This window comes from Asanoa ferruginea, from assembly GCF_003387075.1.
Lineage (GTDB): Bacteria > Actinomycetota > Actinomycetes > Mycobacteriales > Micromonosporaceae > Asanoa > Asanoa ferruginea.
The window spans coordinates 563,062-782,468 of record NZ_QUMQ01000001.1 but is presented as its reverse complement, the minus strand read 5'-3'; the positions used below and the strand labels follow the sequence as shown (position 1 = coordinate 782,468).

Annotated in this window: 235 protein-coding genes, 2 tRNA genes and 1 pseudogene (2 of these 238 only partly in view); 123 read left to right on the top strand and 115 right to left on the bottom strand. The window is 70.2% G+C overall.

Features of this window, described 5'->3' with window-relative positions:
* Positions 1–859: the 5' portion of a nicotinate phosphoribosyltransferase gene (locus DFJ67_RS03920; RefSeq protein WP_116066609.1), read on the bottom strand. Its footprint begins 428 nt before the window's first position; the window shows 859 of its 1,287 coding nt (coding positions 1–859); it begins with the start codon at positions 857–859; its stop codon lies beyond the left edge, outside the window.
* Positions 860–885: 26 nt separating this feature from the next.
* Complete coding sequence (locus DFJ67_RS03915; protein WP_116066608.1) at positions 886–3,546, bottom strand: LuxR C-terminal-related transcriptional regulator; 2,661 nt, start codon at positions 3,544–3,546, stop codon at positions 886–888.
* Positions 3,547–3,734: 188 nt separating this feature from the next.
* On the opposite strand from DFJ67_RS03915, the gene DFJ67_RS03910 reads away from it, so the two are divergent.
* The 6 genes from DFJ67_RS03910 (at position 3,735) to DFJ67_RS03885 (ending at position 8,074) form a co-directional block, all read left to right on the top strand.
* On the top strand, positions 3,735–5,291 hold the full coding sequence (locus DFJ67_RS03910) for a hypothetical protein (protein WP_116066607.1): 1,557 nt from the start codon (positions 3,735–3,737) through the stop codon (positions 5,289–5,291).
* Positions 5,292–5,370: 79 nt separating this feature from the next.
* Positions 5,371–5,661: an ATP-dependent Clp protease adapter ClpS gene (gene clpS / locus DFJ67_RS03905; RefSeq protein ID WP_116066606.1), complete on the top strand. Its 291-nt coding sequence runs from the start codon at positions 5,371–5,373 to the stop codon at positions 5,659–5,661.
* Positions 5,662–5,664: 3 nt separating this feature from the next.
* A complete protein-coding gene (locus DFJ67_RS03900; RefSeq protein WP_116066605.1) occupies positions 5,665–6,159 on the top strand; it encodes a DUF2017 domain-containing protein in 495 nt (164 codons plus the stop codon).
* Positions 6,160–6,213: 54 nt separating this feature from the next.
* Complete coding sequence (locus DFJ67_RS03895) at positions 6,214–6,705, top strand: M67 family metallopeptidase (protein ID WP_116066604.1); 492 nt, start codon at positions 6,214–6,216, stop codon at positions 6,703–6,705.
* A gap of 64 nt (positions 6,706–6,769) precedes the next feature.
* The gene (locus tag DFJ67_RS03890) at positions 6,770–7,096 is read left to right on the top strand and encodes a MoaD/ThiS family protein (protein ID WP_116075594.1); all 327 of its coding nucleotides are present in this window, start codon (positions 6,770–6,772) and stop codon (positions 7,094–7,096) included.
* A gap of 12 nt (positions 7,097–7,108) precedes the next feature.
* Positions 7,109–8,074, top strand: coding sequence for a PLP-dependent cysteine synthase family protein (locus DFJ67_RS03885; protein WP_116066603.1), 966 nt, complete (start codon positions 7,109–7,111; stop codon positions 8,072–8,074).
* 65 nt (positions 8,075–8,139) lie between these two features.
* Here the strand turns inward: DFJ67_RS03885 and DFJ67_RS42530 are convergent, their stop codons facing one another.
* A complete protein-coding gene (locus DFJ67_RS42530; RefSeq protein ID WP_170215736.1) occupies positions 8,140–9,126 on the bottom strand; it encodes a hypothetical protein in 987 nt (328 codons plus the stop codon).
* Between the two features lie 286 nt (positions 9,127–9,412).
* Between DFJ67_RS42530 and DFJ67_RS03870 the strand changes: the two genes are divergently transcribed.
* From DFJ67_RS03870 to DFJ67_RS03845, 6 genes and pseudogenes are all read left to right on the top strand, one after another.
* Positions 9,413–10,165, top strand: coding sequence for an MBL fold metallo-hydrolase (locus DFJ67_RS03870; RefSeq protein ID WP_116066600.1), 753 nt, complete (start codon positions 9,413–9,415; stop codon positions 10,163–10,165).
* 74 nt (positions 10,166–10,239) lie between these two features.
* Positions 10,240–11,385, top strand: coding sequence for a glycosyltransferase family 4 protein (locus DFJ67_RS03865; RefSeq protein WP_116066599.1), 1,146 nt, complete (start codon positions 10,240–10,242; stop codon positions 11,383–11,385).
* Positions 11,382–12,545: a glycosyltransferase gene (locus tag DFJ67_RS03860; RefSeq protein ID WP_116066598.1), complete on the top strand. Its 1,164-nt coding sequence runs from the start codon at positions 11,382–11,384 to the stop codon at positions 12,543–12,545. The genes DFJ67_RS03865 and DFJ67_RS03860 overlap by 4 nt, the downstream gene beginning before the upstream one ends.
* A gap of 10 nt (positions 12,546–12,555) precedes the next feature.
* Positions 12,556–13,284, top strand: coding sequence for a ribonuclease PH (gene rph, locus DFJ67_RS03855; protein WP_116066597.1), 729 nt, complete (start codon positions 12,556–12,558; stop codon positions 13,282–13,284).
* Positions 13,281–13,895 (top strand): RdgB/HAM1 family non-canonical purine NTP pyrophosphatase, encoded by a 615-nt coding sequence (rdgB, locus tag DFJ67_RS03850; protein WP_116066596.1) that lies wholly within the window; start codon positions 13,281–13,283, stop codon positions 13,893–13,895. Before rph ends, rdgB begins: the two co-directional genes overlap by 4 nt.
* A 182-nt stretch (positions 13,896–14,077) precedes the next feature.
* Positions 14,078–15,013, top strand: a pseudogene (locus DFJ67_RS03845) (AraC family transcriptional regulator); the annotation flags it as partial.
* Positions 15,014–15,031: 18 nt separating this feature from the next.
* On the opposite strand, the gene DFJ67_RS44655 reads toward DFJ67_RS03845, so the two are convergent.
* The 3 genes from DFJ67_RS44655 to DFJ67_RS03830 all read right to left on the bottom strand — a co-directional run bounded on the left by DFJ67_RS44655 (position 15,032) and on the right by DFJ67_RS03830 (position 16,714).
* Positions 15,032–15,106 carry a DUF6186 family protein gene (locus DFJ67_RS44655; protein WP_425321072.1) on the bottom strand — a complete coding sequence of 25 codons (75 nt, stop codon included), beginning with the start codon at positions 15,104–15,106 and terminating at the stop codon, positions 15,032–15,034.
* A 122-nt stretch (positions 15,107–15,228) separates the two neighbouring features.
* Complete coding sequence (locus tag DFJ67_RS03835; protein WP_116066595.1) at positions 15,229–15,636, bottom strand: hypothetical protein; 408 nt, start codon at positions 15,634–15,636, stop codon at positions 15,229–15,231.
* A gap of 88 nt (positions 15,637–15,724) precedes the next feature.
* Positions 15,725–16,714: an alpha/beta fold hydrolase gene (locus DFJ67_RS03830; RefSeq protein WP_170215735.1), complete on the bottom strand. Its 990-nt coding sequence runs from the start codon at positions 16,712–16,714 to the stop codon at positions 15,725–15,727.
* A gap of 84 nt (positions 16,715–16,798) precedes the next feature.
* On the opposite strand from DFJ67_RS03830, the gene DFJ67_RS44650 reads away from it, so the two are divergent.
* From DFJ67_RS44650 to DFJ67_RS03815, 3 genes are all read left to right on the top strand, one after another.
* On the top strand, positions 16,799–17,107 hold the full coding sequence (locus DFJ67_RS44650) for a winged helix-turn-helix domain-containing protein (protein WP_116066593.1): 309 nt from the start codon (positions 16,799–16,801) through the stop codon (positions 17,105–17,107).
* Complete coding sequence (locus DFJ67_RS03820; protein ID WP_116066592.1) at positions 17,101–17,403, top strand: hypothetical protein; 303 nt, start codon at positions 17,101–17,103, stop codon at positions 17,401–17,403. The genes DFJ67_RS44650 and DFJ67_RS03820 overlap by 7 nt, the downstream gene beginning before the upstream one ends.
* Positions 17,404–17,686: 283 nt before the next feature.
* The gene (locus DFJ67_RS03815; protein ID WP_116066591.1) at positions 17,687–18,208 is read left to right on the top strand and encodes a DUF4190 domain-containing protein; all 522 of its coding nucleotides are present in this window, start codon (positions 17,687–17,689) and stop codon (positions 18,206–18,208) included.
* Between the two features lie 238 nt (positions 18,209–18,446).
* Here the strand turns inward: DFJ67_RS03815 and hutH are convergent, their stop codons facing one another.
* Genes hutH through DFJ67_RS03785 form a run of 6 tightly spaced genes read right to left on the bottom strand, consistent with a single transcriptional unit; the run spans position 18,447 to position 26,213 of the window.
* Positions 18,447–19,985: a histidine ammonia-lyase gene (gene hutH / locus DFJ67_RS03810; RefSeq protein WP_116066590.1), complete on the bottom strand. Its 1,539-nt coding sequence runs from the start codon at positions 19,983–19,985 to the stop codon at positions 18,447–18,449.
* Positions 19,982–21,106 (bottom strand): imidazolonepropionase, encoded by a 1,125-nt coding sequence (gene hutI / locus DFJ67_RS03805; protein WP_409362883.1) that lies wholly within the window; start codon positions 21,104–21,106, stop codon positions 19,982–19,984. The genes hutH and hutI overlap by 4 nt, the downstream gene beginning before the upstream one ends.
* Positions 21,107–21,144: 38 nt before the next feature.
* The gene (locus DFJ67_RS03800) at positions 21,145–22,482 is read right to left on the bottom strand and encodes a formimidoylglutamate deiminase (RefSeq protein WP_116066588.1); all 1,338 of its coding nucleotides are present in this window, start codon (positions 22,480–22,482) and stop codon (positions 21,145–21,147) included.
* Positions 22,479–23,714 (bottom strand): allantoate amidohydrolase, encoded by a 1,236-nt coding sequence (locus tag DFJ67_RS03795; RefSeq protein ID WP_409362881.1) that lies wholly within the window; start codon positions 23,712–23,714, stop codon positions 22,479–22,481. Before DFJ67_RS03795 ends, DFJ67_RS03800 begins: the two co-directional genes overlap by 4 nt.
* An 11-nt stretch (positions 23,715–23,725) precedes the next feature.
* Positions 23,726–25,360: a urocanate hydratase gene (gene hutU, locus DFJ67_RS03790; RefSeq protein WP_116066587.1), complete on the bottom strand. Its 1,635-nt coding sequence runs from the start codon at positions 25,358–25,360 to the stop codon at positions 23,726–23,728.
* 10 nt (positions 25,361–25,370) lie between these two features.
* Positions 25,371–26,213, bottom strand: coding sequence for a MurR/RpiR family transcriptional regulator (locus DFJ67_RS03785; RefSeq protein WP_116066586.1), 843 nt, complete (start codon positions 26,211–26,213; stop codon positions 25,371–25,373).
* A 107-nt stretch (positions 26,214–26,320) separates the two neighbouring features.
* Here DFJ67_RS03785 and DFJ67_RS03780 point away from each other — a divergent pair, with 107 nt between their 5' ends.
* Both DFJ67_RS03780 and DFJ67_RS03775 read left to right on the top strand, forming a co-directional pair.
* Positions 26,321–27,154 (top strand): class I SAM-dependent methyltransferase, encoded by an 834-nt coding sequence (locus DFJ67_RS03780; protein WP_116066585.1) that lies wholly within the window; start codon positions 26,321–26,323, stop codon positions 27,152–27,154.
* Between the two features lie 24 nt (positions 27,155–27,178).
* Entirely contained in the window at positions 27,179–27,988 is an 810-nt protein-coding gene (locus DFJ67_RS03775; protein WP_116066584.1) for an MOSC domain-containing protein, read from the top strand.
* Here the strand turns inward: DFJ67_RS03775 and DFJ67_RS03770 are convergent.
* The 6 genes from DFJ67_RS03770 to DFJ67_RS03745 are packed head-to-tail and all read right to left on the bottom strand — an operon-like array spanning position 27,985 to position 30,491.
* A complete protein-coding gene (locus DFJ67_RS03770) occupies positions 27,985–28,272 on the bottom strand; it encodes a DUF1905 domain-containing protein (protein ID WP_116066583.1) in 288 nt (95 codons plus the stop codon). The genes DFJ67_RS03775 and DFJ67_RS03770 overlap by 4 nt on opposite strands.
* Before the next feature lie 54 nt (positions 28,273–28,326).
* On the bottom strand, positions 28,327–28,776 hold the full coding sequence (locus tag DFJ67_RS03765; RefSeq protein WP_116066582.1) for a hypothetical protein: 450 nt from the start codon (positions 28,774–28,776) through the stop codon (positions 28,327–28,329).
* Between the two features lie 14 nt (positions 28,777–28,790).
* Positions 28,791–29,261 carry an EndoU domain-containing protein gene (locus tag DFJ67_RS03760; protein WP_116066581.1) on the bottom strand — a complete coding sequence of 157 codons (471 nt, stop codon included), beginning with the start codon at positions 29,259–29,261 and terminating at the stop codon, positions 28,791–28,793.
* A 33-nt stretch (positions 29,262–29,294) separates the two neighbouring features.
* The gene (locus DFJ67_RS03755) at positions 29,295–29,789 is read right to left on the bottom strand and encodes a WXG100-like domain-containing protein (protein ID WP_116066580.1); all 495 of its coding nucleotides are present in this window, start codon (positions 29,787–29,789) and stop codon (positions 29,295–29,297) included.
* Between the two features lies 1 nt (position 29,790).
* The gene (locus DFJ67_RS03750; RefSeq protein ID WP_116066579.1) at positions 29,791–30,111 is read right to left on the bottom strand and encodes a PE domain-containing protein; all 321 of its coding nucleotides are present in this window, start codon (positions 30,109–30,111) and stop codon (positions 29,791–29,793) included.
* Complete coding sequence (locus DFJ67_RS03745; RefSeq protein ID WP_239096941.1) at positions 30,108–30,491, bottom strand: YbaB/EbfC family nucleoid-associated protein; 384 nt, start codon at positions 30,489–30,491, stop codon at positions 30,108–30,110. Before DFJ67_RS03745 ends, DFJ67_RS03750 begins: the two co-directional genes overlap by 4 nt.
* A gap of 210 nt (positions 30,492–30,701) precedes the next feature.
* On the opposite strand from DFJ67_RS03745, the gene DFJ67_RS03740 reads away from it, so the two are divergent.
* The 7 genes from DFJ67_RS03740 to DFJ67_RS03710 all read left to right on the top strand — a co-directional run bounded on the left by DFJ67_RS03740 (position 30,702) and on the right by DFJ67_RS03710 (position 39,567).
* The gene (locus tag DFJ67_RS03740) at positions 30,702–32,102 is read left to right on the top strand and encodes an aldehyde dehydrogenase family protein (protein WP_116066577.1); all 1,401 of its coding nucleotides are present in this window, start codon (positions 30,702–30,704) and stop codon (positions 32,100–32,102) included.
* Positions 32,099–33,598 carry a sugar ABC transporter ATP-binding protein gene (locus DFJ67_RS03735; RefSeq protein ID WP_116066576.1) on the top strand — a complete coding sequence of 500 codons (1,500 nt, stop codon included), beginning with the start codon at positions 32,099–32,101 and terminating at the stop codon, positions 33,596–33,598. Before DFJ67_RS03740 ends, DFJ67_RS03735 begins: the two co-directional genes overlap by 4 nt.
* The gene (locus DFJ67_RS03730; protein WP_116066575.1) at positions 33,595–34,563 is read left to right on the top strand and encodes an ABC transporter permease; all 969 of its coding nucleotides are present in this window, start codon (positions 33,595–33,597) and stop codon (positions 34,561–34,563) included. The genes DFJ67_RS03735 and DFJ67_RS03730 overlap by 4 nt, the downstream gene beginning before the upstream one ends.
* 21 nt (positions 34,564–34,584) lie before the next feature.
* Positions 34,585–35,550 carry a sugar ABC transporter substrate-binding protein gene (locus DFJ67_RS03725; RefSeq protein WP_116066574.1) on the top strand — a complete coding sequence of 322 codons (966 nt, stop codon included), beginning with the start codon at positions 34,585–34,587 and terminating at the stop codon, positions 35,548–35,550.
* Positions 35,551–35,603: 53 nt separating this feature from the next.
* On the top strand, positions 35,604–37,442 hold the full coding sequence (locus tag DFJ67_RS03720; RefSeq protein WP_203783021.1) for a discoidin domain-containing protein: 1,839 nt from the start codon (positions 35,604–35,606) through the stop codon (positions 37,440–37,442).
* 48 nt (positions 37,443–37,490) lie between these two features.
* Positions 37,491–38,777 (top strand): sensor histidine kinase, encoded by a 1,287-nt coding sequence (locus DFJ67_RS03715; RefSeq protein WP_239096942.1) that lies wholly within the window; start codon positions 37,491–37,493, stop codon positions 38,775–38,777.
* Positions 38,778–38,904: 127 nt separating this feature from the next.
* A complete protein-coding gene (locus tag DFJ67_RS03710; RefSeq protein ID WP_116066573.1) occupies positions 38,905–39,567 on the top strand; it encodes a response regulator in 663 nt (220 codons plus the stop codon).
* Between the two features lie 44 nt (positions 39,568–39,611).
* On the opposite strand, the gene DFJ67_RS03705 is transcribed toward DFJ67_RS03710, so the two are convergent.
* On the bottom strand, positions 39,612–40,121 hold the full coding sequence (locus DFJ67_RS03705) for a hypothetical protein (RefSeq protein ID WP_116066572.1): 510 nt from the start codon (positions 40,119–40,121) through the stop codon (positions 39,612–39,614).
* A gap of 3 nt (positions 40,122–40,124) precedes the next feature.
* Positions 40,125–41,009 (bottom strand): HAD family hydrolase, encoded by an 885-nt coding sequence (locus DFJ67_RS03700; RefSeq protein WP_116066571.1) that lies wholly within the window; start codon positions 41,007–41,009, stop codon positions 40,125–40,127.
* 406 nt (positions 41,010–41,415) lie between these two features.
* Between DFJ67_RS03700 and DFJ67_RS03695 the strand changes: the two genes are divergently transcribed.
* Both DFJ67_RS03695 and DFJ67_RS03690 read left to right on the top strand, forming a co-directional pair.
* Positions 41,416–42,309 (top strand): ABC transporter ATP-binding protein, encoded by an 894-nt coding sequence (locus DFJ67_RS03695; protein ID WP_116066570.1) that lies wholly within the window; start codon positions 41,416–41,418, stop codon positions 42,307–42,309.
* A complete protein-coding gene (locus DFJ67_RS03690) occupies positions 42,306–43,397 on the top strand; it encodes an ABC transporter permease (protein ID WP_116066569.1) in 1,092 nt (363 codons plus the stop codon). The genes DFJ67_RS03695 and DFJ67_RS03690 overlap by 4 nt, the downstream gene beginning before the upstream one ends.
* 105 nt (positions 43,398–43,502) lie before the next feature.
* Here the strand turns inward: DFJ67_RS03690 and DFJ67_RS03685 are convergent, their stop codons facing one another.
* On the bottom strand, positions 43,503–44,312 hold the full coding sequence (locus DFJ67_RS03685) for a MerR family transcriptional regulator (RefSeq protein WP_116066568.1): 810 nt from the start codon (positions 44,310–44,312) through the stop codon (positions 43,503–43,505).
* Positions 44,313–44,360: 48 nt separating this feature from the next.
* Here DFJ67_RS03685 and DFJ67_RS03680 point away from each other — a divergent pair, with 48 nt between their 5' ends.
* From DFJ67_RS03680 to DFJ67_RS03670, 3 genes are read left to right on the top strand one after another with little or no spacing between them, the layout of a single operon-like run.
* Positions 44,361–44,696: a nuclear transport factor 2 family protein gene (locus tag DFJ67_RS03680; RefSeq protein ID WP_116066567.1), complete on the top strand. Its 336-nt coding sequence runs from the start codon at positions 44,361–44,363 to the stop codon at positions 44,694–44,696.
* Positions 44,693–45,526 (top strand): SDR family NAD(P)-dependent oxidoreductase, encoded by an 834-nt coding sequence (locus DFJ67_RS03675; RefSeq protein ID WP_116066566.1) that lies wholly within the window; start codon positions 44,693–44,695, stop codon positions 45,524–45,526. The genes DFJ67_RS03680 and DFJ67_RS03675 overlap by 4 nt, the downstream gene beginning before the upstream one ends.
* Positions 45,527–45,535: 9 nt before the next feature.
* Positions 45,536–46,084: a hypothetical protein gene (locus tag DFJ67_RS03670; RefSeq protein ID WP_116066565.1), complete on the top strand. Its 549-nt coding sequence runs from the start codon at positions 45,536–45,538 to the stop codon at positions 46,082–46,084.
* On the opposite strand, the gene DFJ67_RS03665 is transcribed toward DFJ67_RS03670, so the two are convergent.
* On the bottom strand, positions 46,026–46,373 hold the full coding sequence (locus DFJ67_RS03665) for a winged helix-turn-helix transcriptional regulator (RefSeq protein ID WP_203783022.1): 348 nt from the start codon (positions 46,371–46,373) through the stop codon (positions 46,026–46,028). The two genes, DFJ67_RS03670 and DFJ67_RS03665, sit on opposite strands and share 59 nt — an antisense overlap.
* Before the next feature lie 49 nt (positions 46,374–46,422).
* Between DFJ67_RS03665 and DFJ67_RS03660 the strand changes: the two genes are divergently transcribed.
* Entirely contained in the window at positions 46,423–47,184 is a 762-nt protein-coding gene (locus DFJ67_RS03660; RefSeq protein ID WP_116066563.1) for a Rossmann-fold NAD(P)-binding domain-containing protein, read from the top strand.
* 80 nt (positions 47,185–47,264) lie between these two features.
* Here the strand turns inward: DFJ67_RS03660 and DFJ67_RS03655 are convergent, their stop codons facing one another.
* From DFJ67_RS03655 to DFJ67_RS03640, 4 genes are read right to left on the bottom strand one after another with little or no spacing between them, the layout of a single operon-like run.
* Complete coding sequence (locus DFJ67_RS03655; protein ID WP_147315409.1) at positions 47,265–47,792, bottom strand: hypothetical protein; 528 nt, start codon at positions 47,790–47,792, stop codon at positions 47,265–47,267.
* Between the two features lie 21 nt (positions 47,793–47,813).
* Complete coding sequence (locus DFJ67_RS03650) at positions 47,814–48,647, bottom strand: ABC transporter permease (protein WP_116066561.1); 834 nt, start codon at positions 48,645–48,647, stop codon at positions 47,814–47,816.
* On the bottom strand, positions 48,599–49,372 hold the full coding sequence (locus DFJ67_RS03645) for an ABC transporter permease (protein ID WP_116066560.1): 774 nt from the start codon (positions 49,370–49,372) through the stop codon (positions 48,599–48,601). The genes DFJ67_RS03650 and DFJ67_RS03645 overlap by 49 nt, the downstream gene beginning before the upstream one ends.
* Entirely contained in the window at positions 49,369–50,343 is a 975-nt protein-coding gene (locus tag DFJ67_RS03640) for an ABC transporter ATP-binding protein (protein ID WP_116066559.1), read from the bottom strand. Before DFJ67_RS03640 ends, DFJ67_RS03645 begins: the two co-directional genes overlap by 4 nt.
* A 103-nt stretch (positions 50,344–50,446) precedes the next feature.
* Between DFJ67_RS03640 and nudC the strand changes: the two genes are divergently transcribed.
* Positions 50,447–51,331 (top strand): NAD(+) diphosphatase, encoded by an 885-nt coding sequence (gene nudC / locus DFJ67_RS03635; RefSeq protein ID WP_116066558.1) that lies wholly within the window; start codon positions 50,447–50,449, stop codon positions 51,329–51,331.
* On the opposite strand, the gene DFJ67_RS03630 is transcribed toward nudC, so the two are convergent.
* Genes DFJ67_RS03630 through DFJ67_RS03615 form a run of 4 tightly spaced genes read right to left on the bottom strand, consistent with a single transcriptional unit; the run spans position 51,328 to position 55,429 of the window.
* The gene (locus tag DFJ67_RS03630) at positions 51,328–52,071 is read right to left on the bottom strand and encodes an LLM class flavin-dependent oxidoreductase (RefSeq protein ID WP_116066557.1); all 744 of its coding nucleotides are present in this window, start codon (positions 52,069–52,071) and stop codon (positions 51,328–51,330) included. The genes nudC and DFJ67_RS03630 overlap by 4 nt on opposite strands.
* Positions 52,072–52,081: 10 nt before the next feature.
* The gene (locus DFJ67_RS03625; protein ID WP_203783024.1) at positions 52,082–53,347 is read right to left on the bottom strand and encodes an RNA polymerase sigma factor; all 1,266 of its coding nucleotides are present in this window, start codon (positions 53,345–53,347) and stop codon (positions 52,082–52,084) included.
* Positions 53,347–53,766 carry a YciI family protein gene (locus DFJ67_RS03620; protein WP_116066556.1) on the bottom strand — a complete coding sequence of 140 codons (420 nt, stop codon included), beginning with the start codon at positions 53,764–53,766 and terminating at the stop codon, positions 53,347–53,349. The genes DFJ67_RS03625 and DFJ67_RS03620 overlap by 1 nt, the downstream gene beginning before the upstream one ends.
* Before the next feature lie 40 nt (positions 53,767–53,806).
* Entirely contained in the window at positions 53,807–55,429 is a 1,623-nt protein-coding gene (locus DFJ67_RS03615) for an AfsR/SARP family transcriptional regulator (RefSeq protein WP_170215733.1), read from the bottom strand.
* A gap of 155 nt (positions 55,430–55,584) precedes the next feature.
* Between DFJ67_RS03615 and DFJ67_RS03610 the strand changes: the two genes are divergently transcribed.
* A complete protein-coding gene (locus DFJ67_RS03610) occupies positions 55,585–56,367 on the top strand; it encodes a hypothetical protein (protein ID WP_116066554.1) in 783 nt (260 codons plus the stop codon).
* Positions 56,368–56,401: 34 nt separating this feature from the next.
* Here the strand turns inward: DFJ67_RS03610 and DFJ67_RS03605 are convergent, their stop codons facing one another.
* Positions 56,402–57,160, bottom strand: a complete 759-nt coding sequence (locus DFJ67_RS03605) for an NAD(P)H-binding protein (RefSeq protein ID WP_116066553.1) — start codon at positions 57,158–57,160, stop codon at positions 56,402–56,404.
* Positions 57,161–57,323: 163 nt separating this feature from the next.
* On the opposite strand from DFJ67_RS03605, the gene DFJ67_RS03600 reads away from it, so the two are divergent.
* From DFJ67_RS03600 to DFJ67_RS03585, 4 genes are read left to right on the top strand one after another with little or no spacing between them, the layout of a single operon-like run.
* Positions 57,324–57,551: an NfeD C-terminal domain-containing protein gene (locus DFJ67_RS03600; RefSeq protein WP_116066552.1), complete on the top strand. Its 228-nt coding sequence runs from the start codon at positions 57,324–57,326 to the stop codon at positions 57,549–57,551.
* A gap of 13 nt (positions 57,552–57,564) precedes the next feature.
* Entirely contained in the window at positions 57,565–58,692 is a 1,128-nt protein-coding gene (locus DFJ67_RS03595; protein ID WP_116066551.1) for an SPFH domain-containing protein, read from the top strand.
* Positions 58,693–58,701: 9 nt separating this feature from the next.
* On the top strand, positions 58,702–59,040 hold the full coding sequence (locus DFJ67_RS03590) for a hypothetical protein (RefSeq protein WP_116066550.1): 339 nt from the start codon (positions 58,702–58,704) through the stop codon (positions 59,038–59,040).
* Between the two features lie 48 nt (positions 59,041–59,088).
* Positions 59,089–59,535, top strand: coding sequence for a hypothetical protein (locus DFJ67_RS03585; RefSeq protein WP_116066549.1), 447 nt, complete (start codon positions 59,089–59,091; stop codon positions 59,533–59,535).
* Here DFJ67_RS03585 and DFJ67_RS03580 read toward each other — a convergent pair.
* Positions 59,532–59,945, bottom strand: a complete 414-nt coding sequence (locus DFJ67_RS03580) for a PPOX class F420-dependent oxidoreductase (RefSeq protein WP_203783026.1) — start codon at positions 59,943–59,945, stop codon at positions 59,532–59,534. The genes DFJ67_RS03585 and DFJ67_RS03580 overlap by 4 nt on opposite strands.
* Positions 59,946–60,043: 98 nt before the next feature.
* Between DFJ67_RS03580 and DFJ67_RS03575 the strand changes: the two genes are divergently transcribed.
* Positions 60,044–60,988 carry an inositol-3-phosphate synthase gene (locus DFJ67_RS03575; RefSeq protein ID WP_116066547.1) on the top strand — a complete coding sequence of 315 codons (945 nt, stop codon included), beginning with the start codon at positions 60,044–60,046 and terminating at the stop codon, positions 60,986–60,988.
* On the opposite strand, the gene DFJ67_RS03570 is transcribed toward DFJ67_RS03575, so the two are convergent.
* Entirely contained in the window at positions 60,934–61,392 is a 459-nt protein-coding gene (locus DFJ67_RS03570; RefSeq protein ID WP_116066546.1) for a hypothetical protein, read from the bottom strand. The genes DFJ67_RS03575 and DFJ67_RS03570 overlap by 55 nt on opposite strands.
* A gap of 63 nt (positions 61,393–61,455) precedes the next feature.
* On the opposite strand from DFJ67_RS03570, the gene DFJ67_RS03565 reads away from it, so the two are divergent.
* Positions 61,456–61,893 (top strand): glutaredoxin domain-containing protein, encoded by a 438-nt coding sequence (locus tag DFJ67_RS03565; protein WP_116066545.1) that lies wholly within the window; start codon positions 61,456–61,458, stop codon positions 61,891–61,893.
* Here DFJ67_RS03565 and DFJ67_RS03560 read toward each other — a convergent pair.
* A complete protein-coding gene (locus DFJ67_RS03560; protein ID WP_116066544.1) occupies positions 61,886–62,635 on the bottom strand; it encodes a metallophosphoesterase in 750 nt (249 codons plus the stop codon). The two genes, DFJ67_RS03565 and DFJ67_RS03560, sit on opposite strands and share 8 nt — an antisense overlap.
* 205 nt (positions 62,636–62,840) lie before the next feature.
* Here DFJ67_RS03560 and DFJ67_RS03555 point away from each other — a divergent pair, with 205 nt between their 5' ends.
* The 3 genes from DFJ67_RS03555 (at position 62,841) to DFJ67_RS03545 (ending at position 64,637) form a co-directional block, all read left to right on the top strand.
* Positions 62,841–63,185 carry a YciI family protein gene (locus DFJ67_RS03555; RefSeq protein WP_116066543.1) on the top strand — a complete coding sequence of 115 codons (345 nt, stop codon included), beginning with the start codon at positions 62,841–62,843 and terminating at the stop codon, positions 63,183–63,185.
* 235 nt (positions 63,186–63,420) lie between these two features.
* Positions 63,421–63,654, top strand: a complete 234-nt coding sequence (locus tag DFJ67_RS43180) for a tetratricopeptide repeat protein (protein WP_203783027.1) — start codon at positions 63,421–63,423, stop codon at positions 63,652–63,654.
* A gap of 65 nt (positions 63,655–63,719) precedes the next feature.
* Positions 63,720–64,637 (top strand): NADP-dependent oxidoreductase, encoded by a 918-nt coding sequence (locus DFJ67_RS03545; protein WP_116066542.1) that lies wholly within the window; start codon positions 63,720–63,722, stop codon positions 64,635–64,637.
* On the opposite strand, the gene DFJ67_RS03540 is transcribed toward DFJ67_RS03545, so the two are convergent.
* From DFJ67_RS03540 to DFJ67_RS03530, 3 genes are all read right to left on the bottom strand, one after another.
* Positions 64,632–65,276 (bottom strand): GNAT family N-acetyltransferase, encoded by a 645-nt coding sequence (locus DFJ67_RS03540; protein ID WP_116066541.1) that lies wholly within the window; start codon positions 65,274–65,276, stop codon positions 64,632–64,634. The two genes, DFJ67_RS03545 and DFJ67_RS03540, sit on opposite strands and share 6 nt — an antisense overlap.
* A 40-nt stretch (positions 65,277–65,316) precedes the next feature.
* Positions 65,317–65,658: a LiaF domain-containing protein gene (locus DFJ67_RS03535; RefSeq protein WP_116066540.1), complete on the bottom strand. Its 342-nt coding sequence runs from the start codon at positions 65,656–65,658 to the stop codon at positions 65,317–65,319.
* Positions 65,659–65,730: 72 nt separating this feature from the next.
* Positions 65,731–66,714 (bottom strand): zinc-binding dehydrogenase, encoded by a 984-nt coding sequence (locus DFJ67_RS03530; protein ID WP_116066539.1) that lies wholly within the window; start codon positions 66,712–66,714, stop codon positions 65,731–65,733.
* 173 nt (positions 66,715–66,887) lie between these two features.
* Here DFJ67_RS03530 and DFJ67_RS03525 point away from each other — a divergent pair, with 173 nt between their 5' ends.
* Complete coding sequence (locus tag DFJ67_RS03525; RefSeq protein ID WP_239096943.1) at positions 66,888–67,544, top strand: helix-turn-helix transcriptional regulator; 657 nt, start codon at positions 66,888–66,890, stop codon at positions 67,542–67,544.
* Here the strand turns inward: DFJ67_RS03525 and DFJ67_RS03520 are convergent.
* Positions 67,541–68,707 carry a serine hydrolase domain-containing protein gene (locus tag DFJ67_RS03520; RefSeq protein WP_116066537.1) on the bottom strand — a complete coding sequence of 389 codons (1,167 nt, stop codon included), beginning with the start codon at positions 68,705–68,707 and terminating at the stop codon, positions 67,541–67,543. The genes DFJ67_RS03525 and DFJ67_RS03520 overlap by 4 nt on opposite strands.
* Before the next feature lie 140 nt (positions 68,708–68,847).
* Between DFJ67_RS03520 and DFJ67_RS03515 the strand changes: the two genes are divergently transcribed.
* From DFJ67_RS03515 to DFJ67_RS43640, 4 genes are all read left to right on the top strand, one after another.
* On the top strand, positions 68,848–69,432 hold the full coding sequence (locus tag DFJ67_RS03515; protein ID WP_116066536.1) for a winged helix-turn-helix domain-containing protein: 585 nt from the start codon (positions 68,848–68,850) through the stop codon (positions 69,430–69,432).
* Between the two features lie 26 nt (positions 69,433–69,458).
* On the top strand, positions 69,459–70,343 hold the full coding sequence (locus tag DFJ67_RS03510) for an SRPBCC family protein (RefSeq protein ID WP_116066535.1): 885 nt from the start codon (positions 69,459–69,461) through the stop codon (positions 70,341–70,343).
* 3 nt (positions 70,344–70,346) lie between these two features.
* Positions 70,347–70,889 carry a dihydrofolate reductase family protein gene (locus tag DFJ67_RS03505; RefSeq protein WP_116066534.1) on the top strand — a complete coding sequence of 181 codons (543 nt, stop codon included), beginning with the start codon at positions 70,347–70,349 and terminating at the stop codon, positions 70,887–70,889.
* A gap of 394 nt (positions 70,890–71,283) precedes the next feature.
* Positions 71,284–71,820, top strand: a complete 537-nt coding sequence (locus tag DFJ67_RS43640; protein ID WP_239096944.1) for a hypothetical protein — start codon at positions 71,284–71,286, stop codon at positions 71,818–71,820.
* On the opposite strand, the gene DFJ67_RS03495 is transcribed toward DFJ67_RS43640, so the two are convergent.
* Entirely contained in the window at positions 71,817–72,371 is a 555-nt protein-coding gene (locus DFJ67_RS03495; RefSeq protein ID WP_116066533.1) for a DUF305 domain-containing protein, read from the bottom strand. The genes DFJ67_RS43640 and DFJ67_RS03495 overlap by 4 nt on opposite strands.
* 77 nt (positions 72,372–72,448) lie before the next feature.
* Between DFJ67_RS03495 and DFJ67_RS03490 the strand changes: the two genes are divergently transcribed.
* Positions 72,449–73,741, top strand: coding sequence for a ferredoxin reductase family protein (locus DFJ67_RS03490; protein WP_239096945.1), 1,293 nt, complete (start codon positions 72,449–72,451; stop codon positions 73,739–73,741).
* Between the two features lie 7 nt (positions 73,742–73,748).
* On the opposite strand, the gene DFJ67_RS03485 is transcribed toward DFJ67_RS03490, so the two are convergent.
* On the bottom strand, positions 73,749–74,921 hold the full coding sequence (locus tag DFJ67_RS03485; protein WP_116066531.1) for a DUF1996 domain-containing protein: 1,173 nt from the start codon (positions 74,919–74,921) through the stop codon (positions 73,749–73,751).
* A 247-nt stretch (positions 74,922–75,168) separates the two neighbouring features.
* On the opposite strand from DFJ67_RS03485, the gene DFJ67_RS03480 reads away from it, so the two are divergent.
* From DFJ67_RS03480 to DFJ67_RS03460, 5 genes are all read left to right on the top strand, one after another.
* Positions 75,169–76,728 carry a DUF1996 domain-containing protein gene (locus DFJ67_RS03480; RefSeq protein ID WP_239096946.1) on the top strand — a complete coding sequence of 520 codons (1,560 nt, stop codon included), beginning with the start codon at positions 75,169–75,171 and terminating at the stop codon, positions 76,726–76,728.
* A gap of 61 nt (positions 76,729–76,789) precedes the next feature.
* Positions 76,790–77,416 (top strand): carbohydrate-binding protein, encoded by a 627-nt coding sequence (locus DFJ67_RS42200; protein WP_147315408.1) that lies wholly within the window; start codon positions 76,790–76,792, stop codon positions 77,414–77,416.
* Positions 77,416–78,618 carry a sensor histidine kinase gene (locus DFJ67_RS03470; protein ID WP_116066528.1) on the top strand — a complete coding sequence of 401 codons (1,203 nt, stop codon included), beginning with the start codon at positions 77,416–77,418 and terminating at the stop codon, positions 78,616–78,618. Before DFJ67_RS42200 ends, DFJ67_RS03470 begins: the two co-directional genes overlap by 1 nt.
* Positions 78,618–79,265, top strand: a complete 648-nt coding sequence (locus DFJ67_RS03465) for a LuxR C-terminal-related transcriptional regulator (RefSeq protein ID WP_116066527.1) — start codon at positions 78,618–78,620, stop codon at positions 79,263–79,265. Before DFJ67_RS03470 ends, DFJ67_RS03465 begins: the two co-directional genes overlap by 1 nt.
* 41 nt (positions 79,266–79,306) lie before the next feature.
* Entirely contained in the window at positions 79,307–80,020 is a 714-nt protein-coding gene (locus tag DFJ67_RS03460) for an SDR family NAD(P)-dependent oxidoreductase (protein ID WP_116066526.1), read from the top strand.
* On the opposite strand, the gene DFJ67_RS03455 is transcribed toward DFJ67_RS03460, so the two are convergent.
* Positions 80,017–80,754, bottom strand: coding sequence for a hypothetical protein (locus DFJ67_RS03455; protein WP_147315407.1), 738 nt, complete (start codon positions 80,752–80,754; stop codon positions 80,017–80,019). The two genes, DFJ67_RS03460 and DFJ67_RS03455, sit on opposite strands and share 4 nt — an antisense overlap.
* 97 nt (positions 80,755–80,851) lie before the next feature.
* Between DFJ67_RS03455 and DFJ67_RS03450 the strand changes: the two genes are divergently transcribed.
* The 3 genes from DFJ67_RS03450 (at position 80,852) to DFJ67_RS03440 (ending at position 83,196) form a co-directional block, all read left to right on the top strand.
* A complete protein-coding gene (locus DFJ67_RS03450; protein ID WP_203783028.1) occupies positions 80,852–81,310 on the top strand; it encodes a COG4315 family predicted lipoprotein in 459 nt (152 codons plus the stop codon).
* A gap of 108 nt (positions 81,311–81,418) precedes the next feature.
* Positions 81,419–81,940, top strand: coding sequence for a SigE family RNA polymerase sigma factor (locus tag DFJ67_RS03445; protein WP_116066524.1), 522 nt, complete (start codon positions 81,419–81,421; stop codon positions 81,938–81,940).
* Positions 81,937–83,196: a hypothetical protein gene (locus DFJ67_RS03440; RefSeq protein ID WP_116066523.1), complete on the top strand. Its 1,260-nt coding sequence runs from the start codon at positions 81,937–81,939 to the stop codon at positions 83,194–83,196. Before DFJ67_RS03445 ends, DFJ67_RS03440 begins: the two co-directional genes overlap by 4 nt.
* Positions 83,197–83,388: 192 nt before the next feature.
* Here the strand turns inward: DFJ67_RS03440 and DFJ67_RS03435 are convergent.
* The 6 genes from DFJ67_RS03435 to DFJ67_RS03410 all read right to left on the bottom strand — a co-directional run bounded on the left by DFJ67_RS03435 (position 83,389) and on the right by DFJ67_RS03410 (position 87,168).
* Positions 83,389–83,463: transfer RNA gene (locus DFJ67_RS03435), tRNA-Leu, on the bottom strand.
* Positions 83,464–83,509: 46 nt separating this feature from the next.
* Positions 83,510–83,980 carry a thioredoxin-dependent thiol peroxidase gene (gene bcp, locus DFJ67_RS03430; protein WP_116066522.1) on the bottom strand — a complete coding sequence of 157 codons (471 nt, stop codon included), beginning with the start codon at positions 83,978–83,980 and terminating at the stop codon, positions 83,510–83,512.
* Positions 83,977–85,308: a hypothetical protein gene (locus tag DFJ67_RS03425; protein WP_116066521.1), complete on the bottom strand. Its 1,332-nt coding sequence runs from the start codon at positions 85,306–85,308 to the stop codon at positions 83,977–83,979. Before DFJ67_RS03425 ends, bcp begins: the two co-directional genes overlap by 4 nt.
* Positions 85,309–86,022, bottom strand: coding sequence for a DsbA family protein (locus DFJ67_RS03420; protein ID WP_116066520.1), 714 nt, complete (start codon positions 86,020–86,022; stop codon positions 85,309–85,311).
* Positions 86,019–86,519 carry a MauE/DoxX family redox-associated membrane protein gene (locus tag DFJ67_RS03415; protein ID WP_116066519.1) on the bottom strand — a complete coding sequence of 167 codons (501 nt, stop codon included), beginning with the start codon at positions 86,517–86,519 and terminating at the stop codon, positions 86,019–86,021. The genes DFJ67_RS03420 and DFJ67_RS03415 overlap by 4 nt, the downstream gene beginning before the upstream one ends.
* A gap of 61 nt (positions 86,520–86,580) precedes the next feature.
* Positions 86,581–87,168 carry a sigma-70 family RNA polymerase sigma factor gene (locus DFJ67_RS03410; protein WP_239096947.1) on the bottom strand — a complete coding sequence of 196 codons (588 nt, stop codon included), beginning with the start codon at positions 87,166–87,168 and terminating at the stop codon, positions 86,581–86,583.
* A 52-nt stretch (positions 87,169–87,220) separates the two neighbouring features.
* On the opposite strand from DFJ67_RS03410, the gene DFJ67_RS03405 reads away from it, so the two are divergent.
* The 4 genes from DFJ67_RS03405 (at position 87,221) to DFJ67_RS03390 (ending at position 93,325) form a co-directional block, all read left to right on the top strand.
* Positions 87,221–87,919 (top strand): zf-HC2 domain-containing protein, encoded by a 699-nt coding sequence (locus DFJ67_RS03405; protein ID WP_147315406.1) that lies wholly within the window; start codon positions 87,221–87,223, stop codon positions 87,917–87,919.
* Positions 87,916–89,562, top strand: a complete 1,647-nt coding sequence (locus DFJ67_RS03400; protein WP_203783029.1) for a copper resistance CopC/CopD family protein — start codon at positions 87,916–87,918, stop codon at positions 89,560–89,562. Before DFJ67_RS03405 ends, DFJ67_RS03400 begins: the two co-directional genes overlap by 4 nt.
* Before the next feature lie 14 nt (positions 89,563–89,576).
* On the top strand, positions 89,577–90,290 hold the full coding sequence (locus DFJ67_RS03395; protein WP_116066516.1) for a YcnI family copper-binding membrane protein: 714 nt from the start codon (positions 89,577–89,579) through the stop codon (positions 90,288–90,290).
* 155 nt (positions 90,291–90,445) lie between these two features.
* On the top strand, positions 90,446–93,325 hold the full coding sequence (locus DFJ67_RS03390) for a hypothetical protein (RefSeq protein WP_116066515.1): 2,880 nt from the start codon (positions 90,446–90,448) through the stop codon (positions 93,323–93,325).
* 124 nt (positions 93,326–93,449) lie between these two features.
* Here the strand turns inward: DFJ67_RS03390 and DFJ67_RS03385 are convergent, their stop codons facing one another.
* A complete protein-coding gene (locus tag DFJ67_RS03385) occupies positions 93,450–94,664 on the bottom strand; it encodes a glycosyltransferase 87 family protein (RefSeq protein WP_409362882.1) in 1,215 nt (404 codons plus the stop codon).
* Between the two features lie 54 nt (positions 94,665–94,718).
* On the opposite strand from DFJ67_RS03385, the gene orn reads away from it, so the two are divergent.
* The 3 genes from orn to DFJ67_RS43175 all read left to right on the top strand — a co-directional run bounded on the left by orn (position 94,719) and on the right by DFJ67_RS43175 (position 96,507).
* The gene (gene orn / locus DFJ67_RS03380) at positions 94,719–95,309 is read left to right on the top strand and encodes an oligoribonuclease (RefSeq protein ID WP_116075577.1); all 591 of its coding nucleotides are present in this window, start codon (positions 94,719–94,721) and stop codon (positions 95,307–95,309) included.
* Positions 95,310–95,396: 87 nt separating this feature from the next.
* Positions 95,397–95,472, top strand: a tRNA-His gene (locus tag DFJ67_RS03375).
* Between the two features lie 102 nt (positions 95,473–95,574).
* Positions 95,575–96,507 (top strand): hypothetical protein, encoded by a 933-nt coding sequence (locus DFJ67_RS43175; protein WP_203783031.1) that lies wholly within the window; start codon positions 95,575–95,577, stop codon positions 96,505–96,507.
* Here the strand turns inward: DFJ67_RS43175 and DFJ67_RS03365 are convergent.
* Genes DFJ67_RS03365 through DFJ67_RS03355 form a run of 3 tightly spaced genes read right to left on the bottom strand, consistent with a single transcriptional unit; the run spans position 96,504 to position 99,477 of the window.
* Positions 96,504–97,745: a hypothetical protein gene (locus DFJ67_RS03365; protein ID WP_116066514.1), complete on the bottom strand. Its 1,242-nt coding sequence runs from the start codon at positions 97,743–97,745 to the stop codon at positions 96,504–96,506. The genes DFJ67_RS43175 and DFJ67_RS03365 overlap by 4 nt on opposite strands.
* Positions 97,742–98,251, bottom strand: a complete 510-nt coding sequence (locus tag DFJ67_RS03360; RefSeq protein WP_116066513.1) for a SigE family RNA polymerase sigma factor — start codon at positions 98,249–98,251, stop codon at positions 97,742–97,744. Before DFJ67_RS03360 ends, DFJ67_RS03365 begins: the two co-directional genes overlap by 4 nt.
* On the bottom strand, positions 98,248–99,477 hold the full coding sequence (locus DFJ67_RS03355; protein ID WP_116066512.1) for an MFS transporter: 1,230 nt from the start codon (positions 99,475–99,477) through the stop codon (positions 98,248–98,250). Before DFJ67_RS03355 ends, DFJ67_RS03360 begins: the two co-directional genes overlap by 4 nt.
* 44 nt (positions 99,478–99,521) lie before the next feature.
* On the opposite strand from DFJ67_RS03355, the gene DFJ67_RS03350 reads away from it, so the two are divergent.
* From DFJ67_RS03350 to DFJ67_RS03335, 4 genes are all read left to right on the top strand, one after another.
* Positions 99,522–99,875, top strand: coding sequence for a MerR family transcriptional regulator (locus DFJ67_RS03350; RefSeq protein WP_203783032.1), 354 nt, complete (start codon positions 99,522–99,524; stop codon positions 99,873–99,875).
* A gap of 199 nt (positions 99,876–100,074) precedes the next feature.
* The gene (locus DFJ67_RS03345) at positions 100,075–100,614 is read left to right on the top strand and encodes a hypothetical protein (RefSeq protein ID WP_116066511.1); all 540 of its coding nucleotides are present in this window, start codon (positions 100,075–100,077) and stop codon (positions 100,612–100,614) included.
* Positions 100,614–101,141, top strand: coding sequence for a hypothetical protein (locus DFJ67_RS03340; protein WP_147315405.1), 528 nt, complete (start codon positions 100,614–100,616; stop codon positions 101,139–101,141). The genes DFJ67_RS03345 and DFJ67_RS03340 overlap by 1 nt, the downstream gene beginning before the upstream one ends.
* Positions 101,142–101,151: 10 nt before the next feature.
* A complete protein-coding gene (locus DFJ67_RS03335) occupies positions 101,152–102,156 on the top strand; it encodes a glycoside hydrolase family 113 (RefSeq protein ID WP_116066509.1) in 1,005 nt (334 codons plus the stop codon).
* Here DFJ67_RS03335 and DFJ67_RS03330 read toward each other — a convergent pair.
* Positions 102,135–102,527 (bottom strand): hypothetical protein, encoded by a 393-nt coding sequence (locus tag DFJ67_RS03330; RefSeq protein WP_116066508.1) that lies wholly within the window; start codon positions 102,525–102,527, stop codon positions 102,135–102,137. The genes DFJ67_RS03335 and DFJ67_RS03330 overlap by 22 nt on opposite strands.
* Positions 102,528–102,555: 28 nt before the next feature.
* Positions 102,556–102,735 (bottom strand): antitoxin, encoded by a 180-nt coding sequence (locus DFJ67_RS03325; RefSeq protein WP_116066507.1) that lies wholly within the window; start codon positions 102,733–102,735, stop codon positions 102,556–102,558.
* Between the two features lie 103 nt (positions 102,736–102,838).
* Here DFJ67_RS03325 and DFJ67_RS03320 point away from each other — a divergent pair, with 103 nt between their 5' ends.
* The 4 genes from DFJ67_RS03320 to DFJ67_RS03305 are packed head-to-tail and all read left to right on the top strand — an operon-like array spanning position 102,839 to position 106,525.
* Positions 102,839–104,929 carry a molybdopterin-containing oxidoreductase family protein gene (locus DFJ67_RS03320; RefSeq protein WP_116066506.1) on the top strand — a complete coding sequence of 697 codons (2,091 nt, stop codon included), beginning with the start codon at positions 102,839–102,841 and terminating at the stop codon, positions 104,927–104,929.
* Positions 104,929–105,249: a DMT family transporter gene (locus tag DFJ67_RS03315; protein WP_239096957.1), complete on the top strand. Its 321-nt coding sequence runs from the start codon at positions 104,929–104,931 to the stop codon at positions 105,247–105,249. Before DFJ67_RS03320 ends, DFJ67_RS03315 begins: the two co-directional genes overlap by 1 nt.
* Positions 105,246–105,932, top strand: coding sequence for an alpha/beta fold hydrolase (locus DFJ67_RS03310; RefSeq protein WP_116066504.1), 687 nt, complete (start codon positions 105,246–105,248; stop codon positions 105,930–105,932). The genes DFJ67_RS03315 and DFJ67_RS03310 overlap by 4 nt, the downstream gene beginning before the upstream one ends.
* On the top strand, positions 105,929–106,525 hold the full coding sequence (locus DFJ67_RS03305) for a M23 family metallopeptidase (RefSeq protein ID WP_116066503.1): 597 nt from the start codon (positions 105,929–105,931) through the stop codon (positions 106,523–106,525). The genes DFJ67_RS03310 and DFJ67_RS03305 overlap by 4 nt, the downstream gene beginning before the upstream one ends.
* On the opposite strand, the gene DFJ67_RS03300 is transcribed toward DFJ67_RS03305, so the two are convergent.
* From DFJ67_RS03300 to nikB, 12 genes are read right to left on the bottom strand one after another with little or no spacing between them, the layout of a single operon-like run.
* Complete coding sequence (locus tag DFJ67_RS03300; protein ID WP_116066502.1) at positions 106,522–107,496, bottom strand: 2-hydroxyacid dehydrogenase; 975 nt, start codon at positions 107,494–107,496, stop codon at positions 106,522–106,524. The two genes, DFJ67_RS03305 and DFJ67_RS03300, sit on opposite strands and share 4 nt — an antisense overlap.
* Positions 107,497–107,500: 4 nt before the next feature.
* A complete protein-coding gene (locus tag DFJ67_RS03295) occupies positions 107,501–108,991 on the bottom strand; it encodes an FGGY-family carbohydrate kinase (protein ID WP_203783033.1) in 1,491 nt (496 codons plus the stop codon).
* Complete coding sequence (locus tag DFJ67_RS03290; protein WP_116066501.1) at positions 108,988–109,584, bottom strand: histidine phosphatase family protein; 597 nt, start codon at positions 109,582–109,584, stop codon at positions 108,988–108,990. The genes DFJ67_RS03295 and DFJ67_RS03290 overlap by 4 nt, the downstream gene beginning before the upstream one ends.
* A complete protein-coding gene (locus DFJ67_RS03285) occupies positions 109,581–110,978 on the bottom strand; it encodes an FGGY-family carbohydrate kinase (RefSeq protein WP_116066500.1) in 1,398 nt (465 codons plus the stop codon). Before DFJ67_RS03285 ends, DFJ67_RS03290 begins: the two co-directional genes overlap by 4 nt.
* Before the next feature lie 7 nt (positions 110,979–110,985).
* The gene (locus DFJ67_RS44315; protein WP_280525909.1) at positions 110,986–111,117 is read right to left on the bottom strand and encodes a hypothetical protein; all 132 of its coding nucleotides are present in this window, start codon (positions 111,115–111,117) and stop codon (positions 110,986–110,988) included.
* Between the two features lie 4 nt (positions 111,118–111,121).
* Positions 111,122–112,492, bottom strand: coding sequence for an ABC transporter substrate-binding protein (locus DFJ67_RS03280; protein ID WP_116066499.1), 1,371 nt, complete (start codon positions 112,490–112,492; stop codon positions 111,122–111,124).
* A gap of 17 nt (positions 112,493–112,509) precedes the next feature.
* The gene (locus DFJ67_RS03275) at positions 112,510–113,292 is read right to left on the bottom strand and encodes an endonuclease/exonuclease/phosphatase family protein (protein WP_116066498.1); all 783 of its coding nucleotides are present in this window, start codon (positions 113,290–113,292) and stop codon (positions 112,510–112,512) included.
* An 18-nt stretch (positions 113,293–113,310) separates the two neighbouring features.
* Positions 113,311–113,952 carry a histidine phosphatase family protein gene (locus DFJ67_RS03270; RefSeq protein ID WP_116066497.1) on the bottom strand — a complete coding sequence of 214 codons (642 nt, stop codon included), beginning with the start codon at positions 113,950–113,952 and terminating at the stop codon, positions 113,311–113,313.
* Positions 113,949–114,947 (bottom strand): ABC transporter ATP-binding protein, encoded by a 999-nt coding sequence (locus DFJ67_RS03265; RefSeq protein ID WP_116066496.1) that lies wholly within the window; start codon positions 114,945–114,947, stop codon positions 113,949–113,951. Before DFJ67_RS03265 ends, DFJ67_RS03270 begins: the two co-directional genes overlap by 4 nt.
* Positions 114,940–115,932: an ABC transporter ATP-binding protein gene (locus DFJ67_RS03260; protein WP_116066495.1), complete on the bottom strand. Its 993-nt coding sequence runs from the start codon at positions 115,930–115,932 to the stop codon at positions 114,940–114,942. Before DFJ67_RS03260 ends, DFJ67_RS03265 begins: the two co-directional genes overlap by 8 nt.
* Entirely contained in the window at positions 115,932–116,834 is a 903-nt protein-coding gene (locus DFJ67_RS03255) for an ABC transporter permease (protein ID WP_116066494.1), read from the bottom strand. The genes DFJ67_RS03260 and DFJ67_RS03255 overlap by 1 nt, the downstream gene beginning before the upstream one ends.
* A 2-nt stretch (positions 116,835–116,836) precedes the next feature.
* Entirely contained in the window at positions 116,837–117,760 is a 924-nt protein-coding gene (nikB, locus tag DFJ67_RS03250) for a nickel ABC transporter permease (RefSeq protein WP_116066493.1), read from the bottom strand.
* A 224-nt stretch (positions 117,761–117,984) separates the two neighbouring features.
* Here nikB and DFJ67_RS03245 point away from each other — a divergent pair, with 224 nt between their 5' ends.
* From DFJ67_RS03245 to DFJ67_RS03210, 8 genes are all read left to right on the top strand, one after another.
* Positions 117,985–118,947 carry a DUF6772 family protein gene (locus DFJ67_RS03245; protein ID WP_116075569.1) on the top strand — a complete coding sequence of 321 codons (963 nt, stop codon included), beginning with the start codon at positions 117,985–117,987 and terminating at the stop codon, positions 118,945–118,947.
* 1 nt (position 118,948) lies between these two features.
* Positions 118,949–119,284, top strand: coding sequence for a hypothetical protein (locus DFJ67_RS03240; RefSeq protein ID WP_116066492.1), 336 nt, complete (start codon positions 118,949–118,951; stop codon positions 119,282–119,284).
* Positions 119,285–119,312: 28 nt separating this feature from the next.
* Positions 119,313–120,383 carry a LacI family DNA-binding transcriptional regulator gene (locus DFJ67_RS03235; RefSeq protein ID WP_116066491.1) on the top strand — a complete coding sequence of 357 codons (1,071 nt, stop codon included), beginning with the start codon at positions 119,313–119,315 and terminating at the stop codon, positions 120,381–120,383.
* Between the two features lie 143 nt (positions 120,384–120,526).
* Positions 120,527–121,513, top strand: a complete 987-nt coding sequence (gene dhaK / locus DFJ67_RS03230; protein ID WP_116066490.1) for a dihydroxyacetone kinase subunit DhaK — start codon at positions 120,527–120,529, stop codon at positions 121,511–121,513.
* On the top strand, positions 121,513–122,148 hold the full coding sequence (dhaL, locus tag DFJ67_RS03225; RefSeq protein ID WP_116066489.1) for a dihydroxyacetone kinase subunit DhaL: 636 nt from the start codon (positions 121,513–121,515) through the stop codon (positions 122,146–122,148). The genes dhaK and dhaL overlap by 1 nt, the downstream gene beginning before the upstream one ends.
* Positions 122,145–123,803, top strand: a complete 1,659-nt coding sequence (locus DFJ67_RS03220) for a putative PEP-binding protein (protein WP_116066488.1) — start codon at positions 122,145–122,147, stop codon at positions 123,801–123,803. Before dhaL ends, DFJ67_RS03220 begins: the two co-directional genes overlap by 4 nt.
* Positions 123,800–124,201, top strand: coding sequence for a dihydroxyacetone kinase phosphoryl donor subunit DhaM (gene dhaM / locus DFJ67_RS03215; RefSeq protein ID WP_239096949.1), 402 nt, complete (start codon positions 123,800–123,802; stop codon positions 124,199–124,201). The genes DFJ67_RS03220 and dhaM overlap by 4 nt, the downstream gene beginning before the upstream one ends.
* Positions 124,185–124,481 (top strand): HPr family phosphocarrier protein, encoded by a 297-nt coding sequence (locus tag DFJ67_RS03210; RefSeq protein ID WP_116066487.1) that lies wholly within the window; start codon positions 124,185–124,187, stop codon positions 124,479–124,481. The genes dhaM and DFJ67_RS03210 overlap by 17 nt, the downstream gene beginning before the upstream one ends.
* Here the strand turns inward: DFJ67_RS03210 and DFJ67_RS03205 are convergent.
* From DFJ67_RS03205 to DFJ67_RS03160, 10 genes are read right to left on the bottom strand one after another with little or no spacing between them, the layout of a single operon-like run.
* Complete coding sequence (locus DFJ67_RS03205) at positions 124,478–125,299, bottom strand: SMP-30/gluconolactonase/LRE family protein (RefSeq protein ID WP_116066486.1); 822 nt, start codon at positions 125,297–125,299, stop codon at positions 124,478–124,480. The genes DFJ67_RS03210 and DFJ67_RS03205 overlap by 4 nt on opposite strands.
* On the bottom strand, positions 125,296–126,408 hold the full coding sequence (locus DFJ67_RS03200) for a DUF5005 domain-containing protein (RefSeq protein WP_116066485.1): 1,113 nt from the start codon (positions 126,406–126,408) through the stop codon (positions 125,296–125,298). The genes DFJ67_RS03205 and DFJ67_RS03200 overlap by 4 nt, the downstream gene beginning before the upstream one ends.
* Positions 126,409–126,429: 21 nt before the next feature.
* Positions 126,430–127,215: an SDR family NAD(P)-dependent oxidoreductase gene (locus tag DFJ67_RS03195; RefSeq protein ID WP_116066484.1), complete on the bottom strand. Its 786-nt coding sequence runs from the start codon at positions 127,213–127,215 to the stop codon at positions 126,430–126,432.
* Entirely contained in the window at positions 127,208–128,248 is a 1,041-nt protein-coding gene (locus DFJ67_RS03190) for a DUF4432 family protein (RefSeq protein ID WP_116066483.1), read from the bottom strand. The genes DFJ67_RS03195 and DFJ67_RS03190 overlap by 8 nt, the downstream gene beginning before the upstream one ends.
* Positions 128,245–129,465, bottom strand: a complete 1,221-nt coding sequence (locus tag DFJ67_RS03185) for an enolase C-terminal domain-like protein (protein ID WP_116066482.1) — start codon at positions 129,463–129,465, stop codon at positions 128,245–128,247. Before DFJ67_RS03185 ends, DFJ67_RS03190 begins: the two co-directional genes overlap by 4 nt.
* A 5-nt stretch (positions 129,466–129,470) precedes the next feature.
* Positions 129,471–132,554 carry a glycoside hydrolase family 38 N-terminal domain-containing protein gene (locus tag DFJ67_RS03180; RefSeq protein ID WP_116066481.1) on the bottom strand — a complete coding sequence of 1,028 codons (3,084 nt, stop codon included), beginning with the start codon at positions 132,552–132,554 and terminating at the stop codon, positions 129,471–129,473.
* A 19-nt stretch (positions 132,555–132,573) separates the two neighbouring features.
* On the bottom strand, positions 132,574–133,404 hold the full coding sequence (locus DFJ67_RS03175; protein WP_239096950.1) for a carbohydrate ABC transporter permease: 831 nt from the start codon (positions 133,402–133,404) through the stop codon (positions 132,574–132,576).
* The gene (locus DFJ67_RS03170) at positions 133,401–134,300 is read right to left on the bottom strand and encodes a carbohydrate ABC transporter permease (RefSeq protein WP_116066480.1); all 900 of its coding nucleotides are present in this window, start codon (positions 134,298–134,300) and stop codon (positions 133,401–133,403) included. Before DFJ67_RS03170 ends, DFJ67_RS03175 begins: the two co-directional genes overlap by 4 nt.
* Complete coding sequence (locus DFJ67_RS03165; RefSeq protein ID WP_116066479.1) at positions 134,300–135,571, bottom strand: ABC transporter substrate-binding protein; 1,272 nt, start codon at positions 135,569–135,571, stop codon at positions 134,300–134,302. Before DFJ67_RS03165 ends, DFJ67_RS03170 begins: the two co-directional genes overlap by 1 nt.
* A complete protein-coding gene (locus DFJ67_RS03160) occupies positions 135,568–136,329 on the bottom strand; it encodes a FadR/GntR family transcriptional regulator (RefSeq protein WP_116066478.1) in 762 nt (253 codons plus the stop codon). The genes DFJ67_RS03165 and DFJ67_RS03160 overlap by 4 nt, the downstream gene beginning before the upstream one ends.
* A gap of 154 nt (positions 136,330–136,483) precedes the next feature.
* Between DFJ67_RS03160 and DFJ67_RS03155 the strand changes: the two genes are divergently transcribed.
* From DFJ67_RS03155 to wrbA, 9 genes are all read left to right on the top strand, one after another.
* The gene (locus DFJ67_RS03155; RefSeq protein ID WP_116075561.1) at positions 136,484–137,194 is read left to right on the top strand and encodes a FadR/GntR family transcriptional regulator; all 711 of its coding nucleotides are present in this window, start codon (positions 136,484–136,486) and stop codon (positions 137,192–137,194) included.
* A 134-nt stretch (positions 137,195–137,328) separates the two neighbouring features.
* A complete protein-coding gene (locus tag DFJ67_RS03150; protein ID WP_239096951.1) occupies positions 137,329–138,132 on the top strand; it encodes an alpha/beta hydrolase in 804 nt (267 codons plus the stop codon).
* A 39-nt stretch (positions 138,133–138,171) separates the two neighbouring features.
* The gene (locus DFJ67_RS03145) at positions 138,172–138,843 is read left to right on the top strand and encodes a GntR family transcriptional regulator (RefSeq protein ID WP_203783037.1); all 672 of its coding nucleotides are present in this window, start codon (positions 138,172–138,174) and stop codon (positions 138,841–138,843) included.
* Positions 138,843–139,811, top strand: a complete 969-nt coding sequence (locus DFJ67_RS03140) for a phosphotransferase (protein ID WP_116066476.1) — start codon at positions 138,843–138,845, stop codon at positions 139,809–139,811. The genes DFJ67_RS03145 and DFJ67_RS03140 overlap by 1 nt, the downstream gene beginning before the upstream one ends.
* Complete coding sequence (eno, locus tag DFJ67_RS03135; RefSeq protein WP_116066475.1) at positions 139,808–141,061, top strand: phosphopyruvate hydratase; 1,254 nt, start codon at positions 139,808–139,810, stop codon at positions 141,059–141,061. Before DFJ67_RS03140 ends, eno begins: the two co-directional genes overlap by 4 nt.
* A complete protein-coding gene (locus DFJ67_RS03130) occupies positions 141,058–141,792 on the top strand; it encodes an SDR family NAD(P)-dependent oxidoreductase (RefSeq protein WP_203783039.1) in 735 nt (244 codons plus the stop codon). The genes eno and DFJ67_RS03130 overlap by 4 nt, the downstream gene beginning before the upstream one ends.
* A 16-nt stretch (positions 141,793–141,808) precedes the next feature.
* Positions 141,809–142,660, top strand: coding sequence for a fumarylacetoacetate hydrolase family protein (locus DFJ67_RS03125; protein ID WP_116066473.1), 852 nt, complete (start codon positions 141,809–141,811; stop codon positions 142,658–142,660).
* Positions 142,661–142,718: 58 nt separating this feature from the next.
* Positions 142,719–143,201 carry a MarR family winged helix-turn-helix transcriptional regulator gene (locus tag DFJ67_RS03120; RefSeq protein WP_116066472.1) on the top strand — a complete coding sequence of 161 codons (483 nt, stop codon included), beginning with the start codon at positions 142,719–142,721 and terminating at the stop codon, positions 143,199–143,201.
* A gap of 70 nt (positions 143,202–143,271) precedes the next feature.
* Entirely contained in the window at positions 143,272–143,889 is a 618-nt protein-coding gene (gene wrbA, locus DFJ67_RS03115) for an NAD(P)H:quinone oxidoreductase (RefSeq protein WP_116066471.1), read from the top strand.
* 54 nt (positions 143,890–143,943) lie between these two features.
* On the opposite strand, the gene DFJ67_RS03110 is transcribed toward wrbA, so the two are convergent.
* The 3 genes from DFJ67_RS03110 to DFJ67_RS03100 form a co-directional block, all read right to left on the bottom strand.
* The gene (locus tag DFJ67_RS03110) at positions 143,944–144,258 is read right to left on the bottom strand and encodes a hypothetical protein (protein ID WP_116066470.1); all 315 of its coding nucleotides are present in this window, start codon (positions 144,256–144,258) and stop codon (positions 143,944–143,946) included.
* A 28-nt stretch (positions 144,259–144,286) separates the two neighbouring features.
* Complete coding sequence (locus DFJ67_RS03105) at positions 144,287–145,576, bottom strand: extracellular catalytic domain type 1 short-chain-length polyhydroxyalkanoate depolymerase (protein ID WP_116066469.1); 1,290 nt, start codon at positions 145,574–145,576, stop codon at positions 144,287–144,289.
* 156 nt (positions 145,577–145,732) lie between these two features.
* Positions 145,733–145,996 carry a winged helix-turn-helix domain-containing protein gene (locus DFJ67_RS03100; protein WP_116066468.1) on the bottom strand — a complete coding sequence of 88 codons (264 nt, stop codon included), beginning with the start codon at positions 145,994–145,996 and terminating at the stop codon, positions 145,733–145,735.
* Positions 145,997–146,659: 663 nt separating this feature from the next.
* Here DFJ67_RS03100 and DFJ67_RS03095 point away from each other — a divergent pair.
* Complete coding sequence (locus tag DFJ67_RS03095; protein ID WP_203783049.1) at positions 146,660–147,478, top strand: DUF72 domain-containing protein; 819 nt, start codon at positions 146,660–146,662, stop codon at positions 147,476–147,478.
* A 6-nt stretch (positions 147,479–147,484) separates the two neighbouring features.
* On the opposite strand, the gene DFJ67_RS03090 is transcribed toward DFJ67_RS03095, so the two are convergent.
* The 4 genes from DFJ67_RS03090 to DFJ67_RS03075 are packed head-to-tail and all read right to left on the bottom strand — an operon-like array spanning position 147,485 to position 151,372.
* A complete protein-coding gene (locus DFJ67_RS03090; protein WP_116066466.1) occupies positions 147,485–147,907 on the bottom strand; it encodes a DUF779 domain-containing protein in 423 nt (140 codons plus the stop codon).
* Between the two features lie 22 nt (positions 147,908–147,929).
* The gene (exaC, locus tag DFJ67_RS03085) at positions 147,930–149,453 is read right to left on the bottom strand and encodes an acetaldehyde dehydrogenase ExaC (protein WP_116066465.1); all 1,524 of its coding nucleotides are present in this window, start codon (positions 149,451–149,453) and stop codon (positions 147,930–147,932) included.
* Positions 149,454–149,500: 47 nt separating this feature from the next.
* The gene (locus tag DFJ67_RS03080; RefSeq protein ID WP_116066464.1) at positions 149,501–150,772 is read right to left on the bottom strand and encodes a helix-turn-helix domain-containing protein; all 1,272 of its coding nucleotides are present in this window, start codon (positions 150,770–150,772) and stop codon (positions 149,501–149,503) included.
* A 54-nt stretch (positions 150,773–150,826) separates the two neighbouring features.
* Complete coding sequence (locus tag DFJ67_RS03075; protein ID WP_116066463.1) at positions 150,827–151,372, bottom strand: PadR family transcriptional regulator; 546 nt, start codon at positions 151,370–151,372, stop codon at positions 150,827–150,829.
* Positions 151,373–151,466: 94 nt separating this feature from the next.
* Here DFJ67_RS03075 and DFJ67_RS42525 point away from each other — a divergent pair, with 94 nt between their 5' ends.
* Complete coding sequence (locus tag DFJ67_RS42525) at positions 151,467–152,504, top strand: hypothetical protein (RefSeq protein ID WP_170215732.1); 1,038 nt, start codon at positions 151,467–151,469, stop codon at positions 152,502–152,504.
* On the opposite strand, the gene DFJ67_RS03065 is transcribed toward DFJ67_RS42525, so the two are convergent.
* Positions 152,434–153,165 (bottom strand): SDR family oxidoreductase, encoded by a 732-nt coding sequence (locus tag DFJ67_RS03065; protein WP_116066462.1) that lies wholly within the window; start codon positions 153,163–153,165, stop codon positions 152,434–152,436. The two genes, DFJ67_RS42525 and DFJ67_RS03065, sit on opposite strands and share 71 nt — an antisense overlap.
* Positions 153,156–154,040 (bottom strand): LysR family transcriptional regulator, encoded by an 885-nt coding sequence (locus DFJ67_RS03060; RefSeq protein WP_116066461.1) that lies wholly within the window; start codon positions 154,038–154,040, stop codon positions 153,156–153,158. Before DFJ67_RS03060 ends, DFJ67_RS03065 begins: the two co-directional genes overlap by 10 nt.
* A 126-nt stretch (positions 154,041–154,166) precedes the next feature.
* Here DFJ67_RS03060 and DFJ67_RS03055 point away from each other — a divergent pair, with 126 nt between their 5' ends.
* Positions 154,167–154,889, top strand: a complete 723-nt coding sequence (locus DFJ67_RS03055) for an SDR family oxidoreductase (RefSeq protein WP_116066460.1) — start codon at positions 154,167–154,169, stop codon at positions 154,887–154,889.
* A 5-nt stretch (positions 154,890–154,894) separates the two neighbouring features.
* Here the strand turns inward: DFJ67_RS03055 and DFJ67_RS03050 are convergent, their stop codons facing one another.
* The 4 genes from DFJ67_RS03050 to DFJ67_RS03035 form a co-directional block, all read right to left on the bottom strand.
* Entirely contained in the window at positions 154,895–155,932 is a 1,038-nt protein-coding gene (locus DFJ67_RS03050) for an amidohydrolase family protein (RefSeq protein ID WP_116066459.1), read from the bottom strand.
* 112 nt (positions 155,933–156,044) lie between these two features.
* On the bottom strand, positions 156,045–158,558 hold the full coding sequence (locus tag DFJ67_RS03045; protein ID WP_116066458.1) for a DUF4832 domain-containing protein: 2,514 nt from the start codon (positions 158,556–158,558) through the stop codon (positions 156,045–156,047).
* Between the two features lie 12 nt (positions 158,559–158,570).
* Complete coding sequence (locus DFJ67_RS03040; protein WP_116066457.1) at positions 158,571–161,237, bottom strand: fibronectin type III domain-containing protein; 2,667 nt, start codon at positions 161,235–161,237, stop codon at positions 158,571–158,573.
* Between the two features lie 50 nt (positions 161,238–161,287).
* The gene (locus DFJ67_RS03035; protein ID WP_203783041.1) at positions 161,288–162,655 is read right to left on the bottom strand and encodes a DUF4832 domain-containing protein; all 1,368 of its coding nucleotides are present in this window, start codon (positions 162,653–162,655) and stop codon (positions 161,288–161,290) included.
* A gap of 129 nt (positions 162,656–162,784) precedes the next feature.
* Here DFJ67_RS03035 and DFJ67_RS03030 point away from each other — a divergent pair, with 129 nt between their 5' ends.
* The 5 genes from DFJ67_RS03030 (at position 162,785) to DFJ67_RS03010 (ending at position 168,789) form a co-directional block, all read left to right on the top strand.
* Positions 162,785–163,666 (top strand): carbohydrate ABC transporter permease, encoded by an 882-nt coding sequence (locus tag DFJ67_RS03030; protein WP_116066455.1) that lies wholly within the window; start codon positions 162,785–162,787, stop codon positions 163,664–163,666.
* 12 nt (positions 163,667–163,678) lie between these two features.
* Positions 163,679–164,563, top strand: a complete 885-nt coding sequence (locus DFJ67_RS03025; protein WP_116066454.1) for a carbohydrate ABC transporter permease — start codon at positions 163,679–163,681, stop codon at positions 164,561–164,563.
* 25 nt (positions 164,564–164,588) lie between these two features.
* Positions 164,589–165,947, top strand: coding sequence for an ABC transporter substrate-binding protein (locus tag DFJ67_RS03020; protein WP_116066453.1), 1,359 nt, complete (start codon positions 164,589–164,591; stop codon positions 165,945–165,947).
* Positions 165,948–166,034: 87 nt separating this feature from the next.
* A complete protein-coding gene (locus DFJ67_RS03015) occupies positions 166,035–167,531 on the top strand; it encodes a glycoside hydrolase family 36 protein (RefSeq protein WP_116066452.1) in 1,497 nt (498 codons plus the stop codon).
* An 88-nt stretch (positions 167,532–167,619) separates the two neighbouring features.
* Positions 167,620–168,789: an ROK family transcriptional regulator gene (locus DFJ67_RS03010; protein WP_203783043.1), complete on the top strand. Its 1,170-nt coding sequence runs from the start codon at positions 167,620–167,622 to the stop codon at positions 168,787–168,789.
* A 33-nt stretch (positions 168,790–168,822) separates the two neighbouring features.
* Here DFJ67_RS03010 and DFJ67_RS03005 read toward each other — a convergent pair whose 3' ends face one another.
* Positions 168,823–170,043, bottom strand: coding sequence for a DUF6884 domain-containing protein (locus tag DFJ67_RS03005; RefSeq protein ID WP_116066451.1), 1,221 nt, complete (start codon positions 170,041–170,043; stop codon positions 168,823–168,825).
* 89 nt (positions 170,044–170,132) lie between these two features.
* Here DFJ67_RS03005 and DFJ67_RS03000 point away from each other — a divergent pair, with 89 nt between their 5' ends.
* Positions 170,133–170,639 (top strand): septum formation family protein, encoded by a 507-nt coding sequence (locus tag DFJ67_RS03000; RefSeq protein ID WP_116066450.1) that lies wholly within the window; start codon positions 170,133–170,135, stop codon positions 170,637–170,639.
* Here DFJ67_RS03000 and DFJ67_RS02995 read toward each other — a convergent pair.
* Positions 170,602–171,810, bottom strand: coding sequence for an AI-2E family transporter (locus DFJ67_RS02995; RefSeq protein WP_239096952.1), 1,209 nt, complete (start codon positions 171,808–171,810; stop codon positions 170,602–170,604). The two genes, DFJ67_RS03000 and DFJ67_RS02995, sit on opposite strands and share 38 nt — an antisense overlap.
* A gap of 143 nt (positions 171,811–171,953) precedes the next feature.
* Between DFJ67_RS02995 and DFJ67_RS02990 the strand changes: the two genes are divergently transcribed.
* A complete protein-coding gene (locus DFJ67_RS02990) occupies positions 171,954–172,919 on the top strand; it encodes a diacylglycerol/lipid kinase family protein (protein WP_239096953.1) in 966 nt (321 codons plus the stop codon).
* 25 nt (positions 172,920–172,944) lie between these two features.
* On the opposite strand, the gene DFJ67_RS02985 is transcribed toward DFJ67_RS02990, so the two are convergent.
* The 6 genes from DFJ67_RS02985 to DFJ67_RS02960 form a co-directional block, all read right to left on the bottom strand.
* Complete coding sequence (locus tag DFJ67_RS02985; RefSeq protein ID WP_116066448.1) at positions 172,945–173,928, bottom strand: glycoside hydrolase family 26 protein; 984 nt, start codon at positions 173,926–173,928, stop codon at positions 172,945–172,947.
* Between the two features lie 5 nt (positions 173,929–173,933).
* Complete coding sequence (locus DFJ67_RS02980; protein ID WP_116075552.1) at positions 173,934–176,339, bottom strand: glycoside hydrolase family 2 protein; 2,406 nt, start codon at positions 176,337–176,339, stop codon at positions 173,934–173,936.
* Between the two features lie 20 nt (positions 176,340–176,359).
* Complete coding sequence (locus tag DFJ67_RS02975; RefSeq protein WP_239096954.1) at positions 176,360–177,181, bottom strand: carbohydrate ABC transporter permease; 822 nt, start codon at positions 177,179–177,181, stop codon at positions 176,360–176,362.
* Positions 177,178–178,050: a carbohydrate ABC transporter permease gene (locus DFJ67_RS02970; RefSeq protein WP_116066447.1), complete on the bottom strand. Its 873-nt coding sequence runs from the start codon at positions 178,048–178,050 to the stop codon at positions 177,178–177,180. The genes DFJ67_RS02975 and DFJ67_RS02970 overlap by 4 nt, the downstream gene beginning before the upstream one ends.
* Entirely contained in the window at positions 178,047–179,351 is a 1,305-nt protein-coding gene (locus DFJ67_RS02965; protein ID WP_116066446.1) for an ABC transporter substrate-binding protein, read from the bottom strand. Before DFJ67_RS02965 ends, DFJ67_RS02970 begins: the two co-directional genes overlap by 4 nt.
* 128 nt (positions 179,352–179,479) lie before the next feature.
* On the bottom strand, positions 179,480–180,295 hold the full coding sequence (locus DFJ67_RS02960) for a LacI family DNA-binding transcriptional regulator (protein ID WP_116066445.1): 816 nt from the start codon (positions 180,293–180,295) through the stop codon (positions 179,480–179,482).
* Between the two features lie 87 nt (positions 180,296–180,382).
* On the opposite strand from DFJ67_RS02960, the gene DFJ67_RS02955 reads away from it, so the two are divergent.
* Both DFJ67_RS02955 and DFJ67_RS02950 read left to right on the top strand, forming a co-directional pair.
* Entirely contained in the window at positions 180,383–181,561 is a 1,179-nt protein-coding gene (locus DFJ67_RS02955; protein ID WP_116066444.1) for an ROK family transcriptional regulator, read from the top strand.
* A 188-nt stretch (positions 181,562–181,749) separates the two neighbouring features.
* Positions 181,750–182,802, top strand: coding sequence for a questin oxidase family protein (locus tag DFJ67_RS02950; RefSeq protein WP_116066443.1), 1,053 nt, complete (start codon positions 181,750–181,752; stop codon positions 182,800–182,802).
* A gap of 51 nt (positions 182,803–182,853) precedes the next feature.
* Here the strand turns inward: DFJ67_RS02950 and DFJ67_RS02945 are convergent, their stop codons facing one another.
* The gene (locus tag DFJ67_RS02945) at positions 182,854–183,027 is read right to left on the bottom strand and encodes a CsbD family protein (RefSeq protein WP_090798239.1); all 174 of its coding nucleotides are present in this window, start codon (positions 183,025–183,027) and stop codon (positions 182,854–182,856) included.
* A gap of 160 nt (positions 183,028–183,187) precedes the next feature.
* Here DFJ67_RS02945 and DFJ67_RS02940 point away from each other — a divergent pair, with 160 nt between their 5' ends.
* The 3 genes from DFJ67_RS02940 (at position 183,188) to DFJ67_RS02930 (ending at position 186,111) form a co-directional block, all read left to right on the top strand.
* Entirely contained in the window at positions 183,188–183,991 is an 804-nt protein-coding gene (locus DFJ67_RS02940) for an alpha/beta fold hydrolase (RefSeq protein WP_116066442.1), read from the top strand.
* Entirely contained in the window at positions 183,988–185,160 is a 1,173-nt protein-coding gene (locus DFJ67_RS02935; protein ID WP_116066441.1) for a SpoIIE family protein phosphatase, read from the top strand. The genes DFJ67_RS02940 and DFJ67_RS02935 overlap by 4 nt, the downstream gene beginning before the upstream one ends.
* 66 nt (positions 185,161–185,226) lie before the next feature.
* Positions 185,227–186,111 carry an NAD(P)-dependent oxidoreductase gene (locus DFJ67_RS02930; protein WP_170215731.1) on the top strand — a complete coding sequence of 295 codons (885 nt, stop codon included), beginning with the start codon at positions 185,227–185,229 and terminating at the stop codon, positions 186,109–186,111.
* Here the strand turns inward: DFJ67_RS02930 and DFJ67_RS43170 are convergent.
* The gene (locus DFJ67_RS43170; protein WP_211333951.1) at positions 186,108–186,404 is read right to left on the bottom strand and encodes a cupin domain-containing protein; all 297 of its coding nucleotides are present in this window, start codon (positions 186,402–186,404) and stop codon (positions 186,108–186,110) included. The two genes, DFJ67_RS02930 and DFJ67_RS43170, sit on opposite strands and share 4 nt — an antisense overlap.
* A 183-nt stretch (positions 186,405–186,587) precedes the next feature.
* Positions 186,588–187,463: a LysR family transcriptional regulator gene (locus DFJ67_RS02920; protein WP_116066439.1), complete on the bottom strand. Its 876-nt coding sequence runs from the start codon at positions 187,461–187,463 to the stop codon at positions 186,588–186,590.
* Positions 187,464–187,800: 337 nt separating this feature from the next.
* Here DFJ67_RS02920 and DFJ67_RS02915 point away from each other — a divergent pair, with 337 nt between their 5' ends.
* The 11 genes from DFJ67_RS02915 to DFJ67_RS02865 are packed head-to-tail and all read left to right on the top strand — an operon-like array spanning position 187,801 to position 198,890.
* Entirely contained in the window at positions 187,801–189,141 is a 1,341-nt protein-coding gene (locus DFJ67_RS02915; RefSeq protein ID WP_116066438.1) for an NtaA/DmoA family FMN-dependent monooxygenase, read from the top strand.
* 20 nt (positions 189,142–189,161) lie between these two features.
* Complete coding sequence (locus tag DFJ67_RS02910) at positions 189,162–190,673, top strand: ABC transporter substrate-binding protein (protein WP_203784387.1); 1,512 nt, start codon at positions 189,162–189,164, stop codon at positions 190,671–190,673.
* Positions 190,670–191,638: an ABC transporter permease gene (locus tag DFJ67_RS02905; protein ID WP_203784388.1), complete on the top strand. Its 969-nt coding sequence runs from the start codon at positions 190,670–190,672 to the stop codon at positions 191,636–191,638. Before DFJ67_RS02910 ends, DFJ67_RS02905 begins: the two co-directional genes overlap by 4 nt.
* 1 nt (position 191,639) lies before the next feature.
* Positions 191,640–192,503: an ABC transporter permease gene (locus DFJ67_RS02900; RefSeq protein WP_116066436.1), complete on the top strand. Its 864-nt coding sequence runs from the start codon at positions 191,640–191,642 to the stop codon at positions 192,501–192,503.
* The gene (locus DFJ67_RS02895) at positions 192,503–193,315 is read left to right on the top strand and encodes an ABC transporter ATP-binding protein (RefSeq protein WP_203784389.1); all 813 of its coding nucleotides are present in this window, start codon (positions 192,503–192,505) and stop codon (positions 193,313–193,315) included. The genes DFJ67_RS02900 and DFJ67_RS02895 overlap by 1 nt, the downstream gene beginning before the upstream one ends.
* Positions 193,305–194,147, top strand: coding sequence for an ABC transporter ATP-binding protein (locus DFJ67_RS02890; RefSeq protein WP_116066434.1), 843 nt, complete (start codon positions 193,305–193,307; stop codon positions 194,145–194,147). Before DFJ67_RS02895 ends, DFJ67_RS02890 begins: the two co-directional genes overlap by 11 nt.
* Complete coding sequence (locus DFJ67_RS02885; protein WP_116066433.1) at positions 194,144–195,478, top strand: NtaA/DmoA family FMN-dependent monooxygenase; 1,335 nt, start codon at positions 194,144–194,146, stop codon at positions 195,476–195,478. The genes DFJ67_RS02890 and DFJ67_RS02885 overlap by 4 nt, the downstream gene beginning before the upstream one ends.
* A complete protein-coding gene (locus DFJ67_RS02880; RefSeq protein WP_116066432.1) occupies positions 195,475–197,160 on the top strand; it encodes an FAD-dependent monooxygenase in 1,686 nt (561 codons plus the stop codon). Before DFJ67_RS02885 ends, DFJ67_RS02880 begins: the two co-directional genes overlap by 4 nt.
* The gene (locus DFJ67_RS02875; RefSeq protein WP_116066431.1) at positions 197,138–197,890 is read left to right on the top strand and encodes an alpha/beta hydrolase; all 753 of its coding nucleotides are present in this window, start codon (positions 197,138–197,140) and stop codon (positions 197,888–197,890) included. The genes DFJ67_RS02880 and DFJ67_RS02875 overlap by 23 nt, the downstream gene beginning before the upstream one ends.
* Positions 197,884–198,372, top strand: a complete 489-nt coding sequence (locus DFJ67_RS02870) for a flavin reductase family protein (RefSeq protein ID WP_116066430.1) — start codon at positions 197,884–197,886, stop codon at positions 198,370–198,372. Before DFJ67_RS02875 ends, DFJ67_RS02870 begins: the two co-directional genes overlap by 7 nt.
* Positions 198,369–198,890: an NAD(P)H-dependent oxidoreductase gene (locus DFJ67_RS02865; protein ID WP_116066429.1), complete on the top strand. Its 522-nt coding sequence runs from the start codon at positions 198,369–198,371 to the stop codon at positions 198,888–198,890. Before DFJ67_RS02870 ends, DFJ67_RS02865 begins: the two co-directional genes overlap by 4 nt.
* On the opposite strand, the gene DFJ67_RS02860 is transcribed toward DFJ67_RS02865, so the two are convergent.
* From DFJ67_RS02860 to DFJ67_RS02850, 3 genes are all read right to left on the bottom strand, one after another.
* Positions 198,877–199,293, bottom strand: coding sequence for a nitroreductase/quinone reductase family protein (locus DFJ67_RS02860; RefSeq protein ID WP_116066428.1), 417 nt, complete (start codon positions 199,291–199,293; stop codon positions 198,877–198,879). The two genes, DFJ67_RS02865 and DFJ67_RS02860, sit on opposite strands and share 14 nt — an antisense overlap.
* A gap of 100 nt (positions 199,294–199,393) precedes the next feature.
* Positions 199,394–200,074, bottom strand: a complete 681-nt coding sequence (locus DFJ67_RS02855; RefSeq protein ID WP_116066427.1) for an SDR family NAD(P)-dependent oxidoreductase — start codon at positions 200,072–200,074, stop codon at positions 199,394–199,396.
* A 93-nt stretch (positions 200,075–200,167) separates the two neighbouring features.
* Positions 200,168–200,377, bottom strand: coding sequence for a DUF8691 family protein (locus DFJ67_RS02850; RefSeq protein WP_116066426.1), 210 nt, complete (start codon positions 200,375–200,377; stop codon positions 200,168–200,170).
* Positions 200,378–200,489: 112 nt separating this feature from the next.
* Here DFJ67_RS02850 and DFJ67_RS02845 point away from each other — a divergent pair, with 112 nt between their 5' ends.
* Positions 200,490–203,093, top strand: a complete 2,604-nt coding sequence (locus DFJ67_RS02845) for a winged helix-turn-helix domain-containing protein (protein ID WP_116066425.1) — start codon at positions 200,490–200,492, stop codon at positions 203,091–203,093.
* On the opposite strand, the gene DFJ67_RS02840 is transcribed toward DFJ67_RS02845, so the two are convergent.
* The 4 genes from DFJ67_RS02840 to DFJ67_RS02825 all read right to left on the bottom strand — a co-directional run bounded on the left by DFJ67_RS02840 (position 203,090) and on the right by DFJ67_RS02825 (position 206,850).
* On the bottom strand, positions 203,090–203,986 hold the full coding sequence (locus DFJ67_RS02840; RefSeq protein WP_116066424.1) for an alpha/beta hydrolase: 897 nt from the start codon (positions 203,984–203,986) through the stop codon (positions 203,090–203,092). The two genes, DFJ67_RS02845 and DFJ67_RS02840, sit on opposite strands and share 4 nt — an antisense overlap.
* A gap of 67 nt (positions 203,987–204,053) precedes the next feature.
* Positions 204,054–204,941 carry an oxidoreductase gene (locus DFJ67_RS02835; RefSeq protein ID WP_116066423.1) on the bottom strand — a complete coding sequence of 296 codons (888 nt, stop codon included), beginning with the start codon at positions 204,939–204,941 and terminating at the stop codon, positions 204,054–204,056.
* Positions 204,938–205,906: an MBL fold metallo-hydrolase gene (locus DFJ67_RS02830; RefSeq protein ID WP_116066422.1), complete on the bottom strand. Its 969-nt coding sequence runs from the start codon at positions 205,904–205,906 to the stop codon at positions 204,938–204,940. Before DFJ67_RS02830 ends, DFJ67_RS02835 begins: the two co-directional genes overlap by 4 nt.
* Before the next feature lie 98 nt (positions 205,907–206,004).
* Positions 206,005–206,850 (bottom strand): alpha/beta fold hydrolase, encoded by an 846-nt coding sequence (locus tag DFJ67_RS02825; protein WP_170215730.1) that lies wholly within the window; start codon positions 206,848–206,850, stop codon positions 206,005–206,007.
* Between the two features lie 55 nt (positions 206,851–206,905).
* On the opposite strand from DFJ67_RS02825, the gene DFJ67_RS02820 reads away from it, so the two are divergent.
* The 3 genes from DFJ67_RS02820 to DFJ67_RS02810 are packed head-to-tail and all read left to right on the top strand — an operon-like array spanning position 206,906 to position 209,060.
* Positions 206,906–207,541, top strand: a complete 636-nt coding sequence (locus DFJ67_RS02820) for a TetR/AcrR family transcriptional regulator (protein ID WP_116066420.1) — start codon at positions 206,906–206,908, stop codon at positions 207,539–207,541.
* 32 nt (positions 207,542–207,573) lie between these two features.
* Positions 207,574–208,200 (top strand): hypothetical protein, encoded by a 627-nt coding sequence (locus DFJ67_RS02815; protein WP_147315404.1) that lies wholly within the window; start codon positions 207,574–207,576, stop codon positions 208,198–208,200.
* A gap of 5 nt (positions 208,201–208,205) precedes the next feature.
* Complete coding sequence (locus tag DFJ67_RS02810) at positions 208,206–209,060, top strand: NmrA family NAD(P)-binding protein (RefSeq protein WP_170215729.1); 855 nt, start codon at positions 208,206–208,208, stop codon at positions 209,058–209,060.
* 19 nt (positions 209,061–209,079) lie between these two features.
* On the opposite strand, the gene DFJ67_RS02805 is transcribed toward DFJ67_RS02810, so the two are convergent.
* The 3 genes from DFJ67_RS02805 to DFJ67_RS02795 all read right to left on the bottom strand — a co-directional run bounded on the left by DFJ67_RS02805 (position 209,080) and on the right by DFJ67_RS02795 (position 211,225).
* On the bottom strand, positions 209,080–209,661 hold the full coding sequence (locus DFJ67_RS02805) for a hypothetical protein (protein ID WP_116066417.1): 582 nt from the start codon (positions 209,659–209,661) through the stop codon (positions 209,080–209,082).
* A gap of 72 nt (positions 209,662–209,733) precedes the next feature.
* Complete coding sequence (locus tag DFJ67_RS02800) at positions 209,734–210,468, bottom strand: GAF and ANTAR domain-containing protein (protein WP_211333950.1); 735 nt, start codon at positions 210,466–210,468, stop codon at positions 209,734–209,736.
* A gap of 22 nt (positions 210,469–210,490) precedes the next feature.
* Complete coding sequence (locus DFJ67_RS02795; protein WP_170215728.1) at positions 210,491–211,225, bottom strand: GAF and ANTAR domain-containing protein; 735 nt, start codon at positions 211,223–211,225, stop codon at positions 210,491–210,493.
* A gap of 265 nt (positions 211,226–211,490) precedes the next feature.
* Here DFJ67_RS02795 and DFJ67_RS02790 point away from each other — a divergent pair, with 265 nt between their 5' ends.
* From DFJ67_RS02790 to DFJ67_RS42520, 4 genes are all read left to right on the top strand, one after another.
* Entirely contained in the window at positions 211,491–211,811 is a 321-nt protein-coding gene (locus DFJ67_RS02790; RefSeq protein WP_147315403.1) for an STAS domain-containing protein, read from the top strand.
* A 70-nt stretch (positions 211,812–211,881) separates the two neighbouring features.
* Positions 211,882–212,901 carry a fatty acid desaturase family protein gene (locus tag DFJ67_RS02785; RefSeq protein ID WP_116066413.1) on the top strand — a complete coding sequence of 340 codons (1,020 nt, stop codon included), beginning with the start codon at positions 211,882–211,884 and terminating at the stop codon, positions 212,899–212,901.
* A gap of 203 nt (positions 212,902–213,104) precedes the next feature.
* Positions 213,105–214,676: a chaperonin GroEL gene (groL, locus tag DFJ67_RS02780; RefSeq protein ID WP_116066412.1), complete on the top strand. Its 1,572-nt coding sequence runs from the start codon at positions 213,105–213,107 to the stop codon at positions 214,674–214,676.
* Positions 214,677–214,833: 157 nt separating this feature from the next.
* Complete coding sequence (locus DFJ67_RS42520) at positions 214,834–215,259, top strand: sigma-70 family RNA polymerase sigma factor (RefSeq protein ID WP_170215727.1); 426 nt, start codon at positions 214,834–214,836, stop codon at positions 215,257–215,259.
* A 7-nt stretch (positions 215,260–215,266) separates the two neighbouring features.
* Here DFJ67_RS42520 and DFJ67_RS02775 read toward each other — a convergent pair whose 3' ends face one another.
* On the bottom strand, positions 215,267–215,719 hold the full coding sequence (locus DFJ67_RS02775) for a hypothetical protein (protein ID WP_116066411.1): 453 nt from the start codon (positions 215,717–215,719) through the stop codon (positions 215,267–215,269).
* 180 nt (positions 215,720–215,899) lie between these two features.
* Between DFJ67_RS02775 and DFJ67_RS02770 the strand changes: the two genes are divergently transcribed.
* Positions 215,900–216,235, top strand: coding sequence for a lipopolysaccharide assembly protein LapA domain-containing protein (locus DFJ67_RS02770; RefSeq protein WP_116066410.1), 336 nt, complete (start codon positions 215,900–215,902; stop codon positions 216,233–216,235).
* A gap of 47 nt (positions 216,236–216,282) precedes the next feature.
* Here the strand turns inward: DFJ67_RS02770 and DFJ67_RS02765 are convergent, their stop codons facing one another.
* The 5 genes from DFJ67_RS02765 to DFJ67_RS02745 all read right to left on the bottom strand — a co-directional run bounded on the left by DFJ67_RS02765 (position 216,283) and on the right by DFJ67_RS02745 (position 219,148).
* Positions 216,283–217,278: an NAD(P)-dependent alcohol dehydrogenase gene (locus DFJ67_RS02765; RefSeq protein ID WP_116066409.1), complete on the bottom strand. Its 996-nt coding sequence runs from the start codon at positions 217,276–217,278 to the stop codon at positions 216,283–216,285.
* A 26-nt stretch (positions 217,279–217,304) separates the two neighbouring features.
* On the bottom strand, positions 217,305–218,186 hold the full coding sequence (locus DFJ67_RS02760; RefSeq protein ID WP_203783955.1) for an SDR family oxidoreductase: 882 nt from the start codon (positions 218,184–218,186) through the stop codon (positions 217,305–217,307).
* Between the two features lie 222 nt (positions 218,187–218,408).
* A complete protein-coding gene (locus DFJ67_RS02755; protein ID WP_116066408.1) occupies positions 218,409–218,672 on the bottom strand; it encodes a hypothetical protein in 264 nt (87 codons plus the stop codon).
* 43 nt (positions 218,673–218,715) lie between these two features.
* Positions 218,716–218,898, bottom strand: coding sequence for a hypothetical protein (locus tag DFJ67_RS02750; protein ID WP_116066407.1), 183 nt, complete (start codon positions 218,896–218,898; stop codon positions 218,716–218,718).
* A 40-nt stretch (positions 218,899–218,938) separates the two neighbouring features.
* Positions 218,939–219,148 carry a hypothetical protein gene (locus tag DFJ67_RS02745; protein WP_116066406.1) on the bottom strand — a complete coding sequence of 70 codons (210 nt, stop codon included), beginning with the start codon at positions 219,146–219,148 and terminating at the stop codon, positions 218,939–218,941.
* 159 nt (positions 219,149–219,307) lie between these two features.
* Here DFJ67_RS02745 and DFJ67_RS02740 point away from each other — a divergent pair, with 159 nt between their 5' ends.
* On the top strand, positions 219,308–219,407 hold the beginning of the coding sequence (locus tag DFJ67_RS02740; protein WP_116066405.1) for a winged helix-turn-helix domain-containing protein. The gene runs 482 nt beyond the window's last position; the window shows 100 of its 582 coding nt (coding positions 1–100); it begins with the start codon at positions 219,308–219,310; the stop codon falls past the right edge of the window.

Genomic DNA, 219,407 nt, shown 5'->3' with positions numbered 1-219,407 from the left:
CGTCGAGGTCGCCGGACACGATGATCTTGGTTTCGGTGGCGCCCAGCGAGTCGAGCAACTCGCGCGAGTGTTGGGCGAGCACCGACAGGTCGCCCGAGTCGATCCGGATCGCGCGCAACTCCGGGCCGGCCACCGCGATCGCGGTGCGGATGCCCTCCGCGATGTCATAGGTGTCGACGAGCAGCGTGGTGTTCTTGCCGAGTGTCGCGACCTGTGAGGCGAACGCGTTGGCCTCGCTGTCGTGCAGCAGCGTGAACGCGTGCGCGGCGGTGCCCGCGGTCGGGATGCCGTAGCGCATGCCGGCGGCCAGGTTGGAGGTGGAGGAGAAGCCGGCCAGGTAGGCGGCGCGGGTGGCGGCCACCGCGGCCTCCTCGTGCGCCCTCCGCGAGCCCATCTCGATCATGCCGCGGCCGCGGGCGGCGGTGACCATCCGGGCCGCGGCCGCCGCGATCGCGCTGTCGTGGTTGAGGACCGAGAGCACGAGCGTTTCCAGGAGTACGCACTCCGCGAACGTCCCGGAGACCGTCAGGATCGGGGAGCCGGGGAAGAACAGCTCGCCCTCGGCGTACCCCTCGATGTCGCCCTGGAAGCGGAAACCCGCCAGCCATTCGGCCGTCGTCGCGTCGACGATGCCGCGGTCGCGCAGGTAGCCGAGTTCGTCGTCGGTGAAGCGGAACTCGCGGAGCAGGTCGATCAACCGGCCCGTGCCGGCCACCACTCCATAGCGGCGGCCCGGCGGCAGCCGCCGCGCGAACACCTCGAAAACGGACTGCCGGTCGGCGGTGCCGTCCTTGAGCGCGGCACTGACCATCGTCAGCTCGTAGTGGTCGGTGAATAAGGCGGGGCGGCCCATGGTCATCCCCCCAGCCTAAGAGGCTGGCTGGGTCAGGCGTCGGGAACCATCCGCAAAGCGCCCCCGAGCTGGCCGCGGCCGGCGATGCCCAGTTTCGCGTACACCCGTTGCAGGTGGTTTTCGATCGTGCGGGTCGACAGGTAGAGCTGGGCGGCGATCTCCCGGCTGGAGACGCCGGACGCGGCGAGCCGGGCGATCTGGCGCTCGCGCTCGGTGAGGGCGGGCTTGGACAACCCGAGCGCGGGGGTACGCAGCATGTCGCAATGGGTCAGCAGCTCGTCGACCATGCGGGTGGCGGAGGCGGCATCGCCCGTGCGTGACTCGCGGAACCGGGCGGCCGCGCCGGTGGCGGCCTCGGCGGCGTAGACCCAGAGCCCTTTGACCCGGAAGAGGTCGGCGGCGATCAGCAGGTCTTTGCCGGACCGGCGGGCGTGTGCCTGCGCGTGAGTGGCCATGATTTCCGGCAGGTCGCCGTCGAGCGTGCCGGCCAGCTCGGTGAGGCGGTCGGCGACGGTCTGCGCCGGGTCATGCTCCTCGGGCCAGTTGATCCGCTCGGTCGCGCGGGCCAGCCGCACCAGGTCGTGCAGCGCGAGCACCTCGTGTCCGGCGAAGCCGTCGGCGCGCAGCCGCCAGACCAGCCGGCGCAGGATGTCGACCGCGCCCGGCACGTCGCCGGCGGCGGCCACCACGGCGGCCCGGGCCTGCTCGCGCCAGGGGTAGAGGATCGCCATGATCGGCGCCTGCACCTCGTCGGAGTCGTCCATCGCGCCACGGGCCTCGTCGACCTCGCCGCGCATCGCGTGTGCCTGCGCCCGCTCGGCATGGGCCAGGCCCGCGTAGATCCGGCTGGTCGCCAGCACCGCGCACGCCTGCACGCTGGTGCGCAGGGCCTCGGCGGACTGGCCGCGCAGCCGGGCGGCCTGGGCGCGCAGGATCGACAGGTAGCCCGAGCCGAGCCGGAAGTCGCCCGCGTCGGCCAGGTCGGCGAACTCGTCGGCGACGATCGCGTCGATGCCGGCCACGTCGCCGACCAGCGCCAGCCGGGTGCCGCGGGCCAGCTCGAGGGCGAGCTGGAGGTAGGGCATGTCGGCGCGCCACAACGGCGCGTCGGCCTGGACACTCGCGATGGCCCGCTCGCTGGCCCGCGACTCGCCCTGGGCGGCCTGTAGGTGGGCGATCGTGCACTGGGCCAGGCCGCGGGCGGCCACCGAGGCGGCCGGCCGGTCGAGGATGGAACGGGCGATCTTGAGCGCCGCGGCGCTTTCCAGCCGGTGCAGCCGCATGATCGCTTCGAACGAGCGGACCCGGCACTGGTCGGCCGGGTCGATCAGCGCCTTCGCGTCGACGGCCAGCTCGTCGGGGGTCGACTCGCGGCTGAGCCCCCAGTTGCTGACCAGGCCGCGGACCACCAGCCAGCGGGCCCGGCGGTCGTTGGAGGTGGCCTGCTTCTCGACCGCGTCGAGCACGGCGATCGCCTCTAGCGGCTGGTCGCTGAACATCAACATGGTCGAGAGCAGCTCGGCCGCGTCGAACCCGCCGCCGGCGTCGAGTGCGGCCCGGGCGAGCCGGGTGGCGAGCGGCACGTCGAAGCCGGCGAACGCCTGCGCGCCGGCCATCAGCAACTGCATCGGGTCTTGCGCGGTGCCCGAGTCGAGCCGCCAGACCGCGACCCGCAGCAGGTCGTCGCGGCGCCGGGCGCCGGCCGCCTGGACCAGGTCGGCGAGCTGCGCCTCGAGGCGGCGGGTGCGCACGGTCGGGCAGCGCCGGCGGACCACCTCGCCGTAGAGCGGGTGGTGCAGCCGGACGTTTTTGCGCCGGTCACTGTCGACCACCCGGATCAGCCCGCGCTCCTCGGCGACCTCGACGTCGGCCGGGTCGGTCGCCTTGATCAGCAGGTCGAAGCCGATCGGCTCACCGAACGCGGCCAGCTCGACGACCGTGCGGACGCCCGGGGTGAGCTCGCCGATGCGGGCGTCGATCAGGTCGGTCAGGCTCGGCGCCAGCTCGAGCTTGCCGGTCCACCGGTTGACGCCGAACTTGTTGGTGAACTCGCCGGCCTGCTTTGCGGCCAGGACCAGCTCGCGGAGGAACAGCGCGTTGCCCTCGGACAGCTTCCACAGCTTCTCGGCGCTGGCGTGGTCGACCGGGCCCTCGAGCATCTGGGTCAACAGACCACTCACGTCGTCGACCGACATCGGGTCGAGCTCGACCATCTCGACCAGGTCGTCGGTCCACAGTGCCGCGATCGGGTGTGGGAACTGCTCGCCGCTGCGCAGCGTGCCGAGCACCGTCGCGCCCTCGTCGCGGGCCATCAGGTAGACCAGCGCGGCCGACGACGGGTCGAGCAGGTGCGCGTCGTCGATCGCGAGCACGATCGGCCGGCCGGCGGCCTGCTGGTTGAGCGCCTCGACGGCCCAGCGCAACAGGGCGGCGGCGGTCAGGCCGGGCGGTTGGTCGGTGGGCAGCACCTGGGCCAGCCCGCCGAACGGCAACGAGGCGGTCGCGACGTTGGCCGAAGCCGTCCAGACCGCGAGTCGATCAGTGTCGAGAGCGGCCACGCCCTCGCGTAACAGGCGGCTCTTTCCGATGCCGGCACTGCCACCAAATATGAGTCCTCTTCCCCTTCCGCCCGAGGCGGTCGAGATGAGACGGTTGAGCTCTGCGGCACGGCCGACAAATCTCCACGGACCCATCACCGCAGCATATAGAGAGTAATGGCGATGGGTACTCCCCGTAACGGGTTGAAGTTGAGTAGCGCGCTAGGCCGGCATTGAGTAGTGGCGCACCTGTCATGTTAGGTGGCGGTTCGCATAGCGTTCCGGTGCTTGATGAAGTGCGGACGGTGATCGCCGCGCGCAGGTCAGATCAGGGAGGCGCAGGCATGGGCTCAGACACGCTCGATCGGCTGACCGGGGCAGACATCATCTCCCTGCCGCATCAGCGGCGGACCCCCAGCCGGCTGCGTGGTCCGGAGCTCGAGCCGATCCCCGACGAGCCGTTGGCGGTCGTCGCGCTCGGCGCCAAGGGCAGCGGCCGCAGCGAGGTCGTCGCCGCGCTGGTCGGGTCCGTCGGTCCGCTGCTCGACGTGCCGTCGGCGAGCTACCTGGTGGTCAACCACGGCCACGGCAAAGACGTCTGTTCCTACCTGCCCGGCGCCCGCAAGGCACACCCGTTCCGGGTCATCCCGCCGGCCGACGAGCCCGCCGCGGCCCGCCCGCCCCGCCGGGTGGAGCTCAGCCTGCCCGACCCGCTGCTGCGCCACTTCACCCTCGTCGACGCCCCCGACACCGAGACGCTCAACGTCGCCGGCGGCCGGGTGCTGCACGACGCCGTCGCCCGCGGCGGCGCGGTGATGTATGTGCTGAGTGCCGGCCAGCTACCCGGCCGCTTCGAGCTCGACATTCTCGGCGAGGTCGCGCAGACCAACGCCGCCGTCTTCTTCGTCGTGACGCCGCGCCCCGAGGGCGGCTGGTTCGCCGAGGCGCCGGCGCTGGCCACCAGCCACCTCGACCTGCTCGACCTCGGCGAGGTCGCGCCCGGCCTCGGCGACGACGACCCGGCCGCCGGCGCGGTCGAGGCGCAGCGGCTGGCGATCGCCACCGCGGTGCCGGCGCTGGCCGACGCGCCCTGGTTCGCCGTCGACCCGGGTGCCGGCGACACCGCGTTCCTGCGCCGCGCGCTCACCGAGTGGGCCGCCGAAGAGGGCATGGTCCGGGCCAGCGACAACCCGCCGGTGCCGCCCAACGCGATGCGCACCGTCCGGGTCGCCGAGGGCGCACACGAGTCCGACTGGGCCGAGCGACTAGAGAAGGCCGCGCGCGACGAGACCCACCTCGTCCGGCAGCGGCTCTCCATCGAGCTGGCCAACATCCACCTCCGCTGCGTGCAGGAGATCGTGTTCGGCAGCGGCCCGGCCGGCCTGCCCGAGACGCTCGACCGCGAGATGCACGCGCTCTCTCTGCGGGCGGTGGCCGAGTGCGACGCGGCCGTCGACCGCCTACTAGCCGGGGCCGCCACCCAGGTCCTGGGCGCCACGCCCGACGAGGGCATCCGGCGCCGGGTGGCGGCAGGCGTGCGGCGCGGCCTCGCCGACGACCGCAACGCCCGTGACCTCGACAAGGTCCTCCTGATCACCAGCACCGCCGGCGTGGCGACGGTGGCCGGCGCCGGTGCGGTCGCGGGGCTCGCCGCCTACGCGGTCGAGCCGGGCCGCACGATCCTCCCGTCGGTCGGCGTCGGGCTGGCCGGTGGCTGCTACGGCCAGTGGCGCCTCGCCGGGTCCGCCGACACCAACCGGGCCCGCTCGTGGGCACAACGGTCGATCCGCAGTGTCGAGCTCGAGCTGCTCCGCGAGATCTCCCGCCGGCTCGACGCGACCCACAAGGCCCTGGCCGGGGTGCTGGCCGAAGCCGTCGATCACGGGATCCTCCTCGCCTGATCGGCGCCCACGACAGATGAGCGCTAGTGAGGCGCATGTGGCGGTCGTCGGCGCATCGAAATGCTCGTACGATGGCGGTGTGGCAGCCCCGCAGACGACCCCCGTGCAGTCGCCGGACGTCGAGACCCTGCCGGCGACGGACCGTCCCTGGATCACTGTCGTCCACGACGATCCGGTCAACTTGATGACCTATGTGACCTGGGTCTTCCAGAAGCAGTTCGGCTACGACCATGACAAGGCCCAGGCGCTGATGCTCGACGTGCACAACAAAGGCCGCGCGGCGGTTTCCGCGGGCGCTCGCGAGCGGATGGAATATGACGCTTCGTGCCTGCATGGCTACGGCCTATGGGCGACGGTCGAGCAGAACTGACCCATGTTTCGCCGCTATGGAGAGCACTGTGTCGCGACCTTCGCGCCCGACGAGGTTCGGGTGCTGCGCAAGGTCGCGACCGAGGTCGTCGGTCTGCTGACCGACGGCTTCGACCTGAAGGACCCGGTCGTCGACCGGCTCTTCCCCGACATCTACCCGACCAACGCCGAAGAGTCGGCCGAGTTCCGCCGGTTCACCGAGGGCGACCTCAAGACCGGCAAGATCGACCAGGCCGGCGCCATCCTGGCCGCGCTGCCCGCCAGCACCGGCGGCGAGGTCCGCCTCGACGTGGAGTCGGCCGAGGCCTGGCTGCGGGCGCTCAACGACGCCCGGCTGGCGATGGGCGTGCGGCTCGACATCAGCGTCGACACCGACCTGGGTGAGGAACTCGACGACGCCGTGCTGAGCGACCCCTCCTCGTCGCGGGTCTTCCAGCTCTCGGTCTACGCCTACCTCGGCTATCTCCAGGAGTCGTTGCTCACCGCGTTGACGGAGTGACGCGTGACCGCTGCCACGTCCCGGCGCATGCGCCCCAGACGGTAAGCTTGTCGAGTGCTGAGCATCGACCGGTCGATCATCGACGCGATCATCGCGCACGCACGCCGCGACCATCCCGACGAGGCGTGCGGCGTCGTCGCGGGCCCGGTCGGCAGCGACACCCCGGTGCGCCACATCCCGATGGACAATGCCGCCCGGTCGATGACCTTCTATGAGTTCGACTCGATGGAGCAGCTCAGGGTCTGGCGCGAGATGGACGACCGCGACGAGGAGCCGGTGGTCATCTACCACTCGCACACCGCGACCGAGGCCTACCCGTCGCGCACCGACGTCTCCTTCGCCGGCGAGCCCGGCGCCCACTACCTGCTGGTGTCGACCCGCGAGCCCGACGGCGAGGAGATCCGCTCCTACCGCATCGTCGACGGCGTCGTAACCGAGGAGCCGGTCCAGATCGTTGAGCCCAACGTGGACCCGCACGCCGTTCAGTCATACATGTTCGGGCAGAGCCCGACGACGGTCGACTACGAGTGTTCGCCCGGCCGCTGACCCCCGCTGCCGTCCAACACCCGTTCCCAATCCCGACCGCCGTTCTTCCCAGGAGCAAATGATCATGGCTATCGAGGTCCGCATCCCCACCATCCTGCGCACCTACACCGGCGGCGCGAAGACCGTCGAGGGCGCCGGTGACACGCTCGCCGCGCTGCTCGCCGATCTCGACAGCCGGCACTCCGGCCTGCGCGGCCGGCTGATCACCGACCAGGGCGGGCTGCACCGCTTCGTCAACATCTACGTCAACGACGAAGACGTCCGCTTCCTCGGCTCGCTCGACGCCAAGCTGTCCGACGGCGACAACGTGACGATCCTGCCGGCCGTCGCCGGTGGCGCGTTCGGCTTCGCCGCCGCGGCAGCGATGCTCGGCCGCTCCACGTCGCGTTGAGGGGGCGCCGCCATGTCGCGGTATGACAGCCTGCTCGAAGCCGCCGGCGACACCCCGCTGGTCGGCCTGCCCCGACTGTCGCCGTCGGTGCCCGAAGGGGCACCGCCGGTGCGGCTGTGGGCCAAACTCGAGGATCGCAACCCGACCGGGAGCATCAAGGACCGGGCGGCGCTGTTCATGGTCCGCGAGGCCGAACGCGCCGGCCGGCTCCGCCCGGGCGACACGATCCTGGAGCCGACCAGCGGCAACACCGGCATCTCGCTGGCCATGGTCGCCAAGCTGCGCGGCTACCGGCTGGTCTGCGTGATGCCGGAGAACGTCTCCACCGAGCGCACCCAGTTGCTCCGGATGTATGGCGCGGAGATCATCTTCTCGCCGGCCGCGGGCGGCTCCAACCAGGCGGTGGCGACGGCCAAGCAGATCGCGGCCGAGCACCCCGACTGGGTGATGCTCTTCCAATACGGCAACCCCGACAACGCCCGGGCCCACTACGAGACCACGGGCCCGGAGCTGCTGCGCGACCTGCCGACGATCACCCACTTCGTCGCCGGTCTCGGCACCACCGGCACGCTCATGGGCACGGGCCGCTATCTGCGCGAGAAGGTGCCCGGCATCGAGATCATCGCTGCTGAGCCACGTTATGGCGAGGTCGTCTACGGGCTCCGCAACATCGACGAGGGCTACGTTCCCGAGCTCTACGACGCCTCGGTGCTGACCCGGCGCTTCTCGGTCGGCACCCGCGATGCCGTGCTGCGTACCCGACAGCTTGTCGAGGTCGAAGGCATTTTCGCCGGTTTCTCCAGCGGCGCGATCCTGCACGCCGCGCTGGCCGTCGCGCACCAGGCGGTCAAGGACGGCATCCGGGCCGACGTCGCGTTCGTCGTGGCCGACGGCGGCTGGAAATACCTGTCGACGGGCGCCTACGGCGGCACCCTCGCCGAAGCGGAAGAAGCCCTCGACGGGCAGCTCTGGGCATAGCCGAATAGCAATTCCCGCGCATCCACAAAGGCAATCCGCCTAGGTGGATGCGCGGGATTTTCGCGTTATAGGGCGATGATCGTCAGGGCGATGCTGACGGCCAGTGGAATGGTGGCGAAAGCCAGCATCAGCCAGGGTGCGTAGCGGCGTTGGATGGTGACGAACGCGGCCACCGTCAGCAGCACGCCGAGCAGGCCGGCGCCGATCAGGGCCGGTTGATACCAGGCCGGTGCGAGGCCGCCGATGATCGCCGCCAGGCCGCGGATGCCGACGCCGACGCCGGCCAGGGCCAGCGCGGTGCCCCAGGCCACGATGCCGAGCATGTGGCTGCCCTCGGGGGTGGGGCGGGCGTCCGAGTGGACCAGGTCGCCGAGGCGGAAGATGCCGGTCTGCGCCGCCGCCGCGTGCTTGGCCTTGTTGATGCTGAGCCGGGTCGGCAGACGTTCGGCGCTGACGTCGCCGGGGCTGGCCGGCCGTTCGAGGTCGATACCGTCGGCCGGGCCGGGCGCGGTGCCGGTTACAACCGCGATGCCGTCGGCCGGGGCGGGCGCGGTGCCGGTTACGACCGCGATGCCGTCGGCCGGGGCGGGCGCGGTGCCGGTTGCGACCGCGATGCCGCCTCCGGTCGTGTTTGCGCCACCAGGTCCGGTGCCGTCGCCAGCGACGCCACCGCTGTCACCGTCAAATCCGGAGCCAGTTCCGCCGTCGACAGCGCCACCGCCACCGGTTCCCTCGCTGGCCGGCGTGCGATCGGGTGCGTGCGCCGGTGCAGCCGTCTCCGGGCCGGCCATCGTGTCGAGGCCGGTGATCACCGGGGTGTCGGGGGTCGCGGTGCTGCGTTCGGTCGTACCCGTGCTGGTCTGGTTCGGGGCCGGGTTTGGTCCGGCCGGCGGGACGATTGGCAGGATCCGGACACTGTCGTCCGCCGCCGGGTCGGCGATCAGGCCGGTGCCACCCGCGAGGTCAAAGTCCTTCGCGTGTCGAGGTGCCGCCGACTCTGTCGTAGTCGTGTCTGATTTGTCGGTCGAAGGGGTCTCTGCCTGGCTCGACACACGTCACCGTCCCGCGCCTCCGTCGGCCCGTCGCCTTCCGACGGGCCCGCCACGAGTTCAACGTCAAAATGTGACTACGCGTAACGGCATGATCTCCAACCGCGATCATCCAGAAATGGTGGAAAGGTCCCGACGCTGCGGTGTCGCCTTCGCGACAAGTTCGATCAGATCTTTCATCCGGCTCCGGGCCACGGCGTAGGCTGCGCAGCGTGACAATCTCGTCGACCCCGATCTTGCGCCTCCGAACGGTCGGCGGGCCTGTCCAGCACGTCCCGGGAACGTCCGGATGCGCCTGACGGTTCTCGGCTGTGCCGGCAGTTTTCCCGGCCCCGAGTCGGCCTGTTCCGCATACCTGGTCGAGACCGATGACTTCCGTCTTCTGCTCGACTTCGGCACCGGATCGCTTTCCGCGTTGCAGCGCTATTCGAGCCTGCACGGCATCGACGCGATCCTGCTGACGCATCTGCATTGCGACCACATGTCCGACGCGTGCGACTACATCGTGGTCCGGCGTTATGCGCCGGAAGGCGCCTACCCGCCCATCCCGGTCTACGCGCCGGCTGGTGCGCCGGCCCGGATCGCCGCCGGCTACAACAACGAGCGGCAGGACGACCCGCTCGACGACGTCTACACGTTCTACGGGCTCCAGCCGGGCTCGTTCCCGATCGGCCCGTTCCAGGTCGTCGTCGACCGCGTCAACCACCCGGTCGAGACCTATGCCGTGCGGATCGAGCACCAGGGCCGGGTGCTCACCTACTCGTCCGACAGCGCGCCCTGCGAGCCGCTGCTGCGCCTGGCGCACGGCGCCGACGCGTTCCTGTGCGAGGCGAGCTACCTCGACGGCGCCGACAACCCGCCCGACATCCACCTGACCGGTGGCGAGGCGGGCGAGATCGCAACCAAGGCCGGCGTCGGCCGGCTGCTGCTGACCCACCTGGTCACCGCGTGGGGCAGTGAGGCATTGACCTACGACGCCGCCTCGGCGCGCTTCGCGGGGCCGGTGGAGATCGTCCGGCCCGGCGCCCGCTACGAGATCTGACCCTTCAGTCACTGTTTGCCGGCCCGACAACCGGCGGTCGCTCCCCGCACCGCACCGGCACAGACCGTGTGGCCATGCGTATCGCGCTCATCACGGAGTCCTTCCCGCCGGACGTCAACGGCGTAGCGAACTCCGTCGTCCGCGTCGCCGAGCACCTCGTCGCCCGCGGCCACCAGCCGATGGTGATCGCCCCCGCGCCGTCGTCATCCGCGCGGGGCGTGACCGGCGCCCGCGACTACCCGGTGGTTCGCATCCCCAGCGTTCCGCTGCCCCGCTACCGCGGTTTCCGGTTCGGCATGCCCAGCGCCCGGCTCACCGACGCGCTGATCGCGCACGCGCCGGACGTCGTACACCTGGCGAGTCCGTTCTTCCTCGGTGCCCGTGGTGTCGCGCTGGCCAACCAGCGCAACCTGCCGACCGTCGCGGTCTACCAGACCGACGTCGCGGCGTTCCTGCGCAACTACCGGCTCGCGTGGGGCGAGGACATCACCTGGCACTGGCTCCGCACGATCCACAACGGCGCCGACCGCACGCTCGCGCCGTCGTCGACGGCGGCCGGTGACCTGGCCGCGCAGGGCATCCATCGAGTGCACCGGTGGGGGCGCGGCGTCGACACGGCCCGGTTCGACCCCGGCAAGCGCAGCGCCGCGGTGCGTCGCGCTCTCGCACCCAACGGCGAAATGCTCATCGGGTACGTCGGCCGCCTGGCCGCCGAGAAGCGGCTGGACCTGTTGGCGCCGGCGGCCCGGCTGCCCGGCGTGCGGCTGGTCGTGGTTGGCGACGGCCCGGGCCGCAAGGAGGCGGAGAAGGCGCTGCCCGGCGCGGCGTTCCTCGGCCAGCGCGGCGGCGACCAACTCGCCCGGATCTACGCGAGCCTCGACGTGTTCGTGCACGCCGGGCCGCACGAGACGTTCTGCCAGAGCGTCCAGGAGGCGATGGCCAGCGGCATCCCGGTGGTCGCGCCGGCCGCCGGCGGCCCGCTCGACCTGGTCCGCGCCGGCCTGACCGGGACGCTGGTGCCACCCGGCGACGGGCACGCCATCGCCGACGCGGTCGCGGAACTCATCGCGGAGCCGGAACTGCGGCAGCGCTACGGGCTGGCGGCGCGCGACGCGGTCGCCGGCCGCACCTGGGCGGCCATCGGCGACGAGTTGATCGCGCACTACGCGGCGGTGCTCCGCGGGCGGGCGGTCCGGCCCCGACTGGCCGTCGCCGCATGAGCTCTGGCGCGGGCGGGCTGCGGATCGTGCGGCTCGCGAACTTCATCATGCCCAGGTCCGGTGGCCTGCGGACGGCGCTGCGCAGCCTGGGCAGCGGGTATCTCGCCAACGGGCACCAGCCGATCCTGGTGATGCCGGGCGAGCGCTACTCCGACGAGGTGACCGACCAGGGCCGGGTGATCACGCTGCCCGGGCCGATGGTGCCGCTGACGGGCGGCTACCGGGTGCTGGTCGGCCGGCGCCAGTTGGCCCGGCTGCTCGACCGGCTGGCGCCGGACCGGCTCGAGGTCTCCGACCGGACGACGCTGCGCTGGACCGGGCGATGGGCCCGCGGCGCCGGGGTGCCGAGCGTGATGGTCTCCCACGAGAGCCTGGCCGGGCTGCTGCGGATCTCGGGGCTGCCCGGTGCGGCCGGGCGGCGGGCCGCGGACGCGCTCAACGCGCGCAGCGCGGAGGCCTACGACACGATCGTCTGCACGACCGGCTGGGCGGCCGAGGAGTTCGTCCGGATCGGGGTGCCGGTGCGGCGGGCGCCGCTCGGGGTCGACCTCGAGACGTTCCATCCGGGGCGGCACGATCCGCTGGTCCGTTCCCGGTTCGCTTCCTCGTCTGAGGTGCTGTTGGTGACCTGCACGCGGCTGTCGCCGGAGAAGAAGCCGGAACTGGCCGTCGATGCGCTGGCCACCCTTGTCGGCGCCGGGGTGCCGGCTCGGCTCGTGGTGCTCGGCGACGGGCCGCGGCGGGCGGCGTTGGAGGAGCGGGCGGCCGGGTTGCCGGTGACGTTCGCCGGCTTCCTGCCCGACCAGGCCGCCGTGGCGGGGTTGCTCGCCAGCGCCGACGTGGTGATCGCGCCCGGACCGGTGGAGACGTTCGGGCTGGCCGCGCTGGAGGCGCTCGCCTGTGGCACGCCGGTGGTGGTCAACGCCGCGAGCGCGCTGCCGGAGGTGGTCGGTGCGGCGGGTGCTTCGGCGCCTGGCAACGGGCCGGAACTGGCGGCCGCCGTACGCGGATTGCTAGCTCTGGAAGAGGGTTTGCGCCGGTCACGGGCCCGGGCGCGGGCCGAGGAGTTCAGTTGGCCGGCGGCGACCGCGGGGTTCCTCCAAGCCCACCGGGCGGCGGTGACAGCGGGGCGCGCGCGGGCCGACCTGGAGGCGGCCTAGGCTGGCCCCCATGGCTCGACCAGACGGGCGGCGACCCGACCAGCTGCGACCGGTGACGATCACTCGACAGTGGAGCGTGCACCCCGAGGGTTCGGTGCTCGTCGAGTTCGGCGACACCCGGGTGTTGTGCACGGCGAGCGTCACCGAGGGGGTGCCGCGCTGGCGCAAGGGCAGCGGCCTCGGCTGGGTGACCGCGGAATACGCGATGCTGCCGCGGGCCACCACGACGCGCTCCGACCGGGAGAGTGTCAAGGGCCGGGTGGGCGGGCGCACCCAGGAGATCTCCCGGTTGATCGGCCGCAGCCTGCGGGCCTGTGTCGACCTGAAGAGCCTCGGTGAGAACTCCGTCGTGCTCGACTGCGATGTGCTCCAGGCCGACGGCGGCACGAGGACGGCGGCCATCACCGGCGCGTACGTCGCGCTGCACGACGCGGTGACCTGGATGGCCGGGAAGAAGATCCTGGCGGGCAAGATCGAGGAAGCGGTGCCCCGCTCGGTCTCGGCGGTCAGCGTCGGCGTCATCGACGGCGAGCCCCGCCTCGACCTGATGTATCTCGAAGACGGCGCCGCCGACGTCGACATGAACGTGGTCTGCACCGGCGACGGCGACTTCGTCGAGGTGCAGGGCACCGGCGAGGCCGCGGTCTTCAACCGGGCCGAGCTCGACGCGCTGCTGGATCTGGCCGTGGGCGGCTGCATGACGCTGGCCGACGCACAGCGGAAGGCGCTGGCGTCATGAGCCGCCGGATGCTGCTGGCCACCAACAACGCCAAGAAACTCGTCGAGCTCCAGCGCATCCTCGACGCCGCCCTCGGCGGCGGCGCGATCGAACTGGTCAGCCTGGGCGACGTCGAGGCCTACCCCGAGGTGCCGGAAACCGGGCTGACGTTCGGCGAGAACGCGCTGATCAAGGCCCGGGAAGGCGCGAAGCGCACCGGGCTGCCGGCGATCGCCGACGACTCCGGGATCACCGTCGACGCCCTCAACGGGATGCCGGGGGTGCTGAGCGCCCGTTGGGCCGGCAAGCACGGCGACGACACCGCCAACAACGAGTTGGTGCTGGCCCAGATCAGCGACTTCGCCGACGAGCACCGCGGCGCGGCCTTCGTCTGCGCGGCGGCGCTGGTCACCCCCGGGGGTCGCGAGCACCTGGTCGAGGGCCGCCAACAGGGCCGGCTGCTGCGTTCGCCGCGGGGGACGGGCGGGTTCGGCTACGACCCGCTGTTCGTCGGGGAGGGCCAGGACCGGACGAACGCGGAGCTGACCCCGGAGGAGAAAGACGCGATCAGCCACCGCGGCAAGGCCCTCCGCGCCCTAGCCAAGGTCATCGCCAAAGAGCCGGTCCGCTAGCTGTCAGCTCTTGTTGCTTTTGGGGCTTTTTATGCTCCTGGGGCTCTTGGGGTAAGGGCGATTGGCGCGGAGGCGGCAGCGGAGCGAAGCGGAGCGGTCCCTGGCGGGAGCGACGGTCGCGCCCCCGGCGGACCCGAGCAAGACTAGGGTTTCCTGTCGGTCGCCCCCGCTAGTCTGGGTCGATGGATGCTCTGGCCGGGCTGTTGGATGGGCCGCGGGCGCGAGAGGCGTTCCTGCTGCGCTGTGTGCTCGATCCGCCGTGGGCGTTGCGGATCCGCGACGAGGCGCCGCTGTCGATCGTGTCGGTGGTGCGCGGCGACGCGTGGGTGGCCTTCGACGGTGCTGCGCCGGTGCGGTTGACGCCCGGTGATGTCGCGGTGGTGCGCGGGCCCGACCACTACACGGTCTCTGACGATCCGGCGACGGAGCCGCAGATCGTGATCCATCCGGGGCAGCGCTGCACCACGGTCGACGGGGTCGATCTGCACGACGAGATGAGCCTCGGCGTGCGCACCTGGGGCACCAGCGAAGACGGCGAGTCGGTGATGTTGACCGGTGCCTACCAGGTGAGTGGCGAGATCAGCGATCGGCTGCTGCGCGTGTTGCCGCCGCTGGTGGTGTTGCGCGCCGACGCTTGGGACAGTCCGCTGATCGGGCTGCTCGGTGAGGAGATCGTGCGCGATGAGCAGGGGCAGTCGGCGGTGCTCGACCGGCTGCTCGACCTGCTGCTGATCGGGGTGCTGCGCGCCTGGTTCTCGCGGCCGGAGGCGAAGGCGCCCGCGTGGTACCAGGCACAGACCGATCCCGTCGTCGGCCGCGCGCTGCGCATGCTGCACAACAATCCCGCGCATCCATGGACGGTGGCGTCGCTGGCCGCGCGCACCGGGCTGTCGCGCGCGGCGCTGGCCCGCCGGTTCGCCGAGCTTGTCGGTGAGCCGCCGATGTCCTACCTGACGGGTTGGCGGCTGGCGCTCGCCGCCGATCTGCTGCGCGAGCCCGACGCGACGGTGGCGGCGGTGGCGCGGCAGGTGGGCTACGGGAGTGCGTTCGCGCTCAGCACCGCGTTCAAGCGGGTGCACGGGGTGAGCCCGCAGGAGCATCGGGGTGGTTCGCGCCGCTCAGCGGGCCAAGCTGGGTCAGCGGGCCAGGAAGTGGTAGCCGATCCAGCACCACCAGCCGAGCACCAGAACGCGGCCGAGGCCCGTGCGCATCGCGGCGGTCAGCGCGGTCGCCAGCGGCTGCGGGCCGCGACCTCGGCGGCGGCTGCTGAAGTCGACCACGGCCATCGCGCCGAAGATCACGGCGAAACCGACGATCAAAACCCAGCGGGGGCTCATCGGCTCGCCACCCAGGCTCCGGTGCTCAGCCAGATCACATAGCCGACGACGCGCGCGGCATAGTTTTCCAGCACCGGGTCAAACGCCAGGCTCAGCGTCGGGTGCGCCTGGTCGTTGCCCCACGCGAACGCCACCACCTCCCAGACGCAGAAGGCGCCCAGCAGGGTGAACCAGACGATCACCGTCGCGCGGTTGGTCTTGACGGTCTTTTTGGGGGTACGCCGTGCGCCCCACACCACCAGCGCCAGCCCCGGCACCAGCACGGTGGCTGTCGCCGGCAGGGTCAGCGGGCGGGCGACCGCGGCAAGCAACGCGTAGCCCGCGATGAAGATGGTCACGGCGGTGTACCGGTTGAGGAGGAGAGGGCGGCTGGCGGTCTCCTCACGCTGTTGCGACTCCACCATGCGGACAGTCTGCCGTCGATCACCGCCCTCGCGATGCTCATTCGCGCGTGAGTTGCGGCTCAGGATCCCATCGACTCACTGCGGTTGCTCACCGTGACGGCTGAGGTGTTTCTGGTTGGTCATCGCCTTGATCGCCGCCGCCTTGCACGCTCGGCAATTGCCCAGCGGTGGCCTTGATGGCGGCCACCGTCGCGGCCGGCTGATCTTGGTGGATGTAGTGCCCCGAGTCGTCGACGACGATGTGCGTACCCCGTGGGTAGCCGGCCGCGGTCTGGTCGGCGAGTTCGGCGGACAAGGCCTGCAGCTTGGGCGGCTTGCCGCTGGTCGCGGTCAGGACCGTCACCGGCAGATCGGGCAGGGTCATCGCGGCCCGGGTGCGGCGTGCCTCGGCGACCCGGCTCGCGAGCCGGTTCTCGGCGCGGATGGCGGCGACCTGACCGCGGCTCGCGTAGGAATGGAGGTAGGCGCCGGTCAGCAGCCCCTGGATCTCGGGGTCGTCGGTGCAGCGCACGGCGAAGGCCCGGGCGTGCTGGGTGAGCTGCTTCTGGAACAGGCCGAGAGACTTGAGCACGACCATCCAGTTGAGCATCAGGTCAGACGCGATCCGCAGGTTGACCGGCACCGCGGCCATGACCTCCTCGTGGGTCGCGTCGATCAGCACCAGGCCCTGGACGGCGTCGGGCCGGGCGGCGGTGGCGAACTCGGCGAGCAGCCCGCCCCAACTGTGGCCGGCCAGCAACACGGGCCCGCGCTGCTGGTCGAGCAGGGCGACCAGGTCGTCAACCTGGTTGGGGATGGTCAACCGGCGCTGTGGGTCACTGGCACCGAGGCCGGCCCGGTCGTAGGCGACCACGTGGAACTCGTCGGCCAGCGCCGGCAGCACGGCCGCCCAGTCGAGCACGGTGTCGCCCGCACCCGCGGTGAACACCACGGTCGGCCCGCCGGTGTCCTTGGTCGTCTCGACCCAGCGCAGGCGCCGCCCGTTGGCACGGACCATCTCGTGTGACACCAGGCCGGCTCCGGGTGCCAGCGCGTGCAGCGCGGTGATCACGGGATCGCTCTGGTGCGGGGTCGCCATGGGTCGCCTCCTGCGTTCGAGAGATTTCTTTCGAGACGATATTCTCGAAACATAGGTCTCGAAACAAGAGAGGATTTCGCCGCGATGCCAGCACGACTCCAAGGGGCGGCCGCGATGCGCGCGCTGGCGCACCCGACCCGGATCGCGCTGATCGAGGCCCTCCGTCTGCATTCGACATTGACGGCTACGGAGGCGAGTTCGTTGATCGGTGAGAGCCCGACAAACTGCGCTTTCCACCTGCGGGCGCTGGCCCGGTTCGGTTTTGTGGAGGAGGTCGGGGCGGGCCCCGGCCGGCGCCGCCCCTGGCGGGCGCTGGACGTGCGCTGGCGTTCTCCGACGTCCAGGACGACGAACAGTCGACGGCCGCAGCCCGGGCGCTGTCGGATGTGTTGATCCGGCACTGGTTGGAGCGGCTTCAGGTCGCCCAGGCGGCGCGGCATTCTGAGCCTGCCGAGTGGCAGGAGGCGCTGGGTGGGTCGCAGACGGTTGTGCATGCCAGTGTCGAGGAGGTGCAGGAGATGGTGGCGGATATTCGGGCTGTGCTCGGTCGGTATGACGATCGGTTGATGGATGTCGCCGCTCGGCCTGAAGGGTCGCGGCCTGTTGAGGTGTTGGTGTTCGCTCAGCCTTATGCGCCTCGGCCGGCGGCCGAGGTCGAAGGTGAAACTCCGCCGCCACCGCTCGCCTAGCGCTTCGCACGTGGTCTCGGGGCGGGTCGCTTCCGTCCTCTGCGCAATGTGCTCAGGGCAGCGATGCCTTTGCTGGACGCGCCTGTTGCCTAAGCCGGGCCGCGTGAATCGTTTAGCCGGGTGGCGTTAGCCGCCCCGCGTTGGCCACCTCTGGCGGCCCGGCCGCATCCGGTCATGAGTCGAGAGGTCCAGCCGTCACCGGTAGCGATGCCTGCCTCACCGATTGGAGGGATCGCCCGATAGGTGGTTCCTATTGGACGTCCAGGGTGGACACGATGGCCGGATGCATCCGCAGCCTCCCCAGCAGCCCTACGACCCATACCAGCCACCGCCGCAGCCGTATGACCCCTATCGGGCAGCGCCGCCGCAGGCTTACGACCCCTATCAGGCGGCACCGCCACAGGCTTATGACCCGTACCAGCCGGCGCCTCAGCCATTTTCCGCAGCGCCGTATCCGGCGTCCCCAGTGCCGTATCAACAGCCCTACCCGCCGCAGCAGCCGGTGCATTTCGTCGCGGTACCTGTCGCGCCGACGTCGGGCACCGCAGTCGTGTCCCTGATCGCCGGCATCATCGGCATCCTCGGCGGCTGGTGCGTGTTCGGCATTCCTTGCGCGATCGCGATCATCACAGGCCACGTGGCACAGCGCGAGACCAAGACCGGCGAGCGCGGTGGCAATGGCTTGGCGATCGCCGGGCTCGTGCTCGGCTACATCGGAATTCTGCCGGCCGTCCTGTTCACGATCTTCTTTGGCATCGGCATGATCGCCTCGATCGTGTCGCCAACTCCGACTCCGACGCCGTAGCTATCCCACCGGTTCGCCGGCGGCCTGCGCCATGATCGTGAGCATCGCGGCCTGCCGAGTCAAGCAGCGGCCACCTCGATGTGCACCGGCCGTCGCTCCGTTCGTGCGGGCGCGAGCGCGGCGCGACCTGGCCGCAGCGGCAGCTATCCCTCCTGCGCGGCGAGATCGGCGTCGCCGGCGGGCTGGCCATCGGGCCTTGTTGTTGGGAGCCGCCTCGTCGTTGGATGGTCCCTAGTGGTCAGCTGAGCAGGCCCACCTCCGCTTCCACCGCGTTGCGGAGTTCGGTGCCGGCGATCAGGTCGCGGCACTTCTCGATCGTTGGGGCCAGGAACACATCAGGCCCGGGCGTGCCGGCGAAGCGGGCCACCGCGGCCACCGCGGCGGCGCCCGCCGGAGACGGGCTCAACGGCGCGCGGAGCTGGATGCCGCGGACCCCCGCCAACAGCTCGACGGCCAGCAGGCTCGTCAGGTTGTCGAGCACCGTGCGCAGCTTCTTCGTCGCGGCCCAGCCCATCGACACGTGGTCTTCCTGCATGCCGCTCGTCGGCAGTGAGTCGACCGACGCCGGTGAGGCCAGCCGCCGGTTTTCGGCCACGATGCCGGCTGCCGTGTATTGCGCGATCATCAGGCCCGAGTTGACGCCCGCGTCGGGTGACAGGAAGGGCGGCAGTTCGCGCGAGCGGCAGACGTCGAGGAGGCGGTCGACGCGGCGTTCGGCGATGGCGCCGACCTCGGCCGCCGCGATCGCCAGGTAGTCGGCGGCGAAGCCGAGCGGGGCGCCGTGGAAGTTGCCGGTTGACTCGACGCGGCCGTCGGGGAGGACGACCGGGTTGTCGACGACCGAGCGGAGTTCGCGGCCGGCGATCTGGGTGGCGAACTCCCAGGTGTCGCGGGCGGCGCCGGCAACCTGGGGAGCGCAGCGCATCGAGTATGCGTCCTGGACCGCGTGGTTGAGGTCGTCGCGATGCGAATCCATGATCGCGGAGCCCTGTAGCAGGCGGTGGATGTTGGCCGCCGACGTGGCCTGGCCCGGGTGGGGGCGGATGGCGTGCAGCTCGGGCATGAACGGGCGGTCGGAGCCGAGCATCGCCTCGATCGACAGGGCCGCGGTCAGGTCGGCCATGGCGAACAGGTGCGCGGCGTCGCCGAGTGACAGCAGCAGCATGCCGAGCATGCCGTCGGTGCCGTTGACCAGGGCGAGGCCCTCCTTGGCGGCCAGCTCGATCGGCTGGAGGCCGGCGCGGCGCAGTGCCTCGCTGCCGTCGATGCGGGTGCCGGACTTGTCGAGCACCCAGCCCTCGCCGAGCAGGACCAGCGCGCAGTGCGCCAGCGGGGCCAGGTCGCCGGAGGCGCCGAGCGAGCCGTGCTCGGGCACCCACGGGGTGACGTCGGCGTTGAGCAGGTCGACCAGCGACTGGGCGACCAGCGGGCGGACGCCCGAGCGGCCCATCGCCAGCGAGCGGATGCGCAACAGCATCATCGCCCGGACGACCTCGCGGGCCATCGGGGCGCCGATGCCGGCGGCGTGTGAGCGGATCAGCGCGTGCTGGAGCTCGGCGCGCCGCTCGCTGGCCACGAACGTGCTGGCCAGGGAGCCGAAGCCGGTCGACACGCCGTAGACCGGGCGCCCGGACTCTTCGATGCGGTCGACGTGGGCGCGGGAAGCCGCCATCGCCTCGATCGCGGTCGGGTGCAGCTCGACCAGGGCGGCCCCGCGGGCTACGGCGTGGACGTCGGCGGGCGAGACGCCGGTGGGCAGGACGGTGACAGTTGTCATTGCGGGACTCCGTTGTGCAGAACCTTGGTGACCAGTGGGACACCCGGCCGGTAGGCCAGGTGCACGTGAGAGGGCGCGTCGAGCACCACGATGTCGGCTCGCGCACCCGGGCGGATCACGCCCAGATCGTCGCGACGCAGCGCCCGGGCACCGCCCGCGGTGGCCGCCCAGACCGCCTCGGCCGGGGTCATGCCCATCTCGCGCACGGCGAGAGCGATGCAGAACGGCATCGAGGAGGTGTAGGACGAGCCGGGGTTGCAGTCGCTCGCCAGCGCGACCGTCGCGCCGGCGTCGAGCAGCTTGCGGGCTTCGGGGTAGGCCGACCGGGTGGAGAACTCCGCGCCCGGCAGCAGGGTCGCCACCGTCTGGGAGCCGGCCAGCGCGTCGATGTCGTCGCGGGACAGGTGGGTGCAGTGGTCGGCGCTGGCCGCACCGAGCTCGACCGCGAGCTGGACGCCTTCCCCGGGGCCGAGCTGGTTGGCATGCACCCGCACGCCCAGGCCGGCGTCTTTGCCGACGGTCAGGATCGCCCGGGCGTGGTCGGCGTCGAAGGCGCCCTTCTCGCAGAACACGTCGATCCACTTGGCGTAGGGCCGGGCCGCGCGCAGCATCGGACCGCAGACCAGCCCGACGTAGTCGTCGGCGCGGTCGGCGTATTCGGACGGGACCGTGTGGGCGCCGAGGAAGGTGGTCTCCGCGCTGAACTCCCTGGCGATCCGGAGCGAGCGGGCCTCGTCGGCCACGGTCAGCCCGTAGCCACTCTTGATCTCGATGGTCGTGGTGCCCTGTCGCAAGGCCTCGTCGCGCAGGCGGCTGACGTTGTCGCGTAGGTCGTCGTCGCTCGCGGCGCGAGTCGCGGCCACGGTGGTGCGGATGCCCCCGCCGGTGTAGGCCTCGCCGGCCATCCGGGCGGCGAACTCGGTTGCCCGGTCGCCGGCGAAGACCAGGTGGGCGTGGCTGTCGACGAACCCGGGCAGCACGGCGCCGCCCTGTGCGTCGATGCGGCGGTCGGCGGCCGGGGCGTAGCGGCTCGGGCCGACCCAGGCGATGTCGCCCTCTTCCACCAGCACCGCGGCTTTGCGCCGGACGCCGAGCAGGCCGCCGTCGCCGGTGCCCGGCATGTTGGTCACCAGTTCGCCGATGTTGTCGATCAGGAAAGTCACCACAGGCTGTGCACCGCCTCCGCAAGCGCCGCCGGCACGTCTATCCGCACATGGTGCCCGTCTCGGACACTGACCCGCCCATCGACCACCACGTTCGTGACGTCGGCGGCACTGGCGGCGAGGGCGGCGCCGACCGGTGGGGCGCCGGCCGTGCGTGGGCTGTCAGTGTTGATCGTGACCAGGTCGGCCCGTTCGCCGGCCGCGATGCGACCCACGTCGGTCCAGCCCAGCGCCGTGTGGCCGGCCACCGACGCCGCCCGGATCAGCTCGGCGGGGGTGAAGTGGCCGCGCCGCTCGGTGCGCAGCCGCTCGCCGGCCTCGAGCGCGCGAGCCTCCTCGAAGAGGTCGATCACGGTCTGGCTGTCGCTGCCCAGGGAGAGCGGGCTGCCGGCGTCGGCCAGGGCCCGCGCCGGACCGATGCCGTCGGCGAGGTCGCGTTCGGTCGTGGGGCAGAAGCAGACACCCGTGCCGGTGTCGCCGAGCAAGGTGCGGTCGAGGTCGGTGAGGTGGGTGGCGTGGATCGCGGTCGAGCGGGCGCCGAGGACGCCGCTGTCGGAGAGCAACTCGGTCGGCGTGCGCCCATGCGCGGCGAGGCAGGCCTCGTTTTCGGCGCGCTGCTCGGAGAGGTGGAAGTGCAGCGGGCGGCCGGCGGTGCGCTCGGCGAACTCGGGCAGCAACTCGGCGGGGACGGCGCGGACCGAGTGCAGGGCGGCGCCGATCCGCACGGTGTCGGCGTTGTCGGTGCTGGCCGCGTCGAGCCGCTCGAGCCGGTCGAGGTAGGCGTCGAGATCCTGGTCGCCGAAGCGGCGCTGCACCCCGTCGAGCGGGTCGCCGTCGACGGTCGAGGTCAGGTAGAGCGCGTCGAGCAGGGTGATCCGGATGCCGGCCTGGGCGGCGGCCTCGATCAGCACCGTGCCCATCACGTTGGGATCGACGTAGGGCTCGCCGTCGACGTCGTGGTGCAGGTAGTGGAACTCGCCGACGGTGGTGATGCCGGCCAGCGCCATCTCGGCGTAGGTGGCCCGGGCCAGCGCCAGGTAGCGGTCGGGGTCGATCCGGCCGGCCAGTTCATACATCCGCTCCCGCCACGTCCAGAAGCTGCCCCGGTCGTCGGTGGTGCGGCCGCGCAGCGCGCGGTGGAACGCGTGCGAGTGGGCGTTGGCGAGCCCGGGCAGGGTCAGGCCGGGCAGCCGGACCGCGTCGGGCGGTGGCGTCGCCACCCCGACGGTGATCGCCGAGAAGCGGGAGTCGATCACCTCGATCAGCACCCGCTCGGTCGGTGCCTGGTCAGAGCCCAGCCAGGCCCAGTCGGCGAACCACAGTCCATCGCTCACGGTGCACCCACCCCCTCGCCATGATCAACGAGTGGCCGGGCGGACAGTTCCTCCAGCACCCGGGCCAGCGCCTCGATGCCGGCGGCGCAGTCGTCGTCGGTGGCGGCTTCGGTCGGGGCGTGGCTGACGCCGGTGGGGTTGCGGACGAAGAGCATCGCCGTGGGCAGGTGGGCGGAGAGCACCCCGGCGTCGTGGCCGGCGCCGGTCGGCAGGATCGGGACGTCGCCCAGTAGCGCGGCGAGGCGCCCGGCGAGGCCCTCGTCGAAGCGCACCTCGGGCGTCGTCGACTCGGCGGTGAACCGGATGGCCGTGCCGTCGCGGCCGGCCCGCTCGGTCGCCTTCTTGGCGACCGCCTCGACCAGCTCATCCAGCGTCGCGCCGTCGGCCGCCCGGGCGTCGAGCCAACCGCGCACCGCGGCCGGGATCGCGTTGGTCGCGTTGGGCGTGACCTCGACCCGGCCGACGGTCGCGTGCGCGTCGCGCAGCCGGGCCTCCTTGTTGGCGGCGAGCACGGTGAACGCGTAGGTCAGCATCGGGTCGCGCCGGTCGCTCATCAGCGTCGTGCCGGCGTGGTTGCCCTCACCCTCGACGTCGAAGCGCCACCTGCCGTGCGGCCAGATCGCGCTGGCCACGCCGACCGGGGTGGTGAGCGCGCGGCCCTGCTCGACGTGCAACTCGATGTAGGCGTCGAAGCCGGCCACCAGGTCGGGCCGGGCGCCCGCCGGCGCGGCGCCGAACACGTCGCCCAGGCTGAGCCCGTCGCGGTCGGTCAGCGAGGCCGCGCGCGACGGGTCGATCGCGCCGGTGAGCAGCCGCGACCCCAGGCAGGCGACGCCGAACCGCGAGCCTTCCTCTTCCGCGAACGCGGCCACCGTGATCGGCCGCGCCGGGCGGAAGCCGCGCTCACGCAAGAGATCGACCGCGAGAAACGCGGACACGATGCCGAGCGGCCCGTCAAAAGCCCCGCCGTGCGGCACGGAATCGAAATGACTGCCGGTGAGCACGCCACCCGATCGCCCATTCCCGGACCAGGTCGCGAAGAGGTTGCCGTTGCCGTCGTGGGTCACCGGCATCCCGCGAGCCGCCGCGGCCGCCTTGAACCAGTCGCGCAGTGCGATTTCCGCCGGCGACCACGCGAAGCGCAGGTAGCCGCCGTCGGGGGCGCGGCCGATGCCGGACAGCTCGGCCCACACCTCCCGGAAGGTGTGGACCAGGGCGGAATCGCGGGACAACACAGGCTCCTTCACTCCGCCATCGGGATGCGGACGCCGCGCTCGGTGGCCACTTCGGTCGCCCGGTCGTAGCCCGCGTCGACGTGGCGGATCACGCCCATCCCCGGGTCGTTGGTCAGCACGCGCTCGATCTTCTGCCCGGCCAGCGCGGTGCCGTCGGCGACGCAGACCTGGCCCGCGTGGATCGAGCGGCCGATGCCGACCCCGCCGCCGTGGTGGATCGACACCCAGGAGGCGCCGCTGGCGGTGTTGACCAGCGCGTTGAGCAGCGGCCAGTCGGCGATCGCGTCGGAACCGTCGGCCATCGCCTCGGTCTCGCGGTAGGGCGAGGCGACCGAGCCGGCGTCGAGGTGGTCGCGGCCGATCACCAGCGGCGCGGACAGCTCGCCGGACGCCACCATGTCGTTGAACCGCACACCGGCCTTGTCGCGCTCGCCGTAGCCGAGCCAGCAGATCCGCGCCGGCAGGCCCTGGAACGCCACCCGCTCGCCGGCCAGCCGGATCCACCGGGCCAGCGACTCGTTTTCGGGGAACAGGTCGAGCACCGCGCGGTCGGTGGCCGCGATGTCGGCCGGATCGCCGGACAGCGCGGCCCAGCGGAACGGGCCCTTGCCCTCGGCGAACAACGGGCGAATGTAGGCGGGCACGAAGCCCGGGAAGGCGAACGCCCGGTCGTAGCCGCCGAGCTGGGCCTCGCCACGGATCGAGTTGCCGTAGTCGAACACCTCGGCGCCCGCGTCGAGGAACCCGACCATCGCCGCCACATGCTGCGCCATCGAGGCGCGTGCCCGGTCGGTGAACTCTTCGGGCTTCTGAGCCGCGTAGTCAGGTGCGTCGGCCGGGTCGACGCCCTCGGGCACGTAGGACAACGGGTCGTGGGCGCTGGTCTGGTCGGTCACGATGTCGATCTCGACGCCCCGGCGGAGCAGCTCCGGGAAGACCGTCGCCGCGTTGCCGACCACGCCGACCGACAGCGGCCGCCGCTCGCCCTTCGCCGCGATAGCCAGATTGACCGCCTCGTCGAGCGACCCGGCCACCACGTCGAGGTAGCGGTTGGCCACCCGCCGGTCTAGCCGGGACCGGTCGACGTCGACGATCAGGCAGACGCCGTCGTTCATGGTGACGGCCAGCGGCTGGGCGCCGCCCATGCCACCGCACCCGGCGGTCAGGGTGAGCGTGCCGGCCAAGGTGCCACCGAACCGCTTCGCGGCGACCGCGGCGAACGTCTCGTAGGTGCCCTGAAGGATGCCCTGGGTGCCGATGTAGATCCACGAACCGGCCGTCATCTGCCCATACATCGTCAGGCCGAGCTTCTCCAGGCGGCGGAACTCGGGCCAGGTGGCCCAGTCGCCGACCAGGTTGGAGTTGGCCAGCAGCACCCGCGGCGCCCACTCGTGGGTGCGGAACACGCCCACGGGCCGGCCCGACTGCACCAGCATGGTCTCGTCGTCGCGCAGGGTGTCGAGCGTGCGGACCAGGGCGTGGAACGACGGCCAGTCGCGTGCCGCCTTGCCGGTGCCGCCGTAGACCACCAGGTCTTCGGGCCGCTCGGCCACCTCCGGGTCGAGGTTGTTGATCAGCATCCGCTTGGCCGCCTCTTGTGGCCAGCCGAGGGCGGTGATGGTGCTACCGCGAGGTGCACGCATGGGATGGCTCCTAGCTCACGAACAACTGACGACGGGACGCGGAACGTTCGAACTCTTCGAGCCGGCCCTGTGCCTCGGCGGGCGCGGCGTCGCAGAGGGCCTGCAGCAGCACCATGGCCAGGGCCATCGGGGCCGCGTGCAGGTCGAAGACGAGTTGGGCGCCGACCGCCGCGGTCAGCACCAGGTCGGCGTGGTCGGCGGCCGGGCCGACCGCGGAGTCGGTGATCAGCACGACCGACAGGCCGTCGGCACGGGCGGCCCGCAGCGCCTCGATCGCCTCTCGCGGATAGCGCGGAAGCACGATCGCGAGCAGGGCGGTGGCGCCGGCGGCGCGGGCCTGGTCGACCCGGTCGGCGAGCATGCTGCCCCCGGTGTCGAGCAACCGGACATCGGGATGGACTTTCGCCGCGAAGTAGCCGAAATAACCGGCCAACGGCGCCGCCGAGCGCAGCCCAAGCACCGGCAACGGCCGGCTCGCCGCGAGCAGGGCGCCGGCCCGGGCCAGCCGCTCCTGGTCATGCAGCCGGCTGGCCAGATCGTGCAGGTTGTCGGCCTCGGCGCGCAGCGCCAACTGGAGCTCGTTGTCGCCGTCGGGCTTGGGCCAGGCGACGTCGATCGTGGGGCTGACCAGCTCACGCAGCTTGCGCCGCAGGGCCGGATAGCCGTCGTAGCCCAACGCCATCGCCAGCCGGGTCACGCTCGGCTGGCTGACCTGGGCAAGCTCGGCGACCTCGGAAGCCGACAGGTAGGCCGCCGAGGTGGCGTTTTGCACCAGGCAGTGCGCGATCCGCCGCTGGGTCGGCGTCAGCCGCACCCCGCGGAACAGGTCGACCACCCGAACGCCTTCATTCACTCGGGCAGAGTATGCATAGAGCCATTCAGCAGACAAGTACGCGCCGCGATTCTGTGGTGACAAGAATTTGCGTGACCTCGGAATCACACTCTGCTACAACTGCCGGGGTGAACCGGACGAGACTTCGACGAGCCATCGCCCGCACGCCACTGGCCCCCGTGGCGGCCTTCCCCAAGCGGTTGCACCGGGTGGCCCGCCACGATGCCCAGGTCATCGCCACTTCGGTGCGGTGGCTCTTCACCTCCCGCGAACACCACAACTACACCTACGAGCTGACCAGGCTGTCCCGCGAGCACCTGGCCTGGTTCGTCAGCATCACCTGCGCGGTGCCGGTCGCCACCGTCCGCGGCTATTTCGCCGAGATCGACGGCGACGCGGCGTTGCGGGGCCACATCACCGCGACCACGGCCGCGTCCGCCCGCAGCGGCCTTGCCGACAAGCAGGTCAGATATGCCAGACGCATCGGTTGGTACGCGATAGTGCGCGCCAAACGCCCCGCCCACGTCGTCGAGACAGGCGTCGACAAGGGCCTCGGCACCTGCGTACTCGCGGCTGCTCTGCTCCGAAACACCGCCGAGGGCGCACCCGGCCGGGTGAGTTCGCTGGATATCAACCCGGAAGCCGGCTACCTGGCGCGCGCTTCACCGTGGCGCGACGTCGTCGACCTGGTCATCGGCGACTCGATCGCCTCGATCGGCGCGCTAGACCGCAAGGTCGACATCTTCCTGCACGACAGCAACCACAGCGCCGGCCACGAGCGCCGCGAGTTCCAAGCCGCCGAGGCCAAGCTGTCACCCGGCGGGCTGTTGCTGAGCGACAACGTCACGATGACCAACGTGCTCGCGGAGCACGCCGAACGCACCGGTCGCCGGTTCCTCGCCTACCGGGAGACGCCGGCCGGGCACTGGTTCCCTGGCGACGGAATAGGCCTCGCCTGGTAGCTCCGTCGATGAGACCCTGAAGCGATGCGACTGGGCAGCATTTTTACCTACCCGGTGAAGGGTTGTCACCGCGTCACGCACGACGGCGCCCGCGTCGAGCCGTGGGGCCTGGCCGGCGACCGACGCTGGATGATCGTCGACCCCGACGGCGTGGGGGTGACCCAGCGCGAGACCACGGCGCTCGTCTTCCTCGACGCCGCGGTCCAGCCCGGCGCGCTCCGACTGGCGGCCCCCGGCCGAGAGGAGATCACAATCCAGGAGCCCCCGGCGTACGAGCTAGGGGTCAAAATCTTCAAAAGCCGCCGCGCGACAGTGCCGGCGCGATCGGCGGGACCGAGCGCAGACGAGTGGCTCAGCGATTTCCTCGACCGCCCGGTCCGGCTGGTGTTCCTGCACGACCCGACCGCGCACACCGCCGGCGGCAGTTCGTCGGTCGACAAGGTTAGTTTCGCCGACGCCTACCCGCTGCTGCTCGCCAACGTCGCGTCGCTCGACGCCCTCAACGACTGGCTCCTCGAGTCCGGCGACGAACGGGTGCCGATCACCCGATTCCGCCCCAACGTGGTGGTCGAGGGCGCGCGCCCGTGGGCGGAAGACGACTGGGTCGGCGGCCGCCTGCGCATCGGCGACGCGATCTTCCGCGCGATCAGCCTGTGCGACCGCTGCGTGGTCACGACAATCGACCAGGAGACGGCGGAGAAGGGCAAGCAGCCGCTGCGGGCGCTCGGTCAACACCGCAACATCGACCAGGGCCTGATGTTCGGCCTCAACCTGGTCCCGGAGCACCCGGCGCTCATCACCGTCGGCGACGAGGTTGAGGTGCTTGACCGCTAAACGTCCAACGTCAGCCGCACCGTCACGAGGTCGCCGACGTCGATCCGTTCGGCCTTCCGCACGGCCGTCTTGACGGGCACGATGTAGCGCCCATCCTTGGGCCAGAGCGAGGTCGTCCAGCCCGTGCTACCGATCCGAGCGGCGACCGGAATCATCCCCCACCCATAGCTGAGCAGATCAGCGTTGGCAGCCAACTCAAGACACTCAGTCTCGGGCACCCAAACAAAGTGCCACGGCGCCGGCCCCTTCCAGAAGAAGATCTCGCCGTCGAACAGCAAATCCATCGGCCCACCATAGGGTTTCCGCGGAAAATGCGCTCTGGGCTGGGTTGGCGATGCTCAGGCCGTGGCCGGAAAGAGCCGGCCGCGGTAAGGGTGCCGGCGGTTCCAGGTCTGCTCCCATTGCCGCAGCTCGGCTTGCCAGGTGGGCAGCTCGGGCCAGTATGAACGGACGAGCCCCGGCTTCTCAGGACGGGCGACAAGGAACGACCAGTACTCCTCGATCGCCGGGCGTGCTTCGGCCAGCGGATAGTCGCCCCGTTCGCCGGCGTGAAGATTGGTGAACCGGAGCCCGTTGGCGTCGATCGTGACCTCGTAGTGGTCGCTGCCCCACGGCTCTACCGGCCGTCCGCTCGCCGCGTCGTCGACAGCTGCTAGAGCGTCTAGACAGACCCTCATATAAACCGAGATGTCACCGATGATCCATGCGCCGAGGGCGGTGTAGCGCGCGTCAGTCACGTCGAACAACGGGAGGTTGTAGCGGTCGAGCGAGAAGCTTATGAAGCTCATTGGGGTCTCCATTGTCAGAACACCGGCCAACCGTGCCCAACGCCGCCTTGGTGGTAAAAGCCCTCAATTGTTATGCCACGGTAGTCGCCGCGCCACCGGTCCGTGCCCGGTACCGGGCTCGAACGATGGAACGCAGTGTTGACTGCGTTGTCCACCTCGCTCGGACTCCAGTGATCCGGGAAGAATGTGCTGACGCCGCCGTGACCTGACTTCGGCCGCCACGCCCCGTCCGGCGGCACGCTCCGGTCGAAATACTCCACCTCCGCCTGATACAACCCGGTGTCGGGGTCACGCGTGACAGTCGACGTCTTGATCCGACGGCCTGGCCAATCCTGCCCGCCTGGACGGTAGTGGAAGCCTGACCCGGTAGGAGCGCCCGGCTTGATGTGGCCCTTGAATACGTGATCGCGGGCCCATGGCCGCATGCGGCCATGGCGTTCACCTCGTTGGTTGGCCTTCTTCAGATATTGCAACGCGGCCCGCATGAGCTTGCCGCCACCACTCTTCCTAGCCATCGATCAGGCCTCGAGAAGCGTGGAGATGACCTGATCGAAGAGAGCGCCTACGGCAATGCGGCTCACCTGTTGGAAGATCGGGATTTCCGCCAGCGACGCGCCGACCGTGACAGTTGCCGTGGCGATCGCCTGGGCTATCTCGACGGCCAGGATCGTCAGTTGGACGATGACAGCGACCTTCAACGCCAACACGATCGTGCCGCAGATGATCAGGCCCGTGCCCGTCAGCACCGCCGCGGGCATGCCGTCGCGCATGCTCGCCAGGGGACTGTCCTCATTGGTCCACCACCGCTGGAAGGCGGCGATGTCCGCGCCCGTGTTACCCGACCAGACCGGCGCGGCCTCCGCCTGCGCCGATGAGGTCAGTGAGTCCAGCGTGGTCGCGAAACGGAGCCACGCCTCGCCCATCTCGAAGAGCTTGTCTTCGTCGGCCTCCGGCCACGTGTAGCCGAGCACCCCCAACAAAGACCGCAATTCCCCGGGCAGTTCGAGTGACACATCACCCTCCGAAGGCCTCGAACGCGCCGCGGATCTGTTCCTCGACCTCCCGGTAGCCGGCCGCCATGCCGCCCAGGTCGACGCCGGCCGCTGCGACCTCCGACGCTGCCGCCGAGAAGCATTCGAAGGCCCACGAAGCGACCTCCTCATGGGCCGCACCGATCAGCGAGCCGATCTCGTCACTGCCCCAGGGCGCGCCGAAGCCGGCCAGCTCCGACTGAAAGGCGCGCAACGCGGTTGCGAACTCGGTCCCCACCCTCTCCAGCGACGCACCCGACACACCCAGCGCCTGCGGGTCGACGTGGAAACCCGGGCTGCTCATCGGGGATCGCCCGCCCGCCGGGCCAGCGCCGCCTGTGCGTCGAGCAGCGCCGAGGTGAACAAGGAGAGTTGCGACGACGCTCGCGATTGGATGTCGCGCAGCTCGGCACCGAGCCCAGCAAGATCGGGCTGGTGAACGGGTAGGTCGGCCAGGGCCGCGTTCACCGCGGCGGTCAGCTCCGCGGCCAGCTCCGCCGGCGGCAGGTCGAGGGCGGCCGGGTCGAGCCGGATGCCGGTCACCCGGCCCGGCAGAGCCGCGTGCACCGCGATCAGGCCGTCGGCCGCGAAACCGGTGCCGACCGGCGACTCACCACTTCGGACAGAGTCGAGCGCGCTGGTGGTCTCGGCCAGCAGCCGTAGCAGACCGGAGGGGTCGGTCATGTCACGCACTGTAGAACGTCGATGCATTCACCGTGACGGACAAAGTGGGCGGTGGGGCAGTGATGGGATGAGTCTTGACGTTAAACCTCGGGGTCTGTGACCATTCCGTCACGACATCGAAACTCTTAAAGCCCTGGATATCTATATAAGCGCAGGTCGAGTGCGTGGTGCTGGGCAAAGCGGGCGGCACCGCCGGTTTGGAGTGATCGGATGTTAGCGGCCGATGCGGTGATCACCGTCCGGAATCCGGGAACGGGGGAGGTGCTTGGCGACGTCGCCGTGACCAGCAGCGGCGGACTCCGAGCCACCATTGCGAAAGCGCAAATTGGACAAAAGGCGATGTCCGCATCGGCCGCGCACGAGCGAGCGAAAATCCTCGACGACATCGCCACCGCGATAGCGCAAGAGCAGGAGAGTCTCGCCCACCTGCTCGCACAGGAGAACGGCAAGCCGATCACCCAGACCCGCGGCGAGGTCGCGGCCGCCATCCGGATCTTCAAGGGGCTGGCGGGGGAGGCGACCCGCATCTTCGGGCGGCAGATCCCGCTGGACGCCGTACCCGGGCTGGAAAAGCACCTCGCCGTGACCATCCGCGAACCGCTCGGCGTCGTCGCCGCCCTGGTGCCGTTCAACTACCCGGTCGAGCTCTACGCGCACAAGGCCGGCGCCGCGCTGGCGGCAGGCAACGCCGTGATCGTGCAGCCGCCGGCCCGCTGCCCGTTGGCCCTGCACCGGATCGCCGAGATCGTCGCAGCCGCCGCACCGGAACACGCACACCAACTGGTGAACGGCGGCGTCGAGACGAGCCAGGCGCTGGCGACCGCTGACGGCATCGCCGCCGTCTCGCTCACCGGCAGCACCCGAGCGGGCAAGGAGATCGCCCGTCTGGCCAGCGGCACGCTCAAGAAGACCCTGCTCGAACTCGGCGGCAACGACGCTCTCATCGTGTGCGCCGACGCCGACCTCGACAAGGCCGCCGAGGCGGTCGTGCTGGGCCGACTCGCCCGCGGCAACGGCCAGATCTGCTGTGCGGTCAAACGGGTGTACGTGCAGGAGCAGGTCCACGACGAGTTCGTCGACGCCCTCCTCGCCCAGACCGCCGAGCTCACCGTCGGCGACCAACTCGACGAGCGCACCGACGTCGGCCCACTGATCGCCGAGACGGCCGCGAGCCAGGTCGAGCAGGCGGTCCAACGCCTGGTGCACGACGGCGCGACGCTACGGACCAAGCCGAACAGGAACGGCGCCTTCCTCGACCCAGCCGTGCTCACTGACGTACCGACGGAAAGCCCCGCCTTCGCCGAAGAGATCTTCGGACCGGTCGCCCCGGTGGCCCGGTTCCGGAAGCCCGAAGACGCCACCCGGATGGCCAGCGAGTCGCCCTACGGCCTCCAAGCCGCGATCTGGACCCGCGACATCTCCCGCGCCTTCACGATGGCCCGCGCCCTCGACGTCGGCGGCGTGGTCATCAACGGCTCCACGGCATTGCGCGCCGAGAACCTCCCGTTCGGCGGGACCAAGGACACCGGCGGCTACCGCGAGGGCATCCACGACACCGTCGCCGACCTGACCACCCAGAAGACCATCATCGTCATGGATGCCTTCCAGTGACCGTGCCCCTGCTCGAATTCAAGGACATCCACAAGGGGTACGCCGGTGTCGAGGTCCTGCACGGCGTCGACCTCGCCGGTGACCGGGGCGAGGTGATCGGTGTCGTCGGCGCCAACGGCGCCGGCAAGTCGACGCTAATCAAGATCCTCGCGGGCGCCGAGCGGATGACTGCCGGCGAGTTGCGCATCGACGGTCGGCCAACCACGCTCGACAACCCACACGACGCCCACCGGCTGGGCATCCGCACGGTCTACCAGGAGCTGACCCTGGTGCCGCAACTGACCGTGACCGAGAACCTGCTGCTCGGCCGGTTCCCTCGAAAACACGGCCTGATCGACTGGCGAGCCGCACACGCGCAGGCGAAGAGAATCCTCGACGACATCGGCTTCGGCAGCATCAACCCGCGCCAGATCGCCGGCCGCCTTTCGGTCGCACGGCAACAGATGGTCGAGATAGCGAAAGCGCTGGTCTCCGAGCCCCGCGTGCTGGTGCTCGACGAACCGAGCGCCGTCCTCGCCGGCAGCGACCTCGATGCCCTCTTCGCGCTGATCCGCCGACTCCGGGACAAAGGCGTGCTCGTCGTCTACATCTCGCACCGGCTCGTCGAGGTGCTCGACCTCGCCACCCGGATCGTCGTGATGAAGGACGGCGCGGTCATCGCGACCAACACTCCCGGCGCCACCGACGAGGACGAGTTGATCCGCCTGATGGCCGGCCGCCGGCTGGAGCAGATCTATCCGGACAAGCGAGCGGCGACGGGCGAACCCGCCCTGACAGTCGAAGGTCTGACCAAAGACGGTGAGTTCGATTCCATCGATCTGACCGTTGCAAAGGGCGAAATCGTTGGCCTCTTCGGCCTGGTCGGATCCGGACGCAGCGAACTCGCACACTGTCTCTTCGGCGCCACCCGCCCCGATGCGGGCCGGATCGCGGTCGGCGGGCGGCCGCACACCTTCAAGACACCGCAGGACGCCATCGCCGCCGGGCTCGCGCTGGTCACCGAGGACCGCAAGCGCACCGGCATCGTCCCGGAGCTGACGGTGCGCGAGAACGTCGCCCTGACCACGTTGTATGCCACGACGCGGGCCGGCCTGGTCGACAGCGCAGCCGAGCGCCGCACCGTCGCCGGGATGATCGAGCGGCTCGACATCCGGCCCGCGCACTGCGCCACGATGCCGGTCGTCCGGCTGAGCGGCGGCAACCAGCAGAAGGCCGTGCTCGCGAAATGGCTTCTGAAAAAGCCGCGCGTGCTGATCCTCGATGAGCCCACCCGCGGCGTCGACATGGCCACCCGGGTCGCGATCTACGGGATGGTCGACGACCTGGCCCGCGAGGGCGTGGCCGTGCTGCTGATCTCGTCGGACCTCACCGAGGTGCTCGGCGCCACTGACCGGGTGCTGGTGATGCGCGAGGGCCGCATCGCCGGCGAGCTGAGGTCGGAAGGCGCCACCGAAGACCAGGTTCTCGGCTATTCGATCGGGCGGGCGGCGGCATGACGATCACCAAGGCACCGCCGCAGGAACGCGCGATCGTGGTCGCCGGCCGGCCGATCACCCTCGCACACGCCGCCATCGCGCTCGTCGTGCTCGTGCTCGCGATCGCGGCGGTCACCACCGACTCCTTCCTCACCCAGACCAACCTGACCAACCTGCTCAAGCAAATGGTCACAACCGGACTGCTGGCGTACGGAATGCTGGTCGTGATTCTGACCGGCGGCATCGACCTGTCGGTCGGCTCGGTGGTGGCGTTCGCCGGCATCGTGACGGCCGGCCTGTCATCCGGGCTGCCGCTGCCGATCGCGATGCTCGTCGGCATCGCCAGCGGCATCCTATTCGGACTCATCAACGGCACGCTGGTCGCCCGCTTCGAGTTGGCACCGTTCGTGGTCACGCTGGCCGCGCTCACGACGATCCGCGGCCTCGCGTTCGTCTACTCCGACGTGCCGATCGCGCCTTCCGATGAGTCGTTCTTCTGGCTCGGCTCGGCGATGCTCGGCCCGGTCCCGCTGACCACGGTCATCATGCTCGCCGTGTTCCTGGTCGGCGGGGTGTTCCTGACCCGCACCCCGCCCGGGCGGTCGATCGTCGCGATCGGCGGCAACGCCGAAACTGTGCGGCTGGCCGGGATCAGCGTGCGCAAGCACGTGCTTCTCGCGTACACCATCAGCGGTTTCTGTGCCGGCCTGGCCGGCGTCATCCTGGCCAGCCGGGTCGGCATCGCCCAGCCCAGTGTCGGTGTCGCGTTCGAGCTCGACGCGATCGCCGCCTGCGTGATCGGCGGTGCCAGCCTGGCCGGTGGCAAGGGCTCCGCCGCGGCGACCCTCGGCGGGGTGCTCGTGCTCGCGCTCATCAACAACCTGCTCAATCTTTACAACGTGCAGAGCTTCTGGCAGCAGGTCCTCAAAGGACTCATCATCGTCGCGGTCATTCTCGTTCATCGGGCCAGCCGCCGGCGCACCTAACCACCAGGGAGGCCACGCACCATGAGACGGATAACCAGTTTGTTGCTCGCCACCGTGCTCGCGGCCGGCGTCACTGCTTGCGGATCGGATTCGGAAGGCTCCGGCGACACGGCCAAGAGCTCATACAAGATTGGCGTCGCCAACTTCATGCTGAGCGGGCCCTACTTCAGCGGGATGGACAAGGCCATCGCCGCGCAGGCCAAGAAGAAGGGCAACGTCGAGATCGTCAGCACCGACGCCAACGGCGACGCCGCCAAGCTGGCCGCCAACGTCGAAGACCTGCTGAGCAAGAACGTCGACGCGATCATCATCTCCGGCGGCCCGCTCGAGTCGGCACCGGCCGCGCTCGCCGCCATCAAGGCCGCCGGCAAGCCGGTGGTGCTGGTCGACCGCAAGTTCCAGACCGGCGAATACACGAGCTGGATCGGGCCCGACAACGAGGCGATCGGCAAGCACAACGGCGAGTTCCTGGCTCAGCGGCTGACCAGCGGCGGCAAGGTGGCCATCATCAAGGGCGGCCCGGCCGACAACAGCATCGGGCTGGCCCGCACCAACGGCGTCAAGGCTTCGTTGCAGGGCAAGGCCAACATCACGCTGGTCGAGGCGCCCGACTTCGGTGGCTGGAGCTCCGACGGCGGGCTGACCGTGATGGAGAGCCTGCTCGCCAGCCACCCCGACCTGGTCGCGGTGTTCTGCGAGAACGACGCGATGTGCCTGGGCGCGCAGCGGGCGATCGCCGACGCGAAGAAGACCGCCCAGATCGTGATCGCCGGCGTCGACGGGCAGAGCGAGGCCCTCAAGGCCATCAACGACGGCACCAACTATCTGGTCACCGGGCTCAACGACGCCGACATCATCGGCGCCAAAGGGCTCGACCGGGCCGTCGAGATCCTCGGTGGTGCCACGGCCGAGAAGGACACCGTCGTCGACTCGCCGATGGTGACCAAGGACAACGCCAAGCAGTTCATGAAGCCGGGCGATTTCTAAAGGGGTTGAACAGTGGCGGTCGGCGACGCCACCCGAATGGATAAGGAGTGACCATGCGCAACCGCAGCACACCGTCCATCCGTCGTCGATCGCTGGCCCTCGCCGCGGTGGGGGTCGTCGGGCTCAGCACGCTGGTCGGCCTGCCGGGGTCGTCATCAGCGGCCGCGGCGCTCGACGACCCCACCCGGCCCGGGTGGACCCTGCTCTACAACGAGAGTTTCGCCAACCCGATCGACACGGGCAACGCGCCGTGGGTGCGCGAGACCTATGCTCAGCCGTTCGACACCATGATGGACGACAATGGCCAGTGGTACCGCAACGACTACGGTCCAGCATGGACAACGGCGTTCAACTCGTTCCGCACCTACCGCAAGGAGTTTCCGGTCGGCCAGAACGGTTGGCTGACCGCCTCGCTGTCGGCGCGCGACTGGAACAACGACGGTGCCATCGAGTCGCCGCCGTCGCTGACCCGTGAAGCGCTCGGCAGCGAGTTCGTGGCCAAGATGAACGTGCCCGACCACACCGGCGGGGTGCTGTTGCGGCCCACCCAGAAGCTGCCCGACTACTACCGGGTCGAATACAAGCTCAAGACCATCGACTTCGGCGGGAAACGCAACGGCACCATCAACTACGGCGGGCGGATCAACGGGTACGGCACCAGCGGCTGCAAAACCCAACACCCGTGGGGTGAGGGTTCCGACAGCCCCGGCTGGACCGGCGACGCCTCGGTGCCCTACTGCGAGTGGCAGGACGTGCGGGCCGGCAACTACGGATACAACGGGTTCCATTTCATGTCCATCGTGGACTTCGCGAACCCGGCGCCGCGCAACAACCACTTCTGGCACTATCACCGCAAGGTGCTGATGGACTCGTTCTCCCAGCACCCCGATCGGGTCGGCACCGGCACCGGCGGGCGGGTCTGCGACTCCAACACCAACACCTATTACAACTACCGCGACGGCAATTTCAACACCGTCAACATGTGGATCAGCGGGATGCCCAACTGGAACCCGGGTCGGGGCGGGCTGGCCGGCAACTCGCAGTGGTTCATGACCTCGTGCTCCGGTGGCGTGGCCGAGCAGCAACTCTCGTCGGCCGCCGAACTCCAGCCGGAACTGATGCCCAACAGTTCCTACACGTTCGCGATCGAGCGCGACACCACCGGCTATGTGCTGGAGGTCAGCGGCAACTTCGCCCGGGTCGGGCAGAAGACGCTGCGGTTCCACCGGCCGTTCGTGGTCAACAACAACCCGATCTGGCACTACAACGTCAAGGCGAGCGAATACAACGGCCAGTTCAACGGCAATCTGGTGCAGAACGATTACAACGGGAGTACGACCTGGGCCAACCAATGGCCGTCCGGGTCCGCGTACCCGGATTATTTTGTGATTGGCGATGTCTACACCAACGTTTATGAAGGCAGCGCGAGTCTGACCGACGTGCGGCTCTATGTGCCGTCGGCCGCCCCGGCCAACCTGGCTCTCAACAAGCCGGCCACCGCCGACAGTCAGTGCGCGGCTGCCGAAGCGCCGGCCAAGGCGGTCAACGGCACGGTCAACGGCGGCAACGCCGACAAGTGGTGCTCGCTGGGCACGTCGAAGTGGATCCGGGTCGACCTCCAGTCGGCCACCCAGGTCGGCCGGGTGGTGCTGAAGCATTCCGGCGCCGGCGGCGAGAAGCCGGTCTGGAACACGCGTGATTTCGACGTGCAGGTCAGTCTCGACGGCGTGTCGTGGACGACCGTGGCGTCGCCCAGAGGCAACACGGCGAACGTGACGACGCACACCTTCACACCGCGTTCGGCGCGATATCTCCGGGTCAACGTGATCACGCCGACGAGTGACACGGACCGGGCCGCGCGGTTGTACGAGTTCGAGGCGTACGCCAGCTGATCTTGTAGGGAAGGGGTTCTGACGGACCCCTTCCCTACACTGGCTCCCGTGACCGCGTCCCTCGACTTCTGGCGTCGCCCGGGCCCGACCCCGGTGCAGCGCCGCATCGACGTGTTCATCGGGCTGGCGGCCACCGCGCTCGCGCTGCTCAACCTGGCGCTGACCACCTCGAGCGGTGCGCTGCTGATGGGCACGCCGCCATCGGTGCCGGAGCAGGTGGCCTGGACGGTGGCGATCGCGCTACCGCTGTGCTGGCGGCGCCGTTGGCCCGGCACGGTGGCCATCTTCGTCTCAGCGGCGTTCATCGCCGCGCAGGCTCGCGCCGCACCCGAGCAGCAACTCGCGTCCGGCATCCTGTTCGCGGTGATCTACACGGTCGGCGCCTGGGGCCGCGACCGGCGGCAGGCCAACTGGATCCGCATCGGCATCACCGCGGCGATGTTCGCGTGGCTCTTCATCAACATGATCATTTACCTGCCAGGCGCCGACACCAACGCCCCACACTTCGCACAGGCCTCGGGCGTCATGTCGCCCCTGGTGGCGATCGCGATCAACGGGGTGCTGCTCAACGCGTTGATCTTCGGTTTCGCCTACTTCTTCGGCCAGATGTCGTGGACGTCGGCCCGCCGCGAGCACCAGTTGGCGCTCCAGGCCGAGCAACTCCGCGAGTCGCAGGCCGAGGCACGCGAGCTGGCAGTCGCCGACGAGCGCTTGCGGATCGCGCGCGAGCTGCACGATGTGGTCGCCCACCACGTCTCGGTGATGGGCGTCCAGGCCTCGGCGGGCCGCCGAGTGCTCGACAAAGACCCGGCAAAGGCCCGCGCGGCCCTGGAGTCGGTCGAGCAGAGCGCCCGCACGGCCGTCGACGAACTACGCCGCATGCTGAGCCTGCTCCGCCAATCGGGCGACGCCCCTGGTGCGGCCGGCGGCGGCGTAGACCGCCTGGACGAGCTGTTGACCAACGCCCGCGAGGCGGGCTTGACCACGAAACTCGGCGTCTACGGTGACCCCGCACCGCTCCCGGAATCCTTGTCCCAGGCGATCTACCGGATAGTCCAGGAAGCCCTAACCAACACCCTGAAACACGCCGGCGCGGCCACCGTCGACGTGCGGATCCGCTATCTGGCCACCGAGGTGGAAGTAGACGTGACCGACGACGGGCGTTCGGTCGTGGCCAGCCAGCGGGTTGGCGGGATGGGCCTGATCGGGATGCGCGAGCGGGTGGCAGCCCACGACGGCGTGCTGGAGACCGGTCCGGTCGTCGACGGCCCGGGCCGTCGTGGGTTCCGGGTTCGGGCCCGCTTCCCCCTGACCCGCGTGGCGGTGGAGGCATGACCGAGTCCTGGAGCCCCGCTGCCACGGACCTTGTGGCTGGTTGCGGTGTGCCGGGCCCAGCCGCGGCCGTGGCGGTTCGTCGAGGAATGCCCGGCGCAGCCATGGCCCCCGCACCGGTGGTCGCGGCATGAGCGCGATCCGGGTTCTGCTCGCCGACGACCACCACCTGGTCCGTGCCGGGTTCCGGGTGATCCTCGAAACCGAAGATGACTTCGAGGTGGTTGGTGAGGCCTCTGACGGCGCCCAAGCGGTTCGGCTGGTCGGGTCGCTGCGGCCGGATGTCGTCCTGATGGACGTCGAGATGCCTGGCCTCGACGGTCTAGCCGCCACGCGGCAGATCACAGCCACGCCCGACGGGCCGGCCATCCTGATCCTGACCACCTTCGACCGCGACGACTACCTCTTCGCCGCCCTGGAGGCGGGTGCGAGCGGGTTCCTCCTCAAGAACGGCACTCCGGAGGACCTGATCGATGCCGTCCGCGTTCTGGCCCGTGGAGACGCCCTGCTCGCGCCTGAGATCACCCGCCGGGTGATCGCCACGTTCGCCCGCCCGGGCGGCACGCCGCGCACGAGCGGCGCCCAACTCGCGGAGCTCACCGCCCGCGAGCGCGAAGTGCTCGTCGCGATGGCCAGCGGCGCCACCAACGCCGAGATCGCTGCGTCTATGCACCTCGGCGAGGCCACGGTCAAAACCCACGTCAGTCGGGTGCTGACCAAGCTCGGCCTCCGTGACCGCACCCAGGCGGTCGTCTTCGCCTACGAACAAGGCGTCGTAACCCCCGGCGGCTAGGACAAACGGTGCGCAACTATGTCGGCTAAAGGGATGACGACTGTTTATTTGGTACCTAGCTGAATTACCAATGCTAGGAGTAGAAGAACAGCCGATACTGTGGTGTAGAAAATCTGGATCTTTTGACGCGACCTGATGGTGAATACCTTCGAAGTGCGACCGACGCGGACTTTAAACGAGTACGCGCTGTTCTTGCTTATGGATGCAGTAAGTCCTGCGCCAGGGAGGTATTGATCGATGATTCGTTCGAGTGCTTCGGCATGTAGTACTGCACCCACCAGGAGTCGGTGGTACCAAACTTGATCTACGAAGTAGAACGCCACCCAGACCACAAATCCCGCGAAGAGTATGGCGGAAGCCAAATGAATCTCGACTCCGAATAAAACTGAGCTTCGGTCGTCCTTAATTGCCAACGTTGCGCCGCCGAGAGCGAACGTCACAACGGTGAGTGCCAAGCTCCGAATTCTCAGCTCGATGTCGTTGAAATGTTTCTGTACTTCGACAGATTGTTTCCATAGCTCCAGGTAACCATTGAGTGTGTCTTTATCCTCCATTCCTCAAGCTCCAAATTTGAAGATGGAAAGAAGCTCGCCCATTCCGCAATTGAGAGTGTGCGTAGGTGTGATGAGCGTGCCGCGCGCGATTCGCCTCTCCCGTTCGACATCGTCGTCTGACCAGTGCGACACCCTGCGAAGCAGATCATATTCCGCTCGGTGATGGGCTACGCCGTATCGCGCCCAGACGTCGTTGACGTCAACGGCCTGCGCCATGGCTACATCTTTCATTAGGCTGTCCCCGATATAGACGACCTGCTCTGGCGGTGTTCCAGCTTCTTGGATGATTGCCGTCAGGACGCTTGGGTCCGGTTTGAGGACGCCTTTTGCGGTGTGCTTGTGCTTCGTTATCCGCAACTCGTAATACTCGCTAGGTTGGCTTCTCAGGGTCGCGGATGTGACGCCGTTGGGTAGGTCGTGATCACGCGGAGAATAAAGGGTATCGATTATCCCGTCGAGTCCGAACTTCTTGATCCGGCTCGCAGAGTGGTAAGCCAATGATTCGGTGTAACCAATAATGGTCACACCTCTTTCCTTGAGACTCTTGAGCGTTTCTATTACGCCTGGATACAGCTTGGAGGTGGCTTTTCGTGCTAATCGGTAACGATGGATTCCATCTTGGAATCTTGTGGCCAGATCTTCGTCGGGGTGTAGACGCTGTAGGGAAGGTATTTCATTCAGTAGATACGAATACTCGGAGGTGCCCCGGCGCTGGTGAATCGTCCTTATCTCTCCTTCGAGCACCTGCTGACTCAGTCCGGTCTCAGCGACCAGATACTGGAGCAGCGCGTTGAAGGATGCGTACCAGGTCTCCAGCCAGTCCCAAAGAGTGTTGTCAAGGTCGGTGACGACCAGGGTGATCCTTGTTGGGGCCTTCTCATCTGGCATGGTGACAACCTACTGGCCGGGTATGACAGATCGCGGCCGAGCCATTTATCGCTGTCGTGCCAGTTTGACCTGTTCTGGGGGACCACGCGGCGTGGGTCGGGACTCGGTGCATGCAGACCGGGTGTGTGCGCAGGGCTGCCTCCAGGTTGAATCGGCTGCGCGATGTCGTGAATCGAGCGGGGTTGTGCAGCACCCGGCCCAAGGCGAGGGTGGTTATGCCAGATACGACCGACCTACGAACATTGACCAAGATCCGTCGCGCGCGAGCAAACGCTTGACCACGCATCGCTCGACAACCGGACGCTCTCGTACCCGCTTGGGGGACCTGGGTCCGTCGCGCGGGGGAGATCGGCACTCGATCTCGCGCCGGACGACGGCGAAACCGCCCGTTCGTAGCCTGATAGGCATGACGAAGGTGCTTCATCTCGAAGCGATCAACCGGAGCTTCGGCGACCGCCGGGTGCTGCGCGACGTGACGTTCGATGTCACGGCCGGGCGGATGACCGGGTTTGTCGGTGCCAACGGGGCCGGCAAGACGACCAGTATGCGGATCATTCTGGGTGTGCTCGCGCCCGACTCGGGGGAGGTGACCTGGCAGGGGTCGCGGCTCACCCGGGAGGATCGGCGGCGGTTCGGCTACATGCCGGAGGAGCGGGGTCTCTACCCCAAGATGACCGTACGCGACCAGCTTGTCTACCTTGGACGGTTGCACGGCCTGAGCCTGGACACGGTGCGGCGTAACGTCAACGAGTTGCTCGAGTGGCTGAGCCTCGGCGAGCGGGCCGATGACCCCGTCGAGAACCTCTCGCTCGGCAACCAGCAGCGCGCGCAGATCGCTGCCGCCCTCGTGCACGACCCGGATGTGCTGGTGCTCGACGAGCCGTTCTCCGGGCTCGACCCGATGGCCGTCGACACCGTCGTCACGGTGCTGCGGGAGCGTACCCACCGCGGTGTTCCCGTGCTCTTCTCCAGCCACCAACTCGACGTCGTCGAGCGGCTCTGCGACGACCTCGTCATCATCGCCGACGGTTCGATCCGGGCCGCGGGTAGCCGCGATAGTTTGCGCGATGCGTACACGCAGAATCGATTCTCGATTGTCGTTGCCGGCGACGCCGGCTGGCTGCGTGACCAGCCTGGCGTGTCGCTGGTCGACCTCGATGGGGCGCGCGCGGTCTTCGACCTTGCCGCCGATGCCGACGACCAGGCTGTGCTGCGTGCGGCGCTGGAGCGCGGGGCGGTGCGGTCGTTCGGTCCGGTCACCCCGTCGCTCGCCGAGATCTTCCGTGAGGTTGCCCGATGAACACGTCGTCCGCGATCCGCCTGATCGCCGCCCGCGAGCTCAAAGTCAAGATCAAAGACAAGACCTTCCTCATCAGTACGATTTTCTTCCTGCTTTTCGCCATCGGCGGCACCGTGTTGCCGGCGGTGCTCGGCGGCGGGGCGTCCAGCGTCGCGGTTGCCGACGCCGCCACGGCGACCACGCTGCGCGACCACGGGCTCGAGGTGCGTCAGGTCGCCGACAATGCGGCCGCCGAGCAGGCCGTGCGCGACGGTGACGTGGACGCCGCGGTGGTGACGGGGGGCGGCGACCCGTCGGTGCTGGCCATGGACGAAGCGCCGAGCGACGTGGTCAGCGCGCTCAGCGTCGAGCCCACGGTGCGGCTGCTCAACCCCGACGCGCTCGACCCGCTGCTGGCCTACCTCGTGCCGTTCGGCTTCGCGCTCGTCTTCTTCTTCACCTCATTGACGTTCGGCCTGCAGATCGCGCAGAGCGTCGTGGAGGAGAAGCAGACCCGGATCGTCGAGATCCTGGTGGCCAGCGTGCCGACCCGGGCGTTGCTGGTCGGCAAGGTGGTCGCCGGCGGCATCCTCGCGCTGGCCCAGATCGCGCTGATCGCGGTCGTCACGATCGCCGGCACGCAACTGAGCGACAACGGCGAGTTGCTGTCGCTGATCGGCCCGTCGATCGGTTGGTTCATCCCGTTCTTCGTGGTCGGCTTCGTGATGCTCGCGGCGCTGTGGGCGGCGATGGGCGCGTTGGTCAACCGCGTCGAAGACCTCAACGGCGTCTCGATGCCGATGCAACTCGTGGTGATGGTGCCGTTCTTCCTGGTGATCTTCCTGAGCGACAACAAACCGGTGATGACGCTGCTGTCCTACATCCCGTTCTCGGCGCCGACGGCGATGCCGGTGCGGCTCTTCACCGGCGACGCGGCGGGCTGGGAACCGTTCCTGTCGCTGGGCGTCATGGTGCTCGCGGCAGCGGCGCTGATCGCGGTCGGTGCCCGGGTCTACGAGGGCTCGCTGTTGCGCACCAACGGCAAGACCTCGTTCGGCGCCGCCTTCCGCGACAAGGAAAGCCGGCGGTTGGCGGACCTCAACAACTGACATTGGGGGTACGGCGCGGGAGTCCGTTCCCGCGTCGTGCCGCCCTCACGCACCGAGCCGGAAACGGGTACGGCGCGGGAGTTCGCTCCCGCGCCGCACCGCGCTTCACGCGCTGAGGCGGAAGACCGGCCAGCCGATCTCGGTGCGCCACTGGCTTTCCACGTCGGTGTCGCGCGGACCGACCACATAGGTCTCGTAGATGGGCCCGTCGACGGCCAGCGCGTGCGCGACGACCCAGGCGCCGAGCCGGCCATAGCTGACGTCGATGCCGTCGTGATTTCCAGAGTGGACAGTGATAGCGAGGTCGACGGCCGGCAGCTCGACCACCTCGATCCGGCCGGCCGCCCGCGGGTCGCGCACCGGCCGGTAGACGGTCACCGAGCCGGCGCCGTCGGCGAACAGCTCGTTGGCATAGCGGCCGCCGGGCGGTCCGGTGCGTTCGGCCGGGGGATAGGCCGCGTCCAGCTCCGCCATCGCGGCGTCATACCAGGCGACCACCCCGTCGAGCGCCATCCGGTCACCGATCGCCGCGACCGTGCGCCCCGGCACCGACCGCAGCTCGACCTGGAGATCGGCCGGCTCCGGGCGCAGGAGTTGCCGCAACGAGACGACGGCCGACCGGGTGCGGTCCAGCTCCTCTTCGAGGCGGCGCAGGTGGCCGGTGATCAGGTCCGCGCGCCGCCCAGGGTCGTCGGTGGCGAGGATCGACTTCACTTCGGCCAGGGGTACGTCGAGTTGGCGCAGCCGGTGGATCACCTGCGCCGGCGGGATCTGCTCGGCCGAGTAGTAGCGGTAGCCGGTGAACGTGTCGACCGTCGCCGGCTCCAGCAGGCCCGCCTCGTGGTAGCGGCGGAGCGTCCGCACGCTCAGATGGGTCAGCGCGGCGAACTCTCCGATAGTCAGACCAGAATGCACGCCACCAAGTCTGGACCCTCTCCCCGCGGGAGGGTGGACGGTGGGTAAATGAACGCAACTGAGCTACCGAAGGTGATCACCGACTTCGTCACCGCGCTGGACGCCCGCGAGACCGACGTCGCGCTGGGTTTCCTCACGGACGAGGCGAGTGTCACCGATCAAGGCAAGACCTACCACGGTGCCGACGAGATCCGGGCCTGGCTGGTGGGCCCGGCGAGCGAATTCACCTACACCTCAGCGGTCACCGGTGTCACGATGGCCGATTCGCACCACTACGACGTACTCCAACATCTCGAAGGGAATTTTCCTAGCGGGGTCGTCGACCTGCACTATCGGTTCACCCTCGACGGCGGCAAGATCAGCCAGTTGGTGTGCGAGCCGTGAGGACCTGGTTCATCACCGGCGGAACGCCGGGCGGATTCGGCATGGCCTACGCGCAGGCGGCACTCGAAGCCGGCGACCGGGTCGTGCTGACCGCCCGGCGGGTCGAGCCGTTGCGCGCCTGGGCGGCCACGACCGATCGCGCGCTGGTGCTGCCGCTCGACGTGACCGACCCGGAACAGGTCCGGTCCGCGGTCCGCACGGCGGAGGACCACTTCGGCGGCATCGACGTGCTGGTCAACAACGCCGGCCGGGGCTGGTATGGCTCGGTCGAGGGGATGGCCGACGACGCCGTGCGGAGCCTGTTCGAGCTGAACTTCTTCGCGGTGCTGACCGTGCTGCGCGAGGTGCTGCCCGGCATGCGCGCCCGCGGCAACGGTTGGGTCGTCAACATGTCGTCGGTGGCGGGGCTGCGTGGGGTGACCGGGTTCGGCTACTACAGCGCGGCGAAACACGCGATCGAGGCGATCACCGAGGTGCTCCGCAACGAGGTCGAACCGCTCGGGATCCGGGTGCTGGCGGTCGAGCCAGGCGCGTTCCGCACGGCGGCGTACGCCGGCTTCGCCGACGAGCCCGTCGGGGAGACCATTGTGGACTACAAGCCGATGCTGGACGAGGTACGCGGCGCGATGGTCGACCAACACGGCAACCAGCCGGGCGACCCGGAGCGCGGCGCCCGCGCGGTCATTGCCGCCATGGCCCAGGATCCGCCACCGAAGCGCCTGGTCCTCGGCAGCGGCGCCTTCGACGTGGTCACCGCGACCCTGGACGACGCGCTGGCCGACGTCCGCGCCTCCGAAACCCTCTCCCGCGGAGCGGACTACCCGGCCTAATCTGGGCCGATGCTGGTCAGGTTCCCGGCGTCGCTTGACGAACACGCGGCTGCGGTCACGGCGGCGTTGCCCAGTGATCGTTCCGCGCTTGGGTCGTTCGAAGTCGTCGTCGACGGCGAGCCGATGGTCGTGCCCGACCGCATCTATGCCGACGAGCCGCCGCCCGAGGTATGGGCGGCGCTGCGACCGATCGAGCAGACGATGCTGCACTGCCTCTACACGAGGCACCACGACGGGCGCGTGCGGGAGCGGCATCTCGCCGAGATCATGACCCGCACCGAGCCGTGGATCGCACCGTTCGTCGTCCACCTCGTCGGCGAGTATGTCGTCGAGATCGTCGAGCTGATCCAGCGGTCGCTCACCGACCTGCGCGGCTACCGCCGGTTCGCCGCCGCGAATCCGGCTTTCATCGACCTCACCTATCAACGTGCGGTGAGCTACTGGGACTGCTACTACCGGTGGCCCTATCCGAACCTGAAGAGCTACCCCGGAGTCGTCCTCATCGGGCCGCTGAGATCTCGGAGGCGTGTTCGACCGCCCATTCACCGATCGCGATGATCAGCGGGAGCAGCGACCGGCCCAGGTCGGTGAGCGCGTATTCGACCCGCTCCGGCGTCTCCCTGCGGCTGACCAACCCATCGCTTTCGAGGGCCCGCAAGGTGCGGGTGAGGATGCGCCGGCTCAGCCCGTGCACCGTGCGGTCGAGTTCGTTGAAACCGTAAGCGCGGTCGGCGAGCAGGGCGAGGATCAGCACGCTCCACTTCTCGCCGACGCGCCGCAGGATGTCGGTCGCCGCGCACGACGCGCGGTCGGCCAGGGTCACGGGAAGCGGCAGGACCGGTGACATCAATGTGCCTTCTTTCGGCGGGGAGGGGCGGAAACCCACCATCAACCGTATGCGCACAGTGGTGATCACCGGCGGGACCCGTGGCATCGGCGGGGCACTCGCCAGCAGGCTGGCCGGGGACAACGTAATCGCGATCGGCAGCGCCGACGCCGATCTGAGCTCGATCCGGGAGACGCGCGCGCTGGCCGAGCGGCTGCCCGCGAAGATCGACGTGTTGGTGTTGGCGGCCGGGCGGTTCGACCAGCGCCGCGTCGTCACGGCGGAGGGCTTCGAGCAGACCTTCGCGTTGTACGTGCTCAGCCGCTACCTGCTCGCCGAACGCCTGCGGCCCGCGCTCGAGCGGGCCGAAACGCCGATCATCCTCAACCTCAGCGGCACCGGTGGCATCAAGGCCGGCCGGATCCACTGGAACGACCTCCAGTTGGAAAGCGGCTACCGCATGTTCGAGGCCACCATGCAGGGCGCCCGGGCCAACGACCTGCTCGGCGTCGGGTTCGCCGCGCACGGCGGGCCGATCCGCTACGTCCTCTACAACCCGCTGTTCGTCAACAGCGGCATGCACCGCCAGCTCCGCCAGCCCGCCCGAGCCATCACGGGGGCAGCCGCCGCCCTCTTCGCCGAGTCGACCGACAAGGCCGCGGGCCGCCTGGTCACCCTGCTGGCCCAACCACCGACCGCGCCACTGACCGCACTGCGCCGCGGCCGACCGGTCCGCCTCGACCGGCCCGAGTTCTACCCCGCCGCAGCGAGGCGGCTCTACACACTCCTGGCGGATCTGACCGCTGGCCCGACCTCGACACCGCGGCAGTGAAACGGCTCCACCAGCCGCCAGCGGACCTGACCGCTGGCCCGACCTCGGGCACCGCGGCGGTGAGAGGGCTCTACCAACCGTTAGTGGACCTGACCGCCGCTTAGGTCGCGGGCGGCTCGTTCGAGGAGAGTGTCGATCGTGCCGCGGTCGTAGCCCCGGAACACGACCGGCAGCCGCGCCTCGTGGATCGCCCGCAGCGCCTCGGCCCGGCGGAACGGGTCGTCGCCGTTGAGCGCGGCGCCGATCGTCGCGAACAGCGCGTCGGTCTCCGCGATGCGATAGCCACGCAAGACGACCATCAGCCTGGGAGCATCTCCGCCAGCGCCGCCACTAGCGGCAGTGCCAGCGCCAGCGGCACGGCCACCGTCGACGGCACCGCCGCCGCGACCGCGGCCGCCGCCGGCGCCGGCTAGGGTCCCGCCGCGCTCTGCCAGCCAGGCGTCGACCTGCACGCGGTCGTAGCCGCGCAGCGCGACGGTTGGCTCACCGGCCGCCCTGACTGCCGCGGCGATCCGGACCGGATCGCCGGCCGCCGCCTCGACCTCGTGCACGAGGTCGTCGATTGTCGCTCGGTCGTATCCGCGCAAACTGATATCGAATTCAGCCACGGCGATCATTGTCCCCTTAGGTCAAGCGGTGTCCAGGGTGGCTTTGGCCCGGCTTTCCCACTCGAGCCAGCGCAGCAACGTCAACCCGAGCAGCGCGTAGAAGGCGCCCAGCGCCAACTCGGTCAGCAGCGCCCCGCCGACCTCGCCCAGACGATGGCCGGCGGCCAGGTCGTGGGTGGCCTCGATGCCGTGGGTCATCGGCAGCCAGCCGGCCACGCCCTGCATCCAGCCGGGCATCGCACTGATCGGCACGTTCACGCCGGCGAAGACGATCAGGATGCCGAGCACGATGTTGGACAGGACCGCGGTTTCGCGTACGCGTAAGGCGATCGCGGCCCCCAGCAGCCCCAGTCCTGTGCACGAGACCGAGCACGCGGCGATCGCGATTGCGATGCCGCCCCAGGTGGCCGGTGGGATGTCGACCCGGAGCAGCAGGCTGCCGACCACCAGGGCGAAGACGGCGACCAGGAAGCCGTTGAGGATCACCGGCAGGGCGCGGCCGAGGAACAGCGGCACGCGGCTGGCCGGCGACGCGATCAGCAGGGGCAGCGTGCCGGCGTTGCGTTCGCCGCCGATCGTGTTGCCCATCGCGAACAGGCAGGGGATGGCGGCGTTGACCACCGCGTTGCCGATCAGGAAGAAGCGGTCGTCGCTCACGCCCGCCGTGCGTCCGATGAAGACGAACAGCAGGATCTGGAACAGCGGCGTGAAGAGGAAGGTGGGGATGAGAATCCACGGCGACAGCCAGCCGAAGAGGGCGCGATAGCTGGTCAGCCCGCCGACGAAGAAGATCCGCAGGTTGGTCATCAGCTCAGCGCCAGGGTCGCGTTGGCGCGGGCGGAGTGCACCATCCATCGGGAGACCACCGTCGCGATCAGGCCATAGCTCGCGGCGGTCAGCAGGCACCAGCCGAGGTCGGCCCACGGGCTCTCGCCGGTGGCCGCCGCGCGCATCGCGGCGACGCCCCACGTGGGTGCCAGCACCGACGACAACGGGCGCACCCACGCCGGCAGGTCGCTCAGCGCGACCAGGAACCCGCAGATCAGCCAGACCGGCATCTCGATCGCCGAGCCGAGCGCCCAGGCGAAGCGGTAGCGGATCGACGAGATGGCGATGAGCATGCCGAGCATCGCGATCGAGAACACGGTGACGACCACGGCGACCACGAAGACCAGCGGGTCGGCGATCGCGAGCTTGATGCCGAAGGCGAGCCGGCCCCAGAGCAGCGTCGCCGCCATGCTGTAGGCGCCGATCGTCGCCATCGACAGGGTCAGCGGCACCAGCAGCAGCGCGAACGGCTGCGGCGCCAGCACCAGCAGCTCCAACGTGCCCTGGCGGCGCTCGGTCTGCAACGCGAACGCGGCGGTCGTGCTCACCGCCGACCAGATGCCCATCGCGCTGGACCCCACCGCCGCCGACAGCAACGCCGGCCCGGCCGCGCCGCCCTGCTTGAACATCATGAAGATCGTGGTGGCGAAGAACGCCGGATAGAGCAGCGACAGCAGCCCGTCGAAGGCCGACCGGCTGCGTATCTTGAGCTGTAGCCACCAGGCCACGCCCACCAGGCGGAACACCCTCACGCGGCGTTCACCAGCTCGATGTAGGCGTCTTCGAGCGTGGGCTCCCGGGTGATCACGCGACCGAACCGGCTGCCGTCGAGGTGGCGCATCACCGTCTGGGTCACGTCGGTGCCCGGCCGGGCGTGCACGGCCAGCACCTCGGCCTGGCCCCGCACGTCGACCATGACCGACTGCACGTCTTGCTCGGCCCGCACCTTCTCCACCAGGCCGTCGGGCAGACCGAAGACCTCGATCTCGAGGACCGTGCCGGTGGTCACCTGCTGCTTGAGGTCGTGTGGGGTGTCGAGCGCGACGATCCGGCCCTGGGCGATCACCGCGATGCGGTCGCACAGCTCGTCGGCCTCGAACATGTAGTGAGTGGTGAGCAGGACCGTCGTGCCCGTCTCGACCAAATTCTTGACCGTTGCCCGCAGTTCCCGCGCGCCGACCGGGTCGATGCCGATGCTGGGCTCGTCGAGAAACAGCACCTCGGGCCGGTGCAACAGGCCGCGGGCGATGTGCAGCCGTTGCCGCATGCCGCGCGAGTAGCCCTCGACCCGCTCCTTCTCCCGGCCGGTCAGCCCGACCAGGTCGAGCAGCTCGGCGACGCGTTGCTTGGACTCCCGCGGTGGCACGCCGTAAAGCTCGGCGAAGTAGCGCAGGTTGTCGAGCCCGGACAACCGCTCGTAGAGGCCACGATCGCCACCGAAGACATAACCGACCTTCCGGCGGAGGTCGCGCGCGTCGGCGACAACGTCGTGGCCGAGCACCTGTGCCCGGCCCGCGGTCGGCAACAGCAACGTGATCAGCATCTTGATGGTCGTCGTCTTGCCCGCGCCATTGGGCCCGAGCAGACCGAAGAGCTCGCCGCGCTCGACCGTGAAGCTCACGCCCTTGACGGCCTCGATCTCCTTGCCGGGCCGGCGAAAGAGACCTTTCCTGCTGCGAAAAGTGCGGGCCAGCCCATCGACCTCGATCACCGGTGCGGCCATCGTGCATCATCCCCGTCCGTTGGCTACCCGAGGCTCCTACATGAACCGACTTCGCGCCACCCCGAATTGGCGATCCTGTGCGGTGAGGCGCAAGATCCGAGACATGTTGGCCTACTCAGCGACACCGGGCGACCGGGCCGCGAGCTTGCGCACGGATCCGGCCTGGGTCGACTCACAGTTGGGTCGGGCCGACACCCGCGTCCTACCGATGTGGCGCGATCGGCCGCTCATGTCGGCCGCCGGCACGCCACGAACGCTCACTGGCCCGCTAGCCAAGGCCGTGCTGGCGGCGGCGAGCCAGACGGTGCTGCTCAGCACCGCGGTCTTTGCCGCCGACCTCAGTGACGTCACGGAGGAGGAGGCGTTGCGCCTCGCCGGCGCGGAGGAGAGTGCCGACCTGCGCGGGCTCGTGAATTCGTTGCCAGGAACGGAATTGGCGACATTGGCGTACGCCCGCGGGTTGCTCTTCTGGAATCGCAACGCACGCTTCTGCGGATCGTGCGGCGGGGCGACCGAGACCGCGCACGCCGGCCATCTCCGGCTCTGCCCGGCGTGTGACCGGCTGCATTTCCCGCGGATCGAGCCCGCGGTGATCGCGCTGGTCGAGAGCCCCGATCCGCAGCCGCGCTGTCTGCTCGCCCGCCATCAGGGTGCGGGACCCGACGGCTTCGCCCTGCTGGCCGGGTTCGTCGAGATCGGCGAGAGCCTGGAGGGCGCGGTGCGCCGCGAGATCCGCGAAGAGGCCGGCGTCACGCTCGGGGAGGTGACCTACCGGGGTTCGCAGGGCTGGCCGTTCCCGGCCGGGCTGATGATCGGCTTCGTCGCGCAGGCCACCGACGAGCAGGTCACGGTGGACGGGTCGGAACTGGTGGAGGCCCGCTGGTTTACCCGCGCCGAGGTCGTCGAGCGGATCGTCAACGGCCCGGGATCCGGCCCGCCCGACTCGATCGGCGGCTGGCTGCTGCGTTCGTGGGCCGGCCTCGACTAGGGCGGTCCCTGCCTGATGCGTGCGGCACTGTCGGCACGCCACCAGCCCAACGCTTCCACCCACCAGGTGATGCCGGTGTCCGCGTAGGGTCCGATGCCCTCGCCCGCTGTGGTCGCTCCCTCGATCGCGATGTCGGGGCGACCGGCGGAGAGCCCGCGGATGAACGACGCGGCGGCGGTGACGTCGGCGACCGGCGGGTTGCGGGTGTAGTGGCCGGCGAAGGTCGGCAGCGCGCCGTCGAAGCGGGCGGCCCGGCGCAGCCCGACCCGCCGCGGCCACTGGCCACCGCACCAGATCGGGATCGGGTCGACACCCCACTGCGACCAGAGCCGCGTCAATGTGTCCAGCCGTTCGTCGAGCGCCCGTCCCCGGGCCCGCAGGTCGGGATCGAGCCCGAAGGCGGCGTACTCCCGATCCAATGATCCGATGATGGCGAGCACGGTCAGCCGCCCACCGGAGAGCGCCGCGATGGCCGCGGTGTCCTGGGCGACGTCTTGCACCTGCCGCCGCGGCAGCACCACGGTCAGGATGATCCGGATGCGTGAGGTCCGAGCCGCGATGGCCGCGGCCGCGACGGTGGAACTGGCGACCGGCCAGCCGGGCTCGTCGAACAGCAGGTGGTCCCAGAGTTGCACGCCGTCCCAGCCCTGTTGCTCGGCGCTGACCGCGAGGTCGGTCAGGACGCCGACGTCGCCGAACTCGCCGACGGTGGGCAACCCGACGGCGAACTTCAGACCCATGCGCGGAACTCTATGACAACGCGGCGGCCTTGCGGAGGAGCACCGAGCGCTCGCGGGTGTTGCCGCACAGCCGGGCGGCCAGTTCCAACTCGGCGCGGGCCTCCGTGTTGCGGCCGAGTCGGGTCAGCAACTCGCCGCGTACGCTCGGCAACAGGTGTGAGCCCGACAGCCGGTCCGTCGCCACCAGCTCATCCACAATAGACAGCGCCGGACCCGGCCCCGACGCCATCGCCACCGCGACCGCGCGGTTGAGCTCGACGATCGGTGACGGCGCGACCCGGCCGAGGGCCTCGTAAAGGACCACAATCCGGTCCCAGTCCGTCTCCGTGACCGACGCCGCCGACGCGTGGCAGGCGGCGATCGCGGCCTGTAGCCCATACGGACCGAGGCCGCGGCCGAGCGACGACGCCCGGGTCATCGCCGCGCCACCGCGCCGGATCGCCGAGCGGTCCCACAGCCGCCGGTCCTGGTCTTCCAGCAGGACCGCCTCGCCGTCGGGGCCGGTGCGCGCGGGGAAGCGCGCGGCCGTCAGCTCGCAGAGCGCGAGCAGGCCGAACACCTCCGGCTCGTCGGGCAGCAGCGCGGCCAGCATGCGGGTCAGCCGGATAGCCTCGTAGGCCAGGTCGGTGCGCAGCAGGCGGTCGCCGGCCGTCGCCGTCGAGCCTTCCGTGAAGATCACGTAGAGCACGCTCAGCACGCCGCCGAGGCGGGTGCGGCGGTCGGACGCCGGTGGGAGTTCGAAGGGCACCCCCGCGGCGGCGATGGTCTTCTTGGCCCTCGTGATCCGGGCCTGGATCGTCGGCACCGGCACCAGGAACGCGCGGGCGATCTCCTCGCTCGACAGGCCGCCGACCGTACGCAGGGTCAGCGCCACCCGGGCCTCCGGCGAGAGCACCGGATGGCAGGCCACGAACATCAGCGCGAGGATGTCGTCGTCGACCCGGTCCGGGTCCCACGGGAGTTCTTCGGACGCGGGTGTGGCCAACGCCAGCGTGGCGTAGCGGTCGTCGAGCGCCGCCCGGCGGCGGAACGTGTCGATCGCCCGCCGCCGCGCGGTGGCCAGCAGCCAGCCGACCGGCGAGTCCGGTGTGCCGTCGCGGGACCAACTGACCAGTGCCTCCGCCACCGCCTCCTGGGCGACGTCTTCGGCGAGTTCGAAGTCACCCGTGTAGCGGGCCAGCGCGGCGACGATGCGGGCCGACTCGATCCGCCACACGGCCTCGACGGCCCGCCGCGCCGATTCGGCGGTCGGCGGGCCACCGGTGGCCTCGGCCATCAGAGCTGGCCGGTGCGCTCGCGCCAGGCCCGCTCCTTGACGACCCACTCGTTGTCCTGCGGGAACTCGTCGATGGTGGGCACCCGGCGGATCTCACACTTCGCGCCGGGGAAGGCCGGCAGCCGCTTGGCCCACTCGACGGCCTCGTCCTTCGACGCCACGTCGAGCATCCAGAACCCGCCGAACAGTTCCTTGGTCTCGCCGTAGGGGCCGTCGGTGACGACCGGCACCTCGCCGTCGTAGTCGACCACCACGCCCTGCGACGGGTCGTCCAGGCCCTCGGCCGCGACGAGCACGCCCGCCTTGATCATCTCTTCGTTGAGACGGCCCATCGTCTCGAGCATCTCCTCGAACGGGGTCTCCATCATCTTGGCGCCGGTCTCGTCGGTGCCGCGCATGATCAGCATGTACTTGGCCATCGTGGTTCTCCTCGTGAAGCTGGGCCGTTTCTCGACCCTTTCACGCCAAGGTCGAGTGGCCCGGCACCGGATCGACACGGTGGCCGGAAAAAGTTTGCCCGCAGATGATGATCTCGCGCAGGCGGTCGAGATCGCGCGGTTCGACCAGGCCGCGGGCCGCCAGGTCGTCGACCGTGCCGAACGGGCCGCGCCGGGACCGGTCGACGGCGATCGCCCAGGCCCGCTGCGGCCCGACGCCGGGCAGCGTCGCGAGGACCGGCTCGGGAACGGCGTTGACGTCGACCAGCCCGCCGTCGTCGAAGTGGCCGGGCAGGTCGGGTCGACCGACGCCGAGCTGGTGCGCGAGTGCCGGATGGTGCTGGAGCAACTGGCGTGCCTGCTCCCGCTTGACCCGGCGCTCGAGGTCGTCGTCGCGGCCGCGCTTGGGCAGGAAGTTGAGCACCGCTACGTGCACGGCGCCGCCGAACCACGCGAAGAACCACATCCCGATGGCGTAGCCGCCGGCGTTGGGGTCGTCGGCCGTGGCGTCGACGATCGCGCAACTGACGGCGCCGAGCCCCAGGTAGGCGAAGGCGATCAGACCGAGGATCCGGCTGCGCCGATTCACCGCGTACGCGCCGATGACGAGCCAGGTCACCAGTCCGGCGCCGGCCAGCGTCGCCAGCACCGCACAGAGCCGCACCCAGTTGGGCGGCGAGTCACCCCACCGCCACCCCCGCTGGCCCAGCCCGGGCCCCGGCCCCAGCGCCAACGGCAGGCCGGCAGGCGGCATCGGCACGGGCGAAACAGGTGACACGGGTGCCATGGGCGGCGCGGGCGCCATGAGCGGTACAGGCGGCGCGGCCGTGGGCACGCGCGGGTGCGGTAGCGCGGCCGCTTCCGCCGCCACGGGCGTGAGAAGCAGCGAAGGATCCGACCGCAGCATCCGCCGGTGCAGCTCCTGGAGCTGGCTGCCGGGGTCGACGCCGAACTCGTCGGCCAGGAACTCGCGGGCCGTGCGGAACGCCGCCAGCGCCTCGGCCTGCCGGCCGCTCCGGTAGAGCGCGAGGATCAACTGGTAGCGCAACTGCTCGCGCAGCGGGAACTCGGCGACCAGCCGGACCAGCTCGGGCACCAGGCTGGCGTGCCGCCCCCGGGCCAGCTCGACCTCACCCAGCGTCTCGTAGGCCGCGCACCGGGCGTCGCCGAGGCGCTCGCGCGCCGCCGTGAAGTAGCCGCCGGACAGGCCGGCCAGGGCCTCGCCCTGCCAGAGCGCCAACGCGGCGCGCAGCTCGGCGGCCGCCTCGTCGAGCTGGCCGGCGGCCTGGCTGGCGCGCGCGGCGCGTACACAATCGTGAAAGAGGTCGATGTCCAGGCCGTTGTCGGGCACCCGCGCGAGGTAGCCGGCCTCGGTCAACGCCAGCAACTGACCAGGGGTACGCGGCGACCGCTCGGGCTCCAGCGCCCGGCGCAGGCCGGCGATGTATTTCTGGACGACGTTGGCGCCGTTTTCCGGTGGTTCGTCCTGCCAGACCGCGTCGACGATCTGCGCCGTCGGGACGGGCTTGTTGGCGTTGAGCAACAACACCGCGAGCACGGCGCGCTGTTTGCCGGGGCCCAGGTCGATCTCCTGGTCGTCGTCGACGACCCGGATCGGCCCGAGGATCTCGAAGCGATGCGGCAAACCCTTTCCCCTCGCCCCTCGCTGACCTCGGATAACGCCTGGTCTCGCGTGCACGGCAGCCGCTCGGCAGTGCACCGCAGCATAACGGCATCGGTACGGCAGCGGGTTCCCCCAGCATCTCCGCCGTGACACCTCGACCGACGGAGAGAATCGCAATGAGACGACGCATCATCACCGCCCTCGTCGCGGGCACGGCGACCGCACTGCTCGCCGGCTGCGGGGCACTGGGTAGCGAGGCGGCATCCGCCCCGGTGACCACCGCGCCACCGTCCGCGCAGGAGAAGCTGGCGGCGGCGGTCCCCGACGGGTCGGCCGGCCGGTACGCGTTCTCCTTCAAGGACGGTGCGAGCAGCACCAGCGGGGTGGTCGATCCGAAGAGCCAGCGAATCAGCATGACGACCGCGTACAAGGAGCCGGAGGTGGGTTTCACCCTGACCATGTCCTTCCTCCTGGTCGAGAAGGACGAGTGGGTCAAGATCAGCTTTGACAAGAAGATCCCCGGATTGCCGCAACTGCCGAAGAAGTGGTTGAAGGTCGACAAGTCGAAGGTCGACGAAGACCCGTTCACCAACCTCGAGGACCCCGACCCGGTCGCGGCCGCCGCGCTGTTCGACGCGATCGTCAAGGTGACGGAGGACAAGCCCGGCACGTTCGCCGGCACCCTCGACCTCACCAAGGCGGCGGAAGCGCAGATCGTCGACGACGAGGGCATCAAGGCGCTGGGTGCCAAGGCCAAGGCGGTCCCGTTCACGGCGACGCTCGACGACGCGGGCCGGCTGGCGACGATCGACATCAAGGTGCCGGGGTACGCCAAGGTAAAACCGTTTACGCATCATGCGACATACAGCAAATACGGCAGCGCGCCCGAGGTGAAGGCACCGGCCGCCAGCGCGAGCCAGGAGGCCCCGGCGGCGGCCTACGAACTGCTCAACAGCTGAGGTGTGGCCCGCCCGGTCCGGTGACAATCGGGGGTCAGACCGGGCGGGCCGGCCGGCCGGTGAGCGCGGTGACGGCGTCTGACACGCGCTCCCACCGGCCCTGCCGGATCGACTCGAACATCGAGCAGTAGGCGTAGACCCACCACGGCTCCTCGCCTCCCCTGGCCAGCGTCGCCCCGAACTCGGCGACGCTGGTCTCGGCGTGTGCGAATCCCGCCTTGGCGACGACCTCGGCAACGGTCAGGCTCTCCGGCCCGGTCACGTCGTGCTCCCGGTTGGTGGGCGTGCCCAGCGCCAACGCCGCCAGGCAGCGCGCCACGTCGTCGCGGGCGACCAGCGAGACCCGCGCGTCGGCGGCCGGCAGCGCGACCTGGTCGCCGGCGCCGCGCACCAGGCCGAGGAAGAACTCGGCGAACAGACCCGCCCGAACGATGGAGTACGCGAGCCCGCTCGCCCGCAGCATGCGCTCCGTGTCGCCGTTGGTGAACGCGTAACAGAACGGCGAGTCGAGCGCGACGTCGAGGCCGCTGAGCAGCACGACGTGCCCGACGCCGGCGGCCGTCGCCGCGTCGAGCACGTTGCGGTGGTGCACGACCACCCGGGCCGCCTCGCCGTCACTGGACACGAAGACGAGTGTGTCCACACCGGAGAAGGCGGCCAGCAGCGCCGCGGGATCGTCGTACGCCGCGGTCCGGCTGTTGAGGGCGACCACCTCGGGTCCGCCCGCCGCCGTCAACAACTCCACGACCCGGCCGCCGAGCCGTCCCGTACCCCCGGTCACTGCGATCTTCATCGCTTCTCCCCGCTCTTTCCGCACCTCAGGGCTGATCTTGCCGGGCGTCGCCCGGACATGCCTGACCGGGGGACACACCGGTTGTGCGCGCGGGTGCACAATCGGGGATTGCAGAGGTCTTGACGCGCGACCCAGCGCGACGAGACGACGGTAGGGAGCGGTAGTGCGCGGTCAGGCACTGGTCGGCAAGATCGGCGTGGTGGTCACCGCGGTCCGCGGCGGCGACCGGGCCGGCGAGATCCGGGTCAAGGTCCAGGGCGTCCCCCATCACTACCTCGCATACGCCGTCGAGCCGATTGCCATCGGCGCTCATGTGCTCGTCATCCACTACCGCGGCGCGCGCCAGGTGGATGTCGAACCGTGGTCACCGACGCCACAGCACACACCATGAAAGAGGCGCAGCAATGTTCGGTTACCGGGTGCCAGCACCCAACGAGGCGCTCCTGATCAGCGGCCGCAAACAACGCGGCGCGGACGCCCTACCGTTCAAGATCGTCACGGGTCACGGCACCTTCGTCGTCCCGATCTTCTCCAAGGCCACCCGCCTGACCCTGGCGATGCAGGAGGCCGAGGTCGAGGAGGACTGCTACACCCAACAGGGCCTGACCTTGGGCGTACGGTCCGTGATCGCCTTCAAGGTCGGCGACGACCACGAGTCGATCGCGGCGGCGGCCCGCCGTTTCCAGGGCGACCAGTCGCAGATGCCGGTCCTGGTCGGCCGCATCTTCAGCGGCCACCTGCGCAGCATCATCGGCAGCATGACGGTCGAGGCGATCATCCGCGAGCAGCAGACCCTGGCCGACGCGATCGTGGATGCCAGCAAGACGGAGATGGCGCGGATCGGCCTCGACATCGACTCGCTCCAGATCAGCAGCATCGACGACAAGGGCGCCGGTTATATCCGGGCACTGGCGGCGCCGCACCAGGCCCGGGTAAACCAGGAAGCCAAGGTGGCGCAGGCGATCGCCGACCAGGCCAGCGCGATGGCACAGCAGGAAAGCGTGCGCAACCAGGCGGAGTACGCGCGGCAGACCGCGATCGCGCAGGCGCACTATCAGGCGGAGATCGACCAGGCGCAGCAGACGGCGGCACAGGCCGGCCCGCTGGCGGCGGCCCAGGCGCAGCAGAGCGTGCTCGTCGAGCGGGCGCTGGTGGCGCAGAAGAACGCCGAGTTGCGGCAGGCTGAGCTGGTGGCCGAGGTGGTTCGTCCGGCGCAGGCCGAGGCCGAGCGGATCACCACGCTGGCCCGGGCACAGGCCGACGCGACGAAGCTGTCCGCGGAGGCGGCTGCGGCTTCGGATCGGATCGCCCTGGACCAGCTCGTCATCCAGCAGCTTCCGGAGTTGTTGCGGGCAGCGGCGCAAGGATTGCAGGGCGCCAACTTGACGGTCCTCAATGGAGCGGAGGGCCTCAACAGCGTGGTGGCGTCCCTGGCTGCCCAGGGGATGGCGCTGTTGGACACCGTGCGCAAGGGAATGGACGCGTCGCCGTCGGCAGCCCCGCCGGTGATCGCCGCCCAGCGCGAAGCGTAGGTAGCGGTCTTGGATGAGGCGGAGTTCTGGCTGCGGCTGGAACTCCGCGTCAGCGCGGAGTTCCGGGGTTTCGAGGACCGGCACCTGCGCCGGCACTGGTGTGACGGTCTGATCGCTGAGGAATATGAGCTGACCGGTGCGCCGCCATGCGTCCGCGGTGCCGCCTGGTGCGGCGCCAGCGGGCAGGAACGGTGGCGGTTCGTGCTGTTCGTCGACCCGGCAGCGCGGTCGCGCGCCGAGATCGACTGGTCGGCGCTGCTTCCGGACAACCGGGCGACGGGTTGGCTGTCGGTCGACCCAGCTAACAAGACTTTCGTGATGGATCCGCTGTCGGGCTATCCCGACTGACTGCTTCCGGCGAGTGTGCCAGCGAAGATCAACTAGCAGGGGGCGGGCATGGGCGCATCGTGGTGGGACTACTACGTGGCGTATCAGCCGGATCTCGACGCCGCGTTGGATGAGTTGCGTCAGCATGTCTTCGACACGGGCGACTATTGGTGGGCGGTGCCGTATCAGTTCGGCACGTCGGCTGCCGACTTCCCGAATCGGCCGCGGACCGAGGACGAGTTGTGGGAGCCGGAGAGGGTGCGGCAGTCGGGCACGCACTCCATTCTGGACATGGACCGAATGGTTGCCGACGGCGAAAAGCCCGAGATCAGCACGGTGCAGCCGGTCAGCGAGGCGGAAGCCCTCGCGAAGATCGGCGTGGCGAAGCTGACCCGCGACCACGTCGAGGCGCTCAAGCCGCTCGCCGAACAGCGCTGGTTCGGGCGGTGCGCGGTCCTGCACAACGCGGCGGGGGAGCCGGAGGAGATCTATTTCTGGGGTTTCTCCGGAGACTAGGCGATGGCGTGCTCGGCGGCGACGTGCTCGATCCGCAGGCGCACCAGCAACATGCCCGGCACGCTGTTGCGCCGGCCGTATTCGTCTGCGCGGTCTTCGCCCATGTAACGCGCGGCGATCCTGGCCGCCCACTCGCGCAACTGCCCAGGGTCCTCGGAGATATTCACTCGTCCGTTGAGCACCGCGAACGAATACGGAGGCCGCGCGTCGTCGACGCAGATGGCCGCCCGGGAATCCCGCACGAGGTTGTGTGCCTTCACGGTGTCGTCTTCGGTCGTGAAGACCAGATCGCTCCCATCAAGCAGAAACCACATGGGCGCGACGTGTGGGCTGCCGTCTGCCCGCACGGTGGCCAGCATGCCGGTGCGGGTGCCTTCCATGATGAAGGCCTTCCACTCGTCCTCGCTCATTTGCTCACCCATACAGAGCACGTTACGACCCCAACCACCCCAAGGTCCGCAAAAGCCCCGGCGACACCGCGGTGAGCACCAGACGTACTGTCGTGTTCATGATCAAACGGGTTCGGGTCGCGGTTGTGGGCGTCGGCAACAACACGTCGGCGCTGGTGCAGGGGATCGCGCTCTATCGGCAGACCGGCAGCCTGGTGGGCATCCGGACGCCGGTCATCGACGGCCTCGGGGTGGCTGACATCGACTTCGTCGCCGCCTTCGCGACCTCCGACGCCAAGGTCGGCAAGGATCTAACCGAGGCGATCTTCATGTCGCCCAACAACTTCCCGCGTCTCGCCGCGGATCTGGCTCCGGCGGGCGTCCCGGTGACCAAGGGGCTGGTCGACGCCACCGAGGTCGACCGGGTGGCGGCGGCGCTCGCGGGGGCCGAGGTCCTGCTCTACTCGGCGCCGAGCGGCCGCCCGGACACCGCCCGGGCCTACGCGGAGGCGGCCCGTGTCGCGGGTGTCGCCTTCATCAACACCACCTCGGACCCGATCGGGCGCGATCCACAGTGGATCGAGCGGTTCGAGGCGGCCGGGCTGCCGCTGCTCGGCGACGACCTGGCCAGCCAGTTCGGCACGTCGGTGCTGCACAACACGTTGCTGCGGTTGCTCGCCGAGCGGGGGTTGACCCTGACCAGTTCCTACCAGGTCAACCTGGGCGGCACGGAAGACTTCCGCAACCTGGTCGACAACCCCAACACCAAGAAGCAGTCCAAGCTCAACGCCCTGTCGGCGGCCGACAAGGTCCAGTTGGCGCCGCTCGGCTACCTGTCGCAGCTGAAGTCGCAGAAGGTGGCCCACCTCAACATCGAGGCGCAGGGCTGGGGCGAGACCACCGTGAGCCTCGATGTGAAACTGAAGGTGCACGACCCGAGCGGCGCGGCGGGCGTCAACATCGACCTGATCCGCATCGCGGCGAGCGCGCTCCGCAACGGCCGCGGCGGCTACCCGACCGAGGCGTCGCCGCTGCTCAAGTCGCCACCCGGCACGTCGATCTGACCGGTGTCGCGGAACCAGCCGACCGCTGGTGCGTTCCGGTATGCGTCTTCACGCTCGGCCGGCCACCGGTCGCGAAGCGCGGCCGTCATCTCGCGATCAGCGGCGGCAACGAAGGGGCGCCGCGGCGTGTGTAGGCAGCCGGGAAAATCCGCGGCCGCGAAGGCGCGGTGGGCCTCCCATTCCTGAGCCAGCAGTTCCGGAGTCAGGTGGTGAAGAACATAGACGCGCGGATCGAAGTCCCAGTGCCCGCCCTTGCTGTCGTTAGCGACCATGACGAACCAGTATTCGTGGTCGCGATAGGCGGCCAGGCCGGTGATCGGGCCGTCGTACCAACCGCTGAACCATAGTTTCTCGACCCCGGTCAGCTCGGTGAGGCCCGCGAGGCGCGAGGTGGGATGTGTCATGGGGTCACATTTTCTCGGATGGCGTCGTCGGGGAGGCGGGCCGGGCGGGCGTAACCTGACGGCGTGTTGCGGAGTTGGCGGTTGGCCGGTCTCGCCCTAGCCGTGGGCGTTTTCGTGGCCGTCGCGCAGTTCGCCGGCGGCGGCCACGTCCTCGCCGTCCTCGAGCTCGTGGCGTTCGCGCTGCTGGCGTACGCCTGGTCGCCCCTGGCCTTTCCCCGGTCCCTCAAAGCCGCACAGGCGAAAGAGCGCACCCGCCAGGATGGTCGGCCGATCATCTACTGGCGGCCCGGCTGCACCTATTGCCAACGGTTGCGCCTCCGGCTCGGCCGCGACGGTCGGCGGGCGCACTGGGTCAACATCTGGGCCGATCCGGCGGGCGCGGCGGCGGTCCGGGCGATCACCGGCGGCGACGAGACGGTCCCGACCGTCGAACTCGACGGCCAACCGCACGTCAACCCCGACCCGACGTGGTTGCGCGAACGGTTGCGCCAGTTCAGCTGAGCAGCGTGGCGCCGTCAAGGATCAACGGCGCCCAGGTCGGTGCGCCGACGGTGCCGTGTTTCGGGTCGATGCCGACGAAGTGTGCGGCGCCGAGGCGGGTGACGGTGTGCCGGGCCGTCCAGTCGACGGTCGAGCGTTGCCGGATGCGTTCGCCGCACATCCAGGTTTGCCGCCGATAGCTCACGATCGTCGAGTGTCCGTGGATCTGGGAGAACGGCATCGGCTGGGTGGCGTGCAGCCACGGCTCGTAGAGCCCCGGCCCGGCCTCCGCCCACAATGGGCCGTGATCGCGCCACAGCAGGTTGTCGGGCCTGGTGTTCAGCAGGTCGGCTGCGGTGGCCGCGGTGACCGGCTCGTCCAGCTCCCGCCAGGCGTCGACGGTCAGGCCGGCGTGGGTCACCAGGTATTCCTCGCCGTCGGCGGTGCGCACGGCGGCGGCCACCCGCATCCGTTCCTTGAGCCACCATTCCTCGAGTAGCCGGGCATCATCCTCGGCGAGTCGATGCGGCCAGAAACTGTCGCCACCCACGTATTGCGACTCGTGGTTGCCGATGAGCTGGGTCCAGCGGCCCGGAGGTTGTTGCTCGACGAAGGCCAGGACGCCGGAGCTGTCCGGGCCGCGGTCGACGAGGTCGCCGACCTGGATGACCCGGACGTCCGGATCGTCGAGCATCGGTGCGATCACTTTCGACAGCTCAGCCGGGCAACCGCCGACATCGCCGATCACCACGATCTTCGCCATACCGCCCCCGCGCCGCGATCACGATCCGAACCAGCCGACCGCGACAGTACGCCGATCAGCCGGTGTGTCGCCGCCTGGAGGTTGTCGAGCTCCTCGCCCCGGTGCTGCCGCGTACACCGCCGCTGCGAAAAGATTCCGGAGTGGTTGGTGTCCGTCCGCCGGTGCGCCGTTCGTCGAATGGTTGGAATCCATGAATGGAGGACCCATGCAATACGCCTTGCTCGCCTATTCGCCGCCCGAGGAGACCGACCGGGCCACCCGCCCGATTCCGGAAGCCCTCGCCACCAGGCTCGACCGGCCCGTCGTCGCCGGCTGGGCCCGCCTGCACGCCGACGAGTCGGCGACGACGCTGCGCAACGGCGAGCGCGGGACGCTGCTGACCGACGGGCCCTTCGTCGACAGCAAGGAATATCTGGCCGGGCTGATCCTGATCGAGGCCGACGACCTCGACGGCGCGCTCGCCATCGCCGAGGACATGCTTCAAACGACCAGACCCGGCACCGCCATCGAGGTACGACCAATCGTCGAGGCACGCCTCCGTGGCGCTTGAGGCCGTCGGGATCCTCGGCGACATCGAACTGGCCGAGGACGCGGCCGCCGAGGCGTTCGCTGTCGCCGCCGAGCGTTGGCCCCGCGACGGGGAACCGGCCAACCCCACCGGGCTGGCTCGTGACGACCGCCCGCAACCGGGCCATCGACCACCTGCGCCGACAGCGGGTCCTGAGGGCCAAGACGAAGCTGCTCGCCCGCGACCTCGAAACCACGCCCGCCGGACCGGAGGCCTCATGGACGACGCCGCCACCGTCGCGGACGAGCGGCTGGAGCTGATCTTCACCTGCTGCCACCCGGCCCCGGGCCCGAGGCCGGCCTGGCAATCCTCGACGGGCTCGACCTCGACCAGGGCCGAGTTCCTGAGCCGCCTCGGCCGCACCGACGAGGCCCGCGCCGCCTACCGCTGGGCGCTCGACCTCGCCCAGACCGACGCCGAACGCCGCTTCCTCGCCGACCGGCTCAACTGACTCAACTGGTGGCCCTGGCCTCTCACTTCGACCTCGGCGGGCCTAGCCGCGTTTACGGTGATGCGGTGTTCGCGCTCCAATTCCAGCGGTTCGGCGGTCCCGAGGTTCTCCAGGTCGGCGAAGCGGCCGAGCCGCACCCCGGCGCCGGCGAGATTCGGGTGCGGGTGCACGCGGGCGGCATCTCCCCGGTCGACCTCGGCCTCCGCGCCGGGACCACCCCGATGAGCCGGCGGCTGGCGCTGCCGCACATCCCAGGGGTCGACGCCGCCGGCGTGGTCGACGAGGTCGGCCCCGACGTGACGGGCGTCGCCATCGGCGACGAGGTGTTCGGCATCGTGAATGTCGCCCGGCTCGGCGGCGCCCACGCCGAGTTCGCGGTGTTGCAGTTCTGGGCACCCAAGCCCGCGTTGATGCCGTGGACCGAAGCCGGCGCCGCGGCGTCAAGCGTCGAAACCGCCACCCGCGCCCTCGATCTCCTCGACCTTCGCGATGGAATGACCATCGTCATCGACGGCGCCGCCGGTGGAGTCGGCAGCGTGGCCGTCCAACTCGCCGCCGCGCGCGGTGCGCATGTCATCGGCACCGCGCGAGCCGGCAACCACGAGTTCGTCACCGGGTTGGGCGCGCGCCCGACCACCTACGGCCCGGGCCTCGGCGGTCGCATCAGCGGAACCAAGGTGGACCGCGCCCTGGACGTCGCGGGCGGCGGTGGGCTCGCGGATCTGATCGACATCACCGGCGACCCCGGGCACGTGGTGACCCTCGCCGACTTCACCGCGGCACAGCACGGCGCGCGCATAACGACGGGACGGCTCGGCGGCGAACCCGACGGCAGCCACGGCCTCGTTGTCGCGGCGGACCTGTTCGCCGAGGGCCGCTTCCGGATGCCGATCGAGGCCGTGTTCCCGCTCGCCGACGGCGCCGCCGCACACGCTGCCGCCGGGCAGGGCTCCCGCCAGGGCAAGATCGTGCTGGCCTCATAGGCCGAGCACGGGCCTGCATTCCTCGACCCCGGACAGCTCGATGTCACCGCGGCGCCGCGCTGCCCATTCGTCGCGGGTCAACCGCCAGCGCAACAACTGCGCCGGCTCGCCGCGGCGGGTCGCCCAGTCGGTGCCGTTGCGGGTGTAGCCGAGCGCCTCCGACACCCGGTTGGACGCGTAGTTGTCGGCGAACGCGTCGCTGCCCGCCTCGCGGGCGTTGAAGCCCTCGAACGCGAGGTGCAGGATCGCCGCCCGGGCATCCTTGCCGAGACCGCGACCTCGGGCGCCGGGCGCCAGCCAGGAGAACGTGGTCACCGTGCCGAGCGCGGCGAAGTCGGCGCCGACCAGGTCCTGCATCCCGACCGGCTCACCGTCGTCGCAGACCACGAAATATAACCGCCAGCGGTCGGCGTCGACCCGCGCCCGGCCGGCCCAGATGCGGCGCAGCCAGCCCCACTCCCGGGTCGGGCTGTCCGCGTAGAGCGTCATCGGGTCGTCGAACGGCAGCGGCTCGCCCTCGTTGACCACGCCGGCCCGGACCACCGGCACGAGCCGTTCGAGAAGCTCGTCGGTGGCGGCGGCCAGGGTCAGCCGCGGGGTGCGCACGGCCAGGTTGAGCGGGGGATACGTGGACGGCATCGGCGCACCCTATCCGCGGCAATCCGGCCGGCGCTCGCGATTAACGGCAGACGCGCACGCCGCCGAAGACGCCATAGTTGCGCACCCGCACGGTGTGCGCGGCCGGCCCGGTCCGCTGCGCCTGCTCGATGTTGCTTCCGCCGAACAACGAGAATCCACCGACCTCGACGTCGACGTCGTGCGGCACGGTCAACGACACGCCGCCGACCAGGCTGACCTTGGTCAGAATCGACTCGGCCGTGTCGAACCGCGCCTCCGTCAGGTCGGCGTTGACGCCGCCGACGGCACTCACGGCGACCAGGTGCCGGCTCATCCGCCACGCGCCACGGCGCTTGACGCCACCGAGAAGACCGACGTGCCACTGGGTTTCGTTGTTCTCCATGGCGATGACGTTAGGGACCGCCCCGCTCCTGCGGCCCTGCCGTCCGTCCTGGACCGATCATGACAGTTGTCATCACGGGACCGCGACGACCTTCCCGGTGGCCTCGTTGTTCTCCATGTAGCGGTGGGCCGCGACGATGTCGGACAGGCCGAATACCCGGTCCACGTTGGGCCGGTAGGCACCCGCCTCGACCTCGTGGATGATCCGCTGCAACACGGCCGTACCCACGCTGCCCTTAATGGTGTCGCTGTGAAACGCCGTGAGCCTGGTCCCGGTCGGGATCATCGCGATCGGCTCGAAGTTTGGCAGCAGCCATCCGTTGAGCGAGCCCGACACGCACACGATGCCGCCCCGACGGACCAGCCGCAGCGAGTCGACCGCCGTGCTCGCGCCGACGAGATCCAGCACGTAGTCAGGCCCCTCCGGCCAGACGTCGTGCACGGGACCCGCCAGCGACCCGCCGGCATCGACGAGCACGTGGTCTACGGCCGCCACCGTCAACGCGCTGACCTTGTCGGGCCGCCGGGTCGTCGCCGCGGTCTCGACGCCGTGCCCCAAAGCGATCGACGCCGCCGCCAGGCCCACCGACGAGGTGCCGCCGCGGATCAGCAACCGGCCGCCCGGCTCGATCCCCAACGCGTCCAGCGAGCCCCGCGCCGTCAGGTAGGTCTCCGGCAACGCCGCCAGCACCTCCCACGGCAATGTGGAGGCGACCGGCATCAGCAGCGAGTTGGGCACCAGCGCGTACTCCGCGTACCCGCCGTCGAACTCCCGGCCCATCTCGCCCATCACCGCCGCGACGGTCGTCCCATCGGGCACCGAAGGATCGGTCGAGACGGCCACGACCCCCACGCACTCGATCCCGAGCACCCGAGGGAAGCGCACGCTCGGCGAGTGGCCCTGCCGGGTGCGCAGCTCCGACCGGTTGAGGCCGGCGCCCGCGACCCGCACCAGGCTCCAACCCGGCCGCACCGCCGGCACCGGCAGCTCACGGATCTCCAGCACTTCCGGGCCGCCCGCGCTGACACAGACCGCCGCTCGCATCGTTGTCGTCATGCGTTCACCGTCGCCGAAGCGGGCCTGGCCGGCTACCGATAGAATGCCAAACTATGCCTGTTGGCCGCCAAGCCGCCGCAACGCCGACGTCGCGGTTGTTGCCGTCGGCGGGCGTCCACCTGTGGCCGTCGGGCGGCACCAGCTCACAACATTCACACCCCCAAGGCCATCTGGTGTACGCGGCCCGCGGCGTCCTGTCCGTGCACACCGAGCGAGGCACGTCGATCGTGCCCGCCAACCGGGTCGCCTGGACACCGGGCGGCTTCACGCACTACCACCGCGCGCACGGTCAGACCGACATGCGGATCGTGTTCCTGCCGGCGTCCCTCGCCCGCCTCGCGCCGGACCATCCGGCCGTGTTCCTGGCCTCCGACCTGGCCCGCGAGCTCGTGCTCACCCTCACCGGCCCGCGCGACCACGACGACGCCGCGCGTGCCCGGCTGCAACGGGTTCTGGTCGACGAACTCCACGAAGCGCCCGAGCAGCCACTGCAACTGCCGGAACCACGCGACGACCGGTTGCAGGCCATCGCGGCGGCGCTCTACGACAACCCCGCCGACAACACCCCGCTGGCCGACCTCGGGCAGCGGATCGGGGCCAGCGCCCGCACGCTCAGCCGGCTGTTCCACGACGAGCTCGGCATGACCTTCTACGAGTGGCGCACTCAGCTACGCATCCACCACGCGCTGGTGCTGCTCGCCGACGGCCACGACACGATCCGGGTCGCCCACGCCTGTGGCTGGTCCAACCCGAGCAGCTTCATCGCCGCCTTCACCGCCATCATCGGCACCACACCCGGCCGCCACCGCGCGGGCCGCGCCACCGGCTAGACCTGGGGCGGGTTGTCCGGGACGAGCGCGCTGGCGATCTCCTTGCCCAGCGGGAGCGCGTTGTCCGTGCTCGCGTCCGAGGTCGGCCCCAGCGTCACATAGGCGATGACGAGCGTCTGCGTCTGCGTGTCGTAGTAGACGACACCGTGATAGCCCCCATAGGACGGATCCATGAACCACCAGTCGCCCGGGTGTGCGATGCCGTAGGCGAAGAACTTGTCCTTCGTCAGCGGTCCGAGGCCGGCCGTCGAGGGGGCCATCATGGCCTCGTGCTCGGCATCGGTCAGCAGCCGACCATCGGCGAGCGCCCGGATCCAGGTGGCGACGTCGGCGACGGTGGTCGTCATGTTGCCGCTGTGCAGGAAGGCCGTCGGGTTCCAGAACGACGAGTCTTCGAAGAATCCGCGCTCGTTGGTGTAGCCGTGCAGAAAGGGCTCGCCGATCTGCGACGTCAGCACGACTTCGCTGTCGCGCATCGCCAGCGGGCCGAGGACGCGTTCCCGCAACAGGTCGCCGAGCGGTTTCCCGGTCGCCCGCTGCAACACCTCACCCAAAACAACCAGATCGCTGTGGGCGTACGCCAAATTGGTCCCGGGTTCGAACAGCGGAGGTCGCTCATTGGCCAGCGCGAACAGTTGGTCGCTGGTGAATCCCGTGAAGGGGTTGGCGTAGAACTGCTTCAGGAACGTGGGGTTGGTGACGTAGTCCGAGATGCCGGACGTGCTGCTGGCCAGCATCCGGGGCGTGATCCGGTCGGCGCGGGGGAAGTCCGGCAGCCACGTCGCGATCGGTTCGTCCTGCGGCACAACGCCTTCGCCGTCGAGTTGCAAGAGGACGGTCGAGAGCATCGACTCCATCGGCTGGCCGATCCGCACCCGCATGTCAGGCGTGGCCGGCACTCCGATCGGCGAGTCACCGATCGCGCCCACGGCGACCACCTCGTCGCCCCGCCATACCCCGTACACCGCGCTGGTGAGGTCTTGTTCCTTCATCTTCCGTTCGATGATCTCGACGACCTTCTGGGCATCCGGATCGGCGTCGTGGATGCCGTCGCTGACGCGCAGCGTCGCGGGCCTGCTGGCGCCCGACGCGTTGAGGCCGAAGACGAGGACCGCGACGAAGACCGTAGCCGTCCACCGCCGCGCGCGGCTCGAAACCCTCATTCTCAGCCGCCCTCGGTAAAGAAATCGGTGAACCCTCGTGGGGTGAAGTTACCTCGCATTTCGGGGCAATGATCCTGTTTCCGACGTACCCCTGCTGGTGATTGACAAAATTCTTTTGTGCGTCCAGGATCGTTTTTGTGATGAAGGACCTCCTCTACCTGGAGCGCGTCGACCAGGCCGAGACGCTGCTGAAACCGCAGCGCATCGAGGTTTTGCGGCAGCTGGCCGAGCCACGTTCGTGCACCGAGGTGGCCGCCCGGCTCGACCAGAGCCAGCAGCGCGTCTACTACCACGTCAAGCGGCTCGTCGAGCACGGCCTGGCCACCCAGGTCTCGGAGCGGCGGGTGCGTGGCATCAACGAGGGCGTCTACCAGGCCGCCGCGCGGGCCTACTGGCTCTCGCCCCGGCTGGTGGGCCGGATCGGGCAACGCCAGCACCGCGACGAGGCCAGCCTCGGCTATCTCCTCGACCTCATGGAAGAGGTCCAGTCCGACGTCGCCGCCCTGCACATCCAGGCAGCCGCCCGGGTGGCCAAACAGACCGAGCCCGACCTGCCGTCGCTCGGCGTGTCCGGCGCGATCCGGGTGCGACCCGAGCGGCGCCCGGAGTTCATGGCCGACCTGAAAGCCGCGCTGGAGGGGCTCTTCACCAAATACGGCGGCGCCGAAGGGGATGCGTTCAAGCTCGCCGTCGCCTGCTATCCCGACCGCCCGCACGACGGATAAGTCCAGAGTCGACAAGGAGAAGGCCGATGGCCAGCTTGAAGAAAGTCATCCGGATCGCCGCGCCGCCCGGCGCCGTGCACCGCGCGCTCACCGACCCGGCGGCGTTGCGGGTCTGGCTCGCCGAGCACGCCGAGGTGGAGCTGCCCAACCGCTACGAGTTCTGGGGTCGCTTCACCCCCAACGGCGGCGCGGCGCACCAGCGCCTGCGGCACGCCGACGACAGCTCGCTGCGGTTCGACTGGGAGCTCGACGGCCAGCCCACCACCGTCGACATCGGACTGGCCGCCGACTCGGGCGACGGCGGCTCGACCCTGCTGACGCTGACCCACACCGGGATCATCGGCTGGCCCGAGGTGCTGACCGAAACCGGCGACCGCGGCCTGATGCACACCTACTGGACGCTGTCGCTGGCCAACCTGGCCGACTACGCCGAAGGACGCGAGCCCAGCCCGCGGTGCGACTTCACCACCACGACGTTCCGCTGCGAGATCCTGATCGACGCCGATCGGCAGGCGGTCTACGACTCGATGACCGACCCGGAGCAGGCCTCCCGGTGGTTCGGGGTGAAGCTGGAGAACGAGCTCGAACCGGGCGGCCGCTGGGCGATGGGTGGTTTCGAGGCCAACCCCGACCCGGCCCGCATCGTCGACATCCAGCCGGGGCAGTCGCTGTCCATCGACTGGGGCGGCGACATGGTCGAGTCCTGGGAGCTGGCCGACTCCGACGGGCACACCCGGCTGACCTATGTCCACAGTGGCTTCGACGAGACCAACCCGCCCTTCTCCGGCTGGCTGGGTGCGCTCAGCGGCCTGGCCGAGCTGCGCCGCTTCCACGAGGTCAAGAACTGGCGCAGCCGGTGGGTCGAGGTGCGGCTCGACGGCCTCCCGTTCGAGCTCGTGACCAACGACTAGCCGATGGCCTCGCTCGTGCTGAAGATGTCCGTCTCGCTCGACGGCTTTGTCGCACCGCCCGACGGCAGCGCCGACTGGGTCGCCGCCGGGCGCTCCGATGACGGCCGCGACTGGACTGTCGAGACCCTGAGCAACGCCGGCGCGCACCTCGTCGGCGCCACCACCTACGCGGCCTGGGCCGGCTTCTGGCCCAGCGCCGTCGGGCCGTTCGCCAAGCCGATGAACGAGATCCCCAAGGTGGTGTTCTCCCACTCGCTGGCGTCCGCCGACTGGGGCGAGACGACGATCGCCGCCGGCGACCTGACCGATGCCGTCACGCGGCTCAAGAAGGAGGATTCCGGGGGATACCTGCTCGCCCACGGCGGTGTTCGGTTCGCCCGTTCGCTGGTCGAGACTGGCCTGATCGACGAATACCGCCTGGTCGTCCATCCGGTCGTGCTGGGCGCGGGTGAGCGGCTCTTCACCGCGCCGCTCACCATCGAGCCGATCGACACCATCGCGTTCAGCGGTGGGGCCGTCGCACACGTCTTCGCGGCGCGTTCCTGACGGGGTGGCGGGGCTGGACCGCACGGAAAGTGTCCGGCCCCCCACGTAGGCTCGGCCGCATGACTGGCATGGAGACGCACACCCTCGCCCTGCCGGGCGCGGATCTGGTCTACGACGTCCGCGGCCCGCTGCCACCGGCCGATGGCAAGCCCGTTCTGCTGATGATCGGGCAGCCGATGACCGCCGATGGCTTCACGACCCTAGCGGGGCATTTCCCGGACCGGACGGTCGTCACCTACGACCCTCGCGGCCTGGGCCGCAGCGCCCGCAGCGACGGCCGCGACGACCACACGCCGCAGCAGCAGGCCGCCGACCTGCACCTGCTGATCGAGGCCCTCGGCACGGGCCCGGTCGACGTTTCGGCAGCAGCGGCGGCGCGGTCACCGGCCTCGAGTTGGTCGCGGCCTACCCCGATGATGTCGACACGCTGGTGGCGCACGAGCCGCCGATCAACGCCGTGCTGCCCGACGCGGCCGGCGCGGCGCGGGCCCGGGCCGGCTTCTACGAGGCCTACCAGGCGAAGGGCACCGGCGCGGGGATGGCCGCGTTCATCGCGATGACCTCGTGGCAGGGCGAGTTCACCGACGAATACTTCGCGCAGCCGGCGCCCGACCCGGCGATGTTCGGCATGCCGACCGAAGACGACGGCACCCGCGACGACCCGCTGCTGTCGCAGCGTTCGTGGGCGGTCACCGACTACCTCCCTGACGCGGCCCGGTTGCTGGCCGCGCCGACCCGCGTCGTGGTCGCGGTCGGTGAGGAGTCCGCGGGCACCTACACCGCGCGCACCGCGGTCGGGATGGCGGGGCTGCTCGGCCGGGAGGCCGTCGTGTTCCCGAGCCACCACGGCGGGTTCCTCGGTGGCGACTTCGGCTACGCGGGCAAGCCCGCCGAGTTTGCCACGCGCCTGCGGGAGGTGCTCGCCGACTAGGCGGTCAGCTGCTTCAGGGCGGTGTCGCGCATGGTCGCGGCGCTCGCCGCCAACGCGAGGGTCTGCGGGTCCGTGCCGGCCTTCTGCTCGTCCTGGGCCAGCCGGTGGCTCTGCTCGAGATAGCCCTTGAGTTGCTCTCTGAGCGCCTTGTCGAAAGGCGGGCCGGAGAGTTTCGCCGCCTCGGTCACCGCCTCGGTTGGCACCAGGCCGGGCATCAGCATGCCCTCGTGCGGGTTCTCCGGTGGCAGGCCCGCCTCGTCGTGCAGGACCCGCAAGGTGGCCAGTTCGGCTGTCGCGGAGGTCTGGACCTGCGCGCTCAGCGTCTTCAGCGCCGGGTCGGCAACGCGGGTCGGCACCAGGGCCAGCAGCGGCAGGACCTGATCGTTCATCGCGATGTTTATCTCGATCCAGGCCAGGTCGGTGCCGCCGAAGCTGGTGGTGGTGGCGGTGGGAACCACGACCGGGGCAGCGGGCGCCGGCTGGGTGCATCCGGTGACGGCCGGCAGCAGCGCGGTGGCGATGAGAAGCGCCGCGAATCGTTTTCTCGTCATAACAAGAAAATGGGAAACCGAGGGAATGTTCACGGAGCCTTCCCGACTGCCGGTGCGGATTTGTAGGTTCGGTCGCCGTGCGACTCGCGGTGAAGACGATGGCAGCCCTCAGCCTGCTGGCAGTCGTCGTGCTCTGGCTGAGCGGCCGCGACACCGCCCCGGAGGGCGCCGCGGCCTACGGCCGGCTGGCCGCGCTCGTCTGCACCGACCTGCTGCTGCTCCAGGTGCTGCTGATGGCCCGCATCCCGTGGGTCGAAGGCGCCTTCGGGCAGGACACGCTGGCCCGCTGGCATCGGTGGACCGGCGTGACCTCGTTCCTGCTGTTGCTCGCGCACGTGGTCCTCGCCCTCGGTGGCGACCCGGTCGTGCGGTTGTGGCAGTTGCTTTCGGCGTACCAGAGCATGGTCCTGGCCGTCGTTGCCCTGGCCGCGCTGGTGCTGATCGTGGCGACCTCGGTGCGCTGGGTGCGCCGCCGCATCAAATACGAGGCATGGCATCTGTTGCATCTCTACGCCTACCTCGGTATCGGCCTCGCGGTGCCGCACGAACTGTTGCTGGGCAGCGACTTCCAGCACCCGGCCGCGCGGTTCGCGGGCTGGACGGCCTACCTCGCGGTGGCCGGCACGGTGCTGGTCTTCCGCATCGGTGTGCCGGTCTGGCGCACGGTGCGGCACCGGCTGGTGGTCGACCGGGTGACCTACGAGGCGCCCGGGCTGGTCTCGGTCTACCTGCGCGGCCGGCGGCTCGACCGGCTCCCGGCGCGGGCCGGGCAGTTCTTCGTGTGGCGGTTCCTCGACGGTGAGGGTGCGCTGCGCGGCAACCCGTTCTCGCTGTCCGGCCCGCCGCGCAAGGAGGGCCTGCGGATCAGTGTGAAGACGGTCGGCGACGGGAGCGCGCGGGTCGCCGCACTGCGGCCCGGCACCCGGGTGCTGATCGAGGGGCCCTACGGGCGGATGACCGCGGCCACCTACACCGGCGGGCCGATCACCATGCTCGCCTGCGGTGTCGGGGTGACCCCGCTGCTCGCGCTGCTCTGGGACCTGCCCTACGAGCACGGCGCGGCCACCCTCGTCTACCGCACCCGGCATGCGCATGACGTGGCCTTCCTGGGCGAGTTGCGGTGGCTGGCGCGCAATCGGGGCGTGCGCCTGGTGCTGCTGGTCGGCCCGCGCGCCACGGCCGACTCGTGGCTGCCGGCCGAGTACGCCGACTACACCGACGCCGACGCCCTGCGCGAGTTGGCCCCGGACATCGCCGACCACGACGTCTACGTCTGCGGCCCGGACGCGTGGACCGCGGCCGTGCTGCGGTCCGCGCGCGGTGCCGGCGTGGCTCCCGGCCGGCTGCACCGGGAGCGCTTCGCCTGGTGAGTAGGGCCTAGTGCTCGTAGCCGTCGTTGTCGCACTGGCGGCGCTGGAGGACGCAGTTCTTGGTGCGCTTGTTCATCGCGTCGGCGTCCCACATCAGGAACGCGTCGCCGTGCATCGACGAGGCCGTGCGGCCCGTCGGGTCGGACGACAGGTAGTAACCCGCCGAGGTGCCTTTCACGGGGTAGGTGATGTCGAACGTCAGCGACGGGATGCGCACCGGGTGGTCGGCCGGGCAGCCCTTGTCGTTGCCGTAGGCGACGTGCTGCTTGTGGTCGGGGCTGTCCAGGTGCTTGCCGTCCCAGCAGTCCGGATATTGCAGCATGTAGTGCAGCGTGGCGTAGCTGTTGGGATCGCAGATCGGCCAGTTGCCGTTGCTGCTGCGGGCCACGCCGTCGAGGTCGCCGGGGCCGTAGAAGGCGCAGTAGAACTGGCCGTGCGCGCCCCGCGGCGTGGCCACCCGCTTCTTCGCGTCGCCGGCGATCATGCGCAGGCCGGTGGGTATCGGCATCATGCCGGTGGAGTTGTTGCGGATCGACCGGTAGTAGACCCGGAATCCCTTGGGCTCGACCGGCTTCTTGGTGGCGGCGTCGTAGAGCGTCGGCACCCAGTAGGACGAGTGGTCGACCACCGGCTTGCAGGTGGTGGCGGTGAACTTGGTCAGGTCACCGGCCGTGGTGTCGGCGTCGACCGCCTTGTTGCCGAAGAACGAGTGCATGTGTGAGGCGCCCGCCAGCCCGGGGAAGACGATCGGGTCGTCGGCCAGCCGGTGGCTGTAGGTGCAGTCGGCCCGGAACTCGGCGATGTCGGCCACGCCGGCCGGAACCGGGTCGACCTTGCGGGACTGGTAGGCCGCCACCTGCTGTTGCCAGACCGTCTTGTCGACCGGGACCCAGCCACCCTTCGACGTCGGCTGCTGCGGCGGGGCCTTCGGCGGGCTCTTGGCCGAGGGTTTCGCGCCGGTCGGCTTCGGTGCCGAGGGCGACGCGAGCGGGGTGCCGGTGTCGGTGCCGGTCGCGGCTGCCGGCAGGGTCTGGGCCGCGTTCGTCGTCTCCGTGGGACCGGCAGCCAGTGCGCCGGTCAGGTGGATCGCGGTCGCCGCGAGCGCCACCGCCGCGACGGCCACGCTGCCCCAGAGGACGGCGCGACCCCGTTTCGGACGCGGACCGTCGGTGTACGACACGTGTTGCTCCTACCAGGGAATGGAATGAGATGGCACCGAAGCGTAGGCACGTTGTCGCGCGTGGTCCTATGCTCTTAAGAATCTCCTAAAGAGCTGTTGCGCGTACGGTGGCGATAACAGTTTTTCCCTGCGATTTTCGACGCTTTCTCTCCCGCGTTCTGGGTCTTTGGACTCAAGACGGTTGCCCTTCGCATTGCTAGCGTTCGGCGGCGTACTTGATCTTTTGCCCACAATGGAGAGACCCCACATGAGTTCCCGTTCCCCGCGTGCGTCGCGATCGCGGCGCTTCACCATGGCCGGCATCGGTCTCGCCCTAGCCGGTTTCGTCACGTGGTTCGCCGTCGGGCAGCTGCACCTGGCCGGCGCCGAGGAGATCGTCCTGTCGCAGGGCAAGCCGGTGACCGCATCGTCCGTCGAGGGACGCGCCTTCCCCGCCGAGGCCGCGGTGGACGGCGACACCAAGACCCGCTGGTCGAGCGCCTTCGCCGACCCGCAGTGGCTCCAGGTCGACCTCGGTGCCCCGACGGCCATCGAGCGGGTCGAGCTCACCTGGGAGCGGGCGGCGGCCAAGGCGTTCGAGATCCAGGTGTCGGCCGACGCGCAGAACTGGACGTCGGTCTACCAGACCACCACGGGCAAGGGTGGCACTGAGTCGCACACCGTGAACACGACCGGTCGCTATGTGCGGATGTACGGCACCGCCCGGACCGGCGCGTACGGCTATTCGCTGTTCGAGTTCCAGGTTTTCGGTAAGGCGACTGGCTCCGGGGCGCCGCCGGCCACCACTTCGCCGACCACCACGCCGGCCGGCCCAACGGCGAGCGCGTCGCCCAGCACCCGGCCGAGTGCGTCGGCGAGCCCGTCAGCCAGCACGTCGGCGCCGTCCGGCGGCACGAACCCGGCCGGCTACGTCATGGCGCCCAACCCGATGACCAACGTCAAGCCGTCCCACGCGGTTCCGCCCAACAAGGGCGGGTTCCACGAGTTCCAGGCGAACTGCTCGGTGAGCCGGACCAACGTCGGCGACGACCCGATCGTCTTCCCGAAGCTGCCGGGCGCGTCGCACCTGCACACCTTCATGGGCAACACCACCACCAACGCGAACAGCACCGTCGAGTCCCTTTCCAAGGGCCAGACCACATGCAAGGCCAAGGGCGACCTGTCGGCCTACTGGATGCCGACCCTCTTCAACGGCGACACCGCGGTCAACCCGGAAGGTCTCCAGACGATCTACTACAAGACCGGCGTCACGGACTACCGCAGCGTGCGGGCGTTCCCCAAGGGCCTGCGGTTCGTCGTCGGCAACGCGAAGAACACCGACGCCGACAAGTTCCTCGCCGCCACGGAGGAAGGCTTCGAGTGCGGCGACAGCTACAAGAACAAGAACATTCCGCAGACGTGCTCCAGTGAGCGCAGCGTCAAGCTGAACATCCGCTACCAGGCGCCGAGCTGCTGGGACGGCATCCACCTGGACTCGCCCGACCACCAGAGCCACATGGCCTACCCGATCGACACCCACACCGCCTCGGGGCTGGTCTGCCCCGACGACCACCCGGTCGCGGTGCCGAAGCTGGAGTTCAAGATGGCCTGGCCGGTCAACGGCAACATGTCGAAGGTGCACTTCGCCAGTGGCGCCGGACCGACCTTCCACTACGACTTCTTCAACGGCTGGGACGACCGCACCCTCGCCGCGATGGTCAACGGTTGCATCGTGGCGGCCAGGCAGTGCGACGCACAGGGCCACGACGGCCGGGACGACCAACAGCCCGCGCCGTACGTGCTGAACAAGGATTACCTTCTGCCATAAGTCTTTGCCGGGGTACGAGGGGTGGGGCGGCATCGCGGGCCGCTCCGCCCCTCGTCGTATTGTGAACGCCGGGATTGACCAGCCCGAACGAGGAGTGCCCGTGGCGAACGGCATTGCGCCGGACACCCTTCCGGGTCGCCACCGCCCCAGCCGCCGCCAGTGGCTGGGGCTTGCCGTGGTGACGGCCGGGGTGGCGGCCGCGGCCGTGGGTGTGCCGCCCCTGATCACTCCGCACCACGACCCACCGCCCGCAGCTGCCCCGGTTGTGCCTCCGGCTGCTTCCACGCCCGTTGTCAGCCCGTCGATCGCCCGATTTGTGCCGATCACGGTCGAGGCGGAAGACCCGCGCAACACGCTTTCCGGCGGCGCGGCGGCGACCGAGTGTGCGACCTGCCGCGGCGGCGCGCGCGTTCGCTACCTCTGCATCGACTGCCGGGTAACCGTCCGCACGACGGTTCCGGTCGCCGGGCGACGCACCGTGACCATCGTGTACGAGAGCGACGGCTATCGAACCCTGAAGGTGAGCGTCAACGGCGCACCGGCCCGCACGTGGCAGGTGAAGGGCGCCGACTGGACCACGCCGCATTCCTTCCGCTTCACCGCCGACCTGCCGGCTGGCCCCCTGCGGCTGACCCTCTTCAACGACGAGTCCCCGGCTCCCGACGTCGACCAGGTCGTCGTCTCGTGATGGCGGTCGGCCGCGAGGTCGCCGCGGCGGCGCTGGCCCGGGCGGTGCTGATCGGCCGCGCGGTGGCCACCACGATCGCGGCCGCGGCCGGCCTCCTGCTGGTGCACAACCGGCTCCCGGTGATCGCGGTGATCGCCCTGGTCGTGGTGGCAACGGCCGCGCAACTCGCCGCCCTCGGCCGCTGGCCAGGCCTGGTCACCCACCCGATCATCGCGATCGCCGTCGACTCGGCGCTGGTTCTCGCCGTCCTGGCCGTCAGCCACGGCAGCGTCGCCTACTTCTGCTACGCCGCGGGCGCCGGGGCGGTGGCCGGGGTCCTGCTCGGCCTGCGCGCCCTGCCGGTGTGGGTCATCCACGCCGCGCTGGGCTTCACGGTCATCGCCGCATTGCTGCGCCGCACCGAGCCGCCGGTCGACATCGTGGCTTTCGTGGTCGCGTTCCCGGTGGCCGGCGCCCTCGCCGGCGTCGGCGCGTCGATGGCCACCACAGTGCTGACACACCAACTCGAGCTCTCGACCCACCTGGTCGCCTCGGCCCAACGCTCCGCCGTCGCATCCGAACGGGCCCGGCTGGCCCGGGAACTGCACGACTCGGTCACCAAGACGCTGCGCGGCGTCTCCCTGGCCGCGCTCGCCCTGCCGTCGTTGCTCCGCCGCCAGCCGGCGCTGGCCGAACACCTGGCCGGCACGGTCGTCGCCGGAGCGACCGCGGCCACCCAGCAAGCCCGGGAGCTACTCGAAGGAATGCGGTTCGACGTCGGCGACCTCGCCGCGAGCATCGACGAGCTGTGCCAGGCCTGGAGCGCGTCCACCGGCATCCCGGTCCGGGTAGCGGCGGCCGCCGTCGACCCGCCCGACGCGGTTTCCTATGAGCTGACCCGGATTCTGCGCGAGGCGCTGACCAACGTCGCCCGGCACGGCCGGGCCCGGCGGGTCGCCGTGCAGCTCCGTCGACAGCCGCACGGCCTCCTGCTCGAGATCTCCGACGACGGCGTCGGTTTCGCCGTGCCGGCCGACCTCTCCGGTCTCCAGTCGGCCGGCCACTTCGGCATCGTGGGCATGACCGAGCGAGCCAGGACCGCCGGTGGCGTCCTGCGGATGGCTTCGGCACCCGGCGCCGGAACCAGGATCACGGTCGAGGTCCCGCTCGACCCGCAGACTCGCGTCCGCGGTCACCACCGACGCTCGGTCGGAGCAGGCTGATGCCAACCATCGACGTGCTGATAGTCGACGACAACCCGATCATGCGGGACGCCCTGCGCGGGATCCTGGCGGCAGACGAGAGCCTGCGGGTGGTGGCCGAGGCGGCGAATGGCCGGGAGGCGCTGGCCTTGGCAAGGCAGCTGCGCCCGGCCATCACGCTGCTGGACCACCGCATGCCGATCGCCGACGGCTTGTCGGTGGTCAACGAGCTGGGCCAACACTCAGCGGTCCTGGTGCTGACCAGCTCCGAGGAGCCCCACATCATCGCCGACATGCTGCAACGGGGTGCGCGGGGATATCTCGTACACGGTGAATTCGAACCTGGCGATCTGGTCCGGGCGGTGCACGAGGTCGTCGGCGGTCGGGGCTGGCTCTCTCCTCGGGCGGCCTCGGTGGCCGTGTCACTGGCCCGCGCGCAACCGACGCGCCGGGAACGTGTAGAGCCGGCGTATGGCAGCCTCACGGAGCGCGAGCTGGAGGTGCTCAATCTGCTGTGCCAGGGGCTGTCGAACGCCTCGATCGCGGAGCAGCTCTGGCTGACCGAGAAGACGGTCAAGAACCACCTGAACCACATCTTCGCGAAGCTGGGGGTTCGCAGTCGCACCGAGGCGGTCGTCCGCTGGACAACCGAGCGACACACCCCATGACGTGTACGCCCTCGCGAGTGCGGGTGGCGAATGATTCCGTTATGGACTCCGCGCAGAAGGTCGTTGTCGTCACCGGGGCGTCGGGAGGGATCGGGGCGGCGGTGGTTGCCGGCTACCGCGGGCTCGGCTTTGCCGTTGTCGCGACCGGGCTGGCCATTCTGCCGTCGGTGGATCCCGAAGTGCTCGCCGTGTCCGACGACGTGTCCGAGTTCGGCGCCGGAGCGCGGATCGTCGATGCGGCCATGGACCGTTTCGGCCGCGTCGACACCTTGGTCAACTGCGCCGGGCTCTTCGTCTCCAAGCCGTTCACCGACTACACCGATGCCGACTACGAGAAGGTCGTCGGGGTCAATCTGCGGGGTTTCTTCGACCTGTCCCGCAGCGCGATCAAGGCGATGCTTTCCCGCGACGGCGGCGGGCATGTGGTGAATGTTTCCACCAGCCTGGTCGACAACGCCGACACCCGGGTGGCCGCGGGGCTCACCTCGCTGACCAAAGGTGGCCTGAACGCCGTCACCAAGTCACTGGCGATCGAATACGCCACCCGCGGCATCCGGGTCAACACCGTTGCCCTCGGGGTCATCCGCAGCCCGATGCACCCCGACGACCCCGACGGCACCCAGGCGGCGCTCCACCCGGTCAATCGGATGGGCGAGATCGATGATGTCGTACGAGCCATCCTCTACCTCGAGCAGTCGCCGTTCGTCACCGGCGAGATCTCCCACGTCGACGGCGGCCAGAGCGCCGGGCACTAGCGGCGGCGGAACAGGCCGCGCTTGGGTGGCTGCGGCCGCACGAGTTCCGCGATCAGCGAACGGATCACGTCGAACGTGAGCACGTCCGGATTGCGGTCGGCCGACGCGATCAGCCCGAGACAGCGCACAACGAAGCTTTGGTCGCCGTGGGGCTCGGCGATGAAGACGGGACCGCCCGTGAATCCGGCCGGCAGTGGACCCTGCCAACGCACTACGCGGTCGGGGTCGCGTGCGATGTTCGACGTGGCGATGGCCAACGGCCGCTGCTCGCCATCGGCCGGTTCACGCGTGACGTGACCGAGGGCGTACGCCCGGCGCGGCTCCCCATCGACGGCGCGTACTTGCTCAGCCGTGTCAGCGACACCCTCGGTAATCTGCTCGGCCGCCCACGACCAGGCCTTCTTCGCCGCATGTTCGTGCAGGAAGGACGTTCGCATCACCGCCACGCCGGCGCGCCGCGACCACATCTGCTCGAAGTCGGTCACGGCCAGGTAATCCGACGCGGCGCCGGTGGGTTCGATGAGATCGGGCCGCAGCCCGACCTCGCCGACTTCGGTACGCGTCAAACGGTCGGCGGTCACCCACCATTCGCGTACGAAGTCACTCTCCGGCGTGGAGTCCACGAGCTCGTTGTAGAAGAACGCCGTCCCCGCGCGCTTGCCCTGCCCCAGCGGCAGCGTGTACGCGCCCCAGTTTTCCAGGATCGCGTCAGCAAGTGGATCATCCGTCGGCACGGCTGACATCATGCCGTGGCAACCCGGCGGGCGTAGCGTCGGTCATGGAACTGTTCTCAGGGGGAGGGACAGCGCTGTGTCGAAGATGTCCGGCCTCTTGGCCAAAGTCGGAGTCGCCGTGGCGGGTGGTGCGCTTGTGGTCACCGGCCTGACGGCGGCGACCACCGCTACCCGAAGCGAGCCGCGGGCCGCACCGCCGGCGACCGTCGTAGTGCAGGTCACCGACGGCCATCTGGCCGACCAGACGGGCCGTTCGCTCTATCTGTTCCTGGCCGACACGTCCGGCACCTCGACGTGCAACGACGTCTGCGCCGCGCAATGGCCGCCCCTGACCACCCAGGGCGCGGTGACGGCCGGCAGCGGTCTCGACGCGGCCAAGCTCAAGACGTCGGATCGGCAGGACGGCACCAAGCAGGCGACGTACAACAATCATCCGTTGTATTTCTTCAGCGGCGACACGGGCCCGATCCAGACCAACGGCCAGGGCGTCAACGCCTTCGGGGCGCGCTGGTGGCTGGTCAACCCCAACGGCGACGCCATCACCACAGGCGGCTGACCCGCACATACCGGAGCTGTCCGGGTCAAGTTTCGGCCAGGTTCCAACCTGTCCGGGATTGGCGGTCGTCTGTCGAGATGAGGACGTTTCCGGGAGCGGGGAGTCAGTGTGGACGACGTTGAGGGCTTCCGTGAGTTCGTCCACACGCGGCTCCGCCGGCTGTCCCATGTGGCCTACCTCCTGACCGGCGATCATCACGCGGCGGAGGACCTGGTGCAGGTCACGTTGATCAAGGTTGCGGCCAAGTGGCCGCGGGTATCTGCCGCCCGCGACCCGGATGCCTACGTCCGGAAAATTCTCTATCACGCCAACATCTCGGCATGGCGGCGCTGGCGCCGCGTCCGCGAAGAACCGACAGCCGATCTACCGGACAAGCCCGGGGAACGGGACGAGACCAATCACGCCGTACGGCGGCTGATGCTCGAAGCGGCGTTGGCGAAGCTCACTCCACGGCAGCGCGCGGTGCTCGTGCTTCGTTATTTCGAGGACCTTTCCGAGGCGGATACCTCCGTCATCCTGGGCTGTTCAGTGGGAACCGTGAAAAGCCAGACACACCACGCCCTGAGCCGGCTGCGCATACTCGCCCCTGATCTCGCTGATCTTGTCGATGGCTCGGAGGTCCTGGTATGACCGCGTTGAAGGGCCTCCTGGGCGAGATCGCCGAGCAGGCAAATCTTTATGACTCCACCGAGCGGGCGATTGTCGTGGCGCAGCGCCGCCGGCGGTTGACCAGAATCGCTCCTGTCGCTGCCGCGTTGGCTCTCGTTGTCGGTGTGGGCGGTGTCTGGCTGCCGCTGCGACCAGACTCGGATACCGCGGTGCTGGGCCCGGCGCCCACCGCGGATTGGCTGCCTCGGACCTTGGAGCTGCCGCGGGCTGACCCGCCCCCGCTGCCCACCGACCGAGGCGTCGCACCAGCGTCGCTGTCCTACATCCCGGCCAACCCGCCGGACAGCACCGGAGAAATCCTGGTCACCGAAGACGGCAAGCAATACACGGTGATCCCGAGGGCGGACAAGCGAACCCACATCGGCGGCATCTCTCCCGATGGCCGCTGGCTGGTGACCGTACGCAACGGCTACGAGGTCCAGCTCCGGGACCTGACCGGCACGGATGAGCGGGTAGTCGCCAGAATCGAGGGTGTCGGCGAGGTGAAATGGTCATCGGACGGACGGTGGCTGGCCATCCACGTCGCCAGGACGTCAGTCGGGCCCGACGCCACCGAACCGGGAAACGAGCAGGTGATAAACCGGGCCCTGCTGATCGACATGAGCTCCGGAGACCGGCGAGAGCTGTCGATAAGTAACTCGCCGGACACCGTCATCACCGCGGTGCTCCCGTCTGGTGACCTGGTCGTGCGCGACATCACGGAAGGCTCCATCGTGGAGGCGAGAGTGCTCGACCAGGCAGGGCACCAACGGCGCCGAATCGCAGTGGATGTCAGAGCGAAGCTCACGGCCGCGGAACGGCAACCGCAGACGGCCGACCACGTCAACGTGGAACAGACCCTCCTTCCGGACGGTCACACCCTGCTGGTCCGCACCTACCGGGAGCGCGCCGCGACCAACGGACAACCCTTCATGATTCCGGTCCCTGACGACGTGCTCGCCATCGACCTGGACAGTGCAGTGGTGACCCGCCGTTATGCGATGCCCGATCCCGATCCGGTCCAGCCAAACATCGACGGCTTGTCCGACACGGCCTGCGATTGCCGGGCAGCTGCGGGACCGCTACCCGGGGGAATGCTCTTCTTCCACAATGGCCGCCAAGGCACAGGCGGACCCACCGCGCTAGAACTGCTCGATTTGTCGACCGGACAGTTACGCGTGGTGACGACCATCGCCGGCCCCGTCTTCCTGATCGGCGCCATTCGGGTCAGCAACTAGCCGCCCCGGTAGGCGGTTGAACTGACCGCGATCAGCGACGTCAGCTCCGACGGTGACGTTGGGGCTGCCGTCGCGCATACCGCGGACCGCGCCCACCACCGTGGGGTCTCCGGGGGTCGCCCCCGGAATAGGAATGACAAATCCCCACCCAGACCCTGGCCGCGCAGCGGACAGGATCTGGGCAGGGATTTGTGGGGTCGGCGGGACTCGAACCCGCACTGCAACGGACCTAAACCGTTTGCCTCCTGCCAATTGGGCTACGACCCCCGGGCGCTCGCGCCTTGGACATTCTGGCGTACGAGCGTACGGCTTGCTAGTCGAGCCCTAGGTCGCGCCGCAGCTTGGCGACGTGGCCCGTGGCCTTCACGTTGTACATCGCGCGTTCGATGTTGCCCTTTTCGTCGATCACGAAGGTCGAGCGGATCACGCCGGTGGTGGTGCGGCCGTAGGACTGCTTCTCGCCCCAGGCGCCGTACGCCGTCAGCACCTTCTTGTCCTCGTCGGACACCAGCGGGAAGGTGAGGGCGTCGTGTTCGCGGAATTTGGCCAGTTTGGCCGGCTTGTCCGGGGAGATGCCGACCACCTGGTAGCCGGCCGCCTGCAGCGACGCGAGCGAGTCGCGGAAGTCGCAGGCCTGCTTCGTGCAACCCGGGGTCATCGCCGCCGGGTAGGCGTAGAGGACGACCTTCTGACCGCGCAGGTCGGCCAGGGTGAGCGTGTCGCCGGTGTCGGTGGGCAGGGAGAAGTTCGGTGCCTCGTCGCCGGGGCCCAGGCGTTCGGTCATGCGCCCGACTCTACCGCCGGGGTTCCGGTCGGCTGGTCCTCCACGGGGCGGCGGGCGCTCGGCAGTGGCGGACGGCCGGCCGTCGCCCGCATCCGCAGCGCGGCCGCGCCGGTCACGCCCGCGCCGCCGGCGATCGCGACGGCTACCAGGACCCGGCCCAGCGTCGGTGACCACTCGAACGGGACGATTCCGGTGCCGAACGCGGCCGCGTTGCTCACCCCGGCGAAGATCGCCACGCAGATGCCGGCCAGGGCCAGCGCGAAGTCGGCGGCCGGGCGGCGGAACAGCGCGTGCAGCGCCGCGGCGATCGCCGCCAGGCCGGTGAGCACCGGCCAGATCTGGCCCGCGAACAGGCCGCGGACCAGCGCGCCGAAGCCGTCGTTGCCGGCGTCGACCTCGCGGCCCACCGCATAGACCACGGCGGCCACGCCGGCCACCGCCGCCACCCCGGCCAGCACCGGCAGCACCCACCGAGCAGGCGTCGACGGCGGCGGAGGCTCCCAACCCGCCGCCGCCGAGGCCGGCAAGGACGAAGCCGCAGGCAAAGACGAAGACGAAGCCGCCGGCGAAGACGAAGCCGCCGGCGAAGACGAAGCCGCCGCCGAGGATGGCGAGGGCGCCGAAGACGAAGACGACGCCGAGGATGGCGAGGGCGCCGAAGAGGCGAGGCCGTGCACCGACAGCGACCGCACCAGGCCGCCCAGCCGACCGACCAGCCCGAGGAACGCGACACCCAACCCCGCGACCACGATCCAGGCCCACCAGACCCCGGCGGCCGGCGGCGGGACCCAGTCGAGCGTTCCGCGCACCTCCATCGTCGAAACGCCGCCGGCCCGCAACGGCACGACCCAGTCCCGGATCCGCTGTGGCTTCGATCGGTCGGCCGCCACTGACGGCGGCGGCGTCGACAGCATCCAGTGCGACCGGTGGTCGTGCCACCGCACGACCGGCACCGTCGACGCCTGCCGCCACGACGGTGGCAGGGTCGGGTCGGCGGCCGGCGGCAGAGTCGCGGAACCGCTCAGGGTCGCGTTGAGGTAGACAGCGGGGGAGTGCACGTTCTCGTAGACCCCGTCCGGGCGCACCTCAAGGTAGGGCTCGTTGGAGTAGCCGAGCACCTCGACGGTCGTACCCGTGTGATTGGTCAATTCCAACCGCGCACCCGCCTCGACCGCGCGGACCCGCAGGCCCGCGGCGGCCGGGCTCACCGAGGTGACCGTTGTGCGGTAGTCGGTGCCGTCCGGCGCGTCAGCACCGTGCGCCCACGCCGGCGTGGCCAGCGCCAGCACCGCGACCGCGGCGCCGGCACCGGCCAGCAGCAGCCTCACCTAGGCCGCGTTCACGGCCGCGACGATCGCGTCCGGCGTCGGGTTCGAGATCACCTGGTTGTTGACCGCCACGGTTGGCGTGCCGGTGACGCCGGCCTTGCTGGCCGCGTCGGTCACCGAGGACACCCATGGCTTGAACTTGCCCGAGTTGACGCACGGTCCGAAGCTGTTCTCGTTGAGGCCCACGCTGGTGCCGATCGAGATCAACTGGCTGTTGGACAGGCCCGCGCTGCCTTCGGCGGGCTGTTGTGCGTACAACGCGTCATGGAATTCCTTGAATTTTCCACCGTCGGCTGCGCACCCGCCGGCCGCGGCCGCCCGGGTCGAGTATTGCGTGGTCGAGGCCGGGTCGAGGAAGGCCACGGTGTTGTAGGTGACCTTGATCTTGCCGTCGTTGACCAGCTCGTTGATCGCCGAACCGCTGGTGTTCTCGAAGTCCTTGCAGTGCGGGCAGATGAAGTCTTCGTAGAGCTGCACCTGGACCGGACCGTTGCCGACCGTCGGGCCGGTGGTCGTGGTCGCCGTGGCCGGTGCGACCAGTGCGCCGGCGTCGGAGCGCTGGCTCTGCCAGACCCCCCAGCCGATCAGGCCGGCGATCACCAGGACGGCGACGGCGGCGATCGAGGTCCACATCGTGCGCTTGCGGCGGCGCTCCGCGGCGAGTTGCTTGCGGACCGTCTTGGCGGCGCTCTTGTTCTCGTGACGCTTGCTCATGTCGTGCTCTCCAGCCACCTGTCGACGGACACCCTGGTGCGCGGCCAGACCACCAGGAATGCGGCGAGGACGAGGAAACCTATGTCGCGCGCGATCTCGGGCGCGTAACTCGGACTCTGACCCGCGGCTAACTGGCCCCCGGAACCGAAGCAGCCGCAGTCGATGGACAGTCCGCGCGCCCACGCGGACGAGATGCCGGCGATGAAGACCAGGAGCAGCGCCCCCGACACGGCGGCGACGACTCGGGTCGCCAGGCCGACCAGCAGCAGCACCCCGAGCGTGAGCTCGACGAACGGCAGGGCGGCACCGATGACCTGGGCAACTTCGAAGGGCATCACCTGGTACGCGTTGACCGCGCGCCCCGAACCGGACAAGTCACCGACTTTCGCCGCGCCGGCGAACAGCCAGACGGCCGCGAGGCCGAGCCGCACCAGGGTGCCGAGCCATGGGCGTAGGCCCGGCCAGGACACGCTGTTGGTCAACGTCGTCACGCTCATTAGTCGCCCCGTATCGCGCGAAGGTTCCAAAACTCAGCCTTTTCCCAGGTTCGGTGCGGGCTCAGCCGGTGCCCGCCGCGTCGAGCACCGCCACCAACTCTGCCCGGGCGCGCGCGACCCGCGAGCGGATCGTGCCGACCGGGACACCCTCCACCAGCGCGGCCTCGGTGTAGGAGAGGCCGATGAGCTGGGTGAGAACAAAGGCGCTGCGCCGGTCGGGGGGAAGCCGGCGGAGCAGTTCGGTGCTGTCGAAACGATGGGCGGGGTCGGGCTCGGCGGTCGACATCAGCGTGCGATCGGCCTCGGGGTGGGCCTCCAGGCGGGAGCGCAGCCGGCGGCGGCGTACGACCGAACGCAGGTGATCGGCACAGGCGCGCCGGGTGATGCCGAGGAGCCAGGTGCGCACGCTGGAGCGGCCCTCGAAGGACGGCAACGCCCGGAACGCGCGGAGATAGGTCTCCTGCGCGACATCGTCGGCGGCGTCCGGATCGACCAGCGCCGCGGCGAGCCGCCAGACCTCGGTCTGGGTCGCCCGGACGAACGCCGCCTGCGCCACCGGGTCTCCACCGCGTGCCAGAAGGGCCCAGCGGGTAGCCGCGTCGACCTCGACGGGAGCGCTCGCGGCGGGCGCACGCTGGGCAGGGATCACGGCAACCCAGGGTACGCGCATCGCCCGGTTTCCCGACCGCGCCGCTGCGGCCGTGTCGAGCACCACCCCAACCTGGGAGATTGCCGGGAACCAATCGCCGCACGGGGACGACTACCTGACCATGATGTGCGAGCACGTCCGGGTCGCGCTGTCGGCGCGACTCGATGGGGAGGATCCGCCGACCCCCGCGGCGGAGATCGACGCGCATACCGCCACCTGTGCCGACTGCCGGGCCTGGCTGGCCCAGGCGCAGCGCCTCGACCTGGTGGTCCGGGCCACACCGGCTTCCCCGGCGCCCGACCTGACCGTGCGGGTGCTCACCGCGGTGGGCGCCGATCAGCGCCGGCGCGAGGGCGAGCCGGACGGTCGCCGCCAGGTGCTGCGGATCGCCGTCGGCGTGCTCGCGATCGCACAACTCATCTCCGCCGTGCCCGTGCTGCTCGGCCCTGAGGGCGCGCTCGGCGCCCACGCGACCCGCGAGATGGCCTGCTTCGACATCGCGCTGGCGGTCGGCTTCGCGCTTGCCGCGCTGCGGCCGGAGCGGGCCCGGGCGCTCGTACCCGTCGCGTTCGTGCTCGCTCTCTGCCTCGCCGTCACCAGCGCCATCGACGTGCTCAACGCGCAGACGGCCGTGCTCCACGAGATCGGTCACCTCGCGGCCGTCGCGCAGGCGGCCGCACTGTGGGCGCTCGGCCGCGGCCAGCAGCGCACCGCCCCGTTGGCACCGGCGACCGCGGCAGGTCGCGGGTGAGCCGGATCGCCTCGCGCCTCCTCGTCGTGGCGGCGCTGATCGCCGGCTGGGCGGCCGTCTTCCTCGCGCCGGCGGCCCCGGCCAGCGCGCACGCAGTGCTGGAGGGCACCAGCCCCGCCGCCAACTCGATCGTGCCGACCCCGCCGCCGCAGGTCGTGCTGACCTTCAGCGAGGGCGTCCGGCAGGTGCCCGACAAGATCCACGTGATCGCGCCGGACGGCTCCCGCGCCGACACGGGCCAGCCGACCTTCGACGGCCCCAACGTCACCGTCCCGCTCAAGTCCGGCGGCGCCAACGGCACCTACCTGGTCAACTTCCGGGTGATCTCGGCCGACAGCCACCCGATCGCCGGTGCCTTCACCTACTCGGTGGGCGCGCCGTCAGCGGCACCGACCGACTCCAACACCCCCGTGGTCGCGGAGAGCACGTTCCTCAAGATCGGTTACCCGGTCGTCAAATATCTCGGGTACGCCGGCCTGGTCCTGTTGATCGGCCCGGCCCTGGTGCTCGCGTTGCTCTGGCCGCACCGGCTGGCCCGCCGCGACCCGAGCCGGCTCGCCTGGTCGGGCCTCGGCCTGATCACCCTCTCCACGCTGGGTGAGCTGTTCCTCCAGGCGCCCTACTCGACCGGCGGCGGCTATTTCGAGGGGGCCGCGCTGCGCGACGTGCTCGGCAGCACGTTCGGCACGGCGCACCTGGTGCGGATCGGCGTCCTGGCGGCGTCGGCCTTCCTGCTCCGGCCTTTGCTGGCCGGCCGCAGCGGGGTCGCCGACCGGGCGCTGCTGGTGATCCTCGGCGTCGTCGGGCTGGCCACCTGGCCGCTGTCGGGGCACCCGGGCGCCTCCGAGGTGCCGTCGGTCTCCGTCGTCGTCGACATCGCGCACCTGGCCGCCATGGCGGTCTGGCTCGGTGGCCTGCTCATGCTGGGCGCCTTCCTTCTGCGCCAGGCCAGCCCGCGCGAACTCGGCGCGATCCTGCCGGTCTGGTCGAGCTGGGCGACCCTCGCGGTGACGGTGCTCTTCCTCGCCGGCGTCGTGCAGGCGCTGATCGAGGTGGCGACATTCAAGGCCTTGTTCACCACGTCGTACGGGCAGCTGATCATCGCCAAGGTCGTGCTGTTCGGCGCCGTCATCGGGGTCGCGGCGTTCTCCCGCAACCTGGTGCGCAAGCGGACCGCGCCGGACAACCCCCGCCCGATCCGCCGGCTGGTGCTGTCGGAGTTGGGCGTGACCGCGGTCGTGCTCGCGCTCTCGGCGACGCTGGTGCAGACCACGCCGGCGCGCACGGCCGAGGCCAACCAGGTGGCCGCGGAGCAGCCGGGCTACTTCTCGCAGATGATCACCACCAGCAACCTGCTCAACCTCCAGGTCGAGGTGGACCCGGCCAAGGTCGGCAACAACGACATCCACTTGTACGCGTACACCAAGGACAACCAGCCCCAGGTCGTCGTCGAGTGGAAGGGCACCGCGTCGCTGCCGTCGGCCGGCATCGAGAACCTCGACATCCCGCTGCTCGGGCTCGCGCCGACACACTCCACCGGCGCGATCCAACTGCCCCGGGCCGGCCAGTGGCAGCTCAAGTTCGTCGCACGAACATCCGATATCGACCAGGCCACGGTGACCGCCACCGTGCCCGTTTCTTAGGAAGGCTTCCCCCAATGATCCGTAACCGGCTGGCCAAGGCCGCCGCTCTCAGCGGCGCCGCGGTCGTGGTCGCTCTCGGCATCGCCGGGCCCGCGTTCGCGCACGTCACCGTCAACCCGAACTCGGCCACCCAGGGCGGGTACGGGCGGGTGGCGTTCCGGGTGCCCACCGAGAGTGACACCGCGTCGACCACCAAGCTCGAGGTCAACCTGCCCGAGGACGCGCCGGTCGCGTCGGTGTCGACGATGCCGGTTCCGGGTTGGACGGTGGCGGTGGAGAACCGGAAGCTGGCCACGCCGCTCAACGTGCACGGCAGCCAGGTCACCGACGTGGTCGCGAAGATCACCTGGACCGCGACGGCCGGCGCCGAGATCAAGCCCGGCCAGTTCCAGGAGTTCCCGGTCTCGATGGGCCCGCTGCCCGACAAGGACCAGATGATCTTCAAGACGCTTCAGACCTATTCGGACGGCGAGATCGTCCGGTGGATCGACGAGCCGGTCGAGGGTGGCGAGGAGCCGGAGAACCCGGCGCCGGTGCTGAAGCTGGCGAAGGCGGCCGACGCCGCGGCCGCGCCGACGGCCGGCCCGACGGTGGCTGCTGTCGCCGCCTCGGATTCCTCCTCGTCTTCCGGTGCGTCGGTCGGCCTCGGCATCGCTGGCCTGGTCGCCGGTGTGCTCGGGCTGGTGCTGGGCGGGCTGGCGTTCATGCGTACCCGCAAAACGTCCTAGCTGTTTCTTTTTCTCCCCGGTCCCGCCGGTCGAGGGCATCGCGTCCTCGACCGGCGGGATTTTCTTTGTCCGCGTGGCACACCATCTGCGTCGTGTGTTCGGATCGTCACGTTGGGTACAGTTTGTCCGGTAACGCGATCAAGGGGGAGACGCTGATGCGGGTCGTACGCACGGTCGCCGGTCTGGTATTGCTGACCATCGGACTGCCGGTGCTGCTGATCGGTGGTGCACTGTGGACACTCATGCAACACCGCGACGCCGGTGGCGCGTTCAGCGGCTCGCTGGAACCGGTTTCCACATCCGGTCGGGCGATCGTGGTGCCCGACGTCGACACCCTGCTGCGCGAAGACGCGCCGTTCGTCCGCGCCGGTGACACCGCCCTGCGGTTGACGGTGCGCGAGGGCAGCGGCCCGGTGTTCCTCGGCCTGGCGCCCGCGGCCGCGGTGCGCGACTACCTGGCCGGGGCGGACTACTCCCGCGTCGACGCGGTCACCGTCGGCCGCGGCGACCTGCCGCTGCGGATCACCCCGATCGGCGCGGCCGGCCTGACCGGCCCGCTCGCGGCCCCCGGCACCCAGTCGTTCTGGACCCGGCAGGGCAGCGGCACGATCGAATGGACGGCCAACGAGATCGACGGGCGCGACATGAGCCTCGTCGTGATGCGGGTCGACGCGACCCCCGGCCTGACCGTGTCATTGGCCGCTTCGGCCCGCTCCGGTTGGCTCCCGCCGACCGCATGGAGCCTGCTGGCGCTGGGCGCGCTGCTGCTCGGATCGGCGATCGCGTCCCTGGTCTGGCCGGTCCGCACCCGCGAGTTGGTCTTCGTGGTCGACCCGAGCCAGGTGCCGGAAGTCTCGGCCCGGCTCGGCGCGGCCACCGACAGCGGCCCGGCCGGCCCACCACCGGTCTGGCCGGCCCTGCCCGCGGGCGAGGTGGCCGAGCCGGTCCCGGTGCTCCCGGGCTCCGACCGCCCGGCAGACGGCTCCTGGCCGGACTGGCCGTCGGACAGCGCACCGGGTCGCCCGGCGACGCTGGCCGATGCGCTGGCCGGCGCCGGCAAGTCGGTGCCCCCTCCGTCCGGCCCCGCGTGGCCGCCAGCGCAGCCCGGCCCGTCGGCCGCCTGGCCGCCGGTTCCGGATGGGGCTAGCGCGTGGTCGCGGGCCGAGGCGGCGCGGCTGGCCGGGATGCCAGCGGTGAGCGCGGCCGCGGCTCAGCTTTCCGTGGAGACCGTGCCCACGTCCGGCGCACCTAGCGGCTCGGCGACCGCGTTGCCACGGCCTGTCGATGGGACGCCGCCGGCGGACCCGGACGTCCGGACGCCTTCCCAGCGGAGCGCCGGGTCCGAGGGCGAAGCCGGCGTGCCGGCAGCGAAGGTGGCGCACCTGCGGTCGGTCCCGAGCGACGAGGCGGGGCTGCCGGCGGCGAAGCGGGGTGCGCGCACGGCGGCGAAGAAGCGTCCGGTCGTGTTCGTCGACACCGCCACGGAGCCGACGGGTGAGAGCCCGGACCGGCCGATCGTGCCGCCGCGGTCTCGGTCCGCCCGGGGCACGAAGACGGCCAGCAAGCGGACACCGCAGCCCCGCGAGGCCACGTCGGCGACCGAGCCGGCCGAGGATACGGCCGCGAAGACGGCTGGCGCCGAGTCGACGGTGTCGGAAGAATCCGCCAGCGATTCCACCGCGGTGGAATCGCCCGCGAGCGCTGCGCCGACGACAGACGCGGCGAGGTCGGGGAGCGAAGCGACCGAGCCGGGGCTCGACGCGAGCGTTGTGCCGACGACGGGCGAGGACGCGTCGACCAAGGCGGCGCTGGGCGCGATCGCCGTGCCGACGACAGACGCGGCGAGGTCGGGGAGCGAAGCGACCGATCCGGCGCTCGACGCGAGCGTTGTGCCGACGACGGGCGAGGACGCGTCGACCAAGGCGGCGCTGGGCGCGATCGCCGTGCCGACGACGGGCGAGGACGCGTCGACCAAGGCGGCGCCGGGCGCGATCGCCGTGCCGACGACGGATGCGGTTGGGTCGCAGGGCCAGTCGATCAAGGCCGCGCCCGCGGCGAGCGCCGCGCTGACCAAGGACGCGAAGGGGTCCGCGGACCGGGCGACCCAACTGGCGTTGGATGGGCCGGGCGCGAGCGAGCTGTGGACGCCGGTCCCGAGCGGGTCGGACCGCAACGCGGCCGCGGCAGCGGATGCGCTGGCGGCGGGCGTGGCGAGGCCGGCGGGTAAGGCGGCCGCGGGCGTTCCCACCCCGGGGTCGGCGCTGACGGCGGAGTCGAGCGGGTCCGTAGGCAAGAAGGTCGAGCCGGCGCTGGACGGGCTGATCGCGAACGCCGCGCCGACGACCACCGCGAAGGGGTCCCGCCGCGCCGTGGCGACCAAGCCAACCAAGAGTGCCGCGGTGGCGGCGGAGCCGACCACGAACGGTACCGAGGTCATCGAGTCGACCGGGTCGGACAGCGACGACCTGACCGCCGCGCACGGCCCGGCCTCAGCCGGCGCCCCGGTCGGGACCGGCGCTGTCGTGACCACCACCGGCGCGGAGGCCGGGGACGCTGCAAAGCCCCGCCGCACCACCCGGGCGAAGAAGGCCACCGACCCGGACGCAGCGCCAGCGAAGGCGACCCGCGCTCCGCGACGCAAGACCACCGCCAGCGCCGAGACGCCGGCACCGACGGTCGACGATCCGGCCACGAGCGCCGACGCACGCGGGCAGAGCTCCACCACGCCGGGCACCAGCACCGCCAAATCGGGCCCGAACTCCGCCGGGCCGGCGACGAGCCCGGAGGTGGCCGGCGGCCCGACCGAGACGGGCACCCCGTTCGGGGGCAGCGCGGCACCGGCGAAGCCGCGTCGGCGCAAGACCGCCGCCGGTCTGCCGGCGCCGGAGGCGACCGATGCCGGCCCGGCACACACCGCCGTCGCCGCGCTGGTAGCCAAGCGCCCGACCACCCGCCGCCCGGCCACCAAGGCGACCACCAAGCGCCCGCCCGCCGACAGCAACAACCGGGCCACACCGACCGACCAGGCGAGCTGACCCGGCGGGAAGAACAGAACGGCCCTTCGCGCTGCCGACGCGAAGGGCCGTTCTCACCGGGGGAACGGTGCAACCGGAGAAGTAGATCCGTTAATGCCAGTTTAACCCTTCCGATGGCGACTGGCTAGGTCTGTCCGTTTCTGAGCGTATCTAGGCCATGATCGGGCCTTCTCGCCGGTAGGAGCGCTACCAATACGAGCGCGGCCAGGACGTAGAGGTTCCGCAGCAGGAAGTCGCCGACCGTGCGGGTGGGGTCGGGTGCCACGCCCCAGTCGATGAACGTGTTCACGCCGTAGATGGCGACCGCCAGCGTCCCACCGGCCAGGGCCAGGTCGCGCCGCCGCCCCGAGTCGACCAGGACGACCACCGCCGGCAGGAACCAGAACACGTGGTGCGGCCAGGTGATCGGGCTGACCAGCGCGCCAACCAGGCCGGTCAACGTCACCCCGGACAGGTCGTCGCCGGCCCGGAAGGCCCGCGCCGCCCGCCACATGCCTACCGCGGTCACCGCCACGACCAGCAGCAGCCACCAGGCCTTCGACGGCTCCGACGGCGCGACCAGGCGGGCCAACAGGCCCTGCAAAGACTGGTTGCCCGTGTAGTCCGTGCGACCGACCCGCTCCGTCGAGAACAGCGAGTCGGTCCAGAACTGCCACGAGTCGTGCGGCGCGACCGCGGCCGCCAGCAGGGTTGCCACGGCGGCCGCAAGCGCCGACACGGCGGCCTCCCGCCAGCGGCGGGTGACCAGGAAATACAGGATGAAGATGCCGGGAAAGAGCTTGATCGCCGTGGCCAGGCCCACGCCGGCGCCGGCCCAGAACCACTTGCGGGGCGAGGCGAAACAGAAGTCGGCCAGGATCAGCAGGACCAGAACCATGTTGATCTGGCCGAAGAAGTAGGTCTCGCGGGTCGGCTCGACCGCCAGCACGACCGGGAACAGCAGGCCGGCGAGCAGCCAGCGGGGCACGCCGCGGCGGTCGGCGACCGGTGCGGTCAGCCACCACGAGGCCACGGCGACGGCCGCGACCGTGAATACGCAGAAGAACCCGATCGTGACGCCGATGGGCACCGCGGCGAACGGGCGCAGCAACAGGGCGGCGAACGGCGGATAGGTGAAATACAGCTCACCCTGGACCCGGTCGGGCTGGGCGTAGTCGTAGAGCGGGTGGCCGTCGGCCCACCAGCGCAGCGCGCTGACGTAGATGCGCAGGTCGAAGAAGTCCCGGCGGGCCGCGTACAGCCAAATGAACGCCACCGCCGCAGCGGTGAGCGCGCTCACCAGCGCGATCCGCCGCGCGGTGCTGGGTTTGATCTTCAGAGGTGGGGCCGCTGCCTGCACGCCCGGCAGCCTAGTGGAGGCCGCGGACCGGGACCTGCGCGTAGGCTGTCGATCGTGGCTGATCTTCTGGTCTGGATCGACTGTGAGATGACCGGTCTCGACCTCGGCAAAGACGCGCTGATCGAGGTCGCGGCACTGGTGACCGACCCCAACCTGCAGGTCCTTGGCGACGGGGTCGACCTGGTCATCCACGCTTCCAACGCGCAGCTCGACGGCATGCCCGAGGTGGTCCGCGAGATGCATGCCAAATCGGGACTGACCGAGGAGGTACGCCGTTCGACGGTCACCCTCGAGGAGGCCGAGGACCAGGTCCTGTCCTACATCTCGGAGTACGTGAAGGACCCGCGCACGGCGCCCCTGTGTGGCAACTCCATCGCCACCGACCGGGGTTTCCTCGCCCGCGACATGCCGCGCCTCGACGCGCACCTGCACTACCGGATGATCGACGTCTCGTCGATCAAGGAGCTGTGCCGGCGCTGGTATCCCCGGGTCTACTTCGGTCAGCCCGCCAAGGGCCTGGCCCACCGCGCGCTCGCCGACATCCGGGAGAGCATCCGCGAGCTTGAATACTATCGCCGGACAATCTTCGTCCCGCTGCCCGGCCCCGACGTCGAGAGCGCGAAGGCCATCGCCGCCGAGCTCTAACCCATAACCCTGTCGACGCCCCCGGGCGGGCTATGGCTATCATTGGTCGGCGCCTCGCGCGGCGGAATGCCGGCGAGGGTCGTCGTGGTGGTCGTAGCTCAGCTGGTAGAGCACCGGGTTGTGGTCCCGGGGGTCGCGGGTTCGAGTCCCGTCGATCACCCCACTCGACGGCTCGGCCGGGTTGTCCCGGCCGAGCCGTTTTTTGTGATCACCCGGTGATTGCCACGGGACAGTGAGGGCCGCTGGTTTGTTCTACCGTGCGGCAGTGACCCAGCCGACCCCTCCGCCGCCGGGCCAGCCCGTTCCCGGCCATGGCCAGCCCGTTCCGGGCTACGGCCAGCCCGTTCCGGGTTATGGCCAGCCCGTTCCGGGTTATGGCCAGCCCGTTCCGGGTTATGGCCAGCCCTTCGGTTACGGCCAGCCGGTGCTGCCGCCCAACCCGCCCAGGCCGCCAGGCCGGCCCATCTGGCCGTGGCTCGTCGGCGGCGGCGTGGTGTTCCTGCTGATCATCTGCCTCGGCGGCGCCGGTTTGCTGTTCGCGCTTGACCAGAGCGGCCCGGCCGAGTCGGCCCGAGCAGCCGGTGACGCGCCAGTGCCGCCACCCCGGGCCAACCGGCTCCCGGCGACCCCGTCCGCGGAGCCCGAGCCACCCCGGGTGATCGCGCCCGACGTCACGATCAGCGGTCGCGGCAACAAGACGGCGAAGGTGCGGCTCGAGCCCGACGCGGCGTACGTCGCGACGATCACCCACGACGGTGACTCCAACTTCATGGTCGAGGCCCTCGACACCTCGGGCCGGCCGGTCGGGCTGATCGTCAACGCGATCGGTGCCTATTCCGGCGATCGCACCGTCGGCCTGCTCGAGCGCGGGGAGCCGGCGGCCTTCCGGGTCCGCGCCGACGGCTCCTGGAAGATCGTGCTGCGCGACCTGACCAAGGCGCCGACGTTCACCGGCGAGGCATCGGGCCGCAAGCCGGCCGTGTTCCTCGTGCCCGACGCCGAGCGGCTCGGCAGCCGGATCACCGCGACGTTCTCGGGCCGCGACAACTTCGTGGTCCGGGGCTTCGGCGAAGACGACCGGATGGGCCTGTTCGTCAACGAGATCGGCCGCTACAAGGGCACCGCCCCGCTGCCGCCCGACACCCAGGTCATCGAGGTCGAGGCACAGGGCGGCTGGACCCTCCAGGCGGCGCGCTAGCGCAGCCGCCCGCCGCGGGTGAGAAGGAAGTTGGCGGCGTCGGGTAGCGACAGCACGGTCTGGCGCGCCCCGGTCGTGGGGTCGAGCAGTTCCAGCCGCTCGAAGTCGCGCGCGTCGAAGCCACCGTCGTTGGTGCCCAGCAGGATCCCCTCCGGAAGGGTGCCGATCAGCCATGCGGCGGGACTGTCGAGCGTGGGCATCGCCGGGAGTCGGTAGCGCCGCAGCGGCCAGCCGGTGTTCGGGTCGACCTCGAACACGTCGCTGAGCATGTAGGCGTCGGATCCGTCGATGGTGATGGTCCGCAACGTTTGGAAGACGAGCCCGCCGGTGTCGGGTCGCGCGGTGATACCCCACTGGAGACCGGCCCCGGGCTTGTCCCGGTCGTCGAGCCCAAGCCGGCTCGCCAGCAGCTCGACGGTGTGCGCCTGCTGGTCGACCGGGTTGATGATCCCGACTGCGGCACCGAGATCGCGCGGCGGCCCGGTGAGCGTCTGAGCCGGCGCCACGGTGGGCAGCGGCTCGCCGGTCGCCGGTGGCTCCTTCGTCGCCGGGAACTCCTGCCGCGCGGTGAGCAGCAACTCTCCGTCGGCGGTCAGCCCGCGCGGCTGCCACCACTCGGGGTCCGGGATCGGGACGGCGCGGCTGGCGCCGGTGTCGAGGTCCAGGATCGTCGCGACCACCGGTCCCACTCCCGGCCAGGGTGGCGCCAGCACGGCGACCGCGCCCTCGACGGACCAGCCGGTGACGCTGCTTTCGGCCGTCGTGAACGCCCGGATGCCGGTGAGGTCGCGGAACACCAGTTTGCCGTTGGCGCCGTAGGCGAGCCAGCGCCCGTCCGGGGAGAGCCCACGCGCCTCGCCGGGTATCGCATAGCTCTCGCCCTTGCTGGTCAGCAGCACATACACCGCACCTCGCTGATAGACCAGCGCTCCCGCGCCAACCGCCCGACCGGCCGGCAGCGCGACGGCGTCGGCCGCCTTGAACGTGGCGGGCAGCCAGGGGATCCGCCCCGCACCCACCGGACCGGTGGCGTCGATCTCCGTGATCGAGGGACCTGGTCGCGGGCGATCGCCGCTCAGCAGCACTCCGGCCGACGCCGCGATGGCGACCACCGCCGCGGCCGCGACCGCCTGGGTGAGCCGGCGGCGGCGCCGGGTGCGGCGGAGCACCACTTCGGTCACGTCGTAGTGCTTGGCGCCGGCGGCCGTCTCGGCGAAGTGTTCGCGCAGTCCGGTCATCGCCCGGCCTCCTCAATGGTCAGTTCGACGAGGTGCGGTGCGAGGATCCGCAACCGTTCCAGCGCGTACGCCGTCTGGCTCTTGATCGTGCCGGTGGTGACGCCCAGGATCTCGGCGGCCTCGGCCACCGACCGGTCCTCGTAGAAGCGCAGCACCAGCACGGCCCGTTGCCGCGGGGTGAGCCGGGCGAGGGCGGCGTCGATGGCCAGCCGCCGCGGTATGCCGTCGATGGCGTCGTCGGCTGCGGCCCGTTCCGGAACGTCGGCGACCGGCCATTCACCGCGCCGCCGCCACGTCGAGACGGCGGCGTGATAGATCGCCCGGCGTACGTAGGCCTCGGGCTGGTCGTAGCGGCGTACCCGATGCCAACTCCGCGCGGTCTTGAGCAGCGCCGTCTGCACCAGGTCTTCGGCTCCCGCGTGGCTGCCAGCGAGCACATAGGCCAGCCGGGACCACGCGCCGGTATGCGCCTGCACGAACTCGCGGAAGCCATCGAAGCCGTTCACGCCGGTAACACGCGCTGGGCCTCGATTCGGTTGGAGATGAATGCGCACAGGTAGCCGGCCACCGTGACGATCAGCGCGAGGGCGACCCAGCCGGCCTTGCCCCCGTCGATGCACAGCGTGATGACGATGACCGGGGCGACCGCCTCGACGAAGCCGTGGCCGAGCCCGATCACGCCCTGATACTGGCCGTGCGCCTCGGGCCGGGCGAGCGCGAAGGACAGCTCGAACGTCCCGGCGGCCTGCCACACTTCAGCCAGCGAGTGTACGAGCACCGCGACAAGCAACAGCGCCACCGCCGCCCACGCCGACGGGCCGGACGCCGCGGCCATCAGCACCCAGGCCACCAGGAAGAGCGGGCCGGACCGGGCCAGCAGCCGAGCCGCCGTCCGGGGCCCGTCGATCGATCGCGTCGCCGGGATCTGGGTGATCGCCACGGTGACCGCGGCGACGAAGAGGACCAGTGCCGCCATCGAGCGCGGTGCCGCGGTGTGCAGCACGATCCACACCGGAAGCGCCTGGACGAGCACCCAGTATTGCAGGCTCGCGACCGACGACGCGGCCGTGAAGGCCAGATAGTGCCGGTCGCGCAGGGCGAGCCAGCGACGCTCGTCGGCGGCCGGCGTGCCGGCGGTCCGGGTCGGCGGGAGGTGTGGCAACCGGGCCAGCACGGCCGCGGCGATCAGGAAGGTGGCGGCGTCGGTGAGCACCATCGTCACGTACGCCGGACGGTTGTCGATCGCCAGCACGGCCGCGGCGCCGAGCATGCCCACCGCGAGGCCGACGTTGGTGACGGCCCGCAGGTAGGTGCGCAATGCGGCGCCCTTGCCCGGCTCGGCCAGCACGCCGATCAGCGCACCGCGCGCGCTGCCCGAGCCCGCCCGGCCGACCGAGGCGACCGTCGCCACCAGGATCAGCGTCCAGATGTCGTGCACGAAGAGCAGGCCGACGCTGGCCACCGCCTCGACCAGCATGGAAGCGATGACGACCTCGCGACCACCCCGGCGGTCGGCCTGGTCGCCGACGAACACGCCGGCGCCGAAGCCGATCAGCGAACCGACGGTGAGGCCGATGCCGGCGGCGGCCGGGCTCAACCCCGCCGACCGGATGAGGAAGATGGTGCCCGCGGACAGGAACAGGCCCATGCCGACCGTGTTGATGAGCGTCGACAGCGCCATCAACCGCTGTCGGGGGTCCTGGGGGATCCGCAGATCGTCGCGCATCGGCATGGCTGAACGGTAAGGTTTGACACCCGTGTCAAGGTCAAGAGGCGATGATGCTGATCAATCAGTTGGCTCACCGCAGCGGCGTCAGCACCCGGGCGCTGCGGCACTACGACCAGTTGGGGCTGCTGTCCTCGCGGCGTCTCGACAACGGCTACCGCGACTTCGCGGACTGCGCGGTCGAGGAGGTACGCCGGATCCGGCTGTTGCTCGATATCGGTCTCGGCCTCCAGGCGGTGGCCCAGGTGCTGCCCTGCTTCACCCCAGACGGCGAACTGACAGCATGCCCAACGGCCCGCGAACGACTACGCCGCCAGATCAGCGAACTCGACGGTTCGATCGCCGAATTGCAGCGAACCCGCGGCCTCCTGGCCGGCGCCCTGGACAACCTGATCGATAGCTAACAGCCGGCTCGCACAAGGTGCGCCATTCGCAAATACAGCAACGGTACGGACAGACAACTATCGATCGACGTCTGTATCGTTCTGGCAAACGGGGAGGCGCACATGCGATTTGAGCGCGCGGTGATCGCACTGGCCGTCGTCGCGGTGGCGACCCTGACCGCGATCATTTCCGGCACCCCCGCACTTCACCAATGCGTGGGTGATGATCGGCTCGCGGGTGTCCGGAAGCTACGCCCAGGTCGGCTACATCATCAGTGCTGATCACACGGCCAGCGGCGGCCAGCCCGCGACCCCCGTGGGTCTGCGGTGGTTCGCGCAGTTCTCGTCGCAGGGCGGCAACAACCTACGCACCTGGTATAGCGGCAACGCGCAATATGATCAGGTCGGCGTTCGGCATGCTTTCCGGGTGCTCTACACGCCCTCGTGCGCGTGTCTGCGTGCCACGATCGACACGACGAACGTCGCACAGTCCAATTTCAATCCTTTCGCATCCGGTTCGCAGTGGGGAATCGGCCCGTGGGTTCCGCAGTTCGCGGGCGAGGTGGGTTACCTCAACAGCGACATCACTGGTTCGAATGCCAAGCGGACCCGATTCACCAGGTTGGGTGCGCAGCGGGTCGCCGATGATGTGCTGCAACCGATGACCTGCACAATGATCCGGAAGAACGACAACACCGCGCGCTGGAAGGTTGAAGCCTCCAGTTGCGACGACTTCGACATCTGGACCGGGGTGCTCTGATGGGCAGACGATTCGCCATGTCCAGCAAAGTGGTCATCGTCGGGCTGTTGGCGGCGGCCGCCGCCGTGCCCGCGTCGCAGGCGTTCGCCGAAAATGGCGACAAGGATGGCCCGAAGGTTGATCCGGGAGTGTCCCAGCCGGTCATCTACGACAGCGCCGGCATGACGAGCAGGCCGCTGACCCCCCGGCTAACCAGGTCGATCAGTGAAGACGAGGCACGCGACCGGGCTCGGGCGCTCGGGTTCGGTGCCGATCTGCTCGGCGGCCAACCGCAAGCCGCTCTGCGGTCGATCTCGCTTGACTTCGGTCGGGTCGTCGAAGGCGGGTCGGCGGTCACGGCCACACCGGTCAAGGACCGGGCCGCCTGGGTGGTCATCTTTCCGCGGTCGGCACCGCAGATCTTCGGCGGCATGCTGATGACCGATGCCGAGCGTGAGCGGATGCGGGCGACGTTGCGGTGTTCGTTCATCGTCGCCATTGACGCCGCTACCGGAGAGGCTCTCTCGACCTCGCAGGAGTGCGCGTAGCGTCGGGATCATGGAGATTCGCGGGGTGAACTATGACACCGGGCAGACGCTGGATGACTTCCACAGCCGGGTGACGTTCGACGAAGACGCGGTGCGCCGGGATATGGCGGTCATCGCCGGCGACCTGCACGCGACCGCGGTGCGGATCTCCGGCGACGATCCCGACCGGATTCTGGCCGCCGGCCGGCATGCCGCCGCGGCCGGGCTCGACGTGTGGTTCTCGCCGTTTCCCTACAACCTGGGCGCCGACGAGTTGGTCGAGCACCTGAGCCGCGCCGCCGAGCGGGCCGAGCAACTGCGCACCGCCGTCGACCGCTCGGTCGTGCTGGTCCTCGGCTGCGAGATGACGTTGTTCAGCAAGGGTTTCGTGCCGGGCGAAGGGCTGGCCGAGCGGGCCGAGACGATGATGAGCCCGGCGACCTGGGCGACCGAAGCGGGCCGCACGCCGGTGTTGGCCGGCTTCGAGCAGGCCCGGGTCGTGCAGCGGGAGACGGTGGCGCGGGCCCGGGCGGTGTTCGGCGGGCAGCTCACCTACGCGTCGGGGACCTGGGAGCAGGTCGAGTGGGACCAGTTCGACGTGGTCTCGGTCGACGGCTATCGCGACGCCAACAACGCCGCCACCTACGGCGACGAACTCCGCGCCTACCAGCGGTTCGGCAAGCCCGTCGTGGTCACCGAGTTCGGTTGCTGCACCTACCGCGGCGCGGCGGACCGGGGCGGTCTGGGTTGGACGATCGTGCAGGAGGACCGCACGATTCCGGCCGAATATGTCCGCGACGAGGCCGAGCAGGTTCGCTACCTGCACGAACTGGACGCGCTGTTCGACACCGCGGGGGTCGCCGGCGCGTTCTGGTTCACCTTCGCCGGCTTCGAGTTGCCGCACCTTCCCGACGACCCGCGGCACGACCTGGATCTGGCCTCCTACGGCCTGGTCGCCGTCAAGCCCGGCGGCGGGTGGGAGCCGAAGCTGGCCTACCACGCGTTGGGAGCGCTCTACGGCTCGGCGGCCAAGTAGGCGGCGGAGAGCCGGGTCGGCGCCTTGGCCAACCAGGCGTCGACCAACGCTGCCTCGAGCGCCGCTTCGTCGACCGCAGCCAGGGCGATCAGCACGGCGGCGTACCCATTGAAATGGGGAATGGTGAAGAGGCCGGGCGTGCCCGAGGCGAGGACCGCGTCTTTCTCGGCGAGGTCGCCCACCGCCGCGGCGACGATCGGGCCCGCGGGAACAGGTGCGGCGCCGTAGCGCTTGATGTCGGCCTTGCTGAACGGCCTTTCCCAAGCGAAGACCTTGTCAGCCACCGACCAGGCGCGGTTTCCGTGTCGCTCGACCTGCGTTGTCTCCGGCAGCCGCGCCGCCAACCGGGACACGTCGTCCAGGGTTGCCATGCGCAGACGGTACGGCAACCCGGGCGGCTCAGGGCATCGTGTCGCCGTCGCCGGTGCGCTTCTGGCCCTCGTCGACGCCCCTGTCGATCTTGTCACTGTGCTTGCCGCCGGTGCGGTCATCCATCTTGTCGCCGGCCTTCTGCATGCCCTGGTCGACCTTGTCGTCGTGCTTGCCGGTCATGGCCTTGAGGCGATCCATAAATCCCATGCCGCCCGTCTTCCCCTGGCCGTCCCGGCCAAACCGGACAAGCCTGTGACCTGCGGGAAAATGCGAGAGATGGTGCCGCTGAGGCTCACGTAGCATCCGGGGCATGGCTCGGACCACCCACCGCGGCGCCTGCCCGCTCGACTGTCCGGACACCTGCACCTGGCAGCTCACCGTCGAAGACGGTCGGGCGGTGGAGATCCGCGGCGACGCGGACCACCCGTTCACCCAGGGGGTGCTCTGCGGCAAGGTCAACCGCTATCTCGACGCCGTCAACGGCCCCGACCGGCTCACCCAGCCGATGATCCGGGTCGGCCCCAAGGGCGCCGGCCCGATCGCCTTCCGGCCGGCAAGCTGGGAAGAGGCGATCGGCCGGGTCGCCGCCGGCCTCACCGCGAGCATCGACCGGCACGGCCCCGAGTCGATCCTGCCGTTCTACTTCGCCGGCACGATGGGCGACGTGCAGGGCTACTCGATGGGCCAGCGGCTGTTCGCCCACCTCGGGGCCAGCCAGCTGCGCACCACGATCTGCACCGCGGCCGCCAACGCGGCCCTCCAGTCGCTCTACGGCGGGATGGTCGGCTTCGAGCCCGAGTCGATCGTCGAGGCCCGGCTGATCGTGCTGTGGGGCGCCAACCTGCTCTCCACCCACCTGCATCTGTGGCCGTTCGTGCAGGAGGCCCGCCGCCGCGGCGCCCACGTGGTCGCCATCGACCCGCTGCGCACCGACACCGCCGGCCGCAGCGACACCCACATCGCGCCGCTGCCCGGCACCGACGGCGCGCTCGCGCTCGGGCTGATGCGGCACGTCGTCGACGCCGGCGCGGCCGACCGAGAGTGGCTCGACGCACACGTCGACGGCTGGCCCGAGTTCGAGCAGCGGCTCGCCGAGTGGCCGGTGGAGCGGGCCGCGGCCGAGTGCGGGCTCGACCCGGCGGTGCTGCGCGACCTCGGCGACCGCATCGCCACCACCCGGCCGACCGCGATCAAGGTCGGTCTCGGCCTACAGCGGCACGCCGGCGCCGGCCAGGCGGTCCGGGCGATCTGCGCGCTGCCGCTGGTCACCGGTGACTTCCGCTATCCCGGTGGCGGCGCGCTCTGCATGACCTCCGGGCACTTCCCCAACCCCGCCGCACCGGTCATGCGGCCCGTCGACCTGCCGCAGCCGCCGGCCCGCGAGATCAACATGAGCCGGCTCGCCGCCGTGCTGACCGGTGAGGCCGACCCGCCGGCCCGCGAGATCAACATGAGCCGGCTCGCCGCCGTGCTGACCGGTGAGGCCGACCCGCCGGTCACGTCGCTGGTGGTCTTCGACACCAACCCGGCGGCGACCGTGCCCGACCAGACCCGGCTGCGCACCGGCCTGCTCCGCGCCGACCTGTTCACCACGGTGCTGGAGCAGCGCTGGACCGACACCTGCGACTACGCCGACGTGGTGCTGCCGGCGACCATGCAGCCCGAGCACCTTGACCTGGTCAGCTCCTACGGGCACCACTACACGACACTCAACCTGCCGGCCACGACGCCACCGGGGGACGCACTGCCCAACACCGAGATCTTCCGCCGGATCGCCGCCGCGCTGGGCCTGCACCATCCGCGGCTGCGCGACAGCGACGAGGAGATCGTCCGCCAGGTGCTCGCCGGCGGGCCGGTCACCTTCGAGGAATTGGCCGAGCGCACCTACGCCCGCACCACCGGGGTCGCGGTGGGCAGCGCGCCGTTCGCGAAGGGCGGCTTCCCGACCGCCAACGGCCGGGCCCGGCTGCATCAGCCGGCGCTCGCCGAGCAGGGCGTCGACCCGCTCGTCGGCTACACCCCGCCGGCCGAGCGGCACGGCGACGGGCTGGTGCTGATCGCGGCCGCCGGGCGGTTCTTCCTCAACTCGACGTTCGGGTCGCTGCCCTGGCACGAGAAGAAGATGGGGCCGCCGCGGATCCACCTGCACCCCGACGACGCGGCCGCCCGTGGCCTGGCCGACGGCGACGAGGTGCGGGTGCACAACACCAACGGCGCGTTCGACGCGGCTGTCCAGGTCGACGACGCGGCCCGGCCCGGTGTCGCCTTCACCTTCAAGGCCTACTGGGCCAAGCGCAGCCCGGGCGGCAACACGGTCAACGCGGTGACCGCCGTGCGCGACGCCGACCTCGGTGGCGCGCCGACGTTCCACGACACGAGAATCGAGCTGTCTCCCAGGTGATGTGGTTGTGGCTCGGTGGTGCCATCTTCTCCGAAGTGGTCGCCACGCTGTCGTTGCGGGCGTCGGCCGGTTTCACCCGGGTCCTCCCGACAGTGCTCCTGACGATCGGTTACGCGTTCTCGTTCTTCGCGCTCTCGCAGGCGCTCAAGCTCGGCATGGACATCGGCGTCGCGTACGCCGTCTGGTCTGCCATCGGTGTTGCTCTGATCGCTACCATCGGCGTGCTGTTCCTGCACGAGTCACTGTCGCCCCTGCAGATCGGCGGCCTCGTGCTGATCATCGCGGGCGTGGTCGCCCTGGAGTTGGGAAGAGCGACATGACCGATTACCTGTACGCCGGGCAGGTCCGGCTGGCCTACCAGCGGCTGGCGGGCCCGACTGGCGCGGTCCCGATGGTCCTGCTGCACGGTGGCGGTGGCGACGGCAGCACCTGGGACACGCTCGCGCCGCGGTTCGCCCGGCACCGCGAGGTCTTCGTGCCCGAGTTGCGCGGCATGGGGCACAGCGAACGCACCGGCCCCTACTCGATGACCGGTTTCCGCGACGACCTGCTGGCCCTGCTCGACGCCCTGGCCCTCGACCGGGTGGTGCTGGTCGGCCACTCGCTCGGCGGCATCGTCAGCCTGCTGGCCACGCTGGCCGCACCGAAGCGGGTCGCCGCGCTCGTGCTGGAGGAGTGCCCGCCGCCGGTGCCACTGGGCATCGCGGTCCCGACCGGCCTGCCGGAGTCCGCCCCCTACTACGACCGCGAGGTCCGCCCGGCGGTGCTCGCCGCGCTCAACGCGCCCGATCCACAGTGGTGGGACGAGCTGGCCGGCATCCCGGTGCCGGTGCTGGTGGTCGCCGGCGGGCCGGAGAGCTTCCTGCCGCAGGACGCGATGGCCCGGATGGCGGCCCGCATCCCGGCCGGCGAGCTGATTACGATCCCCGCCGGGCATCTGGTGCACCCCACCGAACCCGACGCGTTCGCCGCCGCGGTCGAGACCTTCCTGGCCGCTCGATGACCGCCACCCAACGCCGGGGTACGGCCGCGGGTGTCGCCATCATCGTCGTCACCGTGCTGGCCCTGCTGGTCGTCGACCGGCTCCGCCGGCCCGGCCCGCGCCCGCTGTTCCAGCTCCCGGTGGCCTGCGGGGAGACCTGGCGGCTGTCGACCTATCCGGGCCACGACGACTTCGACGTCGACCTGTTCCCGACCGAGGGTGAGGCGTGGGGCCGGCCGGTGCTGGCCGCGGCCGGTGGCACCGTTATCGAGTCGGGCATCAACGGCGCGCTGGGCGGGCGCACCCGGTCGCACCCCAACGGACCCAAGGGCCGCGGCGGCGGTTGGTGGGTGAAGATCGACCACGGCGACCGGTGGGAGACGCAGTATCTGCACATGATCGAGCGGCCGCTGGTCTCCGTCGGCGACGAGGTCGCGGGTGGGCAGCAGATCGGCAAGGTGGGCAGCACCGGCGACTCCGGGGCGCCGCACCTGCACTACGAGCAGCGGCGGGCCCGGGAGAAGACGGAGGCCTACTTCGGCGGCGAGCCCTCCGGGATCACCACCGACGACCACGAATACACGGTCGAGCGCACCAGCCGGAACTGCGTCTAGCGATACGACCTGACTGCGTCGGCGGCCAGGCGGGCGGCGCGTTCGGCGGTCTGCCGGGTCGCGCCGGCCAGGTGCGGGGTGAGCACGACCCGGGGCGCTTTGCGCAGGCGTGACGTGGCCGGCAGCGGCTCGGCGTCGAACACGTCGAACGCCGCCGCGCCCAGGTGGCCGGACTCCAGGGCGTCGACCACGGCCGCGTAGTCGAGCAGACCGCCGCGCGCGGTGTTGACCAGCACCGCACCGCGCGGCAACCGGGCCAGTTCCGCCGCCCCGACCATGCCCGCGGTCTCCGGCGTCAGCCGGGCGTGCAGGCTCACGACGGAAGACCGCTCGAGCAGTTCTTTCGAGCCGACGGCGGTGGCGCCATCGAGGGTCGCCGGATCGGCGTACGGGTCGTGCACCAGCACCCGGGCGTCGAACGCGGCGAGGATCCGGCCTACTCGCCGGCCGATCGCGCCGTAGCCGATCAGCCCGACCGTGCTGCCGCCCAGCTCCCCGCCGACCTGGTCGAGGGCGTAGAGGTCGCTGCGCCACTCGCCGGCCAGCACGCCGTTGTGCCGGTCCGGGATCTGCCGCAGGGCCGCCAGCATCAGCGCGATCGTGTGCTCGGCCGCGGCGACGGCGTTGCGCCCCGGGGTGGACCGCACCGTCACGCCCGCGGCCGCCGCCGCGTCGAGGTTGACGTTGACCGGGCCGCCCCGGCAGACCACCAGCAGCTTCAGCGCGTCGGCGGCGGCGAGCACCCGGGCGGTGAACGGTGCCATCTGGGTCACCGCGACCTCCACACCGGACAGTGCCGCGATCAGCTCGTCCTCGCCGCCGGACGCCTCGTCGACCTCGGCGACCGGGCCGAACGGCACCAGCGGCCAGGGCAGGGTGAGCGTGCGGATGTCGAGGCCTGGAACGTCGTGTAGGGCGGCGGCCACCAGGTCGTTGGTCACGAAGTGGTCGCCGGCGACGAGAACCCGCATGGATTCAGCTCCAGTTCGGTCGGGCCTGCGCGATCTGCGCCAGGTATTGGTCGTAGCCGGCGGCGTAGCGGTCCGGCGCCACCGGTTCGAAGATCCGTCCGGCGGGAGTCCAGCCGGCCGGCGTCTCGGCCGCCCGGGCCCCCGCGGCCGGCGCCCGGCGGCCGGCTTCCGGCCCGCCGCCGGGTAGGGCGGCCACTGTGGACAGAGCGGCCAGGGCCGCGCCGCGGGCGCCGATCTCCTCGCCCGCGAGCACCCGCACCGGCCGGTCGAGCACATCGGCGAACACCTGCGCCCAGGCCTCGGAGGCTATGCCTCCGCCGCACGCGGTCAGCGCACCGGTCAGCTCCGCGGCGGTCAGGCAGTGCCGGGCGCTGTAGGCGATCGCCTCGCAGGTCGCGCGCACCACGTCGGCGGGCGCGTGACCCAGGTGCAGCCCGTCGATCCGGCCGCGCGCCCGGGGCGCGACGAACGGCGCCCGCTCGCCGGCCTCGGCGAAGAACGGCAGCACGGTCAGCTCGCTGGACCGGCCGGCGTCGAGCAGCGCCGGCAGGTCGGTCACGGTCGCGCCGACCAGCCGCAGCACCCAGTCGAGGGCCGCGGTGCCGACCATCGCCGGCAGGGCCCGCAGCCAGCGACCGGGCTCCCAGGTGCTCAGCGTCAGCCCGGCGGGCTCGCCGCTGGTGTCGACCGCGTCGCGGAGCACCTGGCAGGCCAGCGTCGTGCCGACGGTGAGCAGGCCGTCGCCGGGCGCCCGGACGCCGGCACCCCAGGCGGAGGCCGGCAGGTCGTAGGGCGCACCGACGACCGGGACGCCGGCCGGCAACCCGGTCGCCGAAGCCGCACCGGCCGACAGCGACCCATGCGGTGCGTCGTGCACCGGTGCCAGCAGCCCTCGCCGGTGCTCCAGCCCGCAGGCGGCGATCAGCTCCTCGTCATAGAGCCGGGTGTACGGGTCGAGGAACGGCGCCGAGGCGTCCGACGGGTCGGTCGCCCGCAGCCCGGTGAGCCGCTGCACCACCATGTCCTTGCAGTAGGCGGCGGTGGCGGCCCGGTCGAGTGCCGCGGGCTCGTGCGCGTCGAGCCAGGCCAGCAGCGGCCCGGCGCTGCCGGGGAACGGATAGTTGCCGGTCCGCCGGTAGGCCTGTGCGGCGAGCCCGGAAGCGGTCCAGCGGTCGAGGATCGGCGTGGCGCGCGCGTCGAGCCAGGAGATGGCCGGGCGGACCGGCTCGCCGGCGCCGTCGAGCAGCCACAGGCCGTCGCCCTGCGCCGTGACGCCGATCGCGGTGACCGGGTTGGGCAGCCGCTCCCGCAGCTCGCGGAGCACCTCGACGACCGAGGCGAAGACCGCGTCGGCGTCCTGCTCGTAACGCCCGTCGCCGGCCCGGTTCAACACCGTCGGCCGGGCCGCGCGGGCCAGCGCCACCCCGTCGGGGTCGAACGCGACGGCCTTGGTGACCGTGGTGCCGGCGTCGACGCCGATCACGATCTCGTTCATCGGGGCACGTTGTAGGAGAGCACGCCGACCGGCTCGGGGAAGCGCAGCGTGGTGGTCGAGGTCGGGTCGAGGGCGGGGAACCTGCGGCGGTAGTCGGCCAGCGGCAGGCCGAGCACGGCGCAGGTGACCAGCCGGATCAGTGTGCTGTGCGCGACGACCAGGACCTTTTCGCCGGCGTACGCCGTGGCCAGCTCGGTCAGCGCTGCCAGCGCCCGGTCGACCGCCTCGCCCGGCGGTTCGCCACCCGGGAAGTGCCCCGCGACCGGATCGGCCTCGAACCGGGCCACCGCCGCGGGATCAAGTGCACGCAGTTCGTCGATCGTGTGCCCCTCGGCCACGCCGAAGTCGAGCTCACGCAGACGGGGGTCGATCAGGGGGACCAGCCCGGTCACCGCAGCGGCGGTCTGGCGGGCCCGCTGGAGCTGCGAGCAGGCCAGTGCCGCGAAGCCCGCGCCGGCCGCCCACGCACCGAGCCGGGCCGCCTGTGCGACGCCGACCTCGTCGAGCGGCACGTCGCTGCGGCCGGTGTAGCGGACCGGGTGGTGCCAGGCGGTCCGCCCGTGCCGGGCCAGCACCACGGTGGTGTGCGTCATGAGGGTTCCTTGGCGTAGGCGGCGAGGTCCGCATCGACGTAGCCGCGGTCGGCCAGCGCGTCGACTAAGCGGGCGAACGGCTCGGCGAACCGGTCACCGGCCCGCGGTTCCAGTGTGTCGGCGACCCGGACCATCCGCGCCGCGGTCTCGGTCAGGCTGCCGTCGCCGGCCGCCGCGACCACCGCCATGCCGAGGGCCGGCTCGGCCGTCGCCGGCAGCGTCACCGGCCGGCCGAGCACGTCGGCGCGGAGCTGCGACCAGTAGCGGCTGCGGGTCGCCCCACCGGTCAGCGACAGCGGCCCGGTCGTGTCGGCACCCAGCCGGCGCAGGTGGGCATAGCTGAGCCGCTCGACGTAGGCGACTCCTTGCAGCAGTGCGGCGTAGAGATCGGCGCCGGTCGCCGCGCCGAGGGTGAACGTCGTCGCTTCGGGCCGCACGAACGGGAAGCGCTCGCCCGTCCCGCGCAGCGGGTAGACGACCGCGCTCGCCGGTTCGTGCGCGGCGGCTGCCCGGTCCAGCGCTTCCCGGTCAGCGCCAGGGAAAAAGTCGTCGACCACCGGAGAGCCCACATTGGACGCCCCACCGGGCAGCCAGCCGCCGTCGGGATGGCGGTGTGAGTAGACCGCCCCGGACGGGTCGGCGAGCCGGTCGGTGGTGACGCCCTTGAGCACCAGGGTGGTGCCGAGCACCGAGTTCCAGCTTCCGGGTGCCAGCGCGCCGGCCGCGACCTGCGCCGCGCAGCCGTCGGTCAGCCCGGCGCGGACCGGCACACCGACCGGCAGCCCGGTGTGCGCGGCGCCGGCCGGGCCGACCGTGCCGATCGTGGTGCCCGGGCGCACCACGGCCGGCAGCGCGGTCGGCGGGATGCCGGTCGCGTGCCAGCCCAGGTCGTAACCGGTCTTGAGGGCGCTGGTCCAGTCGGTGGCGACCGGGCCGCCGGTCAACCGCTCGGCCAGGTGGTCGCCGCAGTGCCGCAGCGCGAGACTGCCGTCGGCCAGCCCGGTGCGGACCCCGGCCGGGCCGTGCTCGAGCAGCCAGCGCAGCTTGGGCAGGGCCCAGGTGCGCTGTGCGCCGGGCTCGGCGGTGGCGCGGGCGTCGTCATACATCAGGGCCGTCGTGTGTGGCCGCCCGGACGCGTCGGCGACGAGGAACGTGCCCGACGTCGCGCAGATGGACAGGCCACCGACGCGCGCCGGGTCGACGCCGTGCAGCGCCGCCCGGAACGCGTCACCCAGTGCCGCCCACCACGGGGCCGGGTCCTGCTCGTGCCGCTCACCGTGCCGATGGCTGGTCAGTGGCACGCCCGCGCGCGCCACCACCGTGCCGTCGGCCTCGGCGAGCAGCACGCGCAGGCTCTGCGTGCCGACGTCGACGCCCGCCCACAGATCGTTCATCCCGTCACTATCCGATCGAGACCTTGGCGAAGTCCGGGCGACCGTTGACCGGCATCTCGAACCCCTGGACGTTGTCGCGGACGGCGTAGTTGGTCTTCAGGTCGACCGGGAAGGCGGCGACAGCGTCGTCCCAGAGCATCTTGTCAGCCTGTGCGTAGAGGGTCTTGCGCTCGTTGGGGTCGAGCGACGCGCGGGCCTGGGCCAGGATCGCGTCCAGGTCCTTGTTGCAGTAGCCCAGCCGCTTGGGCCGCGCAGGTGTAGAGCCGGTTGAGGGTGAAGTCGGCGTCGCCGGTGCCGGTGGTGTTGGTCTGCAGGTTGATGTCCCAGTCGAGCGCGGCGAAGTCCTTGAGCCAGGTGGCCCGCTCCTTCTCCAGCGGCTTCACCCTGATGCCGGCCTTGGCCCAGTCGGAGATGAACGCCTGCGCCATCGCCTTGATGTTGGGCCCGCCCTCCAGCGGCCACTGCATCGAGATATCGATGCCGTTGGGATAGCCGGCCTGGGCCAGCAACTGCTTGGCCAACTCGGTGTCGTGCGTCGGCGGTTCGAGCTGGGTCGCGCCGAAGACCGCCTGGGTGACCGGCGACCTGCCGACCGTGCCGAGGTCGCCGAACAGGCCGCTGATGGTGCCCTGTAGGTCGAGCGCGTGCAGCAGCGCCTGGCGTACCCGGATGTCGTTGAAGGGTTTGCGGTTCTGGTTGAACCAGGCGAAGTAGTAGTTGTAGCTGTCACCGGTGCCGTATTTGACACCGTCGACATCGGACACCTCGGAGACCTGGTCCGGCGGAATCGACGCGAGCACGTCGACCTCGCTGTTGGACAGCGCGGTCACCCGGGCGGCGACCTCGGGCATGTCGAGGATCTCGAGGCGCGCGACCTTGGTCTTGTCGCCCCAGTAGCCCTCGTTGCGGGTGAGCACCACCTTGTCGTCGGGGCTGAACGAGTCGATGGTGAACGGGCCGGTGCCGACCGGCTTCTGCCAGTAGGCGTCGTCGCCGACCTTGGCACCCTGGCCGATGAAGATGAGCGACAGGCTGCTCGGCAGCGTGCCCAGCGGTGCCGAGGTGTGGATGGTGACGGTCTTGTCGTCGGTGGCGTCGACCGAGGTGACGGTCGAGAGCAGCGGCGCTAGGGAACCTTTCAGGCCGATCAGGCGGTCGATCGAGCCCTTCACGTCGGCGGCGGTGAACGGCGTGCCGTCGCTGAACTTCACGCCCTCGCGCAGGTGGAAGACCCAGGTCTTCGGGTCCGGGGTGTCCCACGAGGTGGCCAGCTTGGGTGCCGGCTGGCCGTTGTCGATGACGGTCAGCGTCTCCAGCGCCTGTTGCACCGTGGTCTGCACAGGCTCTTCGGCGGGATACTGCTGCACGTCGAGGGAGACCGGGAAGAGCTGCGGCGCATACCGCAGCACCTGGTCTCCGGTGTCACCGGAATCGTCGCCGCTGCTGCAGGCCGCGAGGCCGAACACCAGCGTGGCCGCGACGAGGACGCGCGCGGCACGAGATCTTGCGGTCATTGCCTCTCCTTGGTCGGTCAACCGGGTGGCAGGGTGTAGGTGGCCGCGACGGGCTTGTGGTCCGAGGGGGCGATGCCGGCCGAGAAGAACTCGACGACCTCGCTCGCCCGGGTGGTGACGGGCCCGCGGGCGAAGATCCAGTCGATGGCCTTGGCCGGAGAGCCCAGCGGGGACAGCCGGGTGCCACGGCCGGTGGCGAAGGGGAGCGGCGCGACCGGGTGGGTGACCGGCGACGTCCGGCCCAGCGCGGTGAAGGAGTCGAGAAAGCCGCCGTTGCCGAGCACCCACAACGGTTCGCCGATGTCATTGATGTCCACAGTGAACAAACAGGGTGCGGTGCCGGCGATCTCGTCGAGCGCCGCGACCACCGCCTCGGCTTGGCCGGTGCGCCGGTTGGCCCGGTCCGCCCGCTCGTCGCGGTGGCCCGGCCAGGTCAGGTGCGCGGTGGCGAACACCAGGTCGGTGGCGTCGGCCGCCCGCAACCTGACCCAGAACAGCCGCGCGTGCTCGTCGAGGATGCCGACGTCATGGGCGCCGTGCTCGACGTGGGTGAACAGTTCGGTGCGCCACCACAGGTTGCTCTGCACCGCCCAGCCGGGGAAGTCGTCGTGCACCCGCTCGTGGCCGGGCAGCGCCGCGTCGATCACGGCCCGCGAGCCGGGCCGCAGCTCCTGCGTCGCCAGCAGGTCCGGCGGGCGGGTCTCCAGCAGGTCGCGGATCGCCGGCTCGCGCTGCTCCAGGTGCGCGTCGCCCCACACGTTGTAGGTCATGGCGACGAAGGTGAACGAACCGGTGAGCATGCCTTCCTCTCCTGGTGATCAGTCGGCTCCGCCGGTGGCACCGGCGGCGGTCGGCAGGTTGTAGGCGACCAACGCGTGGGTGGCGTCTGCGCCGCGGTAGTCGATGACGGTGAGCGAGCAGTTGACCGGTGGCGCGAAGTTGCGCTGCCCGGGCGTGGGCACCCGCAGCGCCGCCGCGGCGGCCACCCGGATCGACCCGCCGTGCGCGAAGGCCAGCACGGTGCCGGATCCGACCTCGGCGGCGGCCTCGGTCAGGCAAGCCCAGACCCGCTCGCGCAGTTCGGCGAACGTCTCGCCGCCGCCCCGGCGCACGTCGACACCCCGCTCGAACGCGACGAGTTCCTCGGCGTACGCTTCGGCGACCTCCGCGAAGGTGCGTCCGGTCCAGTCGCCCACGTTGATCTCGCGCAATCGGGCGTCTTCCCGCACCGGCACACCGCCGATCCGGGCGGCGTAGGCGGCCGCGGTGTCCCGCGCCCGCGGCAGGTCGCTGGCGAGCACCAGGTCGGCGGTGCCGAACCGATCGACCAGGGTCGCCGCTGCCACCTCGGCCTGCGAACGGCCGCGCTCGGTCAACCCCGAGTCGGCCTGGCCCTGATAGCGGCCCTCGATGTTCCACGCCGACTCGCCATGGCGGACCAGCACCAACCGCACGCTCATGCGGCCACCTCGCTCGGTAGTTCGGGAAAGTGACAGGCCGCCGGATGCTCGTCGAGCCGCTGGATCAGTGCCGGCTCTTCGCTTCCGCAGCGCGGCTGTGCCTTCCAGCACCGGGTGCGGAAGCGGCAACCGCTGGGCGGCGACACGGGCGACGGGATGTCGCCGGACAGGATGATCTCCGGTCGCGGCGGCACCGCCCACGGACGCGTCACGGGCACCGCGGAGAGCAGGGCCTGGGTGTAGGGGTGCACCGGCGCCGTGAAGACCTGCTCCCGGGTGCCGTGCTCGACCACCTTGCCGAGATACATCACCGCGACGTCGTCACACAGGTGGCGCACCACCGACAGGTCGTGCGCGATGAACAGGTAGGCCAGCCCGAGGTCGGCCCGCAGGTCGGCGAGCAGGTTGAGCACCTGCGCCCGCACCGAGACGTCGAGCGCCGACACGGCCTCGTCGCAGATCACCAGGCGGGGCCGCAGCGCCAGCGCCCGCGCGATGCCGACCCGCTGCCGCTGCCCACCGGAGAACTGGTGCGGATAGCGGTCGGCGTGGTCGGGGTTGAGCCCGACCCGGGCGAGCAGGTCCTTCACCTCGGCCGGCCAGCGGTCGCGCGGCACGACACCGGGGTGCACCCGCCACGCCTCGCTGATGATCTGCTCGACGGTGAGCCGCGGGTTGAGCGACGCGTAAGGATCCTGGAAGACCATCTGGATCTGCCGGCGGGTCTGCCGCAACTCGGCACCGGACATGGCCAGCAGGTCGCGGCCTTCGAAGAACACCGTGCCGGACTCGGGCTTCTCCAGCCCGATGACCGTGCGGGCCAGCGTCGTCTTGCCCGAGCCGGACTCGCCGACCAGGCCGAGCGTGCGGCCGGCGGCCAGGTCGAAGGAGACCCCGGCGACCGCCTGCACGGCGCCGACCTTGCGCTGGAGCAGCGCGGACCGGATCGGGAAGCTGGTGTGCAGGTCGCGCACCGACAGCAGGGGTTCAGGCATGGGTCACCACTTCCTCGGCGTGGTGGCAGGCGGCGAGGTGGTTCGCCGGCCGGGTCGGCACGGGCAGCAGCGCCGGCCGCTGCGCGACACAGACGTCGGTGGCGAAGGAGCAGCGGGGCTGGAACGGGCAGCCACCGGTCAACCGGGTCAGGTCGGGCGGCGCGCCGGGGATCGGGGTCAACCGGTCGCGCTGGCTCGACACTTCGGGGATCGAAGCCATCAGACCGCGGGTGTACGGGTGCCCCGCGGCTTCGTACACCTCGCGCAGTGGTCCGGTCTCGGCGACCCGGCCGGCATACATGATCATGACCCGGTCGGCGACGCCGGCGACCACGCCCAGGTCATGGGTGATCATGATCATCGACATCCGGTGCTCGGCCTTGAGCTCGGCCAGCAGCGCCATGATCTGCGCCTGCACGGTCACGTCGAGGGCGGTCGTGGGCTCGTCGGCGATCAGCACCTTGGGTTGCAGCGCCAGCGCCATCGCGATCATCACGCGCTGCCGCATGCCGCCGGAGAACTGGTGCGGGAAGTCGTCGACCCGGCGCGCGGCGGCCGGGATGCCGACCCGCTCCATCAGCTCGATCGCCTTGCGCCGGGCGTCGGCCCGGGAGGCGCCGCGCCGGCGACGGAACGGCTCGCCGATCTGGGTGCCCACCCGGAACACCGGGTTGAGCGAGCTCAGCGGGTCCTGGAAGACCATCGCCAGGTCGGTGCCGTTGAGCCGGCGGCGTTCCGCGGCAGGACGGGTGAGCAGGTCGACGCCGCCATAGTGGATCTGGCCAGCGGTGATCCGGCCGGCCGGGTGGGGCACCAGGCCCATCAGCGCCTGCGCGGTGACGCTCTTGCCGCTGCCGGTCTCGCCGAGCACCGCGAGCGTCTCGCCCTCGGCGAGGTCGAAGCTCACCCCGTCGACCGGGGTGATGGTGCCGGCCCGGGTGCGGAACCGCACGGTGAGGTCCTGCACCGACAACAACGCCGCCATCACATGCTCCTCAGCCGGGGATCGAACCGGTCGCGCAGGGCGTCGCCGAGCACGCCGAAGCTGATCACCAGGATGGCCAGGAAGATGCCCGGGATGGTGGAGATCCACCACGCGTTGGACAGGTAGTCGCGGCCGTTCGCGATGGTCACGCCCCAGCTCGGGGTGCTGGCCGGAGTGCCGAGGCCGAGGAAGCTCAGCGACGCCTCGGCCAGGATCACGTGCCCGAGTTCGACGGTGGCCACGACCAGGATCGGCGCGATCGCCGAGGGCAGGATGGTGCGGGTCACCAGGTGCCACGAGCGGGCACCGAGGGTCCGTGCCGCGTCGACGAAGTCGCGTTCCTTGATGCTCAGCACCTGGCTGCGGGTGACCCGGGCGAACGTCACCCAGTTGGAGATCGACAGCACGATCACGACGTTGACCACGCTCGGCCCGAGGATCGACGCGATGAAGATGGCCAGCAGGATCGACGGGAAGGTGAGCTGCACGTCGCCGAGGCGCATCAGCACCGCGTCGAGCCAACCGCCGAGATAGCCCGCGGCGAGGCCGGCCGCGACGCCGATGATCCCGGCGAGCAGCAGGGTCGCCACGCCGACGGTGATCGAGACCCGGGCGCCCTGCATCATCTGCGCGAGCACGTCCTGGCCGACCTGGTCGGTGCCGAAGAGGGCGAAGCTGCCGTCGGGCAGCGTGCTGCCGGGCGGCTTCAGCCGGGCGCCGAGGTTGGTGGCGACGGAGTCGTACTTCAAGATGATCGGTCCGAAGATCGCGGCGAGCACGTATAGCCCGATCACGATCAGCGAGCCGACTATCCGGACGCGGCCGAGCGGCTTGCCTTTGGGTGCGACGTCTTCGGGCGGCGGCAGGTCCGTCGCCGGGGCCGCGATGGCGGTGCGGTCCATGCTCACCGTCCCAGTCGGATGCGCGGGTCGAGGTAGCCGTAGAGGACGTCGACGATCAGGTTGATGGCGACGAACCCGGCGGCGATCAGCAGGATGGCGGCCTGGACGACGTTGTAGTCGCGGGCCGAGATGGAGTCGATCAGCAGGCGCCCGGCACCCGGCCAGGAGAAGACCGTCTCGACGATGACGGCGCCGCCGAGCAGCTTGCCGAACTCGATGCCGGCCACCGTCACGATCGGGATCAGCGCGTTGCGGATGGCGTGCGGGAAGATCACCACCCGTTCGCCCAGTCCCTTGGCCCGGGCGGTCTGGATGTAGTTCTCGTGCACGACGTCGAGCAGCCCGCTGCGGGTCAGCCGGATCAGGATCGCGATGACCGGCAGGGCAAGGGTCACCCCGGGCAGGATCAGCCGGTCGAGCCCGCCCCGGCCGCCGCTGGCCAGCCAGTTGAGCTGCCGCGCGAAGACCAGGATGAACACGATGCCGATCCAGAACGACGGCATCGACTGGGAGAGCAGGGCGAAGACCGAGACCACCCGGTCGGCGAACCGGTTGACCCGCAGGGCCGCGATGACGCCGAGCCCGATGCCGAGCACCAGCGCGATCACCATGGCCACAGACGCGAGTTGCAGCGTCGCGGGCAGCCGGTCCAGGACCAGCCCCATCGCGTCGCGGTGGTAGCGGTAGGAATCGCCGAAATCAAATCTGGCGACGTCGCCGAGATAGTGCCCGTATTGCACGGGGAGGGACTGGTCGAGCCCCATCTGGGTGCGCAGGGCCGCGATCTGTTCCGCGGTCGCGTCGGAGCCGAGAATGAGCTGCGCCGGATCTCCGGGAACGAGTCGCAGCACCAGGAACACAATCGTCACCGCGCCCCAGAGGACGAACAGCGCGAAGACGATGCGCCGGATCAGATACGCCGTCATGGTCGGTCCTATTGCTACGTTAACGTTAATGGAGCTGCTGGCCGATGCTAGGTGGCCGGTCCACCCCCGTCAAGCATCATGAGCAACTCTCCGGTCTGGACTGCCGCCATGAGCTGGGCAAACATCTTCCGATCTCGTGGCGACGGCCCGGCCGAGCCCTTGACGGCTCTCTCGCATTAACGTTAATGTCCGTCCGCGACACCAACCTTTTCCAGGAGCGCTGGATGACCACATCGGAGCGGCCCGACACGGCCGCCGAACTTCGCGACGCGATCAGGTCGAGCGACCCCCGGTTGTCGAAGTTCTCGCCGCTGCGGCGGATTCTCGCCCACGACGACTTCAATTCCGGAACGCACGGCTGGACCGAGTTGCTCGGCAACTACAACGGTCGCGGCGACCTTTCAACGGTCGACGACCACATGCGCGACTTCCGGCCACCGCAGCTGTCCTCGTGCACGTTCTTCGACATCGGCACGCACGGCGCGATGAGCGGCACCTACGCGCTCAAGCTGGCCACCCGTCCCTACGAAGGGCACACCGCGACGGCGATCCGCCGGCTCACCATGAGCGGCCGCGGGTTGTTGCAGCTCGAGGCCTACTTCACCTTCAAGGCCGAGGCGACCGTCGACCCTTCCGGCAGCGACCAGTTCGGCGACGTCACCTGGGACGGCAACCTGCACCCGTCGGAGGCGCAGTTCGGCTGCTTCACCGTGGCGACCGACCTGTGCGGCGACGGCGGCCTGCGCTACCACACGGTGGCGCGCTACCTGAACACCTCGCTGGACAACCAGCTCACCCGCCAGTGGGTCTACCCGGTGGTGCCCGAGCCGACGCCCCGCGAGCACCTGGAGGGCAAGGTCAAGCTGGGCTACGCGGCCGACTTCACCGCGCCGAACCCCGACGACTGGAAGCCGTTCGGCGAGCCGCAGGAGCTCTGCTACAACGAGGTGCCGACGAAGGTCAACTGGCACTACCTGCGCTGGCTGATCGACACTCGCGAACGCCGCAGTGTCGAGTTGCAGGTCAACGACCGGTTGATGGACATGTCGGGGTTGCCGGTGCCGCCCTACGCGGAGCGCTACGACTCGCTGGAGAACCTGCTCAACTTCTACTTCTCCGTGCGGACCCACTCGACCGTCCGCAACTTCCTCTTCCTGGATTCCGTCCTCATCTCCACGGAGTGGTGACATGCGGCAGGCACTGACAGCGGTCCTCGAGCGGGACACGACGTTCACCGGTGACTTCGTCACCGAGCCCTACGAGGCGGCGTGGGCCGGCGAGGCGCGCTGGTTCGTGCACACGCTGGCCACCGCCGGCGACGACCTCGCCATCCGGATGGTCACCCAGATCTCGCCCGACGGGCTGACCTGGTGCGACCTCGACGGCGAGGAGCATCTGGTCACCGGCGCCGGTCTGGTTACCTGGCCGGTCGCCGGTTTCGGCCAGTGGCTGCGGTTGCGTGGCACGTTGGCGGGCGACCGTCCGTCGGCCACAATGCGTATCTATCTGACCGCCAAGAGCTGACCGAACGCCGGTAGGGAAAGGGCACGGGATGGTTGAGGGCCGCCGGCACACGTTGCGCGACATCGCGGCGACGCTCGACCTGTCGGTCAACACCGTCTCCCGTGCCCTGTCCGGAAAGGACGGCATCGGCGCGCGCACCCGCGCGCTGGTGCGCGCCGAGGCCGAACGGGTCGGCTACGTGCCCAACACGCTGGCCCGCTCGCTCGTCCTCGGCTCGGCGATGACCTTCGGGCTGGTCATCACCAACCCGTCCAACCCCTTCTACGCGCAGCTCATCTCCGGCATCGAGCTGCGCGCCCGGGCACACGGCTACTCACTGCTGCTGGCGGTGACCGACGAGTCCGAGGAGATCGAGGCGCGGGCGGCCGAGTCGCTGCTGCGCTCGTCGGTCAGCGGCGCGATCGTCGTGCCGGTGCAGGGCAAGGTCGACCCGTGGCGCCGCCTGGGCGGGGTGGGCGTGCCGACCGTGCTGATCAACCGCGACCTGCCCGATCTCGGCTACCCGTTCGTCGGCACCGACAACGCCCTCGGCGCCTATCAGGCCACCGCGCACGCGATCGCCCGCGGCGCGCGCTCGATCGTGGTGCTCGAGGAAGACCTGCCGATCACCACGATCGAAGACCGGATCGCTGGCTTCCGCCGGGCGATGGCCGAAGCCGACCTGCCGGTGCCGCGGGGCAGCGTGATCTCGGTGCCGACCCGGCGCTACGAGGAAGCGGCGCTGCCGTGGCAGCCCGAGCAGGCCTACCGGGTCGCCCGCCGGCTGCTGCGCCGGCCCGCCCTGCCGGACGCGGTCGTGGTCGGCAACGACTACTTCGCGCTCGGGCTCTACCGGGCCCTGCACGAGCACGGCCTCAAGGTGCCCGGCGACATGATGGTGATCGGGTTCGGCGACTACCCGTTCTCCGAGTTCCTGTCGCCCTCGCTGACCACCGTGCGGCTGCCCGCCCAGGAGGTCGGCAGCACCGCGGTCGACCTGCTGCTGGAGCAGATCGAGAGCCCGGACGCCGAACCCCGCAAGCAGCTCATCGCACCAACCCTGGTAACCCGTGAATCCACCGGGCCAGCGATTCCGCGAAGCCGGATCCCGCTCACTTAACGACAGCTAAGCTGAATCTTGGCAGGGGTGGCCTTCGCGCACGCGCTGCTTGGCCACGTGCCCGCCTTTCGCGGGGCCTGATCCTCGTTCTTCCGCCTCGCTCACCGGGCACTCGCGGCACAGCCGGATAAGGAGTCAGAGTCGTGAAGAAGCTGATCAACGCGCCCGACGGCGTGCTCACCGACGCGCTCATCGGGTTCGCGGCCGCGTACCCGGACCTGACGGTCAACCTCGAGGACCGGTATATCTCCCGCGGACCGACGGCGGGCAAAGTCGGGCTGGTCTCCGGCGGCGGCTCGGGCCACGAACCGCTGCACGGCGGCTTCGTCGGCTACGGCATGCTCGACGCCGCCTGCCCGGGCGAGATCTTCACCTCACCGGTGCCCGACCAGTTGCTGGCCGCCACCAACGCGGTCGACGGTGGCAACGGCGTGCTGCACATCGTCAAGAACTACACCGGCGACGTGCTCAACTTCCAGATGGCCGCCGAGCTGGCCGGCGACGACGGCACACCGGTCGAGACCGTCCTGGTCAACGACGACGTCGCGGTGGAGAACAGCACCTACACCGCCGGCCGGCGGGGCACCGGCGGCACGGTCTTCGTCGAGAAGATCGTCGGAGCGGCCGCCGAGCGCGGCGCCGACCTTGCCGCCGCCGCGGCGGTCGGCCGCGAGGTCAACGAGCGCTCCCGGTCGTTCGGCGTGGCGCTGAGCGCCAACGTCATCCCGGCCACCGGCAAGCCCGGCTTCGAGCTCGGCGACACCGAGATCGAGCTGGGTGTCGGCATCCACGGCGAGCCCGGCCGCCAGCGTGGCCCGATCACCACCGCCCGCGAGATCGCCGGCTTCGCGCTGGATGCGATCCACGCCGACATGCCGCTCTCCGGCGACGTCATGGTGATGGTCAACGGCCTGGGCGGCACCCCGTTGATCGAGCTGTACGTCGTCTACGCCGCCGTCGCCGAGTGGCTGGAGGGGCACGGCGCCACCATCACCCGCAACCTGGTCGGCAACTACATCACCAGCCTGGAGATGGCCGGCTGCTCGATCACCGTGGCCCGGATGACCCCGGACCTCACCGAGCTGTGGGACTTCCCGGTGCAGACGCCGGCTCTGCGGTGGGGTCGTTGATGGACACCGGCGACTTTCGCGCGTGGGTGCGCGAGTCCAGCCGGCTGATCACGGAGCAGGCCGGTGAGCTGACCGAACTCGACGCGGCGATCGGCGATGGTGACCACGGCATCAACCTGCGCCGCGGTTTCCAGGCCGCCGTCGAGATGCTCGACGACGCGGAGGCCAACACCCCGGGCACCGTGCTGACGACGGTCGGCCGGGGGTTGATCAGCAAGACCGGCGGGGCGTCGGGCCCGCTCTACGGGACCGCGTTCCGCCAGGCCGGCAAGTCGCTGGGCGACGTCACCGACGTCGACGCCGCCCGGCTCGGCGGCGCGCTGGAGGCCGCCTTCAACGGGATCCAGCAACTCGGCGCCGCGCGCGAGGGCGACAAGACGATTCTCGACGCGCTCGGCCCGGCCGTCACCGCCTACCAGGTCGCCGTGGAGAAGGGCGGCGACCTGGCGGCGGCCACCCGCGCGGCCGCGGAAGCGGCGGATCGCGGTCGACACGAGACGGGTCCGATGCTGGCCCGCAAGGGCCGGGCGAGCTATCTCGGCGAGCGGAGCATCGGTCACGAGGACCCGGGCGCCACGTCGACCGCGTTGATCCTGAATGCGCTGGCCACCGTGGCCGCTGGCGAGGCCTCGTGACCGCGGTCGCCCACCGGTGGTCCGGCCAGGGCGTCGCGCCGGGAACCGCCGTCGCCGGTTCGTGGCGGGCCGACCGGCCGCTGCCGGCCGGCGCCGTCGACATCGGCCCGGCCGAGGTGGAGGCGGCGTTCGCGGCCGTCGCCGCCGACCTCGAACAGGTCGCCGAGCGGGTACGCGCACAGGGCCGCACCGCCGCGGCCGACATCGTGGCGGTCGGCGCGCTGATCGCCGCCGACCCCGATCTGCTCGACTCGGCGAAGCAGGCCGCGGAGACCGACCCACCGCTGCCGGCGGTGCGCGACGCGGTCGAGGCGTACGCCGTCATTCTCGACTCCCTTCCGGACGACGCCCTGCGCGAGCGCGCCGCCGACGTGCGCCAGGTCGGCCGCCGGGTGCTGGAACGGCTGGCTGGTGGCCGCGGTGGCCCGGCCGGTGACCGGTTCGTGCTGGTGGCCGGCGAACTCGGCCCGGCCGACCTGATCGAGCACCTCGGCGAGGGCCTGGTCGGCGCGGTCGCGGTGCGTGGCGGTGCCAACTCGCACGCGGCGATCGTGGCCCGCTCGGTCGGCCTCCCGCTGGTGATGGGCGTCGACGCCGAAGTGCTCGACCTGCCCGACGCGACCGACCTGCTGGTCGACGCCGACGCCGGCGCGGTGGTGGCCGAGCCGTCGGCCGCCGAGGTCGACCGCACCGAGGCGGCGTCGGCCCGCGCGGTCGAGCGCCGCGCGCTGCTCGCCGCCGAGCGCGGCCTGCCGCACGTCACCGCCGACGGCGTGGCGTTCGGCCTCTACTGCAACGTCGCGTCCGATGTGGAGGTTCGGCTCGGCCTCGACAGCGGCGCGGTCGGGGTCGGCCTGGTGCGCACCGAGATTCCGTTCATGGCCGCCGACCGCTGGCCGGACGAGGCCGAGCACCGGAGGGCGCTGGCGCCACTGCTCGCCGAGGCGAGCGGGACACAGGTGACCGCCCGGCTGCTCGACTTCGCCAACGACAAGATCCCGCCGTTCCTGGCCGGTGAGCCGGCCGGCCTGCCGGCGCTGCTCGGCAATCCCGACGCGCTCAACGCGCAGGTCCGGGCCATGCTCGCCACCGGCCGCGACGTCGACCTGCGGATCATGGTGCCGATGGTCACCAGCGCCGGGGAGATGGCGCCGGTGCGGGCCGCGGCACAGGCGGCGGCGGCCGACCTCGACCTGCCGGTCCCGCCGGTCGGCGCGATGGTCGAGACGGTGGCCGCGGTCGACATCGTCGACGCGCTCGGCCAGGCCGTCGACTTCTTCTCGATCGGCAGCAACGACCTGACGGCCGAGGTGCTGGACCTGAGCCGGGTCGACCCGCGGGCGCGCACCGAGTTGGCCGCGCACCCCCGGGTGCTGGAGATGATCGGCCGGGTGGCCGCGGCCGCCGACCGGGCCGGCCTGTCGCTGACCGTGTGCGGTGACGCGGGTTCGCACCCGACCACGCTGCCCTTGCTGATCGGCGCCGGCGTGCGCTCGGTCAGCGTCGCGGTGGCGCGGGTCGACGAGACCCGCTGGCGGATGCGCCGCCTCGACACCGGGCAGTGCCGCACGCTGTATGACGACGCGCTGCGCCTGGCCGATGCCGGGGAAGTCGCGCAGTTGGTGAACGAGCGGATCGAGGTGGCCGTACCGTGACCGAAGGCCTGGGACTCGTGGGCATCGTGCTGATCTCGCACAGCGCCGCACTCGCCGAGGGCGCGGCCGAGTTGGCGCAGCAGATCGCCGGCGGCGCGACGGTGGTGCCGGCCGGCGGCATCGAAGACGGTGGGCTGGGCACCAGCACCGACCGGATCGAGGCGGCGATCGAAGACGCCGACGCCGGTTCGGGCGTGCTGCTGATCCCCGACCTGGGCAGCGCGGTGCTGAGCGCCCGGGCCGTGCTGGCCGACCTGGCCGGTGAGACCACCGCCCGGTTGGTCGACGCGCCGTTCGTGGAGGGCGCGGTGGCCGCCGCCGTCGCCGCCGGCAGCGGGGCCGACCTGGACGCGGTCGCCCAGGCCGCCGAGGAGGCGCGCGATGCCACCAAGTTCTGAGGACAACGACGCTCTCGCGGAGCGCTCGGTGCGGCTGCCCAAGCCGCTGCATGCCCGGCCCGCGGGCCAGTTGGCCAAGCTCGCCGGGCAGCACAAGGAGAACACCATCGAGTTGGTCGCGGGCGAGAAGAAGGCCAACGCCCGCAGCGTGCTCGCCGTGATGGCGATGGGCGCGGTGACCGGCACCGAGGTGGCGGTGACGGTCACCGGGCCCGACGCGCCGGCCGTGGCCGACGCGGTCGCCGAGATCCTGACCAGCGAAGAAGCGGCTAACGCCTAGAGCTTGAACCCGGTCAGGTGCCAGCGGCCCAGGTTGGCCACCACGAGTTCCCGGCCGCGGAACGCCAGATTGGTCGGGTGGCACAGCAGGTGCGCGGTCTCGTCGTGTGCGAACACCTCGACCCGACCGGGCGCCGGGATCCGGAGCACCGCGCTCGGCTCGTACGCGCCGACAAAGAGCGTGCCGTCCGCGTCGACCGCCAGACCGTCCACAATGAACCCCGGCGTTTCCGCGTAGGTGCGGGCCGGTCCGGCCGGGCGGCCGTCGGCGCCGACGTCGATCGCCGCCACCCGATAGCCCCACGACTCGGCGACGTAGAGCGTGCGGTGGTCGGGGCTCCACGCGAGCCCGTTGGCGAAGTTGAGCGGCTCGTCGAGCCACACCTCGCCCCGCCCGTCCGGGTCGTAGCGCAGCAGGCCCACCCGCGGCTCGCCGGCCCGGCCGCTGTCCGACACCAGCAGGCCGCCGTCCGGCATCAGCACCGGATAGTTGGGGTTGACCAGCGGGTGGCCGGGAATGTCGGCGCCGAACCGGGCCAGCGTCCCGGTCGCCAGGTCGAGCCGCCAGAGGCCGGGCAGCGCCAGGTCGCACGCGTAGAGCGCGTCCGGGCCCAGCGCCAGACCGAGCAGGAAGCCCCCCGTCGAGGCCACCTCCTCGATCCGGTCACCGTCGATCCGGTAGATCTGCCCGCCCTCCCCGCCGCACCACAGCGCGCCGTCGGGTGCCACCACGACGCACTCGGCGTGGTCGAGCCGCGGCTTGCTGAGCAGCCCGTCGAAGAGCGTGTAGGGCTCGGGCGCGTCGGGGTGCAGCCTCACGACAGCTCCACGTCGACGAAGCGCGGCCGGTAGATGCTCGCGTCCTTGTAGTGGTCGTCGTTGGCCAGCGTGTTCACGTTGTAGGTGAGCAGCAGCTTGCGGTCGGTGCTGTGCTCGGGGTGCAGGTGCGAGTTGTAGGTGATGATGTTCGGGTTGCCGTAGCTGCCGTTCGGCCCCGTCTCCGGGGTTGTGTAGATGACCGTCTTGCCGGTGAACGGCCCGGTCGGCTGGTCCGACACGTAGGCGACGATCTTCGCGCTGAACAGCTCGGTGGTGTCGTGGGTGACCAGCAGATAGCGGCCGCGCCACGGTGTCACGCTGTATTCGTTGGCCACGCCGGTGAGCACCCGCTGCGAGGCGGTCGGGTCGGCCGACCAACCGTCGCCGCTCCAGAACTGCCAGGCGCCGCGCAGGTCGGTGCCGCGCACCCGGGCCACGTGCAGGTGCTTCTCGGCGCTGAGGTCCTCGACACCGTACACATAGGTGAATGCGCCGATCCGTTGCAGCCAGGCGGCCCAGCTGATGGTCGGCGGCAGCGAGGGGAGCGGGTGGTAGCTCACCGGCCGGTCGAGCCGGTCGGTGTCGACGCGGGCCAGCGCGGTGTTCACGTAGGCCAGGTCGAAGCCGCCGGGGCCGGTCTTCTCGTACTCGTTGACGACCTGCTGCCAGACGTTGCCGGTGACCAGGTTCGGGCCCATCCAATACCAGTTGCCCTCGGTCTGCGGCCGGAAGATGGCCGCCGGCTCGCCGTCGACGGTGCCCGTGACGGTCGACAGCTTGTTGCCACGCTGCACGATGACCGAGTTGTTGATGAACGGCGCGGTCAGCGGCCGGCCGCCGTCGGGGTTGACCGGGCCAAGGAACGTGTCCGAGAAGATCCAGATCTCCCGACCACCAGAGAGCTTCGCGGAGTACGTGCTGTCCGCGCCGGTCCAGCCGACACCGGTGTTGGCGTACGCGGTGAAAAGGTTGTTGAGCTTGGTGTTGGGGATTGCGGAGCGCACCACGGGCGGCGTTGGGGTTCTGGTCTTGGCGGCGGCGGGCGTGGCCGGCAGGGTGCCGAGGGCGGCCAGCCCGGCGGCGCCTCCGAGCAGGGTCCGACGGTTCATTCTTTCCTCCATCAGTTGCGACTACTGGGGGAGTGCGGCCGGGTTGACGGCGAGCAGGCCGCCGTCGACCCGGTATTCCGCGCCTGTCACGAACGAGGCGCGGTCGCTGGCGAGGAAGGCCACCACCTCGGCCACCTCGGAAGCGCGGGCGACCCGGCCGAGCGGATGCGTGCGGCCCCAACTGGCCACCGTCTGCTCGACCGTCGAGTCGCCCTTGTAGAGATCGGCCGCCCAGCGGAGCATGGGCGTGTCGACCGAGCCGGGACAGACCGCGTTGACCCGGATCCGGTCGGCGGCGTGGTCCAACGCCATCGACCGCACCAGCGCGTTGATGCCGGCCTTGCTGACCGCGTACGCGGCAACGCCCTGCTGCGAAACGTAGGCCTGCACCGACGAGACGGCGACGATCGCGCCGCCGCCGCGGGCCCGCAGGTGCGGCATGGCGGCCCGGCAGGTCAGGAACACGCCCTTGAGGTTGACGTCGAGCACCTCGGCCCAGAGCGCGTCGGAGGTCTCCTCGACCGTGCCGTAGCGCTGGATACCGGCACTGGTCACCACGATGTCGAGGCCGCCGAACCGGTCGACCGACCCGGCGACGAACCCCTCCACCGCCGCCGGGTCGGCCACGTCGATGACCGCGCCGGACACCCGGTCGCCGAAGCGGGCCGCCAGGGCCGCGACCGCGTCCTCCTCTCGACCGCAGAACGCCACGGTCGCGCCGCCGGCGACCAGCCTTTCGACGACCGCCGCGCCGATCCCGAGCGTGCCGCCGGTGACCAGCGCCACCTTCCCGTCGAACTCACCCATCGCAGATCACTCCCGTCGACCAGTTGAAGCGAAGTGTCGCGTGTGGAGCGAGGGTCAGTGCGGTGCCGTTCTCGACGGCGCGCGCGAGCCCCTCCGTCGGGTGGCTGGAGAACGGTTCCAGCCCGACCACGTAGGCCCGGCCCCACCACGGGTAGCCGGTGGTCGCGCCGAGTTCGTGCCAGAGCCACAGGTAGGGCAGCACGCTGGCGTCCCAGGTGACGCGGATGCCCGTGCCGTCGTTGGGATCGCGCAGCTCATACCAGCCGGTGTCGCCGAAACCGCTGAGATAGACGATCTCGCTGGGTTCACCGGGCTCCGGCACCACGCTCAGGTCGGCCTGGCCGCCGCCGGGCGTCGGCACGATGGGCCAGGTGTGCGGCCCGCCGGCGTGCACCGTCCGCCGCGGCGGGTTGATCGGCTCCGGATGCGGGTGCACCTGGATGCCGTCGGGAAGCGTGATCCGGTGGCCGGGCTTCAGGAACGGCTGGCCGTACGCCAGATGCTGTCCCCACATCGCCTCGACCGGCACCGGCGCGACGTTGGTCAGCTCCTCGTCGACCCACAGCGTCGGGTCGCCGGACCGCAGCCGGAGCACCTTGCTGAGGTGCAGCGGGGTGCGCCGGGCGGCCACGCTCAGCCGCACCGCGACCTCGTCCGGCTCGTCGACGAGCAACTCCGCGTCCCAGCGCAGCCCGGTCAACTCGGCGTGCTGGGCCAGCGCCGCGCCCCGGTGGCGGGCCGGCGCGCCGCCGTTGGGCAGCACCTCCTGCCAGCCGCCGGGATAGCTGTCGAGGAACGCGGCCACGTCGTCGGCCGCCGCGCCGCCCGCCGCCGGCGGCCGGACCGCGTCCGGCGCGAGCCAGACGTGGTCGAGGTCGCGCGGCTTGTGGTTGAACTCGACCACGTGCCCGCCGGTGAGCAGCACGGTCACCCGGAGCAGTTCGTTCTCCAGCACCACGGCCGGGTGGCCGTAGGCGGTGACCTCGTGCACCCGGGCTCCCCAGTTGCGGGCCGGGCGCCAGCGCCCGCTCACGTGGCGATCGCGGGATCGGCCCAACGCTCGTTGGGCACCAACGGATACCAGCCGGGGCGGGCCGGGTCCCGGTCGTAGGGATAGCCGCCCAGCTCTTTGTATAGCTCGGCGTATTCCGCCACCTTGGCGCGGTCGAGCGTGACACCGAGCCCGGGCCCGGACGGCACCGCGATCACACCGTCCTGATAGGACATCTTGCCGCCGGCGATGATGTCGTCGGTCAGGTGGTGGTAGTGCGCGTCCGCGGCGTAGGAGAGGTTGGGCAGCACGGCACCGAGGTGCAGCATCGTGGCGAGCTGGATGCCCAGCTCGCCGGAGGAGTGCACCGCGACGCCGAGCTGGAACGTCTCGCACACCGCCGCCGCCTTGACGCAGGCCCGGATCCCGCCCCAGAACGTGGTGTCCAGCAGGATCACGTCGACAGCGGGGTCCCGCACGTTCGTGGCGAGCTGCTCGAAGTTGACCACCACGGTGTTGGTCGCCAGGGGGATGCCGAGATCGCGCAATTGGCGTACGCCATTGAGCCCCCAGGTCGGATCTTCGTAGTAGTCGTTGGGCAGGTCCTTGATCGCCTCGCCGAACCGGCGCGCCTGGGCCACCGACAACGCGCCGTTCGGGTCGTAGCGGAACCGGTCGCCCGGCATCGCCTCGGCCAGCGCGCGATAGCCATCCAGCTCGAACTCCGGCGGGAAGACCCCACCCTTGAGCTTGTGCACGGTGAAGCCGTGCTCGGCCTTGAGCGCCAGCGCGTGCTCGACGAGCTGCTCGGCGGTGCGCACCTCGCCGGTACCGTCCGCGTTCGAGGTCCGGTAGAACAGGTAGGACGCGAACGGCACCCGATCGCGGATCCGGCCGCCGAGCAGGTCGTGCACCGGCACGTCGAGGTGCTGCCCGACCAGGTCGAGGCAGGCGAACTCGATCGCGGCGAGGAGCTGGATCCGGTTGTTGTAGAGGCTCGCCGTCGGGTTGGCGATGGCGAACCGCAGTGCTTCCAGGTTGACCGGGTCGTGGCCGACGAGATAGTCGCGAAGGCCGCGCACGGCGGCCTCCGCGCTCTCGCCGCCGCCACCCAGCTCGCCGAGGCCGACCAGGCCGTTGTCGGCCTCGACCTCGACGATCGTGCGCACGAACCGGCCCCAGTGGGCGCCGCTCGCGTGCCGCAGCGGCGCTTCGAGCGGCACGGTCACGGTGGTCGCCCGGATGTCGACGATCTTCATTGCGGTCAGGCCTCCGACCGGTCGACCGAGACGGCGACGAAGCCGCCCGGCGGCACCGGGATCTGGACTGTGCCTTCGGTGACGTCCACCGGCACCTGATCGCGTTCCAGGCTGGTGCCGACCGCGGCGGCGGTCATCCGCTCTATCCCGAGTGTCACGGTGACCGGCTCCGCGGCCGTCGACGCGAGGTAGACGACCAGGTCGTGGCCCCGCCGCGACGGGCCGAACCCGGCGACCCGGATCAGCGGGTGGTCGACCGTTGCCCAGCGGTGCACCGGCGGGGCCAGGGGTGCCTCGGCCCCGCCGGTGACCGGTGCGGCCACGAACGGGTCGGCCAGCCCCGCCGCGGCCGCGGCGCCGAGCTCGCGCGGGTCCGCACCCGAGCGCGACGCGATGGCGTACTGGAACGTGGTCTCGCCCTGCTGTTGCGCGGGGAAGTTGGTGTCCCAGATGTTGTTGAGCGCCCAGGAGTAGACGGTGCCAGGCTCGGCCGGCTTCGGCTTGACGGTCGGCGGGAACGGCGCGTAGGGCAGGAACAGGTCGCCGATCATCGCCAGCGGCGCCTGAAGCGTCGCCCACGCGGCGGTCAGCTCGCCGTCGTCGAACGCGATCCAGTGCCGGATCGGCGTCATGTGCTGTGCGGCGCCCGGCACGGTCGGCACATCGGGGCCGCCGACGCCACCGGTCAGCTCCCACGCCACCGGTGCCGGCAGCGCGAACGGGAACGCGAAGAACACGCTCTCCTTGGCGGGGGTGCCGTCCTTCTCCATCCGGTTGGTGATGTCGACCCGCGGCACGCCGTAGGTCACGCTGATCGTGCTGCGCAGCCAGCCGGTGCCCTCGGCGTCGAGCTCGATCTCCAGCGTCTCGCCGACCGCGGTCCGCTGTGCCCGCACGATCGACGGCCGCCGCCCGATCGAGCGGCCGCCGAGCAGCGTCAGGTGCTCGTCGGTGGCCTCGATGTGGCCGGTCAGGTGGTTGATGTGCGGCGCGGTCGAATACTTGTCGTAGACATACTGGTTGAGGCCGGCGTAGGCGTCGCGGTTGACCAGCTCGCGCCCGGCCCGCTTGTCGAAGACCGAGACGATCGAGCCGTCCGTGGGGTCGACGTCGACCCGGTAGAACTCGTTCTGCACCTGCCAGGTCTGGCCGAGGTCGATCGGGCTCTGCGCCTTCTCGGTCGCGGCGACCACGTCGAACCGGACGTGACCGGTGGCCGGCACGTCGGCGGCCACGAAGCTGACCCAGCGCCCGCCCGGCCGGGTCGGCCAGTCAATCGGGTTCTGCTCCTCCTCGTGGTGTGGCACCACGGCGCCGCTGCGTGGGTCCACGATGGACAACGACGTCTCGAACGGCACGGTGCTGGCCGGCACGAAGACGGTGGCCAGGTCGGTGCGGTCGGCCTGGCCGAGGTTGGTCACCAGGTAGGCGGCCAGCGTGCCGTCGGGCGCGGCGAACCGGGCACCGAGCCGGTGCGCGCCGGCCCGGCGCAGGTCCTCCGCGTCGTCGGCGGCCGAGTAGGCCATCTCGCACTTGCGGGCCCACTGCATGCCGCCCGAGTCGAAGCCGTCCTCGTGGTCGTGCCACGGGTTGGCGGCGCCCCAGGTGTGCTCGTCGAACAGGCCGAGCTTGTCGTAGATCGCCTCGACCGCGGGCGCCGCCTCACCGGCCGCGCCGGCGAGCTGGTGCAGCGTCTCCGCGTGTCGCACGGCGTGCTGCGCCTTGCGCGCGTAGCCCAGCGGGCGGGCACCGGAGCCCAGGCCGTCGGCCCACCAGTCGGTCCAGTCGCCCTCGTGCTCCTCGATCCGGTCGCCGAAGCGCTGCTGCGCCTCCTCGAAGAACTCGGTGTTGGTGGCCATCCGCAGCTTCGGGTACGCGTACGCCTCGTTCCAGGCCCGCACGATCGACGGCGGGAGGATCGACGGGCCGGCGTTGTCGGCGTTGCCGCCCTGCACCCGCAGGTGCAGCAGGTCGTGCGGGTAGGGCTTCTTGGTCAGCCCCTCGACGTCGAGCACGCTCCAGCCGAACGCCTCCGAGCCGTAGGGGACCGGCTTGTTGGCGACCTGGTGCAGATAGCCGGGCAGCAGGTCCACGGACGCCGCGAAGCTCTCGGCGAGACCGACGACGTTGCCCTCCATGTAGGCCATGCCGTGCGAGCTGTCGGTGAACCAGACCAGCACCCGGTTGCCGGCCGGCGACCGCCACCAGAACGGGCGGCCGAGGTCCTGGCCACCGGTCAGGAACGGCACCGAGCGGCCGGCCCAGTTGTGCGCCGCCGACAGGTAGCGCACGCCGCTCGCGGCGAGCGCGTCGACGAAACCGACCACCGCGCCCGGCACGTCGGTGTGCATCGCCGAGGTGACCGGGATCCCGTGCCGGTCGCGCAACTCGTCGGTGAAGCGCAGCATCCGGTGCAGCTCCTCGACCGAGCAGGCCTCGGTGTGCAGCTGGAACGGCATCGCGGTGACCTCGATGCGGCCCTGCTTGACCAGCTCGATGAAGCGGGCGACGGCAGCGTCGTCGCGCGACTCCAGCCACCGCTGCACCGGCAGCGCCGACTCGACCGTCCAACGGAACTTCGCGTCGTCGGGCCACTCGTCGGTGGTCGTCGACAGCTCGACTGCCGAGTCGAGATAGTCGAGGTGGTGCCGGAGCACCACGCCCTGCCGGTCGGTGTAGCCGATGTCGAGATGCGAGTGGTGCATGACGTGCACGGTGAACTTGCGCTGGGGCTCGACGGTGAACCGGCCCGACAGGCCGGCGACCTCGATGGTCACCTCACGCGGCGCGGTCACCTCGGGCAGCCACAGGTCGATCCGGCCGGCCTCGACGGTGCCGGAGTCGACGACCCGGTCGCCGTCGGCGAGGGTGGCGGTGCCACCGCTGCCGCCCTGCACGGTCACCCGCACCGCTTGGCGCAGGCCCTTTCCGTCGTCGCGGATGTCATTGCGGAACAGCGGCAGGGCCGCCGCCGTCACGGTCACGCCATCGCGCTCCGCGACGGTCGCCGTGCCCGCGGCCCGCAGGGTCGCGCGCATGTCCTCATAGCCAGGCGAGCCGAGTCGGGCGCGCAGCAAACGGCTGGTCATGCTGTCCTTCCTAAGGTTCTCAGAACTGGCCCAGGGCAAGGCCGCGGGCGAACATCCGTTGGGCGGCCAGGAAGACCGCGACGGTGGGCAACGACATGACCAGCCCGGCGGCGAGCAGCACGGGCACCGAGCTTCCGGCGTACGCGCTGGACAGCGCCGACAGTGCGGTCATCACCGGCCGCACCGGGTCGCTCTGCGAGAGGGTCAGGCCGAAGAGCAGGTCGTTCCAGATGAACGCGAACTCCAGGATGAAGACCGCGCCCAACGCCGGCAGCGCCAGCGGGAAATAGATCTTGCGGAAGATGTGCCAGGTCGACGCGCCCTCGACCCGGGCCGCCTCGAACATCTCGTAGGCGATGCCGGTGAAGAAGTTGCGCATCACGAACGCGGCGAGCGGGATGCTGACCGCGGTGTAGATGAGCACCAGCCCGACCCGGCGGTCGTAGAGGTCGGCCCAGCTGTAGCCGAGGAACAGCGGGATCAGCAGCATCTGGGTGGGGAACACGGTGCCGCCGAAGAGCAGCAGGAACCACCAGAAGCCGGCGCGCAGGCGGAGCACGACGATCGCGTACCCGGCCATCGCTCCGATCACGACGGCCAGGGCCGGCCCGGTGACGCTGTAGAGCGCGGTGCTGCCGATGCTCTGGCCCAGCCCCACCGTGTCCCACGCGTCGCGCAAGTTGGCGAACAGGCCGAAGCTCTTGTCGGGCACCCAGATCTTGTCGGCGTCGTAGGCGTCGGTCGACTTGAAAGCGTTGACCAGCAACAGGTAGACCGGGATCAGCCAGACCAGACCGAGCACGGCCAGCGTGCCGCGGCGGGCCACCCAGCCCAGCTTGCTCTCCTTCATCGCAGCTTCTCCTGTCCGCGGATCTGGAAGCGCAGGTAGGCGATCGTGACCGCGCCGGTGACCAGGGTGAGCACCAGCGCCACGGCCGAGCCGTAGCCGTAGTCGCCGGAGACGAAGGCGTCGCGATACATGGTCACGGCGAGGGTCTCCGAGGACCGACCCGGGCCGCCCTGCGTGGTGACCCAGACGATGTCAAACGTCTTGAGGCTGGCCACCAGCGACAACCCGACGACCACCGTGGTCAGCGGGGCCAGCAGCGGCCAGGTGATGTGCCGGAACATCTTCCAGCCGCTGGCGCCGTCGAGCCGGGCCGCCTCGAGAGGTTGCACCGGGATCGACTGGAGACCGACCAGGAACAGCAGCGCGTTGACCCCGCTCTGTTGCCAGGTCATCGCGACGATCATCGCGATCGTGTTGTAGGGCGCCTGCTGTAGGAACGAGATGTCGGCACCCGGCAGGTGCAGGAAGTGCAGCAGGTCGTTGGCCGCGCCGTCGCTCTGGAGGATGAAACCCCAGATCACACCCAGACCCGCACCTGAGAGGGCGTACGGGAGCATGAAGGGCAACCGCAGCAGCGTGCCGCCCCTGATGCCGAAGCTGAGCAGCGCGATCAGCAGGCCGATGGCGACCGGCACGATCGTGGTGCCGACCACCCAGAACAGCGTGTTGCGGATCGAGGTGGTCAGTGCCGGGTCGTCGAGGAACTTCTTGAAGTTGTCCAGCGCCACCCACTTCGGCGAGGTGAGCCCGTCGTAGTCGGTGAAGCTGTAGAAGATCGTGTAGAGGAACGGTGCGTAGAGAAGCACGGCGACGACGAGCACCGCGGGCGAGATGAACCCGAGCGCGCTCCAGCCGGTGCCCCGCTTTCTTCCTTTGGTGCTCGCCGTCGCCGTCATCAGTTGGACTTCCAGTAGTCGTCGGACGCCTTCTGGATCGTGTCGAGCTGCTTCTGGTAGCTGCCCGGGTCGACCATGAAGGCACCGAAGCCGTCCAGCGAGGCGGTCAGCACCGCCGGCGGCACCGCTTCGAAGTAGCGGTTGGCCAGCGTGTACTTGCCCTCACCGGCCTCCTTGTTGAGCTGGTTGAGGCCCGGGTCCTTGATCTGGACCTTCGGGTTGGCCGAGACGTCGCCGCGGCTGTTGGCCCACTGGTCCTGCGCGTCGGCGCCCATCCACCACTTCAGGAACTTGTTGCTGGCGTCCGGGTTGGGCGCCTTGGTCAGCGTGCAGAGCGGGCCGCTCTCGAACGCCACCGTGGTGTTGGGCAGGCTCGGCGTCACGTTGGGCACCACGAACGTGCCGTAGTCGCTGTCCGGCTTCATGCCCTGGGTGGTCATGTTGGTGTTGAACCAGGTGCCGAAGAGCCCCATCGCGACCTTGCCCGACTTGAGCATCACCTCGGGCTGGTCCTTGCTGCCCGGGTCGCTGAAGTAGCCCTTGTCCTCCATGGCCTTCCACTGCTGCATCACCGCGACCACCTTGGGGTCGGTGAACTTCGCCTTCCCCGTCGCCAGGTCGTTGTAGAGCTGCGGGTCGGTGCCGATCAGCAGTTGCTGGAACCAGACGAAGCTGAACAGCACGGAGGTCTGGTAGAACGGCGTGACGCCCTTGGCCTTGAGCTTGTCGGCCGTCGACATCAGGTCGGCCCAGCTCGTCGGCGGCTGCACGCCGGCGTCGGTGAAGACCTTCTTGTTGTAGAACATCACCCAGTACGAGACGTTAGCCGGCACGCAGTATTGCTTGCCGTCGATCGTGTAGTAGGGCTCCAGCTCCTTGGACACGTCGCCGCTGGCGATCGCGTCACTCCACAGTGAACTGGTGTCGGCCACCTGGCCCGAGTCGACGATCTCCTTGAGCCGGCCGCCCGTACTCCAGGTGAACAGGTCCGGTTTGTTGTTGGTGCGGAACGAGGCCTTGATGAACGCCTCGTAGGTGGGCTCGTCGGTGTAGCCGACCGGCGTGACGCCGAGACCGATCTGCTCCTTCGACAGTTTGCCGACGCCTTCGAAGTAGGTCTTCCAGGCGCCCTTGTCGTTGTAGAGCTTGACCTCCGTCGCGTTGGAGGCCGACTTGTCGTCGCCACCTCCACCGCACGCGGTGAGGCCCAACGAGACCACGGCGAGGGCCGCGATCGCCAGGCGCCTGTGCCTGCTGGAGAGCCGTTTCACCGTTCCAACCTTTCGTCGATGTGTTGGGGGTCCGCCGGCTGGCGGAAGGAGGGCAGCCGGCGGTGTACGACGTCGGCCACGTCCTCGAGGTGTCGCCGCATCAGGCGCTGGGCGAGGGGTTCGTCGCCCGCGTCGATCGCGGCCAGGACGCTCCGGTGCTCCTCGTGATCGCGGGCCCGGTCGTCGAAGATGTGCAGGATCGCCCGCTGCTCGGCGGCGTGCACCGAGAGCAACGAGTCGAGCACTTCGTGCAGGATGCCGTGGCCACTGGCCAGGGCGACCTGTAGGTGGAAAGCGGTGTTCGCGTGGTGCAACTGGCCGTCGTCGCCGTCGAGGTGCTGCTCCGCCAGGTCGAGCAGTTCGTGCAGCCGGGCGGTCGAACCGGCGTCCCGGTTGCGGGCGGCGAGGCCGGCGAGGTAGGGCTCGATCAGCAGCCGCGCGTCGAGCAGTTGCGCGGCCTGGAGGCCACCGAGCGTCGGCGGGTTGGGATTGGCGATCACCACCCGGTCGAGCGCGGCCCGCACATACATGCCCGAGCCGTGCCGGATGTCGATCGCCCCGGTGGCCTGCAACTGACGCAGGGCCTCCCGGATCGTGGGGGTGGCAACGGCGAACCGCTCGGCGAGCACCCGCACCGCGGGCAGCCGGTCACCCGGCCCGAGACCGTCGGCACGGATGAGTTCGACGATCCGGGCGATGAGCGCGTCGGACAGGCTCGGCCGCAAACCAAGCTCCGCCCGCGTTCCCTCGACCGTCACGCCGCGGACCCCCTCATGTTTCCGTCCGGTTAAGTGGGCAAGAGACTAGATGACTTGCTCTCTAGCTGTCTAGAGGTCTACTCATGAGATGCCGCTGTTGCGTTGTCCTCGCGGTGGGTGACAATGTGGACCTGATGCGGCCGTGGAGGTCCTGGTGTCTTTGAGCGCAACGCCCGTGCACCGCCCCCGGCTGCTCGACGAGCTGACCGGCCGGATCCTGGCCCAGATCCGTGACGAGGGGTTGCGGCCCGGTGACCGGCTGCCGTCGTCACGCGAGCTGGCTTCGCGCTTCCTGGTGGCGGTGCCGACGGTGCGCGAGGCGTTACGCCGGCTCGAGGCGACCGGGGCGGTCGAGCTCCGGCACGGCTCCGGGGTCTACGTGAAGGCCGACGTCGCCCGCCTGATCATGGTCAACCCCAACCGGCTGGCCCTCGATCCCGGCGCGATCATCGACCTGCTGGAGGCGCGGGAGCTGATCGAGCCCCACCTGGCCGCTTCCGCCGCCCGCAACGCGACCGACGCGCAGCTCGCCGAGCTGACCGTGGCGTTCTCCCGCACGACCGAGGCGCTCGCCGAAGACCAGCGGTTGCACCAGGCCAACATGGGTTTCCACCGCACGATCGGCCGGCTGGCCGGCAACCGGGCGCTGGCCCAGGTGCTCGAGTCGCTGATCGACCTGCACGACGAGGAGCAGCGCCACATCCTCGACCTCTACGGCGACCGCGATCACGACCACCAGGTGCACGGCGCGATACTGGCCGCGGTGACCGGCCGCCGTCCCGAGAAGGCCCGCCGGTTGATGACCGACCACCTCCGCGATGTCCGGGTGGTGGTGACCGCCGCGCTGAACCCGGAGGGCGCATGACGTTCCATCCCAATCTCGACCCTGAGCTGGCTGCCTTTCTTTCGGCTTTGGATGCTCCGTTCGAAGAGTTGAGTTCGCGTTCTTACGCCGAGCTGTCGGCCGCTCGTGAGCCGTGGCTAGTGGAGCCCGCGGCGATGAGCGACCCGCGCGTGACGCACTCGGACTCGTTGGCCCGGTCGGTGCCTGTTCGGGTGTTCCGCCCGGTTGGGGTTTCCGGCCCGTTGCCTGGTTTGTTGTGGATCCACGGCGGCGGGCTGCTGGTCGGCAGCGCGCGCAGCGATGCGGCGCCGGTCGGCTACACCGCCGCCGCGCCCTGCGTGACCGTTTCGGTCGACTACCGGCTCGCGCCCGAGGACCCTTATCCCGCGCAGGTCGACGACTGTTACGCGGCGCTGAGCTGGTTCTTCGACAACGCCGCGGCGCTAGGTGTCGACCCGGCGCGGATCGCCATCGGCGGCGGCTCCGCGGGTGGCGGTTTGGCTGCGGCGACCGCGCTGCGTTGGCGGGACGCGGGCGGCCCTTCGCTGGCCTTCCAGATGCTGGTCGCGCCGATGCTCGACGACCGTGGCCGGACGGCGTCAAGCTCCGCGTTCGACGACCCGCGCCTCGGGTGGACCGCGTCGTCCAACCGCTACGCGTGGCGGGCGCTGCTCGGCGACGCGGCCGGCGGGCCGGATGTGTCGGAGTATGCGGCGCCGGCGCGGGCCACCGACCTGGCCGGCCTGCCGCCCACCTACCTGTGCGTGGGTGAGCTGGAGGTGTTCCGCGACGAGTGCGTCGACTATGCGGCGCGGCTGATGCGCGCGGGCGTGCCGACCGAGCTGCACGTCTTCCCGGGCGCCTTCCACGGCTGGGAGTTCTTCCCGTCGGCCGCGATCAGCCTGCGCTCGGTGGAGGAGCGGACGTCGTCGTTGCGTCGGGCTCTTTACCGATCGTGACCTTGCATACAAGTGCACTAGTGTGCCAAGGTCGGCTTCATGCTGATGCCGGTCCTGCGCAGCCGAGGCCGCGCTTCTGACGAGGTCTACGCGGCGCTGGCGACAGCGATCCGCGACCTGCGCCTGACACCGGGCGCCACGCTCTCGGAGACCGACCTAGCCGAGCAGCTCGGTGTGAGCCGCACGCCGCTGCGCGAGGCGATCGCCCGGCTGGCCGACGCGGGCCTGGTGCAGGTGGTGCCCCAGGTCGGCACCAAGGTGGCCCTGATCGGGATGAGCGACGTGGAAGAGGCCCGCTTCGTCCGCGAAAACCTCGAGGTGGCGGCGTTCGCCGGCGCCTGCGGCTCCAACGACGTCTCGCGGCTGCGCCGCCTGCTGGACCAGCAGCGGGTCGCGGTCCGGGCTCGCGACCTCGACGAGTTCTTCGCCGCCGACGAGGCGTTACACGAGCAGATCTTCGTGATGAGCGGCCACCCGGGCGCCTGGCAAGCGGTGGTCCGGATGAAGGTCCAACTCGACCGGCTACGCCGGCTGAGCCTGCCCGACCCGCGCACCCTGCGCGACCTGCTGGCCGAACACCGGGCCATCGTCGACGCCCTCGACCGCGGCGACGTGGCCGGCGGCAGCGAGCTGGTCCGGGCCCACGCCCGCCGGGCCGCCGCACAGGCACCCGCACTGCGCCACGACCAGCCCGACTACTTCACCGACTGATGCTCACCATCGAAAACGCGGTAGAACACCTACGCGGCCGAGGCGTCATCCCCGGCGGCGGCACGGCAACCCTCCTGACCGGCGGCGTCTCGGGCGTGGTGGTGCTGGTCTCCGGGGGCGACCGCCGGCTGGTGGTGAAGCAGGCGCTCGATCGTCTGTCGGTGGCGACGGAGTGGCTGGCCAAGCCGGAACGCTTGCTGACCGAGGCGGCAGCGCTGGCGCTCCTGCACGAGATCACCCCGGCACACACGCCGGAACTGGTTGACGTGGACCCGGCGGCGTTGGTCCTGACGATGACCGCGGCGCCGCCCGGCTGGCAGCCGTGGAAGACCGTGCTGCTCGACGAGCCGCCGTCGGGCGCCCGTTTCGCGGCAGTGGCTTCAGCTCTCGGCCGTCTGTTGTCCGCCTGGCACCAGCAAACCTGGGGCGACCCGGTTGTCGCGGAGCGCTTCGCCGACTACGAGGCGTTCGAACAACTCCGGGTCGCGCCGTTCCACCGGGTGATCCGCGACCGCCATCCCGCGCTCACACCAGCGATCGACGCCTGCATCACCGACCTGACGACGGCGCGCGACTGCCTCGTACACGGCGACTTCTCCCCGAAGAACGTCCTGGTAGCCCCCGACGGTCCGCTATGGGTGCTGGACTTCGAGGTAGCCCACGTCGGCGCGGCCGTCTTCGACCTGGCGTTCCTCCAATGCCACCTCCTCCTCAAGGCGATCCACCGCCCAGCCGCCGCACCCGCGTTACGCGCCGCTGCGACGGCTTTCCAAACGGGCTACGGACCGACCACCTCAACCCGCCTCGGCTGGCACACCGCCTGTCTCCTACTGGCCCGGGTAGACGGCAAATCGCCCGCCACCTACCTGACCCCCGCCGGCCGAGACCGAGTGCGAGCCTTGGCGGTCCACGCCCTGTCACTGCCGTCGAGCCCGCCAATCGACGACCTCTGGGATCGCGCCGGATGAGCCGGGTCCGGGAAGTGCGGGGCTGGGAGGCGCTTGACTCGCGTGGGCGGCCGACCGTTGCCTGCCGGGTCACGCTCGACGGGGGAGCGGCCGCGACCGCGACCGTTCCGTCGGGTGCATCGGCGGGCTCGCACGAAGCGGTCGAGCTGCGCGACGGCGGCGCCCGCTACGGCGGCCGGGGCGTGCGGACCGCTGTGTCCCATGTGGAGGGTGCGCTCGCGGCCGCGGTCATCGGCGTCGACATCGCCGCGGTCGACGACGCGTTGCGTTCGGTCGACAAGCCGCCCTACGCCGCCGTCGGTGCCAACGCCGTGCTGGCCGTCTCGGTTGCCGCAGCCCGCGCGGGTGCGGCCGAAGCCGGCGTCACCCTGGCCCGCCAGCTCGCCGGCGACGGGCCCCTGCTGCTGCCGATGCCGATGGTCAACATCGTCTCGGGTGGCGCGCACGCCGCCTCCGCCATCGACATCCAGGACGTGCTGGTGATCCCGCACGCGGCGACCGGCTTCGCCGAGGCGATCGAGTGGGCCGCCGCCGTCCGCACGGCCACCGCGGAGCTGGCCCAACGCCGCGGCCACGACGCCGCGGCGTTGGTTGCCGACGAGGGCGGCCTCGGGCTGCGGCTGCCGACCAACCGGGCCGCGCTGGAGCTGGTGGTCGACGGCATCGACGCCGCCGGGCTGACCGGTCGGGTCGGGCTCGCGCTCGACCTCGCCGCGACCGAGTTCTTCGACGGGGGCGCCTATCACCTGCGCCGTGAAGGGCGTCGGCTCACCGCGACCGAGCTGATCGACGAGGTGGCGTCCTGGTGCGCCGACTATCCGGTGCTCTCCGTCGAAGACCCGCTCGCGGAAGACGACTGGGCCGGGTGGGCGGCCGCGACCGGCCGGCTGCCGGGCGTACAACTGGTTGGTGATGATCTTTTTGTCACTGATCTGGACCGTCTGGCCCGCGGTGTCGCAGCCGGCGTCGGCAACGCCGTCCTGGTCAAGCCCAACCAGAACGGGCTGGTCAGTGGCGCGGCGGCGGTGGTTCGGGCGGCGCGGGACGCCGGCTATCGGACGATCGTCTCCGCCCGGTCGGGGGAGACCGAGGACGCGTGGGTGGCCGATCTCGCGGTCGGGTGGCGGGCCGGGCAGATCAAGGTCGGGTCGACGCACCGGTCCGAGCGGACCGCGAAATGGAACAGGTTGCTGGAACTCGCGGCGCTGGAGGACACCACGTTCGCCGGGCCGTGGAAGGAGACGCGGTGAACAGGTTTGACGGGCGCACGGTGTTGGTCACCGGCGCGGGGTCGGGGATCGGGTTCGAGATGGCCCGGCGGTTTCTGGCCGAGGGCGCCGCGGTCTATGCGGCCGACCTCGCCCCGGAAGGGTGCCCGGCCGGGAGCATCGCGTTGAAAGTTGACGTGACGGTCCCGGCCGATGTCGAAGCCGCCGTTGCTCAGGCCGTTGCCGAGACCGGGCGGATCGATGTTTTATGCAACAACGCTGGGCTTTCGTCGATAACCGATCCGATCGAATGCACTGTCGAGGAGTGGGACGCCGTGTTCGCGGTCAACACCCGCGGTGTCTTCCTGGGCTGTAAATACGCGTTGCCGCACATGTTGCGGCAACGGCGCGGCGCGATCGTCAACACCGCGTCGGCCGCCGGGTTGGTCGGGCTCAAGGACCGGGCCGCCTACTGCGCCAGCAAGGGCGCGGTCATCACGTTCACGAAGCAGGTCGCCGTGCAATACGCGGGGACCGGGGTGCGGGCCAACTCGGTGTGCCCGGGTACCGTCGACTCGCCCTGGGTGGGCCGGCTCCTCGCCGCGACCGACGACCCCGACGCGACGCGCGCCCAGCTCGTCGCCCGGCAGCCGATGGGCCGGTTGGCCACCCCGGGCGAGGTGGCCGCGGCGGCGCTCTATCTGGCGTCCGACGAGGCCGAGTTCGTCACCGGCACCGAGCTGGTCATCGACGGCGGCCTGGTCGCCGCCTGAACGAAGGAGAAGCGGCATGCGACTGATGCGGATCGGGCCGGCCGGCGCCGAACGTCCCGTCCTACTCGACGGGTCCGGTCAGTATTTCGACCTTGGCGGGGTCACCGCCGACATCGACCCGGCGTTCTTCGCCGGCGACGGCATCGAGCGGGTTCGCGCGGCGCACGCGGCTGGTGAACTGCCGGCGTTCGACGCGACCGGGCAGCGGGTCGGCGCGCCGATCGCCCGCCCGAGCGTGGTGCTCTGCATCGGCATGAACTACGCGGCGCACGCGGCCGAGTCGGGTGCCCAGCCGCCGGAGCAGCCGGTGATGTTCTACAAGGCGCCCAACACGGTGGTCGGGCCCGATGACGAGGTGCTGATCCCGCGCGGCTCCAAGGAGACCGACTGGGAGGTGGAGCTGGCCGTGGTGATCGGCCGCCGGGCCCGCTATCTCGCGTCGCCGGACGAGGCGTTGTCCTACGTCGCCGGCTACACGATCGCCAACGACGTGTCCGAGCGTGACCTGCAGATCAAGCAGAGCGGCGGTCAGTGGTCGAAGGGCAAGAGCTGCGAGACGTTCAACCCGCTCGGCCCGTGGCTGGTCACCGCCGACGAGGTGGCCGACCCCCAGGCGCTGCGGCTGCGCTCGTGGGTCAACGGCGAGCCCCGCCAGGACTCGACGACCCGCGACATGATCTTCGGCGTCGCCACCCTGATCTACCAGCTCAGCCAGCTCACCGTGCTGGAGCCGGGCGACCTGCTCAACACCGGCACGCCCCAGGGCGTGGCGCTGTCGGGCCGCTTCCCCTACCTGGCCGCCGGCGACGTGGTCGACCTGGAGATCGAGGGCCTGGGTCACCAGCGGCAGCTCGTCGGTCAGGCCTGACCCAAAGATGCATCCCGGCAAGGGTGATTCATCACCCTTGCCGGGTAGACTCGCCGGCATGCCCGAGCCGCACTGGTTGAGCGATCGCGAGCTGGCCGCCTGGCGGGCCTTCCTCACGATGGAGGAAGACGTGCGCCGGCACATGAACCGGCACCTGCTCACCACCTTCGGCCTTTCGGTGGCCGACTACGCCGTCCTCGTCGGCCTGTCCGACGCGCCCGATTCGTGCCTGCGCGTCTTCGAGTTGCGCGAACTGCTCCGCTGGGAGAAAACCCGGCTGACCCACCAGATCTCCCGGATGGTCGAGCGCGACCTGGTCGAGCGGCGGTCCTGTGAATCCGAGCCCCGGGGCGCGGTGGTGGCGCTCACCGCGGCGGGCCGGGAAGCGATCGTCCGGGCGGCGCCCGCGCACGCCGAGTTCGTACGCCGGCTGTTCTTCGATGCCCTGAGCCCCCGCCAGGTCGACGCGCTGGCGGCCATCTCGAACGCGGTGCTCGAGAACATCGCCGACGGCATGGGTGATACATCACCCACTTCGTGAGGGTGACGCGTCACCCTTAGCTGGCTAGGCTTCAACTCGCACGAAGCCCCCCAGCACGGAAAGAAGAGCCATGTCTGATCCCGTCAAGCTCGCCATCGTCTACTACTCGTCGACCGGCACCGGCACCGAGATCGCCAACGAGATCGCCGCCGCTGCTGAGAAGGCCGGCGCCGAGGTCCGGATCCGCAAGGCGGCGGAACTGGCACCCCAGTCGGCGATCGACTCCAACCCGGTCTGGGCCGCGCACCACGCCGCCACGGCCGACATCCCCGCGCCGACGGCGGACGACATGGAATGGGCCGACGCCGTGATCTTCGGTTCGCCCACCCGGTTCGGCAACGTCGCGGCCCAGCTCAAGCAGTTCCTCGACAGCCTGTCGCCGCTCTGGTCGCAGAACAAGCTGGCCGACAAGGTCTACAGCGGCTTCACCTCGACCGCGACCCGCCACGGCGGCCACGAGTCGACGCTGATCGCGCTCTACAACACGATCTACCACTTCGGGGGCATCGTCGTCGCTCCCGGCTACACCGACGCGGTCAAGTTCGCCGACGGCAACCCGTATGGCACGTCGCACTTCACCGCCGGCGGCACCGACCCGGTCGGCGACCAGACCCGCAACGCGGCCCGCCACCAGGCCGAGCGCGTGGTCCGCATCGCCCGCGCGCTCAAGGACGGCTCGGCCGCCTGACCCGCGTCGCCTGGGCGACCGGCTCGCCGAGCCGGTCGCCCACGAGCGCGCCAGTTACGGCAGGCTCACCCGCCGTCCGCGCCCGAACTCCTCCGCCTCGTCGTCACTGATGACGGCGAACGCGCCGGCCGGCACCCGCTCGAGGCCGGCCACCCGCGCAGCCACCGACAGCAGCACCTCGTCCGGCGCTCCGGCGATGAAGAAGACGTAGACATCGCCGTATTCTTCTCCGCTGTCGAACTCCTCCGCCTCTTCGAGGCCGGCGAGAAAATCTTCGACATCATCGATCCACGGAAATGCATAGTCGTTTTCGCCGAGACCGGGTACTGGCGTCAGCGGAACATGGATCTCCACCACTGTCATGGTCATGGCGCTACATCATGTCTGACGCCCTGGTTCACAGAGCAGTGCAGGTCAGATTTGGTACGGGGTTCGGCGTCGCCCCATTGGCCTGGAACCCGAACTCGGTGACCCCACCCGCCGTCAAGCGGCCGTTGTAGCTGACGTTGGTCACCTGCGTCGCGCTGCCGGAGCCGCTGAACTGGCCGCTCCACGAGTTGACGACGGTGTTGCCGGCCGGCAACGGCAGGCCGACCCGCCAGCCGTTGACACCGTTGCTGCCGGCGGTGACGCGAACCGCGGCGACGTACCCCGCCTGCCATGAACTTGTCACCTGGAACACGGCGGTGCAGCCACCCGACCCGGGCGGCGGGGTGGTCGGCGGGGGTGTGGTCGGCGGGTTGCTGGTGGGCGGTGGCGTCGTCGGACCGCCGCCGCCGTTGAGGCCGAAGAACGCGATCGCCGCCGCGGCCTGCACCGGCAGGTTGTGCGACGTGTTGGCCATGCTGGTCGCCTCGACGAGCACCTGACCGGAACTGTTGGCGTAGCGGGTGCGTGTCCACCCCGACTGCGGGCTGTCGGTCGACGTCGGGGTCTGGCTCAGCCCCTGCACATTGGTCCACTGTTTGATGGCTTCGCCGAAGTTCACGTACGACAGCGTCTCGTCGTTTGTCCCATGCCAGAGCTGCACCCGCGGTCGCGCGCCGGTGTAACCCGGGTAGGCGTTGCGGACGAGATCGCCCCACTGCTGTGCGGTGCGGGTGAGCTGGCCCTGTGCGCACTGGCTGTTCCACTTGCCCGACCCGGCGAAGCACCCGAACGGCACCCCGGCGAAGGCGGCGCCGGCCCGGAAGACGTCGGGGTAGGCGCCGAGCAGCACGTTGGTCATCATGGCGCCGGACGAGACACCGGTGACGAAGGTACGGTTCGGGTCGGCGTTGAAGTTCTGCTGCACGTAGCGCGTCATCGAGACGATGCTCAGCGAGTCGCTGCCGCCGTTGTGGGTGAGCGTGGCATTGGAGGCGACGTCGAAACAGCCGTCGCTCGCGGTCACCGAGGGGTAGACGACGATGAACCCGTATTGGTCGGCGAGCCGGGCGAAGTCGGTTCCACTGTAGAACGCCGGGCCGCTGCCGGTGCAGTAATGCACGGCGACCAACAGGCCGGGCCGCGCGGCGACGTTGTTGGGGACGTAGAGATACATCCGGAGATTGCCGGGGTTGGTGCCGAAGTTGGTCACTTCGGTGAGTGACGCGGCCTGCGCCGGCGCCGCGACCAACAACGTCGCCGCGACGATGGTGGCGGCCAGCACCGCCCAGAGGGCATGCAGGGCCTTGGGAAGCCTCATGAGCTCTCGCTCCTCATTGCTGACGCGCGGGCGATCGACCCGCGCTGGCGAGCACGGCCGTTGCCCTCGGCCATCAACTGACGACTCCCGACCGCAGACTAGGCCGCGATCCGCCCGCCGGGCATCAGTTTTCGAAACCCGCCACAACGGGCGGGGTCAATCGGGAGCGTTGTCGCTGGGTTGGGCCGCGAGGTGCCTCGGGTCGGCGGTGACATAGACGGCCCTGCCCTGATGGCCGACGATCAGCCCCTGCGTGCGCAACACGATCATGGCGCTGCCGATGGTCTGGCGGCTGACCTGGTAGGTCTGGCACATCACCCGGCAGGTGGGCAGGGTGGCGCCGGGCGCTAGCTGGCCGCTGACGATCTGACCCCGAATGTCGTCGACGATGTCGAGATAGCTCGGCCGGTGCGCTCCCATCGAACCCCTCCACTAACCAGTGGTTACAATGGCTACTATTGCTGTAAGGGCGTCACGCGTCAAGGCCAAGTTTTTCTGGACGGCTGCGCCGGAAGGATCGGCCTGGCTGGCATGCATGGCCGATCTGGGGCAGCGGATGTGGGGAGATGTAGATCAACTTTCCACGTCTGCTACCCCAGATCGGCTCGGATCGCAGTTAGAGCGCGGTCTGACAGTGGCGTGCGTCCGAACGCAGTCGGAGGGGGGCGCCCGGCGCCAGAAGCGTCGCCTTTCTTTCCTATCCGGGGCGGCAAATCTGCCACCGACGGCCCTGCAGCGCAGCTGCCGCCGCGCTCGCCGCGGGACCGCCCATCCGGGGCGGCACATCCGTAGAGTTGATCTACGTTTCAACAGCTCCGCCGCCCCAGATCGTCCCCGGGGACAACACCCGGGCCGGCCCAGCCACACGAGCCGGGCGGGCTCCGGGCCGGGCGGACTCCGGGCGGGCCCAGCCGCACGAGCCGGGCGGACTCGGGGCCGGGCGGGCTCCGGGCCGGGCGGGCTCCGGGCCGTCGATCGTTCCGCGCGACGACTCTGCGGATCTCGTCGTTGGGCGTAGCCCAGGACCAGGATCTCCATCGCGCTGGCTACCGTGTGGGGATGCGGCTTCATGTGGGGTGCGCGATGTGGACGCTCAAGGCTTGGCAAGGGCGGGTCTCGCCGGCGAGGTCTGATGAGCGGCTCCGGCATTACGCCGGCTGGTGTGATGCCGTCGAGGGGAACACGACCTTCTACGCCACGCCCACCCGGGAGACCGTTGCCACCTGGGCCAACCAGACCGACCCCAGTTTCCGCTTTGTCCTGAAGCTGCCCAAGGTGGTCACGCACGACCGCCGCCTGGTCGACGCCGCCACGCCGCTCGACGCGTTCCTGCGTGCGATCGAGCCGCTCGGCCCGCGGGTCCACGCGCTCTGGATCCAACTTCCGGGATCCTTCGGTCCCGAAGAAACCGGGACGCTCGGCAGCTTCATCCGGAACCTGCCCACCCATTACCGGTACGCCGTGGAAGTCCGCCACCCCGGCTTCTTCACCGACGCGCGGGCGACGAACCGACTCGAGCAGGCGCTCGCCGGCGCCGAGTGGATCCCGTTCGACACCACCGCGTTCTTCCGGAAGCCCCCGACCAGCGCCGCCGAGCGGGAGGCCTGGACGAAGAAGCCGCGGATGCCGCTTCGCACCCAGGCGCTCACCGACCAGCCGATCGTCCGCTACCTCGGCCGCGACGAGACCGCGGCGACCGTCGAGGGCTGGCAGCGCTGGGTCGAGGTCGCCGCCGGCTGGCTGCGGGAAGGGCGGGAGCCGACCTTCTTCATCCACACGCCCGACAATGCCGACGCGCCCGCCCTTGCCCGGATGTTCCATCAGCAGGTGCGCAGCCGGGTGCCGGGCCTCGAAGCGCTGCCCGAGCCCGTACCCCTGGAAGAGCCGTTGACCTTGTTCTGAAGGCGACTATTCCAGTTGGGCCAGCTCCTCGGCGGTCAGCAGGCGCGACCGGATGAGGAACCGCACGCCCTCCGGTGCTTCGAGGGAGAAGCCGCTGCCACGTCCGGGAACGACGTCGACGGTCAGGTGGGTGTGCTTCCAGCGGTCGAACTGCGACGTCGACATCCAGAACGAGATGGGTTCGTCGACCCCCTCGACCTTCAGCGACGCGAGTTCGACGTCGGAGCTGCCGGTGCGGAACTCGCCGGCCGGGAAACACATCGGTGCGCTGCCGTCGCAGCAGCCGCCGGACTGGTGGAACATCAGCGGCCCGTGGTTGCCGTGCAGCGAGCGCAGGAGTTCGGCGGCGGCCGGCGTCAGGTCGACGCGGGACACCGCCGGGCCGGCCGCGGCTGCGGCGGCCGACCCGGTGTGCTGGATTTCGCTCATTGGCGTGATCCTTTGGTAAGGCCTAGAAGAAACCCATGGCCTTGGGTGAATAGCTGATTAGCAGGTTCTTCGTCTGCTGATAGTGGTCGAGCATCATCTTGTGGTTCTCGCGCCCGATGCCGGATTGCTTGTAGCCACCGAACGCGGCGTGTGCCGGGTAGAGGTGGTAGCTGTTCGTCCACACTCGACCGGCCTGGATCGCCCGGCCCGCCCGGTACGCGGTGTTGATGTCCCGGGTCCAGACGCCGGCGCCGAGGCCGTACAACGTGTCGTTGGCGATTTTGATCCCGTCGGCGAAGTCGTTGAACGAGGCCACCGACACGACCGGGCCGAAGATCTCCTCCTGGAAGATCCGCATCGAGTTGCTGCCCTCGAAGATCGTCGGCTGCACGTAGTAGCCGCCGGCGAGGTCGCCGCCCAGCTCCGCGCGGGCGCCACCGGTGAGCAGCTTGGCGCCCTCCTGCCGGCCGATCTCCAGGTAGGACAGGATCTTCTCGAGCTGGTCGTTGGAGGCCTGCGCGCCGACCATCGTGTTGGTGTCGAGCGGGTTGCCCTGCACGACGGCCTCGGTCCGCTTGACCGCGGCTGCCAGGAAGTCGGAGTAGTGGCCCTGCTGGATCAGCGCCCGCGACGGGCAGGTGCAGACCTCGCCCTGGTTGAGGGCAAACATCGTGAAGCCCTCGAGCGCCTTGTCGAAGAAGTCGTCGGTGGCGCTGCTGACGTCGTCGAAGAAGATGTTCGGGCTCTTCCCGCCGAGCTCCAGCGTGACCGGCTTGATGTTCTCGCTGGCGTACTGCATGATCAGCCGCCCGGTGGTGGTCTCGCCGGTGAACGCGACCTTGGCGACCCGCGCCGACGAGGCGAGCGGCTTGCCGGCCTCGAAGCCGAAGCCGTTGACGATGTTGACCACGCCCGGCGGCAACAGGTCGGCGATCAGGCTCATCAGCAGGTGGATCGAGGCGGGCGTCTGCTCTGCCGGCTTGAGCACGACCGCGTTGCCGGCGGCCAGGGCCGGGGCGAGCTTCCAGACGGCCATCAGGATCGGGAAGTTCCACGGGATGATCTGCGCGACGACGCCCAGCGGCTCGTGGAAGTGGTAGGCGACCGTGTCGTCGTCGATCTCGCCGAGCGAGCCTTCCTGCGCCCGGATCGCACCGGCGAAATAGCGGAAGTGGTCGATGGCCAGCGGTATGTCGGCGGCCATGGTCTCGCGGACCGGCTTGCCGTTCTCCCACGACTCGGCGACCGCGAGCTTCTCGAGGTTGGCTTCCATCCGGTCGGCGATCCTGTTGAGGATGTTGGCGCGCTCGGCGACCGAGGTGCGGCCCCAGGCCTCGGCGGCACCGTGCGCGGCGTCCAGGGCGCGCTCGACATCGTCGGCCGTGCCGCGGGCGATCTCCGTGAATGCCTGGCCGGTGACCGGGCTCGGGTTCTCGAAATACTGGCCTTTGGCCGGGGGTACGAACTCGCCGCCGATCCAGTGGTCATACCGCGATGCGTAGGAAACGACAGAACCGTCCGAACCGGGTTGCGCGTATGTGGTCATGGTGACCTCCCGAAAAGCGCCGCCGCCATGGCGACCCGGGAGTCACGTTATTTACCGAGACGTTGCATCCACGTTGCGTCGTACTCGCGGGCGAGCTGCACCGCCCGGGCGCGAGCGAGCGGCGCGCGCGGCGACTGCGGCGTCAACGCCGTCGCCAGGGCCTGCCACATCTCCAGGTCGTCGGCACCCCAGGGCGACCGGGTCCAGGTGTCGAGCAGCCGCGGGTCACGGCTGGCCCGCACCGCGGCCCGGGCCTGCACCTCGAGGTCGGTGCGCAGCCGCGCGATCCCCGGCGCGTCGGAGCCCGGCAGCAGCGGGCCGGCGTAGGCGTCGAGCGCCGCGTCGACCCGCCCTTCCTCGAGCAACCGGGTGACCGCGAGGAAGTCGGCGTCGACGACGGTGCGCAGCCGATAGGGCCGGGAATCGAGCAGGTCGGGGCCGAGCGTGCGGCGGAACCGGGAGAGTTCGGCCCGCACGGTCACCGGGTTGAGATGGGCGTCGCCGTAGAGGTCGAGGCCCAGTTGCTCGCCGGTGCGGCCCTCCGGGTGGGAGATGAGCAGGACCAGCAACTCGGAGTGGCGCCGGCCGAGCTTGGTGCGCTTCCCGCCGACAGTCAGCGTCGCTTCGTCGCGCCCGAGAGCGGCGACGGTCGCATCGCCAGCGCGGGGCGCGCCGGCCAGGAACGCCTCGGCCGCCCGGGCCGCCGCGCGGACCAGCGCGAGGCTGTGCGGGTTGGCGACCTGGTCACCGCCGGTGATGTCGATGGCGCCGAGCAGCCGGCCGGTGTGTGGATCGTGGATCGGCGCGGCCGAACACGTCCAGGGCTGCACGGGCCGGCTGAAATGCTCGGTCGCGAAGATCTGCACGGAGTGGTCGATGGCCACCGCCGTTCCCGGTGCGTTGGTGCCCGCGTGCGCCTCGTCCCACCACGCGCCCGCGACGAAGTTCATCGCCTCGGCGTCACGCATCGCGGCGCGGTTGCCGTCGACCCAGAGCAGCCGGCCCCGCGCGTCGCAGACCGCGAGAAGCTCGCCGTCTTGCGCCGCGTCGCCGAGCATCTCCCGGAACAGCGGAAGCACCGCGGCCAGCGGATGTTCGGCGCGGTAGGCGTCGAGTTCGGCATCCGCCAGGTCGATCGGCGCGGTCGAGTCGGGTTGGAGCAACGCGTGGGCCGACCGGCGCCAGGACTCCGCGACCACCCGCCGGACCCGTTCGTCGACGGCGCCGGCGGCGAGGAACCTATCGTGCGCGCGGCCGATCTCGCCGATCCGTTCGACAGGATCGACTCCGGTCTGCAGGGCGAGCCACGGGTTGGACAACCACGTCCTCCTCGTCACCCATCGTGGCGTACGGGGTCGCAATTGCCAACTCGATCAGCGCTCGAAGTCCGCAGAAGCGATGGCCTCGACCTCGTCGAGGAAACGCATCGCGGCGTTGACGTTCTGGCTGCGCCAACTGGCCAGGATCTCCCCGAAGCCGGTCTCGGCCGCGCGCTGCCGTTCGAGCGCGGTCTGCACGGGGACCAGCGCGGCCCGCTGCGCGGCGATCAACGCCTGCGGTGCCGTCTCGCGGCGGAGCAGCAGCGCCAGCTTCGCGAGCAGTTCGGAGCGCACGTCGCGGACGTGTGCCACCGGCCGCTTCAGCCAGGCCCGGGTCGCCGCCCGGCCCGCGGGCGTGGTGGTGAGAATGGACCGTTGCGGCCCGCGCTGCCCCGCCTCGGTCGAGACGACCCGGATGAGGTCGAGCTCGGCGAGCCGGTCGAGCGACCGGTAGACGATCGGCCGCGGCACGTGCCAGGCCCGCCCGACGTCGCCGTCTTCGGCGGTCAACGCGGCCACGGCGAACCCGTGCTTGGGGCTCTCGTCGACCAGCGCCAGCACGATCCACGCGGCCAGGGACAAGTCGGGACGCTCCGCCACCCGTTCAGCGTAGTGGCCGGCCGGTAACCGCTTCCGGGCCCGGCGATGGCGCAGTAGTCTCAATGTGACTACCCGACGCGCTCCGGGGGTGGCGATGGACAGGCTCGACGACGGCACTCCTTATTACGCGCCGCTCGGCCGGCTGCTCGAAGACGGCGACCGGGTCTGCTGCCACCTCTGCGGCTCGTGGTTCCTGTCGGTGGCGAGCCACCTGCGCGTGCACGGCTGGACCAAGGCCGACTACGTCGCGGCGTTCGGCCTGGAGCTGGGCAACCCGCTCAGTGGCGAGGCCACCCGCAAGCGCCGTTCGGCGGCCCTGACCGCGCGCCTCGCGGTCGAGCCGACGTTGCGCGACGCGCTCGCGGCGGCCCGCACCCGTTCCCGCACCGGCGAACTCACCGCGGCGGCGGCTTCGGCGGCGCGCGGCCGCCCGCATCCGGCCCAGCGACGGGCGAAGACGCTCGCGAACCTCGCCCGGATCAGCCCGGAGGCGCGGGCTTCGGGCGCCCGCCGCTATGCCGAAGACCGCCTGCGCGAGCTCGCCCGGCAGGTCGCGCACCGCTTCGGCTTCGAAGACTTCGCGGCATACGTGGCCGCGCGGCTGTCCGACGGCCGCAGTCTCGCGGCGATCAGCCGGGAGGCCGGGCAGCACAAGGACTGGCTGTCCCGCCACGTCGCCGCCCTCGCGCCGACCAGCATCCGTCCACATGCGAGTGATGCCCGGCTGCGGCCGGTCGCCGTGCGGCACGGGTTCGCCGACCCGGCGGCCTATCTGCGCGCGCGGCACGTCGGTGAGCACCGCAGTGTGGCCGCGATCGCCGCCGAGACGGGCGTGACCCGCGGAACGATCCTGACCGCGTTGCGGCACCACGGAATCAGCCCGATGCCGCACGCGACAAAGCGCCACCAGGCCGCCGACCGCGACCGGGCGGTGGCCCGGGGGCTCGGCTTCGACTCGCTCGCGGCCTATGTCGCCGCCGGCCGGGCCCAGGGCCACACCTGGAAGCGGTTGGCGGCTGATTCAGGCCTGCCTGAAACGACCCTCCGCCGCCACGCCCGCGTCAGCTCTGCAACACCCGCGCCGAACGGCCCTGGATCGAGTGGGCGAACGCATCCGGCGACTCGCCCATGATCTCTTTGACCCAGCCCGTGAAGTCGTCGCCGAAGATCTCGTCGGCACCGGCGGCGATGCCGTCCAGGGCGCGTGCGGCCACCGTCGCCGAGTCGCTCTTGAGCTTCTCGGGTGCGTCGGCGAACAAGGGCGTGTCCATGTATCCCATGTAGAGCCCGGCGACCTGGACGCCGCGGGGCGCGAGCTCGAATCGCGTCGCATTGGTCAACGCCCATTCGGCGGCCTTCGCACCGCTGTAGGCGCCGGCACCGGTGAAGTGCACCCACGAGAGTTGCGAGCACACGTTGAGAATCGCACCGCCGCCGTTTGCCTCGATGACCGGCGCGAAGGCGCGGGTGACGTTGAGGCTCCCGAAGTAGGCGATCTCCATTTCGCGGCGGATGTCGCCGAAGTCGCCGTCGACCAGGCTGGCGTGCGTGTTGACGCCGGCATTGTTGATCAGCAGGGTCGTGTCCGCGGCCACCTTCGCCGCGGCCGCCGACGAGGCTGGGTCGGTGACGTCAAGCTTCAACGCCGTCGTGCCGGCCATGTCGGCGCCCTCAGCCTTGCGAGTGGCGACGTAGACCTTGGCGGCGCCTCGCTCGAGGAGCTGTGCGACGAGATGTCGACCAAGGCCACCACTTCCGCCGGTGACGACCGCTACCGAGCCTTTCAGATCCATGACATTCCCCTCCGCGCCGGCTCCGGGTGCTGCTCGCGCGCGATCTGCGCCATCACCCGCAACTCGACCGAGTTCCGGCCGGCCTCGAAGGCGAGGGCGACCTGGTGCGGGGGCAGGTCGGCGACGAGCCGGTGGGTCACGTCGGGCCGGGTGTAGAACCGGGCCGTCGACTCCGGCAGGATCACGACGCCGCGCTCGCCGGCGACCATCTCGAGCTTTTCTTCGACCGTACGCGCGCGCGGACGTTCGCGGCTGCCAGACCGGGAGTCCCGCCACTCGGGGACGGCGGCGGGATCCTGGAGCAGGTCGAGCGGGCCGAGGTCGAGAATGCTCACGGTCTCCCGCGCGGCGAGCGGATGCGTGGCCGAGAGCACGACGACGCGTGACTCGGTGTAGAGCGGGATCACCGTGAGACCGCTGGGATCGATGGGAAATCGCACGAAGCTCGCGTCGACCCGCCCGTCGAGGATCATCTCCACCTGGTCGTCCCAGGACGTCCGGACGACCTCGACCGCCAGGTCAGGGATCCGCTCGCGCAGTGCCCGCACCAGGTCGGTCGGCAGGATGCCCGGCATGAACCCGACGGTCAGCCGCGAGCCGCCGCGGGCGGCCTGCCGCACCCGGCGCTGCACAGCGGCCGCCGAACGGAGGATCGCCCGGGCATCGTCGACGAAGCCCGCCCCGGCCGGCGTCAACTCCGTGCCGCGGGTGGATCGCGCGAACAACTCGACGCCGAGTTCCTTCTCGAGCGCCTTGATCTGCCGGGTCAGCACGGGCTGGGCGATGTGCAGCCGGTCGGCCGCGCGGATGAAGTTGAGCTCCTCCGCGACCGCGACGAAGTAGCGCAGTTTCCGCAGATCAAGATCGTCCAGCATCGCCCGCACCCTTCATACCTCGCCGGTATCAACCCTGCCACGAACAGGTATTGGCCGACGAGCCCGGCCCGCGCGACGGTTGATCGGCTCCACCAGATCCTCCACCCGCGAAAGGTTCGATGAACGATGCTCGATGGAAAACGTGTCCTGGTCGTCGGCGGCACGTCCGGGCTCGGCCTACGGGTCGCCCAGGCGGTGGCCGAGGCAGGCGCGACCCCGATCGTCGCCTCCCGCAACAAAGAAAACATCGACCGCGCCCTGGGTACGCTGCCCGATCGCGCCACGGGCGCCCCGGTCGACCTCACGGACCCCGAATCGGTCGCCCGACTCATCACGTTCGCCGGGCCGATCGACCATCTCGTCTACACCGCGGGCGAACCGTTGCGCCTCACGATGTTGGCGGAGCTGACGCCGGAGGTCGCCCGAAGCTTCTGGGAGACGCGCTACTTCGGCGCGCTGAGCGTGGTGCGCGCGGCGATCGGCGCCGGCGCCATCCGCGACGGTGGTTCCGTCGTGCTCACCGGCGGCAACGCGGGCCAGCGCCCCGCGCCGGGTTGGGCCCTCGGCGCGAGCATCTGCGGTGCGCTCGACGCCCTGACCAGGCAACTAGCTCTTGAGCTCGCGCCGGTCCGGGTCAACCTGGTCGCACCCGGCGTCACCCGCAGCCCGCTCTGGGCGGCCATGGCGCCGAGCGACGAGCGGGCAATGTATGACGGCCTCGCCGCCAAACTGCCGGTCGGCCGGGTGGGTGAGACCTCCGACGTCGCCCGCGCCTACGTGTATGCGATGGAGCAGTCGATGGCGACCGGCACCTCGATCCTCGTCGACGGCGGAGCGGTGCTCGTCTGAGACGCCTAGCCGGGGAGGCCCAGCAGCTGCCGGGCGTTGCCCGCGTAGACCTGGCTCAGCACGTCTGGTGGCAGGCCGATCGCCGAGATGTCCCAGCGCCCCTGGGGTGGCACCCGCGCCCCCGGGGCGTACGGGAAGCATTCGTCCTCGGTTTCCAGGAAGCGCCAATAGACCTCGTAGGCCTCCCGGCTCGGTGGGAACGCGTCCGAGCCGAACAGCAAGCGGTCGGGGTGGGTGACGATCAGCCGGCGGGTGGCGCGGGGCTGGCGGCCGAGTTCGGCCAGCCGGCCGCCCAGGTCGACGTGGAAGTTGGGGTAGCGGGTCAGCATGCCGTCGACCCAGGCCAGGTCTTCGGCCGCGCACCCGACGTGTGCGCCGATGAACGTGGTGCCCGGTGCGCCCGCCACCACCGTTTCCAGCGCCGCCATCAGCCGATCGAACGTCGGATAGCCGGGGGCGCCGAACCACCACGACGGGTTCTCGGACAGTTCCTCGAACCGCTCGTTGGAAGCGTCCAGCGGCCCGAAGAACGCGATCGGGTCGGCGGTGTGGATGAGCACCGGCAGGCCCAACTCGCCCGCCGCGGCGAAGACCTCCGCCAGCCGTGGGTCGTCGGGCAGGACGACGTTGCCGGCCGCATCGGTCACGGTCAGGCCGAGGTCTTTCCAGACCTTCACGCCGCGGGCGCCGGCGTCCCGGGCCCGGTGCAGGCTCGCGATCAACGCGCTGGTCGGGTCGGGGTGGTGCAGGAGCGACCAGTCAAGATGGCAGAAGGTCACGAAGCGGTCGGGAAACGCGCGGTCGAGACGGGCGATGTTGGCGTCCAACTCCGCGTCCCAGCGGCCGTCGAGGTTGACGATCGTGCGCACGTTGACCTCGTCCATCAGGTCGATGAGCGCGGGGAGTTCGGCGACGAGCCAGTCGCCGTCGCCGAGCCAACGGCCCAGGTGGTTGTGCACGTCGACGGCCGGCACCGACGCTCGCGGCACGTGGGTCAGCGGCCGGCGGATGGCGGGGACCGGTGTGTAGTCCGCAAGTTCCATCAGCGCAACCCTGCCGGCAGCAGCTCGCGGGTGAACACGACGCTGCCCGCGCCGAGGAAAACGATGGTTGTCACGAAGAACTCCTTGAAAAGACGCGGGCAGCGTCGTGCGGTTACTGGAAGGAGATGTGGTCGATGGTGATGGTGGAGTTGCCGCCATACCAGAAGCCCATGGCGAGCTGTGACGGCGAGTTGCGGTTGATCCCGTTGGCGGTCATCGGGATGCGGATGTCCTGATAGCTCGTGGTGATGACCGGATGGGCACCGCCATCCAATGTGTAGTCTCCGAACACCTTGGTGCTGCCGCCGAGGCCCAGGTTGAAGTGGCTCTGCTCGCCACCGGCCAGACCCTTCACCCGCACGACCAGATAGGTGTACGCGGACAGGTCGACGCCGACGTCGGAGCCGAACCACCCACAGTTGTTGTAGCGCAGGCTCAACGCCCCGCCGGTGACAACACCTGAGCCGCCGCCGTCGAGGAAGCAGTTGGCCCCGGTCCACTTACCCAGATCATTCTGCGACGACGACGGGTATGCCGGTGTCCCGTCGAAGTTGTCGAGCACAAGTCCCGTCGGAGGTGGTGGAGTCGCGTCGGTGGTGACCGTGACGGTGTTGCTGGCCGCCGACCGGTTCCCGGCCGCGTCCCGCGCCTTGACGGTGTAGCTGTAGGCCGTCGACGCGGTCCGACCGCTGTCGGTGAACGAGGTGCCCGAAGGCGAACCAACCAACGCCCCGCCCCGGAAGACCTCGTAGCCGGTCACGCCGACATTGTCCGTGGATCCGGTCCAGGACAAGGAAACGGTGGTGTCGGTCTTGCCCGGCGACGACAACGTCGGGGCACTGGGCGCGGTGCAGTCACCCGAACACCCACTCGTCGTGCCGGAAACGGCCGAAGACGGCCCCGACACGTTCCCCGCGGCATCCCGCGCCCGCACCGTGTATTGATAGGTCTGCCCCGGCGACCGACCGGTGTCGGTGAACGATGTCGTCGTGGGCGAACCGACCAGCACGCCGTCGCGGAACACCTGGTAGCCCGTCACGCCGACATTGTCGCTGGCGGCCGACCACGACAACAACACGCTCGTGTTGGTCACCCCCGACACCGTCAGACCGGACGGCGCCGACGGCGCCACGCAGTCACCCGTGCAGGTGCCGACGCTGACCGACGTGGACAGCACGTTGTAACCCTTGGCCGCGTCCCAGGTGCCGGTGTTGGCCAGCCGCACCGAGTATTCGGGCCGAGCTTGGAGCCCGGAGCTCGGATCGGGCAACCACAGTGCCAGTTTGTAGGTCCCGGCGGCAGCCCCGCCCGGCACCGTCACGCTCGAGGTGAGCGTGCTGGCGCCGGCCAGCCAGTTGCGCGGGTCGACCCCGGAGAGCGGCAGGTTGTAGCGGTTGGTGCCGTTGTCGAGCACCAGGTAGACGGGCCGCGTCTTGATCAGACCAGACCAGCCGTCGTTGGTGAGGTGCGCGGTCAGTGCGAGGCTGCCGCCGGGCGCGACGGTGGTGGGGAACGTCGCGTCCAGCAATCTCAGCCGATATCCGAGCTTGCGCTTGATGCGGGTGAAACAGGTCTCCGCGGGATCGTTACCGCTGGCCGCCAGGTTGGCCGCCCGCCACTTGTCGGTGTTGACCGCCGCGTAGTCCTCGTTGATCTCGGTGAAGTTGAGCTTCTGCATCTCGGTCTGCGCGTTCACGCACGCCGCGTCGTTGTAGCCGTCGGACCCGCAGGTCTCACCGCCGACCATCTTGTTCTGCCCGGTCGAGGTGGCCAGGTCGTACATCCATTGCTTCTTCTGCTCGATGTAGTACCAGCCCATCCAGGACGGGTTGTCGTAGGTGCCCTGGTCGTTGAAGTCGGCCAGGAAACAGTCGTTGTGGAAGCCGATCCGGTCCTCCTGCGCCTGGGTCAGGTTGCACCCGCCGGGCACGACGCACGAGGTGGGGTCGGTGACCTCCTTGATGTAGATCGGGTAGCGCATCGCCAGCGGGATGGTCGCCGGCGTGGTGTCGAGGATCTTCTTGACGATCCGGTAACGCGCGGGCGCCTCCTCGACCGACGACGGGTTGGTCAGGCCGCCGGTGTGCCACTCGCCCCAGGCACCGAGATATCCGGTCTCCAGGTGCAGCACCACGTCGGCATTCGCCGTGATGACGGCGTTGAGCTGCCCGATGTGCGCGAGGATCTGCGCCTCGTCGACCGTGACATAGCCATCCCAGGTGTACGCCGGCCGCAGCACGATCTTCATGCCGGCGGCCCGAACGGCGGCCAGCCCCGAGGCCAGGTTGTCGAGCAGCGCCTGGGGCAACGCCTGGGTCCTGTACTTGTCGAGATGGACGTAGCTGTGGATGAGCGTGTTGCCGTTGGCCTTGGCCCGGGCGAAGGTCCGGTCGAGCAGGTCCGGGTTGAAGCCGGGAATGGTGGCGGCGTTGACGTAGTCGTTGACCGCCGGGTCGTTGATGATCTCGTAGCGGTTGTGGAAGCCGCGCTCCGGGTTGGCGAACGCGGTGCCGAGATCGGCGCTGTAGGTGACGGTTGCGGCCTGGGCCGGTGCGGCGACCGCCACCGCGCCGACGCCGGCGAGCAGCGTCGTCACGGTGAGCAGCCGCAGGGTGCGAGCACGCATGAATGCCTTCCCCTACTGGAAGGAGATGTTGTCGATGCTGATGGTGGAGTTGCCGCCATACCAGAAGCCCATGGCGAGCTGCGACGGCGAGTTGCGGTTGATCCCGTTGGCCGCCATCGGAATGCGGATGTCCTGATAGGCGGTCGTGATGACGGGATGCCCGCCACCGTCCAAGGTGAAGTCGCCGAACACCTTAGTGCTGCCGCCGAACCCGAGGTTGAAGTGGCTCTGCTCGCCACCTGCCAAGCCTTTGACCCGAACCACCAGATAGGTGTACGCGGACAGGTCGACACCGACGTCGGAGCCGAACCAGCCACAGTTGTTGTAACGCAGGCTCAACGCCCCACCCGTGACCACGCCCGAGCCGCCGCCGTCGAGGAAGCAGTTGGCGCCCGTCCACTTGTTGAGGTCGTTCAATGCGGCGGACGGATACGCCGGTGTCCCGTCGAAGTTGTCGAGCACCAGCCCGGTCGGCGGTGGTGTCCCCGCGTTCGTGGTCACCGCGACCGCGTTGCTGGCGGCAGACCTGTTCCCGGCGGCGTCCCGTGCCTTGACCGTGTAGCTGTAGGCGGTCGAGGCGGTCAGCCCGGTGTCGGTGAACGTCGTCCCGGTGGGCGAACCGACCAGTGTCCCGCCGCGGAACACCTCGTAGCCGGTCACGCCGACGTTGTCCGTGGATCCGGTCCACGACAGCGACACCGTGGTGTCGGTCTTGCCCGTCGACGACAGCGTCGGAGCGCTGGGCGCGGTGCAGTCACCCGCACACCCGCTCGTGGTCCCGGAAACCGTGGCCGACGGCCCCGACACGTTGCCCGCGGCGTCGCGCGCCCGCACGGTGTATTGGTAGGTCTGCCCCGGCGACCGGCCGGTGTCGGTGTAGGACGTTGTGGTCGGCGAACCGACCAACAGGCCGTCGCGGAACACCTGGTAGCCGGTCACGCCGACGTTGTCGGTCGACGCCGTCCAGGACAACGACACACTCGTGTTCGTCACCCCGGACACCGCCAGGCCAGACGGAGCCGACGGCGCCGTGCAGTCACCCGTACACGATCCGGTGCTCAGGTTTCCGAGGTTGACCCAGCCATCGGTGCCCTGGTTGGCGTTGGCGAACGACAGCGGAAGAGCCGGCCGCCACTGATCGATGATCCAGTCGGTCAACCGGCTGGCGGCGGGCCGGGCCCGCAAGACGGCCGGGGTGACCGTCTCCAGCGGGTTGCGCACCTTCAGGACGAGGCTGTAGGAGCCCGCCGGAACGCCCGCGGTGCTGAGGTTGGCCGAGAAGTTGACCGGGCGGCCGAAGTCGAGGTAGGTCGGGTTGGCTCCGACATTCCAGTCGGGGAACGCCCGGACCTTCAGCGGCTGCACCTGGCGCAGATCCCAGGAGGTGTCCCAGGTCTTGACGATCGCGCCGGACGCGTCGCGCAGCCCGATCACCGTTGTCCACGGGTAGTAGAAGGGCGCGACACCGTCGTTCTGCATGGTGACGCCGACCTTGAACGTACCCGAGGCGGTGCTGTTGAAGTTGGCCTGCGGGATGTGCAGGTTGTAGCCCATCTTCCGGACGCCGGCCGAGACCTTCGGGTCAGTCGCGCTGTAGCCGCCGGCGCCGGTCTGGTTGATCATCCAGGAGATGTGGGTGAGCTCGGTCGCGGCGAGCACGTCGTCGACCTGCCCGGAACCGCCCGGCCAGTTGGCGTAGAGGCTGCCCTGGATCTCGGGCCGCGCCTCGCCGCCGATCGAGTTCGTGATCCACCGGTTCTCGGTGCCGGTGTTGAGCTGGAGTTGCAGGAACGCGTCGTCCCAGCCGCCCATCGAGACCGGCAGTGTCATGCCCTTGAGCGCGTTGCCACGCCACTCCTTGTAGGGCCAGGAGTCGTCGTGGAACCCGATGTTGGCGTTCTCGGTGCCGGCCAGCGGGTAGCGCGTCTCGATCTGGATGTTGCTGAACGCGCTGTCGAACGCGCCCATGATGGTGCGGATCGTGGTGTCGGTCGGCATCAGGTTGGGGTAGCCGTCGGCCAGGTCGCGGTCGTAGGGCCAGGTGTGCCACTCACCCCACAGGCCGACCAGGCCCATCGTCATGAAGCCGATCCGCGGGTCGGCGGTGCCGCCGGGGCCGGCGTGGTCGTAGCGCGCGGCGAACGCGTTGATGAAGCTGACCAGCGCGGCGACGACGTCGGGGTCGTCGTAGTCGGGGCTGACCGTGCCCCAGAATCCGTTGGTACGCAACGCCATCTTGCCGTTGAGGCAGGGCGGGATGCCGTTGCCGGGGTGGGTGCCGCTGCCGCCGGGATATTCGACGTAGAACCGGAAGGCGACCTGGCGGCCCCAGACGGCGGCCTCGTCGAGCGCCTTCTCGAAGACACTCCAGTCGAAGACCGAGCAACTGCTGGGGTCTTTCATCACCTCGTTGAGCGCGAAGTAGCTCCAGGTGAGCCCGCCGGGGTATTTCGTGGACAGGTTGTCGCCGGGGAAGTAGTAGGGCGCGAAGCCCTTGAGTGGCTGGCCGACCGGTGCGTCGGCGTAGGCGTAGGTGTGGGTGGCCAGGCTGGTGTCCGGGCCGGGACCGGCCGGCGGGCGGGACGGTGGGCCCGCCGGCGCGGCGACCGCGGAGCTCGACACCAGCACGAGGCTCAATGCCGCGGCGGTGGTTGCGAGCAGTGTGCGGATGGATGGCATGAACCGTGTTCCCTTCGGGACGGGGGCAGGAACAGGTGCGGGGGGTGCCGTCAGCGGATGGTGACGGCGCCGAGGTGCAGCCAGCCGGAGTGGTTGTCCTGACTGGTGTTGGCGAACCGCAACGGGATGCCGTTGGGCAGCGGGTTGGCCACGCGCATGACGATGTCGTAGCTGCCGGCGCGCAGGCCGTGGGTGTCGATCTTGGTTGACAGCGTCGCCGGGTCCTGGCCGGGCTGGATCCCGGTCATCGTCCAGGGGGTCTTCCACCGCTTGACGATCCGGCCCTTGCTGTCGACGGCCGCGAGTTCGGCCCGCCAGTCGTAGTAGAACGGCGCGGCGCCGCGGTTGGCCACCCGCACCGACACCCGGTCGCCGGACAGCGCCGCCTCGGTGACGGTCAGCTCGTAGCCGAGCGACTTCGACGCGGCCAGGGCCCGGAAGTAGTTGTCACCGGTGTAGCCCGCGCCGGCGAACGCGGCGTGGTTGATCAGCCAGGAGGCGTGCGTCTGCGCGACCGACTCGGCGAAGTCCTGGTATTGGCCGCAGCTGACCGGCTGGTCCCACAGGCAGGTCTGGATCTCGGGACGCAGTTCGCCGCCGATGGGTTCCTGCCGCCACTTCTCCGTCGTACCCTCGTCGATCATCCGCTGCACGAAGTGCCAGGACTGACCCGGCAGGGTCTCGAAGGCGAACGAGTCGTCGTGGTAACCGATGTTGAGGTTCTTGTTGTCCTGGCTGGGATAGCGGGCCAGCAACCGGGTCTTGTCGAACGCGCGCTCGTAGCTGCCCAGCACCCGGACGAGCACGTCGTTGCCCGGCATCCAGTTCTCCGGCTGGGTGTAGCCGTCGTAGGGCCAGGTGTGCCACTCGCCCCAGAACCCGATCAGGCCCAGCGTGATGAACCCGATCCGCGGGTCGCCGTCGTAGCGCCGGCCGAAGGCGGTGATGAAGGTGTCGAGGGCGGAGACCAGGCGCGGGTCGCTGTAGTCGGGGGAGACGCTGACGCCGTTGTTGCCGTTGTCGTTGTAGGCGTGCGTGACCAGGCCCTGGTCGAGCAGATACTGCGGAACGCCGCTCGGCTTGCCCGGATAGTCCAGATAGAAGCGGAAAACCGCCTGGTGACCGCGGGCCGCGATGTCGTTGAGCTGGCGCTCCAGCGCGTCCCAGCGGAACTGCCGCGGACCGGTCATCACGTCACTGAGGGGCAAATAGAACCATTCCATGCTGTACGGGAAGGTCTGGTAGCTACCGGCGTACGGCATGAAGCCCTTGAGGGGGTTGTCGGCGGGCGCCGAAGCGTAGGTCAGCGGCGTCCACTGCGGACCCGTCGGGGGATGGGCGGCGGCGGGTGTCCCCGCGGCCAACGCGACGGTCGCCAGCAGGGCGATGCTGGCGCGCAGCGCTCTCTTCAAGATCATGGGTGGTCGCTCCCTCGGCATTAACGACGTAATACGAAGAGGTGTTGACAAAATTTCGAAGGTCTACATCATTATTCGGGAACGGGTCGGCTGGCAAGAGCCGAGCCGGACAAAGATCAGAGGCGATCGATGAGTGTGACGAAACGGCGCGACGACCGTCGTGCGGCCTGGGTGTTCCTGGCGCCGGTGCTGGTGGGCTTCGTCGTGTTCTACGGCTACCCGGCGGTGCGCGGCGTCTGGTACTCGGTTACCGACTACACGATGCTCAACACGCCCTCCTTTGTGGGCGCGGACAACTACACCGAGCTGGTCAAGGACGGCGAGTTCTGGCACTCGCTGCTGGTCACCGTCTGGTATGTGGTGCTCAACATCGGCTCGCAGACCATCCTCGCGCTGGGTGTCGCGGCGCTGATGCACCGGTTGACCCGGTCGACGGTGTTGCGGGCCACGATGCTGTTGCCCTGGCTGGTGCCCAACGTGACCGTCGGTCTGTTGTGGACCTGGCTGCTCGACACGAACCTCGGGTTCGTCAACCACCTGCTCACGTCGCTCGACATCGGCCCGATCGGGTTCCTCACCGACGACACCTGGGCGATGCCGTCGATCGCGGCGATCAACACCTGGGCCTACACGGGCTACACGGCGCTGCTGCTCTACGCCGGGATGCTCCAGGTGCCGCAATACCTCTACGAGAGCGCGGCGATCGACGGCGCCAACGAGTGGCGGATGTTCCGCCGGATCACCCTGCCGCTGTTGCGGCCGGTCCTGGCGCTGGTGCTGGTGGTCTCGCTGATCGGGTCGTTCCAGATCTTCGACACCATCGCGGTCACCACGTTCGGCGGGCCGGTCAACGCGACGCGGGTCATCTACTACTTCATCTACGAGCAGGCGTTCCGGTATTTCCACATGGGGTACGCCGCGGCCGCGGCCATCTTCCTCGCGCTGATCCTCGGCGTGCTCACCGCGATCCAGATGCGCCTGCTGCGCGCGTCCCGCTCGGACCTGGCGTAGGGGGCCTGACGCATGCGTATCAAGAACTTCAGTGCCAGCCGTACCTTCGCCTGGGTGGTGATGGTCCTGTTCGTCGTGGTCACGGTCTTCCCGTTCTGGTGGATGATCCGCACCGCGCTGACCCCGGCCGCCGACCTCTACACCGACAACGCCTCGCTGCTGCCGCACGACCCGACGTTCATCAACTTCACCCGGGTGCTCGGCCTGACCACCGAGGCCGAGGCCCGCGCCGCCGGCGGCTCCGGCGCGCACATCAACTTCGCCCGCTACCTGCTCAACTCGGTCATCTACTGTGGACTGATCGCCGGGTTCCAGACGCTGTTCTGCGCGATGGCCGGCTATGCCTTCGCGCGGCTGCGCTTCCCGGGCCGCGACACGGTGTTCGCGATCCTGATCGCCGCGCTGATGGTGCCGCCGATCTTCACGCTGCTGCCCAACTTCATCCTGGTCAAGGACCTGGGCCTGATCAACACGATGGGCGGCATGGTCGCGCCGACGATCCTGATGACGCCGTTCGCGGTGTTCTTCCTGCGCCAGTTCTTCCTGTCGCTGCCGCGCGACGTGGAGGAGGCGGCCATCCTCGACGGCAACGGCCCGTGGGGCATCTTCTGGCGCATCGCGCTGCCGATGAGCCGCGGCCCGCTGATCACCATCGGGCTCACCACGATCGTGTGGGCCTGGAAGGACTTCCTGTGGCCGCTGCTGGTCGGCCGCGGCGAGGAGAACCGCCTCGTGACCGTCGCGCTGGGCGTGTTCCGGCAGCAGTCACCCAACACCGCACCTGACTGGACGGGGCTGATGGCCGCTTCGACGCTGTCGGTCCTGCCCGTTCTGATCCTGCTCGTCTTCATGGGCAAGCGGCTGGTCCAGTCGCTGAACTTCACCGGAAGCAAGTGACCCACCCGCAGAGAAAGAGGATGAAATGATCCGGAGATCACGAGCCGGCGCCATGTTCCTGTCCCTGGTCGTCGTCGCCGGGCTCGCCGCCGCCTGCTCCAAGTCGTCGTCGGGCGACGAGGCCAGCGGTGAGGCCGTCACGCTGAACTACTGGCTCTGGGACGACAACCAGAAGGCGTCCTACCAGGCCTGCGCCGACGCGTTCCACGCCGACAACCCCAACATCACCGTCAAGATCACCCAGTCGGCCTGGGACCAGTACTGGCAGAACCTGACCACCCAGGTCGCCGCCGGCGAGGCGCCCGACGTGTGGACCAACCAGGGCTCCTACTACCCGCAGTTCGTCACCTCGGGCCAGATCCTCGACCTGCAGCCCTTCGTCGACGCCGACAAGGTCGACCTGTCGCAATACCAGGCGGGCCTGGCCGACCTGTTCACCAAGGACGGCAAGCGCTACGGGCTGCCGAAGGACTGGGACACGATGGCGGTGGTCTACAACACCGACTACCTCAAGGCGCAGGGCATCGACGCCGCCAGCCTCAAGGACCTGACCTGGAACCCCACCGACGGCGGCACCTTCCAGCAGGTCATCGCCAAGGCCACCGTCGACACCGCCGGCCACAACGGACTCGACCCGGCGTTCGACAAGACCAAGGTGAAGACCTTCGGCTTCCTGCCGGAGTTCAAGGACGGTTCGCAGGGCCAGAACGGCTGGGGCAACTTCGCCGCCATGCTCGGCTTCACCTACCTCGACAAGAACCCGTGGGGCACGCAATACAAGTACGACGACCCCAAGCTGGCGCAGGTCATCGACTGGTACAAGCAGCTCATCGACAAGGGCTTCAGCCCGCGGCTGGACAAGGCCTCGACGCTCGCCAACGACGCGCTGCTCAACGCCGGCAAGGGCGCCATGACCATCACCGGCTCCTGGATGATCAATAGCTACCTCGGCGACAGCGCGAAGGTGAAGTTCGCGTTCGCACCGCTGCCGGCCGGGCCGCAGGGCCGCAAGTCGGCGATCAACGGCCTGTCCGACGCGATCTGGGCCGGCACCGAGCACAAGAACGAAGCCTGGAAGTGGGTCAAGTTCCTCGCCTCCGCCGACTGCCAGGACATCGTAGGCGGCAACGCGGTGGTCTTCCCGGCCATCAAGACGGCCAGCGACAAGGCCCTCGCCGCGCACGAGGCCAAGGGTCGTGACGTGCAGCCGTTCATCGACGAGGCGACCGCGCCCGGCGGCACGTTCTTCCTTCCCATCACCGACCACGGCAGCGAGGTCAGCCAGATCGTGCAGGACGCGATCCAGTCGTCGGTGCTCGGCCAGACCGACTCGGCCACGGCGCTGAAGAAGGCCAACGAACAGGTCAACGCGCTGTTCAAGTAACCCGCGACCGTCCCGAACCGGGTGCGGCGGGCCGCCTCTGACCCGCCGCACCCCCCTGCACCCGCACCTCACCCGCCAAGGAGAAACATGGCACTGCTCATCGAGCTGGCCGGCCGCACCTTCGCCCTCGAACACGACGGCCCCGGCAGCCCGCAAGCAGCCGACGGCGGCCTGATCCTGCCGCCAGGACGCGTCGCGCTGCTGCACGGACTGGGCGATGCCCTGTTCTACCGGCACGGGCACAACTCCTGGAGTCCCTGCGGCTGGCGGCGGCTGACCGAGCCGCCGCTGCGCATCGCCAACCCGCAGCGCCGGCTGACCGCCGACGACGACGTCTGGGACGACCCGGCCCGGCACCACTCCTCGGCGCTGGCCGCCCTCGACACCGGCGACGGCAACGTTCTGCTCCTCGGCGCGCTGGGCCTCGGCAGCCCGCGACTGTCGGCCGATGTCGACACGATCGCCGGCTGGTATGAACACGGCGCACACCCGTGGTTCGTCGCGTACGGGCCGGAGGACGAGGTGTTCGCCGCCTACACCCGGCACCTGGCCGCCCGGTTGGGCAGCCGCGACCGGCGGGCGGGCAACGTCTGGTGTTCCTGGTACGCCTACTACGAGGGGATCACCGAACAGCAGCTCTACGCCGACATCGACGACCTGCGCGGCCTGCCGTTCGACGTCGTCCAGGTCGACGACGGCTGGGAGCAGCTGGTCGGCGACTGGCAGCCCAACCAGAAGTTCCCGTCGGGGATGAAGGCACTGGCCGACCGCATCGTCGACGCCGGCATGGTTCCCGGGCTGTGGCTGGCGCCGTTCATCGCGCTGCCCGGCTCGCAGGTCGCGCAGCAGCGCCCGTCGTTGTTGCTCCGGGACGGCCGCGGGGAGCCGGTGATCGCGGGTCACAACTGGGGGAGCGGGTATCACGCCCTCGACCTGTCCCGGCCGGCGGCGCTCGACTATCTCGGCGAGTTGACCCAGCGGGTCGTCCACGAGTGGGGTTTCAAATATCTCAAGCTCGACTTCATCAACGCCGGAGTGGCACTCGGCGCGCGGGCCGACGGCGCCGAGCGGGAAGAGACCTACCGTGCTGCTCTGTCGCTGATCCGCGAGGTCGCGGGTGACGACGTCTACCTGCTCGGCAGCGGTGCGATGCTGTTGCCGTCGCTGGGGATCCTCGACGGCCTGCGCAGCGGTCCCGACGTCGCGCCGATGTGGCAGAACTACGCCAGCGACGACCCGTCCGACGCGATGGCCCGCAACGCGGTGGTCAACGCCGTGCACCGGTTGTGGCACCAGCCGCTGGCCGAGGTCGACCCCGACGTCATCTACTTCCGCAGCCGGCTCAACCTGCTCACCGAGCAGCAGCTCGGCTGGCTGCGCGACCTGGCCGACGTCTGCCGCTTCCGGGCCGTGTCCGACCCGCCGAGCTGGCTCACCCCGGCCGAGCTCGCCGACATGCGTTCCTATCTGTCGGCGCAGCCGGAGATCAGGCGGGTGGGCCGCTACGAATACACGATCGACGGCCGCAAGGCCGACTTCACGGCCGCCATCTCGCCCGGGTCGCGGGCGTACCCCATCTCGTGACAGTCTGTGGGCTTGCGGTTACCCACTCATTTTGTAAAGATCAAAGCGTATTAGGCGGGCACCCCCGCGAGGGAACAAGGGACAAGGCGTGACAGAGCTGGCGACAACCGGGGCAGACCTGTCGCGCCTGCGCGAGCTCAACTCGTTGAGCATCGTGCGTGCGCTGCGCGACCACCCGCCGTCCACGGTCACCGAGTTGTCGCAGCGCACCGGCTTGTCCCGCCCGGCCGTCGACGTCATCGCGCAGGGTCTGGTCACCGACGGTTGGGCCCGCGTGCTCGAACCCGGTGCCAGCAGTGCGGTCGGCCGCCCCGCGCGCCGCTACCAGTTCCGCGCCGGCGCCGGCCACGTGCTCGGCATCGACGTGGGCGCGCACAAAATACTGGCCCTGTTGGCCGACCTCGACGGCAACATCGTGCACACGGTCCGCCATTCGGTCGCCCCCGACGCGGGCCCGGAGGCCCGGCTCGCCGAGCTCGACAGCGTCATCGACGCCTGCGTGGCCGAGGCCGGGAAGGCACCGTCCGACATCTGGGCGGTCACGATCGCCGTCACCGGCGCGGTCGACGCGGCCGGCCAGACCAGCTTCTTTACGCCACTGCCGGGTTGGAAGAGCGTCAACTTGGCGTCGCACCTGGGCGTCCGTTTCGCGTGCCCGGTCCTGGTGGAAAACGACTGCAAGCTGGCCGCCCTGGCCGAACGCTGGAAGGGCGCGGCCAGCGACGCCGACGACATCGTCTATCTGCTCGCCGGCATGCGCAACGGCGCGGGCCTGATCATCGACGGCGTGCTGCGCCGCGGCTACGGCGGCGCGGCGGGCGAAATCGGCGCCCTGAAACAGGTCCGCTGGCTCAACGCCCCCGAACACCTGCAAAACTGCCCCGGCGTCCCTTCCTCCGTCGGCCCGGACGACGCGGCGGCGTGGGTCTTCAACGCGGCCCGCGACGGCAACCGCGCGGCCCGCGGCGCGGTCAACCGCTACGTCAAGGACTTGGCGGTCGGCGCGGCCGCGCTGGTGCTAACCCTCGACCCGCAGGTAGTCATCTTCGGCGGCGGCTTCTCCCGCTCGGCAGATCTCGTGCTCGAACCGTTGCGCACCGAACTCGAGCGGTTGTGCCTGCGGATGCCCGAGGTGCGGGCGTCCACGCTGGGGGCGGATTCGGTCGCGCTCGGTGCGCTGAAGCTGTCGCTCAACGAGGTCGACGCCCGCCTGTTCAGCGCCGGCCTCTCCGCACCAGTAGCACCGCGCCGCCAGTAGCGACCGGGTGCGCTGCTCCGGCGTGGTCGATCGTCAGTGGTGCTTGCTGCGCAGCTGCGTGAGCCGAGCCCGGACCGGTGTCTGCGACATGCCCTTGAGGTTGAGTGGTGGGTCGAGCGCTTTGAGTACGGCCTCCTCGAGCCGGCCCAGCGTGTCGGCATCCGCGTAGGGCACGGCGACGACCTTCAGATGGTCACGCATCCACGCGGTGAGCCGCGCTTCGTCGATGCTCTCGCTCTGGGCCGCGTTGGCCAGAGCCGCGCCCAGCGTGCGCCGGAAGGTGGAGAACTCGTGGTTTCCGCCGAGGTGCATGCCCGCGATGCGCGCCCAGAGCGTGTTCGTGGACCGCTTGCCGCTTGGCCACCTGGTGGCGCCGGCGAGGCCGGCGTAGATGAGACCCGCCGAGATCGGCAACCCCAGTCCCCGGGACAGGTCGGCCGCCCCTGCCGCGTCGATCCACCAGCTGTAGAGACCCGCGACGCGTAGACCGACGCCCTGGCGTTGCAGGAACTCGCTCGGTGCTTCCGCGACCTCGTGCGACCGTAACCGCTGCACGAATGGCCCGGCGTCGACATACGAGACGTCGAGCCCGGTCCCGTACCACGCGAGTCGTTGGCCGAGCGTCAGTCCGCGTAGCGGGTCGAGGAGGGTGGCGCCCTTGGCACTCATCGGTTTCGCTATGGCGTCGACGTAGGCCGCCGAGGCGTGCACCTCGACGACGCGTCCGCGCAGTGGGCCGGCCAAGAGTTCGAGGCGCTCCACCACCCAGTTGCCCCACACCGCGCGATAGCTCGCTGGTGTGTCCGGCAGGTAGCGGTCGTAGGGCGCCAACCACTCACCGGGTGCCACCAGCCCATGCTCCGCGGACAGGATGAACCAGGGCAGGCCCTTCCGCTCAGCGAACGCGCGTTCCTTCTTGAAAAGGGCGGAGACATAAAGGTCAGCGGCGGCCGCCGGCACGTTGAGCTTGTCCTTGACGCAGGTGACCAGCAGCAGATCAGCGTCTGAAGGCGGCGGCTGATCTGGTTCGCTGGTCCGGACGAACGTGACCGTTTCGCCCAGGACAAGGTCGGTGACGGTGTAGCCGGCCGCGCGCCACGCCTTGACGTGCGGGCGATCGCCGGACCACCACGCGCGGTGCTTGGCGGCCGAGGGAGGCAGCCGACCGACAATCAGCTCAAGCTCCGACCAGGCCAGCTGGACCGGACTCTCGGCCTTGCCAAGCGCGTCCTGCAGCGGCTTCCACTGTGCCATCGCACCAGTGTTCACCACGGATCCCGCACTCAGCGTATTAGCTGCCCTCGTCGCCCCCTGACACCCACCGATGCACTAGCGTTCCGCCGGTGACCGACGAGATCCATCCTGAGCTTCTGCGCAAGCGACGCCGGCGCCGCATCATGATCGGTTCGGTGGTGACGTCGGTCGTCATCGTCGCGGTCGGCTGTTTCGGTGTGGTCAACCATATCGATCAGAAGAGCCTGCACCGTGACGACTACCGGTTCGCGGCGGACTCGTTGTTCGTGGGTCAGTGCATCAAGGAGATCCCGGACCTCGAGGTGATCACCAAGGTCACCGCCATCGCGTGCGAGAGCCCGCACAACGCCGAGGTTGTCGGCAACGTCCGGCTCGACCGGACGCGGCCCTTCCCGACGCAGAAGGAGTTGCTCGACATTCAGGGCACTCAGTGCGCGGAGGAACTACAGAAATGGGCGCCGGCCTTCGTCGACGACGAAACGGTCAATCTCGGAGTCCTTTATCCCGAGCAGCCCGCCTGGAACTCCGGCGCCCGCACCGTCACCTGCTTCGCCGCGTTCACGGACGGGCCACGGACGGGGACGCTGCACCGTTAGAGCTGGACCCGGCCGACTGGTCAAGCAGATAGCGGATCGCGGTGTTGGCCACGGCCAGGATCGGCACGGCGACCAGGCCGCCGACGACGCCGGCCACCACGATCCCGATGGAGATGGCGAGCAGGATGGCCAGCGGGTGCAGCGACACGGCCCGGCCCATGATCATGGGTTGCAAGACGTTGCCTTCGAGTTGTTGCACTCCGATGACGATGGCCAGCACGATCAAGGCCGCCACCGGGCCGTTGGCCACCAGGGCGACCAGCACCGCGACGACGCCGGAGACGGTGGCGCCGATGACGGGGATGAACGAGCTGAGGAAGACCAGCGCCGTGAGCGGCAGGGCGAGCGGAACCCGCAGGATCAGCAGGCCCGCCCCGATGCCGACCGCGTCGACGAACGCCACGAACACCGTTGCCCGCACGTAGGACACGAGGGTGTGCCAGGCGTAGTGGCCGGCGCGGGCCGTTGGCAGCCGAGCCGCGCGGGGGAGCAGCCGGCAGAGGAACCGCCAGATCCGGGCTCCGTCGCGCAGGAAGAAGAACAGGCTGAAGAGGACCAGGAAGAAGCCGCCGAGCAGCTCACCGGCCGTGGCGGCGGTGCTGAGCGCGCCGGACGCGACCGCGCTCTGGTTGCCGGCGATCTTCCGCTGAAGGTTGTCGGCGGCGGCGCTCAGCTCGACCTGGGAGATCGCCAGCGGCCCGTTCGCCAGCCAGGCCTCGACCGTGCCGACGCCGGCACGGACCTGAGCGGCCAGTTCGTCGAGTTGGGAGACGAAGGTCCAGACGATCAGCCCCAGCCCGCCGAACACGACCACCAGGCCGGTCACGAGCACCAGGGCCGAGGCGAGGGATCGGTTCATGCCCCGCGCGCGTAACCCGGCCGCGGCCGGTTCCAGCAACGCGGCGAGCAGCACGGCCACCGCGATCGGGATCACCACGGCGCTCAGCAGACCGATGACCTTCAACAGGAGGTACGCGGCGACGACGAGCAGGATGCCGCGCCACGCCCACGCCGCGGCGGCGCGCAGGCCCTGCGGAACGTCGTCGTCGACGGATTCCCGCTGCCGGACGACGACGAGCGGGCTCGACACAAACGGTGGCGGCGCGGCGTCACGAGCGGCGGCGGCGCGTCGTTCGGCCACCCAGCGGGCGGCTTGCGTAGCGATGGTCACTGCGGCTCCTCGCGCGCCGGAGTGACGCATCACGGTTGCGGTTACCCCGGGCCCGGGCGGGGCAAACGGTACCTGAACCAGACGGGATCCATGACGAACCGGACAGGAACCTGATGCCAACCACTCGCCAGGATCGGTCGCCGATGTCGGCGGTCGTGTTCAACCCGACGAAGGTCGACGACCTGGACCTGCTCCGGGAGCAGGTGAACGGCGCGTTGGCCACCGCGGGTTGGCCCGCACCGCGATGGCTGGAGACGACTCCCGACGATCCCGGCTACGGCCAGACCCGCACCGCGGTCGAGGCAGGCGCCACGGTCGTGTTCGTCTGCGGCGGTGACGGCACCGTGATGTCGGCACTGGGCGCGCTGGTCGACACCGACGCGGCGATGGCGATCCTGCCGGCCGGCACCGGCAACTTGCTTGCCGCCAACCTGGGCATCTCCACGGACACGGTCACCGGCATCGAGGTCGCGATCGAGGGTGGCCAGCGCAAGATCGACGTTGGGCAGGTCGACGACCAGTATTTCGCCGTGATGGCCGGGATGGGCTTCGACGCCGACATGCTCGAGGCGACCTCGGACACGGCGAAGGCCCGCATCGGCTGGCCGGCCTACGTGTTGGGTGCCATGCGGCACCTCAAGGACCGGCCGATGCGCCTGACGATCCGGGTGGACGACGGCGAGCCGATGCGGCGCCGCGCCCGGTCGGTGCTGATCGCGAACGTCGGCCGCCTCCAGGGTGGGGTGCGGCTGCTGACCGACGCGGCGCCCGACGACGGCCTGCTCGACGTCGCCGTGCTCACCCCGCGCACCCTTCGGCACTGGGCCGCCCTGGGCTGGGCCGTGCTGCGCCGCAGCCCGAGAGTGCCGTCGATGCAGGTGCTGCGCGGCGCGCGGGTCGAGGTCGTCAGCAACCGGCCACAGCCAAGGCAACTCGACGGGGACGTCATCGACCCCGGCAACAAGCTGAGGGCCGAGGTGCGCCCGGAGGCCGTCTGGCTGTGCGTGCCGCAACCCGCCGAACACCCCGACCTCACCGTGGACGCCGACGCGGCGGCAAAGCGCGGAGCCGAGCGAGAAGAGCAGAGCAGCCCCGCCACAACGCTGTGACGGGGCCGCGCCGCGCGAAACAGGCTCAGATCCGGACCTCACCCTGACTTAGCACCCGGGGGAGGTAGTAACACGTCTGGATCTCGGCATTCGTGTTGTTGCCGCGCAACTGCTCAGACCAGATCATGAAGTAGGTCCAGCGGGGCTGGCTGGCCAGCAGGGACGCGGTCGGCACCTTGCCCATCTCGGCGATGGCGATCGGCTTCCCCGCGGCGATCGACTGGATCTGCTGGTAGTCGCCCGTCGACGGGTAGTTCTTGTACCAGGCGTCGAGCGACACCACGTCGACGTAGTTGCTGCCGGGGTAGTAATTGGCCCAGCCGCCGGCCGGGTTGTCCTGGACGTTCCACACCCAGATCAGGTTGTCGAGGCCCTGGCTGTCGAAGTAGTCCCGCATCTGCTGGAAGATCTTCGAGCCGCCGTTGGCGCCGGGGCGGCCGCCCCACCAGTTCCAGCCCTCGTTCATCTCGTGGAACGGCCGCCAGAGCACGGGCACGCCGGCGTCCTTCAGCTGCCGCAGGTAGGGCACCACGGCCGCCATCCGGCTGCGCCAGGTCTGGTTGAGCGCGGTGCCGCCGGTGACGATCTGCTGGAACTGCGCGGCGCTGATCTGCGTCTTCACGCCGCCCTCGAACTCGCAGGTGGCGCCGACCGTCGGCGAGCAGGCGTGCCAGGTCAGGGCGACCAGCGAGCCGTTGCGCCACTCGGTCTTGGCCTGGTCGATGACGCGCTGGCGGTTGGCCTGGTCGACGGAGCGGAACATCAGGTCGCCACCCCACAGGCCCGGCCACTGCCCGGTGATGTCGTGCACCTGCTGGGTGTATTGGCCGGGCAGGGTCGCGGGTTCCTTGTTGTGCTGGCCGGCCACGATGCTGGAGCCGGTGATGGACCGCAGGTAGTTGAGGACGGTGGCCTTCGAGGTGGGCGCGAAAGCCTGTGCGGGTCCGGGCATGGCGGTGCCGATCAGGAGGGCCGCGAAGACGGCGGCGAGGGGACGGGCGACTTTCATGAGGGCTACTCCTCTCGGGGGATGAGGACCGTGGCGAGCTCGGTGAGCACCCACGGGGCTTTGACCAGGCCGGCGTCGAGGGCCGCGGGCGCGCGTACCCGGAAGGTGGTGGACTCGCCCGGCAGCAGGGTCACAAAACCCTGGTCGACAACCGCTTCCGGGTGTACGCGGTCAGGCTGGAGAAGCAGGTCGCGGGCGAGGCCGACGGTGTGCACGTGCACGTCGAGCCCGCCGTCGACCGGCTCCACCTCGTAGCTGAGGCCGGGATCGGCCGGCGGCACGGTTTGGCCGGCGGGGAACCAGAAGGCGCGGGACTCGTCGAGCCGGGCGACGAGGAGCTCCGCGTCGGCGAGCAGCCGCTCCGGCAAAGCGACCAGCGCGACCGACCGCGGCGCCACCTCGACCGGCTCCATGAAGGACGAACGCACCGTCCCGCTGAGGTCCCGCCGATCCACACCGAGAACGCCGGCCCACGGCGCGGGGCTGTCGTTGAGCACCGCCACGGCCAAGCCGTCACCGCGGGGCTGGATGGTGAGGGCGCGCGGCGCGTAGAGCTCCCGCAGCGCGAAGTAGAGCGGCTTGAAGCGACCGGCTCCGTCGATGGCGGCCCAAGAGGTGACCGGCCACAGGTCGTTGAGCTGCCACAGGATCGTGCCGCCGGTGTGCGGCCAGTGCGACCGCCAGTGCTCGATCCCGGTCCGCACCGCCCGCACCTGGTTGAGCTGCGTCAGATAGTGCCAGGCCTCGACACCGCGGTGCGGCGGGAAATGCGGCGCCAGTCCACGGGCGAGCTTGCCGTTGCCGTCGGCCGCCTTCTGGTGGTGCAGCATGCCCGGCGAGTCCGGCAGCAGCGGATCGTCGGAGATCGCGTCGCGCAGCGTGCGCCAGGCGGGTGGCGCCTGCCACCCGAACTCGGCCACGAAACGCGGCGCGGAGTCGCGGTAATGCGCGTAGTCCTCGCGGTTCCACACGTCCCACGAGTGGAACGTCTGGTGGTCGGGGTCGTTCGGCTCGTGCTGCCACGACCCCGACCACGGGCTGCCCGCCTGATAGGGCCGGGACGGGTCGAGCTCGGCGACGATCCACGGCAGCACCCGCAGGTAGTAGTCGTCGCCCCAGCTCCGGTCGCCGCCGGGCTGCGCCTCCCAACCCTCCGCCTTCCGCAGCCAGAGGTTCTCGTTGTTGCCGCACCAGGTGATCAGGCTGGGGTGGGGCGAGAGCCGGGTGACGTTCTCCCGAGCCTCGGCGATCACCTCGGAGCGCAGCGGCTCCTCCTCGGGATAGCAGGCGCAGGCGAAGAGGAAGTCCTGCCACACCATCAGCCCGAGCTCGTCGCACACCTCGTAGAAGTCGCGGCTCTCGTAGATGCCGCCGCCCCAGACCCGGATCAGGTTGACCCCGGCCGCGGCCGCCTCGCGCAACCTCCGCGCGTAGCGTGACCGGGTCATCCGGGCCGGGAAGATGTCGTCGGGGATCCAGTTGACGCCCTTCACCAGAATCGGCGACCCGTTGACGTGGACGACGAACCGGTGCCCGGTCTGGTCAGGAGACCGGTCGATGGTGACACCGCGGAAGCCGACGAGCCGACTCCACTCGTCGAGCACCGCGCCGTCGTGGCGCAGCACCACGGTGAGCTCGTAGCGCGGCTGGTCGCCGTGCCCGCGGGGCCACCAGGGCTCGACCCCGTCGACCGGCAGGCGGATCCGGCCGCCGGCACCCTCCACAACGGCTATCTCGCGGCCGTCGAGCAGGACCTGCGCGGTCACGGCGTGCGGCCCGGTGCGGTCGATGTCGAGCGTCAGGTCGAGGTAGCCCCGACCGTCGGCGTAGGTGGCCAGCGGCCGCACCGCGGCCAGCCGCGCCGTGCTCCATCCCTCGAGCCGCACCGGCCGCCAGATGCCGGCGGTGACCAGCGTGGGACCCCAGTCCCAGCCGAACGAGCAGGCCATCTTGCGGATGAAGTTGAACGGCTCGGGATAGGAGTTGGGGCGTGGCCCGAGCTGGCCGCGTACGCGTTCCGCCTCCGCGTACGCCGAGGTGAAGTGGACCCGCAGGGGGCGCGGCCGGGCGTCGACGAGCCCGGTGACGTCGAACCGGTAGGACCGGTGCATGTTGCGGGTCGACCCGAGCACCGTGCCGTCGAGCTCGACCCGGGCCACCGTGTCGAGGCCCTCGAAAACCAGCTCGACCCGCTCGTGGGCGGGCCCGGTCCAGGCGACGTCGCGCTCGTAGGTCCAGTCGGCGTGCCCGACCCACGCGGCGGCCAGCTCGTTGTCGTCGACGAACGGGTCGGCTAGCGTGCCGGCGTTCATCAGGTCGACGTGCACGCAGCCGGGCACGGTCGCCGGTGTCTCCGCGCCGTCGGCGGCACGCAGCGTCCACGCGCCGCCGAGCTCAACTGCCGCGATCATCGAGCGTCCTTTCTGGAGGTTCACTTCGTGGCTCCGGCCGTGATGCCGTTGTAGATGAACCGTTGGAGCAGCAGGAAGATAACGACGGTCGGCAGGATGACGATCATCGTGCAGGCGGCGATGGTCTCCCACTGCGCGCCGTATGGCCCCTTGAACCGGAACAGCGCCGTCGAGATGACCGCGAGGTTGGGCGACCGCAGATACAGGAACGGCAGGTAGAACTCGTTGTAGACCGCGATGCCCTTGATGATCACGACAGTCGCGATCGCCGGCCGCATCAACGGCAGGATGATCCGGCGGTAGATGGTGAACCGCGACGCGCCGTCGATCAGGGCCGCCTGGTCGAGGCTGCGCGGGATCGACTGCATGAACTGGATGAAGATGTAGATCGCCACGATGTCGGTGCCGGTGAACAGCACGATCGTCGACCACAGCGAGTTGACCAGGCCCATCGACTTGACGATCTGGTAGGTCGCCACCTGGGTGGTCACCCCGGGCACCAGCGCGGCCACCAGGAACAGGCCGAGAACCAACCGCTTGAAGGGAAAGGAGAGCCGGCTGATCGCGTACGCCGCGAGCGTGCCGACCACGACGGTCCCGGTCAGCGAGACGACCAGGATGATCGTGGTGTTCCAGAACCCGCGGAGCATGTGCCCGTCGGTCCACGCGGTAGCGAAGTTGCTGACGTTGAGCCAGTTCGAGGGCGGCGTGAGCGGCCCGCTGGTGCTGTATTCGGCGTGCGTCTTGAACGCCGCGAACAGCACCACCACGAGCGGGACGAGCACGACCGCCGAGGCGAGCACGAGCGAGGCATACTTCGCGATGCCGGCTGCCCGCTTCACGAGAGGGTCACCTCCTCGTCGGGCACGAGCCGGCGCTGGATCCAGGTCACGATGAGCACGACGGCCAGCAGCACGACGGCCATCGCCGAGGCGAGCCCGAACTGCCGGAACTGGAAGGCCGTCTCGTAGGCCTGGATGACGAACGTGCGGGTGTCGTTGGCGCCGCCGGTCATGATGAACGGGATCTCGAAGACGCTCAGGCTGCCGGAGATCGCCAGGATGAACGACAGGCTGATGATGCGCCGGATGCCCGGCGCGATGATGTAACGGAACTGGTGCCACCGGCTCGCGCCGTCGAGCTCGGCGGCCTCGTAGATCTCGCCCGGTATCGACTGGATCGCGCCCAGGAACAGCACGAAGCTGAGGCCGGTGAACCGCCAGACCGAGGTGCCGGCCAGCGAGATGTTGGCGATGTCGGGGTCGCCCAGCCAGTAGCGGGTGTGCTCGCCCAGGCCGACCGCGCCCAGCACGGTGTCGAGCGTGCCGCCGGGCTGGAAGAGGTAGAGGAAGACGAACCCGACGGCCACCCCGTTCAACAGGTAGGGGAAGAAGAGGATGCCCTTGAACAGGTTGCGGAACCGGACGTTGAACGAGAGCACGACCGCGAAGTAGAGGGCCAGCGCGATCTGCACGAACGAGGCCGCGAAGTAGTAGAGGCTGATCAGGAAGACCCGCCAGTAGCGCTCGTCGGTGAAGACCCGGACGTAGTTGTCCCAGCCGACCGGGTCCATGGTGGTGCTCAGCCCGTCCCACTTGTGGAAGCTGTACCAGACCATGTTCCCGACCGGCACGTAGGTGAAGGTGATCAGCAGGACCAACGCCGGTGCCAGGTAGAGCCAGGGACCGAACCGGCGGCGGAGCGTCGTCATTTCATGATTCCGGCCTGGACCTTGCCCCACCGCCGGTTGAGCTCGGCGAAGTAGGAGTCCTTGTCACCCTTGGCGGCGCCGCGGGCGATGTCGACCAGCTTCTGCCGGTAGATGTTGCCGGTCAGGTCCACTTCGGACTCTTTGATGATCTCGTCTTCTTTGCCGGCGTTGGCGGTCGCCGCGGGAATCTCGACGAGGTCGACGCCGGTGTCCTGGAAGGCTTTCAGCGTCTCGGGCAGCGAGCTGCTGGCGAGCGTCGGGACGGCCTGCTGGTCGGTCGCGAAGCCGGACTCGGTGACGAACCAGTCGAGCCAGGCCCGCGCGGTCGCCTTGTTCTTGGACGACAGGCTGACCGCGCCCTTGTAGTCGCCCTCGATCCGGGAGTGGAACTTCCCGCCGACCTGGTAGGGGAACGGCCAGAAGGCGATGTCGTCGGGGTTGGCGTTGGCCGCCTTCGCCGCGTCCTTCATTTGCGGCACGGCCCACGAGCCGAGCAGCATGGTGGCCACCTTGCCGGTCGCGATCATCGGCTTGGAGCCTTCCCAGTTGGTCGTCAGCGGGTCCTTCTCGCTGAGCTTGGCCGCGACGAGGTCGTACAGCAGACCGTCCGTGATGTATTGGATCTTGCCCGCCTGCCACGGTGTCGGATCGGTCGGGAACGTCTCGTTGATGGTGGGATCACCGAGGATCGCCCGCTGGCTGTTCCAGATGCTCAGCGGCCAACCGTCTTTGTAGTTGGTGTAGTAGGGCACGGCGTCGGTGCGCGCGGCGACGGCTTTGAGCCCGGCCAGGAACTCCTCGGGCGTCTTCGGCGGCGCGGTGATGCCGGCCTGCTGCCAGATCCGCTTGTTGACCACCACGCCCGAGGCGACACCACCGAGCGAAAGCCCATAGACCTTTCCGTCGTACGCCTTCTCGTCGGTGAACCGGTATTTGGTCTTGAGGTCGGCCAGGTCGCCCAGCGGCTCGAAGAACGACGGCAACTGTTCGACCGGCACGGTGTTGGGGATCAGCAGCACGTCGCCGTAGTCGCCGGAACTGAGCTGGGTGGTGACGTCACCCTCGTAGTTGGTGACGGCCTCGAAGGTCACCTTCGTGCCGGGATATTTGGCTTCGAACGTCTTGGCGTACGCGGGGAGCGCGCTGTTGGCCAGGTCGGTCCGGTTGGTGAGGACCGTGATCGGGCCGGTGATCTCGGCGCTGGAGTCGGTCTCGTCGTCGCCCGCGCCGCCGGTGCAGCCGGCCACGAGTGCCAGTCCGGCGGCCGCGCCGAACCCGAGGAACTGCCTTCTATTGATCATCACGCATCCGTCCTTCTGATCGATCGATGCGGATGAGCATGGGGCGGGTGTTACGCCCGTGTCAAGCATTGATTATTAATTTAAGTAATCCCAAGGCTTGGAAAGCCGCTGCTGACCAGCACGTTCGCTCAGGTGCTCTCGCGGGCCACGATGTGGGCGTGCGGCGCCTCGTAGACCGTGACGGGTGCGCCGGCCATCGCGCCCAGGATCGCGCCGGCCGCCAACTCGCCGATCCGGCCGACGTCGTGGCTCATCGCCGACAGCGCCGGGACGGCCAACTGGCACTGCGCCGAGTCGTCCCAGGCGACCACGGCGACGTCGCCGGGGACGCGGAGCCCGCGGTCGCGGAGCGCCACCAGACCGGCGATCGCCATCACGTCGTTGTCGTAAACGATCGCCGTTGGCCGGCCCGCCAGCAGGTGTTCGGTGGCGGCGTAGCCGGCCTCGTGCGAATAGTCGCCGTCGGCCCGCAGGACGGTCAGCCCCTCGGCGGCCGCGTCGAAGCCGGCCCGCCGCAGCTGCGTGTGCGCCAACGTCGGTGGACCGTTGACGTGGCCGATCACCCGGTGTCCGAGGCCAGCCAGGAACCCCACGACCTCGTGGGCGAACCCGGCGTCGTCGGTCCACACCGTTGACAGGTCTGGCGCCGTGGACGGGTCGCCGATCACCACGGCCGGCAGCGCCAGCCGGCCGACCAGGTCGACCCGGTCGTCGCCCGGCACGAGGTCGACCAGGATCACGCCATCGACCCGCTGCCGCGCGGCCCATTGCTCGTAGGTCGCGCTCTCCGCGGCCCGGTCGGTGACCACCTTGATCAGCACCGAGACGCCGGCGGGAGTGAGCACGCGCTCAAGACCCTCGATGAACTCGTGGTAGTAGGGCTCCTCGCCGAGCACCCGGGAGGCACGCGCCAGTACGAGGCCGACCCGCCGCGGCTGCGTCACCGATCGACCCCCCTGTCGTCCGCCTATCGGCAGGTACGGTAGCGCCTGAGCCCGAGCATCGGCACGAGACCGGAGACGAACACACCCATGGCCCGCCGTGAAGCGCCCGCTGCCGGACCCGGCAGCCGCGCGCTCATCGTCGACGTCATCCGGTCCGCGGGCACGATCAGCCGGGCGGAACTCGCCGAACTGACCGGCCTGACCCAGCCGTCGATCTCGAACATCGTTCGCGACCTCATCACCGACGGCATCATCCACGAGACCGGCTCGGCCGGCTCACCGCGGGGAAAGCCGCGGAAACTGATCGCGATAAGCCCCGCCAACCGTTTCGGTGTCGGTTTCCACCTGGGCGTCGACACGATCACCTGCGTGGCGATCGACCTGACCGGCGGAATGGTCGGCCGGGAGGTGGTGCCGCGTTCCGCGGGCGCCCTGCCGGAGTTGCTGGCCACCCGGTTCGACGATTTCACCAACGGCCTCGACCTGCCCGTCGACCGCATCGAAGGGTTGGCGGTCGTCGCTCCGGCGCCCTATCCGGGTGAGCCCGCGCCGCCCGAGTTCCGCGCCGAACTGGCCGCGAAAATAGGCCTGCCGGTCATCGTGGAAAACGACGCGGCCGCTGCCGCACTCGGCGAGTTCTGGAGCCGCCGGGTCTCCCGCGAGCAGGTGTTCGGCAGCATTTATGTGTCGACCGGCATCGGCGCCGGATTCGTTTTCGGTGGCGCCCTTTTTCGCGGTGCCAGTTTCGACGCGGGCGAACTCGGCCATCTCTCCATCGACTACGAGGGCCGCGCCTGCCCGTGCGGCAACCAGGGCTGCATCGAGCGATATGCGTCGATGGCAGCCGTTGTCGAGACGGCCCGGGAGATCCCTACGCTGCGCGACCGCCTGGGCCCCACCATCTCCGGGGCCCACGACGCGGTCGCCCGGGCGGCGGTCAACGGCGACCGGGTCGCGTTCGAGGTGCTCGACCGCGCGGCCGGGCACCTCGCCGTCGCGGTCACCTCGGTCGTCAACCTGCTCGACCTCGGCCGGCTCGTGCTGACCGGGCCGGGAGTCGCGGTGGCCGGCTCGATCTACACCCGGCGGGTGCGGGCACACCTGGAGCGGACCGCCCACTCGCGACACCGGCACCCGGTGACGGTGGAGTTGTCGGCCCAGCCCCGCGACGCGGCCGGCATCGGCGCCGCGGCCCTCGTCGTGCAGGCGTCGATCGCACCGGGCCACACACCGGGCCCGGCCGCTCAGGCCCTCTTTCATGGCTGAGGCCGGGCTGCGGCGGGTCCAGGCGCCGCCTGACCGCACGGCGCCTTCACCCGGATACAACACCGGTATCCGGGCAAAGCCGCCGCACGCCCAGACGACACCTGGACTCCGCCTCGCCTCGACCCCAGCCATGAAAGAGGGCCTAGGAGTTGACCTCAAGCCGGGTTGAGGTCGCAGGATAGACAATCATGACTGATCAGGTGCTCCTCGACGCCCTCGACCGGTTACGTGGCACCGGCCCCGAGTTCGACGGTTTTCTCGCGAATCACGGGCCGATGGCCGCCGAAGCGCTGACCCATCTGGGCGGCTCCGCCGCCGTTCCTGGTTGGGTCGACGGCTATCGCGCCCGGCTCGATGCCGCTCCGGAGGTTCGTCGCGGCATCACCGATGACGACTGGCGCGAGCGTCTCGGCGACGCGGCGCTGTTCGGCGACTGGACCGCCTACCTGCGCCGCCAGGCACAGGAGCTGTCCTGGCGCGACCTGCTGTTGCGGTGGTGGCCGAGGTTGCTGCCCGGCCTGGCCGCGAGCGCGACCCACGGCGTGATCCGCACGGCGCACGCGGTGCGGTCACTGCGCGCTGCCGGTGCCGAGCCGCATCCACTGCTGGTCGACGAGCTCGCCCAGGGGCTGGGTTTCTGGGCGGCGCGCTACCAGACCCTGCCCGGCGACCCGAGTCTCGTGGGCGGATCCGATTCGGTCACCGCCCTGCGCCGGCTGCCTCGGCTCGACCCGGCGATAGCGTCCGAGGGCCTGGGCATCGGCGGTCGGTTGGTGTCGCTGTGCCGGCTCGACGGCCTCGCCGAGGGTCTCGACGAGTGGCACGCGCCGCAGACGCCGGATGACGCGCTCGACGAGCTCATCGGCGCCGCTGCCCGCGTGCTGGTCGCCCGGGAGGACGCGCCGATCGCGTTCTGCCACGCGGTGACCGCACCCGCGGCCGTCCGCCTCGTGCTGCCCGAGTTGCCGGCCGAGCTGCGGCGGGCGAGCGTCGCGGCGAGCTGGCAAGTGGTCGGCGGGATCGTCGCCGCGTTCGCCTCGCCGCGCCTTCCGGCGGAGGCCGCCGCCGCCGACGCTGACCCCGGTGCGCTGCTGGAGACGCTCGACGCCCGCGCGATCGAGCACGGCGACGAACACGTGATCAAGCTGACCGAGGCCGCGGGGCGCGAGTACGCGCGTACCCGGGACGTGACTCTGCTGGTTGGCGCGGAGCGCTTCCGGGGTCGGGTGTCCGCGCGCTGAACATGCCAGTGGCCGGCGTCGCGCGACGCCGGCCACCGGATGCTCTCGAGATCAGCGCTTGAATGCGTCCTTGATCTTCTCGCCGGCCTGCTTCACGTCTGCCGACGCCTTGTCGCCGCGGCCCTCGTTCTCGAGGTCCTTGTCGTCAGTGGCCTTGCCGACGTGCTCTTTGACCTCGCCGCCGGCCTCTTGGGCCTTGTTCTTGGCTTTGTCGTCGAGTCCCATGCGATTCCTCATCTCTGCGCACCACGGTCCTCGGGATGGAATCCCTCTGGGGGTGTGGTGACCTCTATCGAGTGCCCAACCGTCGACAGATGAAACGGGATGTGTCACCCGTCTCCTTTGGCGGTTCGTCGTCTCCGGTCGACGGTGCGAGGATTGCGGCATGGATGTGCGCGCCCGGAGCAACGTGGTGTTCACGGGCCGCGCCGACGGTCCGGTGATCATGTTGGCGCACGGGTTCGGCTGTGATCAGAACATGTGGCGGCTGGTGACTCCCGACCTGGGCCGCGAGTCCCGGATCCTCCTTTTCGACCATGTTGGGGCGGGAAGGTCCGATCTGTCCGCGTGGAACGCCGAGCGATATTCGACCCTCGACGGCTACGCCGACGACGTGTTGGAGATCTGCCGCGAGTTCGCGCTGCGCGACGTGGTGTTCGTCGGACACTCGGTCAGCGCGATGATCGGGGTGCTGGCCGCCAACCGCGAGCCGGACCGGTTCGCCGCGCTGGTGCTGCTGACCCCGTCACCCTGCTACATCGACCAGGGCGACTATCGGGGCGGCTTCAGCCGCGCCGACATCGACGAGCTGCTGGAGTCGCTCGACAGCAACTACCTCGGCTGGTCCGCGGCGATGGCACCAGTGATCATGGGAAACCCCGATCGGCCCGAGCTCGGTGCGGAGCTGACCGACAGCTTCTGCCGCACCGACCCCACCGTCGCCCGGGCCTTCGCCCACACGACGTTCCTGTCCGACAACCGCGACGACCTGGCGAAGGTCACCGTGCCGACGCTGGTGCTCCAGTGCGCCAACGACGCGATCGCCCCGCCGGAGGTGGGCGAGTTCGTGCACGCACAGATCCCGGGCAGCCAACTGGTCACGCTCGACGCCACCGGCCACTGCCCGCAGCTCAGCGCGCCGGGGGCGACCACCGCGGCCATCGCGTCCTTCGCAGCCGCGCTTCGATGAACGACGCGGTCGAACACGATCTCGACGAGCTCTACGACCACGCGCCGTGCGGAAATCTGTCCACATTGCTCGATGGGACGATCGCCAAAGTCAACAGCACGTTGCTCGGCTGGCTGGGCTACAGCCGCGACGAACTCGTGGGCCGGCGCCGCTTCAGCGACCTGCTCACCGTCGGCGGCAAGATCTACCACGAGACGCATTTCGCGCCGTTGCTCCAGATGCAGGGCGAGGTCAACGGCATCGCGCTCGACCTGAAGGCCGCCGACGGCACCCGGCTGCCCGTGCTGGTCACCTCGACGGTCAAGACCGGCAGCGATGGTCAGCCGTTGCTGATCCGCACCACCGTCTTCGACGCCCGGGCACGACGCGCGTACGAGCAGGAGTTGCTCCGGGCGCGGCAGGTCGCCGAGCGGGAACGGGAGCGGCTGCGGCTGCTGGTCGCCGGCCTGCAACGCAGCCTGCTGCCGGCGTCGTTGCCGACCCCGCCCGGCATGCAGGCCGCCGCCCACTACCACATGGCATCGCCCGACGAGGTCGGCGGAGACTTCTACGACCTGTTCCCGCTCGACGGCGGCCGGTGGGGGTTCTTCCTCGGTGACGTCCGCGGCAAGGGCATCGACGCGGCGGCGGTGACCGCGGCCGCCCGCTACACCCTGCGAGCGGCGGCCGTCTACGACGCGACGCCCACGGCCGTGCTGGCCAACCTCAACGCGGTGCTGTTCCAGGACTACGGCAGCGAAGGACACCGTCATTGCACGGTCACCTTCGGCGTGCTGACACCCACTCCGTCGGGCTATGCCGTCACCATCGCCGGCGGTGGCCACCCGGCGCCGTTGCTGGCCCGGGCCGACGGCACCGTCGACTATCAGCCGACCCTCGGCGGCACCCTGATCGGCATCCTGGCCACCCCGCGCCTGGTCGCCCGCAGCTTCGCGTTGGCCGCCGGCGACACGCTGATCCTCTACAGCGACGGGCTGACCGAGGCCCGCACCGACCCGGCCGGCGGCCGCTACGGAAGCGAGGCCCTGCGGTCGTTCGTCGCGAACGTCGCACCGACCACCGCCGACGCCGTCGTCGCGGAACTCACCGGCCTCGTCGGCCGGCTCGCCGGCGACCTCGACGACGACGTCGCGATGATGGCCCTGGGGGTAACCGCTCCAGGGTCGTGAGACCGGCACGCCACCTGCCGCTCCGGGGTTATGTTGTGCCAGGAGGCCGCGGGAGGGAGATCCTCGATGGCAGTCCCGATGAGCGTTGAGGCGGGCGCGCCGGTCGCCGTGATCGGCGCGGGAATCATGGGTTCGGCGATGGCCCGCAACCTGGTGGCCGCAGGCTTCACCACCCGGGTCTGGGACCGGTCGGCCTCGGCGACGGCACCGCTCGCTGATGCGGGTGTGGTGGTCGAGGCGACGGCACGCGAGGCGGTCGCGGACGCGGCGGTGGTGATCACGATGCTGTCCACCGCCGACGTGCTCGACGCCGTGATGTTCGACAGCGGCACGGTCGACGCGTTCGCCGACGGCGCGGTGTGGGCGCAGATGGGCACGATCGGCGTCCCGGCGACGCTGCGGACGCGAGACCGGCTCGCGGCCACGCGGCCTGCGGTCAGGTTCGTCGACGCACCTGTCTCCGGCAGCAAGGGCCCCGCCGAGCAGGGTCAACTCCTCATCCTCGCATCGGGACCGCACGCCGCGGCGAAACCGCTGCGCCCGATCTTCGACGTGTTGGGCCGCCGGACGGTATGGCTCGGCGAGGCCGGCCGCGGCAGCCAGATGAAGGTGGTCGTCAACGCCTACATGTCGATCCTGATCGAGGGTGTCGCCGAGACGATGGCCCTGGCCGACCGCTTCGACATCGGCCACGAGGAGTTGGCGGACGCCATCGAAGGCGGCCCACTCGACGCGCCGATCGCCGACGCGAAGCTGCACAAGATGGACAGAGGCGACTTCGCGCCCGAGTTCCCGCTCGAATGGGCCCTCAAGGACATCGACCTGGCCATCGACTCGGCGGGCGACGACGTGCCGCCCCTGCTGGCCGCGCTGTCCCGGCAATGGCACACCGCCGTCGCGGCCGGCCACGGCCGCGAAGACATCAGCGCCGCCCTGTTGGCGCTGCGCTAGACAGACCAGTTGAGGCCGTCGAGGTTGATGACGATGGCTTCCTGGGTCGTGCGGGCGATCACCACCACGGCCTCCGTGTCGGGGTCGGGGTTCTCCTCCCGGTGCGGCACGAAGGGCGGCACGAAGATGTAGTCGCCGGGTGCGGTCTGGACGCGGGTCTCGATCGGCTCGTCGCCTTCCACATCGAGAAAGACGAACAACGGCGTCCCGGAGAGTACGAAGATGGCGGTCTCCGACGAGCCGTGGTGGTGGTTGCCCGAGTTGGTGCTGGCCGGCACGTGGGTCTGGCCCATCCACAGGTGCTCGGCGCCAACCGTTTTTGCCGCTGATCGCCTCGCGCCGGCGCATGCCGGTGGTCTGTGAGGTCTGGTCGATCAGGCCGGCCGGTGCGATGCGGTGCAGGCGCCGGTGGAACGGGTCGGTGCCAGCGGGCACGAGCACCCCGCTGGGCGTGCGGAGCGGGTCTTCTGCGGACATCAGGCGGCTCCCAACAGCGGGGTGGGTGTGGTGGCGAGCAGGCGGGTCAGCGACGCGGCCGTCGCGTCGGCGAGGCCGGCCGGCAGGCCGCGCCGCGGTGACAGGGACAGCGGCAATGGGTGCGCGGCTGGCAGGTCTTCGCGGGCGACGAGCCCTTCGGGGCACTGGCCCAGCGTAGCCATCAGGCCGATGCCCAGCCCGGCCCGCACGGCCGCCTGGACGCCGGCGAGGTGTGCGGCCTCGGCGCCGACCTCGGCGGCGACGCCGGAGGCGGCGAGGGTCTCCAACGCCCGGGTACGCAGCGCGCACGGCGCGTCGAAGGCCGCGATCGGGATCGGTTGACCGCGGCCCGGCCGCTGCCAGCCCGGTGCCGCATACCAGGTCAGCTCCAGTTCGCCGACCGTGCGGGCGTCGGGCTCGTCGGGTGGGCCGATCAGCAGGGCCAGGTCGACCCGGCCGTCGCCGAGTTGCGAGCGGAGTTGCGCGCCGCGGTCGATGCGGAAGCGGATCCGGTAGTCGGTGATGGTCGCGGTGAGCGCGGTCGCCAACTCGGGGAGGAGTTGGGCGGCGGCGTGTTCGGTCGAGCCGATCACCAGGGTCTGGTCGGGCTCGACCGAGAGCGCGCGCAGGGTCTCGTCGTGCACGTGCAGGATCCGCCGGGCGTGGCCGAGCAGCGTCTCGCCGTCGGGGGTGAAGCGGGAGCCCCGGCCGTGCCGTTCGACCAGGCTGCGGCCGAGGGTCTCCTCCAAGCGACGGACGTGTTGGCTGACCGCGCCCTGGGTGAGGTGCAGCGATGTCGCGGCACGCTGGAAGCTGCCGCAGTCGGCGACCGCCACGAAGCTGCGCAACGGAACGATGTCCAGATTCCCGCTCATGCCTACCAGGTTACTAGGAATTCGATTAGCAGCGGTAATGGATCCACATCACGATCCTTCGTTGGACACCGCTCACGGGGCCACCACATACTCAGAAGCATGAGCCCGCGACCCGCAGTGATGCTGATCAGTCGCCGCTGGCTTGACTACGGTCGAAGCGCCGCGGCGCTCTGTTGCTGACCCGGCACCCGCGCCACTAACCGACGGGCCGGCACCGCCGCCCGCCTGTCAGCCAACCAACCCGCCACCCACGGTGTAGCCGCGCGTCCCCACGAACGCGCGGTGCCGCCGCGTACCCGCGCGCCCCGCCGTCGTCAATCGAAGGGCCACGTACACCATGACTCGCAGGACTCTCAAGCTCGGCGCCGTTCTCCTCGGAGTCGGCGGGCCGGGCCAGCACAGCACCTGGCTCGACCCCGAGATCCCGGGCGACGCCAGCGTCGACATCCGCTGGTATATCGCCCGGGCCCAGGAGGCCGAGGCCGCCAAGTTCGACCACGTCTTCATCGTCGACAGCCAGTTCATCACCCCGGACTCGCCGAACCACTACCTCAACCGGCTCGAACCGCTGACGCTACTGTCGGCGGTGGCCGTGCACACCACCAACATCGGCCTGGTGGGCACGCTCACCACCTCCTACAACGATCCCTTCAACGTGGCCCGCCGGCTGGCCTCGCTCGACGTGATCAGCGGCGGCCGGGCCGGCTGGAACGTCGTGGCGACCGGCGACGGCGGCACGGCCGGCAACTACGGGCGTCAAGAGCACTACGACTACGCCACGCGGTACGGCCGGGCGCTGGAGCACGTACGCGTCGTGCAGGGTCTCTGGGACTCCTACGAGGACGACGCCTTCCCGCGCGACAAGGAACGCGGCGTCTTCTTCGACCGGACCCGGCAGCACCCGCTCAACCACGTCGGCGAGCACTTCTCCGTCGTCGGCCCGCTCAACCTCCAGCGGTCGCCACAGGGCCAGCCGGTCATCTTCCAGGCCGGCGACTCCGACGAGGGACGTGATCTGGGCGCCGGCATCGCCGAGGCGATCTTCACGCACGCTCAAACCATCGAGCAGGGCCAGGCCTTCGCCAAAGACATCCGGGCCCGGGCCGCGGCCAAGGGGCGCGATCCCGACAACGTCCTGATCGTTCCCGGCATCAGCCTGGTGCTCGCCGACACCGACGAGGAAGCCCGGGTGAAGGAACAGCGGATCCTCGGCGGGAAGAACTTCGACCGCGCGCTCAAGGAACTCGGTCGCCCGTTCGGCTGGCACGACTTCTCGCAATACGACCTCGACGCGCCCTTCCCGGAACTCGGCGACCTCGGTGACCGCAGCTTCCGTACCCAGGCTGATCGCATCAAGAAGTTGGCCCGCGACAACGGATTCACGCTGCGCCAGGTCGTGCAGCACACCTTGGACTCGCGCCGGTCGCCGTTCGTGGGCTCGCCGCGCACCGTGGCCGACGAGATCCAGCGCTGGTGGGAGGCCGGCGCGTTCGACGGCGTCAACGTCACGGTCAACGCGCCGAGCGAGTTCGCCCGGTTCACCGAGGGCGTCCTGCCGATCCTGCGCGAGCGCGGCGTCGTCCGCAGCGAGTACGAGGCCACCACCCTCCGCGGCAACCTGGGCCTCCCGATTCCCGAGAACGTGCACACCGCCGCCCGTCTCGTTCCCGTTCCGTGATTGCCCAGGAAGGCATGACGATGAAGCTGAAACGATGGGCCGCTGCCCTCGCCGCCGTCACCCTGGGTCTCGCCGGTTGCGCCGGCGACGGCGGGAGCGGTGGCGCCGCGGGCGAGTCGACGTTGCGCTGGGCGGTGACCCTGCCCGCGCACTGGGACCCGGTGGTCAGCGGCAGCGGGGCGCAGTTCCGGATCCTGTCGCTGGCGTACGCGTCGCTCACCGAGATCGACGAGACCGGCAAGGCGGTGCCCAGCCTCGCGAAGGGGTGGGACTACAACGCCACCGGCGACCAGGTGACCTTCCACCTGCGGCCCAACCTGAAGTTCTCCGACGGTGAGCCGCTGAACGCCGCGGCGGTCAAGTCCTATCTGGAGCGAGCGAAGACGCAGAAGAACTCGGCGCTCTTCGGCGACCTCACCTCGATCAAGTCGGTGACCGCGCAGGGCGATGTTGACGTGGTCATCGCGCTCACCCAGGTCGACTACCAGATCCCGCTGCTGCTGGGGGAGCGGGTCGCGCAGATCACCAGCCCGAAGGCGGCACAGGACCCGGCGAAGCTCGACCAGTCGCCGGTCGGCGCGGGCCCGTTCGTGGTCACCGACAACGTGCCGGGCTCGCACGTCTACCTGAAGAAGAACCCCGACTACTGGGACGCCGCCAACATTCACATCGACCGGGTCGAGCTCCAGCCGGCGCCGGACGCCGCGACGATCGTCTCCGGGCTCAAGACCGGCGCCTACGACTTCGCCAACCTCGGCGCGGCGCAGATCAAGGCGGCGGAAGCGGCCGGGCTCGACGTCGTCTACCAGCCGGGCTTCAACGCGTCGAACATCAGCATCAACGTCAACAAGGCGCCGTTCACCAACCCGAAGGTCGTCGACGCGGTCCGCTACGCCACCAACCGGCAGGAGTATGTCGACAAGGTCACCTTCGGCAAGGGCAAGGCCACCGACCAGCCGTTCCCGCCGGGGTACGTCGCCTACGACGAGCAGTCCGCCAACCTCTTCCCCTACGACCCGGATAAGGCCGAGCAGCTCCTGGCGGAGGCCGGCTACGCACCCGGCCAGATCAAGCTCGACCTGGTCATCCAGGGCGCCACCTACGCGACCGCGTCGGAGATCGTGCAGTCGCAGCTCAAGGCGGTCGGGATCGACGTCACCATCAAGGTCGACCCCAACTGGGAGAAGCCGTTCTTCGCCAAGGACCTGACGCTTTCCGTGTACGGCACGACCGGGCGCGAGTCGCCCGTGCAGACCCTGACCGCCCACTTCGGACCGAACGGACCGCTCAACCTGAGCACACCGTATGAGCCGGCGGGCTTCGCCGAAGCGGTCGCGGTGGCCCGCAGCACGCCGCTGGACTCGCCCGACTACGCGAAGAACCTCCAGGCCGCCACCCGCGTCGGGTTGCGGAGCAGGGCGCTGGTGTTCACCTACTCGCAGCCCAACATCTTCGTGAAGACGAAGAAGGTCTCGGCCATCACCCCGATTCCGGGCCAGATCCACTGGGCCGGGCTGAAGGTCGAGCCGTGACCAGGCTGTTGCGGGGCACGCTGCGGGTGCTCGGCCGGTCGATCGCGATCTTCGTGCCGGTCTTCCTGGTGGCGACGTTCGTGACGTTCGCGCTGCGCGCCCTCAGCGGGCTCAGCCCGGCTAACCTCCAGCTCGGCGAGTCGGCCACGCCGGAGGCGATCGCACAGATCGAGCACCAGTGGGGCCTGGACCGGCCGTTCCTGACCCAGTATTTCGACTGGTTCGGTGACGTGCTGCACGGCAACCTCGGCACGAGCTGGTACAACGGCGCGGACATCTCCCGGCTGCTGGCCGAGGGTGCGGTGATCAGCCTCTCGGTCGCCGCCCTGGCCCTGCTGATCGGCGTGGTGTTCGGGTTCGGCTTCGGCGTCCTCGCGGCGCTGCGCCGCACGACCTGGGTCGACCGGGCGATCACCGGCTTCATGACGGTCATCTCGGTGATGCCGTCGTTCGTGGTCGGCATCGCGCTCGTCGGCGTCTTCGCGGTCGGGCTCGGCTGGTTCCCCTCCGCCGGCTACTCGCCGGCGGAGCGGGGGCTCGGCGTCTGGCTGGCACACATCACGCTGCCGGCCATCGCGCTCAGCTTCGACACCATCTCCGACGTCGCCCGCCAGCTCCGGGCCGGGCTGGTGGCGGCCTACCGGGAGAACTATGTGACGGGCGCCGTCGTACGCGGTCTCGGCCCGCACCGGATCTTCTTCCGGCACGTGCTGCGCAACGGGATCGGGCCGGCGCTGGCGGTGCTCGGCCTCAAGTTCCCGAACCTGCTCGGCGGCGCGGTCGTCACCGAGGCGATCTTCGGGATGCCGGGGTTCGGCCAGTTCGCCGCCGGCTCGGCCCAGCGCGGCGACGTGCCGGCCGTGCAGGGCGTACTCGTCGTCTCGATCGTGCTCGTCGTCGCGTTCAACCTGGTGGTCAACCTCGTGCTGGCCCGGGTCGCGCCGGCCTCGGCGAGAGGGGTGTGACGTGGTCCGCCGGATCCTGGGCCTGACCTCGGGCCGCATCGCGTTCGGCATCCTCGTCGCGGTCGCGCTGCTCGCGGTGCTCGGGCCGATCATCGCACCGCACGACCCGCTCGAGGGCGGCACCGACATCCTCGCGTCGCCGTCGACGGCGCACCTGCTCGGCACCGACTATCTCGGCCGCGACGTGCTCAGCCGGCTGCTCGATGGCTCCCGGGTCAGCGTGCTCGGCGCCGTGCAGGTCGCGCTCATCGCCCTGGTGGTCGGGGTGGTGCCGGGCATTCTCTCGGTCTACCTCGGCCGCCCGTTCGAGTGGGTCACGCTGCGGCTCGCCGACACCCTGATCGCCCTACCGTTCCTGGTGTTCGCCGTCGCGGTGACCGCCCTGCTCGGCAACGGCATCCCGCAGGCCATGTTCGTGGTCGGCATCATGGTCTCCCCGCTGTTCTACCGGGTCGCCCGGGCCGCCACTCTCTCGGTCGCCCGGTCGCCCTACGTGGAGGCGGCGATCGTGGCCGGCGCGTCGGTCGGCTGGGTGGTGCGCAGGCACGTCTGGGTCAAGGTGCTGCCGCCGATCGCGGTCGCGCTGGCCAACACCACCGGCGTCGGCTTCGTCGTGGTGTCCAGCCTGACATTCCTCGGCATCGGCGTGCAGCCGCCGGCACCGACCTGGGGTGGCGTGCTGGCCGCCGAGCTGGGCTATCTGAGCTTCCAGCCGTGGGCGCCGCTGATCCCGACCGCGCTGATCATGGCGACGGTGTGGGCCTGCAACCTGCTCGCCGACGCGATCCGCGATGTCACCGGCGAGGCCGGCCGGGCGCTGCTCAACAACCGCAAGGTCCGCGCTGCCGCGGCGAGGGAGGCATGATGACGCTGCTGTCACTGCGAGATGTCACCATCCACAATGGGGTTTCCGGCCGCGACGTCGTCGGCGGCGTCTCGTTCGAGCTGACCCCGGGCAAGGCCGTCGGCATCGTGGGGGAGTCGGGCAGCGGCAAGACGCTGACCTGCCGCGCCGTGCTGGGCATCCTGCCGGAGCACTTCACCGTGGCCGGCGGCTCGATCGAGGTCGACGGGCGCGACGTCGCCGGGCTGGGCCGCAAGGAGTGGACCGCGCTGCGCGGCTCCACCGTCAGCGCCGTGTTCCAGGACCCCGCTTCCTATCTCAACCCGTCGCTCAAGGTGGGCAACCAGATCGCCGAGGTGGTGCGGGTCAAGAAGGGCCTCGCCCGGCGCGCGGCCAAACGCCGGGCGGTCGAACTGCTCGACGCGGTGCGGCTGCGCGACCCCGATGTGATCTACCAGCAATACCCGCACGAGCTGTCGGGCGGGATGTTGCAGCGGGTCCTGATCGCCACGGCGATCGCGGCCGACCCGCGGGTGCTGATCGCCGACGAGGCGACCACCGCCCTCGACGTCACCGTCCAGGCCGAGATCCTCGACCTGCTCGCCGAGCTCCAGGAGCGCACCGGGCTGGCGCTCGTCGTCGTGTCACACGACCTGGCCGTCGTCGCGCAGCTCTGCGACGAGGTGCTGGTGCTGCGGGCCGGCGAGACGGTCGAGCAGGGCCCGGTGGAGCGGATCCTCTACGAGCCGCGGCACGAATACACCAAGCTGCTGATCGCCGAGCATGCGCGATACGGGCTCGATCAGGTCAGGGAGCTGGCCCATGTCGCCTGAGCCGGTGTTGGAGGTGACCGACCTCGACGTGCACTACCGCCGCCGGCAGGGCCGCCTGCACGCGCTGCGTCGGGTCAACCTGTCGGTGGCACCGGGCGAGACCGTCGGCGTGATCGGCGAGACCGGATCGGGCAAGTCGACGTTCGCCCGCGCCGTGGTGGGACTGGTTCGCCCGTCCGCGGGCCGGATCGTCGTCGCGGGCGAGGAGGTCACCGGTTTCCGTGGGCGGCAGTGGCGGGCGCTGCGCCGCCGCGGGGTGGTCCAGTATGTGTTCCAGGACCCGCTGCGCAGCCTCGACCCCGACCTCACCGTCGAAAACTCGCTGGTCGAACCGCTGCTGATCCAGGGCCGACCGCTGCGCGAAGCCGCCGAGCGGATCCGGTCGTGTGTCGCCCGCGTCGGCCTCGACGAAGAGCTGCTGAGCCGGCTGCCCGGTGAGCTCTCCGGCGGCCAGCGGCAGCGGGTGACGATCGCGCGGGCGCTGGTCACCAACCCTCGGGTGGTCATCCTCGACGAACCCGTGAGCGCCCTCGACGCCGCCAACCGGGTGCTGGCGCTCGAGTTCCTCAAGGAGCTGCGCGACGCCGGCACCGCGCTCGTCTTCATCTCCCACGACCTCGGCTCCGTCGCCGGGATCGCCGATCGCATCGCCGTGCTCTACCAGGGCCGGATCGTCGAAGACGGCCCGGCCCGCGCCGTCGTCAACACGCCGCGGCACGCCTACACCCGCCTGCTCGTCGGCTCCGCGCCGACGCTGCGCTCCGCCCGGGCCGACCGGGCCCAGCGCGAGGAGCTGCGCGAACTGCTACGCACCAGCGGAGGACCAGCATGACCCGTCAGATCAAACTCGCTCTGCGCGCGTACGGGGTCGGCGGCCCCGGCCAGCACAACCTGTGGAAGGACCCGCGCGTCCCGAAGAACGCCAGCATCGACATCGACTGGTATATCGCCCAGGCCAAGGCCGCCGAGCACGCGAAGTTCGACGCACTGTTTATTGTGGACAGTCAGTTCATCAACGCGACCTATCCCCCGCACTATCTCAACCGGCTGGAGCCGCTGACGCTGCTGTCGGCGGTCGCCGTCCACACCCGACACATCGGCCTGGTCGGCACGCTCAGCTCGACCTACAACTCGCCGTTCAACGTGGCCCGCCGGTTCGCCTCCCTCGACCACATCAGCCGCGGCCGGGCCGGCTGGAACGTGGTCACCAGCCTCGACTCCGGCACGTCCCGCAACTACGGCCTCGACGAGCACCTCGACTACGCCACCCGCTACGGCCGCGCGCTCGAGCACGTCACGGTCGTACGCGGCCTGTGGGACTCCTACGAAGACGACGCGTTCCCCGCCGACGTCGAGCGGGACCTGTTCGTCGACCCGGCCAAGCTGCACGCCCTCGACCACGAGGGTGAGCATTTCAAGGTCGCCGGGCCGCTCAACATCTCCCGCTCGCCGCAGGGCCAGCCGGTGATCTTCCAGGCCGGCGTCTCCGAGGAGGGCCGCAACCTGGCCGCGCACGTCGCCGAGGGCATCTACGCGCCGGGTGGCTCGCTGGAGCAGACCCGCGACTATTACGCCGACATCAAGCGGCGCACCGCCGCGGTCGGCCGCGACCCCGACCACGTGCTGATCTTCCTCGGCGCCGCGCCGGTGATCGCCGGCACCGACGCCGAGGCGCACCGGCTCTCCCGCGAGATCTTCGACAGCGACAACGACTTCCCGCGCAAGCTCGCCGCGTTCGGGCGGGCCTTCGGCGCCTACGACTTCGCACAGCACGACCTCGACGCGCCGTTCCCGGACGTCGCCGACCTGGCCGAGCGGGGCGGGCGTACCCGGGGCGCCGAGGTCATCCGCCGGGCCAAGGAGGAGAAGCTCACGCTGCGCGAGACGGTGCTGGCCTTCACCGACTACCAGCCGTCGCCGTTCACCGGCGATCCGCGCACGGTCGCCGAGACCATCGAGGGTTGGTTCGCCGCCGGCACCTTCGACGGGCTCAACCTGGGCTTCCGTACCCATGAAGATCTCGATCGGTTCGTCGCCGACGTGGTGCCGATCCTGCGGGCCCGCGGCCTGTTCCGCACCGAGTACGAGGCCGAGACCCTGCGCGGCAACCTCGGCCTGCCGATTCCGGCGAACCGCTGGACCGTGGCGGAGGCGGTCCGATGAGCGACGTGCGTTTTCCCGTCGCCACCCCGCCCGACGAGGTCGACGTGCTGGTCGTCGGGGCCGGCCCGGTCGGCCTGTCCGCCGCGATCGAGTTGGCCGGCCGCGGTGTCGACGTGGCCGTCGTCGACCGCGGCACCTCGGCCGCCCTGGTGCGGGCCGGCGCGATGGGCCACTCGCCCCGGGTGGTCGAGCACTTCCGCCGCTGGGGCGTGCTCCAGCGGATCCGCGACGGCTGGACCTTCCCGCCCGAGTGGAACCGCGGCATCCGGGTGGCGACCTCGCTGATCGGGCACGACCTGGTGTCCCGCCAGCGGCGGGCGTTCGCCGAGCCGGGGGCGGGCCGGCACTCGCTGGCGGCGCCGATCCGGCGGCCGCAGACAGCGTTGCAGCAGGCGTTCCTCGACCACCTGGCCGACCGTGGGGTCACCGTCGCCGGCGGGTGGCGGGTCGAGGCCCTGCGGGAGACCGGCGACGGCGTCGAGACGACGGTGGTCGGCGCCACCACCCGGGTGATCCGGTCGCGCTACGTGATCAGCGCCGACGGCGGCAGCAGCACCGTGCGCCGGCTCGCCGGCATCGACCGCGAGGGCGGCTACGCCGACGAGAAGATGTTCCGGCTGGTGGTGCGCACCGGCGCGGGCTTCGAGCGGGCCGGCCCGGCGCCGAGCGGCACCAACATCGTGTTCAACCAGCACGCGTCGGGTTTCCTCGCGGCCATCAGCACCCGCGAGTGGCGGGTCTACGCCGGTCCCTACCCGCTGGACGCCGACCCGCCCGAGCACGAACTGCTGGCCGTCGCCCGGGCCGCGTTCGGGTTCGACCTCGACCTCGAACTCGCGTCGTCGACGACCTACTACCAGGCCACCCGGATCGCGTCGACGTTCCGGAAAGGCCGGGTGCTGCTGGCCGGCGACGCCGCGCACGTGCGCACCCCGGGCGGCAACCTCGGCGAGGGCTTCGGCGACGTGGTCAACCTCGGCTGGAAGCTCGCCGCGGTGCTGGCCGGGCACGGCGCCGACGCGCTGCTCGACTCCTACGACGACGAGCGCCGCCCGCACAACTGGCGGGTCGCCGACCACGCCCTCGACCGGGCCCGCCGCGGCCGCGAACGGCTCGCCGAGATCCGCCGGATCGGGGTGCCCGACGATGCCGACGAGACGCCGGCGGCCGAGGAGCGCCGCGACCGGATCCGCGCTCTGCTGGATGGCGAAGGCGGCGAAGCGCCCGGCGTGACGTTCGACGAGCGCTACGACGCGTCCGGGATCATCTGGTACGAGCACCTCGCCGGGGAGGCGCCCTGGCAGCCCGACCATTACGAGGACGATCCCCGGCCCGGCCACCGGGCGCCGGACGGATACGTCGACCCGTGGGGCGACACGCTCTACGACCGGCTCGGCAACGACCTCGCGCTGCTGGTCTTCACCGGCGACCGCGCGGTGGAAAAGGCCTTCGCCGCCGCGGCGGCCGACCGGGCCCTGCCGTTCACGGTGGTGCACCTCGTCGACGAGTCCGTACGTGCCCTCTACGGCGCCGACACCGTGCTCGTCCGCCCCGACCAACACGTCGCCTGGCGCGGCGGCCCGCTCCCGGCCGGCGGCGCGGCCGCCGTGCTCGACCGCGTCCTCGGCCACACCACCTCGACCACGGAAGGGATCCGCCATGAGCTCACCGCTGCGGTCTGAACGCGACTTCGCTCCTCCGCCGGGGTTGCGCGTCCGGGGCACCGTTCTGGTCGTCGCCGGGCGCGGCGAGACGCCGGACAGCTACACCCGCTTCGGCAGCCGGCTGGCCGCCGACGCCTACCGGGTCCGGGTGCTGCCGGCCTTCGACGGTTCGTTGCCGGCCTTCGAAGAGTCGCTGGCCTCCGCTGTCGCGGGCATCGAGGACCGGGCGGCACCGCTGGTGCTGATCGGCGCCGACACGGGGGCGGCCGCGATCGGCGCGCTCGTCGCGAGGCCGCAGCCGTTGGCGCCGTGGTGGCCGGACGCGGTCGTGCTCGCCGGCCTGCCCGGCTACGACGCACACGCGCTGGAGTGGGACGAGGAGCTCGACGCGCGTACCCACTGCCCGGTCCATCGCGGTGTGCTCACCGACGACGCGGCGATCCGGCCGGGCACGTTCGCCACGGCCGTGCCGGCCGCGTTGCTCGACGCCGCTTATGGCAGCACCGCCGAGCCGCCGCACCTGCTGCTGGTCGGCGACGCCGACCCGCTGGCCGACCGGGCGGCGCTGAGCCGGTTGGCCAAGGCGCTCCCGTCGGTGCGGTTGACGACCGTGCGGGGCGCGCACCACGACGTGCTCAACGACCTGTCGCACCGGTCGGTGGCCGCACACATCGTCACGTTCCTGGAGGCGCTGCGCGGCACGCCGCGGCTGGCGCCCATCGTCGAGACGGAAACGAGCACGTGGTGACGACATCGACATTGGGTACGGATTCCTTCCGCACGTTGCTGCGCCGGCAGGCCGCGACCGTCACGGTGGTCACGGCGCCCGGCTCCCCACCGGTCGGCTTCACCGCGACCTCGTTCACCTCGGTCTCGCTGCGCCCGCCGCTCATCTCGTTCTGCCTCGACCGGGGCTCGTCGAGCTGGCCGACGCTGGAGCAGGCCTCGCACGTCGGCGTCCACCTGCTCGACGAACGGCAGCAGGAGATCGCGCGAACGTTCGCGACCAGCGGCATCGATCGCTTCGCCGCGCACACCGACTGGCGCCTCGGCCCACACGGCGTGCCCCTGCTGGCCTCGCCGGTCGCGTGGCTGCTGTGCCGGGTGACCGACCGGGTCACCGCCGGCGACCACGCGATCGTGCTGGCCGAACCGCTCGACGGCCAACACGACGAGAGCCGGCGCCCGCTGCTCTACCACAGTGGACAGTACGGGGCGGTGGCGGCATGACGGCGGTGGCGCTGATCGGGAATCCGCGGCCGGGGTCGCGTACCCGGTCGCTGGCCGTCGCCGTCCTGGGCGAGCTGGCGGTTCGAGTCGGGCTCGACGACCACCGCGAGCTGGAGCTCAGCGAGCTGGTCGGGATCACGTTCGGCCCGGCGCCGGCGATCGCACCGGCGCCGGTCGACGACCCGTTCGCGCTGGTCCGGGCCGCGAGGCTGCTCGTCGTGGCCACGCCGACCTACAAGGGCACCTACACGGGCCTGCTCAAGGTCTTCCTCGACCGGTTCGGCCACCGCGAGCTGGCCGGCGTCGTCGCGGTGCCGGTGGCCATCGCCGCGTCGGAGGCACACCGGCTGTCGGTGGGCCGGGCCCTGACCGACCTGCTCATCGAGCTGGGCGCCACCGTCTCCGCTCCACCGCTGGCCATCCTCGAACCCGAGGCCGCCAACCCGGCGGAGGCGGCGGCGAAATGGGCCACCGACCACGGCGACGCGGTGGCGGCGGCGCTAGTCACCGCACGGTGATCACCGCGACCGGGAACTTCCGGTCGGTCTGCTTCTCATAGCCTGCGGCGTCCGGCCAGTAGGTGCGCCACACCCCATAGAGCTGCTCCCAGTCGTCGTCGCGGCCGTGGCGGACCACCCGATGGTCGGCCACGGCGGTGTGCGCGCCGAGCTCGACGGTCACGGGCCCGTCGACGGCCTCCAGATTGGCCACCCACTGCGGGTCCTGTGGCGTGCCGCCACCGCTGCCGCACACGATGTAAGACGCGCCGTAGGGCGCCGCGACGAGCGGATTGACGAACTCCCGGCCCGACCTGCGGCCCGGCGTGTGCAGCAGGAGGGTGGTCTTCCCCTCCCAGTGACCGCCGAGCACGCCGGCGTTGGCCCGGAAGCTCTCGATGATGGTGTCGTTGAAGGTGGTCATGGGTGCACCTGTGAGCCGGCCCCGAGGTCGAGGCGGATGGATTCGAAGAGGATGAACGGCGGTTGGTGGATGACGTGACCGTCCTTTCCGGACGATGAGGTCAGGCGCTGTACGCGGGGACGACCGCGCCGCTGACGAGGGTGGCGGCGTCGCTGACGAGGTAGGCGATGACGTCGGCGACCGCTTCGGGGGAGGCCGCGTGCGCCAACAGGTCGGCAGACAGATTGGGCCGGTTCTTCGCGGTGTCGATGAGCTGGGGTGCGACGGCGTTCACCCGGATCCCGAGGGGGCGCAGCTCCAGGTCGAGGACCCGGGTGAGGTGGACAAGCGCGGCCTTGCTCACGCCGTAGGCGACCATGCCCGCGGTCGGCTCCAACCCGGGCCGGGCGGCCACATGCACGATCGTCCCCGAGCCCTGGTCGCGCATGTAGGGCGTCACGGCCTGGGTCAGCCACAGGGCGGAGCCGACGTTCACGTCGATCATCAGCCGCAGGTCTTCCGGCGTCGCGTCCAGCGCGGCGCCCAGGTGGTAGGCGCCGACGGTGTTGACCAGCGCCTCGGGCGGCCCGACCTCGGTGGCGATCCGCTCGACGACGTTCCTGGCGCTGGCCGGGTCGGTGGGATCGGCCACCCGGAAGGCGACGCCGTCGGGCAGCCGCTTGAGCCCGTCTTCGTCGCGGCCGATGCCGATCACCGTGCGGCCCGCGGCCGCCAGCTTCGCCGCAGTCGCGCGGCCGAGCTCGCCGCCCGCGCCGGCCAGGATTGTCACGCGTTCGGTCATCACGGCCTCCGTAGTGCGTCGCGTACCCATCTGGACCTCTTGAGGTTTGTCGACGGGACGGTGAGCGGACATCACCGGAATCCGGTGATCCGCCTAGAGGCCGAGCCGGCGGACCTCCAGCAGGTCGAGGCCGAGGGCTTCGATCTCCGCCAGCACCCCGTAGAGGCCGGATTGGTCCAGCACCCCGGTCAGGACCGTGTCCGGGCCCTGCCGCTCCCACGCCAGCGCCGGGAACGCGGACAGCAACGTGCTGCCGAGATGACCGTCGATCCGGATCAGGTAGGTGGCGGACGCGGGGCCCATATCCCGACCGTGCGGCATGACCAGGTGAGTGCGCATCGCCAGGACCTGGCGACCCGGCCGCCCGGGAGTAGGCTGAAGACGCTTTCTCGCGCGCTGAGGATCGAGTTCAGACGTGTCTTCACGAGCAAACCACCGGGCGGCTCCGCGGCTGATCCAGCGCGCGGATCTGCTCGCATCCCTCACCAGCGCGGCCGACGCCAAGGTGACGCTCATCTCGGCACCCGCCGGCAGCGGCAAGACCTCGCTGTTGCGGGCCTGGGCCGACGAGCCGGGTCAGTCGCGCCGGCTGGCCGTCGTCCAGGTGCGCCGCGACCAGCACGACGCGCAGCAGTTCTGGATCGCCGTGCTCACCGCCATCCGGGATGCCCACGGCACGTCCGGCGACAGCGAGCGACTGGCCGCGACGCCCGACTTCAACCAGGGCACGATCGTTGATCGGGTACGCGCCGCGCTTGGCGAGTTCCCCGACCGCGTCTACCTGGTCATCGACGATCTCCATGAGTTGACCTCGGTGGACGCGCTCGCCCAACTCCTCGAAGAATTGCCGCCGCAGGTGCACGCGATCCTCGCGACCCGGCGCGATCTGCCGCTGCGGCTGCACAAGCTGCGCCTCGCCGGCGACCTGGCCGAGATCCGCGACGCCGACCTGCGGTTCACGCGACGCGAGACCCGCGAGTTGCTCGAGGCGTCCGGCATCACCCTGTCGGAGGCCGGGGCCGCGAAACTGCACGAGCGCACCGAAGGTTGGGCGGCGGGCCTGCGGCTGGCGGCCATCTCGATGGCCAGCAGTCCAGACTCCGAACGGTTCGTCGACGAGTTCTCCGGCAGCAACCGGACCGTCGCCGAATATCTGCTCGCCGAGATGCTCGACGGCCAGCCGGCCGAGATCCAGCAGCTCCTCCTGCGCACCTCGCTGCTCGACCGGGTCAACGGCGAGCTCGGCGACCTGCTGACCGGTCACCCCGGCTCCGAAGCCATCCTGCTCGACCTCGAAGACGCCAACGCGTTCGTCGTGTCGCTCGATCCGGCCCGCACGTGGTTCCGCTATCACCACCTCTTCGCCGACCTGCTCCGCCTCGAACTGCGGCGCCGGCTGCCCGAGCAACTGCCGGCCCTGCACCGGCTGGCCGCCCAGTGGCTCAGCAAGCACGGCGAGACCGTCGAGGCGATCCGCCACACCCAGGCCGCGGGCGACTGGGCCGTGGCGGCTCGGCTGCTCGCCGATCACTCGTTCGGCCTGACCCTCGACGGGCAGGCCCAGACGATCGAGGCCCTGCTGCGGGCATTCCCGCCCGGCGTGGCCACCGACGACCCCGACCTTCCCCTCGCGCGGGCGACCAACGAGCTCGCCCGGGGACGGCTCGACGAGGCCGCCGCGCACCTGACCGTGGCCGAGTCCGCGGTCGCCGCGATCGGCGCAGACCGCCGGCACCGCCTCGACGTCGCGACCGCGGCGCTGCGACTGTCGCTGGCGCGCAAGCGAGGCAACTTCGCCGACGTGGTCGATCAGGTCAGGTTCCTCGCCTCGCCGACCGCCGCCGGGTCCGACAGCGACGCCGCACTCGACAACGACCTGCGCGCGACGGCGCTGATGAACCTCGGCATCGCCGAAGCGTGGTCGCTGGGCAACCAGGACAGCCAGCGACACCTGCGCCAGGGCGCGGAGCTGGCGCGGAGCATCGGACGGCCCTACCTCGAAGTCGCGTGCCTTGCCGAACTCGCGTTCGCCTCGAAGATCGAGCCGTTCGCGACCACGGCGCGGCGCTGCCGGGAGGCGATCGCACTCGCCGAACAGCACGGGTGGGGCACCGAGCCGGTCATCTCTCCCGCGTTGCTCAACCTCGCGGGCGTGCTCGTCTGGACCGGCGAGTTCGACGAAGCCGATCGCTGGCTGCGCCGTGCCGCCCGCGCCCTGGAAACCGACACCGGGCCGCTCATCGGGCTCCTGCTGCACCTGGCCAGCGGCATGCTGTTCGCCGGCCGCCAACAGCACGACCGAGCACTGGCCGAGTTCCGCACGGCCGAAGACCTGCAAGCACAGCTGGAGGGGCCGCACGCGCTGGCGCGGCAACTCACGAGCTGGCGACTGGCCACCCACGCCCGGCTCGGGCAGCTCGCCGAGGCTCGGGCGGCGCTGGCCGCGCTCGACGACGACCTGGCGGGCACCGCCGAGATCGACAACGCCCGCGCGGTCATCCGCCTGGCGGAGGGCGACCCGGCCGGGGCGCTCGCCGCGCTCGACGGCAACTCTCCGGCCATCGGCTACATGACCGTCGTCGAGGCACACCTGCTGGCGGCGCTGGCCCACCGCGAACTCGGCGAACAACGCCTCGCCAACAGAGCCACCGAGAACGCGCTCGCCCTGTCCGAGGCCGACCGGCTCGTGCTGCCGTTCGCGATGACGGGATCGCGTGCGGTGCTCGAGGCCCTGCCGCGGCACGAGACAGCGCACGCCGCCCTGCTGGCCACCGTTCTCGACGTCGTGCGCGGATCGTCCATTTCGGAGCCGGCCGCGGCGACCGCGCCGCTGAGCCCGAGCGAGCTGAAGGTGCTGCGCTATCTTCCGACCAACCTGTCCCGGCCGGAGATCGCCAACGCGCTCTCGGTCTCGGTGAACACGGTCAACACCCACATCCGCAGCATCTACGCGAAGCTGCGGACCCAGGGGCGCAGCTCCGCGGTGCAGCGCGCCAGAGAGCTGCGGCTGCTCGCCTAGGCCGCGGTCAGACGTGCCGACAGACGCTGTCCGGCGCGGTCCAACGCGGCGGTCCCTTCGTCGAGGATTCCGTAGTAGGCCTGGAAGACATGTGGCACACCAGGGGTGATGTCGAGGGTGACCTCGACATCGTCGGCGGCGGCCCGGGCCGCGAGACGCACGGCGTCGTCGAGCAGCACCTCGTGGCTTCCGGCCTGGATGATCAGGGGCGGCAGGCCGGACAGGTCGGCGAAGACGGGGCTGATCAGCGGGTCGGTCGCGGCTGTTCCACCCGTGTAGTCGGTGACCCGGGGTCGCAGGCCCGTCGGGCTGAGCAGCGGGTCGACGTCCTGCTTGGTGCGCATGCTCGTCCCGGCCAGCGTGAGGTCGACATAGGGCGACATCAGGTAGGCGGCCGCGGGCAACGGCAAGCCCCGATCGCGGGCGTTGATGAGGGTGGCGATCGCGAGCCCACCGCCGGCGGACTCTCCCGCGAGGACGATGTCCGACGGAGCCGTGCCGTTCCGCAGGAGCGCTTCGTAGGCCGCGAACGCGTCGTCGACCGCGGCCGGAAACGGGTGCTCGGGCGCGAGCCGGTAGTCGACGGAGATGACCTTCGAGCGCGTCCGCCGGCCGACCTGGGAGGCCAGGTCGGCGGTGAGGACCGCTTCGCCGAGCACGTAGACGCCGGCGTGGAAGTAGAGGACGACATGCTCGGGCTCGACCCCGGCAACGGTGATCTCGGCGGTCCGGACGCCGCCCAGCTTCCCCTCGGTCACGGTCACATCGGCGGGAAGGGGAAATGCCGACAGCAGCTCACGAAGCTGTCGTCGTTGCTCGTCAACGGTGCTGTCGGCGGGAAAGGCCGACTGTCGCAGAATCGCGTCAAGTTTCTCGCGCTGCTCGATGCTCACGGCGGATCTCCCCTTCGGCTGGCCCTGCTGACCTGGAAAGACTGGCAGTCAGCCTGGTGAGCGGGCGTCACCCGATCCCGGTGATGTTCCCGTCCGGGACGCTCAGGGCGGCGCGGGCGGCGTCGTCGAGTCGCACCGTGGTGGCGTCGAGGTTCTCGGCGAGGTGGCTGCGGGTTCGGGTGCCCGGGATGAGCAGGATGTTGGGTGCCAGGTCGAGCAGCCAGGCGAGGGCGACCTGGGCCGGCGTGGCGCCGAGCCGTGCTGCGACGGCCGCGAGCACCGGGTTGGTGAGCAGTCGGTGCCGCTGCTCGCCGGGCAGGCCGAGCGGGCAGTAGGGCACGAACGCGATGTCGCGTGCGGCGCACTCGTCGAGCACGTCGCGGGACCCCTGGTCGGCCAGGTTGAACAGGTTCTGCACGCAGACGATGTCGGTCTGGTCCACCGCGCGCAACAGATGGGCCCGCGAGACACTGCTGATGCCCACGCCGTCGATCAGGCCCTCGTCGCGGGCCCGCACCAGTGCGGCCAGTTGCGCGTCGAACCGGGCGCCCGGTGCCTCGGACGGGTCCAGCAGGCGCAGGTTCACCGCGGCCAGCCGGCCCGTGCCGAGCGTGGCCAGGTTGTCCTCGATGCCCTGGCGCAACTGGTCGGGGTCGTCGAATCGGAGCAGCGCGCCATCGCCGTCGCGGCGGGCGGCCACCTTGCTGACGATGGCCAGGCCTGGCGGGTAGGGGTGCAGCGCCTCGCGGATGAGCTGGTTGACCGTGCCGGGGCCGTAGTAGTGCGCGGTGTCGATGTGGTCCACGCCTGCCGCGACGGCCGCCCGCAGCACCTCGACCGCCTCGTCGTGGTCGCGCGGCGGTCCGAAAGCGCCGTCGCCACTGAGCTGCATCGCCCCGTACCCGGCCCGGTGCACGCGCCACGGGCCGAGTGCGAAGGTCCCACCGAGGGTCACGGGTGCACCTGTGAGCCGGCCCCCAGGTCGAGGCGCATGGACTGGAGAATGGTGAACGTGGTGCTGGTGGTGAAGGCCGGCACGTCGGCGGCCGCCAGCACTCCGGTGTATTTGGCGATCACCGGCGCGGCGGCCTGTGCGGTGACGGCGTCGAGATAGCCGGCGACCGCAGCCCACGCGTTCTCGCCGTACTTCTGGAACCAGGGCGTGGGATCGACCGAGCCGAGGGCCTCGCGGGCGCTCTCGACGATGTCGTCGATGTAGCGCTGGTGCAGGGTGAGGTCGTCGCGGGTGCCGAGCCGGCCCAGGTGCCCACCGAGGAAATGCTTCCAGGGGTACGCCAGAGCTCGCGCCGGGGCGTCGAGATAGCCGGGCACGTCCTCGCTGAGGTTGAGGTTGTAGATGGGCACCCAACCGGCATTGACCACGTCGATGAGCATCAGCGTGTCGTGGTCCGGGAAGTGGATATAGATGTTGTCGGGCGAGTGGTTGGGGCCGTGCCAGGCCAACTCGACGCGCTCGCCGCCGGCCCGCAGGGTGTGCTGGTCTTCGAAGGTGACCTCGGGGGCCGGCCGGGCCGGGTCGTTGTCGCGCAGCAGCAGCCGCCGGGTCTCGGCGTGCCCGATGCGGACCACGTCGCCGCCGAACAGGCTCGCCGCGCCGCCGTGGTCGGCGTGATGGTGCGAGTAGACGAGATGGGTCACCGTGTTGGGCACACCCTCCGTTTCGGCGATCTCGTCGACCGCCCGGCGCAGGTTGTGCCCGATGGTCGGTGGTGCGTCGAACAGCACGATTCCGTCGCGGGTGGCCAGGAACGCGCTCTGGTAGGTGCCGTCGGTCACCCAGAACAGGTTGCGCTCCACCCGCCCGACGAAGTAGCCCTGCGCGTTGAGCGCCGGACCGAGCGCCGAGCGGGGGACAGGCGCGTAGTCCGGCAGCGGCGGCGCGGTGTTGGACCCGGTCATGACGATCTCCTCTACGTCTCAGGATGGCTCCTGACCAGGTTTGTCGTCGCCCAGGTGAGCGGTCGTCACCGGATTCCGGTGATTCCGGGCCGACCGGTTCACGGTGCTGTGAAGAACTCGCGCAACACCTGGGCGGCGACCAGCGGCCGGCCGTCGTCCTCCGGTCCGTCGTGGGTGAGGCCGGGCAGGGTGCGGCGTTCGGCCTGCGGGATCGCCGCAGAGAGAGCGTCCAGCGCGACGGTGAAGTAGTCCGGGCTCCGCGTGCCGCGCAGCAGCAGCACGCGGGCCCGGATCGCGGCGTACTCCCGTGCGGTGTCCGCCACCTCCTCGATGGTCCGCATGTCGTAGTCCAATGTGGGCACCAGGTCGGCGATGGAGACCCGGTCGGGATCGCGGGGCCGGGTGTGCAGGCCGAGGGCCAGCGCCGGCGTGAGTACGTAGCGCGGAGTCTTGGTGAAGAGCGGTTCGACGGCCATCCCGCGCATCGAGGTGACCAGGGCGGAGGCGCGTCGCCCGCCGGCGAGCTCCCGCCGATAGCGGGGCAACCAGTCCAGCGAGAAGGATCCGCTCACCGACAACGGGGGCTCGAACAGCGCGATGCGCTCCATTGTGGAGGTCTCAAGAGCGGTGCGCAGGGTGATGAGGCCGCCGACGCTCAACCCGAACACATACCGCGCGCCGGTCTCCGCGAGGACCGCACGCAGGTCCTCGACCTCGCGCTCCACGCTGAACCCGGCGCCGTGTGGGCCGCTCATGCCCCTGCCGCGCCGGTCCGGCACGTACACCTGGAAATCGTCCGTGAGGGTTTCTGCCAGCACGGAGAAGTGCTGCGCCGCCTTCATCCCGCCGTGTAGCAGCACGAGCCCGAGGCCGTCGCCGCCACCGTAACGCCGGTAACCGATGAGGGTGCCGTCGGCCGACTTGACCTTCGCCTTCGTATACATGCCCCCAGCGTAGGTAAACCCGGTATACATATCAACCGGGTGTACGCTTTGCCTCATGGCGGAACAGCTTGGGCTCCGGCAGCGGCAGCGGCTGCGCATCGAGCAGGCGATCCAGGACGCCGCGACCAGGCTGTTCCTGCGGTCCGGGTTCGACGCGGTCGGCGTGAACGAGATCGCCGAGGCGGCCGAGGTGTCCAAACGGACCCTGTTCAAATACTTCCCGAGCAAGGAAGACCTGGTCATCGGCGCGTTCGCCGACCACCAGAACGAGGCGGCGAATGTCGTGCGCGACCGGGCGGCGGGAACCGACCCGATCGACGCGCTGCATGCGCACTTTCTCGACGGGCTGGCCCGCCGCGACCCGGTCACCGGCCTCGATGACCACCCGCAGACGCTCGCGTTCGTCGCCATGGTCCTGTCGGTGCCGTCCCTCCAAGGTCGACTGCTGCTCTACCAGACGGCGGCGGAAGCGGCCCTGACCGAGGTGCTGGAGGCGGTGGTGCCGGCCGGTGACGACGGCACGGCCCGGCTGGCCGCCTACCAGATCTTCGCGGTGCAGCGCGCCCTGACCGACGAGAACCGCCGCCACCTGACCGCCGGGATGAGCGGCGACGCGCGCTACCCGGAGGCCGTCGCCGCCGCGGATCGCGGCTTCGCCATGCTCCGGCACGGACTGTCCATTAGCGGATAGCGATCGGTAGCCAGCTCACTACGATCCTGTGCGTGACTTCGAGCTCGCGCGTCGCGCGTCGCGCCGACGTGCACTACCGGCTGGCTCAACCCTTCGGCGGCCTCTCCGCGGGCACCCAGACCAAGACCTGGTTCTTCGACGTGCCGGAGAGCCGCGACACCGACGACGGCTGGGCCGAATTGCTCAACCGCCTCTTCTACGACGCCAACGCGCTGATGCGGTCGCGCGAACCCGGCGACACCTCCTGCCTGGCGGTCGACACGTTCACGACCGCGCCGGTGTCCGCCGCGACGATGCTGGCCTGGGACGGGCTGGCGACCCAGGAGCGGGCCGCCGCGCACCTGCCCTGGATCCTCGCGGCCGGCGCGGTGAGCTGGGAATATTCCGCGTGCTATTGCGTCGACGACGCCGGTGCCTACGACGGCATGACCGGCAACGGCTTCTCCGAGTTGATCCTCTATCGCTTCCTCGACGCCGGCGGGACCACGCCGCAAGACGCGGTCACCTTCCTCGACCGGCTCTATCCCGGTCATGGTGAGTCCATCTTCGCGGACCGGTCGCAGCGCTTCGCCAACCTCGTCGAGATCCGCCCGTCGGCGGCGTTTCGGCGCCCACCCGGCAGCACTCCCTGGATCTCCGGCCCGCCCACACTAGGCTAGGACCGGTGATCGTCGTCCTTGGCGCCAGCGGCCACGTCGGCTCCGCGGTCGCGACAGCGCTGATCGAGGCCGGCGCGCCGGTGCGGGTCGTCACCCGCGACGCGCGACGCGGGCAACCGTGGCGCGACCGCGGTGCGGATGTGGCGGTCGTCGATGTCGCTGACACGCCGGCGCTCGCCGCGGCGTTCCGCGGTGCCCGCCGCGCCTTCCTGCTCAACCCGCCGGCGCCGGTGTCCACCGACACCGACGCGGGGGAGCGCCGCACGGCGTCGAGCATCGTCGCGGCGCTCGACGGGTCGGGGCTCGAGCAGGTGGTCGCCCAGTCGACCTACGGTGCGCAGCCCGGCGACCGCATCGGCGACCTGTCGGTGCTGCACGAGTTCGAGCAGGCGGTCGCTCGCCAGCCCGTGCCGGCCCATGTGGTTCGCGGCGCCTACTTCATGACCAACTGGGTCGGGGTGCTCACGTCCGCACGCGACGACGGCCTGCTACCCGTCATGTTCCCCGAGGACCACGTCCTGCCGATGGTCGCGCCGCACGACCTCGGTCGCATCGCGGCTGATCTGCTCCTGACCCCTGAGACGGGAAACAGCCTCCGGCACGTCGAGGGTCCCCTGCGTTATACGCCCCGCGAGGTCGCGACCATCATGGCCGAAGTCCTGGGCAGACCCGTCGCACTGCGGGTGGTCGCGCGCGAGGACTGGGTGGCGGCCTTCCGGTCGTGGGGCTTCTCGCCCGAGGCCGCCGAGTCCTACGCTCGCATGACGGCCGCGACCGTCGACGGCGACCCCCCGACCCTCGTCGAGGTCGAGCGACAACCGACGACGCTGGAAACGTTTCTGGCGGCGGCGCGCCCCTAGAGCACGCCGCCGCCGCCGGTCAGGTCCAGGCGATCGAGCTGACCTCGTCGTCGAGCCAGCTCGGGAACGAGGTGCGGGAGAAGAAGAACCCGTTGTCGTTGAACGGCCCGGTGGCCCCGATGTGCAGGAAATGCATGGCGGCGCAGTTGGCGAAGCCCTTGAACGACTCGATGTCGTCGTTCCACCCCGACGGCAGGCTGGTCATGGTGAACTCGACCGGGCTGAGGAAGTCGTCACAGGCGTGCGTGCCCGTGATGGTCAGGGTGCTGCCGCCGAAGCTCTCGCCGGTGTATTCGACGCTGATCACGATGTTGCTCACCGCGGCCAAGGTCGACGGCGCCTTCGCCGGCAGGTCGTTGAGCTTCTTCGCCAGCTTCTCGTCGTTGAGCGCCGCCTTCGGGTTGGCGGGCGCGTCGGTGACCCGGCCGCCGGTCGCGTTGGCCATCGCCGTCGTGAACGACGAATAGCAGACCATCGGCGCGCCGCTCGATGCGCTGACCACGCAGTGCTTCCCGGCCGGAGCCGCGTGCGCGGCGGTGGCGGGAGCCAGCAGCAGCGCCAGAACCCCGGCGCCGAGCGCGAGTCGTTGCTTGATCCTCATCTGGTCCTCCTCGGTGGTGAGTTGCCACTGAGGAGCACGCCGGCCGGGCCGAAATACCGATCCTGCGCAACGTCAGCCGTTCGGGCGCGTCAGACCCGGGATGCCGCCCGCGTTGGTGATCACGGCCCGGGCGACGTCGCCGAGCTTGCGGTTGTTGCCTCGCGCGTAGCCACGGATGAGGGCGAACGCCTCGTCGACGCTGACGCCGCGGTGTTGCGCCACCGCTCCCTTGGCCTGCTCGATGATGACCCGGCTGTTGAGCGCACCCTGAAGTTGCTCGGCCAGCACCTGCCCCTGCCGGATGGTGCGTTCCTGCACGAGGGCGATCGACGCCAGGTCGGCCAACGCCTGCACCAGCGGCGCGTCTTCGGGCTCCAGACCAGCCGCAGTCGTGCCGAACACGTTGAGCGCGCCGATCACCTGCGCCCGCAGCCGCAGCGGAAACGCGTGCACCGAGCGGAACCCGGCCGCGGTGGCGTGCGGTGCGAACAGCGGCCAGCGCGCGCCGTCTTCGCGCAGGTCGGTGTTGATCACCGCGATGCCGGTGCGGAACGCGTCGAGGCAGGGGCCCTCGTCGTTCTGGAGCTGGAAGAGCTCCAGCAACCGGGCGTCTTCGCGGGACGCGGCCATGAAGTGCAGGTGGCCGTTGCGGTCGGCGAGGAGCAGCCCGACGACGCCGGCCGACGCGATCTCCGCCGTGCGCAGCGTGAGCACGTGCAGGAAGTCGACCAGGTCGAACTCGTCGACGAGGGTGTCGGAGACCTCGACGAACACCTCGGCCAGGCGCTGCGCGGAAAGAGTGGTCACGGCAATCTCCGTACCCCTGTTGTCATGGGTGTTCCTGATCGAAGCGCAACGTGCGGGCGACCACGTCGCGGGCGACATCGGCCAGCGGGCGGCCGTTCCCGTAGGCGTGGGCGCGCAGCCGCAGGAGTGCTTCGGCGAGGCTGACGCCGAGTTGCACCATCACCATCCCCTGGGCCTGGAAGACCTCGGCACGGTAACCGGGACTCTCGTCGAAGCCGTCCGGGACCTCGTCGACCGGCGCGTCGTGCTGTCCGTCGAGGACGGTGATCCGGGCGATCTCCGCGAAGGTCAGCGACTGGGCGACTTCCTCTTCGTTCATCGCGCCGGCCCGGCCGCGGAAGACGTCGAGCACGCCGACGCTCGCGGAACCGGCCAGCAACGGAAACGCGAAGACCGACCGGACACCCTGCTCGCGCAGCGCCGAGCTGTAGATCGGCCAGCGATCGGCGGCCGCGCCGGTCATATCGGCGACCAGGACCGGGCGTCGGGTCGCCATCGCATCCACACACGGGCCTTCCCCGAGCGTGAATTGCAGCTCCTCCAGGAGTTGGCTGACCGGGTTGGACGCGATCGCGAAGCCCCAGTCGCCGTCGCCGGTCACCACGCTGACACCGACGCCGGAGGCGGTGAGTGCGGTCGCGCCGGCACCGCAGATCCGGCGCAGCCGGTCAGCGACGTTGCCCGGCCGGTCGTCCGGGCCGGGCTGTTCGGCGATCAACTCGTGGGCTCGGGCCCAGCGGCCGGCCGCCGCGCTCATCGCCGCGCGCCGGCTCGGCGCGGTTGGGCACCGATTGCGTGCTGGCGGATCATTGCCATGGGCGGCCGCACCTTCTGTGAGACGACGGCACTTTCCACGTTCGGCCAACCATACGCTTAGCCGAACGCCGGAGTTACGCTTGTCGTGCCCCAGACCCTGGCATTCGCATTCGGCGAATCCGAGGGCAGAGATGGCCATCTTTCAGCATAAGACCGATCTTTTCGCGCTAGCGCTGCGCGCCGAGAGCGCAGTCGCGTGCCTGTGGTTGAGCGGCGAAATCGACGCGGACTGCACGCCGGTGCTGACGGCCACCGCCGCTCGCGTGCACCGCCTCGCCCCCCAGCGGATGTTCGTCGACCTCGCGGAGGTGTCGTTCGCCGGCGCCGCCCTCGTCAACTTCCTGGTGCGCGTCGTCAACGGCCTCCCACCGAGCTGCGTCACCGTGTTCTGCCGAGCTACTCCCCAGACGACCCGCCTGCTCCGCATCACGTCGGTCGACTCCATCGCGGCGCTTTCCGATCGCCTGCCCGACACGTGGCTGCGGTCGCACACCACCCCTTGTTACGACCGCGCGAGAATTGGGTAACTCTCCCTGACCGGCCAGCCCTGGACCCCGGCGGCGGATTCCCCCGTTCCGACCCGTGGCAGGAGCCCGAATGCCGTCGATCCAAGCGCTCCCCGTATCCCGGGGAAGCGCGTACGCCGAACTGTCCCGCGAGATAAAGCACGCCGGTCTGTTGGACCGGCGGGCCGGCTATTACCTCGGCAAGATCATTGTCATGGCCGCGATGTGCGCGATCGGCATCGCCGCCTTCATCCTCATCGGCAGCTCGTGGTGGCAGCTCGCCACCGCCGCCTACTTCGCCGTGCTCTCCACGCAGCTCGGCTTCCTCGGTCACGATGCCGGTCATCGCCAGATCTACCGCTCCGGCCGGGCCAACTACGTCGCGGGCGTCGTGCTCGCCAACGTCGGCGTCGGTTTCAGTTATGGCTGGTGGGTCGACAAGCACAGCCGCCACCACGCCCACCCCAACGACGAGGACAAGGACCCGGACGTCGGCGCCGGTGCGCTGATCTTCACCACCCGGCAGGCGCGGGCCAGCGGGCCGGTGGCCCGGTTCTTCTACCGTTTCCAGGCGTGGGGTTTCTTCCCGCTGCTGCTCCTGGAGGCGATCAACCTGCGGGTGGCGAGCGTCCGCTACCTGATCGGCGACCGCACCCGGCCGCGCGCGCGTGAGCTGACCATGCTCGCCCTGCACGCCGCCGGCTATCTCACGTTGGTGTTCTGGGTCCTGTCGCCGGGCAAGGCGCTGCTGTTCATCGCCGTACACCAGGGACTGTTCGGGCTCTACCTCGGCTGCTCTTTTGCGCCCAACCACAAGGGCATGCCTCCATTGAGTACGGCGGACGCCGCCGACTACCTGCGCCGTCAGGTGCTCACCTCGCGCAACGTGCGGGGTCATTGGCTGACCGACTTCGCCCTTGGCGGGCTCAACTACCAGATCGAGCACCACCTGTTCCCGTCGATGCCGCGCGCCAACCTGCGGCACGCCCAGCACATCGTCAAGGAGTTCTGCGCGGTCAACCGGGTGTCATACCTGGAGACCGGGCTGGTCGCGTCCTACGCACAGGCCCTTCGTCACCTCGACACCATCGGCCGGACACCCGCGGCCTGAACCTGGGCCGGCCGGCGCCACGCCCGCGGGCCGGCGCTTGCGTTCGCGGGTAATGGGTGCTCAACTGTCGTTAGCACTCGCCTACCGCGAGTGCCAACCGAATGGGATGGGACCCCCGGGAGGGGGACCGTAGCAGCGGTCATCGCAGGTCGGCCCGAGCAGGGTGCTGCACGTGGGCACGACGATGTTGAGGATCGGCGCAGATGACCAAGTTGATCGTTTTCGGCGAAGAGGCCCGTCGTGGCCTGGAGCGCGGCATGAACGTCCTCGCCGACACGGTGAAGGTGACGCTCGGCCCACGGGGCCGCAACGTCGTGCTCGACCGCAAATGGGGCGCGCCCACCATCACCAACGACGGTGTGAGCATCGCCAAGGAGATCGAGCTCGACGACCCCTACGAGAAGCTGGGTGCCGAACTCGTCAAAGAGGTCGCGAAGAAGACCGACGAGGTGGCCGGCGACGGCACGACGACCGCGACCGTGCTGGCACAGGCGCTCGTGCGGGAAGGGCTGCGCAACGTCGCCGCCGGTGCCAACCCGATCGCGCTCAAGCGGGGGATCGAGCAGGCCGTCGCCGCGGTGACCGAGGCGCTCGGCAACCAGGCGCTCGAGGTGCAGACCAGGGAGCAGATCGCCGCCACCGCGACCATCTCGGCGGGCGACGCGACGGTCGGTGACCTGATCGCCGAGGCGATGGACAAGGTCGGCAAGGACGGCGTCATCACCGTCGAGGAGAGCAACACCTTCGGTCTCGAACTCGAGCTCACCGACGGCATGCGGCTCGAGAACGGCTACCTCTCGCCCTACTTCGCCACCGACCTCGAACGCATGGAGACCGTCCTCGACGATCCCTATCTGCTGGTCGTCGACAACCGGATCACCAACCTGAAGGACCTCTTACCGATCCTGGAAAAGGTCATGAGCACGGGTAAGCCGCTCGTGATCATCGCCGAGAACGTCGAGGGCGACGCCCTGGCCACGCTGCTGGTCAACAAGATCCAGGGCAGCTTCACCTCGGTCGCGATCAAGGCGCCGGGCTTCGGCGACCGGCGCAAGGCCATGCTGGCCGACCTCGCCGTCCTGACCGGTGGCCAGGTGGTCAGCGACGCGGTCGGCCTCACTCTCGACAGCGCCGCGCTGGACACCCTCGGCCGGGCCCGCAAGGTCATCGCCACCAAGGACGAGACCACCATCGTCGACGGCGCCGGTGAGGTTGAGCAGATCAACGGGCGGATGGCCCAACTGCGCGCCGAGATCGAGAAGAGCGACTCCGACTACGACCGCGAGAAGCTCCAGGAGCGGCTGGCCAAGCTGGCCGGCGGCGTCGCGGTGATCAAGGTCGGCGCGGCCACCGAGGTCGAGCTCAAGGAGCGCAAGCACCGCATTGAGGACGCCGTGCGCAACGCCAAGGCGGCCATCGAGGAAGGCCTGCTGCCGGGCGGCGGGGTCGCGCTGGCCAACGCCGCGGACACCGCGTTCGACAAGCTCGACCTGACCGGCGACGAGGCCACCGGCGCCAACATCGTGCGGGTCGCGCTGACCGCGCCGCTGCGCCAGATCGCCGTCAACGCCGGCCTCGAAGGCGGCGTCGCCGTCGCGAAGGTCAACTCACTGCCGGCGGGGCACGGCCTCAACGCCGCCACCGGCGAGTACGTCGACATGATCGGTGCGGGGATCGTCGAACCGGCCAAGGTCACCCGATCCGCGCTGCAGAACGCGGCCTCGATCGCCGCGCTCTTTCTCACCACGGAGGTCCTCGTCGCCGAGAAGTCCTAAAAGGACTGCACCGTCGCGACGCCCGGGGGCGCGCGGCCCGTCCGGGTGAACATCGGCTCGGAAGCCGCCAGCGCGTTCCCGGCAGGTACGCTGACGCCGTTCGCTGCTCCGGTCCCCGGCGGCGCGTCAACTCTCGCAGAGACGCACCGGAGGCACCATGACGGACCGGCTTCACGCTCTCATCGCCCGGATCGCGGCCGGCGATCGCGCGGCGTTCCGCACCCTCTATGCCTTCCAGGCCATGCGCGTCTGGCGCGATGCGGTCCAGGTGGTTCCACCGGTCGACGCTCGAGCGGTGACCCGGTCGACGTTCGTCGAGATCTGGCATCTGGCCGGACACCACCTCGACGTCGAGGCCCGCGACACCGGTGGCTGGATCGCGTCGATCACCATCCGGCACGCCGCCGACCGGATCCGCGCCGACGACCGGATCCGCGCCGACGACCGGATCCGCGCCGCCGATGGGGCATCGCCACACGACGAACACACCCGCTGCGAGCTCATCGCGTTGCTGGGCAACGGCCAGGCCATGATGCGAACCGCGCCCGGAACCTTCGCCCGCGTCGCCAGCCTGGCCCCGTGACCGCCGCTTACCGGTGGTCGCTTCGCTCCAGGAGTGCCGCGACGTCGTGGGCGAGCGCGCCGATGGTCTCGCCGCGGTAGATCGCGGCCAACTCGTCGAGGAGCCGGGCGGCGACCTCGGTGGCCCCGCCCTCGGCGAGTCGCCTGCGCAGGCGCTCGGCGTAGTCGTCGCGGTCGAGCGGGTTGCCGGCCTGGTCGCGGGCGGCGGTGGTCGGCCGCGGCGGCACGACGCCGGCGGCCGGGGCGGTGCCGAACGCGGCATGCGTCGGGCAGTAGTCGGTCTGCCGGACCGGATCGTGGATCCAGCCCTCGGCGTGGTCGCGCGCCCACGCCCGGGCGTCAGCGTCGTTGCGCCACGACTCGATGGGTGGCGGCTCGACCTGGACCGGGCAGCCCGCGACGTCGCAACTGAGCACGACCCGCCGTGCCGCGCCGCGTGCGGTGGACAGGTGCAGACTCAACGCTGCCCGCTCTCTGGTCGTTGTCGCGCGCCGAGGATCGGCGTCTGTGCCGACGCTACCCCGCGCCGGTGCGGGTGGATATCTCTCATTTAGACCGAACGGGTGTACGATTGGGTTACTCCGGACTCGACGACATCCCACCTTGAGGTGCCTGCCACACCGGCGATCCCTGGGGATGTCATGTCCAACGACGTGCGCCAAACGCAAGACCCATCCGAGGTGCCCCCGCAGGCGGTTCGGCCGCCCGCGGCGTCAGCCGCCGGCCGCACACCCCGCACCCGCACCGGCACCGCGTGGTTCGGGATCTGTGCTGCCGCCCTGCTGTCGATAGTGCTGATCATCTTCATGCTCCAGAACACGCGCGGCGTGCGGGTCCACTTCCTCTGGATGGACGGGAGCCTGCCGCTCGCCTTGGCGCTCCTGATCGCCGCGGTCGGTGCCGCCATCCTGACCATGGTGGTGGGCGCCGCCCGGATCACCCAGCTCCGCCTGCTGGCCCGCCGCCAGCGCCGCTGACCGCTGCGCCATCCCGGGGCTTCCAGGATGGCGCGGGCGGCCCCGGCTCAGATCGTGATGGCGACCTTGCCCCGGGCTTTCCCCGCCTCGAGATAGTGCATGGCCTCGGGGACGCGGGACAGGGTGAAGGTCTTGTCGAGGACCGGCGTCAGCGTGCCGGCCTCGATGAGTTCGGTGAGCCGTTCGAGATCACTGCCACGCTCTTTCGCGGCGAACATGACCAACCGCTGCGAGACGAACGGCGACATGGCCGCGGCCCGCAGGTGGCGACCGAAACCGCCGGTCCACTTGCCGCCTTCCTCGCCGCCGATGATCACCGCGGTGCCGGTCGGGGTGAGCGCTCGGCGCAGCCGTGACAGGGTCGGGTTGCCGCCGATGTCGAGGATCAGGTCGTAGCGCTGAGGGCCGGCGGCGAAGTCGTCACGGGTGTAGTCGATGACGTGGTCGGCGCCCAGGGACCGCAGCAGGTCGAGCTTCGTGGTGCGACAGGTGCCGGTTACTTCGGCGCCGAAGGACTTCGCCAACTGCACGGCGTAGGTGCCGACGCCGCCCGACGCGCCGGTGATCAACACGTGCTGGCCGGCTTGGACCCGGCCGACATCGGTGAGCGCCTGGAGCGCCACGATGGCGGAGATCGGCACGATCGCGGCCTGTTCGAAGGAAAGGTTGACCGGCTTGCGGGCGAGCTTGTCCTCCCGAGCCGCGGCGACCGTCGCGAACGAACCCCGCGCGATCCCGTAGACCTCGTCGCCCACCGCGAACCGGGTCACCGCGCGGCCGGTGGCGAGCACGGTGCCGGCCACGTCGATGCCGGGCACCTGGTTCTTCGGCTTCCGCATCCCGAAGCCGATCAGGCGCAACAGATAGGGCCGGCCTTCCATGATGTGCCAGGTGCCCCGGTCGAGCCCCGCGCCGTGCACGCGCAGCAGCAGTTCGTTGGCGCCGATCTTCGGCGTCGCCACCTCGGCGAACCGCAGGAGGTCGGCCTCGCCATAGCCGTCCTGGAAAATCGCGTGGTTCAGGATGGTGCCGGTAGTGGACATGGCTGGCCTCTCGGGCCGAAGGGGGATCAGGAGGGTTGCACCGGGGAGGTCAGACCGACCAGATCGGCGCTCACCTGCCACAGTCGGATCGCGGCGGCCTCGTCGTAGCTGTTCTCGGCGGACCGCCTGGGTTTCCCGTTGTCGAAGTAGCGACCGGTCACCCGCTCGAGGTCGGGAGCGGAGGCCACCTGGATCGACGTGGTCGCGCCGCTCGCCGGCTTCTTCATGAACGGCCGCAGGAACGGCACGAGCAGCCGCTGGACGGAGCCCGGATCCTCGGCGCCGAACGACGTGTTCACCACACCGGGGTGCACGGCGTTCGCCGTCACCGAGGCGTCCGGCAACGTCCGGGCCAACTCGTAGGTGAACAGCAGGTTGGCGAGCTTCGACTGGCTGTAGGCGCGGGCGCCGGAGTAGTCGCGTACACCTTGCAGGTCGTCGAAGTCGATCCGCCCGCCGGCCTGTGCCTGCGACGAGACCGTGACCACCCGGGCCGGCGCGCTCTCCGTCAGCCGGTCGAGCAACAGGTTGGTGAGCAGGAACGGCGCGAGATGGTTGAGCGCGAAGGTGCGTTCGAGGCCGTCGGCCGTGACGTGCCGGGTGTTCCAGTATCCGCCGACGTTGTTGACGAGCACGTCGATCCGCGGAAGCCGCTGGAGGACCTCGTCGGCCAGCCGGCGCACCTGTGCCAACGACGAGAGGTCGGCGACGAACACGTTCACCCGGCGCTGGCCGGCCGCGCGGATCTCGTCGGCGGCGGCCTCGGTGCGTCGCAGGTCCCGGCCGACGATCGAGACGCGCGCACCCAGCCGGGCCAGGCCCAGCGCGGTCGCCTTGCCGATGCCGCCACTGCCGCCGGTCACCAGCACCAAGCGTCGCGACATCGTGCCGCCTGGGAGCTGTGCCATGTCGTTCTCCTCCGGTTCGGCGCAGGGCGACCTGAGGTCACGACACGATCCACTGTGGTCATACGCGGACAACCGGCGCGTCGCCACGCCGGGAAAGACCGTGAGCCCTGGGCTCGCCCTGAACATCGACCTCTGCGGGCGCGTCCGCCGAGAAGCGGACTGTCACGCCACCGGGGATCCGGGCGACACCCGAAGCGTACGCCTGTTCGGGGAAACCGCTGTCTATTCGACCTGGCGACGTAGGGAGTAGGCGACCGCGAACAGGCGGTGCGGCTCGTTGTGCACGTGGAGGGCGGCACGGTGGTAGGCCTGCCACCCCGCCGCCCCGGCGCGGTTGAGGTGGACCAGGTCGTCGAAGCGCTCGTCAGTGCCCCATCGCTCGATGCCGCCGGGGTGGGTGAACGTCGCCGCCCAGTCCATGAAGCGGTCCGCGCCGTAGTCTCCGGTCGCACGGTAGTCCAGGCGTGCATACTCCCAAATACTCACGCGCTTGAACTTCCCAGGACCGGTGCGGCTTAACCGGGTGCGGTCAGCTCTTGGCCGGCTCTTCGATGGGACGCATGGTGGTCAGGTCGAGGTCGAGCAGCTTCAGAAGGCCGTCGTTGCGTGCGGCGTCGACCTGGTCGGGCAGGGTCCGTTGCACCCAGTCAGCCCGGTCGTCCTGGCCCCGCGCCCGCAGCGCGGCGGTGATGTCGTCCTTGTGGATCAGCACGATCTGCTCCTCGAATGGATCATGGTGCGCGGACTCCGGGTCAGTTGGACGCGGATTGTTCCGGTCGCGAGGGCACTATCGAAATGCGGACGCCGCCGTCGATCTGGGTGATGCGAAATCGTTCGCCACTGCTCCGGTCGGTCAGCATGGCGTCGTAGAGCTCCCCGTTGGTCACATCGACCGTGCCGCCGCAGCGTTCGAGGAGGACCACCAGCACGGCCCGGAGGTTGGTGTCGCTGAGATAGTCCATGGGTCGTTCCTTCGCTGAAGGGGCTGCGGCCCCGCCGGAGCGCGAAGTCACGTGGAACAGGATTACCCCCATCGTACGCGTGTTCGCAGCTCAGCCTGTGGTCGAAGAAGCCAAAGAACCCTTTGACATCTGCTGAAATGTCAAAGTAGTCTTTGGGATATGGAGCTCAGCGACCCGAAGGCGATCAGGGCCCTGGCCCATCCGCTCCGCCTCGACCTGCTCGACCTGCTCGTCACGATCAGCCCGGCGACCGCCGCCC

Coding starts and splice junctions, on each gene's coding strand:
- DFJ67_RS03915 (WP_116066608.1), bottom strand. CDS start 3,546: ATGGGTCCGTGGAGATTTGTCGGCCGTGCCGCAGAGCTCAACCGTCTC.
- DFJ67_RS03910 (WP_116066607.1), top strand. CDS start 3,735: ATGGGCTCAGACACGCTCGATCGGCTGACCGGGGCAGACATCATCTCC.
- DFJ67_RS03900 (WP_116066605.1), top strand. CDS start 5,665: ATGTTTCGCCGCTATGGAGAGCACTGTGTCGCGACCTTCGCGCCCGAC.
- DFJ67_RS03890 (WP_116075594.1), top strand. CDS start 6,770: ATGGCTATCGAGGTCCGCATCCCCACCATCCTGCGCACCTACACCGGC.
- DFJ67_RS03885 (WP_116066603.1), top strand. CDS start 7,109: ATGTCGCGGTATGACAGCCTGCTCGAAGCCGCCGGCGACACCCCGCTG.
- DFJ67_RS03870 (WP_116066600.1), top strand. CDS start 9,413: ATGCGCCTGACGGTTCTCGGCTGTGCCGGCAGTTTTCCCGGCCCCGAG.
- DFJ67_RS03865 (WP_116066599.1), top strand. CDS start 10,240: ATGCGTATCGCGCTCATCACGGAGTCCTTCCCGCCGGACGTCAACGGC.
- DFJ67_RS03860 (WP_116066598.1), top strand. CDS start 11,382: ATGAGCTCTGGCGCGGGCGGGCTGCGGATCGTGCGGCTCGCGAACTTC.
- rph (WP_116066597.1), top strand. CDS start 12,556: ATGGCTCGACCAGACGGGCGGCGACCCGACCAGCTGCGACCGGTGACG.
- rdgB (WP_116066596.1), top strand. CDS start 13,281: ATGAGCCGCCGGATGCTGCTGGCCACCAACAACGCCAAGAAACTCGTC.
- DFJ67_RS03835 (WP_116066595.1), bottom strand. CDS start 15,636: ATGGTGGAGTCGCAACAGCGTGAGGAGACCGCCAGCCGCCCTCTCCTC.
- DFJ67_RS03830 (WP_170215735.1), bottom strand. CDS start 16,714: ATGGCGACCCCGCACCAGAGCGATCCCGTGATCACCGCGCTGCACGCG.
- DFJ67_RS44650 (WP_116066593.1), top strand. CDS start 16,799: ATGCCAGCACGACTCCAAGGGGCGGCCGCGATGCGCGCGCTGGCGCAC.
- DFJ67_RS03815 (WP_116066591.1), top strand. CDS start 17,687: ATGCATCCGCAGCCTCCCCAGCAGCCCTACGACCCATACCAGCCACCG.
- hutH (WP_116066590.1), bottom strand. CDS start 19,985: ATGACAACTGTCACCGTCCTGCCCACCGGCGTCTCGCCCGCCGACGTC.
- hutI (WP_409362883.1), bottom strand. CDS start 21,106: ATGCCGGGCACCGGCGACGGCGGCCTGCTCGGCGTCCGGCGCAAAGCC.
- hutU (WP_116066587.1), bottom strand. CDS start 25,360: ATGCGTGCACCTCGCGGTAGCACCATCACCGCCCTCGGCTGGCCACAA.
- DFJ67_RS03775 (WP_116066584.1), top strand. CDS start 27,179: ATGCGACTGGGCAGCATTTTTACCTACCCGGTGAAGGGTTGTCACCGC.
- DFJ67_RS03770 (WP_116066583.1), bottom strand. CDS start 28,272: ATGGATTTGCTGTTCGACGGCGAGATCTTCTTCTGGAAGGGGCCGGCG.
- DFJ67_RS03765 (WP_116066582.1), bottom strand. CDS start 28,776: ATGAGCTTCATAAGCTTCTCGCTCGACCGCTACAACCTCCCGTTGTTC.
- DFJ67_RS03760 (WP_116066581.1), bottom strand. CDS start 29,261: ATGCGGGCCGCGTTGCAATATCTGAAGAAGGCCAACCAACGAGGTGAA.
- DFJ67_RS03750 (WP_116066579.1), bottom strand. CDS start 30,111: ATGAGCAGCCCGGGTTTCCACGTCGACCCGCAGGCGCTGGGTGTGTCG.
- DFJ67_RS03745 (WP_239096941.1), bottom strand. CDS start 30,491: ATGACCGACCCCTCCGGTCTGCTACGGCTGCTGGCCGAGACCACCAGC.
- DFJ67_RS03740 (WP_116066577.1), top strand. CDS start 30,702: ATGTTAGCGGCCGATGCGGTGATCACCGTCCGGAATCCGGGAACGGGG.
- DFJ67_RS03730 (WP_116066575.1), top strand. CDS start 33,595: ATGACGATCACCAAGGCACCGCCGCAGGAACGCGCGATCGTGGTCGCC.
- DFJ67_RS03725 (WP_116066574.1), top strand. CDS start 34,585: ATGAGACGGATAACCAGTTTGTTGCTCGCCACCGTGCTCGCGGCCGGC.
- DFJ67_RS03720 (WP_203783021.1), top strand. CDS start 35,604: ATGCGCAACCGCAGCACACCGTCCATCCGTCGTCGATCGCTGGCCCTC.
- DFJ67_RS03710 (WP_116066573.1), top strand. CDS start 38,905: ATGAGCGCGATCCGGGTTCTGCTCGCCGACGACCACCACCTGGTCCGT.
- DFJ67_RS03705 (WP_116066572.1), bottom strand. CDS start 40,121: ATGGAGGATAAAGACACACTCAATGGTTACCTGGAGCTATGGAAACAA.
- DFJ67_RS03700 (WP_116066571.1), bottom strand. CDS start 41,009: ATGCCAGATGAGAAGGCCCCAACAAGGATCACCCTGGTCGTCACCGAC.
- DFJ67_RS03695 (WP_116066570.1), top strand. CDS start 41,416: ATGACGAAGGTGCTTCATCTCGAAGCGATCAACCGGAGCTTCGGCGAC.
- DFJ67_RS03690 (WP_116066569.1), top strand. CDS start 42,306: ATGAACACGTCGTCCGCGATCCGCCTGATCGCCGCCCGCGAGCTCAAA.
- DFJ67_RS03680 (WP_116066567.1), top strand. CDS start 44,361: ATGAACGCAACTGAGCTACCGAAGGTGATCACCGACTTCGTCACCGCG.
- DFJ67_RS03670 (WP_116066565.1), top strand. CDS start 45,536: ATGCTGGTCAGGTTCCCGGCGTCGCTTGACGAACACGCGGCTGCGGTC.
- DFJ67_RS03665 (WP_203783022.1), bottom strand. CDS start 46,373: ATGTCACCGGTCCTGCCGCTTCCCGTGACCCTGGCCGACCGCGCGTCG.
- DFJ67_RS03660 (WP_116066563.1), top strand. CDS start 46,423: ATGCGCACAGTGGTGATCACCGGCGGGACCCGTGGCATCGGCGGGGCA.
- DFJ67_RS03650 (WP_116066561.1), bottom strand. CDS start 48,647: ATGGATGGTGCACTCCGCCCGCGCCAACGCGACCCTGGCGCTGAGCTG.
- DFJ67_RS03640 (WP_116066559.1), bottom strand. CDS start 50,343: ATGGCCGCACCGGTGATCGAGGTCGATGGGCTGGCCCGCACTTTTCGC.
- nudC (WP_116066558.1), top strand. CDS start 50,447: ATGTTGGCCTACTCAGCGACACCGGGCGACCGGGCCGCGAGCTTGCGC.
- DFJ67_RS03630 (WP_116066557.1), bottom strand. CDS start 52,071: ATGGGTCTGAAGTTCGCCGTCGGGTTGCCCACCGTCGGCGAGTTCGGC.
- DFJ67_RS03625 (WP_203783024.1), bottom strand. CDS start 53,347: ATGGCCGAGGCCACCGGTGGCCCGCCGACCGCCGAATCGGCGCGGCGG.
- DFJ67_RS03620 (WP_116066556.1), bottom strand. CDS start 53,766: ATGGCCAAGTACATGCTGATCATGCGCGGCACCGACGAGACCGGCGCC.
- DFJ67_RS03610 (WP_116066554.1), top strand. CDS start 55,585: ATGAGACGACGCATCATCACCGCCCTCGTCGCGGGCACGGCGACCGCA.
- DFJ67_RS03605 (WP_116066553.1), bottom strand. CDS start 57,160: ATGAAGATCGCAGTGACCGGGGGTACGGGACGGCTCGGCGGCCGGGTC.
- DFJ67_RS03595 (WP_116066551.1), top strand. CDS start 57,565: ATGTTCGGTTACCGGGTGCCAGCACCCAACGAGGCGCTCCTGATCAGC.
- DFJ67_RS03585 (WP_116066549.1), top strand. CDS start 59,089: ATGGGCGCATCGTGGTGGGACTACTACGTGGCGTATCAGCCGGATCTC.
- DFJ67_RS03580 (WP_203783026.1), bottom strand. CDS start 59,945: ATGAGCGAGGACGAGTGGAAGGCCTTCATCATGGAAGGCACCCGCACC.
- DFJ67_RS03575 (WP_116066547.1), top strand. CDS start 60,044: ATGATCAAACGGGTTCGGGTCGCGGTTGTGGGCGTCGGCAACAACACG.
- DFJ67_RS03570 (WP_116066546.1), bottom strand. CDS start 61,392: ATGACACATCCCACCTCGCGCCTCGCGGGCCTCACCGAGCTGACCGGG.
- DFJ67_RS03560 (WP_116066544.1), bottom strand. CDS start 62,635: ATGGCGAAGATCGTGGTGATCGGCGATGTCGGCGGTTGCCCGGCTGAG.
- DFJ67_RS03555 (WP_116066543.1), top strand. CDS start 62,841: ATGCAATACGCCTTGCTCGCCTATTCGCCGCCCGAGGAGACCGACCGG.
- DFJ67_RS43180 (WP_203783027.1), top strand. CDS start 63,421: ATGGACGACGCCGCCACCGTCGCGGACGAGCGGCTGGAGCTGATCTTC.
- DFJ67_RS03540 (WP_116066541.1), bottom strand. CDS start 65,276: ATGCCGTCCACGTATCCCCCGCTCAACCTGGCCGTGCGCACCCCGCGG.
- DFJ67_RS03535 (WP_116066540.1), bottom strand. CDS start 65,658: ATGGAGAACAACGAAACCCAGTGGCACGTCGGTCTTCTCGGTGGCGTC.
- DFJ67_RS03530 (WP_116066539.1), bottom strand. CDS start 66,714: ATGACGACAACGATGCGAGCGGCGGTCTGTGTCAGCGCGGGCGGCCCG.
- DFJ67_RS03520 (WP_116066537.1), bottom strand. CDS start 68,707: ATGAGGGTTTCGAGCCGCGCGCGGCGGTGGACGGCTACGGTCTTCGTC.
- DFJ67_RS03515 (WP_116066536.1), top strand. CDS start 68,848: ATGAAGGACCTCCTCTACCTGGAGCGCGTCGACCAGGCCGAGACGCTG.
- DFJ67_RS03510 (WP_116066535.1), top strand. CDS start 69,459: ATGGCCAGCTTGAAGAAAGTCATCCGGATCGCCGCGCCGCCCGGCGCC.
- DFJ67_RS03505 (WP_116066534.1), top strand. CDS start 70,347: ATGGCCTCGCTCGTGCTGAAGATGTCCGTCTCGCTCGACGGCTTTGTC.
- DFJ67_RS03495 (WP_116066533.1), bottom strand. CDS start 72,371: ATGACGAGAAAACGATTCGCGGCGCTTCTCATCGCCACCGCGCTGCTG.
- DFJ67_RS03480 (WP_239096946.1), top strand. CDS start 75,169: ATGAGTTCCCGTTCCCCGCGTGCGTCGCGATCGCGGCGCTTCACCATG.
- DFJ67_RS03470 (WP_116066528.1), top strand. CDS start 77,416: ATGGCGGTCGGCCGCGAGGTCGCCGCGGCGGCGCTGGCCCGGGCGGTG.
- DFJ67_RS03465 (WP_116066527.1), top strand. CDS start 78,618: ATGCCAACCATCGACGTGCTGATAGTCGACGACAACCCGATCATGCGG.
- DFJ67_RS03460 (WP_116066526.1), top strand. CDS start 79,307: ATGGACTCCGCGCAGAAGGTCGTTGTCGTCACCGGGGCGTCGGGAGGG.
- DFJ67_RS03440 (WP_116066523.1), top strand. CDS start 81,937: ATGACCGCGTTGAAGGGCCTCCTGGGCGAGATCGCCGAGCAGGCAAAT.
- bcp (WP_116066522.1), bottom strand. CDS start 83,980: ATGACCGAACGCCTGGGCCCCGGCGACGAGGCACCGAACTTCTCCCTG.
- DFJ67_RS03420 (WP_116066520.1), bottom strand. CDS start 86,022: ATGAGCAAGCGTCACGAGAACAAGAGCGCCGCCAAGACGGTCCGCAAG.
- DFJ67_RS03415 (WP_116066519.1), bottom strand. CDS start 86,519: ATGAGCGTGACGACGTTGACCAACAGCGTGTCCTGGCCGGGCCTACGC.
- DFJ67_RS03395 (WP_116066516.1), top strand. CDS start 89,577: ATGATCCGTAACCGGCTGGCCAAGGCCGCCGCTCTCAGCGGCGCCGCG.
- DFJ67_RS03390 (WP_116066515.1), top strand. CDS start 90,446: ATGCGGGTCGTACGCACGGTCGCCGGTCTGGTATTGCTGACCATCGGA.
- DFJ67_RS03365 (WP_116066514.1), bottom strand. CDS start 97,745: ATGACCGGACTGCGCGAACACTTCGCCGAGACGGCCGCCGGCGCCAAG.
- DFJ67_RS03355 (WP_116066512.1), bottom strand. CDS start 99,477: ATGCCGATGCGCGACGATCTGCGGATCCCCCAGGACCCCCGACAGCGG.
- DFJ67_RS03350 (WP_203783032.1), top strand. CDS start 99,522: ATGATGCTGATCAATCAGTTGGCTCACCGCAGCGGCGTCAGCACCCGG.
- DFJ67_RS03340 (WP_147315405.1), top strand. CDS start 100,614: ATGGGCAGACGATTCGCCATGTCCAGCAAAGTGGTCATCGTCGGGCTG.
- DFJ67_RS03335 (WP_116066509.1), top strand. CDS start 101,152: ATGGAGATTCGCGGGGTGAACTATGACACCGGGCAGACGCTGGATGAC.
- DFJ67_RS03330 (WP_116066508.1), bottom strand. CDS start 102,527: ATGGCAACCCTGGACGACGTGTCCCGGTTGGCGGCGCGGCTGCCGGAG.
- DFJ67_RS03325 (WP_116066507.1), bottom strand. CDS start 102,735: ATGGGATTTATGGATCGCCTCAAGGCCATGACCGGCAAGCACGACGAC.
- DFJ67_RS03320 (WP_116066506.1), top strand. CDS start 102,839: ATGGCTCGGACCACCCACCGCGGCGCCTGCCCGCTCGACTGTCCGGAC.
- DFJ67_RS03315 (WP_239096957.1), top strand. CDS start 104,929: ATGTGGTTGTGGCTCGGTGGTGCCATCTTCTCCGAAGTGGTCGCCACG.
- DFJ67_RS03310 (WP_116066504.1), top strand. CDS start 105,246: ATGACCGATTACCTGTACGCCGGGCAGGTCCGGCTGGCCTACCAGCGG.
- DFJ67_RS03305 (WP_116066503.1), top strand. CDS start 105,929: ATGACCGCCACCCAACGCCGGGGTACGGCCGCGGGTGTCGCCATCATC.
- DFJ67_RS03300 (WP_116066502.1), bottom strand. CDS start 107,496: ATGCGGGTTCTCGTCGCCGGCGACCACTTCGTGACCAACGACCTGGTG.
- DFJ67_RS03295 (WP_203783033.1), bottom strand. CDS start 108,991: ATGAACGAGATCGTGATCGGCGTCGACGCCGGCACCACGGTCACCAAG.
- DFJ67_RS03290 (WP_116066501.1), bottom strand. CDS start 109,584: ATGACGCACACCACCGTGGTGCTGGCCCGGCACGGGCGGACCGCCTGG.
- DFJ67_RS03285 (WP_116066500.1), bottom strand. CDS start 110,978: ATGAACGATCTGTGGGCGGGCGTCGACGTCGGCACGCAGAGCCTGCGC.
- DFJ67_RS44315 (WP_280525909.1), bottom strand. CDS start 111,117: ATGCTCTGGGACGACGCTGTCGCCGCCTTCCCGGTCGACCTGAAGACC.
- DFJ67_RS03280 (WP_116066499.1), bottom strand. CDS start 112,492: ATGACCGCAAGATCTCGTGCCGCGCGCGTCCTCGTCGCGGCCACGCTG.
- DFJ67_RS03275 (WP_116066498.1), bottom strand. CDS start 113,292: ATGCTCACCGGTTCGTTCACCTTCGTCGCCATGACCTACAACGTGTGG.
- DFJ67_RS03270 (WP_116066497.1), bottom strand. CDS start 113,952: ATGAGCGTGCGGTTGGTGCTGGTCCGCCATGGCGAGTCGGCGTGGAAC.
- DFJ67_RS03265 (WP_116066496.1), bottom strand. CDS start 114,947: ATGCCTGAACCCCTGCTGTCGGTGCGCGACCTGCACACCAGCTTCCCG.
- DFJ67_RS03260 (WP_116066495.1), bottom strand. CDS start 115,932: ATGGCGGCGTTGTTGTCGGTGCAGGACCTCACCGTGCGGTTCCGCACC.
- DFJ67_RS03255 (WP_116066494.1), bottom strand. CDS start 116,834: ATGGACCGCACCGCCATCGCGGCCCCGGCGACGGACCTGCCGCCGCCC.
- nikB (WP_116066493.1), bottom strand. CDS start 117,760: ATGACGGCGTATCTGATCCGGCGCATCGTCTTCGCGCTGTTCGTCCTC.
- DFJ67_RS03245 (WP_116075569.1), top strand. CDS start 117,985: ATGACCACATCGGAGCGGCCCGACACGGCCGCCGAACTTCGCGACGCG.
- DFJ67_RS03240 (WP_116066492.1), top strand. CDS start 118,949: ATGCGGCAGGCACTGACAGCGGTCCTCGAGCGGGACACGACGTTCACC.
- DFJ67_RS03235 (WP_116066491.1), top strand. CDS start 119,313: ATGGTTGAGGGCCGCCGGCACACGTTGCGCGACATCGCGGCGACGCTC.
- dhaL (WP_116066489.1), top strand. CDS start 121,513: ATGGACACCGGCGACTTTCGCGCGTGGGTGCGCGAGTCCAGCCGGCTG.
- DFJ67_RS03210 (WP_116066487.1), top strand. CDS start 124,185: ATGCCACCAAGTTCTGAGGACAACGACGCTCTCGCGGAGCGCTCGGTG.
- DFJ67_RS03200 (WP_116066485.1), bottom strand. CDS start 126,408: ATGAACCGTCGGACCCTGCTCGGAGGCGCCGCCGGGCTGGCCGCCCTC.
- DFJ67_RS03195 (WP_116066484.1), bottom strand. CDS start 127,215: ATGGGTGAGTTCGACGGGAAGGTGGCGCTGGTCACCGGCGGCACGCTC.
- DFJ67_RS03185 (WP_116066482.1), bottom strand. CDS start 129,465: ATGAAGATCGTCGACATCCGGGCGACCACCGTGACCGTGCCGCTCGAA.
- DFJ67_RS03180 (WP_116066481.1), bottom strand. CDS start 132,554: ATGACCAGCCGTTTGCTGCGCGCCCGACTCGGCTCGCCTGGCTATGAG.
- DFJ67_RS03175 (WP_239096950.1), bottom strand. CDS start 133,404: ATGAAGGAGAGCAAGCTGGGCTGGGTGGCCCGCCGCGGCACGCTGGCC.
- DFJ67_RS03170 (WP_116066480.1), bottom strand. CDS start 134,300: ATGACGGCGACGGCGAGCACCAAAGGAAGAAAGCGGGGCACCGGCTGG.
- DFJ67_RS03150 (WP_239096951.1), top strand. CDS start 137,329: ATGAGCGACCCGCGCGTGACGCACTCGGACTCGTTGGCCCGGTCGGTG.
- DFJ67_RS03145 (WP_203783037.1), top strand. CDS start 138,172: ATGCTGATGCCGGTCCTGCGCAGCCGAGGCCGCGCTTCTGACGAGGTC.
- DFJ67_RS03140 (WP_116066476.1), top strand. CDS start 138,843: ATGCTCACCATCGAAAACGCGGTAGAACACCTACGCGGCCGAGGCGTC.
- eno (WP_116066475.1), top strand. CDS start 139,808: ATGAGCCGGGTCCGGGAAGTGCGGGGCTGGGAGGCGCTTGACTCGCGT.
- DFJ67_RS03125 (WP_116066473.1), top strand. CDS start 141,809: ATGCGACTGATGCGGATCGGGCCGGCCGGCGCCGAACGTCCCGTCCTA.
- DFJ67_RS03120 (WP_116066472.1), top strand. CDS start 142,719: ATGCCCGAGCCGCACTGGTTGAGCGATCGCGAGCTGGCCGCCTGGCGG.
- wrbA (WP_116066471.1), top strand. CDS start 143,272: ATGTCTGATCCCGTCAAGCTCGCCATCGTCTACTACTCGTCGACCGGC.
- DFJ67_RS03110 (WP_116066470.1), bottom strand. CDS start 144,258: ATGACCATGACAGTGGTGGAGATCCATGTTCCGCTGACGCCAGTACCC.
- DFJ67_RS03105 (WP_116066469.1), bottom strand. CDS start 145,576: ATGAGGCTTCCCAAGGCCCTGCATGCCCTCTGGGCGGTGCTGGCCGCC.
- DFJ67_RS03100 (WP_116066468.1), bottom strand. CDS start 145,996: ATGGGAGCGCACCGGCCGAGCTATCTCGACATCGTCGACGACATTCGG.
- DFJ67_RS03095 (WP_203783049.1), top strand. CDS start 146,660: ATGTGGACGCTCAAGGCTTGGCAAGGGCGGGTCTCGCCGGCGAGGTCT.
- DFJ67_RS03090 (WP_116066466.1), bottom strand. CDS start 147,907: ATGAGCGAAATCCAGCACACCGGGTCGGCCGCCGCAGCCGCGGCCGGC.
- exaC (WP_116066465.1), bottom strand. CDS start 149,453: ATGACCACATACGCGCAACCCGGTTCGGACGGTTCTGTCGTTTCCTAC.
- DFJ67_RS42525 (WP_170215732.1), top strand. CDS start 151,467: ATGGACAGGCTCGACGACGGCACTCCTTATTACGCGCCGCTCGGCCGG.
- DFJ67_RS03065 (WP_116066462.1), bottom strand. CDS start 153,165: ATGGATCTGAAAGGCTCGGTAGCGGTCGTCACCGGCGGAAGTGGTGGC.
- DFJ67_RS03060 (WP_116066461.1), bottom strand. CDS start 154,040: ATGCTGGACGATCTTGATCTGCGGAAACTGCGCTACTTCGTCGCGGTC.
- DFJ67_RS03055 (WP_116066460.1), top strand. CDS start 154,167: ATGCTCGATGGAAAACGTGTCCTGGTCGTCGGCGGCACGTCCGGGCTC.
- DFJ67_RS03050 (WP_116066459.1), bottom strand. CDS start 155,932: ATGGAACTTGCGGACTACACACCGGTCCCCGCCATCCGCCGGCCGCTG.
- DFJ67_RS03045 (WP_116066458.1), bottom strand. CDS start 158,558: ATGCGTGCTCGCACCCTGCGGCTGCTCACCGTGACGACGCTGCTCGCC.
- DFJ67_RS03040 (WP_116066457.1), bottom strand. CDS start 161,237: ATGCCATCCATCCGCACACTGCTCGCAACCACCGCCGCGGCATTGAGC.
- DFJ67_RS03035 (WP_203783041.1), bottom strand. CDS start 162,655: ATGATCTTGAAGAGAGCGCTGCGCGCCAGCATCGCCCTGCTGGCGACC.
- DFJ67_RS03030 (WP_116066455.1), top strand. CDS start 162,785: ATGAGTGTGACGAAACGGCGCGACGACCGTCGTGCGGCCTGGGTGTTC.
- DFJ67_RS03025 (WP_116066454.1), top strand. CDS start 163,679: ATGCGTATCAAGAACTTCAGTGCCAGCCGTACCTTCGCCTGGGTGGTG.
- DFJ67_RS03020 (WP_116066453.1), top strand. CDS start 164,589: ATGATCCGGAGATCACGAGCCGGCGCCATGTTCCTGTCCCTGGTCGTC.
- DFJ67_RS03015 (WP_116066452.1), top strand. CDS start 166,035: ATGGCACTGCTCATCGAGCTGGCCGGCCGCACCTTCGCCCTCGAACAC.
- DFJ67_RS03005 (WP_116066451.1), bottom strand. CDS start 170,043: ATGGCACAGTGGAAGCCGCTGCAGGACGCGCTTGGCAAGGCCGAGAGT.
- DFJ67_RS02990 (WP_239096953.1), top strand. CDS start 171,954: ATGTCGGCGGTCGTGTTCAACCCGACGAAGGTCGACGACCTGGACCTG.
- DFJ67_RS02985 (WP_116066448.1), bottom strand. CDS start 173,928: ATGAAAGTCGCCCGTCCCCTCGCCGCCGTCTTCGCGGCCCTCCTGATC.
- DFJ67_RS02980 (WP_116075552.1), bottom strand. CDS start 176,339: ATGATCGCGGCAGTTGAGCTCGGCGGCGCGTGGACGCTGCGTGCCGCC.
- DFJ67_RS02970 (WP_116066447.1), bottom strand. CDS start 178,050: ATGACGACGCTCCGCCGCCGGTTCGGTCCCTGGCTCTACCTGGCACCG.
- DFJ67_RS02965 (WP_116066446.1), bottom strand. CDS start 179,351: ATGATCAATAGAAGGCAGTTCCTCGGGTTCGGCGCGGCCGCCGGACTG.
- DFJ67_RS02955 (WP_116066444.1), top strand. CDS start 180,383: ATGGCCCGCCGTGAAGCGCCCGCTGCCGGACCCGGCAGCCGCGCGCTC.
- DFJ67_RS02950 (WP_116066443.1), top strand. CDS start 181,750: ATGACTGATCAGGTGCTCCTCGACGCCCTCGACCGGTTACGTGGCACC.
- DFJ67_RS02945 (WP_090798239.1), bottom strand. CDS start 183,027: ATGGGACTCGACGACAAAGCCAAGAACAAGGCCCAAGAGGCCGGCGGC.
- DFJ67_RS02940 (WP_116066442.1), top strand. CDS start 183,188: ATGGATGTGCGCGCCCGGAGCAACGTGGTGTTCACGGGCCGCGCCGAC.
- DFJ67_RS02935 (WP_116066441.1), top strand. CDS start 183,988: ATGAACGACGCGGTCGAACACGATCTCGACGAGCTCTACGACCACGCG.
- DFJ67_RS02930 (WP_170215731.1), top strand. CDS start 185,227: ATGGCAGTCCCGATGAGCGTTGAGGCGGGCGCGCCGGTCGCCGTGATC.
- DFJ67_RS43170 (WP_211333951.1), bottom strand. CDS start 186,404: ATGGGCCAGACCCACGTGCCGGCCAGCACCAACTCGGGCAACCACCAC.
- DFJ67_RS02920 (WP_116066439.1), bottom strand. CDS start 187,463: ATGAGCGGGAATCTGGACATCGTTCCGTTGCGCAGCTTCGTGGCGGTC.
- DFJ67_RS02915 (WP_116066438.1), top strand. CDS start 187,801: ATGACTCGCAGGACTCTCAAGCTCGGCGCCGTTCTCCTCGGAGTCGGC.
- DFJ67_RS02910 (WP_203784387.1), top strand. CDS start 189,162: ATGAAGCTGAAACGATGGGCCGCTGCCCTCGCCGCCGTCACCCTGGGT.
- DFJ67_RS02895 (WP_203784389.1), top strand. CDS start 192,503: ATGACGCTGCTGTCACTGCGAGATGTCACCATCCACAATGGGGTTTCC.
- DFJ67_RS02890 (WP_116066434.1), top strand. CDS start 193,305: ATGTCGCCTGAGCCGGTGTTGGAGGTGACCGACCTCGACGTGCACTAC.
- DFJ67_RS02885 (WP_116066433.1), top strand. CDS start 194,144: ATGACCCGTCAGATCAAACTCGCTCTGCGCGCGTACGGGGTCGGCGGC.
- DFJ67_RS02880 (WP_116066432.1), top strand. CDS start 195,475: ATGAGCGACGTGCGTTTTCCCGTCGCCACCCCGCCCGACGAGGTCGAC.
- DFJ67_RS02875 (WP_116066431.1), top strand. CDS start 197,138: ATGAGCTCACCGCTGCGGTCTGAACGCGACTTCGCTCCTCCGCCGGGG.
- DFJ67_RS02865 (WP_116066429.1), top strand. CDS start 198,369: ATGACGGCGGTGGCGCTGATCGGGAATCCGCGGCCGGGGTCGCGTACC.
- DFJ67_RS02860 (WP_116066428.1), bottom strand. CDS start 199,293: ATGACCACCTTCAACGACACCATCATCGAGAGCTTCCGGGCCAACGCC.
- DFJ67_RS02855 (WP_116066427.1), bottom strand. CDS start 200,074: ATGACCGAACGCGTGACAATCCTGGCCGGCGCGGGCGGCGAGCTCGGC.
- DFJ67_RS02850 (WP_116066426.1), bottom strand. CDS start 200,377: ATGGGCCCCGCGTCCGCCACCTACCTGATCCGGATCGACGGTCATCTC.
- DFJ67_RS02830 (WP_116066422.1), bottom strand. CDS start 205,906: ATGACCGGGTCCAACACCGCGCCGCCGCTGCCGGACTACGCGCCTGTC.
- DFJ67_RS02825 (WP_170215730.1), bottom strand. CDS start 206,850: ATGTATACGAAGGCGAAGGTCAAGTCGGCCGACGGCACCCTCATCGGT.
- DFJ67_RS02820 (WP_116066420.1), top strand. CDS start 206,906: ATGGCGGAACAGCTTGGGCTCCGGCAGCGGCAGCGGCTGCGCATCGAG.
- DFJ67_RS02805 (WP_116066417.1), bottom strand. CDS start 209,661: ATGAGGATCAAGCAACGACTCGCGCTCGGCGCCGGGGTTCTGGCGCTG.
- DFJ67_RS02795 (WP_170215728.1), bottom strand. CDS start 211,225: ATGAGCGCGGCGGCCGGCCGCTGGGCCCGAGCCCACGAGTTGATCGCC.
- DFJ67_RS02785 (WP_116066413.1), top strand. CDS start 211,882: ATGCCGTCGATCCAAGCGCTCCCCGTATCCCGGGGAAGCGCGTACGCC.
- groL (WP_116066412.1), top strand. CDS start 213,105: ATGACCAAGTTGATCGTTTTCGGCGAAGAGGCCCGTCGTGGCCTGGAG.
- DFJ67_RS42520 (WP_170215727.1), top strand. CDS start 214,834: ATGACGGACCGGCTTCACGCTCTCATCGCCCGGATCGCGGCCGGCGAT.
- DFJ67_RS02770 (WP_116066410.1), top strand. CDS start 215,900: ATGTCCAACGACGTGCGCCAAACGCAAGACCCATCCGAGGTGCCCCCG.
- DFJ67_RS02765 (WP_116066409.1), bottom strand. CDS start 217,278: ATGTCCACTACCGGCACCATCCTGAACCACGCGATTTTCCAGGACGGC.
- DFJ67_RS02760 (WP_203783955.1), bottom strand. CDS start 218,186: ATGGCACAGCTCCCAGGCGGCACGATGTCGCGACGCTTGGTGCTGGTG.
- DFJ67_RS02745 (WP_116066406.1), bottom strand. CDS start 219,148: ATGGACTATCTCAGCGACACCAACCTCCGGGCCGTGCTGGTGGTCCTC.